The organism is Shinella sp. R2-11 (genome assembly GCF_055330205.1).
Genome location: NZ_JBVAPC010000008.1, coordinates 1 through 224,432, shown reverse-complemented (window position 1 = coordinate 224,432; position 224,432 = coordinate 1). Strand labels below are relative to the sequence as shown.

The following is a 224,432-nucleotide window of genomic DNA, read 5'->3' as shown; positions in this document are numbered from 1 at the left end:
TTCGCGCACGAGGCCGTCCTCGATCGTCACGCGGCGGTCCATGAGGCCGGCCAGCTCGTGGTTGTGGGTGGCGATCAGCGCGGCGAGGCCCGACTGGCGGGCGAGCGCTTCCAGTGCCTCGAAGACATAGCCGGCGGTTTCCGGGTCGAGGTTGCCGGTCGGCTCGTCGGCGAGGAGGACGAGCGGGGCATTGGCGACGGCCCTTGCGATGGCCACGCGCTGCTGCTCGCCGCCGGAAAGCTCGGACGGGCGATGGTCGGCGCGGTGGCCGATGCGCATGTAGTCGAGAAGCTGGGCGGCGCGCTCGCGCGCCTCCGCCTTGGAGAGGCCGCCTATCAGCTGCGGCATCATGATGTTCTCGAGCGCGGTGAATTCCGGCAGCAGGTGGTGGAACTGGTAGACGAAGCCGATCTCGCCGCGGCGGATCGCCGTGCGCTGGTCGTCGGAGAGTTCGGCGCAGGAATGGCCGTTGACGAGGACCTCTCCGGCATCCGGCCTTTCGAGAAGGCCGGCGATGTGGAGCAGCGTCGACTTGCCGGTGCCCGACGGGGCGACGAGCGCGACCGTCTCGCCGCTCTTCAGCGTGAAGTCCGCCCCCTTGAGGATGGTCAGCACCGTCTCGCCCTGGCCGTAGTGCCGTTCGATGCCCTTGAGTTCCAAAGCCACGCGCGCAGTCATGCGTTCTGTTCCTATTCGTACCGAAGGGCCTGGACCGGATCGAGCCTGGAGGCGCGCCAGGCGGGGAAGATCGTCGCGAGGAACGAGAGCGCCAGCGCCATGACGACGACCGAAACGGTCTCGCCGGCATTCATGTCGGCCGGCAGCTGGCTGAGGAAATAGAGTTCCGGGTTGAACAGCGTCGTGCCCGAGATCCACGAGAAGAACTGGCGGATGGATTCGACATTGAGGCAGACGACGACGCCGAGCAGCACGCCGGCAAAGGTGCCGACCGTGCCGATGGCCGCGCCCGTCATGAAGAAGATGCGCATGATGGCGCCGGATGTCGCGCCCATGGTGCGCAGGATCGCGATGTCGCTGCCCTTGTCCTTCACCAGCATGATGAGGCCGGAGATGATGTTGAGCGCGGCGACGAGCACGATCAGCGTCAGGATCATGAACATGACGTTGCGCTCGACCTCCAGCGCCGAGAAGAAGGTGCGGTTGCGCTGGCGCCAGTCGGTGATGAAGATCTGCCGTTCGGCGGCGGCCTCCAGCGGCTGGCGGAGCTGGTCGACGGCATCGGGGTTCGAGACGAAGAGCTCGATCGACTGCACGATGCCTTCGGAATTGAAGTAGAGCTGCGCTTCCTCCAGCGGCATATAGATGATCGAGGCATCGTATTCCGACATGCCGATCTCGAAGATGGCGGAGACCGTATAGGTCTTGACGCGCGGGTTCACGCCGAGCGGCGTGACGTCGCCCTCGGGCGCGACGAGCGTGATCTGGCCGCCGGCGCTGAGGCCGAGGGCCTCGGCCATGCGCGCGCCGATGGCGACGCCGCTGCCGGCGGCAAAGCCGACGAGGTCGCCTTCCTTGATATGGTCGGAGACGGCCTTCATCTTCGCAAGGTCGTCGGCGCGCACGCCGCGCACCAGCGCGCCGGTACCCGCCCCCGCCGTGCCGGAGGCCAGCGTCTGGCCTTCGACGAGCGGGATCGCCATCGTCACGCCCGGTACGGCGGCAAGGCGATCGGCCAGGCTGGCATAGTCGTTCAGCGGGCTGTCGATCGGCTGCACGATCATGTGGCCGTTGATGCCGAGGATGCGCGAGATCAGCTCGGTGCGGAAGCCGTTCATCACCGCCATGACGATGATGAGGGTGGCCACGCCCAGCATGATGCCGATGAAGGAGAAGCCGGCGATCACCGAGATGAAGGCTTCCTTGCGCCGCGAGCGCAGGTAGCGCCAGGCGACCATCCGCTCGAAGGCGGAGAACGGGCGGTTTTTCCTGAAGACCTGAGCCTCGGTTGCGGGCGCGCCGCTCGCTGCGTCAGCCATGTTACCTCCCGTTGCCGCCGGTCCGCATCAATTGCCGGACGTCAGGCGATTGATGGCCGCCTCGATGGTCAGCGTCTCGCGCTCGCCGGTCTTGCGATCCTTGATCTCGACCTCGCCGTTCGCCACGCCCCGCGGGCCGGCAATGACCTGCACCGGCGCGCCGATGAGGTCGGCGGTGGCGAACTTGGCGCCTGCGCGCTCGTCCTTGTCGTCGTAGAGTACGTCGACCCCGGCGTTCAGCAGCGCGCCGTAGATCTTTTCGCAGGCCGCGTCGCAGGCTTCGTCGCCCGACTTCATGTTGATGACGACGGCTTCGAAGGGCGCGACGGCCTTCGGCCAGATGATGCCGTTCTCGTCATGCGAGGCTTCGATAATCGCCGGCACGAGGCGCGTCGGGCCGATGCCGTAGGAGCCCATATGCACGGTATGCTCCTTGCCGTCGGGGCCCTGCACCTTGGCGCCCATGGCTTCGGAATATTTCGTGCCGAAATAGAAGATGTGGCCGACCTCGATGCCGCGGGCCGACAGGCGCTCGCCTTCCGGGATCGCCTCGAAGGCGGGCGCGTCGTGCATCTCGGACGTCGCGGCATAGCGCGAGGTCCACTTGTCGAAGATGGCGCGCAGATCCGCGACGTCGTCGAAATTGGTGTCCACGCCCGGAATGTCGAAGTTCAGGAAGTCCTTGTGGCAGAAGACTTCCGACTCGCCCGTATCGGCGAGGATGATGAATTCATGGCTGAGATCGCCGCCGATCGGGCCGGTATCGGCACGCATCGGAATGGCGCGCAGGCCCATGCGTGAGAAGGTGCGCAGATAGGCCGCGAACATGCGGTTATAGGCATGCACGGCGCCTTCGCGGTTGAGATCGAAGGAATACGCGTCCTTCATCAGGAACTCGCGCGAGCGCATCGTGCCGAAGCGCGGGCGGATCTCGTCGCGGAACTTGAGCTGGATATGATAGAGGTTGAGCGGCAGGTCCTTGTAGGACTTCACGAACGAGCGGAAGACGTCCGTGATCATCTCCTCGTTGGTGGGGCCGTAGAGCATCGGGCGCTCCTGGCGGTCCTTGATGCGCAGCATCTCCTTGCCATAGGCGTCGTAGCGACCACTTTCCTGCCAGAGCTCGGCGGACTGCAGCGTCGGCATCAGGAGCTCGATGGCGCCGGAGCGGTTCTGCTCCTCGCGGATGATGGCATTGACCTTGTCGAGCACGCGCTTGCCGAGCGGCAGCCAGGTATAGATGCCCTGGGACTGCTGCTTGATCATGCCCGCACGCAGCATGAGCCGGTGGGAGACGATCTCGGCCTCCTTGGGGTTTTCCTTGAGGATGGGCAGGAAGAAGCGGGAAAGGCGCATATCGGGTTCCGGAGTGACTGATCCGCCCTATTCGGGGAATCGGGCAAAATGACGTTGATTTTCATGCGTTCATAAACGCTTCGCCACAGGAAGGGAACCCGGCAGGACGGGTGGCGGCATCGGCGCGAAGCACTGTCCACCGCCGTGGGCGGCCCAAAGAAATGTGGCGGAAAAATGGGGCCGCAAATAACGGAAATTGCGCGCACGTTGTCAATGGAAAAATTTTATTCCACTGTAGCAAAAATGCAAAAAAAGCGGATGACAACGCCCAAGCTTTGGGCTAGTTTCAGGCCACAAAACAGGCAAGAAGTACAAATTCTCGCCAATTTCGCGGTCAAGTCTTGGGAGGATCAGATCTTTGGCGCGCGTAGACGCTGCCACCGCACAACGGATAAAGATCACGCGATACCTGTAAAACAAGGCTTTCAGCCTTGTTTTTTTTTGCTTTTCGCCCGAAGGCGCCCCTCCTCTAACAGCTTTCCCGCGCGGGTCCATGCGTCAAAGCCGCACACCGGCGGCCGCTGCGGAGACTTCACCTCACGCAACGTGAACCGAGGCCGCGCGAGTGCGCTTCACGCTGGGTCGGGCAGGCCCGCAACGTGGCTCTTTCCTGGCAAGATGTGGCGAAGGGCGATCGGAAGACTTTTTCGTTGCGTCCCGGCTATGATGGAATGCCTTGCTTCCAGCCTACTAACGGTTCGTTAACGCCTGTGGCGGCCGCTCAGTCGTAACTCGGGTAGAATTGCGGGATCGCGTCGATGCCGTAACCGAAGCGCACCGAGAGGATGTACCAGGCGCCGTAGATGATGGCGGAGACGATGGTGTTCAGCAGCATCACGCGGCCGCCGCGAAACCGGGCGGGGGCGCTTTCCACCGTGCCGGGCACCACCTCGTTCGCCTCGGCCTGGGTCTTCAGCCCGAAGGGCAGGACGGCGAAGAGCGTCATCCACCAGACGACGAAATACACGGCGAAGAAGGAGAAGATCTGCATGGTCGGTCCCTTGTGACGGTGGCCTTTTTACGCCTGTCGGCGGAGAAGTTCAAACGGGCAGGCGGCGCGGCGTGCTGTCACACCTCTTCCAGCTCGACCAGCGTGCCGAGGAAATCCTTGGGATGGAGAAAAAGCACCGGCTTGCCATGCGCGCCGGTCTTCGGCGTGCCGTCGCCGAGCACGCGCGCGCCGCTCGCCACCAGCCGGTCGCGGGCGGCGAGAATGTCGTCCACCTCGTAGCAGATGTGATGCATGCCGCCGGCGGGCGCCTTTTCCAGGAAGGCGGCGATGGGAGAGCCCTCGCCCAGCGGCTCCAGCAGCTCCACCTTGGTGTTCGGCAGCTCGACGAAAACCACCGTCACGCCGTGTTCCGGCAGGGCCTGCGGGGCGGAAACCGTGGCGCCGAGCGTGTCGCGATAGGTCGCGGTCGCGGCGGCGAGGTCCGGCACGGCGATGGCGATGTGGTTGACCCTTCCGAGCATGCGCTTCTCTCCCATGGGGCTGATCGCTTGGGCAGCCCCTCATCCGGCTGCCGCGACCTTCTCCCCGCAAGCGGGGAGAAGGGGTTGTTGCAACGGTTTTCCGAACATCGTCTCCCGGCGGACTGGGCGAAGGAGATGCCGTCCGGGCTTCCCAAAAGTCGTTAGAGGCAGCGCTTCTCCCCATCCTCCTTCTCCCCGCTTGCGGGGAGAAGGTCGCGGCAGCCGGATGAGGGGCAGCGCCGCGATCAGACCTTCGTCAGGAAGACGGTGACGACAGGCTTCTTGCCCCATATCTCGTTCGCCGTCGAACGCACGGCGCGGCGCACGGCCTCGCGCACCATTTCGAGGTCCTTGCGACGGGCGCGCGGGATGCTTTCGACGGCGCCGAGCACGGCGTCGTAGAGCGTGTCGCCCATGTCCTCGCCCTCGTCGTCGAACTGCGGCAGGCCGAAGGGCTCGACTTCCGGATCGCCCATGAAGTCGTAGCGGCTGTCGAGCAGGACGCTGACGGCGACGTGGCCGACGAAGGCGAGCTTGCGGCGGTCGCCGATGCCCATCTCCTCGTAATCGCCGATGAGGTTGCCGTCCTTGAAGATACGGCCGAAGGGGGCGTGGTCGACGACCTCGGGCACGCCGGGGGCGAGCTTCAGCACGTCGCCGTTGCGCACCCGCGGCACCTCGGCGATGCCGGACTGCTCGGCAAGCTCGGCATGGGCCGTCAGATGCGCCGCCTCGCCATGCACCGGCACGACCATTTTCGGGCGTACCCAGCCGTACATCTGCTGCAGCTCATGGCGGCGCGGATGGCCGGAGACATGCACCAGCGCCTCGGAATCGGTGATGATATGGATGCCCTGCTCGATCAGGCCGTTCTTGATGTCGTTGATCGCCTTCTCGTTGCCGGGAATGGCGCGCGAGGAGAAGATGATCGTGTCGCCGGCGGTGAAGGCGACGTTGCGCATCTCGTCGCGGGCGATCTTGGCAAGCGCGGCGCGCGGTTCGCCCTGGCTGCCCGTCAGGATCACGACCACCTTGTCGCGCGGGATATAGCCGAACTCGTCCTCGGCGATGAAGGGCTTCAGGCCCTCCATGAGGCCGATGTCGCGCGCCACCTCCGTCACGCGTTTCATGGAGCTGCCGAGCAGCAGCACCTCGCGGCCGGCGGCTTCCGCGGCCTGCGCGATGGAGCGGATACGGCCGACATTCGAGGAGAAGGTGGTGATGCCCACCCTGCCCTCGGCGCTTTCGATGATCTTCGTCAGGCTCTCGGAAACCTCGCGCTCGGAGGGCGAGATGCCGTCGCGCACCGCGTTGGTGCTGTCGCAGATCAGCGCCAGAACGCCCTCGTCGCCGAGCTTGCGGAAGCGTGACTCGTCCGTCAGGGGCCCGAGCGAGGGTTCAAGGTCGATCTTCCAGTCGCCCGTATGGACGACGGTGCCGAGCGGCGTCTTGATCGCCAGCGACATGGGCTCGGGGATCGAGTGGTTGACGCCGATGGCCTCGATCTCGAACGGGCCGAGATTGATCCTGTCGCCCTGCTTGAAGATCGTCACCGGGATTTCGACGCGGCTGCGCTCGTAGTCGCGCTTGGCTTCCAGCATGCCGGCCGTGAAGGGCGAGGCATAGACCGGCACGTTGAGGCCCGGCCACAGCTCGTTCAGCGCGCCGTAATGGTCCTCGTGGGCATGGGTGATGACGATGCCCTTGAGGTTCTTGCGCTCCTCGGCGAGGAAGCGGATATCGGGCAGGACGAGGTCGACGCCCGGCAGGTCCGGCCCCGGAAAGGTGACGCCGCAATCGACCATGATCCACTGGCGGTTCGTCTTCGGGCCGTAGCCGTAGAGCGCGAGGTTCATGCCGATTTCGCCGACGCCGCCAAGCGGCAGGAACACCAGTTCGTCTTCTTTTGCCATCGGGTTCAAAAAATCCTATCCAAAAAATACGTCGCCGGCCGCGATAAGCCGCGTGCCGCCGTCATCCGTCTCCAGTTTCAGGAGACCTGTATCATCAATTCCGGAAAAGCGCCCGGAAATAGAATGGTCGGGGAGATTCACGGTGATGTTTTCCCCGATGCCGCCGGCGACCTGTTTCCAGCGCTCCATGATGGCCGCGATGCCGCGGCCGCGGTTCCAGAGGAAGAGCGTTTCCGCCATGGACTGGAAGAGCCAGGCGAAGAGTTCCTCGGGCGCGGCGGACGCGCCGAAATCGCTGAGCGCCGCGACCGGATAGAGGCCGGCATCCGGCGCGACGGAGACATTGATGCCGATGCCGATCACCAGGGCATGGCGGCCGTCGGGCAGCGTCTCGCCCTCGAGGAGGATGCCGCAGACCTTGCGCCGGTCGATCAGGATGTCGTTCGGCCATTTGACCAGCACATCGGGCGCGTCGAGCGGCATGATGCGGCGGATGGCATCCTGCACGGCGACGGCGACGGCGAGCGGCAGGGAGCCGAGGCGATCCATCGGCGCGGGATCGATCAGCAGCAGCGAGGCATAGAGATTGCCGGGCTCGGAGAACCAGGCGCGCCCGCGCCGGCCGCGCCCGCCGGTCTGCCGGCCGGCGGTGATCCAGAGACCGGAAAGCGCGCCCTTTCGGGCGCGCTCCAGGCATTCCGTATTGGTGGAACCCACTTCTGCGAGCGCCTCGTGCCGGAAGTCGTCGAGCGACAGCCGGCGAGGACTATCGGACCTGCTCAAAAGAAGGTCCGCGCCGCAGCTTCGGCCGCATTGCCGATCGGCCCGCCGATCAGCACATAGCCGAGCACGAAGAGGCCGGCGAGGCCGAAGACCAGCTTCAGTTCGCCCGAGGTACGGGCGAATTCGCCGGTCGGCTCGTCGAACCACATCACCTTGATGACGCGCAGGTAATAGTAGGCGCCGACGACCGAGGAGAGCACGCCGATGATGGCCAGCGCATAGAGCTGCGCCTCGATGGCCGCCATGAAGACGAAGTACTTGGCGAAGAAGCCGGCCAGCGGCGGAATGCCGGCCAGCGAGAACATCAGGATCGTCATCGCCGTCGCCATGAACGGATTGGTCGAGGAGAGGCCCGCGAGATCGTTGATATCCTCGACATTGCCGCCTTCCTTGCGGCGCATGGCGAGGATGCAGGCGAAGGTGCCGAGCGTCATGACCATGTAGATCAGCATGTAGAGCGCGACGCCGCGCACGCCGGCCATGGAGCCGGAGGCAAGGCCGACGAGCGCATAGCCCATATGGCCGATCGACGAATAGGCCATCAGGCGCTTGATGTTGCGCTGGCCGATGGCGGCGAACGAACCGAGCAGCATCGAGGCGATGGAGATGAAGACCACGACCTGCTGCCAGTCGGCGACGACCGGCTCGAAGGCGTCGATGACGATGCGCACCAGCATGCCCATGGCGGCGACCTTCGGGGCGGCCGCGAAGAAGGCCGTTACCGGGGTCGGCGCGCCTTCATAGACGTCCGGCGTCCACATGTGGAACGGCACGGCGGAGATCTTGAAGGCAAGGCCGGCGAGGATGAACACCAGGCCGAAGACGAGGCCGAGCGAGCGGCCTTCCGCAGTCAGCGCCGCGGCGATCTCCTGGAAGCCGATATGGCCGGTGAAGCCGTAGACCAGCGACATGCCGTAGAGCAGCATGCCCGAGGAGAGCGCGCCGAGCACGAAGTATTTCAGGCCGGCTTCCGTCGAGCGCAGGCTCTCGCGGTTGATCGCGGCGACCACGTAGAGGGCGAGAGACTGGAGCTCCAGCGCAAGGTAGAGCGACAGCAGGCTGTTGGCCGAGATCATCAGCAGCATGCCGAGCGTCGAGAGCACGACCAGCACCGGGAACTCGAAGCGGTCGAGCTGCTCGGAGCGGGCGTGGCCGACGGTCATCACCATGGCGGTGATGGAGCCGATCAGCGCCAGCACCTTCATGAACTTGGCGAAGGCGTCGGAGACGAAGGCGCCGCCATAGGCCTGCCCCTCGCCCGTCGCCAGCACCAGCCAGAGGCCGGCGATGATGAGAACCGCGACGGCGAGCCCGGTCACGGTCGTTCCCGACCGTTCGCCCGAGAAGACACCGATCATCAGCAGGACCAGGCCGCCGACGGCGAGGATGATCTCCGGCGTCGAGAGCTGAAGGCTGGCAAGGATTGTATCAGCAGTCATGTCTTGGGTCCCGTCGTCAGTTCGCCAGGAGCGCAACGGATTGCTGCGCCGCCTGCAGAGCCGCGGAATATTGGTTGAGAAGCGCGTCGACCGAGGCCGCCGTCACATTGAACACCGGAGCCGGATAGACGCCGAAGAAGATCGTCAGGATCACGAGCGGGTAAAGCAGCAGCTTCTCGCGGCCCGACAGGTCGAGCAGCGACTTCAGGCTTTCCTTCTCGAGCGCACCGAATATCACGCGGCGGTAGAGCCACAGCGCGTAGGAGGCCGAGAGGATGACGCCCGTCGTGGCGAAGAACGCGACCCAGGTATTGGCGCGGAAAGCGCCGAGCAGGGTCATGATTTCGCCGACGAAGCCCGAGGTGCCCGGCAGGCCGACATTGGCCATGGTGAAGACCATGAAGGCGACGGCGTATTTCGGCATGTTGTTGACGAGGCCGCCATAGGCGGAGATCTCGCGGGTGTGCAGCCGGTCGTAGACGACGCCGACGCACAGGAACAGCGCGCCGGAGACGATGCCATGCGAGAGCATCTGGAAGATGGCGCCCTGGAGGCCCTGCGTGTTCGCCGCGAAGATGCCCATGGTGACATAGCCCATGTGGGCGACCGACGAATAGGCGATCAGCTTCTTGATGTCGTCCTGCATCATCGCCACCAGCGAGGTGTAGATGATGGCGATGACCGACAGCGCGAAGACGAAGGGCGCGAAATAGTCGGAGGCGAGCGGGAACATGGCCAGCGAGAAGCGGATGAAACCGTAGCCGCCGAGCTTCAGGAGGACGCCGGCCAGGATCACCGAGCCCGCCGTCGGCGCCTGCACGTGCGCGTCGGGAAGCCAGGTGTGGACCGGCCACATCGGCATCTTCACCGCAAACGAGGCGAAGAAGGCGAGCCACAGCCAGGTCTGCATATGGGCCGGGAAGTTGTAGGCGAGCAGTTCCGTGATGTCCGTCGTGCCGGCCTGCCAGTACATCGCCATGATGGCGAGCAGCATCAGCACCGAGCCGAGCAGCGTGTAGAGGAAGAACTTGTAGGATGCGTAGACGCGATCCTTGCCGCCCCACACGCCGATGATGATGAACATCGGAATGAGGCCCGCCTCGAAGAAGACGTAGAAGAGGACGATGTCGAGCGAGACGAACACGCCGACCATGAACACTTCCAGGAGCAGGAAGGCGATCATGTATTCCTTCAGGCGCTTCTCGATGGTGTTCCAGCTCGCCAGCACGCAGAACGGCATCAGGAAGGTCGACAGGATGACGAACAGCATGGAGATGCCGTCGACGCCGAGATGGTAGGAAATGCCGGTGCCGAGCCATTCATGCTTCTCGACCATCTGGAAGCCGGGGTTCGAATAATCGAAGCCGACCCAGATGAAGAGCGAGAGGACGAAGGTGAAGACCGTCGTCAGCAGCGCCACGTTGAGGATGTTGCGGCGGCCGTACGGGCTGTCCTCGCGGGTCAGCAGCAGGAGCGCCACGCCGACGAGCGGGAGGAAGGTGACCGCTGAAAGAATGGGCCAATCGGTCATCAGAGGGAACTCCCGAGCATCATCCATGTGACGAGTGCCGCAATACCGAGCAGCATCGCGAATGCGTAGTGATAGAGGTAACCGGTCTGGAGGCGGACGACGCGGTTGGTGACGTCGACGACGCGGGCGGCGATGCCGTTCGGGCCGAAGCCGTCGATGACGGTGCCGTCACCCTTCTTCCAGAGGAACTTGCCGAGCGCCTTCGCCGGACGGACGAAGATGGCGTCGTAGAGCTCGTCGAAGTACCACTTGTTGAGCAGGAACTGGTAGAGACCGCGGTGCTGCTCGGCGAGGTATTTCGGAGTTTCCGGCGAACGGATGTACATGTACCAGGCGGTGACGAAGCCGATGGCCATGGCGGCGAACGGGCTCCACTTCACCCAGAGCGGGACGTTGTGGAACTCGTGCACGAGGTGGTTTTCGGCACCCGTGAAGAGCGCTCCCTGCCAGAACTCGTCGTAGTGGTGGCCGTAGAAATATTCCACGAAGAGCCAGCCGGCGAAGATCGCGCCCGCGCCGAGGATGAAGAGCGGAACCAGCATGACGGCCGGCGACTCATGGACGTGGTGCATGACGTCGGCGGAAGCGCGCGGCTTGCCGAAGAAGGTCATGAAGGCCAGGCGCCAGGAGTAGAAGCTCGTGAAGAGCGCGGCGATGACCAGCAGCACGAAGGCGAAGCCGGCGATCGGGCTGTGCGAGGCGAAGGTGCTCTCGATGATCGCGTCCTTCGAGAAGAAGCCCGCAAAGCCGATAACGGTGCCCGGGATGCCGACGCCCGTCAGCGCCAGCGTGCCGATCGTCATCATCCAGAAGGTGATCGGGATGTGCTTCCGGAGGCCGCCCATGTAGCGCATGTCCTGCTCGCCGTCGACGGCGTGGATGACGGAGCCGGCGCCGAGGAACAGGAGGGCCTTGAAGAAGGCGTGCGTGAAGAGGTGGAAAACGGCCGCGCCATAGGCGCCGATGCCGAGCGCAACGAACATGTAGCCGAGCTGCGAGCAGGTCGAATAGGCGATGACGCGCTTGATGTCGTTCTGCACGAGGCCGACGGTCGCCGCGAAGAAGGCGGTGATGGCGCCGATCAGCGTCACGACCATCAGGGCGTTGTGCGAGAGTTCGAAGATCGGCGACATGCGGGCGACGAGGAAGACGCCGGCGGTGACCATGGTGGCGGCATGGATGAGGGCCGAGACCGGGGTCGGGCCTTCCATGGCGTCCGGCAGCCAGGTGTGCAGCAGGAACTGCGCCGACTTGCCCATCGCGCCCATGAAGAGCAGGAGGCAGGTGGCGGTCAGCGCCTGCGACTTGTCGAGGCTCATGCCGAAGAGGTTGATGACCGGCTCGGCGGCATCCGCGGCGCCTTCGGCCGGAAGGTAGGTCGCGGCGGTCGCGAAGATCGTCTCGAAGTTGATCGAGCCGAAGAGCACGAAGACCGAGAAGATGCCGAGCGCGAAGCCGAAGTCGCCGACGCGGTTGACGATGAAGGCCTTCATGGCGGCGGCCGAGGCCGAGGGCTTCTTGTACCAGAAGCCGATCAAGAGGTAGGACGCCAGGCCCACGCCTTCCCAACCGAAGAACATCTGCAGCAGGTTGTCCGACGTCACCAGCATGAGCATGGCGAAGGTGAAGAGCGAGAGATAGGCGAAGAAGCGCGGCCGGTGCGGGTCGTGGTGCATGTAGCCGATGGAATAGACATGCACGAGCGTCGAGACCGTGTTCACGACCACGAGCATGACGGCCGTCAGCGTATCGACGCGGAAGGCCCATTCGACATCGAAGCTGCCGGACTGGATCCAGGTCAGCACGCTGACCTTGATCATCTCCGTCTCGCCCATGGCGACGTCGAAGAAGACGATCCAGGACAGGACGGCCGCGATGATCATGAAGCCGGAGGTGACGTATTCGGACGCCTTGGCGCCGATGGCGTTGCCACTGATCCCGGCGATCAGGAAGCCGATCAGCGGAAGGAAGACGATTGCCTTGATGATGGTATCCATGACCCGATCAGCCCTTCATCATATTGACGTCTTCGACGGCGATCGAACCGCGGTTACGGTAGAAGACGACGAGAATTGCAAGACCGATGGCCGCTTCCGCAGCCGCGACGGTCAGAATGAACAGCGCGAAGACCTGGCCGACGATGTCGTTCAGGAAGTGCGAGAACGCCACCATGTTGATGTTGACCGAAAGCAGGATGAGCTCGATCGACATCAGGATGACGATGACGTTCTTCCGGTTCAGGAAGATGCCGAAAACGCCGAGGATGAAGAGGATGGCGCTGACGGTGAGATAGTGGGAAATACCGATTTCCATGATGCTTTTCCTTGTCCGCGCGGCCTCAGATACCCTGCCCCGGCTTCACCTTGACCACCTCGACGGCGGTTTCCGGCGAGCGGGCGACCTGCTGCGAGATGTTCTGGCGCTTGATGTGCGGCTTGTGGCGCAGCGTCAGCACGATCGCGCCGATCATCGCGACCAGCAGCACGAGGCCGGCGATCTGGAAGTAGTAGACGTAATGCGTATAGAGCACGTCGCCGAGGGCGGCGGTGTTCGTGCGCTCGGCGATCGGCGGGATCGGCATCGAGACGGTCCTGGCAAGCTCCGGCGACAGGACCCAGCCGCCCGCGACCACCAGCAGCTCGATCGCCAGGACGATGCCGATCAGCGCGCCGACCGGGGCATATTCGAGCGCGCCCGCGCGCAGCTCGGCAAAGTCGATGTCGAGCATCATCACGACGAAGAGGAAGAGGACCGCGACGGCGCCGACATAGACGACCAGGAGGATCATCGCCAGGAACTCGGCACCCGTCAGGAGGAACAGGCCCGCCGAATTGAAGAAGGTGAGGATCAGGAACAGCACGGAATAGACCGGGTTCCTGGACGCGATCACCATGAAGGCGGACGCCACCGCCACGAAGGCGAACAGATAGAAGAATAGAGCCTGAAGACCCATTTTGGTGCCTTTTCGTCTTCCCCGGAGAAGGTTCCCCCTCCCCCGTCGAAGCCTGACGACCCTTCGTCAGGCACGTGCTTTCGTTTTGCCTTTCCGCTGCGTATCAGCGGTAAGGCGAGTCCATAGCGATGTTGCGGGCGATCTCCCGCTCCCAGCGGTCGCCATTATCGAGGAGCTTCTGCTTGTCGTAGTAGAGCTCCTCGCGCGTCTCGGTCGAGAACTCGAAGTTCGGACCTTCGACGATGGCGTCGACCGGGCAGGCTTCCTGGCAGAAGCCGCAATAGATGCACTTCACCATGTCGATGTCGTAGCGCACCGTGCGGCGCGTGCCGTCGTTGCGGCGGGGACCCGCCTCGATGGTGATAGCCTGGGCAGGACAGATGGCCTCGCACAGCTTGCAGGCGATGCAGCGTTCCTCGCCGTTCGGATAGCGGCGCAGCGCATGCTCGCCGCGGAAGCGCGGGGAGACCGGGCCCTTCTCGAAGGGATAGTTCACCGTCGCCTTGGCGCGGAAGAAGTAGCGCATCGACAGGAAGAACGCGCCGACGAATTCCTTGAGGAACAGCGAATTTACGGCTTGCGAAAGACTAGCCATGCTTAAGCTCCAATGCTGCTGAAATCCCGGGCGGTCATGCGGACCAGCCCGTGAGCTTCAGCACGAATGCAACGATGACGACCATGGCGAGCGAGATCGGGAGGAAGACCTTCCAGCCGAGACGCATGAGCTGGTCGTAGCGGTAGCGCGGCACGAAGGCCTTCACCATCGCGAACATGAAGAAGACGAAGAGCGCCTTCAGGACGAACCAGACGATGCCCGGGACCCAGTTGAGGAACCAGACGTCCACCGGGGGCAGCCAGCCGCCGAGGAAGAGGATCGTCGTCAGGGCGCACATCAGGCAGATGGCGGCATATTCGCCGAGCATGAACATCATGTACGGGGTCGAGCCGTATTCGACCATGAAGCCGGCGACGAGTTCGGATTCGGCTTCGGGCAGGTCGAAGGGCGGGCGGTTCGTCTCGGCGAGCGCCGAGATGAAGAACACCACGAACATCGGGAACAGCGCCAGCCAGTGCCAGTCAAGGAAGGACGGCGGCAGGCCGAGGCGCGTGCCGAGGCCGTCATGCTGGGCGTTGACGATGTCGGTGAGGTTCAGCGAGCCGACGCAGAGCAGGACGGTGACGATGACGAAGCCGATGGAGACTTCGTAGGACACCATCTGCGCGGCCGAGCGCAGCGCGCCGAGGAACGGGTACTTCGAGTTCGAGGCCCAGCCGCCCATGATGATGCCGTACACTTCGAGCGAGGAGATCGCGAAGATGTAGAGGATGCCGACATTGATGTTGGCGATCATCCAGCCGTCATTGACCGGCACGACCGCCCAGGTGGCGAGCGCCAGCGTCACGGAGACGAGCGGGGCGAGCAGGAAGATCGCCTTGTTGGCGCTGGCCGGGATCACCGGCTCCTTGAAGACGAACTTCAGAAGGTCGGCGAAGGACTGGAACAGGCCGAAGGGACCGACGACGTTCGGGCCGCGGCGAAGCTGCACGGCCGCCCAGATCTTGCGGTCGGCCAGCAGGATGAAGGCGATGGAGACCAGGAGCAGCACCAGAAGCAGGAGCGACTGGGCCACGATGATCACGCCAGGCCAGACATAGGTCGAAATGAAAGCGTCCATAATGCTTTATCCCTTCGCGCTCATTCCGCCGCGACTTTGAAATTGTTGCGGGCCAGAGCCGAGCATTCGGCCATGACCGCGGAGGCGCGCGCTATCGGGTTCGTCAAATAGAAGTCTTTGACCGGAGACGCAAACCCGGAATTCGCCATCGTCCCGCCTTTTTTCGCAAGGGCGGAGAGATCGGCGATATCGCCGGCTGCAATCTCGTCGATCGCGGCGAAATGCGGATGCGCCGCATAGAGCTTCGCGCGCAGCTCGGCGAGCGAATCGAAGGGCAGCTTCTTGCCGAGCACGTCGGAAAGCGCGCGCAGGATCGCCCAGTCCTCGCGGGCGTCACCCGGCGCGAAGCCGGCGCGGTTGCCCATCTGGACGCGGCCTTCGGTGTTGACCCAGATGCCCGACTTCTCGGTATAGGTCGCGCCCGGCAGGATGACGTCGGCGACATGCGCCGCGTTGTCGCCGTGCGAGCCGATATAGACCGTGAAGGCGGTCTTGCGGGAGAAGTCCATCTCGTCGGCGCCGAGCAGGAAGAGCACGTCCGTGCCCGTCAGCATGTCGGCCGCCGTCTTGCCGCCCTCGCCCGGCACGAAGCCGAGGTCGAGGCCGCCGACGCGCGAGGCCGCTGTGTGGAGCACGGCAAGGCCGTTCCAATCCGCCTTCACCGCGCCGACCTTTTCCGCGAGCGCAGAGACGGCCGAGAGAACGGCAAGGCCGTCGGCGCGCGACAGCGCGCCCTGGCCGACGATGATCATCGGGCGCTCGGCCTTCTTGAGCCTGGCGGCGAACTTGACCGAACCGTCGATGAGGCCGGAGAGCGTGTCCGTGCCGGCGCCGAGATATTCGTAGCCGTAGCGCAGTTCGCCCTCTTCGCCGATCACGCCGATCGGGAAGTTGTCCATGCGCCAGCGCTTGCGGATGCGGGCGTTGAGCACGGCCGCTTCCAGGCGCGGGTTGGAGCCGACGATGAGCAGCGCGTCGGCCTGCTCGATGCCTTCGATGGTCGGGTTGAAGAGGTAGCTGGCGCGGCCGAGCGACGGGTCGAGCACCGAGCCGTCCTGGCGGCAGTCGACGTTGGTCGATCCGAGCGCGGTCATCAGTTCGCGCAGCGCGTAGATCTCCTCGACGGAGGCGAGGTCGCCGGCGATGGCGCCGATGCGCTCGCCCGCCTTGCCGGCGACGGCGGCCTTGACGGCGCCGAAGGCTTCGGCCCAGCTTGCGGGCTGGAGTCGGCCATCCTTGCGGACGTAGGGGCGGTCGAGGCGCTGGGTCTTCAGGCCATCCCAGATGAAGCGGGTCTTGTCGGAGATCCACTCCTCGTTGATCTCCTCATTGACGCGCGGCAGGATGCGCATGACTTCACGGCCGCGCGTATCGACGCGGATGGCCGAGCCGACGGCATCCATGACGTCGACGGATTCCGTCTTGTTCAGTTCCCATGGACGGGCCGTGAAGGCGAAGGGCTTGGAGGTGAGCGCGCCGACCGGGCAGAGGTCGACCACGTTGCCCTGCAGCTCGGAGGTCATCGCCTGTTCGAGATAGGTGGTGATCTCGGCGTCCTCGCCGCGGCCGATGAGGCCGAGCTCGGTGATGCCGGCGACTTCCGTCGTGAAGCGGACGCAACGCGTGCAGTGGATGCAGCGGTTCATGATCGTCTTGACGAGCGGGCCGATATACTTGTCCTCGACCGCGCGCTTGTTCTCGGCATAGCGCGAACTGTCGATGCCGAAGGCCATCGCCTGGTCCTGCAGGTCGCATTCGCCGCCCTGGTCGCAGATCGGGCAATCCAGCGGGTGGTTGATGAGCAGGAATTCCATCACGCCTTCGCGCGCCTTCTTGACCATCGGCGTGGTTGTGAAGACTTCCGGCGGTTCGCCGTTCGGGCCGGGGCGCAGGTCGCGCACGCCCATGGCGCAGGAGGCCGCCGGCTTCGGCGGGCCGCCCTTCACCTCGACGAGGCACATGCGGCAGTTGCCGGCAACCGACAGCCGCTCGTGGAAACAGAAGCGCGGAACTTCGGCACCCGCCTCCTCGCACGCCTGAAGCAGCGTGAAGTGATCCGGGACTTCAATTTCTTTTCCGTCGACTATCAGCTTTGCCATATCTCAATCCCGCTTCTGACGCGGGGAAACCCCGCCCTGCCAGCGCCATTCTCCGGCTTCCGCTCCGGGCCTTCGCCCTTCCCTTCGGCCTTTGTTCCATCTGCCGGTTCCGGCGGGCCCTAGCCCCTGCCCTTCGCCAGCGTCCTTGCCTGCTCCACCCAGCCGTCACGGGCGATGCGCCCGCCGAGGCCGAACTCGGCTTCGATCCTTGCCGCATCCGCGTCCGTCAGGGCCGCGATGTCGGCGTAGCGCTTGAGCCCCATGCCGTTCAGCACCTGCTCCAGCTTCGGCCCGATGCCCGAAATCGCCTTCAGGTCATCGGCCTTCCCGGCTTTGGCCGCCGGCGCCTTGCGCACCGGCCTCGCTTCAGCCGTCTTCGGCGTCGCGCTCCTTTCGCGCGCCACCTTGACCTTCGGTTCCGCGACCGGCGTTTCGGCCTTCGGAACCACCCGCGGCTCCGGCTTCGCCTTCACCGGCGCTGCCGTCTCTTTCGCGGCTTCGGCCTTGGCGGCAAGTTCCGCCGCCTCGTCCAGCATCGCCTTCGTCCGCTCCGCCGCGCTCTGCATAACACCCAGCATCGCCCCGGCCATCTGGCCCGCGATGCCGAAGCCGATCGCGGTCGTGGCGGCCATCGCCGCCATCGGATGCGCCATCAGCGGATGCAGCGGCACGTCCGGCACCTGCTTCAGCCACGGCGACAGCCCGAACGGGTCGTCGCCGGCAGCTTCGGCCGGCGGGACGTGGGTCGCATTCGCATCCTGTCCAACCGGCTTCGTCATCGTCCTACTCCGCTGCTTCCAGCACCGCGCCATGCGCCATGGCATTGGCGGTGTACTGGTCGATACGCGCCTCGATCTCGGGGCGGAAGTTGCGGATGAGGCCCTGGATCGGCCAGGCCGCGGCGTCGCCGAGCGCGCAGATCGTGTGGCCCTCGATCTGCTTCGTCACGTCGAAGAGCATGTCGATCTCGCGCTTCTGCGCGTTGCCGCGCACCATGCGCTCCATGACGCGCATCATCCAGCCCGTGCCTTCGCGGCAGGGCGTGCACTGGCCGCAGCTCTCGTGCTTGAAGAAGGCCGAGATGCGCCAGATCGCCTTGATGATGTCGGTCGAGCGATCCATGACGATCATGCCGCCGGTGCCGAAGGAGGACTTCACCTCGCGCAGGCCGTCGAAGTCGAGCGTGACGTTCATCATGTCCTCGGCCTTGACGACCGGGCACGACGCGCCGCCGGGAATGACGGCGAGCAGGTTGTCCCAGCCGCCGCGAATGCCGCCGCCGTGCTTTTCCACCATCTCGCGGAAGGAGATGCCCATGCTCTCCTCGACCGTGCAGGGCGTGTTGACGTGGCCGGACATCATGAACAGCTTGGTGCCGACATTGTTCGGGCGGCCGAAGCTGGAGAACCAGCTTGCGCCGCGGCGCAGGATCGTCGGGGTGACGGCGATGGACTCGACGTTGTTGACGGTCGTCGGGCAGCCGTAGAGACCCATATTGGCCGGGAACGGCGGCTTGAGGCGCGGCTGGCCCTTCTTGCCTTCGAGGCTTTCGAGCAGCGCGGTTTCCTCGCCGCAGATATAGGCGCCGGCGCCGTGATGGACGAAGACGTCGATATCGTAGCCGAGCTTGTTGTTCTTGCCGAGCAGGCCGGCCTCGTAGCATTCGTCGATGGCGGCCTGGAGGGCTTCACGCTCGCGGATGAATTCGCCGCGCACGTAGATGTAGGCCGCATGCGCGCCCATGGCGAAGGAGGCGACGACGCAGCCTTCGATCAGCGTATGCGGATCGTGGCGCAGGATGTCGCGGTCCTTGCAGGTGCCGGGCTCGGATTCGTCGGCATTGACGACGAGATAGTGCGGACGGCCGTCGCTCTCCTTCGGCATGAAGGACCACTTGAGGCCAGTCGGGAAGCCGGCGCCGCCGCGGCCGCGCAGGCCCGAGGCCTTGACCTCGTTGATGATCCAGTCACGGCCCTTTTCGAGAAGCTGCTTGGTTCCGTCCCAATGGCCGCGGGCCATGGCGCCCTTCAGCGACTTGTCCTTGGTGCCGTAGATATTGGTGAAGATGCGATCCTGGTCCTTAAGCATGATTCACCCCTTTACCGCGGCTTTTTGCCGAAGACGCGGATGTATTCCGCTTCGCCGCCCTTGGCGAGCGCCTTGGCCTGCTTGACCCAGTCGTCGCGCTCGATGCGGCCCTTGAAATTCAGATATCCGTCGACCCATTCGCGCTCCGCCTTCTTCCAGGCAGCGACCTGGGCGAAGGTGAAGATGCCGAGCTCGTGCAGGATGCCCTCGATCTTCGGGCCGACGCCGGAGATGAGCTTGAGGTCGTCGGGCGCTGCCGGGCGTTCGATGCCGGCCGGACGGTTCTTGTCCTCCAGCGACGGCTTGCCGGCGAGCGGCTGCTTGGCCGCCGCATCGCCGCCCTCGGCGCGCGTCTCGCCCTTCGCCTCGGCATTGGCGGCGGCTTCCTTCTTGGCGGTCGCGGGCGTCTTCAGCTTCGGGTCGGTCTCGTCGGCGTCCGTCTTGGCGCGGGCGGCGTTCGACGGGGGAACGCTGACGCTGTCCTCGTCGGCCTTCTTTGCGCGCGTCGTGGTCTTCTTCGCAGCCGGTTCCGGCTCGTTCAGGCTGGTGAGGCCACCGGCCGGGGCCGAATAGATGCGGTCGATCTGCGTGCCGGGCTTGACGTCGGCGCCCTTGCCGGCGTCGAAGCGGTCGATGATGTGCTCGAGCTGCGTCGGCGTCAGGTCCTCGTAGCTGTCCTTGAAGATCATGATCATCGGTGCGTTGACGCAGGCGCCCTGACACTCGACCTCTTCCCAGGAAAGCGTGCCGCTCTCGTTGCGGTGGAAGGGCTCCGGGTGGATGCGCTTTTTGCAGACGTTGATCAGCTCTTCCGCGCCGCGCAGCATGCAGGGCGTCGTGCCGCAGACCTGCACATGGGCGCGCGTGCCGATCGGCAGAAGCTGGAATTGCGTGTAGAAGGTCGCGACTTCCAGCACGCGGATATAGGCCATGTCGAGCATGTCGGCGACATATTCGATGGCCGCCTTGGTGACCCAGCCATCCTGTTCCTGCGCCCGCATCAGCAGCGGAATGACCGCCGACTGCTGGCGGCCCTTCGGATACTTGTTGATCGTGGCCTTGGCCCAAGCCGCATTCTCCTTGGAGAAGGCGAAGCTGGCGGGCTGGACATTGTCATCGGCTAGTCGACGAACGGACATTCTGTAACGCCTTGTCTCAGTTAATCTGCCGGCGCCGCGTGTCCGCCTTGCCGGCGGAGACGCGGGCATGGGCCGGCGTGTCGTTCTGAAGGAATACGGGAGCGCAGCCCGCGGACGCACAAGCCCGAGCGCCGGACTTCGCGAAGGCGGCGGCGGTCGGAATCGCGGCGGTCACGGCAGGGGCTGCGTTCGGCATCAGCGGTCAACCTCGCCGAACACGATGTCGAGGGAACCCAGGATCGCCGAGACGTCGGCGAGCTGGTGGCCGCGACAGATGAAGTCCATCGCCTGCAGGTGGGCATAGCCCGGGGCGCGGATCTTGCAGCGATAGGGCTTGTTGGTGCCGTCGGCGACGAGGTAGACGCCGAACTCGCCCTTCGGCGCTTCCACGGCCGCATACGCCTCGCCGGCCGGCACATGGTAGCCTTCAGTATAGAGCTTGAAGTGGTGGATGAGCGCTTCCATCGAGCGCTTCATCTGGCCGCGCTTCGGCGGAACCATCTTGCCGTCGATCGAGGAGACCGGGCCGACCTTGGCGTCGCCGAGCAGGCGATTGACGCACTGGCGCATGATCTTGGCGGATTCGCGCATCTCGATCATGCGGATGACATAACGGTCGTAGCAGTCGCCGTTCTTGCCGATCGGGATGTCGAAGTCGAGGTCGGAATAGCACTCGTAGGGCTGCGAGCGACGCAGGTCCCAGGCAGCGCCGGAACCGCGCACCATGACGCCGGAGAAGCCCCATGCCCAGCAGTCTTCCAGCTTCACCACGCCGATATCGACGTTGCGCTGCTTGAAGATGCGGTTGCCGGTCAAGAGCTCGTCGATGTCGTCGACGGTCTTCAGGAACGGGTCGATCCACTTGCCGATGTCTTCCACCAGCTCGTGCGGCAGGTCCTGATGGACGCCGCCCGGACGGATATAGGCCGAGTGCATGCGCGCGCCGCAGGCGCGCTCGTAGAACACCATCAGCTTTTCGCGTTCCTCGAAGCCCCAGAGCGGCGGCGTCAGCGCGCCGACGTCCATGGCCTGGGTCGTCACGTTGAGGAGGTGCGAGAGGATGCGGCCGATCTCGGAATAGAGCACGCGGATGAGCTGGCCGCGGATCGGAACTTCCGTGCCCGTCAGCTTCTCGACGGCGAGCGCGAAGGCATGCTCCTGGTTCATCGGCGCCACGTAGTCGAGGCGGTCGAAATAGGGCACGGCCTGAAGATAGGTCTTCGTCTCGATCAGCTTCTCGGTGCCGCGGTGCAGCAGGCCGATATGCGGGTCGACGCGCTCGACGATCTCGCCGTCGAGTTCGAGGACGAGACGCAGAACCCCGTGCGCCGCAGGGTGCTGCGGGCCGAAGTTGATGTTGAAGTTGCGAACGTTGTGCTCGTTCATGCCGCTTGCTCCAGAGGCCGGCGCCCTAGCGGGTCGCCCGACCCAAAATCAGTTCGTCTTCGCCTTCTCGTCGCCCGGCAGCACGTAGTCCGTGCCCTCCCAGGGAGAGAGGAAGTCGAAGTTGCGGAATTCCTGCTTCAGCTCGACAGGCTCGTACACGACGCGCTTGACCTCGTCGTCATAGCGCACTTCCACGAAGCCGGTCGTCGGGAAGTCCTTGCGCAGCGGGTGCCCCTCGAAACCGTAGTCGGTGAGGATGCGGCGCAGGTCCGGGTGGCCGGTGAAGAGGATGCCGTACATGTCGTAGGCTTCGCGCTCGAACCAGTCGGCGCCCGGATAGACCGCGCAGGCGGACGGAACGGGCTGGTCCTCGCCGGTCGCGACCTTGACGCGGATGCGCAGGTTCTGGCGCGGTGACAGCAGGTGATAGACCACGTCGAAGCGCTCGGCGCGAGCCGGCCAGTCCACACCGCAGATGTCGATGAGGTTGACAAAGCCGCACTGCACGTCGTCGCGCAGGAAGGTCAGAAGCTCGACGACGCGGGCGCCGTCCGTCTTCAGGGTGAGTTCGCCAAAGGCGATATCGGCGGAGGCGACGAGACCGCCGGCCGCTTCGCCGATATGGGAGGAAAGCTCCTGGAGGGCTTCGCTCATCGTGTCAGTCCCCTGCCCTTAACGTTCGATCGTACCGGTCCGGCGGATCTTCTTCTGCAGCAGGAGCACGCCGTAGAGGAGCGCTTCCGCCGTGGGAGGACAGCCTGGTACATAGATGTCGACCGGCACCACGCGGTCACAGCCGCGCACCACCGAATAGGAATAGTGATAGTAGCCGCCGCCGTTGGCGCAGGAGCCCATCGAGATGACGTAGCGCGGCTCGGGCATCTGGTCGTAGACCTTGCGGAGCGCGGGGGCCATCTTGTTGGTCAGCGTGCCGGCGACGATCATGACGTCGGACTGGCGTGGGCTGGCGCGCGGCGCGAAGCCGAAGCGCTCGACGTCGTAGCGCGGCATCGAGAGCTGCATCATCTCGACGGCGCAGCAGGCAAGGCCAAAGGTCATCCACATCAGCGAGCCGGTACGGGCCCAGGTGATGAGTTCATCCGTGGACGTGACCAGAAAGCCCTTGTCGGCGAGCTCGTTGTTGATCTCGCCGAAGAAGGCGTCGTTGCTGCCGACGGGCTTGCCCGTGTTGGGATCAATGATCCCCTTGGGCTGCGGCGCGACGAGCGTGTTGTTCGTATGAGCTACTCCCATTCGAGTGCTCCCTTCTTCCATTCATAGATGAAGCCGATGGTCAGGACACCGAGGAAGACCATCATGGACCAGAAGCCGAACCAGCCCATATCGCCGAAGGACACGGCCCAGGGGAAGAGGAAGGCGACTTCCAGGTCGAAGATGATGAAGAGGATCGACACCAGATAGAAGCGGATATCGAATTTCATGCGCGCATCGTCGAACGCATTGAAGCCGCACTCGTAAGCGGAGAGCTTTTCCGAATCGGGGGCCTTGTATGCGACGGCAAACGGCGCGACCAGCAAGGCAATGCCGATCACGAGTGCGATACCGATGAAGATGGCGATCGGGATATAGGAACCGAGAAGTTCAGTCATTGGCGTCCATCCTGCCTGCTCGGGGCGCCAGAGAGACGCCTGATGGTCGAAGACCTGCAAGCCGATAAAGTATGTTGCAACGCCCACGTCGTTAGCGCAGTGAGCGTCCCCGCGCAAGGCTTTGTCCGGCTTTCGCCGCAATCATTGTGTTCTTTTCCCTGTCGCCCCGAAGGCCGGGGACAAGCCTCTTTAAATCGTTACGATTCGATGAAAGGCGGCGTGCGGGACGTTTCGCCGCAGGCGCGGCGGAAAAGCCCGCCGCGGCCCCGCCCTTCCCTCAGTTCGCATTGAGATTGAGCATGGGGATCGAGCCGCCCGGCAGCATGGTGCGCGGCAGTTGCCCGTCCCATCTTTCCGCCTGCGTCAGCGAGACGAGACCGGGATTGTCGCGCAGCGCATCGCCGCGCAGCTTGATGGCGCCGGCCTCCGCCTCCCCGCGCAGCTTGATCGCTTCCGCCTCGGCCTGCGCGGCCAGCCGCACGGCGTCGGCCTGCGCCTGCGCTTCGGCGCGGCGGGCGTCCGCCTGGGCACGCGCCTGCGTCACGGTGATCTCCGCCTGCACCTTCTCGCGCTCGGCGTTCTGGCGCAGGCGCTGCACCTCGACCTCCGCCAGCATGCGCTGCTCGATGCTCGCCTCGTAGGCATCGGAGAAGTCGATGTTCTCGATCTGCACGCTATCTATGATGACGGGGCCGGAGACGCCCTCCTGGATCGCCGTCGCGACCTCGGCATTGAGCCGCCCGCGCTCCTGGATGGCCGTCACGGCATTGAAGCGGCCGAAGACCGTCTTCGTCTCCTCGAAGACCTTGCGCTCGATGAGGCGTGACATCAGCCCGTCCTCGCCGCCATAGGTCGCATAGACGTCCTCGACGCGATCGGCCGGAATGCGGTAGTTCACCGAAAGGCGGATATCGGCCGGCTGCTGGTCGCGGCTATAGGCCTCCATCTTCTCATAGACGACAGCCTTGGACTGCACGGAGATCCGCACGACCGAATCGATCAGCGGCAGCTTGAAGCCGAGGCCCGGCTCCGCGGTGCCCGCGACGGCGCCGTAGCGCAGGATGACCCCGCGCTCGCCTTGGTCGATGGTGTACCACGAACCGAACAGGATGCTGAGCGCCACGAGCGCGGCAAGGCCCGTCAAGGCCATGGTGACATTACGCATGCGAATCCCCTCTCTTCGCCCGGCAAGCTATACGAAGACGGGAGAGCGGCCAGAAACATTCGGCGCGGCGGGGAGAATTTCCACGGAAATGCGCCTCATGCGATGCATGAGGAAACGACGATAACGACCTGGAAGGAAAGAAATGGCGCGAGTGACGGGGCTCGAACCCGCGACCTCCGGCGTGACAGGCCGGCACTCTAACCGACTGAGCTACACCCGCGCATCTTTGCGACCTTGCGGCCTCGCATGTTTCGTCCGGCCTTTCGAGTGGCGCGAGTGACGGGGCTCGAACCCGCGACCTCCGGCGTGACAGGCCGGCACTCTAACCGACTGAGCTACACCCGCATTCCTCGATAGCGACCGGATGACGAAGCATCCGTCCCGAGCGGCCTGAGCCGTTCGATGAGCGGCTAACTACGGGGTTCGGGTTTGGGTGTCAAGCAGGTTTCAAGACAAAAGAATGACGCATCGCGAAATGTTTCCACACCCTTGTCCATCTCCGTGGGGCCGCTCAAAAAAATGCGAAAAACTTTGCGATTTCCTCTTGCGGTTCGATCCGGTTCCGCATAGATCACAGCCACCAGCGCGGCGGGCGATTAGCTCAGTTGGTAGAGCGCCTCGTTTACACCGAGGATGTCGGGAGTTCGAGTCTCTCATCGCCCACCATTCTTCCTCCGGAATTTGCACGCAGGCCCCGTAAAAACGGGGCTTTTTTCGTTTTGGCGCTGCCCTTCCCTGCAATAACCGGACCGGAGGTGCGGGGCGCCTCTTCATCAATGCGTTGTCGGCGGCTCTTCTTCCTCGTCGTCCTCCAGGAACGAATGGATTCCGTCCCTTGCGACCGTAGCCAGGAATTCGTCGAAGGCCTCGCGGTCCGTGGCGAAGGGCTCGTCCCATTCGAAGAGGTCCTCGTTCTGGGTGACGACCTCCAGCTTCCAGTCGTTCTGGGTGCCGGCGGGGCGGGAGATGTCGACGAGCACGGTGACGCCGTCTTCCGTGAATTCTCCCGAAAGCTCGGAATGCTCCAGTTTGGGCTTCTTGGTCATGGCGGGCGATCCTGCGGGCATCTAGCCGGATTCGGGATCCGGCAGGGTCGAAATGGCGAAATCAGAACGGCCAGCGTGATCTCGCGGCAGCGACGTGACGTCAATCGGTCGCCCGACCCCGATCTATAACTATCGGCAGTCGCGTTCCGGAATCCCTTGTGACAGAGCGGATGGTATCCGTCCACCCTTACACGTCAGGCCGGCTGCTTGGATGCGTCGGGGCGAATTCGGCGACGAGCTCGTGCTTTTCGCCGGGATAGGTCAGGCGCACATGGGTGATGTAGAGGCCGCCGCTCCAGGTGCGGCGCTCGACGACGAGGCAGGGCGTTCCGGGCGCTATGGCCAGCAGCTCGGCGGCGCGGGCATCGGCGCCGACGGCGCGGATGCGGTGCTCGGCGGCGCTCCAGGGGACGCGGCTGATCAGCCAGGCGCCGGGGGCGACGTCCTCGAACGCCTCCCCGGCAGCCTCGGGCACGGCTTCGAGGCTGATGAGGCGGTCTTCCAGACAGAAGGGCTGCGCGCCGGCGAAGTGAAGCGCCGAGATTTCCGTCAGCCGTGCCGATTCGGGAAGCTCCATCAGCCGACGGTCGGCGGCCTTTGCCGCGCGGTCGAGGCGGGTGCGGCGCTCGTAGCGATAGGGAAGCCCGAGCGATTCGACCTCCAGGCGGATATCATGGATTTCGAGGACGGCGGACTGGGCGTGCGGGTGGGTGACGTAGCTGCCGGACTTGCGGCGGCGCTCGATGAGGCCGCGCTTGACGAGATCGGTGATCGCCTTGTTCACGGTCATGCGCGAGCATTGATACTGCTCGGTCAGTTCATGCTCGAACGGAATGCGGTGGCCGGGGGGCCATTCGCCGGAGAGGATCTTGCCCTCGACATCCTCCAGGATGCGCCGGTGCAGCGAAGGCTCCTTGGCCTCGACCTCTGTTCTGTCCCCGTCGATGGAAATGGTCGCCTCCGCTCCGGGCGCGGATTCGCCCGGTCATGGGAAAGTCATAGGAAAGGCCCGGACGGCTTTCAATACGCCCTCAGGCCATGGCAAGCACCTGCATGGCCGCGGTGAAGCGGCGGCCGACCGCCTCGCGGGCGACATGGCGGCCGCCCTCGACCTGCCTGCGGCCGTTCACCCAGACGCAATCCACCTCGGCGCCGTTGGCGAAGATCCAGCCGTCGAGCAGGCCGTCACCAGCAAGGTCGAGGCCGTGGCGCGCCCTGAGGCTGACGAAATCGGCTGCATTGCCCGCGGCAATGCCCGCCTCGGCGCCAAGTGCCGCCGCGCCGCCGGCCAGCGCACCGTCGAAGAGCGCGCGGCCCGTCGAGCCGCCGGGCGCGGCGAGCACGTTGCGGGCGCGGTGGAACAGGCGCTGGGAATATTCGAGCTGGCGCAGCTCGTCAGGCAGGCCGATCAGCACGTTCGAATCGGAGCCGACGCCGTAGCGGCCGCCGGCGGCGAGGAAATCGGGCGCCGGGAAGGTGCCGTCGCCGAGATTGGCTTCCGTGACCGGGCAGAGGCCGGCGATGGCGCCGGCTTTCGCCATGCCCAGCGTTTCGGCCTCCGTCATGTGGGTGGCGTGGATGAAGCACCAGCGGCCGTCGACCGGCTGGTTGTCGAGCAGCCATTCCACCGGGCGGCGGCCAGACCAGGCGATGCTGTCCTCCACTTCCTTCACCTGTTCGGCGATGTGGATATGGATCGGCCTGTCGCCGGCCATGGCGACGACGGCGATGAGCTCGTCCGGCGTGACGGCGCGCAGGCTGTGCGGGGCGACGCCGGTCACGCCGTCCGGCAGCGCATCCGTCAGGGCGCGGCAGCGCTCCAAAAGGGCGGCGTAGGAATCGCGGTCGTTGATGAAGCGGCGCTGGCCCTCCCCCGGCGCGGTGCCGCCGAAGCCGGCATGGGCGTAGAAGACAGGAAGCAACGTGAGGGCGATGCCGGTCGATGCGGCGGCCGCGGCGATCCGGGCGGCCATCTCGGCGATGTCGCCATAGTGCCCGCCGTCCTTGTCGTGGTGCAGGTAGTGGAACTCGCCGACGCGGGTGAAGCCGGCCTCCAGCATTTCGACATAGAGCTGGGCTGCGACGGCCTCGACATCATCCGGGGTCATGGACAGCGCGAAGCGGTACATGACGTTGCGCCAGCTCCAGAAGCTGTCGCTGCCGGGGCCGCGCGTTTCGGCAAGGCCCGCCATGCCGCGCTGGAAAGCGTGGCTGTGCAGGTTCGGCATGCCGGCGACAAGGGTGTCGTGGCGCTCGTCGCCGGGGGCTGCGGTGGCATTTTTTTCCACGGCGGCGATCCGGCCACCCTCGATGCTTATACGGACGTCGTTCGCCCAGCCGCCCGCTAGCAGCGCCTGCCTTGCATGAATGACGGCCATGGCCATCCCTCCCTCTTGCGATATGCCTCGGCGCGGAGCCTGAAATTGGCTCTTGCGCCCTCGGTTATTATGTATATACATTATATCCATCACAGGGAAGAGGCAATCACCATGACGGCACAGGAAAAGGACGGTCCCCGGGTCTGGCGCAACGCCCGGCTTGCGACGCTCAGGGAAAACCTGCCGGGCCTCGGCGTCGTGGAAGACGGCGCCATCGCCGTCCGCGACGGCCGCATCGCTTTTGCCGGGCCGGAAGCCGAGCTTCCCGTAGAATTCGCCGGTGCCGAGAGCGTGGATTGCGAAGGGCGCTGGATCACGCCGGGCCTCATCGATTGCCATACCCATCTCGTGCATGCCGGCGACCGCGCCCATGAGTTCGAGCTTCGCCTTGCCGGCGCCTCCTACGAGGAAATCGCCCGGGCCGGCGGCGGCATCGTCTCCTCGGTGAAGGCGTTGCGGGCGGCGAGCGAGGACGATCTGGTGCGGGAAACCCTGCCCCGCCTCGATGCGCTGATCGCCGAGGGCGTGACGACGGTCGAGATGAAATCCGGCTATGGCCTCGATACGGAAAACGAACTGAAATCGCTGCGCGCCGCCCGCCGCATCGCCGACGAGCGCGACGTCACCGTGCGCACCACCTTCCTCGGCGCGCACGCGCTGCCGCCCGAGATGAAGGGCGACAAGGCGGCCTATGTAGAGAAGGTCGTGAGCAAGATGCTGCCGGCGGTCGCGGCCGAAGGGCTTGCCGATGCCGTGGACGGTTTCTGCGAGGGCATCGCCTTCTCGACCGAGGAAATGGCGAAGGTCTTCGATGCCGCCCGGGCGCACGGCCTGCCGGTCAAGCTGCATGCCGACCAGCTTTCCAACCTGCACGGCGCCGAGCTTGCCGCCCGGTATGGCGCGCTTTCGGCCGATCACCTCGAATATACCGACGATGCGGGCGCGGCCGCCATGGCGAAGGCCGGCACCGTCGCCGTCATCCTGCCGGGCGCCTTCTACTTCATCCGTGAGACGAAGAAGCCGCCGGTCGACCTCTTCCGCAAGCACGGCGTGAAGATGGCCGTCGCCACCGACGCCAATCCCGGCACCTCGCCGCTCACCTCCCTCCTCCTTACCATGAACATGGCCGCGACCCTCTTCGGCATGACCGTCGAGGAATGCATCGCGGGCGTTACGCGCGAGGCCGCACGGGCGCTCGGGCTGGTCGACGAGGTGGGGACGCTGGAGGCCGGGAAATGGGCCGATTTCGTCCTCTGGGACATCGGCCGGCCGGCGGAACTAGTCTATCGCATGGGTTTCAACCCCATGCATGCCCGTATCCGCAGCGGACAATAATTCGATCAAGCCGCAGCCCTTTGCTGCATCGGGGAATGAACCATGACGATCACGCTTCATCCGGGCTCCGTGCCCCTCAAGACCCTTGAAACCATCTACTGGACCGGCGAGGCCACCCGGCTCGACGCATCCTTCGACGCCGGCATCGAGAAGGCCGCCGCGCGCATCGCGGAAATCGCCGCCGGCGACGAGCCGGTCTACGGCATCAATACCGGCTTCGGCAAACTCGCCTCCATCAAGATCGCCCCGGCGGACGTCGCGACGCTCCAGCGCAACCTGATCCTCTCGCATTGCTGCGGCGTCGGCAAGCCGCTGGCCGAGAACATCGTGCGCCTCATCATGGCGCTGAAGCTCATCTCGCTCGGCCGCGGCGCGTCCGGCGTGCGCATTGAGATCGTCCGCCTCCTCGAGGCCATGCAGGCCAAGGGCGTCATCCCGGTCATCCCGGAACAGGGCTCCGTCGGCGCCTCGGGCGACCTTGCCCCCCTTGCCCACATGACGGCCGTGATGATCGGCGAAGGCGAAGCCTTTTATGCCGGCGAGCGCTTGCCGGGCGGCAAGGCGCTGGAAAAGGCCGGCCTGAAGCCGGTCGTGCTTGCCGCCAAGGAGGGCCTTGCGCTGATCAACGGCACGCAGGTCTCCACCGGCCTTGCGCTTGCCGGCCTCTTCCGCGCCCACCGCGCTGCGCAGGCCGCCCTCGTTACCGGCGCGCTCTCGACCGACGCCGCCATGGGTTCCTCCGCGCCGTTCCATCCGGATATCCACACGCTGCGCGGCCACAAGGGCCAGATCGACGCCGCCGCCGCGCTCCGCGCGCTGCTGGCCGGCTCCGTCATCCGCGACAGCCACATCACCGGCGACGAGCGGGTGCAGGATCCCTATTGCATCCGTTGCCAGCCACAGGTCGACGGCGCCTGCCTCGATCTCCTGCGCTCGGCCGCCCGCACGCTCGAAATCGAAGCCAATGCCGTGACCGATAACCCGCTCGTCCTTTCGGACAACAGCGTGGTTTCCGGCGGCAACTTCCATGCCGAACCGGTCGCCTTCGCCGCCGACCAGATCGCGATCGCGACCTGCGAGATCGGTGCCATCGCCCAGCGCCGCATCGCGCTCTTGGTCGACCCCGCCCTCTCCTTCGGCCTGCCGGCCTTTCTCGCGAAAAAGCCGGGCCTCAATTCGGGCCTGATGATCGCGGAAGTCACCTCGGCCGCGCTGATGAGCGAGAACAAGCAGATGTCGCATCCGGCCTCGGTCGATTCGACGCCGACCTCGGCCAACCAGGAAGACCACGTCTCCATGGCCTGCCACGGCGCGCGCCGCCTGCTGCGCATGACGGAGAATCTTGCCGCCATTATCGGCATTGAGGCGCTGACGGCCGCGCAGGGCATCGAGTTCCGCGCCCCGCTCGTCACCAGCCCGGAGTTGCAGAAGGTCGTCGCCGCGCTGCGCACCGTCGTCGCCACGCTGGAGGAAGACCGCTACATGGCGCCGGACCTCGCCGCCGCCGGTTCGTTCGTTTCCTCCGGCGCGCTCGCCGCCTCGGTCACCAAGGGTATCCTGCCGGTGCTGGAGGCCTGACATGGCGCTCTTCGAAACCCATCAGGGCACCTCGCCCGTCATTCTCGCCTTCCCGCATACCGGCACGGAGGTTCCAGCCGATATATGGGAGCGCCTGAACGACAACGGCCGCATCCTCGCGGATACGGACTGGCATATCGAGCGTCTCTATGACGGCCTGCTGCCCGACGTGACGACCGTGCGCGCCACGTTCCACCGCTATGTCATCGACGCCAACCGCGATCCGGCCGGCGTCAGCCTCTATCCCGGCCAGAACACGACGGGCCTCGTTCCGGAAACGGATTTCGAAGGCAAGCCGATCTGGAAGGAAGGCGAGGCCCCGACGGAGGCCGACATCGCCTACCGACTAGCCAACTTCCACGCGCCCTACCACGCGGCCCTTGCCGCCGAGATCGAGCGGGTGAAAGCGATCCATGGCGTGGCGATCCTCTACGACTGCCACTCGATCCGCTCGCTGATCCCCTTCCTCTTCGAGGGCAGGCTGCCGGATTTCAACGTCGGCACCGACATGGGCCGCACCTGCGCGAAGGAAATCGAGACGGCGACGTTCGAGGTCTGCGCCAAGGCGGAAGGCTACCGCAGCATCCTCAATGGCCGCTTCAAGGGTGGCTGGACCACCCGACACTACGGCAGGCCGGAAACCGGCGTGCATGCCATCCAGATGGAGCTGGCACAGTCGAGCCATCTTTCCACCGAGGCGCCGCCCTTCGCCCTGGACGCGGAAAAGACCACTCGGCTCCGCGTCCACCTGAAAGACATCCTGCACCGTATCGAGGCGCTCGCCTCCACCCTCACACGCTGATCCGGGAGAACAGCCATGACCGACAATCCCCGCCACAACATCCGCGAGGTGCGCGCCGCCACCGGCACCGAGCGCACCGCCAAGAGCTGGCTGACCGAAGCGCCGCTGCGCATGCTGATGAACAACCTCGACCCGAATGTCGCGGAAAACCCGCACGAGCTGGTCGTCTATGGCGGCATCGGCCGCGCGGCCCGCACCTGGGCCGATTTCGACAGGATCGTCGCCTCGCTGCGCGACCTGGAGGACAACGAGACGCTGATCGTGCAGTCCGGCAAGCCGGTCGGCATCTTCCGCACGCACAAGGATGCCCCGCGCGTCCTCATCGCCAATTCCAACCTCGTGCCACACTGGGCCACCTGGGACCATTTCAACGAGCTCGACAAGAAAGGCCTTGCCATGTACGGCCAGATGACGGCCGGCTCGTGGATCTATATCGGCTCGCAGGGCATCGTGCAGGGCACCTACGAGACCTTCGTGGAGGCCGGCCGCCAGCACTATGGCGGCGACCTCAAGGGCAAGTGGGTGTTGACCGGCGGCCTCGGCGGCATGGGCGGCGCCCAGCCGCTCGCCGCCGTCATGGCCGGCGCCTCCTGCCTTGCCGTCGAGTGCAACCCCGATTCCATCGATTTCCGCCTGCGCACCCGCTATGTCGACGCCAGGGCCGAAACGCTTGACGAAGCCATGGAGATGATCGACCGCTGGACGAAGGCGGGCGAAGCCAAGTCCGTCGGCCTTCTCGGCAACTGCGCCGAGATCCTGCCGGAGATGGTCCGCCGCGGCATCCGCCCCGACATGGTCACCGACCAGACCTCCGCCCACGATCCGATCAACGGCTACCTGCCGAAGGGCTGGACGATGGCCGAATGGAAGGCCAAACGCGAGAGCGACCCGAAGGCCGTCGAGAAGGCCGCCCGCGCCTCGATGCGCGAGCATGTCGAAGCGATGATCGCCTTCCAGGACATGGGCATCCCGACCTTCGATTACGGCAACAATATCCGCCAGGTCGCCAAGGACGAGGGCCTGGAGAACGCCTTCGCCTTCCCCGGCTTCGTGCCGGCCTATATCCGGCCGCTGTTCTGCAAGGGCATCGGTCCCTTCCGCTGGGCCGCGCTTTCGGGCGATCCGGAAGATATCTACAAGACCGACGCCAAGGTGAAGGAGCTCTTGCCCGACAACAAGCACCTGCATAACTGGCTGGACATGGCGCGCGAGCGCATCTCCTTCCAGGGCCTGCCGGCGCGCATCTGCTGGGTCGGCCTCGGCGATCGTCACCGCCTCGGCCTCGCCTTCAACGAGATGGTGAAGAACGGCGAGCTGAAGGCCCCGGTCGTCATCGGCCGCGACCACCTCGATTCGGGTTCCGTCGCCTCGCCGAACCGCGAGACGGAAGCGATGAAGGACGGTTCGGACGCCGTGTCCGACTGGCCGCTGCTGAACGCCCTGCTCAACACCGCCTCGGGCGCGACCTGGGTGTCGCTCCACCATGGCGGCGGCGTCGGCATGGGCTTCTCGCAGCATTCGGGCGTCGTCATCTGCTGCGACGGCACGGATGAAGCCGCCGAGCGCGTCGGCCGCGTGCTGTGGAACGACCCGGCGACGGGCGTCATGCGCCATGCCGATGCGGGCTATGACATCGCCATCGAATGCGCGAAGGAAAAGGGCCTGCGGCTGCCGGGCATCCTCGGCAACTGATGGCGAGGCTATTGCGCAACAATGACCATCGCCGCATGCCGTGGAAGAACTGCGGCGGCGAGACGGTCGAGGTGATCGTCCATCCGGAAGGCGCGGGCCTTTCGGATTTCGGCTGGCGTGTCAGCATGGCGACGGTTGCGAGCGACGGTCCCTTCTCCGTCTTCCCCGGCATCGACCGCACGCTGGCGGTGCTCTCGGGCGACGGCATGGAACTTGCCATCGAAGGGCTCGGCGAAAGGCTGCTGACGCCGCGATCGCCGCCGCTCGCCTTCCCGGCCGATGCGCCGACCACGGCGCACCTTGCCGGCGGGCCGATCACCGACCTCAACGTGATGACGCGGCGCGGCGCCTTCCGGCACACGCTCGTCCGCCACGTCGTCGAAGATTCGAAGGCGCTTCCGGCCTCCCCGGGCAGGCGCCTGCTGCTGGCGCTCGATCCGCTCGGCGTTTCCACGGCGGATGGGCTCATCGGCCTCCAGCCGCTCGACGCGCTTCTGCTCGACGGCTGCGAGACGGCTGACGTCGTTCCGGCGGGCGACCGCGCCGCCTTCCATCTGGTAGAAATCACTCCCGCCTGAGCCTTTGGCGGAAGCGATTTCCTTGTCGGCCTCCCTTCGGAGTGCTACCTCCCGGCACAATCAATTTGCCGGGAGACATTTTCATGAGACATCGCACATTCGGCCGCACGGGCTTCACCACCACGGATATCGGCTTCGGCGCCTGGCAGATCGGCGGCGCCTGGGGTGACGTCAGCGAGGCGGACGGCCGCGCCGCCCTTCACGCCGCGCTCGATGCCGGCATGACGTTCGTCGACACGGCCGACGTCTATGGCGACGGCCGCTCGGAGAAGATCATCGCCGACGTCCTGAAGGAACGCGGCGGCGAGCGCCCGATGGTGGCGACCAAGGCCGGCCGCCGGCTCTCCCCGCATGTCGCCGATGGCTACAACAAAGAGAACCTTGAGGGCTTCATCGACCGGAGCCTGAAAAACCTCGGCGTCGAGCGCCTCGACCTCGTGCAACTGCATTGCCCGCCGACCGAGGTCTACTATCGCCCGGAAGTCTTCCAGGCGCTGGAGGAGATCAAGGCCGCCGGCAAGATCGCCGATTACGGCGTCAGCGTCGAGAAGGTCGAGGAAGCGCTGAAGGCGATCGAGTATCCGGGCGTCGTCAGCGTGCAGATCATCTACAACATCTTCCGCCAGCGCCCGGCGCAGCTCTTCTTCCAGGAAGCCGCCCGACGCAAGGTCGCGATCATCGCCCGCGTGCCGCTGGCAAGCGGCCTGCTCTCCGGCAAGATCACGCGGGACACCGCCTTCGCCGCCGACGACCACCGCAACTTCAATCGCTATGGCGATGCCTTCGATGTCGGCGAGACCTTCGCGGGCGTGCCGTTCGAGACGGGCCTTGAGGCCGTCGAGGAGATCCGTGCGCTGGTGCCGGCGGGCGAGACCATGGCGACCTTCGCGCTGCGCTGGATCCTGATGGCGGACGCCGTCAGCGTCGTCATTCCGGGCGCGCGCAACGCCGGGCAGGCGAAGGCCAATGCCGCCGCCGCGAGCCTGCCGCCCATCCCGGAAAACGTGATGGAAGCGACGCGCGAGGTCTATGAGCGCCTCGTCGCGCCGCATGTCCACCAGCGCTGGTAAAACCGGCAAGGCGCATAAACTGAAATGATAGCCAACATTATGGCTATCTATTTCGTTTATGCGCGGCCCCGCGCTACCGTTCCCCATTGCTCGCAATCACAACTGGGGAACAACCATGAAAAGAATGCTTCTTGCGCTGGCTCTCGCAAGCTCCACCCTGCTTTCGGCCGCCGCATCCGCCGAGACGCTGAAGATCGGCACGGAGGGCGCCTATCCGCCCTTCAACTTCCAGGATTCGGCCGGCAATCTCGGCGGCTTCGACGTGGAGATCGGCCTTGCGCTCTGCGAGAAGATGAAGGTCGAATGCGAAGTCGTCGGCCAGGACTGGGACGGCATCATTCCGGGCCTCATCGCCAAGAAATACGACATGATCATCGCCTCGATGTTCATCACCGAGGAGCGCAAGAAGCAGGTCGCCTTCACCGACCCCTACTATCTCGCCGCCATGACCCATGCCGCGCCGAAGAATTCCGGCATCACGGATTTCACCAATGAAGGCATGAAGGGCAAGACCATCGGCGCCCAGTCCGGCACCACGCAGGCCGACTATGCCGCCGCCGTCTATCCCGACGCCGACATCAAGCTCTACCCGACACAGGACGAGGTGAACCTCGACATGGCCAACGGCCGCCTCGACCTTCAGGTCGGCGACATGATCCCGCTGCTCGACTGGGTCACCAAGAACGACGACGGCAAGGCCTGCTGCGAACTGATCGGCAAGCCGATCACCGATCCGAAATTCGTCGGCGAAGGCGTCGGCATCGCGGTGCGGCAGGACGACAACGACCTGCGCGAGAAGCTGAACGCCGCGCTGAAGGCCATCCGCGAGGACGGGACGTACCAGAAGATCAACGACAAGTACTTCTCGATCGATATCTATACGATGAAGTGAGCGTGAAGGGCGTAGCGCGCCCCTCATCCGGCCTGCCGGCCACCTTCTCCCCGCAAGCGGGGAGAAGGAAACAAGCGGAACCGCTTTCCTTCCTCTCTGCCGGAGTTGCTTGGGGAAAGCAGTGCACCATCCCCCTTCTCCCCGCTTGCGGGGAGAAGGTCGCGGCAGCGGGATGAGGGGCAGCCCGGCCGCACAGCGCAAGACATCCCCACCCTTGCCTTCCCCCGCCCCGCCGTCCTAGCTAGGGACATGCCGATCAACCGCCTCGAACGCTTCGCCCACAATCTCGACTGGAACCTGCTGCGCACCTTCGTCGTCGTGGTGGAGGAAGGCTCGATCACGCGGGCGGCGAACCGGCTGCTGCTGCAACAGCCGGCCGTCAGCATGGCGCTCAAACGGCTGGAGCAATCGGTCGGCCACCGGCTGATCGACCGCAGCCCCGGCCGCTTCGAACTGACGGAGGCCGGCGAGCGGCTCCATGCGCTCTGCCGCGACATCTTCACCGCCATCGTGCGCCTGCCGGAGGCGATGGAGCCCTCCGGCGAGGACATTGCCGGGCACATCACCATCCACGCCGTCAGCCATGCCATGAACCCGGAATGGGACCGGGCCATCGCCGATTTCTTCCGGCTGCATCCGCGCGTCACCGTCGGCGTGACGGTGGAGACGACGACGGACGTGATCCGCTCGGTCGAGCGGGGCGTCGCCACGCTCGGCCTTTCGGACGGCATCATTCCCGAGGGGTTGGACAAGGTGCCCTTCTGCTACGAGCGCTACGCTCTTTATTGCGGGCGCGGGCACCGGCTGTTCGGCAGGGGCGACGCGCGGCTCGAGGACCTGCGCGGCGAGCCCTATGTCAGCTTCCTCGCCGACGTGCTGGGCGGCCCGCATATGGGGCCGGTGACGGCGGTGCGCGCCGTCGGCTCCTTCGGCCAGCAGGTGCGGGCGCTGGCCTTCAACGTCGAGGAGGTGCTGCGCCTCGTCGTCGCCAATGCCGGCATCGGCATGCTGCCGGCCCATCTCACCGGGCCGGCGCTGGCCGCCGGCGAGCTCTGGCAGTTGCCGCCCTATGACGACCTGCCGGTGACGGAGACCTTCCGCATCACCAATCCCGGCTCGGCGCTCAACCCGGCCGAGCGCGCCTTCCTCGCCCATATCACCGATGTGCCGGCCTGGCGCTGGGGCGAGCCGCATCAATCCTGATGATACCCGCCTTCAGCACTATAAATTTGAAGAATATCGGCAGCTTTCGTAGGCCTTTCTCTCCTGACAGACGGAGGCGGCCATGCAGACTTTCGACATCGCGATCATCGGCGGCGGCATTGCCGGCCTGTCGCTTGCCTATTTCCTCAGCCCGCACCGCTCCGTCGTGGTGCTGGAGCGGGAGGAAGCGCTCGGCTACCACAGCACCGGCCGCTCGGCCGCCGAATTCACCCTGCGCGATAACGCGCCGCTGGTGAATGCGCTGGCCCGCGCCAGCCATGCCTTCATGGCGAACCCGCCCGAGGGCTTTGCCGCCGTGCCGCTTCTCGTTCCGCGCGGCAGCATCATGTTCGGGGCCGAGGACAAGGCGGAGCTGGTGCGAGAGCGCTTCGAGCAGACGAAGGCGCTCGGCGTCGCCGTCGAATGGCTGGACGAGGCGGCGCTTCTTGCCCGCGCGCCCATCATGAACCCGGCCTATGTCGCGGCCGCCTATTTCGACCCTGATTACTGGGACATCGAGGTGGACGCGCTCCTGCAGGCCTATGCCCGCCATGCCCGCCACAATGGCGCGCAGGTCCTCGAAAGGCGCCCGTTCACCGGCGCCCGCCGGGAGGACGGCCAGTGGCTAATCGAGGCTGGTGGCGAAACCCTTTGCGCCGGCGTGCTGGTCAATGCGGCGGGCGGCTGGGCGGATACGGTCGCCGGGCTTGCCGGCGTTGCGCCCCTCGGCATCGTGCCGCACCGGCGCACCGCCGTCACGGTCGACCTGCCGGAGGGCGTGGATGCGGGCCACCTGCCGGAAATGAACGAGATCGAGGACAGCTTCTACTTCAAGCCGGAGGGCGGCCGCCTGCTCGCCTCGCCGGCCGACGCCACGCCCTGCGAGCCCGCCGACGTGCAGCCGGAGGAAATCGACGTCGCCTATGCCGCCCATTATGTCGAGGAGGCGACGACGCTCAGCGTGCGCCGCGTCTTCCGAAGCTGGGCCGGCATGCGCAGCTTCTCCGCCGACCGCCTGCCCGTCGTCGGGCCGGCGAAGGACGAGCCGTCCTTCTTCTGGCTCGCCGGTCAGGGCGGCTACGGCATCCTCACTTCGCCCGCCCTCGGCAGCCTCGCCGCCGCCCTCCTCACGGAAAGCCCGGTGCCGGAGCCGCTCGCCCGCGAGGGCATCGGGGCCGGGACCTTCAGCCCCGCGCGCTTCCCCTGAAACGAAACGGGCGCCCAATGGGCGCCCGTTCTATTTTACGCTTCCGCGGCCGGCGTGCCGGCCGTGCCGGCGGCCCGGGCGGTGTCGCGATCCTTCCACCAGCGGCTGAGGAACAAGAGGATCGGGCCGCCGATATAGATCGACGAGGTCGTCGCGACGACGACGCCGAACAGCATCGGCCAGGCGAAGGGCTTGACCGTGTCGCCGCCCCAGATCGCCATCGGCAGCAGGGACGCCGCAACCGCGACCGAGGTGAAGATGCATCGCATGACCACCTGGTTGATCGACAGGTCGATGAGGTCGGAGAACGGCATCGACTTGTACTTGCGCAGGTTCTCGCGCATTCGGTCGTACACCACCACCTTGTCGTTGACCGAGTAGCCGATCAGCGTCAGCACGGCGGCGATGGCCGTCAGGTTGAAGTCGATCTGCATCAGCGAGAAGAAGCCGATCATCTTGGTGATGTCGAGGATCAGCGTCACGATGGCGCCCACCGCAAAGTGCCACTCGAAGCGCCACCAGATGTAGATCAGGATCGCCACCATGCCGAGGCCGACAGCGAGGAAGCCGGAGCGCGCCAGCTCGGTGCTGACCGTCGGGCCGACCACTTCCGTGCGCTCGAAGTTGGCGTCCGGGATCATCTCGGCGACACCGTTGCGGATTTCCTGAAGCGCGGCGGTCTGCTCGGCCTCGCCGCCCGGCTGGCGCTGGACGCGCACGAGCACGGACGTGCCCTGGCCGAATTCCTGCAGCGCCACTTCGCCGAGGTTGAGGTCCTCCATCTTCTTGCGGAGCGTGGCGAGGTCGATGGGCGCCTTGGAGGTCGCCTCGACCTGGATGCCGCCGACGAAGTCGATGCCGTAGTTGAGGCCCGGCGTGAAGAACAGGATGACCGAGCTCGTCGAGATGAAGGCCGACATGGCGATCGCGATGTAGCGGCCGCGCATGAAGGAGAAGGTCGGGATGTTCCAGGTCTGGCCGAAGATCGAATGGATCTCGATCTTCTTCATCTTGCGGACGATGACCGCCTCGCGCATCAGGAAGCGCACGAAGGTGATCGAGGTGAACATCGAGATCGCAAGGCCGATGATCATGGTGATGGCGAAGCCGCGCACCGGGCCCGAGCCGAACATGAAGAGCAGGATCATGCCGACCATGGTCGTCATGTTGCCGTCGACGATGGTGGCGTAGGCCTTGTTGAAGCCGACGTCGAGCGCCTTCATGGCCCCTGCCCCGCCCGCCGTCTCTTCACGGATACGGGCGTTGATCAGGATGTTGGCGTCCACCGCCATGCCGATGCCGAGGATGATGCCGGCGATGCCGGGCAAGGTCAGCGTCGAGCCGAGGAGGCCCAGCACGCCGATCGTCAGGATCGTGTGCAGCACGAGGCCGAGATTGGCGATGAGGCCCCAGGCGCCATAGAGCACCTGCATGAGGATGACGACGGCGAGAAGGCCGGCGAAGCCCGTATAAAGGCCCATGCGGATCGAGTCCGAACCGAGGTTCGGACCGACGGTGCGCTCCTCGATGATGGTGAGCGGCGCCGGCAGGGCGCCCGAGCGCAGCAGCGCCGAGAGGACGGTCGCTTCCTGCGGGTTGAAGTTGCCCGAGATCTGGCCCTGGCCGCCGATGATCGGCTCGCGGATGACCGGCGCCGTCAGCACTTTGCCGTCGAGGACGATGGCGAAGGGCTTGCCGACATTGGCCTGCGTGATTTCCGCGAACTGGCGCGCGCCGGTGGAATCGAAGCTGAACGAGACGATCGGCTCGTTCGAGCGCTGGTCGAAGCCGGCCTTGGCGTCGGCCAGCCGGTCGCCGGAGATCGCCACGCGCTCCTCGACCGCATACTTGCGGCCGTCGTTCGCGCCGGGCAGGATCAGCACGCCGCGCGGGGCGACGCCGTTCGGGTCCACGGTCTGGTCGACCATGTGGAAGCTCATCTGCGCGGTCGAGCCGAGAAGCTGGCGCAGGCGCGTCGGGTCCTGCAGACCCGGCAGCTGGACGAGGATGCGGTCGCCGCCGACGCGCTGGATCAACGGCTCGGCAACGCCCACCTGGTCGACGCGGCGGCGGATGATCTCGAGGCTCTGCTCGACGGCGGCCGACATGCGCTCGTTGATGCCGGCTTCCGTCAGCGTCACGTTGACCTGGAGGCCGCTGGTCGCGACATCGATATCCGACGAGCCGGCACCGAAGCCGAGCGTGGAAGTGGGCGCGGCAAGCTTGCGCACTTCCGGCAGCACCTTGTCGAGCGCCGCCTGGTCGGGCAGCGTGACGGTCAGCGTCGTGCCGTTGAGGCGGGCGGCCGAGGCGCGCTCGCCGGCCGTGCGCAGGATCGCGCGGGTATCGTTGAGCAGCACGTCCATGCGCGCCTTGCGGAGCGCAGCGGAATCCACCTCCAGGACGAGGTGCGAGCCACCCTTCAGGTCGAGGCCAAGGGTGACGGGATTGGCGGGCAGATACCGCCCGTATTTCGCCTGCTGCTCAGGCGTCAGCACGTTCGGCACGGCCGCGAGCATCCCGAAGAGGATGATGGCGGCGGAGACAAACAATGCCCATTTGGAGGTTTTCATGGGGTTGTTCCACTTCAACTGCCGGAACGGCGCGACCGAAAAGGCCGGCGCCGACCGTGGGATCGGAATTCAATCGAATGGCGCGGCGCGTTAGCGCCGGAGGGCCTCAGGCGGCAAGAGCCGGAGGCGCGCGGCTGCGGAAGGCAGCACTGCCGGCAGACGCCGGCGCCGCATCTTCTGCCGCCTGGAAAATGACGACGGACGCGGTTTCAAAGGGATAGAGCAGCGCGCCCGCGGGCGGCAGGAGCGCCTTGCCGGCGGAATCGCCGTCCGCAAGGCCCGTCTTGGCCTTGGCGACGCGCCGTTCCGCATGGCTGCCGGCCGGGAACCAGAGGTCCTCGCCGGCAGGCGAGAGCGGCGACGGCGCGAGCCCGCCCTCAGCGGCCGCACGCTGCGGATGGCCCGGCGTTCCCGCATCGCCCGCAAGGGGAAACTGCGAGAAGAACAGCGTGAAAAGCAGCACGAGGAAGCCGACGGGTGCAAAACCCCGCTCCCAGATCGTCGCCTCTTTGCCTGTTCCGGTCGTCATGCCTGTCCTTAGCCTTCCCGCAATTCCCGATGGAGGAATTGCCGGGCGGAACGCCGCGCGAAGCAGTCTGCGCGGGCATTGCCGATGGTGCGCCAAGAAACATTTAACCCCCGGCAAGTCAAGTTCGCGGCGCCGCTTCCGGCCGCTTCCGGCCGTTTCAGCCGTCACAGTTCGTGGATCGTGACGTCCGGGCAGGCTTCCCGCGCAAGCTCCTTCAGGTGCTGGTGGTGGGTCAGGTAGATCACCTGCCCGCTGCTTGCCATCCCGCCCATGACGCGCAGCGCGTTCAGCGCCCGCCGGTCGTCGAAGGTCTCCATGATGTCGTCGGCGATGAAGGGCACGATCTCGCGGCTTGCGGCGATCTCGTGGTAGCCGGCAACGCGCAGGGCGAGATAGAGCTGGAAGCGCGTTCCCTTGGAAAGATCCCGCGCGAGCTTCGAGCCGCCCGCGGCGGCATTGACGACGAGGAATTCGCTGTCCTTCTCCAGCACCGTGGAAAGGCCGGCATATTCGCCGCCGGTAATGTCGCGGAAGGTGTGCGAGGCCCGCTCCATCATCGCGCTGCGGTGGCGCTCGCGGTAAAGGCGAAGAGCCTGTTCGGCGGCCATGATGCCGGCGCGCGTCGAAAGATAGCGCCGCGACCTTTCCGCAAGGTCGACCAACGCGGTGCGCCGCCGCTCCTCCAGCGCCGCCGCCGCGTCGCTGCCGGCGATGGCGGCGAGCGCCTCCTCGGCCTTCGCCCGTGCGAGGTGCTGCTCCTGCACCGCCCGGTCCAGTTCGTCCAGCCAGGCCGAAAGGTCGCCCCGCTCGGCGGCAAGCTGGTCCTCGTCGACGGCGGCGAGAAGCGCCTCGGCCTCGTCGACCGTTTCCGCGCGCATCTGCTGCACGAGATCGCGCGCGGCGTCCTCCGCGCGGCTGCGCACTTCGTCGCGCTTGCGATAGGCTTCGAGCAGGATCTCCGCCTCCGCCAGGCTTTCGCAGCCGAGGAAGGCAAAGATATCCGACTGGCGCGAGGCGAGCACCGCGCGGCGCTCGTCCAGCGCCCTCTCCTCCTCGTCGAGCCGCACGAGGGCCTTGTCGATGGCCTCGCGACGGTCGCGGACCATTTTCGCCGCAGCAAGGCGGCTTGCGAGCCCGGCGACGGTCGCCAGAGGATCGGCGGGATCGAAGGGTTCCGTCAGACGATCGGCAAGACGGCCCGCATGGCCGGCATAATCCTCCTGGTCGCGGCGCATGGCCGCGATGCGGTGCTCCAGCTCGCGCTGCCGCTCGACATTCTGGGCAAGCGCCTGCAACGCCGGCAGCAGGGTCGAGAGGCGATCCGGATCGGCCGGGGCGCTGCCGCTCGCAAGCCACGTGCCGGCAATCGCCGTGTTCCAGACCTCCTGCCATGCCGCCAATGCGCTTGCGGCCTCGTCCATGGCCTTCCCGCGCGCCTCGACATCCGCCTTTGCGCGCGCAAGGCGCTCGGCGGCGGCAAGACGCTCGGCGCGGGCGGTCTTCAGCGCCTCCAGCCTGTCCTCTGCCAGGAAAAGGGTCTCGTCGAAGCCCGCATCCTTCGCCAGCCCCTCGGGAAGGTGGGCGGAGAGGCGCGAAGACACGTCTTCCGCTTCCCGCGCGACAAGCGCCGCCTCCGTCTCCTGCCGTGCAAGGGCGGCAAGTTTCTCCAGCGCCGCGGCGCGGCGCTCCAGCCACGAAATCACATCGGCAAGGGAGGTCTGCGGCGCGAGCCCCAAGCCGAGGGCAAGGGCGGAAGTCTCCGCCTCCATGTCCGCCTTGTTGCGTTCCAGCCGCAGCGTCTCGACACCGAGCGTTTCGAGCCTTGCCGTGCCTTCGGCGACGGTGCGTTCGAGGACGCGGATTTCCGACAGGTGGTCGGCATTGCGCAGCCGCGCTTCCGTCGCGCGGTCGTCCTCGCGCATCGCCGCCTCGAAGGTCCCGGCGGATGGTTCGTCCAGCCTTGCCAGATGCGCCTGCCATGCCGCGTCGCGCGCAGCGCGCAGGTGAGCCGCGTCTTCCTCCCCCGCCGCGCCCGTCACCTTGCAAAGCGCATCGAGCGTTGCCCTTGCGGCGGCGACATCGCGCTCCAGCACTGCGACCTGTTCCCGCTGCCGGTTCACGGCATCCGCCGCCGCGTCGGACTGCCGGCGCAGGCGTTCCAGTTCGTCCGTTGTGGGGGCGGCTATTGCTTCCAGCGTCGCCGCTGAGCCCGTCCATGGCACGAGGCGAGACAGGGCGCCATCGGCGTCCTGCCGTGCCAGCGCGGCAAGACGCCGGGCCTCGCGCAGGCGGGCGGGCAGATCGCCGGCACGGGCGGCGCGGACGATGGCGCCGAGGGCCGACTGGGCCTCCTCGTCGCGCTGCCTCTCCGCGTCGGAGGCGCTGCCGGCCCCGTCGCCGATGGCAGCGAGGGTCTTTTCCGCCTCCGCGCGCTCCCGCCCGGCGGCTTCGAACCGCTCGGCAAGTGCTACCCGCCGCGACAGGAGGGAGCCGAGCCGTTCGGCAAGGCCGGCGGGCAGCAGGATTTCGAGCGGATCGGCCTCGGCGGGCAGGCCCAGCGTGGCGATGCCGGCGGCGATGGTCGCGGCGACGCGGCCCCGGTCCGCCTCGCGGGCGGCAAGGTCCATGGCGGCGGTGCGGAAGCGGGCCTCCAGCGCCGAGCCGGAAAGCGCGGCGATATCGGCCTCGGCGGCGAATACGGCAAGGTCTTCGGCAAGCGCGGCGCGCTCCGCCACATGGCGCTCGCGCTCGTCGACGACCCGCGTGGCCCGCGCGGCGATCTCCGCCTCCTCGCGCGCAAGCTCGCCGAGCAGCATGCGCCAGGCGGGCGGCGGCGAGTCGCCGAGATCGAAGCCGCCGAGCTCCGCGCGCAACGCGCGAAGGCGATGGAGGTAAGGCAACGCGGAAAGGCTGCGCTCCGCCTGCGCAAGTGCTGCCCGCGCTTCTCCGCGCGCGGCCGTCGCCTCTTCGTGGCGCTGGATCGCGGCATCGCGGTCGCGGACGAGCTGGCCATAATCGCGGGCGGCGACGTCGAGCGCCTTGCGCTCGGCGGCCAGCGCCTCGATTTCCGCCTTCAGGACCGACAGGCCGTGCTTGCGGCCGGAGGGGCGGTAGAAGTCGTCGGCTTCCGCCTTCAGCGCGGCAAGGCCGGAGGCCATGTCGGAAAGGCCGGAGCTGGCGGAAAACAGCATGGAGCCGAGCTCGCCCTCGCTCTTCAGGATATCCTCGCCGCCCTTCTCGATGCTCTCGTCGTCCAGCGAGAACATGGTGCGATAGGCGTTGCGGTCCATCCCGCCGAGCACGGAGGCGAAGAGCCCGTCCGGCAACGCCCGGTCGTCGGCCGTGACGAGCGAGCCCTGGTTCTTCTTGAGGCGATAGGCCTCGTGGCGCTGCGCGCCGATGGAGAGCGCACCGCCGACGCGCATCAGCGCATAGGGGTGGAGAAAGCCGTAGGCGCTCGATTTCTCGATGCCGAAGAGGAGATCGAGATAGGCGGAGAACAGGGTCGACTTGCCCGCCTCGTTGGGGCCGTGGACGAGGTGGAAATCGGCCCTGCCCGGCTGCGCGCTGCCGAAATCCAGGCTGCGGTCGGTGAACTTGCCGTAGCGGACGAGGTCCAGCCTGTCGAGGCGCATGCGCTAGGCTCCCCCGCTCTCGCCGCCGAGGCGGGCGAGCACGGCGTCCGAGCCCTGAAGGGCGAGATCCGACAGCAGGGCCTCCTCCTCCGCCTCGTCCGCGGCGAGAAGGCTGCGCGCCTCCCGCGGAAGCTGGCGCAGGAGATCGCCCAGCGTCTCGCGCAACTCTTCCCGATAGGCATGGTTCTCCACGACGTCCTCGCGCATCAGGCGCGCCAGCTCGGCGACCGGGCCGGCATCGGCGCCCGCTTCCGCAGCGGGTACGGAAACGGCAAGCTCCACCGCCTCGATCCAGCATTCGCCGAGCGAGGAGGCAAGGTTCTGCAATTCGGCAAGCAGCAGGTCCTCGTCGCGGCGCAGGCGCCAGGCGAGCGGCGTCGCGCCGGTCACGGCGATACGGGCGACGAGATGCGCGCCGCCTGCCGCCGCCCGCGCCTCACCGAGCAGGCTTTCGGCCCGGTCGAGCATGCCGTTCCAGTCGTCGATGCCGGAAAGGTCGAGCGAAAGCCGCTCGAAGACCGCGATGGCGACATGGCGTTCCTCGCAGGTGATCGAGCCGTCCTCGGCGACGGTGGCGAGCGTCACGCCCTTCGGCCCATTCTCGTTGATGTCGCGGCCCTGCGGGTTGCCGGGCATGACGATCCAGGGCTTTTCCAGATGGACGCGCCGCTGGTGGATATGGCCGAGCGCCCAGTAGTCGAAGCCATGCGCCGAAAGATCGGCAAGCCCCACCGGGGCATAGGGATCGTGGCGGCTCGCGCCGGCAAGGCTCGTATGCATGAGGCCGATATTGACCGCCTCCGGCACCGGCGCGCGGAAGGTCGGCAGTAGCGAGGCGGGGGCGTGCGGATTGGCGAAGCTGACGCCGTGGACATGGATCTCGCGGCCATTTTCCAGCGCGCCCGCGCGCACCGGCTTGCCGCGCCCGTCGAAGACGTGGACGTTGGGCGGGAAGGTCAGTTCGCGGGTGATCTGCGACTGCGCATCGTGGTTGCCGCGGATGATGTAGACGCGGATGCCGGCCGCCTCCAGCCGCCGCATCTGGCCCATCAGGAAGAGCGCGGTCGCCATGGAGGTCTGCGAGCCGTCGTAAAGATCGCCGGCGATGATCACCGCATCCACCGCCTCGGCGATGGCAAGGTCGACGATGCGCTCCAGCGCCTTGCGGGTCGCCCCGCGCACGAGGTCGCCGAGGTCGGCATTGCGTAGCGCGAGCGAGGCGAGCGGCGAATCGAGATGCAGGTCGGCCGTGTGGATGAAGCGGAATGGCATGGCCGGACCATCGCCCCAGCCACCCGCCTGGGTCAATGCTTGCGGCGGCACCCGCGACCTTATGGACGGGTTATGCAGGGGAGAAATCGCCCCTCCCCGAAAAAGGCGGAGAAGAGGCAAGAAAACCGCCTGTTACCGAACAGTTCGCATTTACAGGGATCGTTCAATATCTATGATCAAATTCAACGAAAAACTTCGCTATCATTTGACATGGTCCCTCATAATACCTATATTCCACCTCATGAATAGCACGATAGAAATCTCCCAGGGCATGTTCAAACTCTACCATCAGGTGAGTCGCCTGGTGAATGAGTGCATGATGGACGAAGGCGTCTCGCTCGCCCGCAGCAAGTTCCTGCTTCTTCTGGAATGCCAGGGCCCGCAGCGGTCGACGGATATCGCCTGCGCGCTTGGTTTCGCACCCCGTACGGTGACGGAAGCGATCGACGGCCTGGAACGCGACAAGCTCGTAAAACGCGAGCCCGACCCGAAGGACCGCCGCGCCAAGATCGTCTCGATCACGGATATGGGCCGAACCGTCATTTCGGCCGCCCAGCAGCCGCAGCACAAGACGATCGAAGCGATCTTCAACGTTCTGACCGAAGATCAGAAGCAGCATCTGAAGGACATCATCGGCTGCCTCAGCGCCAAGACCGAAGAGCTGCAACGGGAAAGAGACAGGAACGCAAGCGAGCTGCCCGAGGCGGCGCCTGCGGCTTCATTGCGCGTCGTCGGCTAGAGCGGACGACAACGAGAAAGGAAAAGGCCGGGATCGCAGGATCCCGGCCTTTTCGTTTGGGCCTGGGAAAGCCGCGCCCTCCCCCGCACGAGGAGGACGCGCGACCCGCCGCCTACATGGCGTTGAGCGGGCCGATGCCGAAGAACAGCGTCTCGCCGGACGAATCGTCCACGCCGTCATTGTCCGTCACGACGAAGCCGTTGCCGGCCGCATCGATGGCGAAGCCCTCGACCTTGTCGACGACATAGCCATTGGTGGCCTTGAGATCGGGAATGAGGTCGCGGACCTCCTCCTTCTTCACGACCGGCAATTCACCGCCGAGCCTGGCCGGCTTCAGGTCGGCCAGCGCCACGCGGTAGAGCTTCTTCAGCTTTGCGGCCTGGCCGATCAGGTTGTCGCGCTCGATGATATAGGCATGGTCGCCATTGGCGGCGATCTCCGAAAGGCCGACCCAGCCGCTTTCGGTCTTTTCGAGCGGATAGCGGACGGCGCCCCATTCCCTGGAGGACGGCTTGTAGGAGACGAGCTTCACGAAGCCCTTCTCGTCGTCGCCCCATTCGCGCTGCACGGCCATCCAGAGCACCATGTCGTTGCCCTCGCCGACGCTGGTGATGCCTTCGAAGCCGAAGCGCTTCTCGCCGGCGCGCAGCTCGGCGGGAATGGCGATCTCCTTGTCGATCTCGCCCTTCGCGTTCACGTGGATGATGGCATGGGCATAGAGCTTGTCGGCATCGCCCTCGTTGGCCAGCCAGAAGCCGCCTTCGCCATCCGGCGTCAGGCCTTCGCTGTCGAGCTTCTGCGCGGCGGCGCCATTGCGGGTGATGCGCAGGGCATCGACGATCTTCGCCGGCTTGCCCGTCGCGTCGATCGTGAAGATCGTCGGCTGCGAGGCGTAGAAGGAATCGTTGACGGCATAGAGCATGCCCGGCTTGTCCTTGACCGGGGCAAGGCCGGAAAGCGCGCCGAAGCCGATCAGCTCGCCGTCCTTCTCGGTGGAGACGATCTGCGGATAGGCAGCCTCCCCTTCCGCGCGCTCGTAGATCATGACATGCGAGCGCGCGCCGCCGTCCTCGACGAGGTCGGCCTCGTTGGCCGTCACGAGGAGATTGCGGGCCGGAATGGCGACGGCGCCTTCAGGCGCGATGCCCGACGGTAGAAGCTGGAGAAGCTCGGGCTCGCCGCCGGTGTCCTTGTAGACGCCGACGATGGAAGCGCGCTCGGCCAGCACGAAGAACAGGTTGTCCTCGCCGAATTTCGCGGCTTCCAGGCCTTCCGGTTCAACGCCCTTCTTGTTGCGCTTGTCCGGATAGTGGCCGATCTTCGCGATCTCGCGCTCGAAGGCCGCGCCGTTCTCGTAGAGGACCTTGCCCTGCTTGTCGAAGATGGTGAAGCCGCGGGCACCGCCCTTCCAGTCGCCTTCATTGGCGACGACGAGGCGTTCGTCGTCCAGCCACTTCACGGCGTCGGGCTCACGGGCGACGTCCTCGACCTTGCCGGTGAACTTCAGCGCGCCGTCCTTCCTGGTGTCGACGCCTTCGAGGCTGACGGTGCCAGCGGAGAAATGGCTCTTCACCGCGCCGGTCCTGCCGTCGACGATGACGATATGGTTGTTCTCCTGCAGGGTGACGGCGACTTCGTCGAGGCTGTTGAAGGAGACGAATTCGGGCTCGGGGTCCTCCCCGGCGATTTCGGCGAGGCCGGTCAGGGCCACATGCCTGATCGAGCCGCAGTCGACGACGCCGTCCTTCAGCGACAGCAGCACCAGATCGCCGGCCGGCATCTGCGGGATGGCGCCGTCATTGACCTCTTCGTCGCGCTCGTTCTCGATGGCGATGGCGGCGAGCGTCTTGTCCTTGTTGAGAGCGATCGAATCCGGCTGGCCGCCGAGATCGCAGGTCGCCTCGACCGTCTTCGAGGCGACGTCGACCTGGGCGAGGATGCCGGAGGGCTTCACATAGCTCTCGCGCGTATTGACGGCGACCAGCACCTTGCCGGCCGCAAGGGTCACGGAGGTCGGCTCGCCTTCGAAGGCGACCGTGCCGCCGGCCTTCGGCGCCCTGGCGTCGGTGATGTCGATGAAGCCGATCGCCTTGTTCGGGCTGTCGGAATAGACGAGCGTGTTGCCGTCCTCGGAGGCGGCGATGATTTCGGACGAGGTCGGCGTCGCCTTGTCCGCGCCTTCCGGCAGGTTGTCGGCGACGGCGAAGGACGCAATGCGATTGAATACGGGCTCGGCGCTAGCGGCAGGCGCCACCGATGCGGCGAGGACCGCTGCCAGCGCAGCGGTGAGCGAACGGGTTTTCATGAAATCCTCCGGAATCCGGTCAATAGGAACCCGGCGGTTCTGAGACTTTCCTGTTACAGCGCGATGACAGTCGAGGCGGCGGCGATGCGTCTTGCGCGCAAATAAAAAGGGGCCCGGACGAACCGGGCCCCAGATCCTGAAATCCAGGATGGCGGCGGAGTGGATAACCGCTCTGCCCTCCAGCGCCGCGCGTCGGTGACGACGCGCGAAGGCGCGGAAGAACGTTTTAGCTGCCGCAGGACCGGCCGCGCGCTTGCACGCGAGGATCATGCGGCGGCTGAAGATCAGCCGTTGACGGCGTCCTTCAGGCCCTTGCCGGCCGAGAACTTCGGCACGTTGCGAGCCGGGATCTCGATCTCGGCGCCCGTCGAAAGGTTGCGGCCCTTCGAAGCTTCACGACGCGATACGGAGAAATTGCCGAAACCGACGAGACGAACGTCGCCGCCGTTCTTGAGTTCGCCCTGGATCGTCTCGAAAACGGCGTCGACAGCAGATGCTGCGTCCGTCTTGGAGAGGCCGGACTTCTCAGCCACTGCGGATACGAGTTCATTCTTGTTCATGTTTCCACCCCTTTCTTACGGTTTGAAACGACTCATACAAGTCGGGGGCAGAATACGCATCGGCCTTCGCCCCGCAAGAATATTTCGCCCGAAAAGCCTGAGAATCCGGGGTTTACACACTCTTTTCGACGAAAAAGACCGGCCCAGGGGCCGGTCTTTTGGCATTTTCCAGTCATGGCCGGGCAAATTGCCCGGGCGGAAGGCTCAGTGCGCGACCGCTCCGGCGCCGTCCTCGGTCGATTCGACGGGCGGCACCTTGGCCGCCTCGACCGTGCCGTCCCACTCGATCGGCTCGGGCTTGCGGGTGAGCGCATGCTCGATCACCTCGCCCATGCGCGAGACCGGGACGATCTCCATGCTGTTCTTCACATTGTCCGGAATATCCGCCAGGTCCTTGGCGTTCTCTTCCGGGATCAGCACCTTCTTGATGCCGCCGCGAAGCGCCGCGAGCAGCTTTTCCTTGAGGCCGCCGATCGGCAGCACCCGGCCGCGCAGCGTCACCTCGCCCGTCATCGCGATATCCTTCGAGACCGGGATGCCGGTCATGATGGAGACGATGGCGGTCGCCATGGCGATACCGGCCGACGGGCCGTCCTTGGGCGTCGCGCCTTCCGGCACGTGCACGTGGATGTCCGTCTTGTCGAAGCGCGGCGGCTCGATGCCGAAATCGACGGCACGCGAGCGGACATAGGAGGCCGCCGCCGAGATCGATTCCTTCATCACGTCCTTCAGGTTGCCGGTGACCGTCATGCGGCCCTTGCCACCCGGCAGGCTGACGCCTTCGATGGTGAGCAACTCGCCGCCGACTTCCGTCCAGGCAAGGCCCGTGACGACGCCGACCTGGTCCTCGCGCTCGGCTTCGCCGTGGCGGAAGCGCGGAACGCCGAGGAAGTCGTGGATGTTCTCCGCCGTGACCTCGACCTTCGTCGCCTTGCCCTTGATGATCTCGGTCACCGCCTTGCGGGCGAGCTTCATCAGTTCACGCTCGAAGTTACGCACGCCCGCCTCGCGGGTGTACTGCTGGATGACCGCCATCAGCGCGCCGTCGGTGACCGAGAATTCCTTCGGCTGCAGCGCGTGGTCGCGGATCGCCTTCGGCAGCAGGTGCCGCTTTGCGATTTCCAGCTTCTCTTCTTCCGTGTAGCCGGCGATGCGGATCACTTCCATGCGGTCCATCAGGGGCGCGGGAATGTTCAGCGTGTTCGCCGTCGTCACGAACATGACGTTGGACAGGTCGTATTCGACTTCCAGGTAGTGGTCCATGAAGGTCGAGTTCTGTTCCGGGTCCAGCACCTCCAGCAGGGCCGAGGACGGGTCGCCGCGGAAGTCCATGCCCATCTTGTCGATCTCGTCGAGCAGGAAGAGCGGGTTGGACTTCTTCGCCTTCTTCATCGACTGGATGACTTTGCCGGGCATCGAGCCGATATAGGTGCGGCGGTGGCCGCGGATCTCGGCCTCGTCACGCACGCCGCCGAGCGCCATGCGGATATATTCGCGGCCGGTCGCCTTGGCGATCGATTTCGCGAGCGAGGTCTTGCCGACGCCCGGAGGGCCGACGAGGCACAGGATCGGGCCCTTGATCTTGGTCGAGCGGGCCTGCACGGCGAGATATTCGACGATGCGCTCCTTGACCTTGTCGAGGCCGAAATGATCCTCGTCGAGGATCTTCTCGGCGGCGTTGAGATCGGTCTTGATCTTCGACTTCTTGCCCCACGGAATGCCCGTCAGCCAGTCGAGATAGTTGCGCACGACGGTGGCTTCCGCCGACATCGGGCTCATCTGGCGCAGCTTCTTCAGCTCGGCATCCGCCTTCTCGCGGGCCTCCTTGGAGAGCTTGACCTTGGCAATCTTCTCTTCCAGCTCGGCCATCTCGTCGCGGCCGTCCTCGCCGTCGCCGAGCTCCTTCTGGATCGCCTTCATCTGTTCGTTGAGGTAGTATTCGCGCTGGGTCTTCTCCATCTGGCGCTTGACGCGCGAGCGGATGCGCTTTTCCACCTGCAGGACCGAGATCTCGCCTTCCATGAAGCCGAGCGCCTTTTCGAGGCGCAGCTTGACGCTTGTCGTCTCGAGCATTTCCTGCTTCTCGACGATCTTGATGGAAAGGTGCGATGCGACGGTGTCGGCGAGCTTCGAGTAGTCCTCGATCTGGCTTGCGGCGCCGACGACCTCAGGCGAAATCTTCTTGTTGAGCTTCACATAGTTCTCGAACTCGGAGACGACCGAGCGCGACAGCGCCTCGATCTCGACCGGGTCCTCTTCCGGCTCGGCCAGCACGTGGGCCATCGCCTCGTAGAATTCCTCGCGCTCGGTGTAGCCGTCGATCTCCGCGCGGGCGCGGCCCTCGACGAGAACCTTCACGGTGCCGTCGGGCAGCTTGAGGAGCTGGAGAACGTTGGCGACGGTGCCGATGCGGTAGATGGCGTCGGTCTCCGGATCGTCGTCGGAAGCGTTGATCTGGGTGGCAAGCATGATCTGCTTGTCGGTGCCCATCACCTCTTCCAGCGCGCGGATCGACTTCTCGCGACCGACGAACAGCGGCACGATCATGTGCGGGAACACCACGATGTCGCGCAGGGGCAGGACCGGATAGGCCGTGGAGTCGTGCGGCGCAGACGTCTTTTTCGTCATGTCATTTCCTTTCAAACGTCCCGTTTCCGGGAACCGGTCCACTCGGTGCCTGGGAACACCGGGCCGGCTATCTTTTCCATCCACAAGTGGCGTGCGGTCAGCGCTTTTTCAAGCCCGGCCCCGGGGTGCCCCACCCCCGCGCCGGACCGGACGAACCATCAAGGGAAGTCTAGTCTTCCGCGCTGTCGCGGAACTTGCGGCCTTCCCCCGGCAATCATTGCCGGAGCATACGCGAAACAGAATCGAAGTCTTCCATATTCGCGCGGCGCGTGCCGTTTCGCAACGCCTCACCTGCGCGCCGGATCAGTCGCATATCATGCCCTCGATGGGCAGAAGCGGCTAGTCACGAAATATCACCAGTGATTTTGAAGCAAAAAGACCCGCCGTGGGCGGGTCCAAATTGTCGAAGAGCCCGCAGGCCCGGTAATGCCCCTGCTTCGCGGGGCTACCCCCTCTGCCTGCCGGCATCTCCCCCACAAGGGGGGAGAAAGTCAAAGGCTTGCTCACCGTTTAAAATAGAATGCGGAGGGTGCCGCACGGTAAGTCCCTCCCCCTTGTGGGGAGGGGTTGGGGAGGGGTCTTGCCCTCAGGCCGAGACGTTGGCCTTCTCCTCAGAGCGCTCCGAGTAGATATAGAGCGGACGAGCCGCGCCCTTGACCACCTCGTCGGAGATGACGACCTCGCGGACGCCTTCCAGCGTCGGCAGCTCGAACATCGTGTCGAGCAGGATCTTCTCCATGATCGAGCGCAGGCCGCGGGCGCCGGTCTTGCGGACGATCGCCTTGCGGGCGATCTCGCGCAGCGCGTCCTCGTGGAAGGTCAGTTCCACGTCTTCCATCTCGAACAGGCGCTGGTACTGCTTGATCAGCGCGTTCTTCGGCTCGGACAGGATCTGGATCAGCGCATCCTCGTCGAGGTCTTCCAGCGTCGCCAGGACCGGCAGGCGGCCGATGAATTCCGGGATGAGGCCGAACTTCACCAGATCTTCCGGCTCCAGATCGCGCAGGACTTCGCCGACACGGCGGTCTTCCGGCGAGCGAACCGTCGCGCCGAAGCCGATGGAGGTCTTCTCGCCCCGGGCGGAGATGATCTTGTCGAGACCGGCGAAGGCGCCGCCGCAGATGAACAGGATGTTCGTCGTGTCGACCTGCAGGAATTCCTGCTGCGGGTGCTTGCGGCCACCCTGCGGGGGAACCGAGGCGACCGTGCCTTCCATGATCTTCAGAAGCGCCTGCTGCACGCCCTCGCCCGAAACGTCACGGGTGATCGAGGGGTTGTCGGACTTGCGCGAGATCTTGTCGACCTCGTCGATATAGACGATGCCGCGCTGCGCGCGCTCGACATTGTAGTCGGCCGCCTGCAGGAGCTTGAGGATGATGTTCTCCACGTCCTCGCCGACGTAACCGGCTTCGGTCAGCGTCGTGGCGTCGGCCATGGTGAAGGGCACGTCGATGATGCGGGCGAGCGTCTGGGCGAGATAGGTCTTGCCGCAGCCCGTGGGGCCGACCAGCATGATGTTCGACTTCGCCAGTTCCACGTCCGAGCCCTTGGCGGCATGCGCCAGGCGCTTGTAGTGGTTGTGCACCGCGACCGACAGGATGCGCTTGGCCTGCTGCTGGCCGATGACGTATTCGTCGAGGACCTTGATGATATCCTGGGGCGTGGGAACGCCGTCGCGGGATTTCACCATCGAGGTCTTGTTCTCCTCGCGGATGATGTCCATGCACAGTTCGACGCATTCATCGCAGATGAACACCGTCGGTCCGGCAATCAGCTTGCGGACCTCGTGCTGGCTCTTGCCGCAGAAGGAGCAGTAAAGGGTATTCTTGGAGTCGCCGCCGTTGCTGCCGCTGACCTTGCTCATATCACTTTCCTTCCAGCACGCCGTTCATCTTCAAGAAGATGGCCGGACCACTCAAACCACCTTCTCGGGAGGCCGCTCGCGCCACCCTTCGAAGGCTCCAGGGGTACTGACCGGCATGGGCACCGCCCGAACCGGTGGCAACGAAGCCCCACCGAATTACCGAATGCTAGGTCTGTCAAATCAACATAGCATTAACGGCCAATATTAACGGGTTTGCCGTGCGGATAAAGCCCGTGACCATTACAAATGCGTCACAATATGCCTCATCCGCACACAAAACCTTGACTTCAGGCGCTTTCGCCGCCCTCGGTCTCGGCGCGGCTGGTGATGACCTGGTCCACCAGGCCCCATTCCTTCGCCTCGTCCGCACTCATGAAATGGTCGCGGTCGAGGGTCTGTTCCACTTCCTCGTAGGTGCGGCCGCAGTGCTTGACATAGACCTCGTTCAGCTTGCGCTTCATCTTGAGGATGTCCTTGGCGTGGCGCTCGATGTCGGAGGCCTGGCCCTGGAAGCCGCCCGAGGGCTGGTGCACCATGATGCGGGCATTGGGCGTCGCGAAGCGCATGTCCTTGTGGCCGGCGGCGAGCAGCAGCGAGCCCATGGACGCGGCCTGGCCGATGCAGAGCGTCGACACGGCCGGCTTGATGAACTGCATCGTATCGTAGATCGCCATGCCCGAGGTCACGACGCCGCCCGGCGAATTGATGTAGAGCGCGATCTCCTTCTTCGGGTTCTCGGCCTCGAGGAAGAGAAGCTGCGCGCAGACGAGCGTGGCGATATGATCCTCGACGGGACCCGTCAGGAAGATGATGCGCTCCTTGAGGAGGCGCGAATAGATGTCGTAGGAACGCTCGCCGCGGTTGGTCTGCTCGACGACCATCGGCACCAGAGCCATGGCGGTATCTACGGGATTTCTCATATCAATCCTTCATCTCAGGTGGCTCTGAAACCCTTCGCAAACGTTGGGAATCAGCAAGTTTCGTCTTCCCTACATAGAGTGTCAGGGTATCCGACTTCAAGACGGCCAAGCGTTTTGCGGCGCTCTATGCCAGAATGCGGTTAACCGGCGCGAGGTGGAACCGCGATTTCCACAACCGAACCGGAGGCAAGGTGAAGGAAGGATGAATCCGGCCATCCCTCCCGCCCCACCCCATCGCCCCAGCCGCCGGACGGAGGCAGCCATGACGAGACCATCGATCGCAGCCCTTTCGCTGCTTCTCATGACCGCGACGGGCGCCTTCGCGCAGCAGGCGTCGGACACGATCGCCCCCGAACGGGCGACCGGCCTTGCCGCGGCGCACGTCGCGACCGCGAAGGACCATATGGTCGCCGCCGCCCATCCGCTCGCGGCGGCGGCAGGCGAGAAGGTCCTTGCCGAGGGCGGCAGCGCCATCGACGCGATGGTCGCCGTCCAGACCGTGCTCGGCCTCGTGGAGCCGCAGTCCTCCGGCCTCGGCGGCGGAGCCTTCCTCGTCTATTACGACGCCGAGGCGAAGCGCATCGTCACGCTCGACGGGCGCGAGACCGCGCCGATGGAAGCGACACCGAAGCTCTTCCTCGATAAGACGGGCCAGCCGCTCGATTTCTTCGATGCCGTCGTCGGCGGGCGCTCGGTCGGCACCCCCGGCACCGTCATGCTGCTGCAGCAGGCGCACAACCGCTGGGGCCGCAAGCCGTGGAAGGACCTCTTCACGCCGGCGGAAACACTGGCGCGCGAGGGATTTGCCGTCTCGCCGCGCCTTGCCGGCCTCATCGCCGCGGAAGGCGAGCGGCTGAAGACCTTCGAGGCGACGGCCACCTACTTCTTCGGCGCCGACGGCGCGCCGCTGAAGGCCGGCACCGTGCTGAAGAACCCCGCCTATGCCGAAACCCTCGCCACGATTGCCAAGGGCGGCGCGCAGGCCTTCTACAGCGGCCCGATCGCCGAGGGGATCGTCGATACGGTGCGCATGTCCGGCAGGAATGCCGGCGTTCTCTCGCTGGAGGACCTCGCCAACTACAAGGTGAAGGAGCGCCGGCCGGTCTGCGCCCGCTACCGGGCGCTCGACGTCTGCGGCATGGGGCCGCCCTCCTCCGGCGCGGTCGCCATCGGCGAGATGCTCAGCATGCTGGAGAACTTCGACCTCAAAGCGCTCGGCAAGGATAATCCGGAAAGCTGGCGGCTGATCGGCGACGCCCAGCGCCTCGCCTTCGCCGACCGGGAGCGCTACCTCGCCGATACCGACTTCGTGCCCGCGCCGATCGAGGGCCTTCTCGACAAGACCTATCTCGGCGATCGGGCAAAATTGCTCGACGGCGAAAAGGCGCTCGGCGACGACGCCGTGACGGCCGGCAGGCCGGAATGGGACCACGCCTTCAACTTCGGCCGCGACGCAGCGCTCGAACTGCCCTCCACCAGCCATTTCGTCATCGTCGACAAGGCGGGCAATGTCGTCTCCATGACGACGACCATCGAGAACGGCTTCGGCTCGCGGCTGATGACCGGCGGCTTCCTGCTGAACAACGAGCTGACCGACTTCTCCTTCAGGACGCATGACGAGGGCGTGCCGGTCGCCAATCGCGTCGAGCCGGGCAAGCGCCCGCGCTCCTCCATGTCGCCGACCATCGTGCTCAAGGACGGCAAGCCGCTCCTGGCCATCGGCTCGCCCGGCGGCAGCCAGATCATCGGCTATGTGGCACAGGCGCTCGTCGCCTATATCGACTGGAGCATGGATATCGGCGACGTCGTCGCCATGCCCCATCTCATCAACCGCTTCGGCCCCTACGAGATCGAGGCGGGCACGGATGCGGAAAAGCTGGCCGAGCCGCTGAAGACGCTCGGCTACGAGGTCAAGCCCGGCGAGATGAATTCCGGCCTCCACGCCATCGAGCTGACCGAGGGCGGCATCCGGGGCGCCGCCGATCCCCGCCGCGAGGGCGTGGCGGTCGGGAAATAGGCAAGGCCGGGAGGAGGTAGCGCGGCACGATCCTAAAGCCGGATCACATAGTCCTTGCGAGTCGTTTCAACGACTTCCCAGGTTCCCTTGAAGCCGGGTCTGAGGATCAGGCGGTCGCCGGCCCGGAGGTCGAAGGTTTCGCCGTCGTCGGAGGTCACGATGGAGTGGCCTTCGAGGATGTGGAAATATTCCCATTCGTCATACTGGATGCGCCACTTACCCGGCGTCGATTGCCAGATGCCGGAATAGATGCCGCCATCGGCCTCCTCGATGTTCCAGCTCGTGAAGACCGGATCGCCGGAGATCAGCCGGTCGGCCGCCGGACGGCCTTCCTCCGGCGCGATGCCGGAAATGTCGAAATTGCGTGCCCTGCTCATAGCGGCCCTCTTCGTGTGTTTGGTCGCCCCTCATCCGGCCTGCCGGCCAACTTCTCCCCGCAAGCGGGGAGAAGGGAACATGCCGAACAGTTTCCATTCTCGGCAGGCTACTGCTTTGGAAAAGCGGTGCAACATCCCCTTCTCCCCGCTTGCGGGGAGAAGGGGGCGGCAGCCGGATGAGGGGCGACCCGGTTTCTAAGCCTTGGCCAACGCCTGCTCGATGTCGGCGATGATGTCGGCGGCGTCCTCGATGCCGATGGAGAGGCGCACGACGTCCGGGCCGGCGCCGGCGGCGACCTGCTGCTCTTCGCTGAGCTGGCGGTGGGTGGTCGAGGCCGGGTGGATGACCAGCGAGCGCGTGTCGCCGATATTGGCGAGGTGCGAGAGCATTTCCAGCCCCTCGACGAAGCGCTTGCCCGCCTCGTAGCCGCCCTTCAGGCCGAAGGTGAAGACGGCGCCCGCGCCCTTCGGCGAATAGCGCTGCTGCAGCGCATGGTTGGGATCGGTTTCGAGGCCCGCATAGTTGACCCAGGACACCTTGTCATGGCTCTTCAGCCACTTGGCGACGGCGAGCGCGTTGTCGCAATGGCGCTGCATGCGCAGAGGCAGGGTCTCGATGCCGTTGAGGATCTGGAACGCGTTGAAGGGCGAGATAGAGGGGCCGAAGTCGCGCAGGCCGAGGATGCGGCAGGCGATGGCGAAGGCGAAGTTACCGAAGGTGGCATGCAGCACCATGCCGGCATATTCCGGGCGCGGCTCGGAGAGCGCCGGATACTTGCCGGAGGCCGACCAGTCGAAGGTGCCGCCGTCGACGATGACGCCGCCCATGGAATTGCCGTGGCCGCCCATGAACTTGGTCAGCGAATGCACGACGATGTCGGCGCCATGCTCCAGCGGGCGCAGCAGGTAGGGCGTCGCCATCGTGTTGTCGACGATGAGCGGCAGGCCGTGGCGATGGGCGATCTCGGCGATGCCGGCGATATCGACGAAGGTGCCGCCGGGATTGGCCAGGCTCTCGATGAAGATCGCCTTGGTCTTGTCGTCGATCTGGCTTTCGAAGCTCGACAGGTCGGCCGGATCGGCCCAGCGCACATGCCAGTCGAACGACTTGAAGGCGTGGCCGAACTGGTTGATCGAGCCGCCATAGAGCCGGCGCGCGGCGATGAAGTTCTCTCCCGGGCGCATGATCGTGTGGAAGACGAGGAGCTGGGCCGAATGGCCCGAGGCGACGGCGAGCGCCGCCGTGCCGCCTTCAAGCGCGGCGACACGCTCTTCGAGCACGGCCTGCGTCGGGTTCATGATGCGGGTATAGATATTGCCGAAGGCCTGCAGGCCGAAGAGCGAGGCGGCGTGATCCGTATCGTTGAAGACGAAGCTGGTGGTCTGGTAGATCGGCGTCGCGCGGGCGCCCGTGGTCGGGTCCGGCTGGGCGCCGGCATGGACGGCGAGCGTGGAAAATCCGGGCTTGTTCTTGCTCATGAAATGGCCTCCCTGGCTAAAGTCGGGGCGACTATTTCAGAGACTTAAAGCCCGGTCAAAGAAAGATTTTCCGACGATCCGCCGGCCGCACGGCCTCAGGCGACGAGGCGCGGATACTCGATCGCCGGGCAGCGGTCCATGACCACCTTGACGCCCGCCGCCTCGGCCTTCGCGGCGGCTTCGTCATGCCGCACGGAGAGCTGTCCCCAGATGACCTTCGGCAGCGGCGAGAGCGCTAGGACCTCGTCCACGACGGAGGGGAGCGCATCGGCGGCGCGGAAGACATCCACCATGTCGATGGGCTCGGCTATGTCGGCAAGGCGCGCGACGACGGTCTGCCCGAGGATCTCCTTGCCCACCTGGCCGGGATTGACGGGGATGACGCGATAGCCCTTGCGCAGCAGGAAGGCCATGACCCGGTAGCTCGGGCGCTCCGGGTTGGGCGAGGCGCCGACCAGCGCGATCACCTTCGTCGAGCGCAGGATGTCGGCGATGTAATAGTCCGGATAGGAATCGTGGTTCATGGCGCTTTCCCGTTTTCTGCGCGGAGAATTGGGGTAACGCAACGTGAAGTCAATATGAGCGCTCAGGACGCCTTGAGCATCAGCACCGGATATTCCGTGACCGGGCAGCGGTCCATGACGACCCGGATGCCCGCCGCTTCCGCCCGGGCGGCCACCGCATCGTCGCGCACGGTGAACTGTCCCCAGATCACCGACGGCAGCGGGCGAAGGGCCAGCACCTCGTCGACGACCGCCTGGAACTGGCTGGCGGCGCGGAAGACGTCCACCATGTCGATCGGCTCGGGAATGTCGGCAAGGTGCCCGTAGACGGTCTGGCCGAGGATGGTCTTGCCGGCATGGCCGGGATTGACCGGGATGACGCGGTATCCCTTGCCGAGCAGGAAGCCCATGACGCCATGGCTCGGCCGCGTGTCGTTCGGCGAGGCGCCGAGCACGGCGATGGTGTGCACGGATTTCAGGATGTGGCGAATATAGCTGTCGGGATAGTGATCATGGTTCATCGCTGCCTCCTCCGGCGTTCGCGACCGTCTCTCACTGGCTGCCTGTCATTCGTCGTCCCTGCCGCATTCTAGCCCGAAACCTTAAAGAAGGCGACCGTGCCCCTGCCCGCCTGCACACGGGTCCTGTGCCGATCCGGGACAGATCGCGCGGATTCCAGAAAATTGCCGGTTGCAAACCGCCTCTTTTGGGCAGATGAAAGACGCACTCCCCTTCGCGCGCCTGCCCTTCCGAGGTCCCCGATTGCCGCTAGACGTTCTCTTTCTCGTGCTGTTCGGCGCGGCCCTGCATGCGACCTGGAATGCCCTCGTCAAATCCGGCACCGACAAGTCGCTCGACGCCGCGATGGTCTCGCTCGGCGGCGGGATGATCGGCCTTGCCTTCCTTCCGCTGGTGCCGATGCCGGAGCCGGCGGCCTGGCCGTTCATCCTGACCTCCACCGTCCTGCAATTCGCCTATTTCCAGCTCGTGGCCGCCGCCTACCGCACCGGCGACATCGGCCTCGTCTATCCGCTGATGCGCGGCACCCCGCCCCTCCTGATCGCCATGACCAGCGGCGTGATCCTCGGCGAGCACCTGACGCCGATGGCGATGGCCGGCGTGCTCGTCATCTCGGCGGGCGTCTTCACCCTCGCCTTCGAGGCGCGCCACGGCAGCCGCCGCGCCATCGCCTATGCGCTCGCCAATGCCGTGGTGATCGCCGGCTATACCTTCGTCGACGGCGCGGGGGCGCGCGTCTCGGGCAACGCCGTCGCCTATACGCTCTGGCTGTCGCTTCCCCCGCCCGTGCTGCTCTTCGCCTGGGCTATCCTGCGGCGGGGCACCCGGCCGGTCTGGAACCATGTGCGGCGCAACTGGGCCCGAGGTCTCTTCGGCGGCGCCGGCTCCATCGCCTCCTACGGCCTCGCCCTCTGGGCGATGACAAGGGCGCCGGTCGCAACCGTGGCGGCGCTCCGCGAGACCGCCATCCTCTTCGCGCTCCTCATCTCGGTCTTCATCCTCAAGGAGAAGGCCGGCATCTGGCGCTACGTCGCCGGCTCGGTCATCGCCTGCGGCGTGCTGGTGCTGAAGCTCGCCTAGCTACTTCCGGTCCCATTCCGGCATGCGCTTGCCGAGGAAGGCGCCGATGCCCTCCTTCGCGTCGTCGGCGAGCATGTTGTCGATCATCGCCGCCACCGCGACGTCATAGGCCTCCGCCACCGGCAATCCGGCCTGCGCACGGAAGGCGGCCTTGCCGATGCGCAGCGCCTGCGGCGACTTGGAGGCTATGACGGCGGCGTATTTGTCGACGACCTGACGGAGATATTGCTGCGGCACGATGCGGTTGACGAGGCCGAAGTCCTTGGCGGTGGAGGCGTCGATCGTCTCGCCGGTCAGCAGCATCTCCATCGCCTGCTTGGGGTGCGCGGCGCGCGTGACGGCGACCATCGGCGTCGAGCAGAAGAGGCCGATATTGACGCCCGGCGTGCAGAAGGTGGAGGTGTCGGTGCAGATGGCAAGGTCGCAGCTCGCAACGAGCTGGCAGCCGGCCGCCGTCGCGAGCCCGTCGATCTCGGCGACGACCGGCTGGGGCAGTGCGGCGATCTTCAGCATGATGCCCGCCGCCATGCGCATGGTCTTCTCGAAGAAGGCGCGGCCGCCGTCGGCGTCCTCACGATGCGCGGTCATCTCCTTGAGGTCGTGACCGGCGGAAAAGACCTTTCCCGTCGAGGCGAGCACGACGACGCGGATGGCGTCGTCGGCGGCAACGGCGTCCAGCGCCGCGCCGAGTGCTTCCATGACGGCGATGGAAAGGGCATTGGCGGGCGGATTGTTGAGCGTGATCCGAAGGATGGGCTCCGCGCGCTCGACGCGCACGAGGCCCGCCGGTTCCTCTTTCCTGAACGACACCACATCCGCCATGATCGCCTCCTTCAAGTTTTCCGCCTGCGGTCCTACGCCGCGCGGCAGCCGGTTTCAAGCGTGCGGGCATAGACTTTGAGAGGGCTTGCCGCGACTTTGGAAGGGCTTGCAGCGGCCGGAAAATCGGTCTTCAAAGCAGGCGACAGGAGACGAATGCCATGGAATTGACGCCCGTCATGGATCCCGAGGCGCTGAACCGCTTCCTTGAAACCGATTTTCCGCAGCTTCACACGGACGGCAAGGTGTTCGAGGTGGTGGACGTCTCCCCCGGCTCGGTCGTCATGCGCCTCATGCCGAACGAGCGGCATCTGCGCCCCGGCGGCACCGTCTCCGGCCCCACGCTCTTCGCGCTTGCCGATGTCGGCGCCTATTGCGCCGTGCTCGCCCATATCGGCCCGGTGGCGCTGGCGGTCACCACCAGTCTCAACATCAACTTCCTGCGCAAGCCGAAGCCCGGCCCCCTCACCTGCACCTGCCGGCTTCTCAAGCTCGGCAAGCGGCTGGCGGTGATGGAAGCATCGATTTTCGACGAGGATGCCGACGATCTGGTGGCCCATGCCACCGCGACCTATTCGATTCCGCCGCGATAATTTGTGGTATCTATATACCTCATAAGTAAGTCATTGTTTTTATTATCATATCTCTGGCGTCGCCCGGATAGCGTCTCTTGACGTCCCATCGGCTCTCGCTTATAAGCCGCTCCAGATCGCGGTCCCCACGGGCCGCGTTCGATTTTTGGCATCCGCAAGGGGCCAAACCAAGCAACAAGAAACGCCCGTCGCCGCGAGGCTTCGGGATCTCAAAGAAAGAGCACCTCCCATGGCAACCTTCGTACAGAAGCCCGCCGAGGTAGAGAAGAAGTGGATCCTCATCGACGCCGAAGGCCTCGTTGTCGGTCGCCTCGCTACCCTCATCGCTAACCGCCTGCGCGGCAAGCACAAGGCAACCTTCACGCCCCACGTCGACGACGGCGACAACGTCATCGTCATCAACGCCGACAAGGTCGTCTTCACCGGCAAGAAGTACTCCGACAAGAAGTACTACTGGCACACCGGTTACCCGGGCGGCATCAAGGAGCGCACGGCTCGCCAGATCATCGAAGGCCGCTTCCCGGAGCGCGTCCTCGAGAAGGCTGTCGAGCGCATGGTTCCGCGCGGCCCGCTCGGCCGTCGCCAGATGAAGAACCTGCGCGTCTACGCCGGCTCCAACCATCCGCATGAAGCCCAGCAGCCCGTCGCCCTCGACGTCGCCAAGCTGAACAGCAAGAACACAAGGAGCGCCTGATAATGGCCGACCTCTCCTCGCTCAAGGACCTCGGCGTCGCCGCTGCAGCTCCGGCCGCTTCCGCCCCGGTTCACGTCAAGAAGGTTGACGCCCAGGGCCGTTCCTACGCAACCGGCAAGCGCAAGGACGCCGTTGCCCGTGTATGGGTCAAGCCGGGCTCCGGCAAGATCACCATCAACGGCAAGTCGTTCGAAGCCTACTTCGCCCGTCCGGTCCTGCAGATGATCCTGCAGCAGCCGATCGTCGCAGCGGCCCGTGACGGCCAGTTCGACATCGACGCGACCGTCGCCGGCGGCGGCCTTTCCGGCCAGGCCGGTGCCGTCCGTCACGGCATCTCCAAGGCGCTGACCTACTTCGAGCCGGGCCTGCGCACGGTCCTCAAGAAGGGCGGCTTCCTGACCCGCGACTCGCGCGTCGTCGAACGCAAGAAGTATGGCAAGGCCAAGGCCCGCCGTTCGTTCCAGTTCTCCAAGCGTTGATCGCTCGGAAGGCTTGTTCTTCAGGAAAGGCCGGGGTTCGCCCCGGCCTTTTCGTTTTCGGGGATGGCTGCTTGCCCCTCATCCGAAAGTGACGCATCCCTCGCCTGCCGCCGCATTTACCCCCTTGCCTAAAACGCCGCGATTAGCGAACGTCCCGCCACACTTCGGAGGGATTTTCATGGCCAACAAGACGATCGACCACGCCATCACGGGCAAGACGCTGAAGAGCGCGGCCTCGGACCCGACCCATGCGGGTATCCTCTCCTTCATGCGCCGCCGCTACACGAAGGTGCTGAAGGACGTGGATGCCGTCGTCTGGGGCATTCCCTTCGATGCCGCGACCTCCAATCGTCCCGGAACGCGCTTCGGTCCCCAGGCCATCCGCCGCGCCTCGGCGATCATGGACAACGATCCGCAATATCCCTTCGAGCGCGACCTCTTCGAGGACATGGCCGTCATCGACTACGGCGACTGCCTGCTCGACTACGGCAACCACCAGAAGACACCGGCAACCATCGAGCGCGAGGCGAGGAAGATCCTGAAATCCGACGCCTACATGCTGACGCTCGGCGGCGACCACTTCATCACGCTGCCGCTGCTGCGCGCCCATGCGGCGAAATACGGTCCCCTCTCCCTCGTCCAGTTCGACGCCCACCAGGATACCTGGCCGGACGAGAAGGGTCGCATCGACCACGGCTCCTTCGTCGGCACCGCCGTGCGCGAGGGGCTGATCGATGCCGAAAGCTCGATCCAGATCGGCATCCGCACCCATGCGCCGGAGGATTGCGGCATCCGCATCCTCTATGGCTACGACGTCGAGGAAATGAGCGCCGCCGAAATCGCCGATGCGATCATCCACCATGTCGGAGACCGGGCGACCTACCTCACCTTCGACATCGATTGCCTCGATCCTGCCTTCGCGCCGGGTACCGGCACCCCCGTCTCCGGCGGCCCGTCGAGCGCACGCATCCTTTCCGTCCTGCGCAAGCTCGGCGCGCTGAACATCGTCGGCTCGGATGTGGTCGAGGTGGCGCCCGCCTACGACCACGCGGACATCACCGCCATCGCCGCCTCCAACATCGCCATGTACATGCTGGGCCTGCACGCCGAGACGCTGGCGGAGCGCCGCTGAAGACGCGGCATTGAATGCGACGGATCAAGGGGGTATATCGGCGGCGAACGCGGCTTGACAGGATTGGATTGCAGATGAAACCGAAGATCTTCATCGATGGCGAACACGGCACGACGGGCCTTCAGATCCGCACGCGCATGGCCGGCCGCAGCGATGTCGAGCTACTTTCCATTCCCGAGGCGGAGCGGCGCAATGCGCAACTGCGCGAAGACCTGCTGAACAGTGCCGATGTCGCAATCCTCTGCCTGCCGGACGATGCGGCGAAGGAAGCCGTGGCCATGGTTTCCGGCAACAACCAGGTCCGTATCATCGACACTTCGACCGCGCACCGCGTCAATCCGGACTGGGCCTATGGCTTTGCCGAGATGGACCGCGAGCAGCCGGCGCAGATCGCCGGCGCCCGCTACGTCGCCAATCCCGGCTGCTACCCGACCGGCGCCATCGGGCTGCTGCGCCCGCTGCGCCTTGCCGGCATCCTGCCGGAGGACTATCCGGTCACGGTCAATGCGGTCTCCGGCTATACGGGCGGCGGCAAGCAGCTCATCGCGCAGATGGAGAACGCCGATCATCCCGAGCATATCGACTCGCCCCACTTCCTTTATGGCCTGCCGCTGAAGCACAAGCATGTGCCGGAAATGCAGGTGCATGGCCTCCTCTCCCGCGCGCCGCTCTTCGCGCCGTCCGTCGGCAAGTTCGCGCAGGGCATGATCGTGCAGGTGCCGCTCTACCTCGCCGATCTCAACGGCCACGCCTCGCTCGGCTCGATCCACGAGGCGCTCGCCGACCACTATGCCGGGCAGGACATCGTCGAGGTGGTGGACCTCAAGGAGAGCGCGGCGCTCCCCCGCGTCGATGCCGTCGCGCTTGCCGATACGGACCGCATGAAGCTCTACGTCTTCGGCACTGCCGGCGCGCCGCATGTCAACCTCGTCGCGCTGCTCGACAATCTCGGCAAGGGCGCTTCGGGCGCGGCGGTGCAGAACATGGATCTGATGCTGAGAGGTTGAGCGTCGCCCCTCATCCGCCTGCCGGCACCTTCTCCCCGCAAGCGGGGAGAAGGGAGATGGGGCACGATCTCATCCCCTCGCCGGCGTTGATATTTCAGAAAACCGGACGGCATAGCCCTTCGCCCCGCTTGCGGGGAGAAGGTCGCGGCAGCGGGATGAGGGGCCGTCCTCTCTCCCCTACCGCTCCATCTCCCCATAGAACCCGCGCCAATGCGCGATGGCGAAGCCGAGCACGAGCAGCGCGCCGCCCTGATGGGCGAGCGCCCAGGCGAGCGGGACCTGCCAGACCAGCGTGAGGATGCCGATCGTCGCCTGCAGACAGACGAGGCCGAACAGCAGCAGCGCGCGGCGCGCATGCGTCGTTTCCGGCGCGGCGCGCAGCGACGAGACAAGATGGACCAGGGCGAGCGTGAAGAGCACGTAGGCGCCGAGGCGGTGGACGAACTGCACGGTCTTCGGGTTTTCGAAGAGGTTGATCCACCACGGCTGCTGCACGAAGAGGCCGCCCGGCACAAGCGCGCCGTCCATCAAGGGCCAGGTATTGTAGGTCAGGCCCGCATGGAGGCCGGCGACGAGCGCGCCGAGATAGATCTGGAAGATCGCCATGCAGGCGATGAGGCCGGCCATCCGGCGCGCGCCGGCGGTCGGGGGCGCATCCTCGCTATGCGGCGAGAGCGCGCGCATGATCCACATCGTCAGCGCGAAGATGAGACAGGCGATGGTGAGGTGCGTCGCCAGCCGGTACTGGCTGACCGACACCCGCTCGGCAAGGCCGGAGGACACCATCCACCAGCCGATGAAGCCCTGGAAGCCGCCGAGCGCCAGAAGGCCGGCGAGCGGCCAGCGCAGCCGCTTCTCGATGCGGCCCGTGAACCAGAAGAAGACGAGCGGCACGGCGAAGATGAAGCCGATGGAGCGCGCGATCAGCCGGTGCGCCCATTCCCACCAGAAGATCGACTTGAACGCGTCGACCGTCATGCCCTTGTTGATCTGCTCATATTGCGGGATGCGCTTGTAGAGCTCGAATTCCTCCTGCCATTCGGCGGCGGTGAGCGGGGGAATGACGCCGTGGATCGGCTTCCACTGGGTGATCGAGAGGCCCGAGCCGGTGAGCCGCGTCGCGCCGCCGACGAGCACCAGCACGGCGAGCGCGACCAGCACGACGGCGAGCCAGCGGCGCACCTGGCGACGGTTGCGATCGATCCGGTCGCTGTCATGGCCGCTTCGATAGGCGTTGACGGTCGTGGCGTTCATTCTGTCGGCTCCTGTTGAACGGCAGCACGGCTGCCGCTTAGGATTTTCTTGCAAGTGCCGGCGCAAAACAGCGCGGGCGCGTTGACTGGACTGGTTCCAGCGTTGATTTGCCCGACCAGCCCGTGCAAAACAAGGCCCGAACCTTTGCGGCATGCCGTCGCGCCTCGCCGCCCCCGCTTTTGAAAGACCGAAAATGCCCCCTCGCCTCAGAAAACTGATCGGCACGATCCTGATCATCATCCTCGTGCTCTTCTATGCCCTGGTCGCGACGACCGTCGCCTCGGCGACGCTCGGTCAGTCGCCGTGGTACATCCATCTCCTCTATTTCGCCGTGACCGGGCTTTTGTGGATCCTGCCCGCCATGCTCATCATCAAGTGGATGGAAAAGCCGGGAAGGCCGCGCGACGAATAGGCCGCAAGGCCCGCCGCATTAGGGAATCGATAACCGCACCCGCCGATTCCGCCTTCACGGAGCGGGCTTAAACCTTTTTCGCACGCCTTGCGCGTAGCCTCGGAGCTTGGCCGCGTGGCCGAGGCAAGGGTCGAAGGCGATGCAACTGCAGATCAAGGCGTCCGGGCATGAACCCGCGGCCCCCCTGATGGAGGGAGCCGGCGGCGTATTGCATGCAGGCCTGCCGCTCACGCTTCGCCTGCACGACCGCATGGAACCTCTGGAGGCGGTGTGGCGCGCCCTCGAAGCGGAAGACGGCCTCTCCCTCCACCAGAGCTACGACTGGTGCCGGGCCTGGGTGGAGACGCACGGCCATGACTTATTGATCATCGAAGGCCTTCGCGGCGGACGCACGCAATTCATCCTGCCGCTGGAGGTCGTGCGCCAGGGGCCGCTGCGCACCGCCCGGATGATCGCCACCGATTTCAGCAATATCAATACCGGGCTCTACAGCGAGGCATTCCGCAATGCCTCCTCGCCGCGGCAGCTCCTGCGCGCCCTTGAGGACCTGCGCGGCCAGCTCGCCTGCGCCTGCGACCTCCTGCTTCTCGAGAAGATGCCGCTCGAATGGCGCGGCCGCGCCAGCCCCTTCGCCGCCCTTCCCTCGGTGATCAACCAGAATGCGGCGTTCCAGCTCGCGGTGTTCGAGAGCTTCGAACGGACGCTGGAGCAGATCAATGCCAAGCGCCGCCGCAAGCGGGCGCGCAGTTCCGAGCGGCGCCTCGCCGCGACGGGCGGTTACGACCATGTCATCGCCGAGCCCGGCGAGGACGCGCTTGCGCTGCTCGACCTGTTCTTCCGCCAGAAGGCGGCGCGCTTCGAGGCGATGGGCCTGCCGGATGTCTTCCGCGAGGAGCGCACGCGCAGCTTCTTCCGCGCCCTCGTCTCGGCCCCCGCGGCAGACGGCAATTGTCTCCTCCAGCTCCACGCCCTTCGCCTCAAGGGCGAGCACGAGGGGCATGTCGCGGCCATCACGGGCCTTTCGCGCAAGGGCGATCACGTGATCTGCCAGTTCGGCTCGATCGACGACAGCGTGGCGGCGGATGCCAGCCCCGGCGACTTCCTGTTCCATATCGCCATCGAGAAACTGTGCGGCGAAGGCGTGCTGCTTTTCGATTTCGGCATCGGCGACCAGCTCTACAAGCGCTCCTGGTGCCCGATCGAGACCGTGCAGCACGATCTGCTCTGGCCGGTGACGCTGGCCGGCAGGGCCGCAGCGAGCCTGCACCGCGCCAAGGCCGCCGCCAAGCGGCTCATCAAGCAGAACCCGCAGGTCTATTCCCTCGTGCAGCGCCTTCGCTTCGGCAGGGCGGAGCCTGCCGCATCCGATTAGGCGGCCCGGCGGCCCGGGTGACCGGAGGGTTCCTTCGCCTCGCCCGTCATCAGCACGATCTCGCTGTAGCCCGCATCGCCGAAGGCGGTGAGCAGCTCGACCACCTCGTCCTCGTCGGCGCCGGGAAGAGAGAGGATGATATCCATCTGCTGGTCGCGCGTCAGGCGGCGCACGCCTTCCACCTCCGCCGCCCCGCATTCCACGATCACCGTGTCGTAGGCGTCGGAAAGCGAATCGACCACCATCGCGAGACGGTCGATGCCGCGCATGGCGCGCCTGGTATTGGCGTTGCCGCGCGGGATGATATGGGCGTCGGAAAGCCGGTCGCCGTGGATGATGTCGCCGAAGGCGGCATCGCCGACCAGAAGATCGGTGATGCCGGGCAGGAACTGCGACTGCGCCATCAGCCGGGTCGGGCAGGCCGATCCCGTCAGGTCGATGATCAGCGTCTTGCGGTTCTCCTGCGCGATGCGGCGGGCAAGCATGACGGTGGCCGCCGAGCCGCGGTCGCCGGACGGCGAGACGGAGATGGCGACTGGGATATCGTTCTCGACCAGATAGGCGGCAACGGCGGCGATGGAATAGTCGTCGTCGTCCTCCTCCTCCCCCTCCGCGGCGGCGATTTCCGGAACCTCCGGCTCCTCCTCGTCCTCGTCTTCCGGCTCCATGTCCGAGAGCAGCGAGCGGGCCGGCAAGACGGGCTCCCGGAGGACCTCACGGTCCGCAGGGACGAGCGATTCCTCCACGGTCCCGGCGAGCTCCAGCGTCTCCACGACCACCTCTTCCTCCTCGCGGCGCCGCGGCGTCACGGCAGCGGCGGCGGTCGGCTTCAGGGCGCGGCCGCTGAAGAGTTCGGCGAGCAGGATGATGATGGAGCTCAGCGCGAAGCCGGCGACGCCGCCCACGACGGTGATCGGAATCACCTTCGGGAAGGAGACCTCCGTCGGCTCGACGGCGGCCGAGATGATGCGGGCATCCGCCGGGGTCGCGTTGTTGCTGGTGCGCGAGGTCGCCTCGCGGTAGCGCGCAAGATAGGTCTCCAGAAGCTGGCGCTGGGCGGCGGCCTCGCGCTCCAGCGCCTTGAGGCCGACCTCGTCCTCGCCGGCACGGGCGGTATCGGCCTTCAGCCTGTTGAGCTGCTGCGTGAGCTGGGTTTCGCGCAGCTCCGCCGTCTTCGCCTCGTTTTCGAGGCTCGACAGGATCTTCTGCGTTTCCGCCTTGATCTGCGTGCGGATGCCGGAAAGCTGCGAGCGCAGGCCCTTCAGCCGGGGATGCCCCTCCAGCAGCGAGGTGGAAAGGTCGGAAATCTGCCCCTGGATCTGCGATTCGCTCTCCTTGAGGCGCTGGATCATCTGCGAGCCGACGACGTCGGAAAGCGTGTCCGGCGCGCCGCCGTTCCTCAGCACGGCGCGCACGCTTTCGGCCCGCGCCTCGGCATTGGCGCGCTCGCCGCGCACGCGGGCAAGCTCGGTCGAGATGTCGTTCAGCTGGCGCACCGCGAAGGTCGAATTGTCGCCCATCGGCAGGAGATCGGACTGCGAGCGGTATTCGGCGACCTTCTGCTCGGCCTCGCGCACCTTCTCGCGCAGGTTGGCGATTTCCGGCTCCAGCCAGCGCGTCGCCTCGGAATTGGTGTCGAGCTTGGCGCCGCTCTGCAGCGAGAGGTAGACCTTGGCCATCTCGTTGGGGATTTCGGCGGCAAGGCGCGGGTCCTTCGAGGCGAACTCGATGGCGATGACGCGCGAGCGCTCCACCTGGTAGACGGTCAGCTTCTCGGTGAATTCCTTGAGGACGCGCTCTTCCGGCGGCAGGTCGAGCGGGTTCTTGCGAAGGCCGAGGAGCACCAGCACGTCGGAAACCGCCGAGGGCTTCGCCGTCGTGTCGAATTCCTCCAGCTCATAGAGCTTCATGTTGCGCGCGACCTGCTTGATGAGGTCGGCCGACTGGAGGAGCTGCACCTGGCTGGCGATGCCCGCCTCGTCGAAGGCCGGCTGCTCGCCGCCCTGCGCGCGGTCCTGCCCCGTCGTGAAGGCCGGCTCGCGCGTCTCGATGAGGAGGCGCGCCTCGCTCTTGTATTTGGGCGTGATCAGGTTCGCGCCGGCAAAGGCGATGCCCGCGCAGGCGACGGTCGCCAGCAGCACGCGCATCCGGTTGCGCCAGATCGCGCCGAACAGACCGCCAAGGTCGATATCGACATCCTGCTGGCTCTCGTGAACGCCCGACATAGCAAACTCCAAACCGACGATTTGGCTGCACGGTAAACAAACATGGTAACGCAAGAGTTAACCTTCCGGCGCTTCCCCTACCCCGCGTTGTTCGTTTCTCCGGGAAAATCGGCCTTTGCTACCGATAGGCGCGCGGCCTTTACCAGCCGTTAACCCTAACGGAACGATAACGGGGCCTCACATCTGATTTGGGACGGAACTGCGAATGCGTGTCGCTACGATCAACAAGGGCATCCTGCTCGCGCTGGCGCTCATCGTGCCGGCCGTGTCGGGCTGCACCAGCTATCGCCCCGCCCCCAAGGCCTTCCACGAAGCAACCATCCAGCCCTATCGCCTCGACAGCGGCGACCGGCTGCGCATCACCGTCTTCGAGCAGGCCGGCCTCAGCAACACCTATACGGTCGACCAGGCCGGCTATGTCGCCTTCCCGCTCATCGGCGCCGTGCCGGCGCGCGGCCAGACCATCCAGGAGCTGGAAAGCATCATCGCGGCGAAGCTCCGCCAGGGATATCTGCGCGATCCGGACGTTTCCATCGAGGTCGACCGCTACCGCTCCATCTATCTCATGGGCGAGGTCGGCCAGGCGGGGCAGTACAGCTACGTCGCCGGCATGACGATCCAGAACGCCATCGCGGTCGCCGGCGGCTTCTCGCCGCGCGCCAACCAGCGCGACGTCGACGTGACCCGCAAGATCAACGGCAAGATCGTCACCGGAAGGGTTTCCATCTCCGATCCGGTGCTGGCCGGCGATACGATCTATGTGCGCGAACGACTGTTCTGATCCTCATGGCGGACGATGGGCCCCTGCGCATCATTCATTGTTTCAGGTCCCCCGTCGGCGGAATCTTCCGCCATGTGCGCGACCTTGCGGAATTCCATGCGCGGGCGGGCCATGAAGTCGGCATCATCTGCGACAGCCTCACCGGCGGCTCCTTCGAGGACAAGCTCTTCGACGAGATCCGCCCCCATCTCTCGCTCGGCCTCGTCCGCATGCCGATCAGCCGGTCGGTCAATCTGCGCGATCTCGGCGCCATCCGGGACAGTTATCGTGAAATAAAAGGTTTGCAGCCGGATGTCCTGCATGGGCATGGCGCCAAGGGTGGCGCCATCGCCCGGCTCATCGGCTCGATCCTGCGGGTCAACAGGTATCGCGTAGCCCGCCTCTATACGCCGCATGGCGGCAGCCTGCACTACACCCGGCGCTCGGCGACGGGGCTCGCGGTCCTCACCGCCGAGCGGCTTCTCGAACCCTTCGGCGATGCCATCGCCTTCGTCTGCGACTACGAGAAGGACGCCTATACCGCCCGCGTCGGCCGCCCGCGCATCCAGACGGCGCGCATCTACAACGGCATCCACGACCGGGATTTCGAACGGGTCTATCCCCGCGAGGATGCGGTGGATTTCCTCTATATCGGCATGTTGCGCGACCTGAAGGGGCCGGACGTCTTCGTCGACGCCTTCGCGCGGGCCGAGCGCATCGCCGGCCGCCCGCTCTCCGCGCTGATGATCGGCGACGGGCCGGACAGGGAAAAGTACAAGCAGATGATGCTGCAGCTCGGCCTTGGCCGGCGCATCGTCATGATGCCCGCCATGAAGGCGCGCGAGGCCTTCGCCCTCACCCGCAACGTGGTCGTGCCGTCGCGCGCCGAGGCGATGCCCTATATCGTGCTGGAAGCGCTCGCCGCCCAGAAGCCGGTCATCGCAAGCCGCGTCGGCGGCATACCGGAAGTGCTCGGCCGCGACAGCATCGCGCTCACCGAGCCGGGCGACGCCCAGTCCCTGGCGGCGGCCATGGCCCAGGCGATCGGCGATCCGGGCTGGCTGCGCAAGGTCATGCCGGAGCCCGCCGCCTTCAAGGAAACCTTCTCGGCCTCGGCCATGTCGGGCTCGATCCTTGCCCTTTACCGGGACATTCTCGCCCGCCAGGCCGGCGGCCGGCGGCTTGCCGAAACCTCGGCGGAAGCCCTGCCGTAAACGTTTCTTAGGGGCTTCGTGCTATTCCCGGCACAAAGCCCCAAAGGTGCATGCCATGAACCATGTCGAGAAGCCCGAATCCTTCGATCCGGAAGGTTTGAGACGCAGGCTCTCCGAAAGCCGGGGAAATGCATCCGGCCCGGCTGCCGGCGGCGCGGAGGAAAAGGGCGTCGAGCTCAACCAGCTTGCCCGCCAGATCGCCGAACAGTTCCGCGACGACAGCTATTCGCCCGCCATGATCACCGGGTTGCTGCGCCTTTGCGAATTCGGCGCGCTGCTCGCCCTCGGCTACTTCATTCACGCGCTCTATGACGGCTTCGAGATCACGGTGCTCTATGCCGCCGTGCTCGTGGGCGGCGCCGCCGTCGGCGTGCTCCTCCTCCAGCTGGCCGATGCCTACCAGGTGCCGGCGCTCCGCTCGCCGCTGCGCATGACGCCGCGCATCCTCGCCGCCTGGGCGGCGGCCTTCGCCTCCATGTCGCTCGTCCTCTTCTTCTTCAAGACGGGCGACCAGTATTCCCGCGTCTGGTTTGCCGCCTGGTTCGCGACGGGCGCGGCCTATCTCGTCGTCGAGCGGCAGGTGATCGCCTATGCGATCCGCCGCTGGGCCCGCAACGGCACGATGGAGCGGCGCGCCGTCATCGTCGGCGGCGGCGAGCCGGCCAAGGAGCTCATTCGCTCGCTGGAATACCAGCCGGAGAACGACATCCGCATCTGCGGCATCTTCGACGACCGCGACGAGCGCCGCTCGCCCTCGATCATCGCCGGCTATCCCAAGCTCGGCAATGTCGCCGAACTGGTCGAATTCGCCCGCCTCGCGCGCATCGACATGCTGATCATCTCGCTGCCGCTCTCGGCCGAGACGCGCATCCTGTCGCTGCTCAAGAAGCTGTGGGTGCTGCCGGTGGACATTCGCCTTGCCGCCCATGCGAGAGGCCTTCGCTTCCGCCCGCGCAGCTATTCGCAGATCGGCGCCGTGCCGATGCTCGACATCTTCGACAAGCCGATCGCTGACTGGGACAATGTCGCCAAGCGCATCTTCGACATCTTCTTCTCCGTCGTCGCGCTCGTCCTGCTCTGGCCGGTGCTGATCGGCGCGGCCATCGCGGTGAAGCTCTCCTCGCCCGGCCCGATCCTCTTCAAGCAGAAGCGCCACGGCTTCAACAACGAGGTCATCGAGGTCTACAAGTTCCGCTCGATGTACACGCATCTTTCGGACCCGTCCGCCCGCGCCGCCGTCAAAAAGGGCGATCCGCGCGTGACCCGTGTCGGCCGCTTCCTGCGCAAGTCCTCCATCGACGAGCTGCCGCAGCTCTTCAACGTGCTGAAGGGCGAGCTTTCGCTCGTCGGCCCGCGTCCGCATGCCGTCGAGGCGCAGACGCACGACCGCAAATATGTCGATGTCGTCGACAGCTATTTCGCACGCCACCGCGTGAAGCCGGGCGTGACCGGCTGGGCGCAGATCAACGGCTGGCGCGGCGAGATCGACCATGACGACAAGATCCGCTTCCGCACCGAATTCGACCTCTACTACATCGAGAACTGGTCGCTCTGGCTCGACCTGAAGATCCTGTTCCTGACGCCCTTCCGCCTGCTCAACACGGAAAACGCCTATTGAGCGACGCGGCCCTCCCCCACGCCCCCTCCTTCCGGCCGCAGCTTGCGGCCGTCGGCATTATCGGCTCGGGGCTGGTGACGCTGGGCGTGTTCCTGTCGGGCTTCGTCATCAGCGAGCCGGCGCCCTATGAAGTCTTCATGGCGGCGCTCATCGGCCTCTGGGCGCTTGTGGGGCTGCGCATCTCGCGCACCGTCGCATCGCTTCTCGCCCTTCTCGTGGTCTTCAATATCGGCGGCATGCTTTCGCTGACGGTGATGGACGATCTTTCCGAGGGGCCGATGTACATGGCCGTCTCGCTGTTCCTCGCCATTTCCAGCGTCTTCTTCGCCGCGATCGTCGAGGCGAAGCCGGCGCGGCTGCAGCTCATCTTCCGCGCCTGGGTGGCGAGCGCCCTCATCACCTCGATGCTCGGCATCCTCGGCTATTTCCATGCCTTTCCCGGCTCGGAGGCCTTCACCCTCTACGACCGCGCCAAGGGCGCCTTCCAGGACCCGAACGTCTTCGGCCCCTTCCTCGTCGCGCCCTCGCTCTACCTGATGCACGGCCTTCTCGCCGGCCGCATCCTCGGCGCGCCGCTGAAGGTGATCGGCGTCCTCATCCTGGCGCTCGGCATCTTCCTGTCCTTCTCGCGCGCGGCCTGGGGGCTTTATCTCTTCGCCGTCGCGGCACTCGTCTTCATCATGCTGCTGAAGGAGCGCACCGGGGCATTCCGGCTGAAGATCCTCATCATCAGCATCTCGGCGGCCGGCCTCTTGATCCTCGCGCTGGTCGTCGCCCTGCAGTTCGACAAGGTCTCGAACCTCTTCTCCAGCCGCACGCAGCTCGTCCAGGAATATGACGGCGGCCATCTCGGGCGCTTCGAGCGCCACCGTATCGGCTTCCTGATGGCGATGGAAAAGCCGCTCGGCATCGGACCGATGCGCTTCGGCAAGATGTTCTCCGAGGACGAGCACAACATCTACCTGAAATCGCTCACCACCTATGGCTGGCTCGGCTTCATCACCTACCTGACACTGATCGGATGGACGCTCTCGGCCGCCTTCAAGGCCTTGCTGCGCGACAGGCCATGGCAGCCCTACCTGATGATCGCCTTCATCACGCTGCTCGGCCATAGCGGGATCGGCTTCGTCATCGACACCGACCACTGGCGCCATTTCTACCTGCTGCTCGGCGTCACATGGGGCTGCCTTGCGCTGGAGCGCCGTCACAACCGGCAGGCGCTCAAACGAAAAGCCGCCCCTCCTCCCGGAGAGACGGCTTTCGATAATCCATCGGGCCGATCTATCGCCTGATGGCCCTTGCCAGCGCTATGAGGATGCAGGCGCCGATGAAGCCGGCGACGAGATAGCCGAGCCAGCCGCCCAGCGAGACGCCGATCAGCCCCAGCAGGATGTTCGCGACCGCAGCGCCGACGATGCCGAGAACGATGTTCATCAGCACGCCCATATTGCTCTTCATGAACATTTCGGCGAGCCAGCCGGCAACGCCGCCGATGATGATGGCTGCGATCCAGCCGATGCCTGCATTTTCCATGCGTGATCTCCTCAAGCTCCAGATAGCCCCGGCACGACAGGCCGGCGGCGAGAGAACGCGAAGAGACGCGTAAAGTTCCATGCGGGACTTTAAATGCAATCTATGAGGGGAGAGAATGGTCGGAATGGCGGGATTCGAACCCACGACCCCTTGACCCCCAGTCAAGTGCGCTACCGGGCTGCGCTACATTCCGGACCGCGCAAACCCCTATAGTCTCGGGCATTTGGATGCAAGCCCAAAATTGCCGATTCGGGATGTTTCATCGTCAGTAATCCGAATTTCCCGCCGACCGCGGCAGCGTTCCTGCGTCGGGCATGCGGCCCTCGCCCCGACGGCGGAGCTTGGCAAGCGCATGACGCTTCCAAGACAGAATTCTTTTCGCAAGCGTACCGGATTCGCAGAATCAGACCTTCCCGCGAATTAGACGAAAGTCTAAGACTGTTCCTGCTCGCTTGTCATTTTGCGAGCAACTCCCCCGCGTCACAGAGCCAAGCGTGACGCTTGTTTTGCCCCGCCATAGTGCGGGGCTTTTTCTTTTCGGGGATTTTCGCGGTTCAGCGGACCTGGTCGAGCAGGCGCTTGCATTCCAGGAGATCGTAGAGCGCCTCCTGCAGGAGGGCGCGGTCCTCCTTGCCGACGCTGGTCTTGCCGAGCGAGATTTCCGGCGCCTCGTCGCCGCCGCCGACGAAGGAGAAGAAGCGGCGGCTGGCCGGCGCCTTGGCGCGGCCGACGATCTGGTCCTCGTCGCTGCCGGCCTTCGGCGGCGGCGGCTCCTCGTGGCTGGCGGCCGCCAGCGCCTCGACGGTCGCCAAGTCGCCGCTGGCAATGGCCGCGACGAACTTGTTGCCGTTGACCTTGAGAAGCTTCTGCACGCCCTTGATCGTATAGCCGTGGTCGTAGAGCAGATGGCGGATGCCCTTGAGGAGATCGACGTCCTCCGGGCGATAGTAGCGCCGCCCGCCGCCGCGCTTCATCGGCTTGATCTGCGTGAAGCGCGTTTCCCAGAAACGCAGCACATGCTGCGGCAGGTCGAGGTCGTCGGCGACCTCGCTGATGGTGCGGAAAGCGTCCGGACTCTTGTCCATTCTACCCTCGATGAAAGCTCACGCCGGCGCACGAGAAGCGTGCCGCCGAATCGTATTCATTTCAGCGGGTTGCCGGGCGATATTCAAGTTTCAAATTGCCGATGCCCGGCAACAGGCGGGAAAAGCGCTCAGGACACGGGCGAAGCGGGCTTCTGCTTCGCCTTGCGCGCGAGATGGGCCTTCAGCACCCGCTGCTTGAGAACGTTGGACGCCTTGAAGGTCATGACACGCCGCGGCGAGATCGGCACTTCCTCGCCGGTCTTCGGGTTTCGCCCGATGCGCTCGTTCTTGTCACGAACCTGGAATGTCGCGAAGGAGGAGAGCTTCACGCTCTCGCCCCGCACGATGGCGTTGCAAATCTCGTCGATCACGGTTTCGACAAGCTCCGCGGATTCTGTTCTGGAAAGGCCGACCTTCCGGAAAACCGATTCGGCCAAATCTGCGCGTGTCACCGTCTTACCGCTCATCGCTCCTCACCGATTTCCTATTGAAAGCCTATGGTTAAGTGGCGGAAGAGTATTGTCCTTGCCCCCTCGGGTCAAGCGGGCCTGCTGCGCAGTCTCACCTTACCAGCGAAGCAGCACCGCGCCCCAGGTGAAACCGCCGCCCATCGCCTCCAGAAGGACGAGGTCGCCGCGCTTGATACGCCCGTCTCCGGCGGCCGCCGCAAGCGCCAGCGGGATCGATGCCGCCGACGTGTTGCCGTGCTGGTCCACGGTGATGACGACCTTCTCCAGCGGGATGCCGAGCTTCTTGGCCGAACCGTCGATGATGCGCTTGTTGGCCTGGTGCGGCACCAGCCAGTCGACGTCGTCGGCGGTGAAGCCGGTGGCGTCGAAGGCCGAGACGATCACGTCGGTGATCATGCCGACCGCATGCTTGAAGACCTCGCGGCCCTCCATGCGCAGATGGCCGACCGTGCCGGTGGTGGACGGGCCGCCGTCGACGAAGAGCTTGTCGCGATGCGCGCCGTCGGAGCGAAGCTGCGCCGACAGCACGCCGCGGTCCGCATTGGTCCCCGCCCCTTCCTGCGCTTCCAGCACGATGGCGCCGGCGCCGTCGCCGAAGAGCACGCAGGTCGTGCGATCGGTCCAGTCGAGGATGCGCGAGAAGGTCTCCGCGCCGATGACGAGGACGCGCCTGGCAAGGCCGCCGCGGATATAGGCGTCCGCCGTCGTCACGGCATAGACGAAGCCGGAACAGACCGCCTGCACGTCGAAGGCGAAGCCATGGGACATGCCGAGGCGGTTCTGGATGTTCACGGCCGTTGCCGGGAAGGTATTGTCCGGCGTGGAGGTGGCGACGATGATCAGGTCGATGTCGGCGGCGGTGAGGCCGGCATTTTCCAGCGCGGCGCGGGCAGCGCCCTCGCCGAGCGAAGCGGTCGTCTCGCCCTCGCCGGCGATGTAGCGCTGGCGGATGCCGGTGCGCTGCACGATCCATTCGTCGGACGTGTCGACCATGCTTTCCAGTTCGGCATTGGTGAGCACCCGTTTCGGAAGCGCCGTTCCGAAACCGCGGACCACTGAACGAATCATTCTATACCTCGTCGGTCACGCCCGGGACGCCTTCGACAGGCCGGCCCGCGTGATACTTCTGCAAATCCCGTTCGATCTTGTCCCTGAGGCCGTTGCGGACCATGTCGTAGCCGACATCCACCGCCGCGGCGAAGCCCTCGGCATCCGTGCCGCCATGGCTCTTGATGACGATGCCGTTGAGGCCGAGGAAGACGCCGCCGTTCGTCTTGCGCGGGTCCATCTTCTCGCGCACGCGGTCGAATGCGCTCTTGGCGAGAATGTAGCCGAGCTTGGCAAGCCAGGTGCGCGACATGGCCGCGCGCAGGTATTCGGCGATCTGCCGCGCCGTGCCTTCCGCCGCCTTCAGGGCGATGTTTCCTGAAAACCCTTCCGTGACCACCACGTCCACCGTGCCGCGACCGATATCGTCGCCTTCCACGAAGCCGTAATATTCAATCGTGTCGAAATTGGCCTCGCGGATGAGCTGGCCGGCGGCCTTCACCTCTTCCTGGCCCTTGATCTCCTCGACGCCGACATTGAGGAGGCCGAGCGTCGGCCGGTCGATCTCGAACAGCGCGCGCGCCATGGCCCCGCCCATCAGCGCGAAGTCGAAGAGCTGGCCCGCATCCGCGCCGATCGTCGCGCCGATGTCGAGCACGATGCTCTCGCCCTTCAGCGTCGGCCAGATGCCGGCGATGGCCGGGCGCTCGATATTGGCCATCATACGCAGGCAGAACTTCGACATGGCCATCAGCGCGCCGGTATTGCCGGCGGAGACGGCGACATCGGCCTCCTTTTTCGCCACGGCATCGATCGCCTGCCACATGGAGGACTTGCCGCGGCCGCGGCGCAGCGCCTGGCTCGGCTTCTCGTCCATGGCGACGGAGACGTCGCAATGATGGAAGGTGCTGGCAGCCTTCAGCTTGGGATGCTGCGCCAGAAGCGGCTCGCATTCGGCGGCATTGCCATAAAGTACGAAGCGGATTTCGGGATGTCGCTCGAGAGCCTTGGCTGCGCCGGGAATGGCGACCTTCGGACCGAAATCGCCACCCATGACATCGACGGATATTCTGACCACGCGAGTCTTGCCTTACTAGCCTTGATTCTTGTTCCAACGGCAGAGGGGTCACTACAGCGGAATTCGGCCAAAATACCGCTTTTCGCCGGGTGCACAACTGAATTATCGGGCACTTGCCGGGCCGTTCAGTCTTTTTTCCAGTCCTTCAGAACGGCGAAGGGCGACGGTTTGCGGTCGTCCTTGTCCGTGCTTTCGATATGGTCGCCGAAGGCGACATCGGCCCTGCGGGGATAGGGATCGATGGCGAGCGCCGCATGTTCGGCGGCCACCACGCCGGCATCGACGGTGTCGCCGGTGAAGACTTCCGGCGCATCGGGACCATCGGGATCGAGCAGCATCTCGCCGGTTTCGGACGAGACCGGCAGGCGCGCAAGCTTCGAGCCCTCCGGCACGAAGACCACCTCCACCGGCTCGTCGATATGGGATTCGACCGGGTCGAGCGTCACGACACAGGCCTGCACGATATCGGCGGTCACGCGCCCCTTGAGGCGCACGCCGTCGCGCTTCCAGCGCATGACCTGGAAGGTCGCCGACAGCGCCTTCACCTCGAGCACCGACCAGAGCCTGGCGAGGCCGGCCCTTTCCTCGGCATCGGCGCTGATCGTCACCTCGACCGGATTGGCCGAGATATGGCCCACCTTCACGGGGTAGGAGAATGGCGCGTCGTCGTCTTTCTTCATCGCATGTCCCTTACCGCTTCAGGCGGCGTTTTCTTCGGTTCCGGGCTCGATCACCGCGAGCAGGCCGGCCCGGATCACATCTTCTCCGGCCTCGCCCATAGCCTTCTCGGCGGCGAAGAGGTAGCCGGCCAGTCCCTCCATCGCGGGAGCCTCGGGGCCTGCCGCCGGATGGATGTTCCGGCGGAGCGCCTCGGCAAGCGCGGCGCGGTCGCCGGCATCGAGCGCGGCGGCATAGGATTCCAGCCGGCCGTAGAACATGCCGGCGAACTTCTTCATGCGCTTCGGCACGCCGACATCGCCCACGCCAAGCTCGCGAATCGAATGATCGACGTCCTCGAAGAAGGCGTCGACGATCTCCTGGGCGATCTCCTGGCCCGACGTGGCGCTTGCGCGCGTGCGCCGGAAGTAAAGGATCAGCATGGCCGAGAGCATCTCGAAACGCCCCATGACCGTGTCCGGAACGTCAAGTCTCTCATAGAGATAGGGATGACGCGCCGCTTTCGTCAGGGTCGCATACTGCTTTTCGACGATGCGCCGGTTGCCGTTTTTTTTGCCGAACAGGCCGAAAATCATCATAAAGCCTAGTTTTGCCCGATTCAAACCATGGAGCCGTCGCAAGTCATGTTGCATGACGGTCGAAGCTGGTTTACCGAAGCAGGCATGAATTGCAATGGCTGCGCGGCCATCATAGTCCCGGGGATGTTGTGAAGAGAGATTCTGCGAATATGAAGCTGTTGCGTAACGCCGCCATTGCCGTCACCCTCTCCGCATCCGTCCTGGCGGCCTGCCAGGGCCCCAGCGAAGTCCTCTACCAGGGCTATGTCGTCGACCAGGAAACGCTGGCGCTTGCGCCGGTCGGCTCCTCGCGCGAGCAGGTGCTGCTTTCGCTCGGCACGCCGTCGGCGACCGCGACCTTCGACAACGAGGTCTTCTACTACATCTCGCAGAAGCGCAAGCGCGCCGTCGCCTTCATGAAGCCGAAGCTCATCGAGCAGAGCGTGCTGGCCGTCTATTTCGACAAGGACGGCAATGTGGAGCGCCTTGCGCATTACACGCTGCAGGACGGCAAGGTCTTCGACATGATCGCCCGCGTCACGCCGACGGGCGGCGCCGAAACGACCTTCCTCGGCCAGCTGCTGCGCGGCGGCGCGAACCCCGGCAACATCATGAAGAACCTGATGAGCAACAACTGACGCTCATCCGAGAAGACAGAATCAAAGAACCCGCGGGGATCGCTCCCCGCGGGTTTTTGTTTGGGCATCGCCCCGATCAGGCGAGAACGGCGAGCAGCAGCAGGGCCACGATGTTGGTGATCTTGATCGCCGGGTTCACCGCCGGGCCGGCCGTATCCTTATAGGGATCGCCGACCGTGTCGCCGGTGACGGAGGCCTTGTGGGCTTCCGAGCCCTTGAGGTGGCGGTTGCCGTCCTTGTCGACGAAACCGTCCTCGAAGCTCTTCTTGGCATTGTCCCACGCGCCGCCGCCCGATGTCATGGAGATCGCCACGAACAGGCCGTTGACGATGACGCCGAGCAGCGAGGCGCCGAGCGCCGCGAAGGCCGAGGCCTTCGAGCCGGAAATGAGCAGCACGCCGAAATAGACGACGAGCGGCGCTAGCACCGGCAGGAGCGACGGCACGATCATCTCGCGGATCGCCGCCTTGGTCAGCATGTCGACGGCGCGGCCGTAGTCCGGCCGCTCGGTGCCCGCCATGATGCCCGGCTTCTCCCGGAACTGCCGGCGCACCTCTTCCACGATCGACCCTGCCGCCCGGCCGACGGCGGTCATCGCGATGCCGCCGAAGAGGTAGGGGATGAGGCCGCCGAAGATGAGGCCGGCCACCACATAGGGGTTGGAGAGATCGAAGGAGATCGTGCCGATATCCGCGAAATACGGATACTTGTCGCCGTTCGCCGCGAAATAGGCGAGGTCGTTCGAATAGGCGGCGAAGAGCACCAGCGCGCCGAGGCCGGCCGAGCCGATTGCATAGCCCTTGGTGACGGCCTTGGTCGTGTTGCCGACGGCGTCGAGCGCGTCGGTGGACTTGCGCACCTCCGGATCGAGGCCCGACATCTCGGCGATGCCGCCGGCATTGTCGGTGACGGGGCCGAAGGCGTCGAGCGCCACGATCATGCCGGCGATGCCGAGCATGCCGGTGACGGCGATGCCGGTGCCGAAGAGGCCGGCGAGCTGGTAGGTGGCAATGATGCCGCCGACGATGACGATGGCCGGCAGCGCCGTCGATTCCAGCGAGACGGCGAGGCCCTGGATGACGTTCGTGCCGTGGCCGGTCACCGACGCCTGCGCGATGGAGTTCACCGGGCGCTTGTTGGTGCCCGTATAATACTCCGTGATCACCACGATGAGCGCCGTCACCACGAGGCCGAGCAGGCCGCAGATGAAGAGGTTCGCCCCCGTGATCTCCTTGCCCGCCACGGTGCCGAGGCTGCCCCAGCCGACGGTGAGCGACGTCGCGGCCGCAAGGCCGAGGATCGACAGAACGCCCGTCACGATGAGGCCCTTGTAGAGGGCGCCCATGATCGAGCCGTTCGAGCCGAGCTTGACGAAGAACGAGCCGACGATGGAGGTGATGATGCAGGCGCCGCAGATGGCGAGTGGATAGATCATCGCGCTCGCGAGCACCGGCGTAGCCGCGAAGAAGATCGCCGCCAGGACCATGGTGGCGACGACGGTCACCGCATAGGTCTCGAAGAGGTCGGCCGCCATGCCGGCGCAATCGCCGACATTGTCGCCCACATTGTCCGCGATGGTGGCCGGGTTGCGCGGGTCGTCCTCGGGAATGCCGGCCTCGACCTTGCCGACGAGGTCGCCGCCGACATCCGCACCCTTGGTGAAGATGCCGCCACCGAGACGGGCGAAGATCGAGATCAGCGAGGCGCCGAAGCCGAGCGCGACGAGCGCGTCGATGACCTCGCGCGAGGCCGGTTCCTGGCCGAGGACGCCGGTCAGGATCGCGTAGTAGATGGAGACGCCGAGAAGCGCGAGGCCGGCCACCAGCATGCCGGTGATCGCGCCCGACTTGAAGGCGATGTCCAGGCCGGAGGACAGGCTGACGGACGCGGCCTGCGCCGTGCGCACATTGGCGCGGACGGACACGTGCATGCCGATGAAGCCGGCAACGCCCGACAGCACGGCGCCGATCAGGAACCCGATGGCGGCCGTTGCGGAAAGCAGTAGCCAGGTGCCGATGAAGACGACGACCCCGACGATGGCAATGGTCTTGTACTGCCGGGTGAGATAGGCCTGCGCCCCTTCCCGGATATAACCTGCAATTTCCTGCATGCGGGCATTCCCCTGGTCGGCGGCCAGCACCGACTGTGTCGCCCAGATGGCATAGACCACCGAGAGCAACCCGCATGCGATAACGCCAAACAATATGGTCATTTCGCTCTGTCCTCCTTGGAGGCTCCGGGGTCCTCTCCCCGCAGCCGAAAAGCGCCCGCTCCCCTTGCCTCCTCACAAGTGGAAACCGGCGCGGCCAGAGTGCGTTTGCGAATCGGTTGCGTCAAGCCGCTGCACTGCGGCAAGCGCTTCTAAAGAACGGATTTTTCGAGGCGGCTCGATGCGAACCGATTAGACGGTCGCGCGGCGCGTGCGCAAAAGCAGGAGCAGCACCAGAACGAGGCTGACGCCGGTGATGGGCCAGAACATCAGGTTGATCGTCTGCCAGCCATAGGTGTTGAACACCTTGCCGGAGGAGAAGGAGGCGAGCGCCACCGCCCCGAAGAGAATGATATCGTGGAAACCCTGCACCTTGTCGGCCTCGTGCGGGCGATAGCTGGAGGCGACGATGGCGGTGGCGCCGATGAAACCGAAGTTCCAGCCGATGCCGAGCAGGATGAGCGCGCCCCAGAAATTCCAGAGCGCGATGCCCATATGCGCGACCCCGGCGCAGGCCATGAGGATGATGAGGCCGGCGGCCACCACCTTCTCCGTGCCGAAGCGCTGGATCAGCATGCCGGTGAAGAAGCTCGGGGCGAACATGGCGAGCACGTGCCACTGGATGCCGAGCGTCGCCATTTCCGGCGAGAAGCCGCAGCCGATGACCATGGCGAGCGGCGCGCCGGTCATCATGAAGGTCATCAGCGCATAGGAGGAGATGCCGCAGACCATGCCCGTCAGGAAGCGCTGAGTCAGCACGATCTCGCGCAGCGGCCGCACCGGCGCGCCGCTGGCGGCGCCCGCCGCCTTGTGGTCGGGCAGGCGCAGCAGGAAGAACAGGACGATGGCGAGGCCGCAGAGCGGCGCGAGCGCCACGAAGGCGCCGGCGAAGAGCACGGGCTCGAAGAGGTCCTTGGTGAGAATGACGACCTGCGGGCCGAGGATTGCCGAGATGACGCCGCCGGCGAGGATCCAGGAGATAGCGCGCGGCTTGTAGAACGAGGGCGACGCATCGGCCGCGGCAAAGCGGATCTTCTGCGCGAAGCCGCTGGAAATGCCGACGAGCATGAAGCCGAGGGCGAAGAGCCAGAAATCGCCGCGGAAGAGCGCGATGGCCGCGATCAGCCCGCCGCTCGCCCCGACCAGCGCGCCGACGACGAAGCCGTAGGCCCGACCGAGCAGGCGCGCGGCGATGGCGACGAGCACGGCGCCGAGCGCCACGCCGACATTGAAGCCGGTCAGGGGGGCGGTCGCCAGCGACTTGTCCGCGCCGAGCAGGTTGTAGCCGGCAAGGCCGCCGACGGAAAAGACGATGGGGCCGGACGAGGCGAGCAGCGCCTGCGCGAACATCAGCAGGAAGACGTTGCGGCGCGCGGCCGACAGTTCCCGTTCAAGACCTTCGACCGTGCCGACGCTCATCTCGCCTACCGTTTACTTGCGTGTATCCGTCCGAACCTGCCTGGCGATGCGGTCGAGAACCGCGTTCACCAGCTTCGGCTCCTCGTCCTCGAAGAACGCCTTGGCGATCTCGACATATTCCGTGACGATCACGGCGACCGGCACGTCCTTGCGCTCGCGCAGCTCGAAGGTGCCGGCGCGAAGGATGGCGCGGACCGTCGAATCGAGGCGTGACAGCGCCCAGTCGTCCTGCAGCGCCGCGCCGATCAGCGGATCGAGCTGGCGCTGGTCGCGCACGACGCCCGAGACGATGGAGCGGAACCAGGAGGGGTCCGCCTTCAGATAGGTGTCGCCGTCGAGTTCCTGGCCAAGGCGGTGCGCCTCGTATTCGGCGACGATCTCCAGCACGCCGGTGCCGCCGATATCCATCTGGTAGAGCGCCTGCACGGCGGCGAGGCGCGCCGCGCCGCGCTGGTTGGCCGGCTTCACCGGCTGCTGGTTCTTCTCGGTCGTCACTGTTCGCCGCCCAGTTTCTTCTTCAGCTCGATCATGGTCAGCGCCGCGCGGGCCGCAAAGCCACCCTTGTCGCCCTCCGAGCGGCGGGCGCGCGCCCAGCCCTGCTCGTCGTTCTCGACCGTCAGGATGCCGTTGCCGATGGGAAGTGCCTCGCTGACGGAGAGGTCCATCAGCGCGCGGCACGATTCGTTGGCGACGATGTCGAAATGGTAGGTCTCGCCGCGGATGACCATGCCGAGCGCGACGAAGCCGTCATACCAGGTGCCGGCATTTTCCATGCCGTCGAGCGCCATGGAGATGGCGGCCGGGATTTCGAGCGCGCCCATGACGGTCACGATGTCGTAGGTCGCGCCGGCGGTGTCGAGCGCGTGCTTGGCGCCGTCGAGCATCGCATCGGCCATGTCGTCGTAGAAACGGGCCTCGACGATGAGGAGATGGGGATTATCGGTGTTGGCCATGAATCACCTGAAAATTGGAAGCAGGCCACGCAATTGCGGGCAGAAGCGGCGGTCAAACCACGACGGAGGGGGCTTGGCAAGCGTTTTCCGCCCCCTGCGGCGTTTTCCGCCGTCCCCGCATGGCCGGCCCTTCGGGAGACGGATTGACAAGACGGAACAAAATAGGAACGATAGCGCCCTGCCCCGAGGAGGAAAGCCATGAGCGCGCCCGCACCGCCGATCGTCAATCCCGCCAAATTGAAGCTGGAGCACTGGACAAGGGGCACGTTCTACGCCTCCGGCGACGCCGCGCTCCGCACGCTGCTCGGCCTCAAGGACCTCGGCATCGGCTATAGCGAAGTGCCGCCGGGCAAGTCCGGCTGCCCGTTCCACAGCCACCATGTCGAGGAGGAGCTCTTCATCATCCTCGAAGGCCACGGCACCTATCGCTTCGGCGAGGAGCGTTATCTCGTCAGCCCCGGCGATGTGCTGGGCGCGCCCGCGGGCGGGTCGGAAACGGCGCACAACCTCATCAACACGGGCACCGTGCCGCTGAAATACCTTTCGATCTCCACCATGGCGGCGACCGAGATCTGCGAATATCCGGATTCCGGCAAGTTCCTCGCCAAGACGCGCCTCTCGGCCGGCGGGCGGACGGAATTCCGCCATATCGGCCGGGCCGGCGAAACCGTCGACTACTGGGAGGACGAGCCCGGCGCCTGAGATCAGGCGGCGAGCGACACGCGATTGCGGCCGCCGCGCTTGGCCTCGTAGAGCGCCTTGTCGGCATTGCTGAGGAGGGAATCGAAGCTCGCGCAGGCCTCGTTGCCGAAGGCGATGCCGGCGCTCACGGTGCAGCTTATGGAGCGGCCGCCGATGGGGATCAGCTTGGCGGCGAAATCGGCGCGGATGCATTCGGCGATGTGCTGCGCCCGGTGCGGCAGCGTGCGGTCCAGCACCACGACGAACTCCTCCCCGCCCAGGCGGGCGACGCAGGCCGCCGCGCCGCAGGCATCGCGCAAGACCTCGGCGAAGGCCTTCAGCACCGCATCGCCGGCCGCATGGCCATGGCGGTCGTTGACCGACTTGAAGCTGTCGAGGTCGAAGGCGATGGCCGCCCGGTGCGCGCCGACCGTCTCCTCGCCGTAGCGGTCGAAGAGCGCCCGGCGGTTGAGAAGGCCCGTCAGCGCATCCGTGTTTGCGGCGCGCTGGTGGTTGCGGGCGACGCGCCACTGGTTGAGCGCCAGCGACATGGCGCCGATGCCGGTGATGCCCATGATCGCCGCGACGAGATTGAGGTTTTCCGCCCAGTTGTCCGGCGCATGGCCGAGCACCATGCGGCCGTCATGAACGAGCACGCCGGCGCACAGGATGAAGGACAGCGCCGTCAGCAGATAAAGGATGACCATGCCGGTGAGCGGCAGCGGCGCCTCGTCCCGGCCGCGCCAGTATTCGCCGGCCGTCGCGACGAGCGCGGCGGCGATCAACAGGTTGAGCGCGATGAAGCCCGCGCCGTCATAGCCGGCCACCAGCCAGGGCAGCGCGATGGCAGAGCTCGCGAGGAAGGTGACGACGATGCGGCCACGGCCGCGCCGGCCCGTGCGGAAACGATAGGCCGCGCCGTAGATGAAGGCGAAGCCGAGGAACTGCAGCGCGAAGGCAAGGCACCCGATCCGGAAGTCGGGATTGTCGAAATAGATGCTGTAGACCACGACGGCCGGAACGATCCAGCCGATGCCGAGGGACCAGGAGAGCAGGAAGCGCTCGACCCGGGCGGACATCCACGTGGCGAACAGGGTGGCGGAAAGGCAGAAGCCCGCCAGCCCGATAGCCAGGAGAAGAGTGTTGTAGTCCGGCGTCATGCACGAGCGTCCCCAGGTCCGATGCCGCACCCTAGGAGCGCAGAAGTATCGATATCGTTACCTCGGGGATGGCTTGCCGCCGATTTCCTGTGCCGTTTCGCAACGAACCTGGAGATTGTCACGCCGCGGTCACGCCCAGATGCAACCGGCGCAATTTTGTTGCCCGTCCGCCGGCCTTTTCACCGGCGGTGTCGGGCCAATGCGCCTGTCTCGAAAGGCTCTTTCTACGCCTTCGGCGCGGGGAATTCCGCGAGCCGCGCGGCGTAGCGCGCCATGGTGTCGACCTCGAAATTGACGAAGTCGCCGGCCTTGCGCTCGCCCCAGGTGGTGACCTCCAGCGTGTGGCGGATGAGGAGCACGTCGAAGATCGCGCCATCGACCGCGTTGACGGTGAGCGAGGTGCCGTCGAGCGCGACGGAGCCCTTCGGCGCGACGAAGCGCTCCAGTCCTTCGGGCGCGCGGATGCGGAAGCGCGTGGCGTCCCCTTCCGCCTCGACGGAGAGGATCTCCGCCTTGCCGTCGACATGGCCGGAGACAATGTGGCCGCCGAGTTCGTCGCCGATCTTCAGGGACCGTTCGAGATTGATGCGCGTTCCGGCCGTCCAGGTGCCGATGGTCGTCAGCCGCAGCGCTTCTTCCCAGGCCTCGACCTCGAACCAGCGGCCATTGGCGCCCTCCTCCGGCAGTCCGGTCACGGTGAGGCAGGTGCCCGAATGGGCGATGGAAGCGCCCATGTCGATGGTGGCGGGATCGTAGTTCGTGCGCACGCGCAGGCGGACGCCCTCGTTCATGGGCTCGATCTTCTCGACCGTTCCGATATCGGTGACAATGCCGGTAAACATCAATCGTCTCTTTCGTATTCTTGCAGGACATCCGCGCCGTAGCGGGCCGCGTGGCGAAGCGAGAAGCCGTCCGGCATCCGCCCCGGGACAAATGGGGATGGGACCCCGTCCCCGCCAAGGGTGACAGTGCCGGAAAACAGGAGGATGCGGTCGACCAGACCGGCATCGAGGAAGGATTGTGCCGTCCGCGCGCCACCCTCCACCAGCAGCGAGGAGATGCCGCGCGTCGCCAGCGCCGTCAGCAGGGCATCGAGCTTGCGCGGATCGCAGATCAGCACCTCGACGCCGCGCGCCTCCAGCGCCGCCTGGCGCGCGAGGAAGGCGGGATCGTCCCGGCCGTCCCTTTCCGTCACGGTGATGACCGGTACCGTTCGCGCTGTCTGCGCCAGCTTCGATGCCAGCGGCAGTTCCAGCCGCGGATCGAGCACGATGCGCACCGGCGAGCGGGCTTCGAGCCCCGGCAGGCGGCAGGTGAGCTCCGGATCGTCGGCGAGCGCCGTGCCGATGCCGACGAGGATCGCATCCGTCTCGGCGCGCAGCACATGCACCTGGCCGCGCGAGACGGGGCCGGTGATCGCCACCTGCCCCTCGCCCAGCCGGCCGAGCATGCCGTCGGCGGAAACGGCAAGTTTCAGAGTCACATAGGGCTGCTTCTTCGTCTGCCGATTCAGGTAGGCGGCAAGGGCGGCCCGGCCCGCTTCCTCCAGAACGCCGGTCTCCACCTTGATGCCCGCATCGCGCAGCATCGCCAGCCCCCTGCCCGCGACGCGCTCGTCCGGGTCCGTCACCGACACCACGACGCGGGCGACGCCGGCGGCGATCAGCGCCTCGGAGCACGGCGGCGTCTTGCCGTGATGCGAGCAGGGTTCGAGGGTGACATAAGCGGTCGCGCCGCGTGCCGCCGCGCCCGCCTCGGCGAGCGCCTGCGTTTCCGCATGCGGCCTGCCGCCCGGCGCGGTGACGGCAGAACCGACGATCACGCCGTCCCTGACGATCAGGCAGGCGACGGAGGGATTGGTGGAGGTCAGGCCAAGGTTGCGGCGGCAGAGGCGGATCGCCGCCGCCATGAAGCGCTTATCTTCCGCCAGGGAAGACATCTAGCCGTCGGCGCCCGGATCCCGGGCGATCTTGGCGGCGACTTCGGCGAGGATTTTCTCGAAGTCGTCGACATGGGAGAAATCGCGGTAGACCGAGGCGTAACGCACGAAGCCCACGTCATCGAGCGCCTTCAGCGCTTCCAGCACCTGGAGACCGATCTCCTCGGAGGCGATTTCCGTCTCGCCGGAGCTTTCGAGCCGGCGGACGATACCCGAGACCGCGCGTTCGATGCGATCCCGGTCGACGGGTCGCTTGCGAAGCGCGATCTCGAAGGATTTCAAAAGCTTGTCGCGGTCGAAGGGGGCCTTGCGGCCCGTCTTCTTGACGACCATCAGATCCCGCAGCTGCACCCGTTCGAAGGTCGTGAACCGACCGCCGCAATCCGGGCAGATGCGCCGGCGGCGAATGGCGGCCCCGTCCTCTGCGGGACGGGAGTCCTTCACCTGCGTATCTTCCGAACCGCAATAGGGGCAGCGCATTCTCTATCCTGACTTACATGTAGGGATACATCGGGAAGCGGCCCGTCAGCGCGACGACCTTTTCCCGGACAGCGGCTTCGACGCCCGCATTGCCCTCGTCGGAATTGGCGACCTTCAGGCCGTCGAGAACCTCGACGATCAGGTTGCCGATCTCCTTGAACTCGGCTTCCTTGAAGCCGCGCGTCGTGCCGGCCGGCGTGCCGAGGCGGACGCCCGAGGTGACGAAGGGCTTTTCGGGGTCGAACGGAATGCCGTTCTTGTTGCAGGTGACATAGGCGCGGCCGAGGGCGGCTTCCGCGCGCTTGCCGGTCGCGTTCTTCTTGCGAAGGTCAACGAGCATCAGGTGGTTGTCGGTACCGCCCGAGACGATGTCGAGGCCGCCGGCCTTCAGCGTCTCGGCGAGCGCCTTGGCGTTCCTGACGACCTGCGCGGCGTATTCCTTGAATTCCGGCTGCAGCGCCTCGCCGAAGGCGACGGCCTTGGCGGCGATGATGTGCATCAGCGGGCCGCCCTGGAGGCCCGGGAAGACGGCCGAGTTGATCTTCTTGGCAATGTCCTCGTCGTTCGTCAGCACGACGCCGCCGCGCGGGCCGCGGAGCGACTTGTGCGTGGTGGTGGTCGCGACGTGGCAATGCGGGAACGGCGACGGGTGCTGGCCGCCGGCGACGAGACCGGCGATGTGCGCCATGTCGACCATCAGGTAGGCGCCGACTTCATCGGCGATCTCGCGGAAGCGCTTCCAGTCCCAGATGCGGGAATAGGCGGTGCCGCCGGCGATGATGAGCTTCGGCTTGTTCTTGCGGGCCTTCTCGGCGACGTCGTCCATGTCGAGCAGGTGGTCTTCCTCGCGCACGCCGTAGGACACGACGTTGAACCACTTGCCGGACATGTTGACCGGCGAGCCGTGCGTCAGGTGGCCGCCCGAATTGAGGTCGAGGCCCATGAAGGTGTCGCCAGGCTGGAGCAGCGCGAGGAAGACGGCCTGGTTCATCTGCGAGCCGGAATTCGGCTGGACGTTGGCGAAGTTGACGCCGAACAGCTTCTTGGCGCGCTCGATGGCGAGCTCTTCCGCGATGTCGACGAACTGGCAGCCGCCATAGTAGCGCTTGCCCGGATAGCCTTCGGCATACTTGTTCGTCATGATCGAGCCCTGGGCTTCGAGCACGGCGCGCGAGACGATGTTCTCCGAGGCGATCAGCTCGATCTCATGGCGCTGGCGACCGAGTTCCTTCTGGATGGAGCCGAAGATCTCCGGATCGGTGTCGGCAAGGGAACGCGTGAAGAAAACGTCGGTGGCGGAAGACTGGCTCATCCTCGAGGCTCCTTAAGGGTGGGTGGCACGGTGTTTAACGTCCTCGCATGGCAAGGGCAATATCCGCTCCACGGTTTGCGCCATTTCGGCGCGTCTTATGGGATAAAAACGACAAGGACCATTTGCTGCCCCCCTTGTTCCTAGGCGGCCTCGTCGCCCTTGCGCGACACGGGCGCCAGACCGAAGCCGAGCGCCTGCATGATCTTCATGACGGTCGCGAATTCCGGGTTGCCTTCGCCGCTCAGCGCCTTGTAGAGCGCCGGCCGGCTCATGCCGACGTCGCGGGCGAGCTGCGCCATGTTGCGCGCCCTGGCGACGATGCCGAGGCAATGGGCGATATGGGCGGCATCGCCCTCCTCGAAGGCAGCCGCGAGGAACTCCACGATCTCCTCCTCGGTATCGAGGCCCTGCGCGAGATCGAACGGCTTGAACGTGATCTTCTCTTCCATCGTCATTCCTTCCATTCCCGCGCGATCCGCTTCGCTTCTTCTATGTCCCTGCCCTGGCTTGCCTTGTGGCCGCCGCAGAGAAGAATGATCACGACCGATCCGCTGCGCTTGAAATAGATGCGGTATCCGGGGCCGTAGTCGATGCGCAATTCACTGACGCCCTCGCCGACCGGCTTTGCGTCTCCCGCATGTCCCTGTTCCAGCCGCGCCAGTCGCTGGCGGATACGTGCGCTCGCGCGAAGATCCTTCAGACCGCCGAACCACTTCTCGAACCTGCTACTGGCGATCAGGGTGAACATCGAAGGAATGTACTCTATAGAATACACTTCTTCAAGCGGCAGGCAGAAAGACAAAGGCCGCGCCTTCCCGTGGAAGACGCGGCCCGTTCATGCGGATGAAGCTCGCCTTATTGCGGCAGCAGGTCGTCGTCCGGGGAGCCGGCCGGCTTTTCCATGCCGTAGCCGGTCTGGAGGGCGAGTTCGGTGGCGCCGTCCATCTGGTAGATGTCGTCGCGGAACTGCACGACGCGGTCACGGGCCGACCAGGCGCTGATATAGACGAAGTAGACCGGGACCTCGACGGCCAGCTTGATCGGCGTGTTGACGCGATCGTTGATGACCTTCTCGATCTGCTGGCGCGACCAGCCAGGCGTGTCACGCAGCAGCCAGGTGATGAGGTCGCGGACGTTCTGCACGCGCACGCAGCCGGACGATTCGAAGCGCATCAGCTTGTTGAACAGGCCCTGCTGGGGCGTGTCGTGCATGTATTCGTTGTTGGTGTTGTGGAAGTTGATCTTGGTCGACGCCATGGCGTTGATCTTGCCCGGGTCCTGGCGGAACATCAGGTTCGGCGCCTTGTCGGCGAACCAGTCCACGGTCTCCGGGGCGACCTCGCGGCCGCTGCCGTCGATCAGGCGGATGTTGTTGCGCTTGAGATAGGTCGGGTCCTTGCGCATCAGCGGCACGATGTCCTTCTCGACGATCGAGCGCGGCGCGGTCCAGTAGGGATTGAGGGTGACGTCGTAGATCTTCGAATTGAGGATATGCGTCGGACGGCTGCTGCGGCCGACGACGGCGACGTGGCGCAGCACGACGCGCCCGTCCTCCACCGCCTCGACGGAGGCCGCGGGGATGTTCACCATCACGTAACGCTGGCCGAGATCGCCTGACATGGTCTGCAGGCGCACGAGGTTGGTGTTGAGCTGGTTGAGGCGCGTCGTCGCCGGCACGTTCATCGCCTTCAGCGAGAATTCGCCGAGCACGCCGTCCTGCGGCAGGCCGTGGCGGGCCTGGAAACGCTTCACCGCGCCGTCGACATAGGAATCGAAGGCGTTGGAAATGCCGGCCTCGCGCGACAGGTCGCCGGAAATCATCAGGCGCTGGCGCAGGGTCTGGACGCTGGGATCGACCACGCCGATCTGCAGCTTCTGGGCCGAGGAGACTTCCGGCCAGCCGCCGGCGGATACGATCTGCTGGTAGTCGGCGATAGCCTGCTGGATGTTCGGCACGGCGCCGGGGCCAAGGATCGGATTGTTCGAGGCGACGGCGTCGGCGCTGCGCGAGGCCTTGGCGTCGAACTGGTCGTCCCAGTTGCCGCGGCGCGATGCATCCAGAACGTCGTCCATCGCCGACTGGGCAAACGCGGGCGCCGCAAGGGCGGCGGCGCCGAAGGTTGCAGCCGAACGCAGGAATGCGCGGCGCGAGAACACATCAAATCCGGTTTTGCGAGACATCTATCCTACCATCTCCTGAGACGCCACATCGAGCGGCGAGGTGCACGCGGCACGGGGGACCGAAGGGTCCATACCCGATGCAGCTATCACGAACAGGGTTAACAAACGCAAACCGGCCCTGCCGCCCGCGCATACCTGAGCCCATCGTCCGGGTGTCACAGCAATATGGCCAATTCGTGTCTCGGAGGCCGTGGGCCGGCCGCAAACGAAAACGTGAAAAGCCGGACGCGCAGGGAACGCGGCCGGCTTTCGGAGGAGGTCGGAAAGGACGCCCGGATTACAGGCGATAGAGGATCGAGTCGTTCCAGAAGCGGTCGAGGCGCTGGAGCAGCTTGTTCATCTGGTTGAACTCGCCTTCGCCGATGCCGCCGACCTTCTGGATCGAGCCGATATGGCGCTCGTAGAGCCTGGCGACGGTCTCGGCGACTTCCTGGCCGCTTTCCGTCAGGCTGATGCGGACGGAGCGGCGGTCGATGCGCGAGCGCTGGTGGTTGATGAAGCCGAGGTCGACCAGCTTCTTGACGTTGTAGGAGACGTTCGAGCCGAGATAGTAGCCACGCGAGCGCAGCTCGCCGGCGGTCAGCTCGGAATTGCCGATGTTGAAGAGGAGCAGCGCCTGGACGGCGTTGACGTCGGAGCGACCGGCGCGGTCGAATTCGTCCTTGATGACATCGAGCAGGCGACGGTGCAGACGCTCGACGAGGTGAAGGGATTCCAGATAGAGGTTGCGGATCGCATCTTCCTGCGGATCGACGACCGGGGCCTGCTGCGGCTTCATCTTGGTGTTCATGGTTCTCTGCCTCACTGTTTTGTTTGGCGGTGTGGTTTGTTTTCCCGCCTTGAGTGAGAACCTAGCGAATGCATCTAAAATTCTACTTAAACCGCAGCCTTAACAGCGCCTTACCGGAGAGCGACCCTGTCTCAGGGTGAATCAGTTCTTACCGTGCGGGCCTGGCGGCGGCGCTGGATGAAGAGCGCGATGCGGAAAAGCAGGAACATGACGGCCACCGCGACATGCATGATGACCAGCAGCCGGTTTATGCCGAATATGGAGGGATAGACCTCGTGCATGGCAATCTCCGTCGCCGCTGCGATCAGCCAGATCACGGGCCCCCAGGAGACGAGCAGCCAGAGGCCGACGGCCGAAACGGGGAAGAGCACGGCCAGCGCCGTCGAGGCGGCCTTCCAGGCCGGCGGCAGCAGATCGAACCGCCCTCTCCCGTCGAGGGAGAAGCCCGTCAGCATGGCCCAGTACTGCAGCGCGAACCACAGCGAGGCCACCGCCACCAGCCGCAGGAACAGCGCGAACAGCGTTTCGGTCAGGCTTGGTCTCGGGCCCTTGGCAGAATCAGCAACCATGGAGCGGACAGTAAGGGCAAGGACGGCGCGCATAAAGCCCGCAAAGCGCATCATGCACGGCCATATGCCGCAGCCTCTTTTTCCGCTGGCGATTTGATTGCCGGAAGCGGCGTGGTAATACGCGCGCAGCAAAGGACCAGCAAGGAAATGCACATCATGACCGGCAGCAGGAACATCGTCGACGAGATCACCGGACACCGCCGCATGCGGCGCAACCGGAAGGCCGAGTGGACGCGCCGGCTCGTGCAGGAAAACCGCCTGACGGTCGACGATCTCATCTGGCCGGTCTTCGTGGTGCCGGGCACGAATATCGTCGATCCCGTCGCGGCGATGCCCGGCGTCAACCGCATGAGCGTCGACAGGCTCGTGGAAGCCGCCAGGGAAGCGGCCGACCTCGGCATCCCCGCCATCGCCACCTTCCCCAACATCGACATGAACCTGCGCGACGAGACGGGCTCGCACAGCCTTGCGGCCGACAACCTCATCAACGAGGCGACGCGCGCCATCAAGAAGGCCGTGCCGAATATCGGCGTCATCACCGACGTCGCGCTCGATCCCTTCACCAGCCACGGCCATGACGGTGTGCTGCGCGGCGAGGTGATCGTCAACGACGAGACGGTCGAACTGGTCGCCCGGGCCGCCGTCATCCAGGCCGATGCCGGCTCCGACATCATCGCGCCGTCCGAGATGATGGACGGGCGCGTCGGCGCGATCCGCCAGGCGCTCGATGCGGCGGGCCACCAGGATGTCGGCATCATGGCCTATGCGACGAAATTCGCCTCAGCCTTCTACGGCCCCTACCGCGACGCGATCGGCACCGGCGGCCTGCTGAAGGGCGACAAGAAGACCTATTACATCGACCCCGCCAACGGCACCGAGGCGATGCGCGACGCCGCGCTCGACGTCGAGGAAGGCGCGGACATGATGATGGTCAAGCCGGGCCTTCCCTATCTCGATATCTGTTGGCGCATGAAGGAGGCGTTCGGCCTGCCGGTCTTCGCCTACCAGGTCTCGGGCGAGTACAGCCAGATCAAGGCCGCCGCGCTGAACGGCTGGATCGACGGCGAGCGTGTCATGCTCGAAACCCTGCTCGCCTTCAAGCGCGCCGGCTGCGACGGCATCCTCACCTATTTCGCGATGGACGTGGCGCGGCATCTGGCGAAAAAGGGCTGAGCGCCCCTCAAGCTACAACGCAATCCGCGACAGAGCGAATGGCATCCCGATAACCACGCCGATCGCAAAGGGGTGGCTCCTCGAGTCTCCCTTTCCGGGCAGCGGGTTTGCCGCAACCTCGGCAAGGCAGACGAAGTAAAGGCCGCAAAGCATGAACATGCCGACATGCCAGAAGGCGCCGGTGATCGCAGGCATGATCGCAAAACCGAAAAGAACCGCGGCCGCCACCGAAGCGAAGCCAACGGCTCTTTTTGCCACATTGTGCACCATATCCCGTAGATAGGCCATTGCGCACCTGTTGCCCTGCCACTCCAAAATCAGCCTTCCAGTCCACAGAAACAGGATCGAGAATGCTATGGAATGGAAAGCGACATGCTCCAGCAGCAGGATACCGCCCCAGTCCGCCTTGTTGAAATAGTCATAGCTGACAAACTGAAGAACGGCCGCCAGAAAGCCCAGCGAGGAAAAATAAGGGACATCCTTGCGCAGGTCACCACTGACGAGGAGCCACGGAGTATTCTCCGACGGTTTCATGATCGTTTCCTTTCGAATACGGATCGGCGCGTTAAATGCCTTCCCCGTTCGTCCTATCACCGCCATGCTCGGGAATCGCCTATTGGTCCCGATCTGTTGTTTTCCGCCGACGACATCCCATATGGAGGGCATGTTCCATTCAGGAGACAGGCAGATGAGCGCTGATTTCAACGAGACGCGGGTTCCGACGACGGACTGGCAGGCCTATCGCGGCGTGCTGTCGCGCCGGATATTCGCGTTCCTGATCGACTATGCGATCATCGCGCTTCTCTGGATTCCGGCCGCCGTGGTGGTCTTCTTCCTCGGCATCCTGACCTTCGGCCTCGGCTTCTTCCTCTATCCGGCGCTCTTCGCCATCGTCGCCATGCTCTATTTCGGCCTGACGATGGGCGGCCCGAGCCAGGCGAGCGCCGGCATGAACGTCATGGGCCTTGCGCTCGCGCGCGTCGACGGCCGGCCGGTCGATTTCCTGACGGCCATCGTCCATCTCGTGCTGTTCTGGATCGGCAATGCGCTGCTGACGCCGTTCATCGTGCTCGTCGGCCTCTTCACCGATCGCGGCCGCCTGCTGCACGACCTGCTGCTCGGCACCGTGATGGTCCGCCGCGACCGCTACTGATCGGCCGGATCGCCTCAAGCCACCGGCCCCATCGGTCCGCAACGGCCTTTCCCCATGGCGATTGCAGGGGAAGGGCCTTGCGGCAGTTGACCTTTTTCCGAACTACGCCATGGTATTGGCATAGAAGTGTCACATGGCGACGGAGTCGCTTCACGGCAAATGAACACGCAGGCAACATCTTCTCCGCAGTTCTATCTCACCGCGCCGGCGGCTTGCCCCTACCTGCCGCAGGAGATGGAGAGAAAGGTGTTCACCCACCTCGTGGGCGAGCGCGCGCCGGAGCTAAACGATCTCCTCACCCAGGGCGGCTTCCGCCGCTCGCAGAACATCGCCTATCGCCCGGCCTGCGAATCCTGCCGCGCCTGCATTTCCGTGCGCATCCTCGTCGACGAGTTCGAGACGCGCCGCAGCATGCGGCGGGTGCTGGCCGCCAATGGCGACATCGTCTCGCGCGAATATCCAGCCGAGCCTTCCAGCGAGCAATATTCGCTCTTCCGCCACTATCTCGATGCCCGCCACCAGAAGGGCGGCATGTCGGACATGTCGGTGCTCGACTATGCGATGATGGTGGAGGACACGCATGTCCACACCAAGGTCATCGAATATCGCCTGCGCGAGGAAGGCGCAGGCCTCAAGGAACGGCCGCAGGGCGAGCTCCTCGCCGTGGCGCTGACCGACCGCATGGGCGATGGCCTTTCCATGGTCTATTCCTTCTACAATCCGGAACTGACCCACCGCTCGCTCGGCACCTTCATGATCCTCGACCATATCCGCCGCGCCAAGGCGCTCGGCCTGCCGCATGTCTATCTCGGCTACTGGGTGAAGGGATCGCGGAAGATGGACTATAAAACAAAGTTTTTGCCGCAGGAGCACCTGATGCCGCGCGGCTGGGAGCGCTATGAAGGAGACGATACCGCTTCCTAGCGCATTTCCGCTGAACTCCGGTTCGCCGGAAATGCTCCAGCTTTTGTTTTAACCGCATTATCCGACGCCGAGGCGATGCCGCTTCGGCTGGAAACGCAACAGTTCACATCCGGTCCCGCCGTGCCCTCAGCCAACGATCCCGCCCTTCACCGCAAGGGCCTTCTCATCACAGCCGTCGGCGGCCTCGCGCTTTCCTTCGACATCCCGCTGATCCGCTCGTCCCATGGCGAATTCTGGTCGATGCTGGTGCTGCGGAACCTTTCCGTCTTCCTCATGGCCCTCGTCCTGTGGGCCGGGCTGAACGTCGTGCTTCGCCGGAAGACCGTCCTCGTGCCCGGCCGCAAGGGCCTGCTGGTCACCCTCTTCTACGGCGTCAACTCGCTGACCTTCATGCTCGCCGTGTTCAACACGACGACGGCCAATGTCGTCTTCATCCTCGCCTTCACGTCGATGTTCGCCGCGATCCTCTCCTGGATCTTCCTCGGGGAGCGGCCGGGCAATGCCACGCTGCTGACCATGGCGGTCATGGTCTTCGGCGTCATCCTCATCGTGCACGACGGCCTTGCCAGCGGCAATCTCTTCGGCGACGCGATGGCCGCCTGTTCCGCGCTGATGCTGGCATGCGCCCTGACGCTCAGCCGCAGCAGCGGCGCCGGCATGGGCTTCGTGCCGCTGATCGCCTCCGCCACGTCGGGCATCGCCGGCCTGTTCCTGCTGCCCGAAGGCGGCCTCGTCGTCGCGGATCCCGTCTATATCCTCCTCAACGGTCTCGTCCTGCTGCCCCTCGCCTACTGGTGCCTCGCAACGGGACCGCGCTACCTTTCCGCGCCGGAAGTGGGCATGTTCTATCTCATGGAAACGGTGCTCGCGCCCATCTGGGTCTGGATCGTCTTCGCCGAAACGCCCACCACCCAGACCCTCGTCGGCGGCTCCATCCTCATCCTCGCCCTCCTCGCCCATTCGCTCTGGCAGATGCGCTCGAAGGCGCGAGCCGCGAAGGCAGCGGACGCGGCCACCGGGCTTCCGTCCACCGGATGAGATTGCGATTTGCTCCGCCGCACGTTATAACTTAGTTATAACGGAGCAAGGCCATGAACATCACCATCCGCAAGATCGGCAATTCCGAAGGCATCATCATTCCGAAGGACGTGCTGGACCGCATGGGCGTCAAGGCGGGCGATGAGCTGACCCTCAGGGAGGAGAACGGCGAGATCAAGCTCGTTCCGCAGGATACCGATCTGGCGGAACAGTTGAAGGCGGCCCGCCTCGGCATGGAAAAATACCGCGTGGCCCTTCGCGAACTTGCCAAGTGAGCGACGTGAAGTGGCTCACCCGCCAGGCCGTCGAAATCATGCACGAAGAGCAGATTCGCGAGCATGGCGGACTTGACGGCCTCAAGGACGAGAATGCCTTGGAGGCCGCCCTTGCACGCCCGCTTCACAAGGCGGCATACGGCACGCCGGACCTGTTCGAGCTCGCGGCGGCCTACCTCTACGGCATCGCAAGGAACCATCCCTTTTCGGACGGCAACAAACGGACCGGATTTCTTGCCGCGTTCTCATTCCTGATCGTGAACGGCTTCCTGATCGAGGCCTCTCAGGCCGATATCATAGCCTTCGTCCTCGCCGTCGCGGCCGGCGAGATCGACGAAGAGGGCGCGACGCGCTTCCTGCGCGACGTCAGCGTCCCCTATGCCGGGTGATCAGCCGCTGAACTTGCCGCTGCGCGGGAAGCCCTTCGGCACGGTACGGCCGGCGGTGGCGCGGTCGGCGAGCCATTCGGCAAGCTCTTCCTTCGTCCGCACGAAGTTGCGGCCGGCGCTGTCGTCCCAGGAAAGACCCTCGTCGATGGCGAAGCAGCGGATGTCGGAGACGCCGCCGTCCTTGTAGCGCTGTAGGCGAACGCCCTTGCCGCGCGACATTTCCGGCAGCTGCGCCAGCGGGAAGACCAGCATCTTGCGGTTCTCGCCGACGACGGCGACATGGTCGCCGCGCACGGGCACGACGAGCTTGGCCTCGTCCGGCATGCCGACATTCATCACCTGCTTGCCCTTGCGGGTATTGGCGACCATCTCGGTTTCGGCCACCACGAAGCCGTTGCCGGCCTGCGAGGCGACGATGACCTTGCGGGAGGGATCGTGCACGAAGGCGGTCAGCACGTCCTGGTCGTTCTCCATGTCGACCATGATGCGCAGCGGCTCGCCATGGCCGCGCCCGCCCGGCAGCTTGTCGGCGCCGAGCGTGAAGACCTTGCCGCCCGTCGTGACGATCAGCAGCTTGTCCGTCGTCTGCGCCGGGAAGGCCACCTTCAGCGCGTCGCCCTCCTTAAACTGGAGGCCGGACGTATCGGCGATATGGCCCTTCAGCGCGCGGATCCAGCCCTTTTCCGAGATGACGACCGTGACTGGCTCCTTCTCGATCATGGCCTGCTGGATCGCCTCCACATCCGCTTGCGGGGCGCTGGCGAACTGGGTGCGGCGACGACCGATTTCGGTCGCCTTGGCGAATTTCTTGCGGACCTCGCCGATTTCCCAGGCGACGGTCTGCCATTGCTTCTCGTCGGAGGCGAGCAGCGCCTCGATCTCCGCCTTCTCCTTCGACAGGTTGTCGAATTCGGTGCGGATCTCGAATTCCTCGAGCTTGCGCAGCGAGCGCAGGCGCATGTTGAGGATCGCCTCGGCCTGCACGTCCGTCAGCGTGAAGGTCTCCATGAGGGAGGTCTTCGGCTCGTCCTCCTCGCGGATGATGCGGATCACCTCGTCGAGGTTGAGATAGGCGATGAGATAGCCGCCGAGGATTTCGAGGCGCCGGTCGATGGCGGCGAGGCGATGGCGCGAGCGGCGCTGCAAGACTTCGCGCCGATGGGCCAGCCACTCGACCAGCACGTCCTTCAGGCCCATGACCTTCGGCACGCGCCCCATCGAGAGCACGTTCATGTTGAGCGGAATGCGGCTTTCGAGCTCGGAGAGCTTGAAGAGCGACTCCATCAGGATCGTCGGATCGACGGTGCGGCTCTTCGGCACCAGCACGATGCGCACGTCCTCGGCCGATTCGTCCCTGATATCCTCCAGCAGCGGCAGCTTGCGGGCGATCAAAAGCTCGGCGATCTTCTCGATCAGGCGCGACTTCTGCACCTGATAGGGAATCTCGGTGACGACGATCTGGTAGCCGCCGCGGCCGAGGTCCTCCGTCTCCCACTTGGAGCGAACGCGGAAACCGCCGCGGCCCGTCTTGTAGGCCTCGATGATGCTCTCGCGGCTGTCGATGATGATGCCGCCGGTCGGAAGGTCCGGACCCTGCACGAATTCGACGAGCTTCTCCACATCCGCTTCTGGATTGCGGATGAGGTGAAGCGCGGCGTCGCATAGTTCATGGGCGTTGTGCGAGGGAATGGAGGTCGCCATGCCGACGGCGATGCCGGAGGAGCCGTTCGCCAGGAGGTTCGGGAAGGCGCCCGGCAGGACGATGGGCTCCTCGTCCTCCTCGTTGTAGGTCGGGCGGAAGTCGACGGCGTCCTGGTCGATACCCTCCAGCAGGAGCGTGGCGACCTCGGTCATGCGCGCTTCGGTGTATCGGTAGGCGGCGGCGTTGTCGCCGTCGATATTGCCGAAATTGCCCTGCCCGTCGACGATGGGATACCGCTGCGAGAAATCCTGCGCGAGGCGCACCAGCGCGTCATAGACCGACTGGTCGCCGTGCGGGTGGAACTTGCCGATGACGTCGCCGACGATACGCGCGCATTTCTTGAACGAGGAATTGGACCGGAGGCCCATTTCGCTCATGGCGTGGATGATGCGGCGATGGACGGGTTTCAGGCCGTCGCGGACATCGGGCAGCGCGCGCTGGGTGATGGTCGACAGCGCATAGGCGAGGTAGCGCTCTTCCAGCGCCGCCTTGAGGTCGACCGGCAGGATGTTGTCGTCTCCGCCATCGGGCGGCAAAGTGTTTTGTCCCATGGGTCTTGACTATCCCCTTGACCGATTCGCGGCAAGGAATCCGGGCAACCGGCCTGTGGATAGCAGTTTGTAAAGCTTCTTTGAAATCCGTGTCGCCGGCTGGAGAATTCCATGGAAAGTCCCGGCGGCATGAATATATTTGCCGCACCGCCCGTATAGGAGCGGTAACGGCAAGGCAGCCGTCCAAGAAATCCAGAAAGAGAGCCTATCCATGATGCGCACCTCCCATTTCCGCACCCTCCTCGCCGGCGCAGCGCTCGCCACCCTGGCAAGCCCCGCCTTCGCGCTCGATGGCGCGGACCTGCTGGCCAAGCTGAACGCTACCTATGCCACCAGCGGCGTATCCATCAGCTCTTCGAACGTGACCGCCGACGGTTCCACCGTCACGCTGGAAGGCGCGGAGCTGAAGGCGACCGGCAATGAAACCCCGATCAAGCTCGGCACGATCACCATGGACGGCGTCGAGGAAGACGGCGACGGCGGCTACAAGATCGAGACCGTTTCCTTCCAGGACGTCAACGTCACCGAGGAGGAGACGACCGTCACGGCCAAGGACATCGCGCTCAGCGGCGTCTCGGTGCCCGGCAAGGTCGTTCCCGGCACGCTGGAATCGCTGCTGATGTACGAATCGGCAACGGCCGGCCCGGTCAGCGTCACCGCCAAGGGCAAGGAAGTCTTCTCCATGTCCGGCATGGAGGCGAACATCACACGGATGGACGATGACGCCGGCCTCGAATTCGATGCGACGATGTCCGACCTCAAGGCCGACCTCACGGGCGTCGAGGACGCCAAGACCAAGGACGCGCTCGACAAGCTCGGCATCCACTCGCTGGACGGCAAGGTCAGCATGTCCGGCAGCTGGGAACTGGCGAGCGGCAAGCTGGCCGTCGACGAATATGCCTTCGACTTCAAGGATGTCGGCCGCCTCAACCTGACCCTCACCTTCTCCGGCTACACGCTGGACTTCCTGAAGAACCTGCAGGAAGCGATGAAGACGGCCGAATCCAACCCGAACAAGGAAGAGGCGAACGCCGCCATGGGCATGGCCATGATGGGCCTCGTCCAGCAGCTCACCTTCAACAGCGCCTCGATCTCCTTCGACGACGCCTCGATCACCAAGAAGCTGCTCGACTACGCCGGCAGCGAACAGGGCGTGACGGGCGACCAGATGGCGCAGTCGCTGAAGGGCCTCGTCCCGATCATGATCGCGCAGCTCAACATGCCCGACCTGCAGAACCAGATATCCGCCGCCGTCAACACCTATCTCGACGACCCGAAGAGCCTGAAGATCAGCGCCGAGCCGAAGGAGCCGGTGCCCTTCCCAATGATCATGGGCGCCGCCATGGGCGCGCCGCAGACCATCCCGCAGGTCCTCGGCGTCACCGTCACGGCCAACGAATAGTCCGTTCGGCAAGGCCCGCAAAATCGGAAAGCCCGGAGCATCGCTCCGGGCTTTTCCTTTTGCGTGCCGGCGACCTTCTCCCCGCAAGCGGGGAGAAGGGATATGCCGCATGGGTTTCCCGAATCCTTGACGCCCCTTCGGGCACGTCCCCTCTCCCCGCTTGCGGGGAGAGGGTTAGGGTGAGGGGCGAAGCGGCGAAGGAATAACTATGCCTTTACGTGCGCCCGCTTCAGGCCGCCGCCCTCCCCGACCAGTCGACGCGGCGCGTCGCGTACATCGTCGTCGCGATGGAGACGAAGGAGATGAGCGCGCCGGCGAGCAGCGCATATTCGTCCTCGCGCAGCACCAGGTACATGACGCCATAGGCGGAGAGGAGCACGATGCCGAGCGCAACGCCGTTCCGCCGGCTTTCCGTCGCCGCGCCGAGATAGGCGGCGATCAGCACCGTCGTCGCCAGCGCGGCGACCGCGTAGGCGATCGTGAAGCCGGTATGCTCCGCAAGCGCCAGAAGCAGGACGTAGAAGACGATGAGCGCAAGGCCCGTCAGCACATACTGGATCCAGTGCACCATGCGCCCACCCTTCAGCTCCACGACGAAGACGGCGAGGAAGACGAGCGAGATGAAGCCGATGGAATATTTCAGCGTGCGCGAGACCACCTGGTAGAACTGTACCGGCTCCACGAGGTTGATGCTCATCATGCTGCTCGACAGCGGCAGCGCCGAGCCGGCGGCGACGCGGTCGATGCCGCGGGCGAGATAGGGGATCGTCCATTTCGCCGCGAAGCCCGATGCGGTCACCGTCTTGTCCTCCGGCAGGAAAAGTCCCTCGAAGCCCGGATGCGGCCAGTTCGCCTTGGCCGAGAAGGTCGTCGTCTGCCCGGCGGGCGCGACGGCGAAGCTGCGCGAGCCGTTGAGCGACAGGGCGATCTCGAAGGCGAAGCCCGTTTCGATCAGCCCGCGCTCGATCGGCCGGTGCACGCCGGGATTCGTCTGCGGCGTGGCGTAGCCGTCGCTGCCGGCGACCGTCATCGCCGAGATCTGCCGCATGCCCGGATCGAAGGGCAGCACCGTGCCGTTGTCGATCTTCACGCCGGCATCGGAGCGGATGCCGGTGATGTCGTTGATGTTGAGAACGAGGATGGCGCGATCGAGCTGCGGCGTGCCGGGAAACTGCGCGAGATCCTGCAGGATATTGCCGGCGAAGCGGCCCTTCAGCGTCAGCGCGCCGTTATAGACGGGCAGCGCATAGATCGAGAGCCGGCGCTCCTCGGTGTTCAGCTCCGCCGTCACGTCGAGCGTTTCCGGCATGACGAGCGCCCATTCCATCACGTGCTCGACGACGATGCGCCCGTCGACCGCGCGGCTGCGCTCCACGTCGAAGGGCACGGCGATATAGGGGCCGTTGATCGCCTGCTCGCCGCCCCAGCCGTTGGCGATGCGGCGCGAGACGTCCCTCGCCCGCTCGGCGCGCTCTTCCGTCAGGCCCCAGACGAGGAGAAGCGGCACGAGCAGCGCCACGGAGATGATGCCGATCATGATGAACTTGACGCCCGGCGAGCGCAGCAGCGTCGCCACGGTGCCGCGCTGTTCGGGTTGGAGAATTTGTCTGGATGCGGTGGGAACGGGATCGTCAGCGTCCGTTACAGTCATGGATAGTCCCTCCAGTCTTTGAAACGCCATTTTAAGGCGAGTTCACGCTAGGGAGACATTTCGACCGATTATGCGCGGAATTGGGCTCGACCGGCGGCGAATTCGGGGCATTGTGGCGTCCGCGGCCACGAACGGAAGAGCCCGGCATAACGCCGGGCTCCCAGGTTTTCCAAAGTTTCGAGATCACTCGAGGATCTGGACGACGGTCCGCGTCTGCGGGTTCACGATGACGCGGTGCTCGTTGACGATGGTGTAGGCATAATCGGGCTGGCCGTCGATGGCGTGGATTTCCACCGCATCGGGAACGACCCTCCCGATCAGGATATCGCCTTCATAGGGCACCGAGGGGACGTCCTGCTCCAGGACGTAGGTGCGGACTTCGCCCGGGATGACGACGGTCGATTCCGTCGTCACGGGATCGGCCTCCTGCACGATCACCGTGTCCTGGGCATAGGCCGAGGCGGACAGCGACAGAAGCGCCGCCGCGGAGGCAAGGATGAGCCTGTTGCGCATGTTCGTTCTCCTGTGTTGACGAAAGGAGAACGGCGTGGGCGCCCGACTGTTCCGGGCGGCGGGAACGGCAAGGCCCTTCCCGCCTTCCAGATATCAGTCCTTCTTGGACGGAACGACGCGGAGCGCCAGTTCCCGAAGCTGCGTCGGCGTTGCCGGCGACGGGGCGTTCATCAGGAGATCCTGCGCCTGCTGGTTCATCGGGAACAGCGAGATCTCGCGGAGATTCTTCGCGCCGACGAGCAGCATGACCACGCGGTCGATGCCGAAGGCGCAGCCGCCATGCGGCGGGGCGCCGTACTGGAAGGCGCGATAGAGGCCGCCGAAGCGCTCTTCCACGTCCGCCTGGCTGAGGCCGACCTTCTCGAAGGCCTTGACCATCAGTTCCGGCGACTGGTTACGGATCGAGCCCGATGCGATCTCGAAGCCGTTGCAGACGGCGTCATACTGGTAAGCCTTCAGCTCCAGCGGATCCTTGCTGTCGAAGGCTTCCAGGCCCCCCTGCGGCATGGAGAAGGGGTTGTGCGCGAAGTCGATCTTCTTCTCGTCCTCGTTCCATTCGTAGAAGGGGAAGTCGACGATCCAGCACATTTCAAAGCGATCGCGGTCGACGAGGTTCAGTTCCTCGCCGGCGCGCGTGCGGGCTTCGCCGGCGAACTTGTAGAACTTGGCCGGGTCGCCGGCGACGAAGAAGCAGGCGTCGCCGTCATCGAGGCCGAGCTGCGTGCGGATGGCTTCCGTGCGCTCCTCGCCGATGTTCTTGGCGAGCGGGCCAGCGCCTTCGAGCTTCTCGGCTTCCTTGCGCCAGAAGATGTAGCCGAGGCCCGGCTGGCCGGTCGACTGCGCCCAGGCGTTCATGCGGTCGCAGAAGGCGCGGCTGCCGCCGGTCCTGGCCGGGATCGCCCAGACCTGGACCTTCGGGTTCGACGCGATCATGTTCGCGAAGACCTTGAAGCCGGAGCCGGCGAAGTGCTCGGTGACGGCCTGCATGACGATGGGGTTGCGGAGGTCCGGCTTGTCGGAGCCGTATTTGCGGATCGCCTCGTCATAGGGGATGCGCGGCCACTCCTTCGTGACGGGCTTGCCTTCGGCGAACTCCTCGAAGACGGCCGTCATCATCGGCTCCATCGTCTGCCAGACGTCTTCCTGGGTGACGAAGCTCATCTCGACGTCGAGCTGGTAGAATTCGCCCGGCAGGCGGTCGGCGCGCGGATCCTCGTCGCGGAAGCACGGCGCGATCTGGAAGTAGCGGTCGAAGCCGGCGACCATCAGGAGCTGCTTGTACTGCTGCGGGGCCTGCGGCAGGGCGAAGAACTTGCCTTCATGGATGCGGCTCGGCACGAGGAAGTCGCGCGCGCCTTCCGGCGAGGAGGCCGTGAGGATCGGCGTCGTGTATTCGGCAAAGCCGGCCTCGCCCATGCCCTTGCGCATGGCGGAGATGATCTGCGTGCGCTTGACGATGTTCCGGTGCAGCGTCTCGCGGCGCAGGTCGATGAAGCGGTACTTGAGGCGCACGTCTTCCGGGTAGTCCGGCTCGCCGAAGACCGGCAGCGGCAGTTCCTTCGCGGCCGACAGAACCTCGATGTCCTGTGCGTAAAGCTCGATCTCGCCGGTCGGCATGGTCTTGTTGACCGTGTCCTCGGTGCGCGCCTTGACGAGACCGTCGATGCGGATCACCCATTCGCCGCGCACCGTCTCGGCCTTCTTGAAGGCCGGAGAATCAGGGTCGGCGACGACCTGGGTGATGCCGTAATGGTCGCGCAGGTCGATGAAGAGCACGCCGCCATGATCTCGGACGCGGTGGACCCAGCCGGAAAGACGGACGGTCTCACCGACATCGGACTTGCGGAGAGCGGCGCAGGTATGGCTGCGGTAACGGTGCATCGTGGTATCCTGAAATGCTGACGGGCCGCGCGGGAAGGTCCCGGCGCAGCTACCCAAGAAAATCGCGCGGAAAAGCGCATGGTGGCGGCCGTTTGTCAAGGCTTGGCGGGGGAAAGGCCCCTCCCACAAGGGCGAGGCGCTTACCGTGCCTCTCCCTTGGCATTCAATTTTCAACGGTGAGCAAGCCTCCCGCTTTCTCCCCCCTTGTGGGGGAGATGCCGGCAGGCAGAGGGGGCGGCCCCGCGTAGCAGGGGCGTTACGGGGAAGACCCCTCCCTAAATCCCTCCCCACAAGGGGGAGGGACTTAATCTGCCGCGCCTTTTGCATTCCATTTCGATCGATGCGGAAACCTTCTGCGGGAAGGCCGAGGGTGTCTCACGATTCCCGTTACCCAAACGCCTCGCGATTCAGCATCAGCCATTGCAGCATCATGATCGTCTTTGAATCGACGATGCCGCCGTTGGCGATCAGGCCGCAGGCCTCGTCGATGGGCATTTCGACGATCTCGATATCCTCGCCCTCGCCGTCCACGCCGCCGCCCTTGCCGTCGCGCCTGGCGGAATCGATGTGAGCGGCGAAGCATGAGACGCGTTCCGTCAGCGTGCCGGGGCTGGAATACATGTCGAAGACGTGTCGGAGGTCGCTCACCGCATAGCCGGTCTCCTCCATCGCCTCGCGGCTGATGGCGTCCTCCGGGCTGTCGTCATCGAGAAGGCCGGCGGGCACTTCGAGGAGGAAACCGTCCGGGTGGCCGCCGAGGAAGGCGCCGGGGCGGAACTGGCGCACCAGCACGACCGTCTGGCGCACCGGATCGACGAGGAGGATCGCCGCCGCGGCACCGTGGTCGTGCACCTCGCGGTCGAGGAACTCGACGCGGCCGTCAGCGCGGGTCTGTTCGAGGACGAGGGTGCGCAAGTGGATGAAACGCTTCCAGACCGTCTGCTGCTCGACGATACGGACGGACGACTGCTTTTCTGCGGACATGGAATACCCTTCGGCGTCAGGCCTTGCGCAGCCAGACATGGTTATCATGGAAGGCCGCGCCGCCATAGGGCGCGATGGGATCGGCGCCGGTCAGCACGTTGATGCCCTCGCCGTCGAGATGGGCGGAATTCGGCCAGATGCCTTCGGCGATGAGCACGCCGGGCTTGGCTTCCGCCGTTACCTTCGCATGCAGGCGGATATCGCCGCGCCGGTTGCCGAGGCGCACGATATCGCCCGGCTCGATGCCCTGCGCCGCCGCGTCGTCCGGGTGGATCATCACCTCCGGCCGCCCTTCCCGCTCGCGAGAGCTCTTGCCTTCCGAGAAGGTGGAGTTGAGGAAGGTGCGGGCGGGCGATGTCGCGAGGCGGAACGGATGGTCGGCATCCGCCGTCTCGATCACGGTCACATAGTCCGGGAAGGCCGGCAGCGCCTCGTGCGGGCCGAAGGCGCCGAGCACCTTCGGCGGCTTGTTGGGAGCCGGCGTGTTGGTCCAGTTCGGGCGGAAGCGGAACTTGCCGTCGGGGAAGCCGAAGCCCTTGGAAAAATGCGCCGTCTCGAAATCCGGCTGGCAGTCGATCCACTTCTCTTCCCTCAGCCCGTCGAAATCCATCTCGTAATAGGGCAGCATGCGGGTGATGTGCTGCTGCTCGGAAAGGCCGAAGCCCGGCAGGCCGGCGATGCCGAGGCGCCTTGCCAGTTCCTCGATGACGAAGAGATTGGTGCGCACGGCCGCCGGCGGCTCGACGAGCTTGGGGCCGAGCAGGATGTGCTGGTGGCCGCCGCCGCGATAGATGTCGTCATGCTCGACGAACATGGTGGCGGGCAGAACGATATCGGCGAGCTTTGCCGTATCGGTCATGAACTGCTCGTGCACGGCGACGAAGAGGTCATCGCGCAGAAAGCCCTGCTTCACGAGGCGCTGTTCGGGCGCGACGTTCGCCGGGTTGGTATTCTGGATCAGCATGGCGGTGACCGGGCCGCGATCGCGTAGCGCGACGGCATCGCCCATCAGGATGCGGCCGATCTGCGACTGGTCGAGCATGCGGATATCGGGGTCGACGAATTTCGCGCCCGTCAGCTCGCCCTTGCGCAGATGGAAGATGCTGGAATTGCTGTGGAACGCGCCGCCGCCCTCATATTGCCAGGAGCCGAGAACCGTGGCGACGGAAAGCGCGGCATGCATGGAAACCGCGCCGTTGCGGCTGCGGGTGAAGCCGTAGCCGAGACGGAAGAAGCTTCTCTTCGTCTGCCCGACGAGCGCGGCGAAAGCCTCGATCTCCTCGACGGCAAGGCCGGTGATGTCGGCCGCCCATTGCGGATTGCGGGTCGCGAGATGGGCTTCGAGGCCGGCCGGATCGTCCGCGAATTTCTGCATATAGGCACGGTCGGCATAGCCGTCGCGGAAGGCGACATGCATGACGGCGCAGGCGAGCGCGGCGTCGGTGCCCGGCTTGAGCTTCAGCGCGAGGTCGGCCTGCTTCATCGTCGGGTTGTCGTAGACGTCGATGACGACGATCTTCGCGCCCCGCTCCTTGCGCGCCTTCACGGCATGGGTCATCACGTTGACCTGCGTGGAGACGGCGTTCGTGCCCCAGATCACCACGCAGTCGGACTTCGCCATTTCGCGCGGATCGGGACCGCGCAGCGTGCCGGCGCCCATGGTGAAGCCCGTCCAGGCCGGATTGGTGCAGATGGAATCGAAGAAGCCGGAATAGCGTTTCGCATGGCGCAGGCGCTCGATGGAATCGCGCTGCACGAGGCCCATCGTGCCAGCGTAGTAATAGGGCCAGACCGCCTCCGTGCCATGCGCCTGCTCGGCCTTGACGAAGGCTTCGGCGATGGCGTCCAATGCGGCTTCCCAGGAGATGTCGGCCCATTCGCCGCTGCCCTTGGCGCCCTTGCGGACCTGCGGCTTCATCAACCGGTCGGGATGATAGAGGCGTTCGGCGTAACGGGCGACCTTGGCGCAGATGACACCGGCCGTGTAGCTGTTGTCGGCGCTGCCCCTGACGCGGCCCATGCGGCCTTCCGCATCGATCTCGATATCGAGGGCACAGGTCGAGGGACAGTCGTGCGGGCAGGCCGAATGGCCGATCCGCGCTTTTCCGAGATGGGGGGTCGCAACGTTCATGGCTTTTCTATATTGCAGAGCGCAAACGGCCAAAAGGCAAAACGTTCTACCATCGCAACAATTCATCGTCGCATCATTGCGGACGATCCCGGGCAGCGCTCCATGAACTACCGCCACATCTACCATGCCGGCAATTTCGCGGATGTGCTGAAACATGCCGTGCTTGCCCGCCTCGTCACATACATGCAGGGCAAGGACAAGGCCTTCCGCGTGCTCGATACCCATGCCGGCATCGGGCTCTACGACCTTTCCAGCGAGGAGGCGCAGAAGACCGGTGAATGGCGCGACGGCATCGGCCGGCTGCTCGAAGGCAACATGCCGGCGGCGGTGGCCGCCATCCTTGAACCTTATCTCAAGGTCATTCAGGAACTGAATCCGCAGGGCGGGCTAACCCATTATCCCGGCTCGCCAAAGCTCGCCCGCATGCTGTTCCGCCCGCAGGACAGGCTTTCGGCCATGGAGCTGCATCCGGACGACTACGAGACGCTGCATCGCCTCTTCGACGGCGACTTCCAGAGCCGCATCACCCATCTCGACGGCTGGCTTTCGCTGGGCGCGCATCTGCCGCCGAAGGAGAAGCGCGGCATCGTGCTGGTCGATCCGCCCTTCGAGATCGAGGGCGAATACGAGCGGCTGGTCGACGGGCTGGAAAAGGCCGTGCGCCGCTTTGCCGGCGGGGTCTATTGCCTGTGGTATCCGCTGAAGAAGAACGCGCCAACCGCCGCCTTCCACAAGGCGCTGAAAGAGACGGGCATTGCCAAGATGCTCTGCGCCGAGCTTTCCGTGAGGAGCGACCGGGAGACGACGGGGCTGACGGGCTCCGGCCTCATCGTCGTCAACCCGCCCTTCACGCTGAAGCAGGAGCTCGACGTGCTGCTGCCCTTCCTCAAGGAGCGGCTGGCGCAGGACCGTTTCGCCGCGGCGCGTATTTTCTGGCTTGCAGGCGAAGCGAAGGCCTCTTGACCTTTCTCCTTCGGCGGCAACAATCGCGCGCCGAACCGGGAGACCTTCATGACATGCTTGCCCGCGGCCGCGCCATGATGCGACGGCCCTCCTCCATCCTCGTCCCGCTGCTCTTCGCCGGCATGGCCGCGCTCGCCGGCTGCGGCGAGGAAAAACCGGCCGGGAAGGCCAAGCCGGAGAGGAATCACGCCGCGCCGGAAAAGCGGGCGCAGGCGCCGCTCGGCAAGGGCTTCGACTTCTACGTCCTCTCGCTCTCCTGGTCGCCGACCTGGTGCGCGGACAACGATGCCGGCGGCAGGACGCAGCAGTGCCGCCGCGGCGAGAACAACGGCTTCATCGTGCACGGGCTCTGGCCGCAGAACGAGCGCGGCTATCCGGAATATTGTCCGACGCGGGAATCGGACCGCGTGCCGGAGAGCCTTGGCCGCACCGTTCTCGACATCATTCCCTCCATGGGGCTGGTCGGCCATGAATGGCGCAAGCACGGCAGTTGCTCGGGCCTTTCCCAGAAGGATTATTTCGCCGTGGTCCGCGCCGCCTTCGAGCGCATCCGCATTCCGGCCGAGGCAGGCCGCGGCGGCCGCCGTCTTTCGCCAGACACGGTGGAAAGCGCCTTCATCGCCGCCAATCCCGGGCTCGACCCCAAGGGCATCGCCGTCACCTGCGAGGACGGCCGGCTGGAGGAGGTCCGCATCTGCATGACGGCGGACCTTGCCTTCCGCACCTGCCCCGCCGTCGACCGCGCCGCCTGCCGCGCCCCGTCCATCGAACAGCCGCCCATCCGCTAGAACAGGAACCACCTATGAAGATCTTCTATTCCGACGCCTCTCCCTACTCCACCAAGGTGCGCATGGCCGCCCATTATGCCGGTCTTCCGGTCGATGCGGTCGTCGTCGACACCAATGCGAACCCGGCCGAGCTTCTCGCCGCCAATCCGCTCGGCAAGATCCCGACGCTTCTCACCGACGACGGGCTCGCCGTCTACGACAGTCGGGCGATCATGAACTATATCGACCGCCAGACGCGCGGCACGCTCTATCCGCGCAACGCCGCCAAGCGCACCGAGGTCGATGTGCTGGAGGCGACCGCCGACGGCATGTGCGACAGCCTGCTCTCCATCGTCTACGAACGCCGCACGCGGCCGGAGGACAAGGTTCACCAGCCCTGGATCGACCGCCAGTGGCAGAAGGTCGAGCGCGCGCTCGATCACCTCGAAGCCAACATGCCGCGCCTCGGCAAGAAACCGCATGCCGGCCACTTCGCCCTCGCCGCCATGCTGCGCTACATCGAGATGCGCTTTGCCGGAAAGTGGCAGCGCGGCCGGCCGAAGCTGAAGCGCTACCTCGCCCGCTTCGAAACCGTCTTCCCCGACTACGCGATGTTCAAGGGCTGAGAGCACAATACAAAAAGGCCGGGCTTTCGCCCGGCCTCTTCGCATTTCCTGAGCCGTTGCGACTTAGAACTTCACGCCCATACCGACGCGAATGCTGTGGTCCTCGAAGCCGCTCTTTACGCCGGCGCCACGGAAGTTCTTCTTGCCGTAATCGCTGTAGCGGTATTCGACGCGGGCGGTCACGTTGTCCGTAACGAAGGCTTCCACGCCAGCACCGGCCGTCCAGCCGAGCATCGTCGCATCATCCTTGCCAACGCCAGGATTCTTGACCTCGACGTTCGAGGCTGCAATACCGGCCGTGCCGTAGACTAGGACCGGATTGAGGTCGACACCGACGCGTCCGCGGATCGAGCCGTTGGCGCCCTGCTTGGCCTTGAAGCCGTTGGCCGTGTTGTCGACGCCCGAATAGTTCAGGTCGGCTTCGCCGCCATAGACCATCTGGCCGCTCTGCATGTTGTAACCACCGTAGACGCCGCCGCCGAAGCCGTGCGCGCGGTTGTTGTGCTGACCGTTGAACTTGCCGTTCTGCCACGTGGCCGTGCCACCGACATAGGCGCCCGACCAGTTCTTGACGACCGGTTCCGAATATTCCGCGGCCGGAGCCTGCGGAACTTCGTCGATGGCGTCGGCAGCGTGTGCGGCCTGGAAGGCGACCATCGAAACGGTCGAAGCGACGAGGGTAGCGATAAGTGTACGCATGTTATTCTCCTTTACTAAACGACGCCCTCTCTGGGAGGCTGACGGGCGTCGTCATTTGCAATTCAGTCCCGCCCGGTTGAGGTGAAATTGAATAAAGATTGAGGAAATGGAAGAGCCAAAATGTGAAATGATTGTGGCAGACACGCGGCACAAATTGGATGTGACTTTTGAACAACAGGCAATTCATTAACCATGATTTCAATCAGCGAGGAATACGGTAAAATATACTTCAAATTACTTTGAAATTGCCTCCGCGGTTAATTTTTCCGCAACCAATTTTCCGGGGGAGTTTAAGCCTGCGCAGAGATGTCTATATCTTGGGCCGGTTAATCAAATGAATCGGCAGGACGGACTTTTCTTGAAGAAGCCCTTGAAAACGGCCCTCGTAACGGGCGGCGCAAAGCGTATCGGCAAGGCCATCGTGGACGATCTCGCGGCACATGGTTTTGCCGTCGCCATCCATGCAAACGAGTCCCTGGAGGACGCCGAGGACATGGTCCGCGGGCTCGCCGGGCAGGGCATCACGGCGGCCGCGGTGCAATGCGACCTCGCGGACGGCGCGGCGACGGCGCGGCTGATGGACCGCGTCAACGGCGCCCTCGGTCCGATCGACCTCCTCGTCAACAACGCCTCGCTGTTCAAGCCAGACACCGTGGAGGCCTTCGACGACGACTTGTGGGACCGGCATTTCGCCGTGCACGTTAAGGCGCCGTCGATCCTTACGCGCGATTTCGTCCGGCAGCTTCCCGAGGGACATGCGGGCTCGATCGTCAACATCATCGACCAGCGCGTCTGGAACCCGACGCCGCGCTACTATTCCTATACGCTCTCCAAGTCCGCTCTCTGGATGGCGACGCGGACCATGGCGCAGAGCTTCGCGCCGCGGGTGCGGGTCAATGCCATCGGCCCCGGCCCTTCCCTGCCGAACGAGCGGCAGGACGATGCCGCCTTCCAGGCGCAGGTGGAGGGTTTGATCCTCCGACGCGGCCCCTCGCTGGAGGAATTCGGCCGCACAGTTCGCTTTTTGTTCGACACGCCGTCCATTACGGGGCAAATGATAGCGCTCGACGGCGGGCAGCATCTCGCCTGGGAAACACCCGATGTCGGGGGAATAGCGGAATGAACGGCCGGAAGGTGGAGGATGGCGGCATCCTCTATGACGAAAACGAGACCGACGAGGAAGACGAGCTTCAGGAAAGCCCGCCCGAAGGCAGCGCCGCGCCCGCCATCGCCACCCCGGGCATAGACTGGAACGAGGGCGGCGACGTGCCCGAGGGCCTCATCGGCGCCGAGAGGATCCAGGCCTTCGTCAAGCGCCTGCCGAACAGCCCCGGCGTCTACCGCATGTTCAATGCGGACGGCGACGTGCTCTATGTCGGCAAGGCGCGCAGCCTGAAGAAGCGCGTCACCAACTACGCGCAGGGCCGCGGCCATTCCAACCGCATTACGCAGATGATTCGCCTGACGGCGAACATGGAGTTCGTCACCACGCGCACCGAGACCGAGGCGCTGCTGCTGGAGGCGAATCTCATCAAGCGGCTGCGCCCGCGCTTCAACGTGCTGCTGCGCGACGACAAGTCGTTTCCCTATATCCTCGTGACCGGCGATAGCCGCGCACCGGCTATCTTCAAGCATCGCGGCGCGCGCAGCCGCAAGGGCGACTATTTCGGCCCCTTCGCCTCGGCGGGCGCGGTGGGGCGCACCATCAATTCGCTGCAACGCGCCTTCCTCTTGCGCACCTGCACCGACAGCGTCTTCGAGACGCGCACGCGGCCGTGCCTCCTCTACCAGATCAAGCGCTGTTCCGCGCCCTGCACCCATGAGATCAGCGATAGCGACTATGCCGAACTGGTGCAGGAGGCGAAAGACTTCCTCTCCGGCAAGAGCCAGAAGGTGAAGGCGCATATGGCCGAGGCCATGAACGCCGCGGCGGAGGACCTCGATTTCGAGCGCGCCGCCGTCTATCGCGACCGGCTGGCGGCCCTCAGCCATGTCCAGAGCCACCAGGGCATCAACCCGGCCGGCGTGGAGGAGGCGGACGTCTTCGCCATCCATCACGAGGGCGGCATTTCCTGCATCCAGGTCTTCTTCTTCCGCACCGGGCAGAACTGGGGCAACCGCGCCTATTTCCCCAAGGCCGACCCGCAGCTTACCGGCGCGGAGGTGCTGAACGCCTTTCTCGCGCAGTTCTACGACGACAAGCCCTGTCCCCGGCAGATCCTGCTGTCCGAGCAGGTCGAGGAGATCGACCTGCTCTCGCAGGCACTTTCCGAGCGCTCGGGGCACAGGGTCGCCATCTCCGTGCCGCAGCGCGGCGAGAAGAAGGACCTCGTCGACCATGTCGTGGCCAATGCCCGCGAAGCGCACGGGCGCAAGCTCGCCGAGACGGCCTCGCAGTCGCGCCTGCTCGAAGGCTTCGCCGCGACCTTCAAGCTGCCCTATGTGCCGCGCCGCATCGAGATCTACGACAACTCGCACATCATGGGCACCAATGCCGTCGGCGGCATGGTGGTGGCGGGGCCGGAAGGCTTCGTGAAGGGCCAGTACCGCAAGTTCAACATCAAATCGACCGACATCACGCCCGGTGACGACTTCGGCATGATGAAGGAAGTCATGACCCGGCGTTTCTCCCGCCTCATCAAGGAAGAGGGCCTGCCGGACCGCAATGCGGATACGGGCGCGGAGGCGGCGGACCTGCCCTTCCCCGCCTGGCCCGACGTCATCCTCATCGATGGCGGCCAGGGCCAGATGACGGCGGTGCGCGCCATCCTCGAAGAACTCGGCATCACCGACCAGGTGATCGCCATCGGCGTCGCCAAGGGCGCGGACCGCGAGGCGGGGCGCGAGCGCTTCTTCATGAAAGGCATTGCCGACTTCTCGCTGCCGCCGCGCGATCCGGTGCTCTATTTCGTGCAGCGCCTGCGCGACGAGGCGCACCGCTTCGCCATCGGCTCGCACCGGGCGCGGCGCAAGAAGGAGATGGTCAAGAACCCGCTCGACGAGATCGCCGGCATCGGCCCGACGCGCAAGCGCGCCCTGCTCCAGCATTTCGGCACCGCCAAGGCCGTCTCGCGCGCCGCCATGGCGGACCTGATGGCCGTCGGCGGCATCTCGGAAAGCGTCGCCCGCCTCGTCTACAACCATTTCCACGACGACGCGGCCGGCTGACGGGCGGCGCATATTCGCGTTCCGACGATGAATGGCGGGCCTATCCGGAGAAAAGTGGAGTTTTCATCACCGGAAACCGGGGCGTTGGGAGCGGCATTGCGCCGCCCTCCGCAAATTCGCCAAGAATTGCCGGAAACAAAGGTTGACGTTGCAGTCACAAAGACCTCATCTAGCCGTAAACTGACGAGACCGAAAAATCCATGGCTTCCCGCGCATATAGCATCCCGAACCTCCTCACCTACGGCCGCATCCTGGCCGTTCCGCTGATCGTCCTCTGCTTCTTCATCGAAGGGCGGCTGGAGTCGTCGGACTTTGCGCGCTGGACGGCCTTCTGGCTGTTCGTCGCGGCGTCCATCACCGACTATCTCGACGGCTATCTCGCCCGCATCTGGAACCAGACGTCGAATATCGGCCGCATGCTGGACCCGATCGCCGACAAGCTGCTCGTCGCCTCGGTGCTGCTGCTGATGGCCGCGGACGGCACCATCGCCGGCTGGACGATCTGGGCGGCGATCATCATCCTGTGCCGTGAGATCCTCGTTTCTGGCCTGCGCGAATATCTCGCAGACCTCAAGGTGAGCGTGCCCGTGACGCGCATCGCCAAGTGGAAGACGACGATCCAGATGCTCGCCATCGGCTTCCTGCTGGCCGGCCCGGCCGGCGACAAGGTGCTGCCCTATACGACCGAGATCGGCATCGTGCTGCTCTGGGTCGCCGCCGCCATCACCATGTATACCGGCTACGACTATTTCCGCGCCGGCCTGAAGCATATCGTGGACGAGTGAGATGACGCGGCTCGTCTACTTCGCCTGGGTGCGCGAACGGATCGGCAAGGGCGAGGAAGACATCGACCTGCCGGTCTCCGTGACCACCGGCGGCGAACTCCTGCGCTATCTCAAGACGCTCGGCGAGGACTATGCCCACGCACTTGAGCACGACAAGGTCATCCGCATCGCGATCGACCAGGAACATGTCGAGCACGACGAGCCGATTGCCGGCGCCCGGGAGATCGCCCTCTTCCCGCCGATGACGGGAGGCTGAGCCGTGACCGGCCGCGCCCCGGCACCGGTCACCGTGCGCGTCCAGACGGACGATTTCGACATCGCGGCCGAGACGGCACGGGTGACGGGTGGACAGGCAGCGGCGGGCGCCATCGTGACCTTCACGGGCCTCTGCCGTGACGAGGGCGGACGGCTTTCCGCGCTGGAACTCGAGCATTATCCGGGCATGGCGGAAGCCGAGATCGGCCGCATCTGCCATGAGGCCGTCGAACGCTTTTCCCTCCTCGGCATCGCCGCCATCCACCGCACCGGCAGGATCGCTCCCGGCGAAAACATCGTCCTCGTCATCGCCGCCGCCCCGCATCGCCACGCCGCCTTCGACGGCGCCTCCTTCGTCATGGATTACCTGAAGACCTCCGCGCCCTTCTGGAAGAAGGAGCACTTTTCCGACGGAAGCGAAGGCGGCTGGGTCGATGCCAAGGAGAGCGACGACCGGGCGCGGGGGAAGTGGTCCTAGCGGGACGGTTGCCGTGGTGCCGTATGGCTGGATCCTCGGGTCGAGCCCGAGGATGACGGAGGGGAGGAAAGGTCACTCTCCTATTGAACGGCGCGGAACGGACCTCATTTGCAAATCCATCCTTCTTGCGTCATCCTCGGGCTCGACCCGAGGACCCACAGCCCGCGGTACGCCCGCTACGGCACCAGCCGCTCCCGCCGGAAGATCACCAGCAGCAGCACCAGCCCGGAAAAGATCACGAGGTCCCGCCAAAGGAACGCGCCATAGGCGCTCCAGACGGTTTCGGCCAGGCCCATCGCGGCCCCGCCGAGCGCGGAGCGGAGCGGCGCCCCTGCCCCGCCGATGGCGGCGATGAAGAGCACCTTGACGCCGAAGACCATGGCAGCGCCGAAATCCATGTTGCCATAGTAGGAAACGGCGAGGATGCCGGTGATGCTGGCGATCAGCGCCGCCGCGGCATAGGCCGTCAGGAAGATCGCGCCCGCATCGACGCCGCAGAGCGCCGCCGCCGCGCGGTCCTGCGACACCGCCCGCCAGCGGCGGCCCCAGGCCGAGCGGACGAGGAAGGCGTGGCCGACGGCGACGATGGCCACCATGGCGGCCGTGTTGACGAGCTGCAGGACGGTCAACACCACGGGAAAGCCGGGATTGTCCCAGAACACGACCCGCGTGCCGAGCAGCGGCGGCAGCCAGAGGCTCTTGGTATCCGAGGCGAGCCGCGCGGTTTCCATCAGCACAAGCACGATGCCGAGCGCGGCGACCACGACCGTGTTGTCCGAGGAAAAGGCGAGCGGCCGCATGACATGGCGCCCGATGAGGATGCCGGCGCCGACGCCATAAAGCAGCGCGGCGGCTGCGCCGAAGGCGAGCGCGGCCGGCAGGACCAGCCAGAGCCGCGTCCAGCCGACGCTCGCGAAGAGCACGAACATCTGCGCCGCGAAGGCGAAGAGCGCACCATAGGCCACATCCGCCCGGCGCGTGACCGCGAAGGCGATGGAATAGCCGAAGGCGAGCGCCGCATAAAGCGCGGCCACGGGCGCGGCATTGGCGATCTGCTGGAGAAAATAGGCCATGGCGGCTCCGCATCTTTCCAGAATTATAACTGGTAAAATTGCCTTTACCAGTTAGAATATCGCCATGACCTTTTCCTGGACCCCGCATCGCTTTTCCGGTGGCGTGCTTGCGCTCGATGTCGCGAATTCCGTCGTGCTGCGCGCCGATCCCGAGCGGCGGATCGACCGCTTCGCCGATCCGGCGGTGATAGATGCCTTTGCCGCCGGCGCGAACCGGCATGGGGCGGAGCGCGCCCTTTTCGGCCCGCTGGAGCCTGTTGCCCCGGAGGCGCGCGTGGGGCTGGTCACGCTGCGCGAGGCGATAGACCGGCATTTCCGCGCCGAGGTACAGGCAGGCGCAAAGCCGGCGCTGCTCGCCGATCTGCTGGAGGCGGCGGCCGCGACGCTGCGCCTTTCCGGCGAGAGGCCGCGGGCGCTCGATACCGCGACGGCCCGCTCGGCCCTGCTGCTGATCGCCCGGCCCGAACCGGAGCGACTGAAGATCTGCCCGAACTGCGGATGGCTCTTCCTCGACCGCAGCCGCAACCGCTCACGCACCTGGTGCGACATGGCGGTCTGCGGCAACCGCGCGAAGGCGAGCCGGCATTACCGCCGCAATCGCGAGGAAGTACGGCCATGAGGAAATACCTGGCGATCCTGCTGCCGCTTGCCCTTGCGCTCGCTGCCTGCCAGCGCGAGACGGGCGGCGATCCCTTGAAGCTGACGGGCAAGATGTTCGTCTTCAACTACCGCCTCGCCTATGCGACCTATCTCGTCACGCTGGAGCAGATGGCGCCCCTGCCCGACGGCACCGTCGTCAAGGCGGAATTCGAGAACCCGGCGGGCGGCGCGCCGCTGACGTTGGAGCGCAGGATCTTCCCCAACCTGCCGAAGGTGGTGCTGGAAAGCCCCGACGTGACCTGCGTGAAGAAGGCGCGGCCCTACAAGGTCACGATCGCGGTGGTGGGGCCGGACGGCGGCAGGCTGCAATCCATCGAGACGCAGGTGACGTCGAGCGCCGACCAGAGCATCCTGCCGGCGAAAGCCCTCGTCGTCGGCCCCGGCTACGACAAGAATCCCGAGGTTTTCAAGGACGGCAAGGCGCCCGCGCATTTCGAAATGACGAAGTGCTCCAAGTAAAGCGGCCCTTCGGCCACGGCTCCATAGGGCCGGTAGAATCCTGAAACCTCTCCTCCGTCATGCTCGGGCTTGACCCGAGCATCCATCCACCGGGTGCGGCATGGACCCTCGGCTCAAGGCCGAGGGTGACGCTGGCGGGCGGGGCGGCGTTCTAGACAAACGAAAGAACCGGAGCCTTGCGGCCCCGGTTCCCGATTCATTTCAAAGGTTTCCGGCCTGAGCCGGACAAACCGATTCAGCCGACGATTTCGGTGTCGGAGAACCAGTACTTGATTTCCTGGGCAGCGGTTTCCGGAGCATCCGAGCCGTGGACCGAGTTTTCGCCGATCGACAGGGCGTGCGTCTTGCGGATGGTGCCTTCGTCGGCATTGGCCGGGTTGGTGGCGCCCATGACTTCGCGGTTCTTGAGGATCGCGTTCTCGCCTTCGAGAACCTGGACGACCGTCGGGCCGGAGGTCATGCCTTCGACGAGTTCGCCGAAGAACGGACGCTCCTTGTGAACGGCGTAGAAGCCTTCGGCTTCGCGGCGGCTCATCCAGACGCGCTTGGAAGCAACGACGCGGAGACCCGCATCTTCAAGCATCTTGGTGATGGCGCCGGTCAGGTTGCGCTTCGTCGCGTCCGGCTTGATCATCGAAAAGGTGCGTTCAATCGCCATTTTCCCGTTTCCCTTGGTTTTCCGGTGAAAGTGGCGGTTCCATAGCCGCCAACGCCCCGCAAAACAAGGGGGTGGCGGCTTTTGCCGTTGCTGGCCTCAAACTTTCATGCAGCCGTCACACGATGGCCGGCGCCGCCGTGAAGGTCGAGGCAGCGGGCGAACCACAGTGCGACGGGGTCGTCGTCCTCCAGCACCTTCGTGCCCGCCGTCGTGCGTAGCCATTGCAGCGCGCCGAAGACGATATAGTCGGCAAAGAGCGGCCCCTCCCCGCCGATGAAGGGCTGCACCTTCAGCATGTTGCGCAGCGGCTGGAGCCTTTTCGCAAAGCCTTCGATCTCCGCCGCGCCGGCGGCGGCGATGTCCTCCAGCGAAGCGCCGAGCCGCGTCTCGCGGCTGCGGCGGAAATAGGCCCGGTCGGCCGGCCCGAGCATGTCGTGGATATCGAGGATGGCGATGCGGGTGACGGCCATGTGCAGGGTCGACTGCGACCAGTTCTCGATGAAGCGGGCCATCGCCCTGCCGCCCTCCCCGCCGAACAGGGTCGGGCGGTCGGGATAGGCTTCGTCCAGATAGACGGCGATTTCGAAGCTGTCGCGCACCAGCCGGTCGCCGTCGCGCAGCAGCGGCACCGTCGCAGTGCTGCCGTCCTCGATGGTCGGAATCTCGGTGAAGCCCACCGGCACCGTCTCATAGTCGAGCCCCTTGTGGGCGAGCGACATCACGGTCTTCCAGACATGGGGCGAAAACTGGCGGGCCTTGTCCGCGCCGGCGAGCGCATAGAGCAGTCGTGTCATGGCAACCTCTTCGATCGATCCAGCCGCATAGGAGCCCAGCGCGGCGCCCGGCGCAAATCAGATAATTTCATGGATGGCATTCACGCGCTCGATCGTGGGCCGGTCTATAGTCCGGCAAACCACGGAGACAACGATGCTCGACCACTATCGCATGTACGCCGCCTACAATGCCTGGGCCAACCGCCTCGTCTATGCGGAGGCCGGCAAGCTGGAGGATGCCGACTATCGCCGGAACCTCGGCGCCTTCTTCGGCTCGCTGCACGGCACGCTGAACCACCTGCTTGCGGCGGACCGCATCTGGATCAAGCGCTTCACCGGGGAAGGCGATGCGCCGCGACGGCTGGACGCCATCCTGCACGAGGACCTGGCGAGCCTCACGGCCGCCCGGCAGGCGGAGGACGCCCGTCTGGCCGCCTTCGTCGATTCGCTGACGGAGGAAAGGATCGCGGCGGATTTCACCTATAGCCCGATCACCAATCCGGCGATCGTCACTCATTCGCTGCGTGCGGCGCTGACCCATGTCTTCAACCACCAGACCCATCATCGCGGCCAGTGCCACGCCATGCTGACGGCGCTCGGAGGCCCGAGCCTGTCGCTCGACCTCATCTACTTCCTGCGGACGGAGGGAACGGAATTCCTGTAAATTTTAGGGCGAGCGACATCTTCCTGTTCCTGCAACAGTAGTGATACAGTCGAGGAGTATGGAAGCGCTCGACACCGATTTGGGGGCTGTACCGCCCTGTCACCCAGGTGACAGGCACGGGCGATCGGTGATGGGATAGTCGCTGCCATTGGGGCCAACGCCGAACGGCACGCGCCTCGCCCGGAGAGAGGAAATACAATGGCAAGAACGAACGAAGAGTGGGCAGCCCTGCTCGGCAGTACGCTTTGCAAGATGGCCCGCGTTTACGGCACGGACGCCCCGAACGCCTACCTGCCGGAGGAATGCTATCCGGTGATCGAAAAGACATTCGACGTCGCGCTGGACGAGGCGCGGGCCGAGGGCTACGCCGCCGCCATGCGGGAATTGCAAAACAGGACGTTGCGCGCCAACAATGCGCGGCGCCCGACGGTGATCAGCCAGATGATGCGGGTGATCCCGCTCGCCCGGCGCACGGCCTGACCGTCCGCAGGTTGTGGCCGGCGGGGCGCCGGCCGCGTCGCCCGCCGTACAGCCACGCTCCTGACATTCGTCAAATGCGGTTGAATCTTTGATTCAGCACACGCAAAATTAACCGCGCAATCCGATAGTTACGCCGACAGATTCCAGCGGGCAGGCCTCCGCCGCCCGCGCTTCACCTTACGGCGTTTCATGAGCAGCAAAGTACAACCCGCCCCCAAGGACGCGCAGTCCCCCGTACCGCCGATCATGGCGCGCATCGCCCATGTCATGGCCAGCCTCGGCATCGCCGCGCTGCCGCGCAACTACGAGCTTCTCTTCGAGGCGCTGAACGGCAATGCGGGCGTTTCGCGCGAGATCGCGGCGCTGGGCAAGGCACCCGAGCAATCGGCCCTCGATTCCATCGCGCTGCGCCATTCGCTGCCGAGCCACAATGTGCTCGCCGCCGGCCAGGCCGCGGGCGAAGCCGTGCGCCTGCTCACGGAAATCTCGAAGACGACGGAGGAGAACCAGCGCCAGCGTGCCGCCGCCGTGCTGGAGCTCGAGGAGATCGCCGCACGCATGAACCGCGATCCGGTGCTCGGCATTTCGGATTTCGCCGGCGACGCGGTGCGCCTGCTCTCGCTGGTGCAGGACATCCTCGGCGCCGACCGCGCCGCCTCCGCGCGCATCGACGACCTCCAGAACCATCTCGACGGCCTGCGCTCCGGCCTTTCCGTCAGCCGCGCGGCGCTGACGCACGATCCGGTGACGGGCCTTGCCAATCACGCCGCCCTCATCGGCCGCCTGAAGGACTTCTTCCAGAAGGAGGCCGGCGAGAACACCTCGGCGCTTCTCCTCTTCCGCGTCGAGCAGCTGAAGGAATTCGCCGAGACGCATCCGGCGGGCGCGGCGGAAAAGACGCTGAAGCGGCTTGCCGCGATCTTCCGCCAGTCGGTGAAGAAGCACGACTTCGTCGCCCGCACCGGGCCGGACCTCTTCTGCCTCCTCCTCAGCGATGTCAGCCGCGAGATCGCCATCACCATCGCCCGGCGCATCGCGGTGCGGGTCGCCGAAAAGCCGTTTCCCTTCATGGACCGCGAATTGCCGGCCGGCTTCCTGACGCTGACGGCGGGGGTCTCGCTGAGCGATTCGGCAAGCTCGCCCCCCATGCTCTACGAGCAGGCGGAACAGGCGCTCGCCTATGCGGCGGAAAGCGGCATTGCGCTGCGCATCTATTCGGCCGAGGTGTCCGAGCGGGCGGGCCGGCTCTACCGGGCGGGCGCCGCAGGCTGAGCCACCTTCCCTTTTGACGTTTTTCCCGGCCAAAAGCGCTTCGCACTTTCGCGGGAATTGCTCTATAGAGCCGGCATGATCACGATTTCCGGCCTCACTGCCCGCGTCGCCGGGCGTCTTCTCATCGACAACGCCTCCGTTTCGCTGCCGAGCGGCACGAAGGCGGGTCTCGTCGGGCGCAACGGCACCGGCAAGTCCACGCTGTTCCGCATCATCACCGGCGACCTCGCCCCGGAGGCAGGCACCATCTCGCTGCCGAAGAACGCGCGCATCGGCCAGGTGGCGCAGGAAGCGCCGGGCACGGACGAGCCGCTGATCGAGATCGTGCTTGCCGCCGACAAGGAGCGCGCCAGCCTCCTCAAGGAGGCCGAGACGGCGAGCGACCCGCATCGCATCGCCGAGATCCAGACGCGGCTCACCGATATCGGCGCCCATTCGGCCGAGTCGCGCGCCGCCAGCATCCTTGCCGGCCTCGGCTTCGACCACGAGGCGCAGCGGCGCCCGGCGAAAAGCTTTTCCGGCGGCTGGCGCATGCGCGTGGCGCTCGCCGCCGTGCTGTTCTCCGAGCCGGACCTCCTGCTCCTCGACGAGCCGACCAACTATCTCGACCTCGAAGGCACGCTCTGGTTGGAAGACTATGTGAAGCGCTATCCGCACACGGTCATCGTCATCAGCCACGACCGCGACCTCCTGAACACCGCCGTCAACTCCATCGTCCATCTCGACCAGCAGAAGCTCACCTTCTACCGCGGCTCCTACGACCAGTTCGAGCGCCAGAAGGCCGAGGCCGACGAATTGCAGATGAAGGCGAAGGCCAAGAACGACGCCGCGCGAAAACACCTGCAAAGCTTCATCGACCGCTTCCGCGCCAAGGCGACGAAGGCCCGGCAGGCACAGAGCCGCATCAAGGCGCTGGAGCGCATGGGCACGGTCGCGGCGGTGATCGAGACGCATGTCCAGCCCATCACCTTCCCCGAGCCGGAAAGGCAGCCCGCCTCGCCCATCGTCGCCATCGAGGGCGGCGCGGTCGGCTATGTGCCGGGCAAGCCGATCCTCAAGCAGATCAATCTGAGGATCGACAACGACGACCGCATCGCGCTGCTCGGCTCGAACGGAAACGGCAAGTCGACCTTCGCCAAATTCATCTCGGGCCGGCTGGAAGCCGAGTCCGGGACCATCAAGAAGGCGCCGAACCTCAAGATCGGCTTCTTCGCGCAGCACCAGCTCGACGACCTCATTCCCGACCAGTCGCCGGTCGAGCATGTGCGCCGGCTGATGCCGGAGGCGCCGGAGGCCAAGGTCCGCGCCCGCGTGGCGCAGATGGGACTTGCGACGGAAAAGATGTCGACCGCCGCCAAGGACCTTTCGGGCGGTGAGAAGGCCCGCCTCCTCATGGGCCTTGCCGCCTTCGACGCGCCGAACCTGCTCATCCTCGACGAGCCGACGAACCATCTCGACATCGACAGCCGCCGCGCGCTGATCGAGGCGCTGAACGACTACGAGGGCGCGGTCATCCTGATCTCGCACGACCGCCACCTGATCGAGGCGACCGTCGACCGGCTCTGGCTGGTCAATGACGGCACGGTCAAATCCTTCGACGGCGACATGGAGGATTATCGCAGCCTCATCGTCCAGTCCGCCAGGAAAGACGACAGGGACAAGCCGACCAATGGCGGCGAGGCGAACAAGGCGGAGCTGCGCAAGGCCAATGCCGACCGGCGCGCGCAGCTTGCGCCGCTGAAGAAAAAGATCAACGAAATCGAATCCCTGACGGCGAAACTGCAGAAGCAGATTCAACTTCTTGATACCGAGCTTGCGGACCCGATGCTCTACGAGAAGAGCCCCGCCAAGGCCGCCGAGAAGGCCAAGCTGCGCTCCATGGCCGTGGATAAGCTGAACGATGCCGAGGAGCAGTGGCTGGAGCTCTCCGCCGAGTACGAGGAAGCGATGGCGGGCTGACGCCCGCCTCGGCTCCTCCTCCGGAAATGCCTGAAAAACAGGCAGATAGCGCAGGCCCCCTCTAAGACGAAAGTCGTAGCGCGCGGCCCATGCCTTCCTCCCTCCCCGGCTTGAAACACCCAACCCGCCGTGGTTAGCTTCCGCCCGATGACACGAAAGCGGGAAGGGACCCGCTCGCCATTGGGAGGAAAACTATGGATCGTCGTTCATTCATCCGCAAAGCCGGTGTCGCCGGCGTCGGTGGCGCCGCCGCCACGATGCTCGCCGCACCGGCCATCGCCCAGAGCAGCCCCAAGATCAACTGGCGCCTCGCCTCGTCGTTCCCCAAGTCGCTCGACACGATCTATGGCGGAGCGGAGGTCCTTTCCAAATACGTCTCCGAGGCGACGGACGGCAATTTCCAGATCCAGGTCTTCGCGGCCGGTGAAATCGTGCCCGGCCTCCAGGCGGCCGACGCGGCATCGGCCGGCACGGTCGAGGCGGCGCATACGGTTTCCTACTATTACTGGGGCAAGGACCCGGTCTGGGCGCTCGGTGCGGCCGTGCCCTTCGCCCTCAACGCGCGCGGCATGAACGCCTGGCAGTACCATGGCGGCGGCATCGACCTCTTCAACGAATTCCTTGCCACGCAGGGCCTCATCGGCTTTCCGGGCGGCAATACCGGCGTGCAGATGGGCGGCTGGTTCCGCAAGGAGATCAAGACCGTCGCCGACATGCAGGGCCTGAAGATGCGCATCGGCGGCTTTGCCGGCAAGGTGGTCGAAAAGCTCGGCGTCGTGCCGCAGCAGATCGCCGGCGGCGACATCTATCCCGCGCTCGAAAAGGGCACGATCGACGCGGCCGAATGGGTCGGCCCCTATGACGACGAGAAGCTCGGCTTCTACAAGGTCGCGCCCTATTACTACTATCCCGGCTGGTGGGAAGGCGGCCCGACGGTGCATGCCCTCTTCAACAAGGCAGCCTTCGAGAGCCTGCCGAAGAACTACCAGTCGCTGCTGCGCACCGCCTGCCAGGCGACCGACGCGGACATGCTGCAGAAATACGACTACCTGAACCCGGCCGCCATCAAGCGCCTCGTCGCCGCCGGCGCGAAGCTCAGCCCCTTCAGCCAGGAAATCCTGTCGGCCTGCTTCGACGCGTCCAACGAGGTCTATGCCGAGATGGAAACCTCGAACCCGACCTTCAAGAAGATCTGGGACTCGATCAAGGCCTTCCGCGGCGAGTTCTACCTCAATGCCCAGATCGCCGAATACAACTACGACACCTTCATGATGATCCAGCAGCGCAGCAACAAGCTGTAAGGGCTGGCGGAAGCAGAGACGGAAAACCCCGGGACAGCGATGCTCCGGGGTTTTCGTTTGTTGCCATATTGCCGGAGACGGCAGCGCTTGCCATGCCCCTCATCCGGCCTGCCGGCCGCCTTCTCCCCGCAAGCGGAGCGAAGGGACTTTGCCGCGCTGTTTTCCTTCAATTACAGGCGAAGCATCGCCACGGCTCCCTTCTCCCCGCCTGCGGGGAGAAGGTCGCGGCAGCGGGATGAGGGGCAGGCTCCCCCGCCCCTTAATTGAACGAAGGCGGGCTCGACAGGTCCGTAGCGGGCTTCTGCTCCGTGCCGGGCTGGCCGCCTTCGGCCGGCTTTTCCCCGCCGCTTCCGTCCAGCGGATTGCCGGCCGGAAGTTGGAGCCCTCCGGGAAGGCCGAGGCCGCCGCCGTTGTCGGGCAGCGTCAGGCCGGTGCCGAAGCCGGGCACCTCGATCCTGATCGTCGCCGGATCGATGCCGCTCCCCTCGCCCTTGTAGTGCATGACCATGCCGGGGAAGAGGATGGTGAGGCCGACCATGAGGATCTGGATGCCGACGAAGGGCACCGCACCCCAATAGATCTGCCCCGTCGTCACCGGCTGCGTCAGCTTGCCCGTCACCTTGTCGAGATAGGGAACCTTCGCCGCGACCGAGCGCAGATAGAACAGCGCGAAGCCGAAGGGCGGGTGCATGAAGCTCGTCTGCATGTTGATGCCGAGCAGCACGCCGAACCAGATGAGGTCGATGCCCATCTTGTCGGCGGCGGGCGCCAGCAGCGGCACGATGATGAAGGCGAGCTCGAAGAAATCGAGGAAGAACGCCAGGAAGAAGACCAGCACGTTCACCGCGATCAGGAAGCCCGTCTCGCCGCCCGGCATGGAGACCAGCAGATGCTCGACCCACAGATGCCCGTTGACGCCGTAGAAGGTGAGCGAGAAGACGCGCGCGCCGATGAGGATGAAGAGCACGAAGGCCGAAAGGCGCGTCGTGGAGGTGAGCGCCGAGCGGATCACATCCATGTTGAGCCGCCCCTTGGCCGCCGCCATGGCCAGCGCACCGACCGCGCCCATGGCGCCGCCTTCCGTCGGCGTCGCGATGCCGAGGAAGATGGTGCCGAGAACGAGGAAGATCAGCGCCAGCGGCGGGATCAGCACGATGATGACCTGCTGGGCGAGCCGCGACATCATGTTGATGTTGAGCGACTTATCCGCCAGCGCCACGACATAGATGAAGATGACGCCGACGGTCGCGCCGAGGATATCGGCATTCTCGCCATGGGTCGGGGCGAGGTAGACATGGGCGGCATAGGCAAAGCCGGCCGCGACCACGAGCGCGATGGCCAGCGACGTCACGCCCGACCCGAGCGAGCGCGCTTCCAGCGGCAGCGCCGGCATGGAATCCCGCTTAAGGAACGTCATGAGCAGGATGTAGCCCATATAGAGACCGGTCAGCACGAGGCCCGGGATGAGAGCGCCTGCATACATGTCGCCGACCGAGCGGCCGAGCTGGTCGGCAAGGACGATCAGCACGAGCGAGGGCGGGATGATCTGGGCGAGCGTGCCCGAGGCCGCGATGACGCCCGAGGCGATGGAGCGGTCATAGCCGTAGCGCAGCATGATCGGCAGGGAGATGAGGCCCATGGCGATGACCGAGGCGGCGACGACGCCGGTGGTGGCCGCAAGCAGCGCGCCGACGAAGATCACCGCATAGGCAAGGCCGCCGCGGATCGGCCCGAAGAGCTGGCCGATCGTGTCGAGCAGGTCCTCGGCCATGCCGGATCGTTCGAGCACGATCCCCATGAAGGTGAAGAAGGGGATGGCGAGCAACGTGTCGTTCGACATCACTCCCCAGAGCCGCTCCGGCATGGCGTTCAGCAGCGGCCAGGAGAGGTTGATCGAATCGGAGAGCGGCGCGAGCTCCACGCCGACGACGAAGAAGAGCAGGCCGTTTGCCGCGAGCGCGAATGCCACCGGATAGCCGAGCAGCAGGAACACGATCAGCGAGACGAACATGATCGGCGCGAGGTTTTCCGCAATGAACTCGATCATGCGCCCTTCTCCCCGGCAACGGCGTCTTCGAGGGGAGCGTGCGTGGGAATGTAGGGCGTCGGATCGTCCATGTCGCCGCGCATGATGGCGATCTTCTTGACGATCTCCGACACGCCCTGGAAGGCGAGCAGCACGAAACCGGCGAGCAGGATGGCCTTGGCCGGCCAGACGATGAGGCCGCCGGCGCTGGACGAGCCCTCGCCCGAGCGGAAGGACATCAGCACATAGGGAACGAGGTAATAGACCATCAGCAGCACGAAGGGCATCAGGAACAGGAGATGGCCGAGCAGGTCGATCCAGTGCTGCACCCGGCGCGAGAACTTGCCGTAGACGACATCGATGCGGATATGCTCGTTCTGCGCCAGCGTATAGGCAGCGGCGAGCATGAAGGCCCCGCCGAAGAGATACCATTGCGCCTCGAGCCAGGCGTTGGACGATGTGTTGAAAACCTTTCGCACGATGGCGTTGCCGGCGCTGACGAGAACGGCGATGAGGATCAGCCAGCCAACGGCCTTTCCGATATTTTCCGTGATCGCGTCGATGAGCCGGCTGAGGACCAGCAGCGTCTTCATAATCAATTCCTCCCCGCGTGGCGTATTATTGCTTTGGTGCCAAGCATCGCCAGAGTGCCGATTTCAAGGCCCGTTTCAAGCGCAAAGCCCGGTTTTCCCGTTCTCAGCCGCCGTCTTAGACGAAAGGCGAATGCGGCTTTGAGGCAGTTGCACAAAGGATAGGCAGCGGGAGGAGTCGCTGCGGCCTTGCTCCGGCCGAAGGTTCTGCTACAACAACGCCAAATCATCATACAAATGAGGGCGGAGCCATGTCCCCGATCAATCTCGCAATCGTCGGCGTCGGCAAGATCGTGCGCGACCAGCATCTTCCGGCCGTCGCGAAGAACGGCGACTACAGGCTGATCGCCGCGGCGAGCCGCCACGGCACGGTCGAGGGCATCGACAATTTCAAGTCGATCGACGAGATGCTGGCCGCCGTCCCCGCCATCGACGCCGTATCGCTCTGCATGCCGCCGCAATACCGCTACGAGGCGGCCGAGAAGGCGCTTTCCGCGGGCAAGCACGTCTTCCTCGAAAAGCCGCCGGGCGCGACGCTTTCCGAGGTCGCCGACCTCAAGGCGCTCGCCGCCGCCAGGGGGCTTTCGCTCTTTGCAAGCTGGCATTCGCGCTATGCGCCGGCCGTCGAGGCCGCCAAGGCGTTCCTCGCCGGCACGACGATCCGCTCCATGCGGGTGATCTGGAAGGAAGACGTGCGCCACTGGCATCCGAACCAGGAATGGATCTGGCAGGCGGGCGGCCTCGGCGTGTTCGATCCGGGCATCAATGCGCTTTCCATCGTCACGCATATCCTGCCGCGCCCGGTCTTCATCACCGCCGCGACGCTGGAATTCCCGGAAAACCGCGACGCCCCCATCGCCGCCTCGATGACCTTCTCGGACGCGAAGGGACTCGACCTTGCCGCCGAATTCGACTGGCGCCAGACGGGCAAGCAGAGCTGGGACATCGTCGCCGAGACGGATGCCGGCGAGATGGTGCTGTCGGAAGGCGGCGCCAAGCTCTCCATCGACGGCAAGCTGGTGCACGAGGAGCCGGAGCAGGAATATCCGATGCTCTACAAGCGCTTCGCCGAGATCATCAAGGCCGGAAAGTCCGACGTCGACCTCGCCCCGCTCCGCCACGTCGCCGATGCGTTCATGCTCGGGCGGCGGAAGTTCGTCGATTCGTTCTACGATTGATATTCAGAGGGGGCGCCTCCTCAGGAAGAGCCCCTCATCCGGCCTGCCGGCCCCCTTCTCCCCGCAAGCGGGGCGAAGGGCTATGCCGCGCCGTTTTCCCAAAACTGCAACATCGCGTGGGGCACGTCCCCTCTCCCCGCTCGCGGGGAGAGGGCTAGGGTGAGGGGCAAAGCCGCTGGGTGATAGTCACGCCTTCTTCATCCAGCGCCCGTCCCCATTCTGCTGCCAGTAAGTGAGCTGGTGCCCCTCGCCTTTCAGGTGCTTCCAGTGCTCGCGCGCGGTTTCCAGCTCGCCCTGATCGTAGCCGTCGAACATGAAGATGACGCGCTCGTAGGCGTCGAGCGGCGGCGGCTCGGCGCCGGCGACGAGGAAGCGGACGGTGGCGGCGTTCGGGTTGTCAGGCGTTGCCGTCAGCAGCACCGGCTGCTCTTCGGGGAAGGCGTGCTCGTCCGTGCCGTGCGGCAGGAAGCTGTCCTCGCGGAAGGTCCACAGATGCGTATCGAGCGCATCGCGGCGCTCGGCATCGCCCGCCTGCACGACGACGCGCCAGCCGCGCTCCAGGCTCTTGTCGAGGAGCGGCGGCAGCGCGTCTTCGAGCCTGGATTCCGTCAGGTGATAGAAGAGGACTTCGCTCACCTCTTCCTCACCCTTCGTAATGGGCGCGCACGAGCTCATCGAGCAGGCGCACGCCGAAGCCGGAGGCCCAGGACTGGTTGATCTCGTCGGTCGGCGAGCCCATGGCGGTGCCGGCGATATCGAGATGCGCCCAGGGCGTGTCCTTGACGAAGCGCTGGAGGAACTGCGCGGCGGTGATCGAGCCGGCATAGCGCCCGCCGGTGTTCTTCATGTCGGCGAACTTGCTGTCGATCATCTTGTCGTATTCGCGGCCGAGCGGCATGCGCCAGAGGCGCTCGTTCGTCGAAAGGCCGGCGGCGGTGAGGCGCGCGGCGAGCGTGTCGTCGTTGGAGAACAGGCCGGCATGGTGGCTGCCGAGCGCCACCATGATCGCGCCGGTCAGCGTCGCGAGGTTCACCATGAACTGTGGCTTGAAGGTCTCGTTGCAGTACCAGAGCGCATCGCAGAGCACGAGGCGGCCTTCGGCATCGGTGTTGATGACCTCGATGGTCTGGCCGGACATCGACTTCACGATATCGCCCGGGCGCTGGGCATTGCCGTCGGGCATGTTTTCCACGAGGCCGAGGATGCCGACGACATTGGCCTTGGCCTTGCGGGCCGCGAGCGTGTGCATGAGGCCGATGACGGCGGCCGCGCCGCCCATGTCGCCCTTCATGTCCTCCATGCCGGCGGCCGGCTTGATGGAGATGCCGCCGGTGTCGAAGACGACGCCCTTGCCGATGAAGGCGACCGGCCGGTCCTTCTCCTTGCCGCCCTTCCAGTGCATGACCGCGAGGCGCGGCGGGCGAACGGAGCCCTGCGCGACGCCGAGCAGGGCGGCCATGCCGAGCTTCTTCATCTCGCGCTCGGTGAGGATGTCCACCTCGACGCCGAGCTTTTCGAGCGCCTTGGCCTTGTCGGCGAATTCGACGGGGCCGAGCACGTTGGCCGGCTCGTTGACGAGGTTTCGCGCAAGGATGACGCCTTCGGCAACGGCTTCGGAGACGTCGTTCGCCTTCTTCGCCGCGCCGGCCTCGGCGGTGACGATCGTCACCTTGACGGCCTTGCCGTTCTTCGCCTCGTCATCGTCGCTCTTCTTCGTCTTGTAGAGATCGAAGCTGTAGGCGCCGAGCTGCAGGCCGAGCGCGAAGTCGGCGGCATTCTTCGCCGTCACCGCGACACCGGGGGCATCGAGATGGATCGCCACCTTTTCGGCGCGGCCGATCTTGCCGGCAGCGGCCCCGCCCAGCTTCAGCCAGTCATGCGCAACGAGCTTTTCCGGCTCGCCGAGGCCGAGCACGAAGATACGGTCGACCGATGCGCCATGCGGCGCGAGGACGTCGAGGCTCTTCAGCGCCTTGCCGGTGAATTTCGCGACGCCGGCCGCCCGGCCCACGGCGCCTGCCGGATCGACCTCGCCGATCGCCGCGGGCTCGCCCCCTGCGACCTGCAGAAGGATCGCGAGGTCGCCCGCCCCGCGCGCCGTCTTCGCGAAACCGATGTCGAATTTGAAAGCCATGATTCACTCCGATATGGCCTTGCGGCCTCTCATTTCAGCCGCGCGGGCCGCCGGAGCTTTCCGCGAATCGCGAGAACGCTCCATCTTTCGTTTCCTGCCGTTCCCGATGCAAAATCGCCCTGCGCTTCTGCCGGAACCGCTCCAGTCGCATCAATTCCTTGTCGCTTTTGCGGCGCTTGGCAAGATGCGCCCGCTTGTTTAGAGATCGTTAGGCATGCTTGTTCGCCAGAAATTTTCCATCCGGGCGGACACTCTTCGCTATGGCGTCAGCCTCAAGAAAGCTTATATGCCCATTTGCAGTTCCGTTGACGGGCGCCGTGGGCGTGGACCGGAACCGCTTGTCGGACGTGCGGACTGAAAGATGAAACTGATCGAGCGCTATATCCTGCGGCGGGCGTCGCTCATGTTCGTCGCCACGCTCCTGCCCCTGCTCGGCATCGTCTGGGTCACGCAGGCGTTGACCAGCATCAACCTCGTCACCGACAGCGGACAGTCGATCTTCGCCTTCCTGAAGCTCGCGACGCTGATCCTGCCGTCCGTCATTCCGATCATCCTGCCCTTCGCCCTCGTCATCGGCGTTTCGCAGACGCTGACCGTGATGAACGGCGATTCGGAGCTGACGGTGCTGAATTCGGCGGGCGCCTCGCGCGTCACGATCATCCGGCCGATCATGATCCTCGCCGTGGCGATGAGCTTCGTCTCCTTCGCCGTCGACAATTTCGTCGAGCCCTATTCGCGCATGGCGGTGCGCAAGATGATCGCGACGGCCCATGCCGACATGCTGTCCGCGGTCGTGCAGGAAAACACCTTCCGCAAGATCACCGACGGCCTCTATGTGCAGGTCGCGGAGCGGCGCAACGGCGGCGTCCTGCGCGGCATCTTCGTCGCCGATACGCGCGATCCGCGCTTCGAGATGGTCTATTACGCCCGCGAGGGGGCCGTGGACGAGAAGAGCTCGGCGCTGGTGATGAAGGACGGCGAGGTGCACCGCAAGCTGCCGGACGGCAATGTCTCGGTCATCCGCTTCGAATCCTATGCCTTCGACCTTGCCGACCTCACCCAGAGCGCCGGGCAGGCCAATATCCGGCCGAAGGATCGCGACCTGCCCTATCTCCTCGACCCCGACCCCGAAGACCCCTATTTCAAGCGCAATCCGGGAGCCTTCACCGCCGAATTGCACCGCCGCTTCTCCGAGTGGCTGCTGCCCGCGGTCTTCGGCCTGATCGCGCTCGTCGTCAGCGGCGACGCGCGCTCGCACCGCGAAGCGCGCATCCATCCGATGGTCACGGCGCTGCTGACGGCACTCTTCATTCGCTGGGCGAGCTTCTATGCATCGAACAACGCCGAGAACTCGATCGCCTTCACTGTGATCATGTATCTCATACCGCTCGTCACCGGGGGGCTCGCGATCCGCTATCTCGCGCGCAACAAGAGCCTGGAGATTCCCGCCACGCTCGGCGAGCGACTGGCGGCGCTGCGCGCAAGGCTGCTTTCGCGGCTCATCGGCCCCGGTACGCCTTCCGCCGGCGGGGGCGCCAGTTCATGATTCGTACGCTCGGCCTCTATTTCTTCCGCCGCTACGTCACCACCACGCTATGGTTCCTGCTCGGCGTCTTCTCGCTGGTCTTCATCATCGATTTCAGCGAGATGTCGAACCGCGCCGGCGCGCTGCCGCATTATACGGTCTCGATCGGCCTTCTCGTCACGGCGCTGCGCATTCCGACGATCCTCATGCAGACGGTGCCCTTCGTCGCGCTGTTTTCCGGCATGGCCGCGCTGATCTCGCTCAACCGCCGCTATGAGCTGGTCGTGACGCGTGCGGCGGGCATTTCCGTCTGGCAGTTCCTGCGTCCGTTCGTCATCGGCGCCTTCCTGTTCGGCCTCGCCGCCGTGCTGGTGCTCAATCCGCTCGCGGCCTGGGGCAACAGGAAGTCGCAGGAGCTCGAAGCCTCCTGGGGCGCGACCAATGCGCGGGCCGAGAATACCGTTCCATGGCTGCGCCAGATCTACGGCAAGGACCAGGCGATCATCGGCGCCAAGGCGATGCTCGACGGCGGCACGCACCTTCTCAATGTTTCCGTCATCCATTTCGACCAGGCCGGCGGGATCGTCCTCAGGCAGGACGCCGATTCGGCCACTTTGGAAGATGGTTACTGGCTTCTTAAGAACGTCCGCGAGACTCGCATCGGCGAATTGCCGGTTCGTCTCGGCGAGGTACAGCTTCGTACCAACCTGAAACGAGAATTCGTTCAGGAGAGCCTGGAGAAACCTGAAAACATTGCGTTTTTCGAGCTGGGACGAAAGATCGAGGCCGCCAGATCCTTCGGCTTCCCGACCTATGCGATGGAAACGCAGCTTCACTCGATGCTTTCGCTGCCGCTTCTCCTGGTTGCGATGACGCTGATCGCGGCCTGTGTATCGTTAAAATTTAGTCGGTTTAACCAATCGCGTGCGGTGATTCTGGGTGGAATCCTGTCAGGCTTCATGCTTTATGTCGTCACCGTGCTTGTGAAGGCATTCGGAAGCAGCGGTGTTGTTCCTCCGTTCGTTGCGGCCTGGCTCCCAGTGGTCGTCGCAATGTCCTTGGGTGCGACGATTCTTCTGCATCAGGAGGACGGCTAGTGGCGGCAGGCGACCGCAAAAAGAATCGGTGGTTGAAAGCCGCCCTGTTTGCAGGTGCGGCCACGTGCGCCCTCATGCCCGTCTTCTCCCTGCCCGCATATGCCCAGTCGCCCGATATCGGGACGATGGAGCCGAACATTCCCGAAGGCAGCAAGCTGGTGCTCGCCGCCAACGAGCTCGTCTACAACAGGGACAACGAGACGGTCGTCGCCCGCGGCGCCGTGCAGATCAATTACGGCGGCTACAAGCTCGTCGCCCGCGAGGTCGAATACGACCAGAAGACGGGCCGGCTGAAAGCCCGCGGCAATATCGAGCTGATCGAACCGACCGGCAATCGCCTCTACGGCGAGGAGATGGATCTTTCGGACGATTTCGCCAACGGTTTCGTCAATGCGCTACGCGTCGAGACCACCGACCTCACGAAGATGGCGGCCACCAGCGGCGAACGCGTCAACGACGAGGAGATGATCCTCAACCACGCCGTCTATACCGCCTGTACGCCCTGTGCCACCGACCCGACGCATCGCGGCATCTGGGAGGTCAAGGCCGAGCGCATCGTGCAGAACGGCCGCACCAAGACGATCCGCCTTGAGCGCGCCCGTTTCGAGATGTTCGGCAAGCCGATCGCCTATATCCCGGTGCTCGAGGTGCCGGACCACACCGTCAAACGGAAGACCGGCTTCCTCTTCCCGAAGTTCCAGTATGCGCAGAAGCTCGGCTTCGGCGTAACGACCCCCTACTATATCGCGATTGCGCCCGACATGGATGCGACGCTGTCGCCGACCGTGCTGACCAACCAGGGCTTCCTGATGGAAGCAGAATTCCGCAAGCGCTTCCACAACGGTCTGGTCACGTTGCGCGCAGCCGGCATCCGACAGCTCAACTCGGACGACTTCACAGCCAATACGAGCGACCGTCTGGAAGATGGCTTCCGCGGCATGGTCGCCTCCACGGGTGAATTCAAGATCAATCCGCGCTGGGCGTTCGGCTGGAACGTCATGGCGCAGACCGACAACAACTTCTCGCGCACTTACGAACTCGACGGCCTGAAGGACAAGACATATGTCAACCAGGGCTATCTGTCGGGCCTTGGCCGCCGCAGCAGCTTCGACCTGCGCGCCTTCTATTTCGACGTCCAGGACGCTGACTCCAATGACGAGGCCGAGCGCCAGCAAGCGATCGCCCAGACGCTGGACCACGAATACATCGTGCCGCAGCCGGTGTTCGGCGGTGAACTCAGCGTTACGACGAACATCACGAACATCGACCGGGATCTTGCCGATACTTACAAGAGGGTGGGCTTAGCGGATCGCTTCCGGGGCCTCGAAGGCGGTATGACCCGCCTTACCAGCGAAGTGGAATGGAAGCGCCAGTTCGTGGTTCCCGGCGGCCTCGTCCTGACACCCATGCTGGCCGCACGCGGCGATATTCACCGGCTCGACATGAACGCGCCTGGCACCTATGGCGGCAATTACGAATCGGATGGTAGCGCCACCCGCTCGATGCTGACGGCGGGCCTTGAGGCACGCTACCCGATCCTCGCGACGACGGATTACAGCACCCATCTTTTCGAGCCGATCGCACAGCTCTATGCGCGCCCGGATGAAGACCTTGCCGGCCGCCTGCCGAACGAGGACGCCCAGAGCTTCGTCTTCGACGCCACGAACCTTTTCGAACGGGACAAGTTCTCGGGCTTCGACCGGATCGAAGGCGGCACCCGCGCCAATGTCGGCCTGCGCTACACCGGCACGTTCGACAACGGCGTGCTCTTGCGCAGCATCGTCGGCCAGTCCTTCCAGCTCGGCGGCGTGAACTCCTTTGCAACGCCGGACCTCGTCAATGCCGGCGCGAATTCCGGCCTTGAAACGGACAGCTCGGATTATGTCGGCATGGCGGGCTTCGACCTGCCGAACGGCATCTCCTTCTCCACCAGCGCACGCCTCGACAAGGACGATTTCTCGCTCCGCCGCTCGGATACCGCACTGCGCTACGAAGGCGCCAAGGTTGCGACGGAGATCGTCTATACGCGTATCGCCGCACAGCCGGACTACGGCCTGCAGAACAGCGCGAGCGAACTCCAGAGCAAAGCCGTCTTCAAGTTCCACGATTACTGGTCCGTCTTCGGCTCGCTGACCTACGACATCGGCAACCATGTCGTCACGCGCGACGGGATCGGCATTTCCTACGATGACCGGGACACTGTGTTCTCGCTCTTCTACGAGCGCGAGCGGGACAAGGAAGACAGCACGGCGAACGACTGGTCGATCGGCGCGCGCCTGATGTTCCGTACCCTTGGCGACATCCGGGTGGGAGATACGACGCTCACCGGCTTCGAATAGCGTTTGCTGGCCGCTCTTGTCATCGTTTGGCCGTATGTATTATGCACATCCGGGACAATAAGCTCCCGCTGCCGTCATGCGCTTTCATGGCGCGGGCCGGCGGGACGGGATGGGTTTGGATAGAGGGACTGGCATGATGGGCAGACAATCTCTGGTGCGTTCCATGATGGTGGGCGCTGCATTGGCAGCGGCCGTGACGATCGCTGTCCCAATGGGTTCCGCCGAAGCCGCCACCTCGGTTATCGCCGTCGTCAACAACACGCCGATCACCACCGGCGACCTCGAACGCCGCGTCAACTTCCTGAAGCTGCAGCGGGCCAAGGGCAACCTTCGCAGCAAGGCCCGCGAGGAACTGATCGAGGAAGCGCTGAAGCGCGAAGAGGTCCTGCGCGCGCGCGCCTCCGTCAGCACCTCGGAGGTGGACGCCGCCTATGCGCGCTTTGCCTCCTCGAACAAGATGTCGGTCGACCAGCTCGGCAAGATCCTGAACCAGGCCGGTGTCGGACCGGAGCATTTCAAGCAGTTCATCGCCATCCAGATGAGCTGGCCGCGCGTGGTCAATGCCCGCTTCGCCGGCTCGGCCAGCGGCAAGACGCTTGTCGAGCGCATGCAGGAGCATGGCGGCAAGAAGCCGGTGACGACGGAATATTTCCTCAAGCAGGTGATCTTCGTGGTGCCGGAAAAGCGCCGCAATGCGATCCTCGGCAAGCGCAAGGCGGAGGCGGAAGCCTCCCGCTCGAAGTTCCCCGGCTGCGACCAGGCAAAGGCCTTCGCCGCGACGATGCATGACGTGTCGATCCGCGACCTCGGCCGCGTCCTCGCCCCCCAGATGCCGGAAGACTGGAAGCCGCTGATCGAGAAGGCTACCGGCCAGACGACCGGCACGCGCGTCACCGAACGCGGCGTCGAATATCTGGCGATCTGCAAGAAGCGGGACGTCAACGACGACGTCGCCGCCGAAATGGTCTTCCGCGCGGAGGACATCGCCAATTCCAAGGGCAACAACGAGAACGACGAGAACAGCAAGAAGTACATCGCCGAACTGCGCAAGAAGGCGACGATCACCGAGCGCTGATCCGGCGCTCCCGCGCGGGGCGCTTCTCCAACCCGCAAGGGCATGTCCCGATGCCCTTGCTTCATCTCCATGCATTCCGGAGGCAATCGCTGCGCATCATGCCGGAATCGCTTTCGCGGCAGGGGCCCATGACGCAGACGAACATCCCTCCGCTGGCGCTCACCATGGGTGACCCGGCCGGAATCGGCCCGGACATTACCCTTGCCCTCTGGGCCGCCCGCGAGCGGCTCGCGCTTCCCGCCTTCCTGTTCATCGGTGATGCCGGGGTGCTGCGTGATCGCGCCGCCCTGCTCGGCCTTGACGTCGCCGTCGCTGCGGCGGAACCGGAAACGGCGGCGACCGTCTTCCCAAAGGCCATTCCCGTTCTTGCCTGCGACTGCCCGGTGCCCGTCGTTCCCGGCGCGCCGGACGCGGGCAATGCCGCGGCCATAACGGGTTCGATCGAGACCGCCGTCCGTCTCACGATGGCGGGGCGGACCTCCGCCGTCGTGACGAACCCGATCGCCAAGGCGGTTCTCTACGATGCCGGCTTCGGCTTTCCAGGCCACACCGAGTTTCTTGCCGATCTCGCCGCGAGGGCAACGGGCCGGGAGGCCCTCCTTCCCGTCATGCTGCTGGCAGGCCCGAAGCTGCGCGCCGTTCCCGTCACGATCCATATCCCGCTGAAGGACGTCCCCGCCGCCCTTACCGAGGACCTCATCGTCGAGACGGCGACGATCACCGCGCGGGACCTTCGCCGCCGCTTCGGCATCGAGTACCCGCGCCTCGCGATTGCCGGCCTCAATCCGCATGCCGGCGAAGGCGGTGCGCTGGGGCTGGAGGATGACGCCATCGTGCGCCCCGCAGTCGAACGGCTGAAGGCCGCCGGCATCGACGCCGTCGGTCCGCTTCCGGCCGATACGATGTTCCACGACGCCGCCCGCGCGACCTATGACGTGGCGCTCTGCATGTACCACGACCAGGCGCTGATCCCCGCCAAGGCACTCGGCTTCGACGACTCGGTCAACGCGACGCTGGGCCTGCCCTTCATCCGCACCTCGCCGGACCACGGTACGGCCTTCTCGCTGGCCGGCAAGGGCGTCGCGAAGCCCGACAGCCTGCTCGCCGCGCTCCGGCTGGCAGATACGCTTGCCACGCATGAGCGGATAGCAGGGGAGACGGCATGATGGCGGCACTCGACGGACTTCCGCCGCTGCGCGACGTCATCCATCGGCACGGGCTCGATGCGAAGAAGGCGCTCGGGCAGAACTTCCTGCTCGACCTGAACCTCACCCAGAAGATCGCCCGCACCGCCGGCCCCATCGAGAACCATACGGTGATCGAGGTCGGCCCCGGGCCGGGCGGCCTGACGCGCGCCATTCTCGCGCTCGGCGCGAAACGCGTCATCGCCATCGAGCGCGATGCCCGCTGCCTGCCGGCGCTGGCGGAAATCTCGGAACACTATCCCGGCCGCCTGACGGTGATCGAGGGCGACGCGCTGAAGACGGATTTCGAGGCGCTGGCGCCCGGCGAGCCGGTGCGCATCATCGCCAACCTGCCCTACAATGTCGGCACGCAGCTGCTCGTCAACTGGCTGCTGCCGAAGCGCTGGCCGCCGTTCTGGGAGTCGCTGACGCTGATGTTCCAGCGCGAGGTGGGCCTGCGCATCGTCGCCGGGGAGAACGACGACCATTACGGCCGGCTCGGCGTGCTCTGCGGCTGGCGCACCGATGCCCGCATGGCCTTCGACGTGCCGCCGCAGGCCTTCACGCCGCCACCGAAGGTAACGTCCTCCGTCGTGCATCTGGAGCCGGTCGCCAATCCCCTGCCCTGCGATGTCGCGGCGCTGGAACGCGTCACCCATGCGGCCTTCGGCCAGCGCCGCAAGATGCTGCGGCAGAGCGTCAAGTCGCTCGGCGGCGAAGCGCTGCTGGCGAAAGCGGAGATCGATCCGCAGCGGCGGGCGGAGACGCTGAGCGTGGAAGAGTTCGTGCGGCTGGCGAACGCGCTTTAGCATTCGCCCCTCATCCGGCCTGCCGGCCACCTTCTCCCCGCAGGCGGGGAGAAGGAGATGTACCGCGCCGGTTTCCCCAAACCTCGAACATGCCGTGGGGCAAGTCCCCTCTCCCAGCTTGCGGGGAGAGGGTTAGGGTGAGGGGCAATCCCGGAACGAGAACCTTGCTACCGGCGACCGCCGATCAGAGAACCGGCTTCTCCGTCACCAGCTTCGTCACGAAATCGAACAGCCCGTGCCGCCGGTCGCGGCGCAGGCGCTCGGCCTTGACGATGCTCTGCACGGCATCGAAGGCGACGGAGAGGTCGTCGTTGAGGATGACGTAGTCGTATTCGCGCCAGTGTTCGATCTCGGCGCGGGAATTGGCAAGGCGGGTCTGGATGACCTCCTCCGTGTCCTCCGCGCGGCGATGCAGGCGCGATTGCAGCTCGGTCATCGACGGCGGCAGGATGAAGATCGAGACGACGTCGGCCGGCATCTTCTCCTGGAGCTGCTGGGCGCCCTGCCAGTCGATGTCGAAGAGCATGTCGCGGCCGGCGGACATCGCCTCCTCCACCGGCTCGCGCGGCGTGCCGTAGAAATTGCCGTGCACCTCGGCCCATTCGAGCAGCGCGTCGCCGTCGCGCAGGCGCTCGAATTCCTTGTGGTTGATGAAGTGATAGTGCCGGCCGGCGATCTCGCTGGCGCGGCGCTGGCGCGTCGTGACGCTGACCGACAGGCTGAGGCGGGGATCGGCCTCCAGCAGGTTGCGCGCGATGGTCGACTTGCCCGCGCCCGACGGCGAGGAGATGACGAGCATGAGCCCGCGGCGCTCGATATGGATCTCTTTCGACGGTTCGGCCATGGCCTACTCCAAATTCTGGACCTGTTCCCTGAACTGGTCGATGACGACCTTCAGCTCGATGCCTGCAGCCGTTACAGCAGCAGCGTTCGACTTGGAACAGATCGTATTCGATTCCCGGTTAAATTCCTGTGCGAGAAAATCGAGCTTGCGGCCGATGGGGCCACCCGCGGCGATGAGCTCGCGCGCGGCCGCAACATGGGCCTTCAGGCGGTCGATCTCCTCGCGCAGGTCCGCCTTGGTGGCGAGCAGCGCCGCCTCCTGGTGCAGCCGGTCGCGGTCGAGCGCGCTCGCCCCCTGCAGCAGCAGGGCGACCTGCCCGGCCAGCCGCTCGGCGATTGCCGCGACGCTGCGCGAAGGGTCGGCCTCGACGATCTCCGTCAATGCCTCGATGCGGGCGACCTGGCCGAGCAGGATCCCGGCGAGCGCGCTGCCCTCCTTGCGCCGCATGTCGGCAAGACAGCGGACCGCCTCGGCAAAGCCCTCCCGGATGTCGCGATCCCGCGCCGCCCGCTCGTCCTCGCTTTCCTCCGCCTCGCGGAAGTCCACGATGCCGCGGACGGAGAGCAGCGTATCGAGCTTCACCGGAGCGGGATCGATGGTACCGGCAAGCTGGTCGCGCAGGGCAAGGACGGCCGCGAGCGCGCCCTGGTTCACGACGGCCTCGATATCCGCCTCGCTGACGCTGGTGGCAAGGCCGACCTGGAGATTGCCGCGCGAGAAGGCTTCGCCCGCAAGGCGCCGCACATCCGCCTCCAGCGCCTCGAAGCCGGGTGGCAGGCGCAGGCGCATGTCGAGCCCCTTGCCGTTCACCGAACGCAGTTCCCACGCCCAGCGGGTGCGTCCGCTGGTTCCCTCGACCCGCGCAAAACCGGTCATCGATTGCAATGTCATGTCAGCCTCCAGTGGCGGCCCGCCCGGGCGGGCCTGCCGGATACGCGCAGCGTACCCGGTATTGGGTATCCAAAGTGAAACAGTTTCCCGGCCTTGAAAACCGGCAAGCGGGCGGAAGCGGCCGCGATCCACATCAAAGGTGGCGCAGATACGAAAAGGCCCCGGAAAACCGGGGCCTCCTGCGAAATCCCGCCCTTACTGGGCGGTGGTCGTGCCTTGCGTCTCCTTGGCGGCGTCGGCCGCCTTCTCTGCCTCCAGCTTGCGCCAGCGCCGGACATTCTGGTTGTGCTCGTCCAGCGTCTCGGCGAAAACATGCCCGCCGGTGCCGTCGGCGACGAAGTAAAGGTCCGCCGTGCGCGAGGGGTTGGCGACGGCTTCCAGCGCCGCACGGCCGGGATTGGCGATCGGCGTTGGCGGCAGGCCCTTGATGATATAGGTGTTGAACGGCGTCTTCTTCTCGAGGTCCGACTGGAAGATCGGACGGTCGGCGGGCTTACCCTCGCCGCCGAACATGCCGTAGATGATCGTCGGGTCCGACTGCAGGCGCATGCCCTTTTCGAGACGGTTGAGGAACACCGAGGCCACGCGCGAGCGCTCGTCGGCCCGGCCGGTTTCCTTCTCGACGATGGAGGCGAGCGTGACGAATTCCTCGCGGGTGGTGATCGGCAGATTGTCGTCGCGGCGGTCCCAGATCTGGTCGATCAGCGCCTTCTGCGCGTCGAGCATCTGGTGCAGGATATCGGCGCGCTTCGTGCCGCGCGAGAACTTGTAGGTGTCCGTCATCAGCGAGCCTTCCGGCGGCAGCTCGGCCGGCAGGTCGCCTTCCAGCACCGGATCCTCCGCAAGACGCTTGAACACCTGCTTGACCGTCAGGCCTTCCGGCACGGAGACGCTGTAGAGGATCGACTTGCCGGATTTCAGCAGCTCGACGATCTCGCGCATGGAGGCGCCGGCCTTGATCTCGTATTCGCCGGCCTTCAGCGTCTCGCCGTCGAGATAGACGCGCGAGAGCACGCGGAAGACGCGGCTGTCGCTGATGATGTTGTTGCGTTCGAGGTTGGCGGCGATCTCGTTGGTGCCGGCGCCGCCGCGAACGATGAAGTTCGTGTTGGCGGTCAGGGGACCGGCTTCCTCATAGCTCTTGATGCCGTAATAGAAGATGCCGACGCCGATGAGCGTGGCGAAGACGACCACGGTCATGACGAAATTCAGGAAGATGACGACCTGGCTGCGCGCCTTGCGCGACCGGCGGCGGCTCGGCGGTTCGGGCACCTGCTCGGGGCGCAGGGCCTCATTGGCGGACTTCGGAATGATGCGGGGCTGGCCGGAGGCCTCGCCGCGTCCGAATTGCGTCTCGCCGGAATCGTTCGTGTCGCTCACGGACTGTCCTCATGGGTTCGGGCATTGCTCGACGTCTTCCAGCAGAGCAATGCGGCAAAAGCGGGATCAAGCCGCTCTTCTCATTCGGTTGTGCGGGCGTGCCGGGACGACTTGGCGTCCCGGACGGGATCAGGCGTCGTAGCGCTTGAGAACCAGCGATGCATTCGTTCCGCCGAAGCCGAACGAGTTGGACAGCGCCACGTTGATCTCGCGCTTGCGGGCCTTGTGGGGCACCAGGTCGATCGCCGTCTCGACGTCGGGATTGTCGAGGTTGAGCGTCGGCGGCGCGATATTGTCACGGATCGCCAGCGCCGTGAAGATCGCCTCGACGGCACCGGCGGCACCCAGAAGGTGGCCGATGGCCGACTTGGTGGACGACATGGAGATACGGGAGGCCGCATCTCCGACGAGCCGCTCCACCGCGCCGAGCTCGATCGTGTCGGCCATGGTGGAGGTGCCGTGCGCATTGATATAGTCGACTTCGCTGGCCGGAATGCCGGCGCGCTTCAGCGCCATGGTCATGCAGCGGAAGGCGCCCTCGCCGTCCTCGGACGGCGCGGTGATGTGGAATGCGTCGCCCGAAAGGCCGTAGCCGACGACTTCGGCATAGATCTTCGCACCGCGCGCCTTGGCGTGCTCCAGCTCTTCGAGAACGACGACGCCGGCACCCTCGCCCATGACGAAGCCGTCGCGATCGCGGTCATAGGGACGCGACGCGGCGGTCGGGTCGTCGTTGCGGGCGGTGGACAGCGCCTTGCAGGCGGCAAAGCCGGCGAGCGAGATGCGGCAGATCGGCGATTCGGCGCCGCCGGCCACCATGACATCGGCATCGCCGAGCGCGATCAGCCGGCTGGCATCGCCGATGGCGTGGGCGCCGGTCGAGCAGGCCGTGACGACGGAATGGTTCGGGCCGCGCAGCTTGTGCTTGATCGAGACCTGGCCGGAGGCGAGATTGATCAGGCGGCCGGGAATGAAGAAGGGCGAGATGCGGCGCGGGCCCTTGTCGCGCAGCGTGTAGCCGGCCTCGACGATGCCCTCGAGGCCCCCGATGCCGGAGCCGATGAGCACGCCGGTCGCGATCTGGTCCTCGTCGGATTTCGGATGCCAGCCGGCGTCTTCGAGCGCCATGTCGGCGGCGGCGACGGCATAGGTGATGAACGGATCGACCTTGCGCTGTTCCTTGGGTTCCATCCACTGGTCGGCATTGTAGGTGCCGTCGGAACCGTCACCGAGCGGGATGGAGCAGGCGATCTTCGCGGGAAGGTCCTCGACCTCGAAGGCGGTTACCCTGGCGGCGGCGCTGCGGCCCTCCAGAAGCCGGCTCCAGGTCACTTCGGTGCCACAGCCAAGCGGGGATACCATGCCGGTACCCGTGATAACGACACGCCTCATCGTCCGTGATCCACCCTTATATTCTTATAATCCATTGCCTCGTGGAGAGGTGCGGCCTCCCGGACGGAGACCGGGACGGGCCGCCGCAGGGCGGCCCGCCGGCAATCGATCAGGCCTGGGCCTTCTCGATGAACTTGACGGCGTCGCCGACCGTCAGGATCGAGTCGGCGGCATCGTCCGGGATCTCGACGCCGAATTCTTCTTCGAACGCCATGACCAGTTCGACGGTGTCGAGCGAGTCCGCGCCAAGATCATCGATGAAGCTTGCGCCTTCGCTGACCTTATCGGCGTCAACGCCCAGATGATCAATGACAATTTTCTTTACGCGTTCTGCGATATCGCTCATGTCGGATTCCTCGACCTTTGTTTTTGATCGGCGCCTTTCACGGCACCGGACACTCAACACGCCCGATGTGCCTCAAGAACACATCCGGCAAACCCTTCAACCGGCAATGCGGGATCGACGATCCTTTTGCGTATCGCCCGATCGCTCAGGCTTTTGCCGGTCGACTGCTGGCAGTCATGGCCCGATTAACACGGTTTATGCCTGCCGCAAAGTGTGAAAATAGCCGGTGCGCCAGCGGTCAACATGCAATTTATGCTGTTTCGCCGGGCGCTTGGGCCAGCTTCAGATCATCGCCATGCCGCCGTTCACGTGCAGCGTCTGGCCCGTCATGTAGGATGCTTCCGAGGAAGCGAGGTAAGCGACGGCTGACGCGACTTCCGCGCCGGTGCCCATGCGCTTCATCGGGATCGCCCCCATGATGGCTTCCTTCTGCTTGTCGTTCAGCTTGCCCGTCATCGCGCTTTCGATGAAGCCGGGGGCGACGCAGTTGACCGTGACGTTGCGGGTCGCGATCTCCTGCGCCAGCGACTTGGTGAAGCCGATCATGCCGGCCTTGGAAGCGCAGTAGTTCGCCTGGCCCGGATTGCCGGTGACGCCGACGACCGAGGTGATGTTGATGATGCGGCCGTAGCGGCGGCGCATCATCGGATGGGTCAGCTCGCGCGTCAGGCGGAAGACGGCCGTCAGGTTCACTTCGAGGACGGCATCCCAGTCCTCGTCGCTCATGCGCACGAACAGGCCGTCCCTGGTGATGCCGGCATTGTTGACGAGGATGTCGACGCCGCCGAGCTCGGCTTCCGCCTTCTCGCCGAGCGCCTTGACCTCGGCGCGGTCGGAAAGGTTGGCCGGGAAGATGTGGACCCGCTCGCCGAGTTCGTTGGCGAGAGTTTCCAGCTTCTCGACACGGGTGCCGTGCAGGCCGACGATGGCGCCCTGGGCGTGGAGGACGCGGGCGATCTCCTCGCCGATGCCGCCGGATGCGCCGGTAACGAGGGCCTTGCGGCCGGTAAGATCAAGCATGGTTCCGTTCCTTTAAAGAGAGATCAGCCGATGAGCGCTGCAAGCGCGCTGTCGATATCGGCGGGGGTGTTGATAGCGATGCCGGTGACGGACTTGTCGATGCGGCGCGCAAGGCCGGTCAGCACCTTGCCGGAGCCGACTTCGTAGAGCGTCGTCACATCATTCTTTCCGAACCATTCGACCGTCTCGCGCCAGCGGACCTGGCCGGTGACCTGCTCGACGAGAAGCCTGACGATCTCCTCAGGATCGCTGACCGGCGCGGCGCGGACATTGGCGATGACCGGCACGACCGGGGCCTTGGCCATGACAGTGGCGAGCGCCTCGCGCATGGCGTCGGCGGCGGGCGCCATCAGGGCGGAATGGAAGGGGGCGGAGACGGAGAGCATCAGCGCGCGCTTGGCGCCCTTCTCCGTCGCGAGCCGGGCTGCGACCTCGACGGCCGGCTTGGAGCCGGAGATGACGAGCTGGCCACCGCCATTGTCGTTGGCGATCTGGCAGGCGCCGCCGGTGGAGGCTTCCCTGCAGATGGCTTCGACATCCGCCTGTTCCAGACCGATGATCGCGGCCATGGCACCCTCGCCGACCGGAACGGCCGATTGCATGGCGTTGCCGCGGATGCGCAGCAGGCGCGCGGTATCGGCCAGCGAGAAGGTGCCGGCGGCACAGAGCGCCGAATATTCGCCGAGCGAGTGGCCGGCGACGTAGGAGACCTGATCCTTCAGCGACAGGCCGCGCGCTTCCAGAACGCGCATGACGGCGATGGAAACGGCCATCAATGCCGGCTGGGCGTTGGCGGTCAGCGTCAGCGTTTCTTCCGGCCCCTCGAACATGATGGTGGAAAGCTTCTGGCCGAGGGCCTCGTCGACTTCGGCGAAAACGGCGCGCGCTTCCGGGAAGGCGTCCGCGAGATCCTTGCCCATGCCGACGGCCTGGCTGCCCTGGCCGGGGAAGGTGAATGCTACGCTCATAGGGGTTTCTCCCGTCTCATCTTTCCTTTTCCATTCACATTCCGGCCCCGCAAGTCAAGGCGTGGCGCCCGGACGGGTCCGCCTCAACCCGGCTTTCCGGGACGCTTCACACAGGGAATCGCGCCTTTCAGGCTTGCGCTTCGCCAGGAGCTGCCTACATTCGCGCCGTTTCCACCAAAGGATTTTCCCTCCCATGAAATACAATCCGCTCGGCCGGACCGGCATCAGCGTGTCGGAAATCTGCCTCGGCACGATGACCTGGGGCTCGCAGAACAGCGAACAGGACGCTGGGGACCAGCTCGATTATGCGCTTTCGCAGGGCGTCAACTTCATCGACACCGCCGAACTCTACCCGACCACGCCGCTTTCCCCCGAAACCTATGGCGACACGGAACGCTTCATCGGCAACTGGATGAAGACGCGCGGCAACCGCGACAGGATCGTGCTTGCCTCCAAGGTCGCCGGCCCCGGCCGTCCCTATATACGCGGCGGCGCGCCGATGAGCCGCTCGGGCATTCTCGAAGCGATCGACAACAGCCTCTCGCGCCTCAAGACCGACTATCTCGACCTCTACCAGCTCCACTGGCCGAACCGTGGCCACTACCATTTCCGCAATGCCTGGAGCTATGAGCCCTCGAAGCAGGACCGCGCGAAAGTCGCCGCCGAGCTTCTCGAAATCCTCGAAACGGTCGGCGAGCTCGTCAAGGCCGGCAAGGTGCGGGCGCTCGGCCTTTCCAACGACACGGCATGGGGCACGATGCAGCTCCTGAAGCTCGCGGAGGAAAAGGGCCTGCCGCGCGTCGCCTCGATCCAGAACGAGTACAACCTCCTCTACCGGACCTACGATCTCGACCTTGCGGAGGTTTCGCATCACGAGGAGATCGGGCTGCTGGCCTATTCGCCGCTCGCCGCCGGCCTTCTGACCGGCAAGTATCTCGACGGCGCGCGGCCGGAAGGCTCGCGCCTGACGAAGAACGGCGATCTCGGCGGCCGTTACCAGCCGCTGCAGGAGCCGGCGGTGCGCGCCTATGTGGAGCTTGCACGGGAGCACGGGCTCGATCCAGCCCAGATGGCCCTCGCCTTCTGCCTGACGCGGCCCTTCATGGCCTCCGTCATCATCGGCGCGACGACCATGGAGCAGTTGAAGACGGATATCGGGGCGAAGGACGTGGCGCTCTCCGCCGAGGTGATGAACGGCATCCGCCGCATCCACCGGCTCTATCCCGCGCCGATGTGACAAAAAACCCGCCGTTTCCGGCGGGTTTTCTTTGTCTGCCCTCAGCCCTTACGGGGTGGTCGTGGTCGCGCCACCGCCTTCGGCCGGCTGGCTGTTCAGCGGCTGGGTGCCGGTTTCCGCGCCACCCGTTGCGCCGCCGGTCGCCGTGCCGCCCGCCGGGGCGCTTTCCGGCGTCCCGATGGCCGAGGTGTTGGCGTTCGTATCGACGCCGCCACCCGGCGTTCCGCTGCCGACGAAATAGAATATGCCCACGGCGACGAGGACAGCGATGATCACCGCCACGGCCCAGCCGCCGGTGCCGCTACCGCGGTTGGTTGCATTGACCACCGTCGGGCCGCGCTCTTCCGGGGGACGATTGACAAGGTTGGGATCCTGCATGTCTGTCACTCCATCTGGTTGGGTCGGGCTGAACAACGCGCCATGTCCGTTTTTGTTCCCCGGCCGTCGCAGAACGGGACAATGCGCCCGCGGGCCTTGCATTCCCGCGAAAAATGCGTATAAGCGCGCTGTTCAAAACACCCGGGTCACCGGCTGGTGGCTGAACGGAGGGCCGGCATGTCGCAAGATCTGCCGTTTGGGGCCAAGGGCTCCGGCCTCCCGTGTCTCCGCTCTCGACCGTCTGGATGATACGCTTTTCTTGCTTCGGGCTATACGCCCCTGAGAACTGTCGTTGAGGCTTGGCGCCGGTTTCGGGTGTAGTTTAACGCAAGAAAGGCAAAGCCAAATGGCTCTTTACGAACATGTATTCCTGGCCCGCCAGGACGTGTCCGCCCAGCAGGTCGACGCTCTCGTCGAACAGTACAAGGGCGTGATCGAAGCACACGGCGGCAAGGTCGGCCGTGTCGAGAACTGGGGCCTCAAGTCCCTCACCTATCGCATCAAGAAGAACCGCAAGGCCCACTACGCCCTGATGGACATCGATGCCCCGGCCGCCGCCATCCACGAGATGGAACGCCAGATGCGCATCAACGAAGACGTTCTTCGCTACATGACCATCGCCGTCGAAGCCCACGAAGAAGGCCCGTCCGCGATGATGCAGAAGCGCGACCGCGACGACCGTCCGCGCCGCGATGGCGACGACCGCGGCCCGCGCCGTGACTTCGGCGACCGTCCGCGCCGCGACTTCGGCGACCGCCCGCCGCGCCGCGACGGCGACCGTCCGGCCCGCGAAGCGTAATCGAAGCAGAAGGAGACTAAGACAATGGCTGATATTTCTTCCGCTCCGGCACGCCGTCCGTTCCACCGCCGCCGCAAGACCTGCCCCTTCTCGGGCGCCAACGCTCCGAAGATCGACTACAAGGACGTCCGTCTTCTGTCGCGTTACATCTCCGAGCGCGGCAAGATCGTTCCGTCCCGCATCACGGCCGTTTCCCAGAAGAAGCAGCGCGAACTCGCCAAGGCGATCAAGCGCGCCCGCTTCCTCGGCCTGCTGCCCTACGTCGTAGCGTAATCACGCTTTCCTCCCGGCCGGCCTTCGCCGCGCCGGGACGGACGATACCGGGGAAGACGGCCCTGCCGCCTTCCCCTCTCCCTTCCGCGATGGGCGCGGATCGGAACCGCCGGCCTCGGCCCTCAACGGGCAAGGCCAGATCCCATGTTGGGGAGCCGGTCCTTTCGGGCACTCCTCTAACTGTCTGACCGGACAGGACAGCGACGTGAAGAACCTGACGCCTGCCTCGATTGCGACCGGCCTCGTTGCCGGTGTGACCGCCGCTCTGCTTTCGCTGAGCGCGAATGCGCAGTCGTCGCTCGCCATCGTGCTCTATGCCGCGTCCGCCCTTCCCATCCTGATCGCCGGCCTCGGCTGGGGCAATGCCAGCGCCTTCATCGCCGTCGTCGCCGGCGGCGTGACCGCCTCCGCGCTGGTCTCCTCGCATTTCGCCGCGCTGATCGTCATCATCACGCTCATTCCGGCCGGCTGGCTCAGCAACCTTGCGAACCTCGCCCGCCCCGCCTCCGAACTCGGCGGCCCGGAAGACGCGCTCGCCTGGTATCCGCTGTCCAACATCCTCGCCCATCTCGCCGTGATGGTGACGCTCGGCATGATCGCCGTCGGCGCGATCGTCGGCTATGACAGCGAGATGGCCGGCAAGCTGGTCGACATCGTCATCGAGACGCTGAAGGCGCAGGAACCGCTCTACAATCCGGACGCTGCCGCCGTCGCGCAGATGAAGTCGATCTTCGCGCTGGCGCTGCCGCTGGTGCAGGGCGCGCTGTGGGTGTTCCTGCTCTTTGCCGCCTACTATGTCGCAAGCTTCATCGTGCGCCTTTCCGGCAAGGGCCTGCGCCCGCGCGAGGACATGCCCTCGACGCTGCGCATGCACCGCAATGCGATCTTCATCTTCCTCGCCGGCCTCGCCCTCGCCTTCGTGGGCGGCGTTCCGGCGATCATCGGCGCGCTCGTCTGCGGCACCTTCGGGGCCGGCTTCGTGCTCGCCGGCTTCGCGAGCCTGCATTTCAGGACGCGCGGCAAGCCGTGGCGGCTGATTGCCCTGTGGTTCGCCTATCTCTCGGTATTGCTCTTCACGATACCGGTCTTCGCCATCCTCGTCCTCGGCCTGATGGACACGCGGCGCACCATAGCGCTGACGCCCACCGGCCCGGCGAGCCAGAAAAACCAGAATACCTGAACTCAAGAAAGGAACTCGAAATGGATGTCATCCTCCTCGAACGCATCGCCAAGCTCGGCCAGATGGGCGAGACCGTAAAGGTCCGCGACGGCTTTGCCCGCAACTACCTGCTGCCGCTCGGCAAGGCGCTGCGCGCCAACGAAGCCAACAAGAAGCGCTTCGAATCCGAACGTGCGACGCTCGAAGCCCGCAACCTCGAGCGCAAGTCGGAAGCCCAGAAGGTTGCCGAACAGCTCGACGGCAAGTCCTTCGTCATGGTCCGCTCCGCCGGCGAAACCGGCCAGCTCTACGGTTCGGTCGCTGCCCGCGACATCATCGAAGCCCTCTCCGCCGAAGGCTTCAACATCGGCCGCAACCAGGTCGAGCTCAACACCCCGATCAAGGCGATCGGCCTGCACAAGGTCGTCCTGCACCTGCACGCCGAAGTCGAGATCGCCATCGAGCTCAACGTCGCCCGTTCGGCCGACGAAGCCGAGCGCCAGGCCAAGGGCGAAAGCCTCACCTCGGCCGACGCCATCTACGGTGTCGACGAAGACGCCCTGAAGCCGGAAGACTTCTTCGATCCGGAAGCCGACCAGGACGGCGAAGAAGAATAATCAGCGAATGAGCCGGCTTCCGCCGGCTCATTTGTTTCGGGCGGATACGCTCTTGCGACGGGCCGGCATTGCCGGCCCGCTACATTTGCAAAGAGGCAAAAAAATACGGGTTGAAATCCCGTGTTTTCCGTCAATATTTATATTCCGTTAGACTGGATTGGCGGTCGGGCCGCTCCCCAGGCCGGTTTCCGACCAGACCCGTTCCGCCAGATATTTTAAGCGTGACGGAGTTTAGCGAATGAAATTCATTGTACAGGCTCTCGTTTCCCGCCTTATCGAGACCGGAAACCTGACGATCACCTACCCCGACGGAACCAGCCAGACCTATGGCGACGGCACCGGCAATCCCGTCCACATGCGCATCAATACCAGGAAGGCCCTCTGGGGGCTCGGCATCGATCCCGCCTATTACCTCGGCCATTGTTACGGCACGGGGGAGATCGATCTTCTCCAGGGCGACATGTACGGGCTGCTCAAGGCGGTCTTCACCGGCAATCCGGACTTCAAGTATTACGACACCGGCTGGAACCGCTTCCTCGAGCGCTTCCGCTATCTCTTCCGCTGGGCGCGGGAGAAGAACAGCATCGTTCGCTCGCGCAAGAACGTGCAGCACCATTACGACCTCACCGGCGCGCTCTACGACCTCTTCCTCGATCAGGACAGGCAATATTCCTGCGCCTATTTCGAGCGGCCGGACCAGACGCTGGACGACGCGCAGCTCGCCAAGAAGCGCCACATCGCCGCCAAGCTCAGCATCAACCGTCCGGGACAGAACGTGCTCGACATCGGCTGCGGCTGGGGCGGCATGGCGCTCTACCTCGCCCGCCAGGTCGGCGCCAAGGTGACGGGCGTCACGCTCTCCGACGAGCAGCACGCCATCGCCGTCAAGCGCGCGAGCGATGCCGGCCTTTCCGACGAGGTGAAGTTCCTGCTGCAGGACTACCGCAACACGGAAGGGCCCTTCGACCGCATCGTCTCCGTCGGCATGTTCGAGCATGTCGGCCGGCCGAACTACCTCACCTTCTTCAGGAAGAGCGCCTCGCTCCTCAAGCGCGACGGGGTGATGCTGCTGCACACGATCGGCCGCACCGACCAGCCGACCGCCAACAATCCGTTCATCGAGAAGTACATCTTCCCCGGCGGCTATATCCCCGCGCTTTCCGAGGTGATGCAGGCGGTGGAGAAGAGCGGGCTTGCCGTGACGGATGTCGAGATCCTGCGGCTGCACTATGCCGAGACGCTGCGGCACTGGCGCGAGCGCTTCATGGCGCGGCGCGAGGAGGCCAAGGCGATCTACGACGAGAAGTTCTGCCGCATCTGGGAGTTCTACCTCGCCGCCTCCGAAAGCGCGTTCCGCTGGCAGAACCTCGTGGTCTTCCAGCTCCAGCTCGCGCATGACCAGGAGGCCGTGCCGCTCACCCGCGAATATATCGGACGCGGCGAGGATTGCCTGAAGGCACATGAGGCAAATCCGAAGGGCGAGCGCCGCGGCGCCCGGCAGTTCCCGCAGGAGGCATCGTTGTAGATTCGCCCCAGTCAAACCGGAAGGTGGCAGGCCCGGAAGATTCCGGCTTGCCGCCTTCGGCGCGCCTGTGGAAAAGTCTAACACCGGGCCTAAAGGACGCGGCAGGAGCGCACGCGGCCGGAACCGCTTGACCCTTGGCTCCAAAGGACCCAAACCACGGGGCTTCAGGCAACAGGGACGGGAGATTCGGGACGATGAACGATGCCGTGCGCAAGTTGAGCGGGGCCGGTCGCGACGTACCGGAGGCGCATCACCGCGAGGCGCCGAACAACGTCGAGGCGGAACAGGCGCTGCTCGGCGCGATCCTCGTCAACAACGACGCCTATTACCGCGTCTCCGACTTCCTCAAGCCGATCCATTTCTACGAACCCCTGCATCGCAAGATCTACGAGCTTGCCGGCGACACGATCCGCATGGGCAAGATCGCGACGACGATCACGCTGAAGACCCACCTTCCGGCGGACGGCAAGGTCGGCGACCTGACGATCCCGCAATATCTCGCCCGCCTTGCCGCCGAGGCCGTGACCATCATCAACGCGGAAGACTACGGCCGGGCGATCTATGACCTGGCGCTCCGCCGCTCGCTGATCACCATCGGCGAGGACATGGTCAACATCGCCTATGACGCGCCGCTCGACATGCCGCCGCAGAACCAGATCGAGGACGCCGAGCGCCGCCTCTTCGAACTGGCCGAGACCGGCCGCTACGATGGCGGCTTCCAGTCGTTCAACGACGCGGTGGCGCAGGCCATCGACATGGCGGGCGCGGCCTTCGAGCGCGACGGCTCGCTGTCGGGCATCTCCACCGGCATCCACTCGCTCGATGCCCGCATGGGCGGCCTGCAGCGGTCGGACCTTATCGTGCTCGCCGGCCGTCCCGGCATGGGCAAGACCTCGCTTGCCACCAACATCGCCTACAATATCGCGGCCTCCTACGAGCCGGAGGTCCAGGCGGACGGCTCGTTCAAGGCGAAGAACGGCGGCGTCGTCGGCTTCTACTCGCTCGAAATGTCCTCCGAGCAGCTCGCCACCCGTATCATTTCGGAACAGACGGAAGTCTCCTCCTCGAAGATCCGCCGCGGCGACATTTCCGAGGCCGATTTCGAAAAGCTCGTCGCCTGCTCGCAGATGATGCAGAAGGTGCCGCTCTATATCGACCAGACGGGCGGCATCTCCATCGCCCAGCTTTCCGCCCGCGCCCGCCGCCTGAAGCGCCAGCGCGGCCTCGACTGCCTCGTGGTCGACTATATCCAGCTCATGACCGGCTCGGGCAAGTCGAGCGACAACCGCGTGCAGGAGATTACCCAGATCACGACGGGTCTCAAGGCGCTCGGCAAGGAGCTGAACGTTCCGATCATCGCCCTCTCCCAGCTCTCCCGTCAGGTGGAAAGCCGCGAGGACAAGCGCCCGCAGCTCTCCGACCTTCGCGAATCGGGCTCCATCGAGCAGGACGCCGACGTGGTGCTCTTCGTGTTCCGCGAGGAATACTATGTGAAGAACCTCGAGCCACGCGACGAGTTCGACCCGAAATACGAAGAATGGAAGATGCAGTTCGAGAAGGTGAAAGGCACCGCGGACGTCATCATCGCCAAGCAGCGTCACGGACCCACCGGCACGGTGAAGCTCGCCTTCCAGTCGGAATACACCCGCTTTACCGATCTCGCCGACCCGTCCTTCACCCAGTACGAGCACTGAGGGAAATCGTGGGGCCTTCGCCGCCTCACTTCTTCTGAAAGGCCGGCGCCTTGCAGTAGTCAGCGACGATGGCGAGGGCGCGTTTGCCGCGCGCCTTCTGGTCAGCGTCCGTCATCGGCAGGTCGAGGCGGTTGGCGCAGGTCTCGTCCGCGCCGGTGCTGTCGCCGGCAAGCGACATCCGGCTCGAACAGTAGAGCCCCTCCCCCATCAGCACGACCTGCTCGGCCCCCGGGGCGTCGAGGGGAAGCGGGTTGGTCTCCGCGATCATGTCGTCGACGGAGGCATAGGCCGTGACGGCGGTGACGCGGCCGAGATCGACGAGGCCGAGGGTCAGCGTCGCCCATTTGTCGGGAAACTGGAGGGCGGAGATCGTCCGCGCCCGGCACGGCGCGCCGGAGACTTCAAGCCGCGTCACCAGCCGCGGCGCATCGGGATTTTCGACGATCGAGTAATAGATGTCGGCGCCCTTGTCGCGCTCTGGTTCCGCCCCGTCCTGGGCAAGGCCGAGCAGCACGGCATGCACCTCGCGCATTTCAGCGTCGGTCGGCGGGGATGCCGCGGCGACCGACGCCGGAAAGGCAAAGGTGATCGCCCCCAAGGTCGTTGCCACTCTGCGCCACATGCTGTTTCCCCTTTTGGTGGCGCACCATAAAGAGCGCCTTTTGCACCGGCAATGACGCGCTCCGGCATATTGCCGCCATGGTCAACAGGCTGTATTCAGAACCATGAGCCCGCACCATTTTCACGCACGTTCCACCCTGCCTGTCGCCGGCGAGGATCATGCCCGCCTGACGATCGACCTTTCGGCGCTCGCCGACAACTGGCGCGCCATGGCGCGGCGCTCCGGCGCGGCACGCACGGCGGCCGTGCTGAAGGCCGACGGCTACGGCATCGGGCTGGAGCATGCCGGCCGGACCTTCCATCACGCGGGCGCCCGCGACTTCTTCGTCGCCACCCCGGCGGAAGGCGCGGCGCTGCGCGCCATCCTGCCGGATGTCCGTATCTACGTCCTCTCCGGCATGTGGGCCGGCTCGGAACGCCTGTTCTTCGAATTCGACCTCGTGCCCGTCATCGTCTCGGAAGAACAGCTCGTCGTCTTCATGGCGGCGGTTTCCGACGGGCGCGACCATCCCTGCGTGCTGCATGTCGATACGGGCATGAACCGGCTCGGCCTTCGGGTCGAGGATGCGCTGGCGCTGGCGGGCGATGCCGCGCGGCCGGCGAGCTTCGCGCCGATCATGCTGCTGAGCCACCTTGCCTGCGCCGACGAGCCGGCCCATCCGCTCAACCGCCAGCAGCTGCAAAGGTTCCGCAGCGTCGTCGAGGCCTTCGACGACATCGACGCCAGCCTTGCCAATTCGGCCGGCATCTTCCTCGGCGAGGACTATCACTTCACCCTCACCCGCCCCGGCATCGCGCTCTATGGCGGCAGCGCCGTCAACGGCGTCGACAACCCGATGAAACCGGTCGTCACCGCCGAGGCGCGCATCCTCCAGGTGCGCGAGGCGAAGGCCGGCGAGAGCGTCAGCTACGGCGCGACGCCGCTGGCCCGCGACAGCCGCATCGCCATCGCCGCCATCGGCTATGCGGACGGCTACATGCGCACGCTCGGCGCCGGCGTGCCGCTGCGCGCGGCCGGCATTCCCGCCGCAAGCGGCGTGTTGCACGGGCGCACCGTACCGCTGATCGGCCGCGTCACCATGGACCTCACCCATTTCGACGTCACCGACCTGCCGCCCGGCAGCGTGCGGGCCGGCGACTTCATCGAGCTCTTCGGCCGCGCCATGCCGATCCAGGACGTCGCGCGCGCCGCCGGCACCGTCGACTACGAACTTCTCACCAGCCTCGGAAACCGCTACGAACGACGCTACGAGACCGTGAAAAAATAGGACACGTTCCCGTTTTGTGCTATGGGCTTGCGGACGATTCCCATGTCAGGCACCAGAAGCGAGATCCGATGGCGAAAGCCCGTACCCAATTCGTCTGCCAGAACTGCGGCACCGCGCATTCCCGCTGGGTCGGGAAATGCGAGGGCTGCGGCGAATGGAACACCGTGGTCGAGGAAGACCCGATGGGCGGCATCGGCGCCGGCCCCGGCAAGGTGCCGAAGAAGGGCCGCCCCGTCGCGCTCACCACGCTTTCCGGCGAGACGGAGGAAGCCCCGCGCATCCACACCGGCATCGCCGAGCTCGACCGGGCGACCGGCGGCGGCTTCGTGCGCGGCTCGGCGGTGCTGATCGGCGGGGATCCCGGCATCGGCAAGTCGACGCTGCTGATGCAGTCCGCCGCCGCCCTCTCGCGGCAGGGACACCGCATCATCTATGTCTCGGGCGAAGAGGCCGTCGCGCAGGTGCGCCTTCGCGCCCAGCGCCTGCATGCGCACGAAACGGACGTGCTGCTCGCCGCCGAGACCAATGTAGAGGACATCCTTGCCACCGTCGGCGAAGGCAAGCGGCCGGACCTCGTCATCATCGATTCGATCCAGACGCTGTGGAGCGACACGGCCGAGGCCGCGCCCGGCACGGTGACGCAGGTCAGGACCGGCGTGCAGGCGATGATCCGCTTCGCCAAGCAGACGGGCGCGGCCATGGTGCTGGTCGGCCATGTCACCAAGGAGGGCCAGATCGCCGGCCCCCGCGTCGTCGAGCACATGGTCGACGCCGTGCTCTATTTCGAGGGCGACCGCGGCCATCACTACCGCATCCTGCGCACGGTGAAGAACCGCTTCGGCCCGACGGACGAGATCGGCGTCTTCGAAATGTCCGACCGGGGGCTGCGCGAAGTCTCCAACCCGTCGGAACTCTTCCTCGGCGAGCGCAATGCGAAATCGCCGGGCGCGGCCGTCTTCGCCGGCATGGAGGGCACGCGGCCGGTGCTGGTCGAGGTGCAGGCGCTCGTCGCTCCCACCTCGCTCGGCACGCCGCGCCGGGCCGTCGTCGGCTGGGATTCGGCGCGGCTCTCGATGATCCTCGCGGTGCTGGAGGCCCATTGCGGCGTCAGGCTCGGCCAGCACGACGTCTACCTGAACGTCGCTGGCGGCTACCGCATCTCGGAGCCGGCGGCGGACCTTGCCGTCGCCTCCGCGCTCGTTTCCTCGCTTGCCGGACTTGCCCTTCCCGCCGATTGCGTCTATTTCGGCGAAGTCAGCCTGTCGGGCGCCATTCGTCCGGTTGCGCACACCGCCCAGCGCCTTAAAGAGGCCGAAAAGCTGGGTTTTTCGCAGGCCGTGCTGCCCGCCGGTTCCGCCGATCTGCCCAAGGGGGCCGGTGGCCGCTGGAGCGAGATCGAAAGCCTGCCGGATCTGGTGGCGCGCATTGCCGGATCGAAGAACGCCCTCAAGCGGGAAGACGAGGACGTCTGACGCCCTCCGGCGAAAGAGAAAGCCCTGTGGGAAACATGGCTTCATGTGTGTCGAACCGGGACGGCGACGGCGCCTTCCGCTAAGTTAGCCCCCGCATGGGGGCATGGGGCCCGGCGACATTTCGGGTTTGGAGTAGGACGAACATGCCCATCACAATTCTCGACGGTATCGTCATCGGCGTTGCCCTGTTCTCCGCCGTTCTGGCGATGGTGCGCGGCTTCTCGCGCGAAGTGCTCTCCGTCGCAAGCTGGGTGGGCGCCGCCGCGGCCGCCTACTTCTTCTATCCGGTGCTGGTTCCCTATGCGAAGAACTACACGACGAGCGACACGGTCGCGCTGGCGGGCTCGGCCGGCGTCGTCTTCCTCATCGCGCTCATCGTGATCTCCTTCATCACCATGCGCATCGCCGACTTCATCATCGACAGCCGCATCGGCGCGCTGGACCGCACGCTCGGCTTCCTGTTCGGCGCGGCCCGCGGCATCCTGCTCGTCGTCGTCGCCATGCTGTTCTTCAACTGGCTGGTCGCGCCGCAGCAGCAGCCGGTCTGGGTCACCACCGCCAAGTCGAAGCCGCTGCTCGACAATCTCGGCTCGCGCCTCGTGGCGCTGCTGCCGGAAGACGCCGACGCGACGATCCTCGACCGCCTGCGCGGCAAGAAGACCGAGGGCGAAGGCGGCGCGGAAGACCCGGACGGCACGACCGGCGGCGGCACCAACCCGGCACCCGCCGAAGACACGCCCGCCACGAACGGATAAACACCAGGGGGAGCCGCCGCTCGCGAGAATTGACGAAGGCAGGCTCCCCGATTTTTTGGTAGGATAGACAATCGCCACTGACGCTTCCGGGCCTCGGTGGCAAATGCTTTCGGCGATACCCATATGGGCCTCGCCGGGGCGACGAACCACCGAGTACCAGCGCAACCTCCTACGGTCCCGAGCAAAGGCTTGCAGCAATGAGCGATTTTGAGTTCCCCGGCCGCCACGACGACGATCTCGACGGCGATACGCTTCATGAGGAATGCGGCGTCTTCGGCATTCTCGGCCATCCCGAGGCGGCCACGCTGACGGCGCTCGGCCTGCACGCGCTCCAGCATCGCGGCCAGGAAGCGGCGGGCATCGTCTCCTTCGACGGCAAGCAGTTCCACACCGAAAAGCACATGGGCCTCGTCGGCGACCACTATACCAACCCGGCGACGCTGGCCAAGCTCCCCGGCAACATGGCGATCGGCCACACGCGCTACTCCACCACCGGGGAAGTGGCGCTGCGCAACGTGCAGCCGCTCTTTGCGGAACTGGAAGTCGGCGGCATCGCCGTCGCCCATAACGGCAACTTCACCAACGGCCTGACGCTGCGCCGGCAGATCATCGCCGGCGGGGCGATCTGTCAGTCGACCTCCGACACGGAAGTCGTTCTCCACCTCATCGCCCGCTCGCGCTACACCTCCACCACCGACCGCTTCATCGACGCCATCCGCCAGATGGAAGGCGGCTATTCGATGCTCGGCATCACCCGCACCAAGCTGATTGCCGCGCGCGACCCCACCGGCATCCGCCCGCTGGTCATGGGCGAGCTCGACGGCAAGCCGATCTTCGCCTCCGAGACCTGCGCGCTCGACATCATCGGCGCGAAATACATCCGCGACGTGGAGAACGGCGAGATCGTCGTCTGCGAGATCCAGCCGGACGGATCGATCAGCATCGAGGCGAGGAAGTCGGGCAACCCACAGCCGGAACGGCTCTGCCTCTTCGAATATGTCTATTTCGCCCGCCCCGATTCCGTCGTCGGCGGCCGCAGCGTCTATGTGGCGCGCAAGAACATGGGCATGAACCTTGCCAAGGAACATCCGGTCGAGGGCGACGTCGTCGTGCCGGTGCCGGACGGCGGCACGCCGGCCGCGCTCGGCTACGCGCAACAGAGCGGCATCCCGTTCGAATACGGCATCATCCGCAATCATTATGTCGGGCGCACCTTCATCGAGCCGACGCAGCAGATCCGCGCCTTCGGCGTCAAGCTGAAGCATTCGGCCAACCGGGCGATGATCGACGGCAAGCGCGTGATCCTCGTCGACGATTCGATCGTCCGCGGCACGACGTCGCTGAAGATCGTGCAGATGATCCGCGATGCGGGGGCGAAGGAAGTGCATATCCGCGTCGCCAGCCCGATGATCTTCTATCCGGACTTCTACGGCATCGACACGCCGGACCGGGACAAGCTGCTCGCCAACCAGTACAACGACGTCAAGGCGATGGCGAAGTATATCGGCGCGGATTCGCTGGAGTTCCTGTCCATCGACGGGCTCTACCGCGCCGTCGGCGGCGAGGACCGCAACCCGGCCCGTCCGCAGTTCACCGACCATTACTTCACCGGCGACTATCCGACGCGCCTCCTTGACAAGGAAGGCGAGACGATGGGACGGAAGGTCTCGGTTCTGGCAAGCAACGGATAATTGAAGACATCATGAGCATCGACCTGAAGGGCCGCCTCGCGCTGGTCACCGGCGCCTCGCGCGGCATCGGCTATTTCACCGCCCTCGAACTTGCAAAGGCCGGCGCGCATGTCGTCGCCTGCGCCCGCACCGTCGGGGGGCTGGAGGAACTGGACGATGCGATCAAGGCCGCCGGCGGCAGCGCAACGCTGGTGCCCTTCGACCTTGCCGACATGGCGGCCATCGACAAGCTCGGCGGCTCGATCTTCGAGCGTTGGGGCAAGCTCGACATCCTCGTCGCCAATGCCGGCGTGCTCGGCACGATCTCGCCAATCGGCCATGTCGAGGCGAAGGTCTTCGAGAAGGTGATGACCGTCAACGTCACCGCGACCTGGCGTATCATCCGCTCGGTCGAGCCGCTGCTCCTGAAGTCCGATGCCGGCCGCGCCGTCATCCTCTCCTCCAGCGCCGCGCACAAGTGCAAGCCCTTCTGGGGCCCCTACTCCGCCTCCAAGGCCGCCGTCGAGGCCCTCGCCCGCACCTGGGCCGGCGAGACGCAGCGCACGGCGCTGCGCATCACCTCGCTCGACCCCGGCGCCACCCGCACCGCCATGCGTGCGCAGGCCGTGCCGGGCGAGGATCCGTCGACGGTGCAGCATCCTTCCGAGGTGGCGAAGGCCATCCTGTCGCTGGTCTCGCCGGATTTCACGGAGACGGGCAAGCTCTTCGAGATGCGCAAGGGGCGTCTGGTGGATTACCGGCTGCCGGATTGAGGCGGGCGCCAGTAGAGCCCCTCATCCGCCTGCCGGCACCTTCTCCCCGCAAGCGGGGCGAAGGCTTATGCCGATCTGGCTTCCACCAATTCGCAACCGTGGTGGATGGCAGAACCGTGCCACGACAATCCTTCGCCCCGCTTGCGGGGAGAAGGTGCCGGCAGGCGGATGAGGGGCAAACCTACTGCCTACTGCCTACTGCCTATTCTCTACTCCCCGACCACCGTCGTCACCTCCACCGAAAGCCCCGGCGCGAGATATTTCGCAAGGTCCTGCCCCTCGTCGATGGCGATGCGGACGGGGATGCGCTGGGCGATCTTGGTGAAGTTGCCGGTGGCGTTGTCCGGCTTGATGACGCTGAATTCCGAGCCGGCGGCCGGCGAGAAGCGCTCGACATGGCCGGTCAGGGTGGCGTGCTTCAGCGCGTCGACGCTGACCTTCACCTTCTGGCCGGGCCTGATATAGGCAAGCTGCGTTTCCTTGAAATTGGCGATGACCCAGGTGTCCTGCGGCACAACGGCCATGAGCTGCGTGCCGGCGGCGACATATTGGCCGAGCTTCACGCCCACCTCGCCGACGGCGCCGTCACGCGGCGCGGTGATGACGGTGTTGGAAAGGTCGATCTTGGCAAGCTCGACCGAAGCCTCCGCGCCCGCCACGGCCGCGCGCAGCGAATCGCGGCCGACGATGATCGTCTGGAGGTCCTGCCGGGTGACTTCGAGATTGGCCTCGGCCTGCACGACGGCGGCCTCGGCCTGGTCGAACTGGGTGCGGCTCTGCTCGCGGTCGCTCTGGGTGGCGATGCCCTTGTCGGACAGTTCCTCGATGCGGTTCCAGTTCTCCTGCGCGCGGCGCTTTGCGGCGCTGGCGCTGGCGAGCGCCGCATCGCTGGCGCCGATGCGCGCCTTGGCGGCGTTCTCCTGCTGCTCGGAATTGGCGAGCGCCGCCTTCTGGCTGGCGAGCGTCGCCTCGGCCTGCGCCACCTTCTGGCGGTAGATGCGGTCGTCGAGGCGGGCGAGCACGGCGCCGGCCTTCACGGGCTCGTAGTCCTTGACCGTGACGTCGGTGACATAGCCGGCGAGCTGCGGGCTGATCAGCGTGACGTAGCCGCGCACATAGGCGTTGTCGGTCGTCTGGACATCGCTGGAGAAGGGCGGCAATTGCCAGGCGTAGAGCACGGCGCCGATGCCCGCGATGCCGAGGAGGATGGCGACGCCGGTCGCCGTGTTGCGGATATATGTCTTCATTGCGGGGTCAACCTTCAACGGCCGCCTGCCCTTCGGGGCGGGCGGCGGCCTCCTTGATGCGGATGTAAAGCCAGTGAATGACGAGCGCGACGGCGGCGCCGACCGCCAGAAGCGCGATGATGAGGAATGCGTCGTTGTGGGCCAGCACGTTGGCCTCGCGCGTCACCTGCTGGCCGAGCAGCGCGACGCCCTCCGCCTTGAGCACGGCGGGGTCGGTGATGGTGCGGCCATAAGCGGCGGAAAGCTGCGAGACGCGGGCTGCGACCAGCGGGTCGGCGAGGGTCATCGACTGGGCGAGCATGTTGGAATGGAACTTCTCGCGCAGCGTGATGAAGGAGCCGAACAGCGCCGAGCCGGCCAGCCCCCCGAGGCTCTGCGTCACCAGGAAGACGACGATGAAGCTCAGGATGTATTGCGGTCCCTTGCGCAGCGCCATGGTGAAGCCGGAAGCGATGGCCGGCGGCATGAAGAGGCTGCCGCCGACGGCGATCATCGACTGGCTCAGATACATCTGCCCGGGCCGCGTGAGGTTCGTCGCATGGCTGTCGAGGAAGGCGCCGATGCCGATGAAGAGCAGCGCAGCCATGTGGATGCCGGCCTCGCGGCCGGGCTTCATCACCGCCGCGCAGGCGAGCCCGCCCGCCACGGTGGCGAGCGCCACGATGCCGTAAAGGCCGGTCAACTGGTCGTTCTGCAGGCCGATGATCTGGAAGAAGTTGCTGGCGACGGCCGTCTGCTCGGCCAGCATCAGCCGGAACAGCACCAGCACCGCGCCGACATGCAGCACCTCGCGGCTGACCAGCCAGCGCAGGTCGATCAGCGGCTTCTCGCGGTTCAGCTCCAGCACGGCGGCGATGGTGAGCGCGGCGATCATGACCACCATGAGCTCGCCGAGCCACCGTGCTTCCAGCCACCAGTAGGTCCGCCCGGTGACGAGGACGACGGCGCCGGAACCGAAGCCGATGGCGATGAAGATGTAGCTGACGATGTCGCGCTTCTCGATGACCTTGGCGCGCGGGATCGGCGTCAGCGGCAGGAGGTAGATCGCCGCGAAGGCGAGCATGGCGAGGGCCAGCTCGAGCTGGAGCAGCGCCCGCACGCCGCCGAGATCGATCAGCGTCGGCGAGATGAAGCGTGTCAGCGGCGCGGCAAGGCCGATATTGGTGAGCGCCAGCGAAATGCCGACCGTCAGCTTGCGGGCCGGCGGAAAGGCCTCCAGCATGTAGAGGAAGCCGAGCGAGGAGAGCGGCGCGGCGGCGATGCCGGCGAAGAAGCGCAGCACGATCGCCGAACGCAGGTCCGTGATGAAGATGTGCAGCGCCGCAACGACGAGGAAGACGGCGATGCCGAGCTCGGCGAAGTGGCGCAGGCCATACTGGTTGCGGATCTTGATGAGGGCGATCGACAGCGAGGCGTTGGGCGCCATATAGGCCGCCATCAGCCAGACCGCCTCTGCGCTGGTTGCGCCGAACGGCCCCTGGAGCTGGGGAATATTGGCGGCCACGAGGTTCATGCCGAAGCCCTGCGTGAGGGCCAGCAGCGTCGAGGCGGCCATGTAGGCGGCGGCGCGCGCGGGCGGCATCGGCGGGGGAGCTGGCGGCGCGGCGGCCGGCGGCGCCTCCACCGGCTCCGGTGGCTCGCCCTCCGTTCCGCGGTCCCCGTTGGCGAGCGCGGTGCTCATGCGTCGACGCTCTCCCGACAGCTCTTTGCGATGTTCTCGGCCATGGTGGCGAAGACCTTGACGGTGGTCGACATGTCGCCGGCCGGGATGCTCTTCAGCACGTCGGCGCGCAGCGATCTGGCAAGGTCCAGCACCTCCTCGGCCACCTTGGCGCCGTAGGGCGTCATGGCGATCTGCTTGGCACGGCGGTCGCCCTCGACGGCCTGCCGCTCGATGAAGCCCTGCTTCTCCATGCCGTCGAGCAGGCGAACGAGGGTCGGCGTCTCGATATCGAGCTCGTCGGCAAGTTCGCGCTGGTTGAGCTGCACGCCGCGGCCGAGGATGAGCAGCGCGCGGGCGCGCGGCAGCGTCAGCCCCCTCTCCTTCACGCGGGCGTCGAACAGCGCTCGCATCTTGCGCTGGACACGGGAGAGATCGTCGAGGAGGCGTTCGCGCGGATCGGTCGTGCTCATCTTGCTAGTCTCAATATTATTAGCTCACTATCTATTTGAACGCTATCTACTCGACCGATTGGCAAAAATCAAGCCCTGCCCACGGGGTGTGGACAGGGCTTTGAAGGATTCACGCGGATGTGATGGCGGGAGGCGGCTCAGGGGCCGTCGGTCTCCTCGGGGAATTCGCTTGCGCCATGGGTCGAGGGTGCCGTCCAGCCGCCATACTTGCGCTGCCAGGAGCGCGCGCCGAACGGCAGGGTCGCAAGATAGGCGACGACCGTCACCACCATGGTCTCCCAGGTGAAGCTCATCAGCGTCGCGACATAGATGACGACGAGCAGGATCGCCGGCAGGACGAGGTCGCGGCGGATGCGGCTGCCCTCGGACTTGCCGGACCAGACCGGCAGGCGGCTGACCAGCAGGAAGCCGATCAGCACCGTATAGCCGGAGGCGAGGAAGGCGAAGAGCGGGCTCGGCGCAATGCCGAGGAAGCCGAGATAGACGGGCAGCAGCACCAGCATGGCGCCGGCCGGCGCCGGCACGCCGACGAAATATTCCGACTGCCACTTCGCCTTGGTCTCGCGCTCGGCCATGACGTTGAAGCGCGCAAGGCGAAGGCCCGCGGCGATGGTATAGATCAGCGCGGCGATCCAGCCGAAGGAGCGCGCCTGGTCGAGAATGAAGACATAGAGCACCAGGGCGGGCGCCACGCCGAAATTGACGATATCGGCAAGCGAATCCATCTGCCCGCCGAACTTGGAGGTTGCCTTCAGCAGGCGCGCGACGCGGCCGTCGATGCCATCGAGGAAGGCGGCGAGGAGGACCATGCCGACGGCGAGTTCGTAACGGTTCTCGAAGGCGAGCCGGATACCGGTGAGGCCCGCACAGATGGCGAGAACCGTGATGACATTCGGGATGATGATGCGCAGCGGGATTTCACGCAGGCGCGGGCCCCTGGCCTCGTCGTTCGGGCCATCGGGCTCATAGGGCGGAAACGGAGTATCCATCGCTTTTCGCTTCGTTCGTGTCCTTGGCAGCGGCCGTTCCAGTCTAGATAAGCCGCTGCGACGAATGATCAATCATTCAGCCGCGACGGCTGATGACCGGGCCCTTGGCCGAGCCGAATTCGGCAAGCACCGTCTCCCCGGCGATCGCCGTCTGGCCGACGCTGACGCGCGGCTCGGCGCCGGCCGGCAGGAAGACGTCGAGGCGCGAGCCGAAGCGGATGAGGCCGAAACGCTCGCCGGCCTCCAGGCTGTCGTTCATCGTGGTCCAGCAGAGGATGCGGCGGGCGACGAGGCCGGCGATCTGCACGACGCCGATCTGGCCATGGGCGCTTTCGATGACGAGGCCGTTGCGCTCGTTCTCCTGGCTCGCCTTGTCGAGGTCGGCATTGAGGAACTTGCCGGCGCGGTAGGAGATACGCGAGACGCGGCCGCGCATCGGCGCGCGGTTCACATGGCAGTTGAAGACATTCATGAAGACCGAGATGCGCATCATCGGCTGGTCGCCGAGCTCCAGCTCGACCGGCGGCGTCACCATGGCGATGGCCGAGACGCGGCCGTCCGCCGGGGAGATGACGAGATCGTCGTCCTGCGGCGTCATGCGCTCGGGGTCACGGAAGAAATAGGCGCACCAGGCGGTGAGGATGAAGCCGATCCACATCAGCGGTTGCCAGGCCGCGCCCAAGAGCAGCGAGGCGACGAAGAAGCCGGCCACGAACTTCCAGCCCTCCCGATGAATCGGCACCAGGGTGCTGCGTATCGTATCGACCAAACTCATCTTCCGACATCTCCTGATGATTTCACGCCATCGACCTAGCGTGAAATGGCGGTGGGGGCAATGTTTTAGGCAGTAGGAATTAGAGCGGGGCAGCGGGCTGCGCCGCCGCCCTTCCCCACTGCCCACTGCCCAATTCCTATTCCGCCGCCGGCACGCCGCGCGTGACGATGCCAAGGTCGTCGCTCTCGCGCACCTGCTTCAGCCGCTCCTCGGCCTGGACGGCCTCGCGCTGGCGGTTCCACATCGAGGCATAGAGGCCGTCGTCGCGCTGCATCAGTTCGCCATGCGTGCCGCGCTCGGCGATCGCGCCGTCCTTGAGCACGATGATCTCGTCGGCCGAGATGACGGTGGAGAGGCGGTGCGCGATGACCAGCGTCGTGCGGTTCTTCGACACGATGTCGAGCGCCGCCTGGATTTCCTGTTCGGTGCGGGTATCGAGCGCCGAGGTCGCCTCGTCGAGGATGAGGATCGGCGGGCTCTTCAGGATCGTGCGGGCGATGGCGACACGCTGCTTCTCGCCGCCGGAGAGCTTCAGGCCGCGCTCGCCGACCATCGCCTTGAAGCCGCCCGGCAGGTGGCGGATGAAGGGGCCGATCTGCGCGGCCTCGGCGGCGGCCGTGACCTCCTCGTCGGTGGCCTCGGGGCGGCCGTAGCGGATGTTGTAGGCGATGGTGTCGTTGAAGAGCACGGTGTCCTGCGGCACCATGCCGATGACCTTGCGCAGGCTCTTCTGCGTGACGTCGCGCACGTCCTGCCCGTCGATGGTGATGGCGCCCTCCTGCACGTCGTAGAAGCGGTAGAGCAGCCGCGAGAGGGTCGACTTGCCCGCGCCGGAGGGGCCGACGACGGCGACGGTCTTGCCGGCCGGCACGTCGAAGGAGATGCCCTTGAGGATCGGCCGCGCCGGATCGTAGGCGAAATACACGTCCCTGAAGGAGATCGCGCCGTCCGTGACGGCAAGTTCGTTCGCGCCCGGCCTGTCCTGCACCTCTTCCTCGACCTCCAGCAGATCGAACATCTGCTCGATATCGGTGAGGCCCTGGCGGATTTCGCGGTAGACGAAGCCGATGAAGTTGAGCGGGATGGCGAGCTGGATCAGCATCGCGTTGATGAAGACGAAGTCGCCGACCGTCTGCTCGCCGCGCTGCACGGCAAGGGCGGACATCGCCATCATCACCGCCATGCCGACGCCGAAGATCAGCGCCTGGCCGAAGTTCAGCCAGCCGAGCGAGGTCCAGACCTGCGTGGCGGATTTCTCGTAGCGCTCCATGGACTGGTCGAAGCGGCGGGCCTCCATCTCCTCGTTGCCGAAGTACTTCACCGTCTCGAAGTTGAGGAGCGAATCGATGGCCTTGATGTTGGCCTCCGTGTCGCTATCGTTCATCGCGCGGCGGATGGAGATGCGCCAGTCGCTCGCCCGGACGGTGAACCAGATGTAGAGACAGACCGTGACGGCGGTGACGGCGAGGTATTGCAGGCCGTAGCCGCGCCAGAAGACGGCGGCGGTCAGCAGGAACTCGATGAAGGTCGGCACGCTGTTGAGGATCGTGAAGCGCACGATCGTCTCGATACCCTTGGTGCCGCGCTCGATGACGCGCGAAAGGCCGCCGGTGCGCCGCTCCAGATGGAAGCGCAGCGACAGGCGATGCAGGTGCACGAAGGTGCGGTAGGCGAGCTGGCGCACGGCATATTGCCCGACGCTGGCAAAGAGCGCGTCGCGAAGCTGGTTGAGGCCGGCCTGCACGATGCGCGCGCCGTTATAGGCGAGCACCAGCATGACGGCGCCGAGCAGGAAGGCGGGCAGCAGGCTGACGGCATCCGGCTTGTTATTCAGCGCATCCGTCGCCCATTTGAAGAAATAGGGCACCAGCAGCAGCACGATCTTGGAGATCAGGAGAAAGACCGAGGCCCAGACCACCCGCATCTTCAGGTCCGGCCGGTCGGATGGCCACATATAGGGCCAGAGGTTCACCAGCGTCCGGAAGGGGTTGCTGCTGTCGGCCGAAATCGTCTTCTTCGTCGTCGCCACGCTGGCCTCCGCCGGGCCGCCGTGCTGCCCGGTCTTCTTCTTGCGGGGAAAAGCGCCGTCGCGCGCCCTTCCGGGTCTGCCTGAATGAAATACGGCGCCCGGTGGGGCGCCGCATCGCGGAGATAGGACCTTGCCGGCCGTTTCGCAACGGCCGGCAGGAAATAACGGCGGTCAATTCCCGCGCATGTGCTTGCGGTGCATCTTCTCGGCCTCGGCGTCGGTCTCCATGGTCTTGTCCGGCACGCCGAAGACCTGGCCGGGGATGATGCGGTCCGGATTGGCGATCTGGTCCTCGTTGGCGAGGTAGATCGTGGTGTAGCGCACGCCCTTGCCGTAGATGCGGCGGGAGATCTGCCACAGCGTATCGCCGCGGCGGATGATGACCGAAGTCTTGCTCTCCTTGAGCGGCGCCTGCTCGACCGTTTCCGGCTCCTCGGCGACGGCCTCGCCGCCCGTGGAGGCCGCGGCCTGACCGCCCGACGCCGCACCGCTTTCGGTGCCCGTGGCGGTGGAAGCGCCCTCGCTCGCAGCAGCGCCATCGGTTGCCGTGGCACCGTCGGTTGCGGCGGCGCCATCCGTCGAAGTGGCGGCGCCCTGCGTTGCGGTTGCAACGGCATTGGCCGCGGCGGTCAGCGAGGGCATGCCCTCTAGCGCGACGAGCGCCTGCTGGTAGGCTTCCTTGCCCGCGCCGGCCGGCACGGCGGCAAGGCGGTCGAGCGCGGTCGCGGCCCAGCCCTTCAGCTCCTCGATGGCGGCCTTGACGTCGGCGGCCGTGTCGGCCGGCGGCACGAAGCCGGTAAGGCGCATCAGCGCGCTTTCTAGCGCCGTGCGGCCCGTCTGGATCTCCGCCGCCGTGGCGTTGCGGCCATCGGCGAAGAGCGCGACGAACTGCTGCTGGAGCGCGGTCGCCTGACCGGCCAGTGCCTCGATGGAATTATCCGCGGCGGCCGTCACGTTGCCTGCCGCGTCATGCGCCTTCTCGATGGCCGGGGCGAGCGCGTCGGCGACGGCGGTCTCGATCGAGCCGAGCGCCTCGCCGACAGCGGACGCATCCGACGGCAGCGCATGGAGGCGGTCGAGTGCCGAGGCGGCGGCAGCGGATGCCTTGGCCGCCATCTGGCGGGCCGCCTCCCCTTCCTCCTCGCCGGGCTTGAACTCGGCGAGCGACTTCAGCGCGATCTCCGTCGCGGAGCGGGCGGCCGCCAGTTCCTCGGCGGTCGGCACGCGGCCATCGGCGTAAAGGCCCTTGAGGAGCGCAAGCGCCTTGTCCGCCTCGGTGCGCAGCTTGTCGAAGGTGCCGCCGCCGATGAGGCCGAGGCCCGGACCGGCATCGGTCGCGGCATTTTCCTGCGCGACGACGGCGACCTGCTCGCCTTCCGGCCGGTCGAACGGAACGGAAGCGCGGAAATCGACCTTGCTGCCGTCGGCGTTCATGACATCGGCGCGAACCGTGTGGCGGCCGACGGAAAGCGCGATCCTGCCGTCGACGACATAGCGGCCCGCTTCGTCGGCCTTGGCCTCGCCGACGAGCTTGTCGTCGGCATAGATACGGACCAGCGCGTTCGGCCTGGCCGTTCCGGCGACGAACATGCGCTCGCCTTCCAGCTCCACGGCCGAAACGCGCGCCTGCGCCTTCGCGGCGGCATCCGCCGTGTCGGCGGCGGGCTGCGCCGTATCGGCGCCGGCCGGCTGGGTGGCCTGCGTGGCAGCCTCCTCACCCGTCGCCGCGACCTTCGCGTTTTCGGCCTCGGGGACATCGCCCGCGGTGGCCGCGACGTCGCCGGCCTTCTCGCCGGCAGTGGCCTGCGCGGTTTCAACCGCTTCGCCGGCCGCCTTCTGCGCGGCTTCCGGCACGGTAATCAGCCGGCTCGCCTCGCCGGGCCTGGAGACCATGGCGAGCAGATCGCCGCTGCCGTCCTTCGGCACCGAAACGGTCGCGACCTCTTCGGAGGTCTTCGTATCGCCCTTGTCGTCCTTGGTGTTCAGCGTGAGCTGGTAGTCGCCGGCGGCGAGCGGTTGGTCGAACACGGCGGCGAAATCGCCCGAGGGGCCGATATCGGTCGTGGCGACGACCGTCTCGCCGTTGCGGATCTCCAGCCTGGTGTTCGGCTGGCCGCGGCCGGCGATCACCGTGGAGCCGTCCGGCTCGACACGCAGGAGATCGAAGGCGGGCGTGACCCAGCCGGCCGTGGGATCGGCCGAGGGCTCGGCGGGGGTGGCGTCGGCCTTGGCGGTTTCCTGCGTCGCGGCGGCCGTGGCGGCGGCATCGCCGCTGGAAGCCGTGCCGGCCGCGGGCTGCTCGCTCGTCGCGCGGGCCTGCTTGCCGTCCGTCGTCTTGGTATCGCCGCCGCCCTCAACCGGCTTTTCGGCAAGCGATGCGACCGGCGTTTGCGCGGGTTTTTCCTTGTTCATGTTGGGCAGCACGAAGAAAACCATGAGCAGCGTTGCCGCCGCCAGCACGATCAAGGCCACCAGGCCGGTCCTGTTCTTCATCATCAACTCTCTCTCTGTCCCGGTTTCCCGGGGCGTCCCCTGCCAAATTGCTACCGATTCCCAGTGCCTTGCACAAGGTTTCGGGGGCTTTGGCGGCCTTGCCCCCACGCTTTTTCGGTCAATATCCTTGACGGGCCGCCGGGCGGGTGTCTGAATCGGGCCATGAGTGAGCAAAACATGCCGATTCGATCCGTCTGCGTTTACTGCGGCTCCCAGCCGGGCCGTGATTCTGCCTATGTCACCGCCGGAAGGCTGCTGGGCAAGGCGATGGCGGAAAACCACCTCCAGCTCGTCTATGGCGGCGGGACCAAGGGCATCATGGGAGCCGTCGCCAGCGGCGTGCTCTCGCATGGCGGGCGCGTCACCGGCATCATACCGCAATTCCTCGTGGATATGGAGGCCACGCGCCATTCGCTGGGCCAGCTCAGCGAGCTGATCGTCACGCCCGACATGCACGAGCGCAAGCACAAGATGTTCGACCGCGCCGACGCCTTCGTCGCCCTGCCGGGCGGTATCGGCACGCTGGAGGAGATCGTCGAGGTGATGACCTGGGCGCAGCTCGGCCGGCACAGGAAGCCGATGGTCTTCGCCAATATCGGCGGCTTCTGGGACCCGATGCTGAAGCTCATCCGCCATATGGCCGACGAGGGCTTCATCCACACCGCCCATCTCGTCCAGCCGCTCGTCATCGACGACCCGGAAGAAATCGTCTCCGCCCTCGTCAGCCATTGGTCCGGCCAGATCGACCGCGAGGGCGAGGCCGAGATCATCGCCCGGCTCTAGGCGTCCTCACGCTCCCTTCCTCCGTCATCCTCGGGCCTGACCCGAGGATCCAACCCCACCCGCGGCATGGGTCAAGCCCGACGACCAGGTAAGCAGATCCGGCAGGCGAAGCCGGGGAGCGCCCCGGCTTGTTCCTATTCCGCCGGCTTCAATTCCGTCGCCGCGAGGCGTTTTGCGCGGGCGCCGCGCAGCATCGCGCCGGAATAGATGAAGAGCGCGGCCCAGATGAAGCCGAAGGCGATGAGCTTGGTGGTGCCGAAGGGCTCGCCGAAGGCGAAGACGGCGATGAGGAAGATCATCGTCGGGGCGATGTACTGCATGATGCCGATGGTCGACAGGCGCAGGAGCTTCGCGCCGTTGGCATAGATCATCAGCGGGATCGCCGTGACGATGCCGCAGGCGAGCAGCCAGAGGACGTCCGCCATGCCGGTATCGCCGAAATGGCCCCCGCCGCTCGCTTCCAGCCAGATCACATAGGCGAGCGCCGGCACGCTGAGCAGCAGCACTTCGAGGAAGAAGCCCTGGTTCGGGCCGATCGGCAGGGTCTTGCGGAAGAAGGCGTAGAAGCCCCAGGAGAAGCAGAGGCCGAGCGACACCCAGGGCAGCCCGCCGGCATCGAAGGCGAGGATCGCGACCGCGCAGGCGGCAAGGCCGATCGCCACCATCTGCGCCGGGCTCAGCTTTTCCTTCAGAAGCACCGCGCCGAGGAAGATCGAAAAGAGCGGGTTGATATAGTAGCCGAGCGCCGTCTCGATGGTGCGGCCGACGCTGATCGCCCAGACATAGATGCCCCAGTTGATGGTGATCAGCACCGCCGTCAGCGTCGCCATGGCGAGCATGCGCGGCGAGCGCAGCGCTGCCTTGATATCGGCCGTGCGGCCGAGCCAGACCAGCACGAGGCCGGCGAGCGGCACGGACCAGACGATGCGGTGCGCCACCACTTCGGGCGCCGGGATGTGGGACACGGCCTTCATGAAGAAGGGCAGGAAGCCCCATAGCACATAGGCCATCAGCGCAAAGGCGAAACCGCGCGGCGAATCGCCCGTCTGGGGGCCGCTGGAGGAGTTTGCGTCGGCCATGGTGTCATTTCCCGTCGATTTTTCGGATTTTCCGACGTCCTACCCCAATGCCGGCGAATGTACCAATTCATTCCGGTGAAGGGACGATGAGCGGCGCTGAAGCTCGGACGCATGGCGGCCTGCCTTCGCAGGCGCCATGCGCTGGAAAGACTACTCCGCCGCCACGCGCCCCGCCTCGCCGCGGTTCTTCAGCAGCTTGTAGACGATGGAATCCATCAGCGCCTGGAAGGAGGCGTCGATGATGTTGTCGGAGACACCGACCGTCCACCAGCGGGCGCCGGAGGCATCGGTCGATTCGATGAGGACGCGGGTGATGGCCCCGGTGCCGCCGTTGAGGATGCGCACCTTGTAGTCCGCCAGCTCCAGGTCGGCGATCTCGCCCTGGTACTTGCCGAGGTCCTTGCGCAGCGCAAGGTCGAGCGCGTTGACCGGGCCGTGGCCCTCGGCGACGGACATCATGGTCTCGCCGTCGACGATCACCCGCACCACCGCCTCGGAGACGGTCTTGAGCTGGCCGTTGACGTCGTAGCGCCGCTCGACCATCACGCGAAAACTCTCGACATGGAAGAAATCCGGCACCGTGCCGAGCGTGCGGTAGGCGAGCAGGGCGAAGCTCGCATCCGCGCCCTCATAGGCATAGCCCGTCGCCTCGCGCTCCTTGACGATCTGGATGAGCCGGTCGAGCTTCGGGTCGTCCTTGGCGACCGAAATGCCGCGCAGCTTCAGGGCGTTGATGAAGTTCGCCTTGCCGCCCTGGTCCGACACCATGACCTTGCGCAGGTTGCCGACGCTTTCGGGCGTGACATGCTCGTAGGTCCGCGGGTCCTTGAGGAGCGCGGAGGCATGGATGCCGGCCTTGGTGGCGAAGGCGGAGGCGCCGACATAGGGCGCCTGATGATCGGGCGAGCGGTTCAAGAGCTCGTCGAAGGTGTGAGCGAGCTTGGTGAGGCCGGTCAGCTCCTCCGTGTCGATGCCGATCTCGAAGCGCCCGCTATAGGCTTCCTTGAGCGCGAGCGTCGGCACGAGCGTCACGAGATTGGCATTGCCGCAGCGCTCGCCGATGCCGTTGAGCGTGCCCTGGACCTGGCGCACGCCCGCCTCGACGGCGGCCAGCGAATTGGCGACGGCCTGGCCCGTGTCGTTGTGCGCGTGGATGCCAAGGTTTTCGCCCGGCACGCCGGCGGCGATCACCGCCTTCACGATGGCCTGCACCTCGGAGGGCTGCGTTCCGCCATTGGTGTCGCAGAGCACGACCCAGCGCGCGCCGGAGGCGAAGGCGGTCTTCGCGCAGGCCAATGCGTATTCGGGATTCGCCTTGTAGCCGTCGAAGAAATGCTCGCAGTCGATCATGGATTCGCGGCCGGAGGCGACGACTGCCTTCACGGATTCGGCGATGCTCTCGAGGTTCTCCTCATTGGTACAGCCGAGCGCGACGCGCACATGATAGTCCCAGCTCTTGGCGACGAGACAGATCGCGTCGCTCCGCGAATCGAGGAGCGCGGCAAGGCCGGGATCGTTGGAGGCTGATACGCCGGCGCGCTTCGTCATGCCGAAGGCGACGAACTTGGCGCGGCCGGTGCGTTTCTTCGCGAAGAAGGCCGTATCGGTCGGGTTGGCACCCGGATAGCCGCCCTCGACATAGTCCAGGCCGAACTCGTCCAGCATGCCGGCAATGGCGATCTTGTCCTCGACGGAAAAGTCGATGCCGGGCGTCTGCTGGCCGTCGCGAAGCGTGGTGTCGAAAAGGTAGATACGGTCTTTCATCGGTTCCCTCCCTGGGAACGGTCCTGGTACTTCAAATTTGCCCCTCATCCGGCTGCCGCCACCTTCTCCCCGCAAGCGGGGAGAAGGACTATGCCGCGCCGCCGTCCCGTGTCCTCAGCCTGGCATTTGGCACGTCCCCTCTCCCCGCCTGCGGGGAGAGGGTTAGGGTGAGGGGCAAGCTCTCAAACTTTACCGGCAAACTTGTCGGTCGCATAAATCAGGCGGTCGAGGATGCCGGGTTCGGAATAGGCGTGGCCCGCCCCTTCGACGAGGTAGAATTCCGATTCCGGCCAGGCCTTGTGCAGCGCCCAGGCGTTCTTCGCCGGGCACGGCATGTCGTAGCGGCCGTGGGCGATGACGCCGGGAATGCCGTGCAGCTTGCGGGCATCGCGGAGCAGCTGCCCCTCTTCCAGCCAGCCGGCATTGACGAAGAAATGCGTCTCCAGCCGGGCGAAGGCATCGGCAAATTCGTCCTCGCCGAAATGGTCGCTCGTCGACGGCTCCGGCAGAAGCGTGATCGTCTCGCCTTCCCACAGGCTCCAGGCCTTGGCGGCGGCGATGCGCACCGCCTTGTCCGCGCCCGTCAGGCGGCGGTAATAGGCCTGCATCATCTCGTGGCGCTCTTCCGGCGGGATGGGCGCGAGGAAGCGCTCCCATTTGTCGGGGAACATTTCCGAGACGCCGAACTGGTAGTACCAGTCGAGCTCGGCCCTGGTGAGCATGTAGATGCCGCGCAGCACGAGTTCGGACACGCGTTCGGGATGCTTCTCAGCATAGGCGAGCGCCAGCGTCGAGCCCCAGGAACCGCCGAAGACCAGCCACTTTTGCGCGCCCGCCATCTCGCGCAGCCGCTCCATGTCGGAAACGAGATGCCAGGTGGTGTTGGCTTCCAGCCCCGCATGGGGCGTGGAGCGGCCGCAGCCGCGCTGGTCGAACAGCGTCACGTCGTAGAGCTTCGGATCGAACAGCCGGCGGTGGCTCGGCGAGATCGTGCCGCCCGGGCCGCCATGCAGGAAGACGGCGGGCTTGGCGCCCGGCGTGCCGGCCCGTTCCCAGTAGATGACATGCCCGTCGCCGACATCGAGATGGCCGCAGGCATAGGGCTCGATCTCGGGATAGAGGGTACGCAAGGCTTGGCTCATAGTTTCATTCCGTGGGCAGGCCAGTTTTCGGTCTCGTGGTCGGGGTGCTGGAAGGAGATGATCGTCTCCTGCCGGCTGTAGTAATCCGGGTCGTCATGCACCGGGGCGGAGAAGATCGCCTCCACCCAGGGCAGGCGCGCGCCATAATTGACCTGGATCTGCGGGGCGAGGTCACTGCGGTCGTCGAAGGCGCCGATGGCGATCTCCAGCCCGCCCGGATGCCTGTAGGTCAGCGGCGTGCCGCAGCGCTTGCAGAAGCCGCGGGCGATGTTGACCGAGGACTGGAAGTAGCTCGGCTCCTCGCGCGTCCATTCGGTCTCGCCCCTGGCGGTGACGAGCGGGCCGAAGAAGCCTCCGAACTGCTTCTGGCACATGCGGCAATGGCAGATCGACGGGCGGCCGAGTTCGCCGCGGATGCGGAAGCGCACGGCGCCGCACTGGCAGCCGCCGGTCCTTGTCTTTTCCTGTTCCGTGGTCATGGCAGGCTCCTTCAGCGATAAGAGGAATAGACGACGACGGCGATCACGACGGCCGTGACGAGGATCAGCTTGCCGGCGATGAGATAGAGCCACTTGCGGGGAAAGCCGAGTTCGGGCTTCGGATCGCTCATGGGGCATCCTCCGGCGGCCAATGGTCGGTGTCGTAGTCGGGATGCTGGCGGTTCGAATCGCGGATCGCCACATGCCGCGCCTCGCCGCCCTCCCCCTCGTTGCTTTCATGCTCCGGCAGTCTCGCCAGTTGTGGGAACCAGACGACGCGCGATTCGACGCCGGATTGGGCGATGGGGCGCACGTCGTCCGGGTCGTCGAGCGAGCCGAGCGTCACGTTGATATGGGCCGAGGCAAGGCCGTCATAGAAGAGCGGCGTGCCGCAATCCCGGCAGAAGCCGCGGCGCACGATTTCCGACGACCGGAACCAGCCCGGCTCGCCGCGGGTGATGGAAAAGCGCTCGCGCGGGGCATTGGCGAGCGGCAGGAAATAGTTGCCCGCCGCCTTCTGGCACATGCGGCAATGACACAGATGCGGATCGCCGAGCGTGCCCTCGACGCGATAGCGCACCGCGCCGCACTGGCAGCCGCCGGTATAGATGCGCGAGATGCTCATGGCGCGCGCTCCGGCGGCCATTCGTCCGTGTCGTGGTCGGGATGCTGGTAGGAGACGAGGTCGGCGAGGAAGGCGGCGGCCCCCTGGTCGGCCATCGTATCCTCGCCCGGCAGGTCGCGGATCGTGTCGACGTAAGGCAGCTTCGCCTCGATGCCCCACTGGATGCGTGGAGCGATTTCGGCGGGATCGTCGAAGGCGGCGATGGTCAGCGCCACGCCGTCCGGCGCCTCATAGGTCAGCGGCGTGCCGCATTCGGCGCAGAAGCCGCGATAGCCGTGGTTGGAGGAGCGGAAGCGCTTCGGCGCGCCGCGCGTCCATGCCAGCTTCGCGCCGCCGACGGAGACGAGCGGCAGATAGAAGTTCCCACTCGCCTTCTGGCACATCCGGCAATGACAGACCGACGCATCCCCCAGCGCGCCCTCGACATGAAAGCGCACGGCCCCGCACTGGCATCCACCGGTGTAGAAGGGGGTGGTCACCTCTTCACCTCCCACGTCGTCACGCGCTCGCCCGTCGCAGGGTCCTTGCCGTCTTTCAGCTGGATGCCCTTGGCGGAGAGGTCTTCGCGGATCTTGTCGGCTTCAGTGAAGTTCTTCGCCTTCAGCATTTCGAGGCGGAGCTGGATGATCGAGTCGATGCTCTCCTCCAGCGCCTTCGAGACCTCGGCCTTCTTCGGCTCTACACCGAGAAGCCGGGCGCTGGCGGCGAAGACGGGCAGCATCAGCGGGTCGCTATTGGCGCATTGGGCAAGCGCGTGCAGGGCCTGCACGGCGCCGACCGTGTTGAGGTCGTCGAGGAGCGGGGCGAGCACCGTCTGGTCCACCCGGCCTTCCGCCGGGTCGCCGCCGGCCGGCCATTTTGAGAGCAGGCGCTCGGCCTCCTCCAGGCGCTTGACGGAGAAGTCGATCGGCTCGCGGTAGTGCGTCATCAGCATGGCGAGGCGCAGCACCTCGCCCGGCCATTTGCGGCCGCCGAACTTCTCCTCGTGCAGCAATTCGTAGATCGTGACGAAATTGCCTTCGGACTTCGACATCTTGCGGCCTTCGACCTGCACGAAGCCGTTATGCATCCAGACATTCGCCATGACCTTCGTGCCATGAGCGCAGCGCGACTGGGCGATCTCGTTCTCGTGGTGCGGGAAGATCAGGTCGAGCCCGCCGCCGTGGATGTCGAAGACCTCGCCGAGATAGGCGGCCGACATGGCCGAGCACTCGATATGCCAGCCGGGGCGGCCCTTTGGTTTCCCTGTCAGGCCTGCGGCCTTCCACGCCTCTTGGCCCCAAGGCGAATCCCAGCCGGGTTCCTCCGGCGAGGAGAGCTTCCAGAGCACGAAGTCGCCGGGGTTCTTCTTGTGGGCGTCGACGGCGACCCGGGCGCCGGCCTGCTGCTCGTCGAGATTGCGCTTCGAGAGCTGGCCGTAATCGGCCATGGAACCGGTGTCGAACAGCACTTCGCCATTGGTTTCATAGGCATGGCCGCGTTCGATGAGACGCTGAATCAGCGTGATCATATCCGCCTTGCCGTCCTCGCGCGGCTGCACGAATTCGGTGGCGCGCGGCTCGTGCGTCGGCGGCATGGCGCCGAGCGTGGCGACGTCGGAATGGAACTGGTTCGCCGTCTTCTCCGTCACCCGGCGGATCGCCTCGTTGAGCGAGAGGGCGCCGCTTTCGATCTCGCCGCCGAAATCGCGCAGCGCCCGGGCGTTGATCTTGTCGTCGACGTCCGTGATGTTGCGGGCATAGGTGACGTGGGCTTCGCCATAGACATGGCGCAGCAGGCGGTAGAGCACGTCGAAGACGATGACCGGCCGCGCATTGCCGATATGGGCGAAGTCATAGACCGTCGGGCCGCAGACATACATGCGCACGTTGTCGGGGTCGATGGGAGCGAAGGGCTCCTTCGAGCGCGTGAGCGTGTTGTACAGCGACAGGACCGGCTTTTCGGCCATGGAAATCTCCCAAAATGCGTGCACCCGGCTGGCCGGGTCGTTGTCATCCGGGGATTTTGGGGGACGAAAACGGCCAGGCCAGCGCGTGCGCTAGCGAATAATGCTCCGGCGAATGCAGAGTACCGTTTTCATGGCCTGCTTTATCGCGCCGCGCGCGCCCTTGGTCAAGCGGCGTGAAGGCCGGGCCGCGAAAATCCTGCCCGTTCGGCCTGTTATCCCAAGCTGTTACCTGCGTGACAGCTGGCGCCCGGCGCGTCGTGCGATATGTCCGCCGGTCATATTTATTGATTGCCGAAACCGCGGATTTGGGCCTTCCGCCGCAGAGCGATCAAGATTTGAGCAGAATTTGGCCGAAAGGGTCCGGTAAATGCATAGGTCATCGGGGGTAGCGACCGGGGGAACCAGACGGGGCTGCCTGATGACAACTTCAGGAGAGTGAGAATGTCGATTGCCAAGAAGAAGCCGGCGCAACCCGCCGCCGCCAATGCAAACCTTCAGGAGCGCTACAAGCCGCTCGGCCTGCGCGCCGTGGTTGCCGCCACGCAGTGCAAGCCCGAGGTGAAGGCCACTGAGGCGCGCCGCGACCGCGACTTGCCGCCGGTGCTCCAGTCGCTCTACGAATAGGCGGCTCCAAGTCAAAAGAGCGATAGCTGATCCGACGATGGGGGCGCATCCGCGCCCTTGTTCTTTTGCGGCATCGGCGCTTCCTCCTCGACGGGTTCGAGGATGTCCGGTCCCATATTGGCGACCTTGTTCACCTTGTCGGAAATCGCAATGGCCTCGAAGAAGCCGTCGTCGATCGGCTTCATGAGGTCGGCGACGTCGCGCGGCTCCTGCGCCTTGCAGTCGAGCCAGCGGGAAAAATCCTCCGGGCGGATGACGACCGGCATGCGGTCGTGGATGCGGGAAATGTCGTTGTTGGCCGCCGTCGTCAGGATCGCGCCGGTATCGACCTCCGAGCCATCGGCGGAAGACCAGGTCTCCATCAGGCCGGCGAAGGCGACGATCTCGCCCTTCCTCGGGCGGATGAAATAGGCTTGCGCCTTCGCGCCCTTCTCCTCCGGCCGCCGCCATTCGAAGAAGCCGGAGGCCGGCACGAGGATGCGGCGATGGCGCATGGCGGCCTTGAACGAGGCCTTGCCCACCGCCGTTTCGGAGCGGGCATTGATCAGCAGCGGAAAATCGCGCGGGTCCTTCACCCAGCCGGGCATGAAGCCCCAGCGCACGAGCACCGCCCGGCGCTCCGGCAGGTTGCTGCCGGGCTCCTGCCTTTCGCCCGCCACGACGACGAGGATCGGCTGCGTCGGGGCGATGTTGTAGCGGGCCGGCGGATCCTCCACATCCACGATGCCGAGGAATTCCCGCAAGAGGTCCGTCTTCGCGAGCAATGCATATCGTCCACACATGGCATCGTCATCGCACTTTGCCTATAAGGGGTCAATGAAGCGCAACCGAACCGGACAGCGATGAAGAAGTCGAAGACGCCCCAGCCCGCCTCCTCCGCCATCATCGAGCGCGACGGGCGCTACCTGCTCGTGCTGCGCAGCAAGCCGCCGTCGGATGCCATGTATGCCTTTCCGGGCGGGCGCGGCGAGGACGGCGAGACGCCGGCCGAGACGGCGCTGCGCGAACTCTTCGAGGAAACCGGCATAAGGGCCGAAAGGCCCATGCTTTTCGCGACCTACGACCTGCCGGGCCGCGAGGACGGCCCCGGCAGCCCCTCCTTCTTCCTTTCCGTCTTCAAGGTGAAGGCCGACCGGAGCGCGGTCGCCGTCGCCGCCGACGATGCGGCGAGCGTCGGCTGGTACACGGCCGAGGAGATCGCGGGCCTTCCCGCGCCCGACAGCGTGCGCGAATGCATCGCGCGGCTGGAAGCCGAACGGCTGGGACCTGCCGCATGAAGGTGATTCGCCTCGCCCTGATCGCAAGCCTTGCCCTTGCCGGCCCCGCCCTCGCCCAGAAGGCGAAGCAGGCCGCCGGCACGGAAACGCCGGCCGCCGCCCCCGTCGAGGAAAAGCCGGCGCCCTATGACGAGCGGCTGGAGCGCCTTTCGGAAATCCTCGGCGCCGTGCATTACCTGCGCAACCTTTGCGCCGGCAAGGCGGAGGACAACTGGCGCGCCGCCATGCAGCGCATCATCGAGCTGGAGGCGGCCAAGGAGCCGAAGCGGCAGGAAAAGCTGACCGCCGCATTCAACCGTGGATACCGCTCCTTTGCCGCCATCTATACCGCTTGCACCGACTCGGCGGTTGTCGCAGAAGAGAGATACCGTAACGAAGGTGCAACACTTGCCACGGAAATTACCGCAAGGTTCGGAAATTAGGGATTAATTAACCTGTTTTCGCAGCAGCCAGTGCCGTTTTGGGAAAAGGCTGCTAAGGTCGTTAACAGTGCAGTAAGAACTGAATGCCTCGCATGGACCGATCAATGGAACCTACTCTCAACGATATCGACGAGATGATCGTGCACGAGAAGATGCAGGCCGCTCTGGAACACCAGAACGAGGCCTGGGCGGACGGCATGGCTGATGGTATCGAACCGGAAATCATCGCCGATGCGGCCATTGCGCTCGCCTTGCGCGAGACGGTCCGCGTCCATGGCGAGCGGGGCGCGGAAGCGCTACTCGATTCGCTTCGCGAGCGCCTGCTGGCTGGAGAATTCTCCCCCGAGCGCATCCTGCAATAGGCTGGAAAGACAGGTCATGCAGATGTCGGCTGACGGCAACAAGCTGCTTTTCAGCAGCGTCATCGCCTTGTCGGTGCTCTTCGCAACGACGACGCTCCTTGCGCCCGTGCGCCCGGCCTTCGCCCTCAGCGAGCTGAAGCACGAGCCGGGCGAGGTGCCGCAAAAGCCCGCCGACGGCGAAAAGCCGGCCGAGGAGGAAAAGCCCGCGCCGGCCGTCAAGGAAGAGGATGCCGCCCCGGTCGAACTGCCGCGGCCGGACCCGCTGATCCGCAACGACAAGGCGGTGACGGAACCGGCAGAAGAAACGCCGGCGACCACCGACAAGCCTGCGGAAGAGCCGCAGGCGCCCGTCGAGGTGCTCTACGATATCGACAAGGCGCCCGAGCCGGTGCGCCGCATGCGCCAGCTCATCGTCGAGGCCGCCGCCTCCGGCGACATCGAGCGCCTGCGTCCCCTGCTCGGCAAGGGCATGACCGAGACGCAGGTCTCCATGGTCGAAAGCGAGGACGGGCCGGTCGAGACGCTGAAGGGCCAGTCCGGCGATCCAGACGGCATCGAGATCCTCGCGATCCTGCTCGACGTGCTGGCGACGGGCTTCGCCCATGTCGGCCAGGGCACGGCGGACGAGATGTATGTCTGGCCCTATTTCGCCGAAAAGCCGCTCACGAGCCTGACGCCGCCGGAAAAGGTGGAGCTGCTGCGCATCGTCACGGCCGGCGACTATTCCGACATGCAGGAATTCGGCAGCTACAACTTCTACCGCGTCGGCATCACGCCGGACGGCCAGTGGAAGTTCTTCGTCACCGGCGAATAGTCCCCAGCGCGTCCAGCCACGCGTGACCGGGATGCACCCGGTCAAGGCATGCCCGCAGCCAGTCGCGCGCCGAAGCGTCCAGCTTCGGCAGCGCCCGGGCGAAATCGGCCTCGTCCTTGCCGCGCTGGTACTTCGCCTTGAAAAGCAGGACGATCTCCGGCGCGAGATGGGGGACGCCTCCTACACCCAGCCGGACGGCCTCTCTGCGCGGGCGGCGGATCGACGGATCGCGCTTGTAGATCCAGGTCCCGGGCGTGCCGTCCTCCAGCATCATGTCCACCCGCCAGCGGCGTGCAGCCCTGTCCTCGCACCAGACCTGCGCTATATCGGCCGGCGGCGCTTCGCCCTCCGCGAGCCGCCGCACCTTGCCGTCGCCCACCGCATGAAGGCGGACATCCGGCAAGGCCGCACGGAAGAGCGGAAAATCGGGCCGCAGCAGGGTGAATTCCAGATCCTCGTGCGGGCGCGTCCCGGCGCCGTGCCAGAGATCGAGCGCCCAGCCGCCGACGACGCACCAGGGCCGCGAGACGCCGGCGAGCCGGCGCGCGAGCTCGGCCGGGTGCCAGGCGGACCATGCATCATGGGCAAGCGGCGTTGTCGGGGCGGTCATCGTCGGGCCTCTCCTTGGGCGCCCTTCATACCCCTATCGCGCCGGCGGGCAAGAGCCCCGACCTTGCGAAAGCGGCTCAGCCGTTCTACCTCTGCATCAACGGGTGCGATGGTGCACCGCAGGCGCCGGCCTCGTCCGGCGCACGACAAATCTGGATCCGACCATGCCTTCCGTCACGCTTTCCGGCCGCGCCTTCCTCCGCATTTCCGGCAAGGATGCCGAAACCTTCCTGCAGACCCTGATCACCACCAATCTGCCCGACCTCAGGGAGAATGAAATCCGCCCCGGCGCGCTGCTGACGCCGCAGGGCAAGATCCTCTTCGACTTCCTGATCCGCCGCGACGGCCCGGACGCCTTCCTAATCGAGACGACGGAGGACCAGCGCGACGACCTCCTCAAGCGGCTGACCATGTACAAGCTGCGCGCGGCCGTCGACCTCGCGGCCGCCGAGGGCGACACGGTGACGGTCTCCTGGGACGCGGCGGAGGCCGGCGCGCCGCGCGACGTGCGCTTCGCCAAGGCGGGGCTCGACGTTTCCCGCCGCGCGAGCGGCGGCGGCAGCGATGATGCCGCGCTCTACGATGCGCTGCGCATTACTGCCGGCCTTCCCGAGGCCGGCAGCGACTATGCGCTTTCCGACGCCTTCCCGCATGACGTTCTGCTCGATCTCAGCGGCGGGCTTTCCTTCCGCGCGGGGTGCTATGTCGGGCAGGAGGTCGTCTCCCGCATGCAGCATCGCGGCACGGCCCGCCGCCGACCCGTCATCGTCACGGGCGAGGCGCCGCTTCCGGCGACGGGCACGGAGCTTCTGGCCGCCGGCAAGCCGGTCGGCACGCTCGGCAGCGTCTCCGGCGCGCTCGGCCTTGCCATCGCGCGCATCGACCGCGTGGCCGACGCCATCGCCGCCAGCACGCCGATCACGGCGGACGGCGCGCCCGTCACCGTCGCGCTTCCGGCATGGACCGGCCTCACCCTCCCCGAGCAGGCATCCGAGGTGCCGGCGCAATGAGCGGCGCGGCACGCCTGAAGACGGAGCCGCGCGCCTGGCAGCGCATGCTGTCCGGCCGCCGCCTCGATCTCCTCAACCCCTCGCCGCTCGACATCGAGCTGTCCGACATCGCCCACGGCCTTGCCCGCGTCGCCCGCTGGAACGGCCAGACCAACGGCGACCATGCCTTTTCGGTGGCGCAGCATTCGCTGGCCGTCGAGGCGATCTTCCGCCGCCAGAACCGGTGCGACGCCGGCGAGTGCCTGATGGCGCTGCTGCACGACGCGCCGGAATATGTGATCGGCGACATGATCTCGCCCTTCAAGGCCGTGGTCGGCGGCGGCTACAAGACGGTCGAGAAGCGACTGGAGGCCGCCGTGCACCTGCGCTTCGGCCTGCCGGCGGCAACGCCCGCGAGCCTGAAGGCGAAGATCAAGAAGGCCGACCAGGTCGCCGCCTTCTTCGAGGCGACCGAGCTTGCCGGCTTCTCCCATGCCGAGGCCGTGAAATTTTTCGGCGCGCCGCGCGGGATCACGCTCGACATGATCGAGATCGCGCCGGTGCCCGCCGTGGAGGCGCAAAGGCGCTTTTGCGAGCGCTTCGAGGCGCTGGAGCGCGAGCGCGGCCCCCTCGCCGCGGCGGTGTGAGCATGGGCACGATCGTCGTCGCCCCGCTCGGCCGGATCGCGGAGCTCGCCGTCCGCCACCGCTGCCGCGAGATGCTGAGCCTCGTCGCGCCGAAGCAGGACTTCCACCGACCGGCGGTAATCTCCGCCGGGCGCCACATGATCCTCGGCGTCAACGACATCGCCTTTGCCGGCACCGGCAATCTCGTGGCGCCCGGCGAGGAGCATGTGGCGGCGATCGTCGGCTTCGCGCGCGGCTGGGACCGGCAGGCGCCGCTTCTCGTCCATTGCATGATGGGCGTCTCGCGCTCGCCGGCCGCCGCGCTTATCGCCGCGCTCGCGGTGGCGCCGGACCAGGACGACCATGACCTCGCGCAGCGCCTGCGCCGCGCCTGCGCGCAGGCGACGCCGAATGCCCGGCTGGTGGCGATCGGCGACCATGTGCTCGGGCGGGGCGGAAGGCTCGTCGCGGCGGTGAAGGCCATCGGCCGCGGCGCGGATTATATCGGCGAAAGCCCGTTCTCCTTCTCCGCCCTTCCCGAGAGCCCAGAACCATGACGGAAAGCCGCGCCCGCCCCCCGGTCGAGATCGGCCTCAACGCGGCGGTCGTCGCGATTTCCGGGCGCAGCCCCTCCATCCTCGCCATCGGCGGCGACGGCGCCCACAAGCGCGACGCCCTGCCCTTCGGCCCCTTCGATCCGCACCAGCACCGCACCTTCGAGACGAGCCTGCGCGCCAGCGTGGAGGCGCAGACCGCGCTGAAGCTCGGCTATATCGAGCAGCTCTACACCTTCGGCGACCGCGGCCGGCAGAAAGCCCCCGACGAGGCCGGCACGCACATGGTCTCGGTCGGCTATCTCGCGCTGACGCGCACGGACGCCGAGGCGAACGAGCAGTTGGCGGAAGCCGGCGCCGCCTGGCGCGACTGGTACGCCTATCTTCCCTGGGAGGACTGGCGGCAGGGCCGGCCCGCCGTAATCGACCAGCTGATCCTGCCCGCCCTCAAGCAATGGAGCAGCGAGGCGGCCAATGCCGACCGCGCGACCCCGATGCCGACGCCGCGCGCGCGCATCCGCCTCGCCTTCGGCCTCGACGATTTCCCGTGGGACGAGGAGCGCGTGCTGGAGCGCTACGAGCTTCTCTACGAGGCCGGCCTTGCCGAGGAGGCGGTGACGGACGGCTGGGCGCGCGCCGGCCAGCCCTCGCCCGGCATCGCCATGCGCCACGACCATCGCCGCATCCTCGCGACGGCGATGGCGCGCCTGCGCGGCAAGATTAAATACCGCCCGGTCATCTTCGAGCTGATGGCGCCGGAATTCACGCTGACCGAGCTCCAGGCGACCGTCGAGGCGATCTCCGGCCGGCACCTGCACAAGCAGAACTTCCGCCGGCTCGTCGAAGGGGCCGAGCTGGTGGAGCCGACCGGCTCTTCCACCAGCGCGACGGGTGGCCGGCCCGCCGCCCTCTTCCGCTTCCGCCGCCGCATCTTCGAGGAGCGCCCGGCGCCCGGCCTCAAGGTCGGGATGCGCTAAATCGGAACTTCTTTCCCTCCCTGCCATTTCGCCATCGATATCAACGGTGGGAAAAGGGTTTATGGAACGACAGGCAACCGACATCATCGTCGCGACGCGAGCTGCGCTGACGCAGGCGAGCGCGCTCGCCGTGCAATATTCCTTCTCCATTCTCGGCGCGCTGTTGCTGCTGCTGCTCGGCTGGTTCCTGTCGCGGCTGCTGCACCGCTGGGCGCTTTCCGGGCTCTCGCATGTGCGGGGCATCGACATGACGCTGGCGCATTTCTTCGCCAATGTGCTGCGCTATGCAGTGCTCATCCTCGTCTTCGTGACGGCGCTCGGCCAGTTCGGCGTGCAGACGGCCTCGATCATCGCGGCGCTCGGCGCGGCGGGCCTCGCCATCGGCCTTGCGCTGCAGGGCACGCTGCAGAACATCGCGGCCGGCATCATGCTGCTGGTGCTGCGCCCGTTCCGGGTCGGTGAATATATCGAGACCAAGGATGTCACCGGCACGATCACCGAAATCGGCCTCTTCGCCACGGAGCTGAGGACGAGCGACGGCCTCTATCGCCTCGCGCCCAATTCCACGCTCTGGAACACGCCGGTCACCAATTTCAGCCGCGAGCGCACCCGCAAGCACGACCTCCAGGTGACCATCCCGAACGACCGGGACATCGATGACGAGATCGACCGCCTGCTGACCATCGCGCGCGAGGAACCCGCCATCGAATCGGCGCCGCCGCCGCAGGTCTTCGTCGACAGCCTCGCGGAAAACGCCGCCATACTGACGCTGCGCTACTGGGTGCCGACGCCGCAATGGTTCAGGACGACGCGGGAGATGAATCGCCGCGTGCGCATCGCCTTCGGGCAGAGCCTGCCGGAGCCGCGCGCAGAGGCGGCCCCGGCCGAATAGCTACTTGATGACGGCGCAGGCGAGCCGGTCTCCGGCCCCGCCGGCCGGGCCGGTGCGGTAATCGTCCGAGCCGGCATGGACGACCAGCGCGCGTCCGCGAATGCCGCGCTCGGCGTCGTCGAGGCGCACCAGGGTCGAATAGACCTGCGCGCGCAGCACGCCGTCGTCGGCGACATACTGGTTGGGAAGGTCGCCGGCATGCGGGCCGTCGGCGGCAAGGAAGCCGTGCTCCTTCTCATCCGGGTTGAAATGGCCGCCCGCCGATTCGTGGCCGCCGCTCGGGTCGCAGGCGCCGGTCTCGTGGATATGCAGCGCCACCCATTTGCGCGGCGTCAGGCCCGAGATCTCCACCTCGAACAGCACGCCGTCGTTTCCGGCCGTCAGGTGCGCCCGGCCGGTTTCAGTGCCGGCGCGGCTGAGGAAATTGGCCTCGGCCGTGCTCTTCGTCTGCTGCGCGAGGGCCGGGGCGCCGAGCGCCGCGAGTGTGCCCGCCGCGACGGCGAGCCCAAGGATCTTGTTCATGATGCGTCCTTCCGGTTGGTTTTCACCTGAAACCGGAACGCATCCTGCCTTGGGGTGTTCCCGCGCTCAGCGCAGCACGACGTCGAGGCCGATATCGAGCGTCGGGGCGGCCATGGTGATCTTGGACGTCGAGATATAGTCGACGCCGGTCTCGGCGATGGCACGGATCGTCGAAAGGTTCACGTTGCCGGAGGCCTCGAGCTTCACGCGGCGCGGGTCTGCCGCATAGGCCGCGTCGGCAAGGCCCGCCTGGTCGCGGTTGATCTCAACGGCGCGGCGCAGGAGCTCCGGCCCCATATTGTCGAGGAGGATCACGTCGGGCTTCGCTTCCAGCGCCTCCTCCAGCTCCGCAAGGTTCGTCACCTCCACCTCGACCTTGACGAGATGGCCGGCGAAGGCCCGCGCGGCGCGGATGGCCCCGGCAACGCCGCCGGCGACGGCGATGTGGTTGTCCTTGATGAGGATCGCGTCGTCGAGCCCGTAGCGGTGCGAGGAGCCGCCGCCCATGCGCACGGCATATTTCTCCAGCGCCCGGAGGCCGGGAATGGTCTTGCGCGTGCAGCAGACCTTGGCCGGCGTGTGGGCGATCTCGCGGGCGAAGCGCGCCGTGTAGGAGGCGACGCCGCTCAGATGCATGAGGAAGTTGAGCGCCACGCGCTCGGCGGACAGCACGGCGCGGGCCGGGCCAGAGACCCTGGCGATCACCGTGCCCGGCGAAAGCGTGTCGCCGTCCTTCACGAAGGCCTCGAAGCGGATGGCGGAATCCATCAGGCGGAAGGCGGCACGGGCGAGATCGAGGCCGGCGACGACGCCGTCCTCGCGGATGTTCAGTTCGGCGGTCGCCGTCATGTCGGGCGCGATGGTCGCCTGGCTGGTGATGTCGCCGGCCCGGCCGAGATCCTCGCCAAGCGCCGCGCGCACCTGCTCCTCCACCATCAGCGGCGAGAGGACGGGGAGATAGGGGGTGGTCATGGCTGCTTGTCCCGTTTCATTGCGTCTCAAACGGCGGCGTCAGGCCGCCGCCGTTTGCGAAAGCTCGGCGACCACCTTCTCGGCGTCGGCGAGCGTGAGGAAGGTGCGGTGCTTCCAGTTCGCCTTCTGCTCGGGGAAATCCGAGCGGAAATGGCCGCCCCGGCTTTCCTCGCGCAGCCAGGCGCCGACGGCGATGAGCTTTGCCGTGGTGACGATATTGTGGAAGCGCATGCGGCTGTTCTCGCGCTCCAGCGTGGCGATCTCGCGGATGGCGGACGCAAGGCCCTCGTGGTTGCGGATGACGCCGACCTGGTCGCTCATGACATGGCGCAGGCGCGTGAGCGCGGGGCTATCCTCGATGGTGACGAGGTCGTCGCTCTCGCCGGCATTCTTGCCCCAGTCGTTGATCTTCGGCTCCGGCAGCATGCCCTTGATGTTCTCCGCGATTCGGGCGGCGAAGACGACGGCCTCGAGCAGCGAGTTGGAGGCGAGCCGGTTCGCGCCATGGACGCCGGTGGAGGTGACCTCGCCGGCGGCCCACAGGCCGTCGATGGAGGTGCGGCCCTCGGCATCCGTCAGCACGCCGCCCATGTGGTAGTGCACGGCGGGCACGACGGGGATCGGCTGGCTGACCGGATCGATGCCGGCGGCGATGCAGGAGGCATAGACCGTCGGGAACATGTCGGGGAAATGCGCGCCGACGGCCTTGGTGCAATCGAGGAAGGCGCCGCGGCCGGCCTGCACCTCGGCGAAGACGCCGCGCGAGACGATGTCGCGCGGGGCCAATTCGCCGTCCGCGTGGATATCCAGCATGAAACGATGGCCGGCGGAATTGACGAGATGCGCCCCGTCGCCGCGCAGCGCCTCGGTGGCGAGCGGGGCGGGATCGCGGCCGATATTGATGGCCGTCGGGTGGAACTGCACGAATTCCGGGTCGGCGATGATGGCGCCGGCGCGGGCGGCCATGCCGACGCCCTGTCCGCAGGCCTCCCACGGATTGGTGGTGACGGCGAAGAGATGGCCGACGCCGCCCGAGCAGAGCACCACGGCGCGGGCGGGGAAATGCACGCGGTTCTTCGACTGGCCGGCATCCGGCCGGGCGACGACGCCGGAGATGAAGCGGCCCTCGCGCACCAGCTCCTCGACGACATAGCCTTCCAGCACGCGGATTGACGGCGTGTTGCGCACGGCCGCGATCAGCGCCTCCATGATGGCCTTGCCGGCCATGTCGCCCTTGACGCGCACGATGCGGCGCTCGGAATGGGCGGCCTCGCGCGAAAGCAGGAGCTTGCCTTCGAGGTCGCGGTCGAAGGGCACGCCGTATTCGAGCAGGTCATGAATGCGCGCCGGGCCTTCGGAGACCATGAAGCGCGCCATCTTCTCGTCGACGATGCCGGCGCCCGCCTCCAGCGTGTCGGCAACGTGCTTGTCGAAGGTGTCGCCGGGGCTCATCGCCGCCGCGATGCCGCCCTGCGCCCAGGCGGAGGACGCGCCCTGCCCGATGGGCGCGGCGGCAAGGATGGTGACGGGACGCGGCGCGAGCTTCAGCGCGCAGAACAGGCCCGCAAGCCCGCCGCCGACGATGACGATATCGTCGATGCCGTTCCACGATTGCGGGCGGAAACTTTCCATGGGCATTTGTCTTTCCTCCGACGTGCACCAGACTGTTCTCCCCCCTTGTGGGGGAGATATCACGAAGTGACAGAGGGGGGTGGCGGCCCGCACTGGCGAGGAGGCTCACCCCCCTCTGCCCTGCCGGGCATCTCCCCCACAAGGGGGGAGATCGAAAACCGCACCGTCCGCGCTCTGCCTTCCGCGATCAGAAAGCCAGCCACGCTACTGCTTCAAGTTCACCATCCGCTCGACGGCAAGGCGCGCCCGATCGGCGATCGCCGGATCGACCAGAACCTCCTCCGTCATGTTCACCAGGCTGTCGAGGATCTTCGGCAGCGTGATGCGCTTCATGTGCGGACAGAGGTTGCACGGCTTGACGAAATCGACGCCGGGAAGCTCGGCCTGGATGTTGGAGGCCATGGAGCATTCGGTGACGAGCAGCACGCGCGCGGGGCGGTTGTCCTTCACATAGTTGATCATGCCCGCCGTCGAGCCGGCGAAATCGCAGACGGCGATGACGTCCGGGTGGCATTCCGGATGGCCGATGATCTCGATGCCGGGATGGGCTTCCTTGTAGGCGAGCAGTTCCTTCGGGGTGAAACGCTCGTGCACCTCGCAATGGCCCTTCCAGGTGAGGATCTTCTTGTTGGTCTGCTTGGCGACGTTCATCGCGAGGTATTCGTCCGGGATGCAGAGGACGGTGTCGCTCTCCAGGCTCTCGATCACGGCCAGCACGTTGGACGAGGTGCAGCAGATGTCCGTCTCCGCCTTCACGTCGGCCGAGGTGTTGACGTAGGTGACGACCGGCACGCCGGGATAACGCTGCTTGAGCAGGCGCACATCCGCGCCGGTGATCGATTCCGACAGCGAGCAGCCGGCGCGAGCATCCGGAATGAGGACGGTCTTTTCCGGGTTCAGCAGCTTGGAGGTCTCGGCCATGAAGTGCACGCCGCACTGGATGATGATCTCGGCGTCGACCCTGGTGGCGTCGCGGGCAAGCTGGAGCGAATCGCCGACGATGTCGGCGACGCAGTGGAAGATTTCCGGCGTCTGGTAATTATGCGCGAGGATGACCGCGCCGCGCTCCTTCTTCAGCCGGTTGATGGCGGCGACATAGGGCGCGTAGACCGGCCATTCGAAGGCGGGGATGAACTGTTTGACCTTCTCGTAGAGGTGCTCGGTCTCGCGGGCGATCTCGGGCGTGAAGGTGAGGTCCGGTTTCTCGGCGACGCCGAAGCGCTCCGCGGCGGTCAGCGGACGTGCGGCTTCGGCCTCCACTGCATGCTGGGCCAGAACGGTCATGGAACCCTCCTCCTCCGCCGGTTCCGGCGGCTTCGCCATTTTGCTCATATTGAGCATAACAGCTGTAAAACAAAACCGGCATTGGCCGGTGGTTCAGATTTAGAAACTTTTATGACGCTTTGCAAGGCGCGCCGCCCGAATTCCTTCGGGCGGCGCGTGATGAGTTTCAGGCCATCGCCGGGCGGGCGACGCCCTTCTCCTCGATCGGCCAGTGCACGATCGCTGCAAAGATACCGAGCGCGACGCCCAGCCACCACACCGGATCGTAGGTGCCGAAATGGTCGTAGAGATAGCCGCCCATCCACACGCCGAGGAACGAGCCGACCTGGTGCGACAGGAAGACGATGCCGCCGAGCAGGCCGAGATGCTTCGTGCCGAACATGATGGCGACGAGGCCGTTGGTCGGCGGCACGGTGGAGAGCCAGAGCAGGCCCATCACCACGGCAAAAATGATGACGGAGGCCGGCGACTTCGGCAGGAGGATGAAGGCCGAGACCGCAACCGAGCGGGCAAGGTAGATATAGGCGAGGAAATAGGGCTTCGAATAACGCTGGCCGATGAAGCCGGCGGCCAGCGAGCCGATGACGTTGAAGAAGCCGATCAGCGCCAGCGCGATCACCGCATAGCGCGCATCGATGCCGATATCGCCGAGATAGGCCGGGAAATGCGCGGTGATGAAGGCGACCTGATAGCCGCAGACGAAGAAGCCGGCGGTGAGCAGAAGATAGCTGCGATGGCCGAGCGCCTCCTTCAGCGCCTCGCCAATGGTCTGCTTGTAGTCGCTGGCGGCGGTGATGCCGGAGGAGGAATTGCCGCGCAGCGGAATGCCGAGGAGCGGCACGAGAAGCATCATGACGCCGAGCCAGACGAGGCTGTCAGACCAGCCGAAGGCGCTGATCAGACCCTGCGAGAGCGGCGCGAAGAGGAACATGCCGGCCGAGCCCGCCGCCGTGCAGATGCCGAAGGCCATGGAGCGCTGGTCCGGCGTGACGTTGCGGGCGAAGGCGGAGAGCAGGATGCCGAAGGAGCCGGCCCCGACGCCGAGCCCGACCAGCACGCCGCCGCCGACATGCAGCCAGAGCGGCGAGGTGCCGAGCGACATCAGGAAAAGGCCGAGCGCATAGACGAGGCCCGAGACGAGCAGCACGCGCCAGGTGCCGAACTTGTCGGCGATGGCGCCGAAGAAGGGCTGGCTGACGCCCCAGGCGAGGTTCTGCAAGGCCATGGCGAGGCCGAAGGTCGTGCGGTCCCAGCCGGTATCCTGCAGCATCGGAAGCTGGAAGAAACCCATCGCCGAGCGCGGGCCGAAGGTGAGCACGGCGATCAGCGAACCGGCGACGATGATGAGCCAGGGCATCGGCCGGCTCGCGGCCGGAGCCGTAACGGTGGTGACGGACATGGTGGTCTCCAGATAGGGATACGGACCCTACCCGCCACCATCGATGAACGAAAGCGAATTTAATTGAGCGAACGATCAACCAGGTTGATGGAAGGGCCGCGGCGGGCGGGGTTCACGCCCGCACCTTGAGCGGCCAGCGCTCGGCGCGCGTGGCCTTCACCTCCACGGCATCGCCGAGGCGGATGTCGCCCTCGCCGCGCGGCACGGCGTTCCAGCCGAAGAGGACGCCGGGCACGCGGCGGTCGGCCGACATGCGCTTTTCCGCAAGGCCCTGGATCGGGTTGCCGCCGATGCGCTCGCCGGTCGTCTGGTCCTGTGTGATCATGATGCAGCGGGCGCAGGGTTTGACGAGATCGAAGGTCACGCCGCCGATCTCGATGGTTTCCCAGAAATCCTCCTGCCAGGGCTCCTCGCAGGTCACGAGGATATTGGTGCGGAAGCGGTCCATGCCGACCGGCTCCTGCCCCTTGGCGACGAGCGTGCGATTGAGATCGGCCAGCGAGCCCGTCGTGGTGACGAGGACGGGAAAGCCGTCCGCAAAACGCACCGGCACCGGGTTGCCCGCCCATTCCTCGCCCTCGGCGCGGTGGGCCGCCGCATCCATGTGCACCAGCTTCACGGGGCGGGCGAACCAGTCCGACAGCGCCTCGTTCACCGCCTCGTCGGCCACCGCGGCATTGACGGGCGTATCCCAGATCGTCACGTCGAGGCGGTCTTCCGGCTCGAAGCTCGCGAAGAGCTGGCGGCCTTCCATCTCCAGATGCAGGCTTCCGCCGACCGGCGTCGCCTCGACGCGGGCCAGCATCTGGAGCTCGCGCTGAGTGATGCAGCGGCCGTCCGGTTCGACGATCATGAAGCGCCGGTCGCCGGCAAGGCCGTCGAGGCGCACGGACGCGCTCTCGACGGGAATGGCCCGACCGCTCTTCAGCGGATAGATATTCAGAGCCTCGACCTTCATGGGGCGACCTTTCCTGAAACTTCGATTCAACGCCTTGCCGGATCGATTCAATCCGGCGGCACAAAAGCATGTTTTCGCTCAGATTTCATCCAGGAGCATGTCGCGGATCGCGCGCAGGCGCTCCGTGCGGGCCTTGGCCATGCGCGCGCCCGCCGCCGTCCGGAAGCCATCGGCCAGCCGGAAGAGCTTCACCTCGAAATGGTCGATGGCGAAAGCCTTGTCGTCGAGGGGGCGGTGCTCAGCGAGCGGATCCAGCGGATCGTAGAGGCCGCTGCCCATGCGGCCCGCGATATAGAAGCAGCGCGCCGCGCCGACCATCCCGATGGCGTCCAACCGGTCGGCGTCCTGCAGGATTTTCGCCTCCAGCGTCTCCGGCGGGATATCGGCGGAGAAGCTGTGCGTGAGGACGGCATGGGCGACGGCGGCGACATCCGCCTCGCTCCATCCCTCGGCGGCAAGCAGGCCCGCGGCCTTTTCGGCGGCGAGGCGCGAGGCCTGCCGGCGCAGCGGCGAATTCTTCTCCACCGCCACGCAATCGTGCAGCAGCACGGCGGCGGCGAGGAGCCGGAGGTCCCCGCCCTCCTCCGCCTGGATGCGCCGGGCGCTCTTCCACACGCGGATGAGATGGGCGGCGTCGTGCGAACCGTCGTCGGCGGCAAAGGCCTGCGGCAGCAGGCGTCCGGCAAGGTCCCCGAGGGGCGAGAAGGCGGCGGCGAGGCAGGTGAAGGACATGGGCACCCCGAAAAAGACTGCCCGAGACCTATCCCGTCAGGACGATGCGTTCAATTCCACCTTTTCGTCCGTCCCGGCCTTTCCCGAGAGGATCTTCTGGTAGAACAGGCCGATGCCGATCAGCACCGCGCCGAGGCCAATGAAGGAAAGCGCCCGCAGGATGCCTTCGAGGTTCGACATGTCGATGAGGAAGACCTTGACGACGGCGATCAGCACGAGGCCGGCGGAGGCAAGGCGGATGCTCTTGGAATCGAACTTCGAACCGACGGCGAGCAGCGCCACGCCGAGCAGCAGCCAGACGACCGAATAGGTATAGGTCTCCGGCTGGAGGAAGCCCTTCCAGTCGGCGATGCCCTCGCCGTGCCAGTAGCGGCGGACGGAGAGCGTGACCCAGGCGAAGGCGAGCGCGACGCCGGTGAGCGCCAGCATGATGACATAGGGCAGCGGCCGGCGGTTCCGCGCATACCAGGCAAGCCCGCCATAGGCGATGCCGGGAATGAGATAGCCGATCAGCAAGAGGTCGAAGAAGGGCCACCTTCCGAGTAGCTCGCCGGTGAAATAGGGATTGAGCCCGATGAAATGGGCGCTCAGCACCGAAAGGACCGAGAGCCCGCCGACCGCCATGGAGCCATAGCGGAAGACCGGGCTCGGCGACTTGAGGTCGAGCGACATCATGGTCGCCGAGGCGCCAATGACCAGCAGCGTGTAGATCGCCTGCTCGCCGAGCGTCGGCACGGAGCTGTCGAGCACGCCGCCATTCATGCCGTGGCGCACGAGGATCGCGGCGGTCAGCAGCAGGAAGAGGCTGGCGAGCGCCTGGAGGAGATTGCGGATGCGCATATCCGGCCAGCGGCGCAGTTCGAAGGCCGAAAGGGCAAGCAGCGCGGCCGGAATGCCGTAGCCGGCGAGAAGCTGGTTGAAGACCGGTACCTTCGAAAGGTTCGCGGCGCCGACGATAGTCGGTTCCCAGGCGATGCGGCCGGCGACGACGAGGGCCGCGCCCGCCATCAGCCAGGGCAGCACCGGCCAGCGGCGAAGGCGCGTGGCGAAGACGGCGGCGGCGCCAAGCAGCGCGATGCCGAGCGTGGTGGCAAGGCCGTCCGTCAGCGCATGCAGCGCCAGGACGAGGAAGGCGAAGCCCCCGGCGGCGAGCGCCCATTGCGGGACGAAGACGCCGTCCGTCTCCTGCCTTTCGCGCGAGAACGCCTCGGCGGCACCGAGGAAGACGAGGCCGAGGACGACGGCGAGAAGGCCGTGCTTCAGGTCGAAGGAAAGATTGCCGAAGGTGAGGAAGCTGATGGCGAGGATCGCCAGCGGCACGACCGGCGCGAGCAGGCTCCAGATCGCGGCGAAGAGATCGGAGCCGGCAAGGCGCAGGCGCACCGCCGCAAGGCCGACGGCCGCATAGGCGACGGCAAGCGCCAGCAGCAGGCCGACCGGCACCGAGCCGAGGACGGGAACCGGCAGGGTCGCGCCGTCGAGCGTCGGCGGGGCGATCACGCCGAGCGTGTCGATGAACAGGCCGACCGGCATGGCAGACATCGCCACGGTGCCGGCCACCGCGCCGACGGCGGAGAAGACGGCCGGATAGATCGCCCAGCCGCGCAGGGCGCCGAGCAGCGCAAGCGCGAGGACGATGGCGACGAAGCCGTAATCGGCAGCGGCAACCAGGGGCACCTTGCCGGCGAGTATCAGCGCCGGGAAGAGCATGGCGAGCGCGCCGGTCAGCGACACCGCGACGGCGGGCGGGGCGAAGAGGCGGTCGAGCGGATCGGCGGAGGACGCGCCCGTCGGTGCGGGCATCTCCTCGGCGGTGATGCCGCCCGGCCAGAGCAGGCCATGGCCGAGGGCGAGCACGAGCATGGCGAGCAGCACCGGCATCACCTCGACCGTGTCGGCCTGCGAGAGATAGAGCAAGGCCCAGAGGGCCATGCCGACATTGGCGAGCGCCGGCACGACCTGCCAGCGGCGGATGCGCGAGGCGGCGAAGGTGGCAAGCCAGGCGATGCCGAGGAAGCCGAAGAGGCCCCACGGGTTCGGCTCGCTGGTCGAGACCAGCGCGGGCGCCAGCAGCGAGGCGAGCAGGCCGAGGCCGGCCAGCGCCTGCCCGTGCAGCAGCGAAAGGCCGATGGTGGCGAAGGAGACGGCGGCAAGCAGCACGAAGGCGGCCGGCGCGCCGAGATAGGCATAGAAGGCATAGGCGACATAGGTCACGGCGAAGAGCGTGATGGCGCCCGCCGCCGTCAGCACGCCGGGGATCATGGCGTTCTGGAAGGCATTGGCGATGAGCGGCTGGGTGCGGCGGCGCACGAATTCGCCGGCCGCCATCAGCACGAGGCCGAAGAGCGCCGCGAGCGACAGCCGCACGGCGGGGCTGAGAAGCCCCGCCTCGATGGAATACTTGACCATGAAGATGCCGCCGAGCGCGAGCGCGATGCCGCCGACCCAGACGGCCCAGCGCGCGCCGATGCGGCTCTCGAAGCTTTCCTTCGGCCTTGCCGACGCGGCGGCAGGCACGGCGGCGGCCTCTTCCGCCGTCTCGCTCGCGGCCACGGCATCGGCCGGCACGGCGGGCGTATCGCCGCCGAAGATGGAGCGGCCCTTGCCGGCCTCGTCCGCCTGCGCCGCCGCCCAGGGGCTGGGGAAGCCCTCCTCCTCTGCCGGCGGCTCGGGCAGCTCTTCCGTCGCGGCTTCAGCCGTCTCTTCGGCGGGGACTGCCGCTGCAAGGGGCACGCCGCCCGCCTTCAGGGCCTCGACCTCCTGCCGGAGGCGCATCACCTCATCGCCGAGTTTCTGCGCGCTGTTGCGCGAGGCATTGAGGGTATAGAGCGCCAGGCCAAAGGCGACGAGGACGAGTATTTCAAGCATTGCGACTCCAGAACGGCACTGTCCGGGCGGAACACTACCCGGTTTTTCTCAAACGCCAAACGTGGTTACGTTTCAGGCAGGCGATCTCTTCGCCGCTCAGCGCATCAGATTTTCGATGGGGAAGATAGCGCAGGTTTCCGTGCCGTGGGCGAGCAGCTTGCCCTTGCCGTCGCGCAGCCACGCTTCCGACGTGGCGATGGTGCGGCCGCGATGGACGATCCGGCCCTCGCAGAACACCTCGCCCATGCCGGGCAGCACGGGGCGCACGAGGTTCAGCTTGAACTCGATGGTCGTATAGGCCTCGCCCGGCCTGACCGTCGAGAAGACGGCGCAGCCGAGCGCCGAATCCATCACCGTCGCCGTCCAGCCGCCATGCACCGTGCCGAGCGGGTTGAGGTGGTCGGCAGACGGCAGGCCGGCGAAGACGACGCGCCCCTCCTCCACCTCGGTCATGCTGAAGGCGAGAGTCCTTGCCATCGGCGGCGCGGGCAGATCGCGGGCAAGCATGGCCCGCAGCACCTTGAGGCCGCCGTCGCGCGCCACCACGTCGAGCGGCAGCGTGCCGATACCGGCAACCGCCATCCCCGGATAGATCTCGACCGTCATGCATGCACCTCCCTGCGTTCCCCGTCCTGCCGGCCGAGCGCCTTCAAGGCCGCCTGCACGAAGCCTTCGCGGGCGCTGGCAAGCTCCAGCCCGCGCGGCTCGCAGACATGGCGGTTGAGGAAGAAGGCGGTCAGGCGGAAACCGTCGGCGAGCGCGGCGGCATCGGCGGCGTGCCGGCTCTCGTCGCCGAGGAAGGCGGGCAGCGCCAGCATCTTGTCCGCCCAGGGCGCGCCCGCCGCGCGCGAGACGGCGCGGCCGGATTTCGGAGAGACGTAGCAGAGGTCCTCGCGGCTGCCGGTCGCCACGCATTCGAGGAGATCGAGGCCGAAACCGAGGTCGTTCAGCACGGCAAGCTCGAAGCGGATGAAGAGCTCGCCGGCATCGGCCGGCTCGTGCAGATGGTCGAGGATGACCGACAGCGCCTCGTAGAGATGGGGATGGGGATCGCGCTCCGGCAGGAAGCGCAGCAGCGCGGCCATGGCCTGCACGCCGTAGACGGCCGTCGCGGTCTCCATGAGGCGGCCGGCGCGCAGCTCCAACGGCTCGAGGCGGAACTCGCCGAGATGCTCGTCGAGCCGCGCGCGCCATGTCGCCTCGACCGAATTGCCCGGCTGGAGCACCGGCTGCATGGTGCGCGAGCGGCCGCCGCGCACCATGCCGAGATGCCGGCCGCGGCCACGCGTCATCACCTCGGCGATCACCGACGTCTCGCCGTGGCGCCGCACGCCCAGAACGATGGCTTCGTCACTCCATTGCATGGCAAAGCCTTACGCCCTCGGTGGGGCCGGAGCAAGCATGACACACGGTTGCCTTGCCCCTCACCCTGACCTTCTCCCCGCAAGCGGGGAGAGGGGACGTGCCCCACGCGACGTTGCAAGTTTGGGAAGACGGCACGGCATACCCCTTCGCCCCGCTTGCGGGGAGAAGGTGCCGGCAGGCGGATGAGGGGCAACCCCAAGCATGGGCGCGTGGCCATATCGCCACACCTAACCCTTTGCCACAGTTTCGCTTTCTTCTCGCCCTGCCGGCGCCGCCTTTGGCTTTATAGACCCCGGCCAAGGCCAAGAGGCCGCATTGCAGTTCCAGATACAGGTGCCCTTTCATGTGTGTGTCCCGCGCCCTCGCCCTTCTCGCCGTCGCCGCAACGCTTGCCGGCTGCGTCACCACCGCAAAGCCGGTGAGGAAGGGGCCGGACCCGATGCATGTCGCCATGTACGGGCCCCATCCGGAGGAGCGCTTCCCGCTGCCGGCGATGGACATCAGTCGGGTGAACCCGAAATATTTCCGCCAGCAGGTGGCCTACCAGACGATGGAGCCGGCCGGCACGATCGTCATCGATACGCAGAACCGCTTCCTCTACCTCGTGCAGAGCGACGGCATGGCGATGCGCTACGGCATCGGCGTCGGCAAGGCGGGACTGGAATTCGAGGGCGCGGCGCGCATCGGCCGCAAGGCGGAATGGCCGCGCTGGACGCCGACGCCCAGCATGATCAAGCGCGAGCCGGAACGGAACCTCAAATGGGCGAACGGCATGGAGCCGGGCCTGACCAATCCGCTCGGGCCGCGCGCGCTCTATCTCTACAAGGACGGCAAGGACACGCTGTTCCGCATCCACGGCACGTCCGAGCCGTGGTCGATCGGCAAGGCCGTGTCGAGCGGCTGCATCCGCCTCTTCAACCAGGACATCATCGACCTCTACGGCCGCGTGCCGAGCGGAACCCGCGTCGTCGTGCTGCAGCACCAGACGCCGGCGGACGAGGCGACGCCGGTGGCGGCCGCGAGCGACTTCGTGCCGCCTGCCGCCATCTAGGCCGGCTTTCAGAGGCGTCAGGTGAAATCCTGCTGCTCGGACGCGACGACGCCCTTCATCTCGCTCGGGTAATAGCCTTCGCGCAGGTTGATGCCGTATTCGACATAGGCCTTCATGCAGGCGAGCATCTGCGACCAGCCCTCGCAATTCATGTAGGAGGATTTCTGGCCGCGGGCATTCTCGCGCCAGCCGGTCTCGGCGATGGTCACCATCGTGCCGCCGTCGTCGAGCGGCTTGAAGCGAATCTCGACGCGCGTCTTGTAGGGCTCCTCCCCCTCCTCGACCATGGCGTCCCAGCGGAAGACGATGAGCGCGTCCTTCTCTACCCTGTCGACGATGACCGGGGCCATGCCCCACCATGTCACCGTCGTACCTTCGACGAGCGGCGCGCTCGCCCCGCCGAGCGTGGTGAAGTAGCCGCTCAGCTTCTTCGGATTGACCACAGCATCGAAAACCTCGGCGACCGGTTTGCCGATCCGGCCGTTCACGCGAAATTCCAGCGTCATGCCGTCCTCCTCGGGCGCGACCCGCCCTCCTCTCGATCTTGTACCCGGTCAAAATATGTTATAAAAACATAACATGTCAAGCGAATCGAAAGAGGATGCCGTCTTCAAGGCGCTCGCCAACGGCAAGAGGCGGCAGATGCTGGACGCGATCCGGGACGCGCCGCTGACGACCGGGGCGCTCTGCGAGCGATTTGCGGAGATGGACCGCTGCACGGTCATGCAGCACCTGAAGGTGCTGGAGGAGGCGGAGCTGATCATTCCGCGCCGCGAGGGCCGCGAGCGCTGGAACCATCTCAACGCCCTGCCGATCCAGGCGATCCACGACCGGTGGATCAGCCAATATGCCGGCCATGCGATGAACGTGCTTTCGGCGCTACGGGCCGACCTCGAAGGCTGAGGCGCCGCCCTTCGGCAGCGCCCCCAAGAAATCAGACCTCGGCGGCGATGCGGCCGATCTCGGCGATGACGGCATTGCGCTCGTCGCCGGAAATGCCGGGCATCTCGCAGAAGGCCGTGACGACGATCGCGCCGCGATCCGGCGACCAGGCGACGGCCACGTCATTGGCATTGCCGTGCCTGTCGCCGTTCGTGCCGGTCTTGTCGCCGGTCATCCAGTCCGCCGGGAAGCCGGCGCGCAGCCGCGTGTCGCCGGTCTTGTTCATCACCAGCCAGGCGGCGAGCTGCGCCCTGGACGGGGCGGAAAGCACGTCGGAGAAGACCAGCCGGCGCAGCGTTCCGGTCATGGCGAGCGGAGTCGTCGTGTCGCGCTCGTCGTCCGGCGCATCGTGGTAGTTGAGCTTGGGCTCGGTGCGGTCGAGGCGGGTCACCTCGTCGCCAAAGCCACGCAGGAACCGCGTCACCGCCTTCGGCCCGCCGGAGGCCGCAAGCAGCAGATTGGCGGCAGCATTGTCGCTGAGCGTGATCGCCGCCGCGCAGAGTTCGGCAATGGAGATCCCGTTGCCGCCGACGCGCTTCTCCACCACCGGCGCCCAGTCCACGAGGTCGGATTTCTTCACGACGATGCGGCGGTCGAGGTCCTCCTCCTTCCGGTCGACGCGGGCGAGGATGTGCCCCGCCAGCAGCGCCTTGAAGGTGCTGCACATCAGGAAGCGCTCGTCGGCCCGGTGGCCGAGCCGGGCGCCCGTCGCAAGATTATGTATGGCAACGCCGATGCGGCCCTTGTGGCGCCCTTCGAGCTCCGCAAGCCGCTTTTCCAGTTTCCCATCCCCGGCGGCCGCCGCGGTGCCGGCAAGCGCGGAGACCGCGGGAACGGCAAGGAGAGCGCCGGCAAGCGCCCGCCGGCGTGAAATCGTGATCGTCATCGTGTATTTTCCTGTCTTTCGGGCACCGGCGCGCCTTGCGCCGACGGCCCGTTCAGCTCGCCCACGCCGCGAATATGGCCAAGCGCAAGGGGCAGGACAAACGACGATTTCTGCCGTCAGCCATTAGGAAAATTTGGGCTAAAGCCTCTATTTCCGTTTCATCGCCTCGGCGAGCGCGGCGCCGAAAGCGCCCTGCGCGGGCGCCTGCTGCTTCGGCGCGGCCTGGCTGAACTTCGGCTTCATGCCGGCATTGCGGTCACCCCGCGGGGCATTGTCGCGGCCGGCCGGCGCGCCGCCGTCCTTGCGCATGGTGAGGCCGATGCGCTTGCGCGGCACGTCGACTTCCGTCACGCGCACCTTCACCACGTCGCCGGCCTTCACCACCTCATGCGGGTCCTTGACGAAACGGTCGGCGAGCTGGGAGACGTGCACGAGGCCGTCCTGGTGCACGCCGATATCGACGAAGGCGCCGAAGGCGGCGACATTCGTCACCGTGCCTTCCAGCAGCATGCCGACCTTGAGGTCTTTGATGTCGTCGACGCCGTCGGCGAAGGTCGCGGTCCGGAATTCAGGACGCGGGTCGCGGCCGGGCTTTTCGAGCTCGGCGAGGATGTCCCTGACGGTCGGCAGGCCGAAGCGTTCGTCGACGAAGACCTTCGGATCGAGCGCCTTCAGCGCCGCGCTGTCGCCCATCAGGGCGCGCAGGTCGCGCCCGCAGGCGGCGACGATCTTCTTGGCGACGCCATAGGCTTCCGGGTGCACGGAGGAGGCGTCGAGCGGCTCCTTGCCGTTGGGGATGCGCAGGAAGCCGGCGCATTGCTCGAAGGTGCGCGCGCCGAGGCGCGAAACCTTCATCAACTCCTTGCGGCTCTCGAAGGGGCCATTCGCGTCGCGATGTGCGACGATGGCCTCCGCCGAGGATTTGCCGAGACCGGAAACGCGGGCGAGCAGCGGCGCGGAGGCCGTGTTGAGGTCGACGCCGACGGCGTTCACCGCGTCCTCCACCACCGCATCCAGCGAGCGCGACAGCTTGCCCTGGTCGACGTCGTGCTGGTACTGGCCGACGCCGATCGATTTCGGCTCGATCTTCACCAGCTCCGCCAGCGGATCCTGCAGGCGGCGGGCGATGGAGACGGCCCCGCGCAGCGAGACGTCGAGGTTGGGGAATTCGGCGGCGGCCGTTTCCGAGGCGGAATAGACCGAGGCCCCGGCTTCCGAGACGATGACCTTGGTGGGCTTGGGCGCGGGAAGCTGGGCGAGCATGTCGGCCACCAGCTTCTCCGTCTCGCGGCTGCCCGTGCCGTTGCCGATGGCGATCAGCTCGACCCTGTGCTTACGGATAAGGCTTGCAAGCTCTGCCTGCGTGCCGCGCACGTCGTTCTTCGGCGGGAAGGGATAGACCGTCGTCGTCTCGACCACCTTGCCGGTATTGTCGACCACGGCGACCTTGACGCCGGTGCGGATGCCCGGATCGAGGCCCATCGTGGCGCGCGTGCCGGCGGGGGCGGCGAGCAGCAGGTCCTTGAGGTTTCGGGCGAAGACACGGATCGCCTCCTCTTCCGAGCGCTCGCGCATCTCGCGCATCAGGTCGAGCGAGAGCGACATGGAGAGCTTGACGCGCCAGGTCCAGCCGATCACATCGGCAAGCCACTTGTCGCCCGGCTTCGTCCCGACGGCATAGAAGGAGGCAACGATGCGCTCGACGGGCTTGACCGGCTCGATGCTGTCCTGGTCGACGACGATATCGACCGACAGGAACTCCTCGTTCCAGCCGCGCAGCATGGCGAGCGCGCGGTGGCCCGGCACGGTCGCCCAGCGCTCGGTATGATCGAAATAGTCGGAGAACTTGGCGCCCGCCTCCTGCTTGCCCTCCACGACGCGCGAGCGCAGGAAGGCGTTGTCCTTCATGTATTCGCGCAGGCGCTTCAGGAGATCGGCGTTTTCCGTCAGCTGCTCGGCGACGATGTCGCGCGCGCCTTCCAGCGCGGCCTTCACGTCCGGCACCTCGGCGGAAAGGAACCTTTCCGCAAGCTCGGCCGGCACCAGCGCGCGGTCGGCAAGGATTTGCTCGGCCAGCGGGCCGAGGCCACGCTCTCGGGCGATCTCCGCCTTGGTGCGGCGCTTCGGCTTGTAGGGGAGATAGATGTCTTCCAGTTCGGCCTTGGTGGTGACGGTGGCGATCTTGGCGGCCAATTCATCCGTCAGCTTGCCCTGCCCCGCGATGGAATCGAGGATCGAGGCGCGGCGGGCCTCCAGCTCGCGGAGATACGTCAACCGCTCGGAGAGCGTGCGCAGCTGCGTATCGTCGAGGCCGCCCGTCGCCTCCTTGCGGTAGCGGGCGATGAAGGGCACGGTCGCACCTTCGTCCAGCAATTCCACGGCGGCGGAGACCTGCGCGGAGGTCGCCTTGATCTCGGCGGCGATCAGGTTGGCGATCTTGAGCGGTGTCGGGGCCATGTCGAACTCCTCGTGATGGTGCGGGCGGCGACCATAGTGAGCGCATGGCGGCAGGCCAACCACCGGGCCTGCCGAGGCGGGCCACGTCCACAATATATCACCGTCCGCAGGGCGTTGCGCCGCCTCATCAGGGTTGAATGGACAAAAAAGGGGGCTTGGCGGTTGTAACCCTTCATAAAGCCTTGCCGACTATCCTGCCTTGCGTAACGGCAACGGGGCCTTCGGCATGCGCGGCGCATTTCTTGCAGCAGTCTCTCTGACGGCCATCGCCGCGGCCGCTCCAGCCCCCGCGGCGACGCTCAACCTCCTCATCTGGGAAGCCTATATCGACGAGCAGATCCTCGCCGATTTCACGGTCGAGACCGGCATCGAGGTGCGTCAGACCTTCTACGACAGCGGGGATGCCCGCGACGAGATCCTCTCCGACCCGAACAGCAATATCGACGTGGTCGTCACCAACGAGAACGGCGCGAAGCTCTACGGCAACCGCGGCATCATCATGGCGCTCGACCGCAAGAACGTGCCCGCTCTGAAGGACTTCGAGGAAAGCTGGACGAAGCGCTGCGGCGGCTATGGCGTGCCCTATCTCTGGGGCACGATGGGCATCCTCTACCGTTCCGACAAGATCACCGAGGCGCCCTCCTCCTGGGCGGACCTGATGAAGCCGGCGGAAAGCCTGCGCGGCCACATCGCCATGTACGACGACCATGCGGAAGCCTTCGTCGCGCCGCTCGTGCTGCTCGGCAAGTCGGTCAATGCCAACGACAACGAGACATTGAAGGCGGCTTTCGAACTGATGAAAGGGCAGCTTCCCTATGTGCTGACCTACGACTACGTCATCACCTCGATCCAGAACGCCGACAAGGGCCCGAAGATCTACATGGCGCTCGGCTACAGCGGCGACCAGTACACGCTGAACGGCAAGGTCAACGCGCCGGGCCTCTGGCGCTATGTCGTGCCGAAGGAGGGCACGCTCTCCTGGCTCGACTGCATCACCGTCAGCGAGCGCTCGCAGGACAAGGAGAACGCGCTGAGGCTGGTCGACTATATCAGCAATGCGAAGAACGGCGCGCGCAACGCCCTCAAGCTCAACATGCCCACCGCAAGCACGGCAGCGCTCGCGCTGCTGCCGCAAGACATCCGCTCCAATCCCGAAATCTATGCCGCACCGGAAATCCTGGCCAAGAGCCAGCTTCAGGAGGAACTGACCGTTCAATCGGTCCAGGCCCGCCGCCGCATCATCAGCAGTCTGGCCCAACTCAGTGACGCTCGGTAAACGCGCCCTCGCCCTCATCTTCCCGGTCGTGCTGGCGGGCTACGTGCTCGCGGCCTCCCTTATCTATTATGTCCAGGGCTCCGCGATCCTCGGGCTGGAGCGCGCGCGCCTCTGGCAGCAGATGGGCCTGCTCACCGCGCTCTTCCAGAACGAGGTGACGCAGAACCGCAGCCTCATCTATTCGCTCGTCGCCGGCGACACCGTGCGCCTCTTCGTCGACGAGCCGGATGCGGGCTATCGCAGCACGGCGCTCGGCGTGCGCCTGCAGCAGAGCATCACCTCGCTTTCCGACGACCGCAAGAAGTTCATCTCGGTCGCGATCATCCGCCCGCCGCTGACGGTCGACTATTATTACGAGGACAGCGCCGATCCGTTCGCCGAGATCACGCCGCAGCAGCTCGCCCATGCCCGCCAGGTCATCGCGAGCCCGCGCCTTTCGTCCTGGGCCTATCTCGACACGGCCGGCATCGAGCCGCTGATCGTGCATTCCGAATTCATCGATCCCCTGACCTTCAACCGGCCGGTCGCCAGCGCCAAGAACCGCGCGATCCTCGTGCAGACCGCCGTGCGGCCCAATGCCTTCCTCGAGATGAAGCGCACGCTCGAAAAGGAATATGGCGCGGCGATCGAGATCGGGCAGCACCAGTTCCTGGCACAGGGCGCGCTCTCGGCCACCGCGACGCTCGGCCCCTCGCTTTTCGCGCGTCTCACGCCGCAGCCCGCCTTCCTCGAAAACCGGCTGGGGACGCTGAAGAGCCTGCTCGCGCTCGGCGCCATCGCGCTCAGCCTCTGCACCATCGGCCTCGTGCTGCTGCTCGTGCGGCGTTACATCACCAATCCCATCGCGCGGCTCGACCGCCAGCTCACCGACGTCATGACCGGCAGCCGCAGCGGGCTCCTCGAAATGGACGAGGCCGGCGAGATCGGCCGCCTTTCGGCCAATGTCAAACGGCTGCACGACCATTCCATGCAGTCCTTCGACCTCGTGCAGAACGCCTCCTGGACGGATACGCTGACCGGCATTTCCAACCGCGAATATTTCAACATCCGTTCCACGCAGCTTCTGGAAGAGGCCGAGGAAGCCGGCCTCGGCTGCACGCTGCTCTTCATCGACGTCGACAACTTCAAGTTCGTCAACGACAAGCACGGCCACAAGATCGGCGACGAGCTCCTGAAAACGCTTGCCGACCGCATCTCGGCCATCGTCGCCCGCATCGTCACGGACCGCGCCCTGCCGGACGGCCTCTTCGCCCGCCTTTCCGGCGACGAATTCGCCATCATGCTGCGCTGTCAGCCGGGTGTCGGCACGATCAGCGAGATGGCGGGCGACATCCTCTCGCTCTTCGCGGAAGGCTTCGAGGTTCTGGACAAGGCCTATCCGGTGACGGCGAGCATCGGCATCGCCGTCTATCCGGAAGACGCCCATACCCTGCCGGAGCTGATCGCCAATGCCGATGCGGCCATGTACCAGGCGAAATCCCAGGGCAAGAACGGCTCGGCGCGCTATTCGCGCTCGCTGCACGAAAAGCGCACCCGCCAGCGCCGCATCGAGGAGGAGCTGCGCGTCCTCAATCCCGACGAGGAATTCCACCTCGTCTACATGCCCATCGTCGACGGCCACGGCCGCGTGACGGGCTGCGAGGCGCTGCTGCGCTGGACCTCGCCCGCGCTCGGTCGCGTAACGCCGGACGAGTTCATTCCGATCGCGGAGACCACCGGCCTCTTCAGCAAGATCGACTGGTGGGTGATCGACCGGGCCATGGCTGACCATGGCCGGATCCGCAAGCTCTTCGGCGCCGAGACGATCCTCTGCATCAACATCTCGTCGGCGGAACTCTACACGAAGTCGATCAGCGACCATTTCTGCGACTGCGCCGACCGGCACGGCGTCGATGCGCGGCTCATCGAGATCGAGCTGACGGAAACCTTCGCGGTGAAGCTCGGCGAGCAGTCGCGCCGCAATATCGAGATCCTGCGCAGCCGCGGCTTCCGCATCTCCATCGACGATTTCGGGGCGGGCTATACGTCGGTGCAGCAGATCATCGAATATCCGGCCGAGACCATCAAGCTCGACCGGGAACTCGTCGAAAGCCTCACCCGCTCGGCGGCCCTGCCGACGCTGCGGGCGCTCGTCGCGCTATGCCATGCGCAGGACATGTCGGTGATCGCCGAGGGCGTCGATACGACCGAGAAGATGACGCTGCTCGCCGCGGCCGGCTGCGACCTCTACCAGGGCTACCTGATCAGCCGCCCCCTCACCCTTGAGGACCTCGGCATCTGGGCCATGCAGCGGCTCATCGACAAGGCGCGCGAGGGCACGCAGAAGCCCGAACGACGCGCTCGGGCGTAGCCGATACCCCCTCTGCCTGCCGGCATCTCCCCCACAAGGGGGGAGAAGGAGGAGGCTTGCTCACCGTTCTATAGTGAATGCCAACGGAGCGGCAAGTTAAGCCCCTCCCCCTTGTGGGGAGGGGTCTTCCCCCAACTACGACGTCGGGAAATCCAGCCCCATTTCGCGGAAGCGGGCCGGGTCGTCGCCCCAGTTCTCGCGCACCTTCACGAAGAGGAAGAGGTGTACGGGCTGTTCGAGGATGTCCGACAGCTCCTTGCGCGAGGCCATGGAGATCGCCTTGATCGCCTCGCCGTTCTTGCCGAGCGCGATCTTCTTCTGGCTGTCGCGCTCGACATAGATGACCTGCTCGATGCGCACCGAGCCGTCCTTGCGCTCCTCCCACTTCTCCGTCTCGACATGCGAGGAATAGGGAAGCTCCTGGTGCAGGCGCAGGAACAGCTTTTCGCGGGTGATCTCGGCGGCGAGCTGGCGCATGGGCAGGTCGGAGATCTGGTCTTCCGGATAGTACCAGGGACCTTCCGGCAGCGCGGCGGCGAGGTAGTCCATCACGTCCTCGCAGCCCGAGCCGTTGAGGGCCGAGATCATGAAGGTGCGCTCGAACTTGACGACCTCGTTCACCGCCGCCGTCAGCTTCAGCAAGTCCTCCGGCTTCACCCGGTCGACCTTGTTGAGGACGAGGATCTTCGGCTGGCGGACTTCCTTCAGGCCTTCCAGGATGGTCTCGGCATCGCCCTTGAGGCCACGCTCGCTGTCGATCAGGAACATGATGAAATCGGCATCCTTGGCGCCGCCCCAGGCGGTCGTGACCATGGCGCGGTCGAGCCGGCGGCGCGGCTTGAAGATGCCGGGCGTGTCCATGAAAACGATCTGGGCGTTGTCGTGGATCGCGATGCCGCGCACGATGGCGCGCGTCGTCTGCACCTTGTGGCTGACGATCGACACCTTGGCGCCGACCAGGCGGTTGACGAGCGTCGACTTGCCGGCATTGGTCGCGCCGATCAGCGCCACGAAGCCCGAGCGGGTCGCGCCCTCACCGGTCGTTCCGGTCTCGGCGGGGGTCTGGTTTTCTTCGGTCATGGTGTCCGTCAATCTTGTGTTTTCAGGCAATTGCGGGCGCAAAGCCCTACGGCTCCTGCCGGAATCGCCTCAGGCGCCGCCCTTGGGCCAGACGCCTTCGCGTTCCAGAATCTTCGTCGCGGCCACCTGCTCGGCGGCCCGTTTCGAGCGGTCGGTGCCCGTTTCCGGCTTCACGCCCCTGATCTCCACCGTCACGGTGAAGCGCGGGTCGTGGTCCGGTCCGGAGCGTTCGTCCACCCGGTAGTTCGGCGTCACGCCGAACCGGGCATGCGCCCATTCCTGCAATTCCGTCTTGGCGTCGCGCCGCGCGCCTTCGGCCCGGGCGGCCCTGCCCTCCCAGTTGGCCAGGATGAAGCCGCGCGCCGCCTCCAGCCCACCGTCGAGATAGATCGCGGCGATCAGCGACTCTACCACATCGGCCCTGACGTTCATCATGGCTTTTCCGGTGAGCTTCTTGACGTCCGCGCCGGTGCGGATGAAGCGATGGAGGCCGAGGTCGTCGGAGACCGCCGCGCAGCTCTCGGCGCTGACGAGCTGGTTGAGGCGGACGGAAAGCTCGCCCTCCTTCGCCTCGCGGAAGGTGCGGAACAGCATCTCGGCGACGCAGAGCCCGAGGACCCGGTCGCCGAGGAATTCCAGCCGCTCGTAATTGCTGCCCTTGCCGGGCCGGGCGCTGGCATGGGTGATCGCCCGGTCGAGACGGTCCTTGTCGGTGAAGACGTAGCCGATCAGCTCTTCGAGGGCTTTCCGGTTCGCGTCGTTCAGCGGTATGGCGCCCTTCATTCAACGACCTTGAAGAGGCGGTCCCAGCGCAGGTTGGTCGGCCACTTCCAGACTTCGCTGAACGACGTGTCGTGCCCCAGCGAGAAGAAGATGAGGCTTGCGCGGCCGATCAGGTTCTCGGCCGGCACGAAGCCGACGTCGAAGCGGCTGTCGGCCGAGTTGTCGCGGTTGTCGCCCATCATGAAATAATGGCCTTCCGGCACGATGAACTCGCGCGTGTTGTCGCCGACGGTACCCGGACGGGTATCGAGCGTGTCGTAGGAAACGCCGTTGTCCATGGTCTCGCGGAAGACCGGTACGTCCTCGCCGGTGTCGTACTGGTCGTCGGCGCGGAAGAAGCCGTCATGCTCGCGCGGCACGGGCTGGCCGTTGACGTAGAGGACGCTGTCCTTGACCTGCACATGGTCGCCCGGCAGGCCGACGAGACGCTTGATATAGTCGATGTCGGGGTTCGGCGGGAAGCGGAAGACGACGATGTCGCCGCGCTTCGGCTCGCTGGCGAAGATGCGGCCCGAGAACAGGTTCGGCGAGAACGGCAGCGAATACTTCGAATAGCCGTAGGAGAACTTGTTGACGAAGAGATAGTCGCCGACGAGCAGCGTCGGCATCATCGAGCCCGAGGGGATGGTGAAGGGCTGGAAGAGCAGCGTGCGGATCACCACGGCGAGCAGCAGCGCCTGGATGATGACCTTGACGTTTTCCCACAGGCCGCTCTGGGCCTTATCAGTCTTCTCTGCCACGCCGGACTTGTCCTTATTTGCAAACATGGGGCTCTCTATAGAGGAAAGGTTGCCTGTTGGAAATCGTGTCGGTCAAAAAGACACACGGGGAAACGCCGGCTAGCCGGACGTTCCGGCCGGCAGCGCCTCGATGATCACGAATGCCTGCGCCAGCGGGAAATCGTCGGTGATGGTGATGTGGATGCGCGCCTCGTGCCCCTCGGGCAGGAGCTGCTTCAGCTTTTCGAGCGCGCCGCCGGTCAGCCGCATGGTGGGCTTGCCGCCCGGCAGGTTGACGACGCCCATGTCCTTCCAGAAGACGCCCTGCGCCAGCCCCGTGCCGAGCGCCTTGGAACAGGCCTCCTTGGCGGCGAAGCGCTTGGCGTAGGAGGCCGCGCGGTTGCGGCGCCCATCGGACTTCGCCCGCTCGATCTCGGTGAAGCAGCGCTCCGTGAAGCGTTCGCCGAAGCGTTCCAGCGACTTCTCCACCCGGCGGATGTCGATGAGGTCGCTGCCGATGCCGATGATCATAGGGAATTGTCTCCATGGGAAAGGACGGGCGCGCGCTTCACAAGGCGGGCATGACGCCGCGCCGTCACCGAGCGCGCCGCAAGGCGGGTCGCGCCATAGGCGAGGAAGGCCGCGCCGCCGCCGAGGACGAGCGCGCCGGCGAGCATCGGCTCAAGCACCGGATGCCAGAGCTCGGAGAATTGCAGATGCTCCATGCGGTGGAAGAGGTCGGCCGCGCTGATCGCCTCGCCCGAGCGGATGCCGAGCAGCACCTCGCCAACGCGGAAGGTCGCAAGGGCGATGAGCGGGATGGTCAGCGGATTGGCGATGGTCGTGGCGAGCGCCGCGGCAACGAGATTGCCGGCCATCAGGTAGGCGAGCGCAAGGGCGAGGATGACATGGAAGCCGAGCAGCGGCGTGAAGGCGGAGAAAGTACCGGCCGCGACCCCAGCCGCGATCGCATGGGGCGAAGCGGAAAGGCGCAGGATGCGCTTGGCGAGGTAACGCGCGGGACGCGAGAACCCCTTGCGCGGCCAGAAGAATTCGCGCAGTCGCTCGGGCCAGGAAGCCTTCTTTCGGCGTCGGAACAACATCGTCCAGACATAGCCGATCCGTTGGTGGCATTTCAATGGCGGCGCCGTCATGGCGCCGGATACGGCAGCCGCCGTGGCGCAGCAATCTGCGCCACACGGGAAGCCGGAGCCTTAGTAGGACTTGCGGAAGAGGCCGCGGTCGATCTGACGCTGGCGGTATTCCAGGTCGATGCGGTCGATGGCGCCGTTCAGGTAGGCCGTCTCGCGGTCGGCGGCACTCGGGATGCGCAGGGCGCGGGTGAAATTCTTGATCTGCTTCAACATTGGTAAACCTCGTTCGGTTACCTCCCGATGCAGAAGATAGGATCAGCCGCCGTTTCGCACCAGCGACACTATCCCAATACAGCCATGCAAATCACGCATAACGGCTGGTCAAATGTTGGGCAAACCTGCCTCAATCGAGGCAGGTTGCCGCATTTTTGCATGGGACCCGTCACTCGAAGACGCGATTGACCGTCGAAACGCACTGCAGCTCCTTCAGCTGGCCGATGAGCTGGTTGAGCTGGCGCAGGTCCCAAACCTCAAGATCGATATGCACCTCGGTGAAGTCGGCCGCCACGCGCGCCATCGACATGGAGCGGATGTTGATGTCGCTGGTGGCGATGGTCTGCGTGACCTCGGCCAGCGTGCCCGGCTCGTTCAGCGCATTGATCATGATGCGCGCCATGAAGCGGGTGTTGTTGGCCTCGTCGAGGTCCCAGCGCACGTCGATCCAGCGCTCCGGCTCGTCGTCGAACTTCTGCAGCGCCGGCGACTGGATCGGGTAGATGGTGATGCCCTTGTCCTTTTCCATGATGCCGACGATTCGGTCGCCCGGCACGGCGCCGCCGGCGGAGAAATGCACCTCGGCATTGCCGGAAAGGCCGCGGATCGGCAGCGCGTCGGGGCCGGCCTCGCCCTCCTCGCGCTCCAGCGCCGCCTTGTTCTTGCCCGGCAGCTTGAAGACCATGCCGGCGGCGCTGCGCATGTTGAACCAGCCATCGTCCGAGCTCGGCTTCACCGTCACGCGCTCGTCCTGGTAATCCGGGAAGACGGCGCGCAGCACGTCGAGCGAGGAAAGCTCGCCGCGCCCGACGGAGGCGATGGCATCCTCCACCTCCTTCTGGCCGAGGCGGTGCAGCACCGGCTTCAGCCCGTCGCGGGAGAACTGCTTTCCGGCGCGCTCGAAGGTGCGTTCCAGAATGCGGTAGCCGAGGCCGGAATATTGCTTGCGCACGGCGGCGCGGGTCGCGCGGCGGATGGCCGCGCGCGCCTTGCCGGTGACGACGATCTCCTCCCAGGCCGGCGGCGGCACCTGGATGCCGGAGCGGATGATCTCGACCTCGTCGCCATTGTTGAGGCGGGTGACGAGCGGCATGATGCGGCCGTTGATCTTGGCGCCGACGCAGGTGTCGCCGATATTGGTATGCACCGCATAGGCGAAATCGATGGGCGTCGCCCCGCGCGGCAGCGTGATGAGCTGGCCCTTCGGCGTGAAGGTGAAGACCTGGTCCTGGAAGAGCTCCAGCTTGGTGTGCTCCAGGAATTCCTCCGGGTTGTCGCCCTCGGCGAGCGCCTCGATGGTCCGGCGCAGCATGGCGTAGGCGTTGGAGCGCGGCGAGCGCGCCTCTTCCGCGCCGGCCGTTTCCTTGTCCTTGTAGAGCGAGTGCGCCGCGATGCCGTATTCGGCGATCTCGTGCATGCGCTTGGTGCGGATCTGCAGCTCGATGCGCTGGCGCGAGGGGCCGACGATGGTCGTGTGGATCGACTGGTAGTCGTTCTGCTTCGGCGTCGAGATATAGTCCTTGAAGCGGCCCGGCACGACGCGCCAGCGCGTGTGCACGATGCCGAGCGCCGCATAGCAGGCGGGAATGTCGCCGACGAGGATGCGGAAGGCATAGACGTCGGAGAGCTGCTCGAAGGACAGCGACTTCGACTGCATCTTGCGGAAGACGGAATAGGGCTTCTTCTGCCGGCCCTTGACCAGCGCCTCGTCGAGGCCGTTCGTCACCAGCAGCTCGCGCAGCTCCTCCTCGATCTTGCGGATCAGGCCCTCGTTGCGCCGGGAAAGCTCCTCCAGCTTGCGGCTGACGGTCTCGTAGGCTTCCGGGTTGATGTAGCGGAAGGACAGGTCCTCCAGCTCCTCGCGCATGTCCTGCATGCCCATGCGGCCGGCGAGCGGCGCATAGATGTCCATCGTCTCCTCGGAGATGCGGGCGCGCTTTTCCGGCGACATGTGGTCGAGCGTGCGCATGTTGTGCAGGCGGTCGGCGAGCTTGACGAGGAGCACGCGCACGTCGTCGGAAATGGCGAGCAGCAGCTTGCGCAGGTTCTCGGCCTGCTTGGCCTTCTTGGAGACGAGGTCGAGCTTCTTGATCTTGGTGAGGCCCTCGACCAGCGCGCCGATATCCTCGCCGAACAGTTCGTCGATCTCGGCGCGCGTGGCGCTGGTGTCCTCGATCGTGTCGTGCAGCAGGGCCACCGCGATGGTGGATTCGTCGAGGCGCATGTCCGTCAGGATGGCGGCGACTTCGAGGGGATGCGAGATATAGGGGTCGCCGCTCGCCCGCTTCTGCTGCCCATGCTTCTGCATGGCATAGACATAGGCCTTGTTCAGCAGGGCTTCGTTGGCATCGGGCTTGTATTTCTGAACCCGCTCGACGAGTTCATATTGACGCATCATCCTCGGTCGGCTTTCTCCCCGCTCCCGCAGGGCAAAAAAAAGTGCGCCCCAGCTTAGAAGGGGCGCACCGGCATTCGCAACAGCAAAGGTTTCGGTAAGTTACCGAAATCAGTAATCGTCGCTCTTTTCCGGCGGAACGAGGCCTTCGATGCCGGCAAGGAGCTCTTCTTCCGACATGCGGTCGAAGGCGATGGTTTCCGGCTGGTCCTCGTCCTCGTCGACGGTGACGGTCGCAGCGTCCTCGGCCAAGAGGCTTGCCGGATCGGGCTCGGGCTCGTCCACTTCCACATGCTTCTGCAGCGAGTGGATCAGGTCTTCCTTGAGGTCGTCGGGCGAAAGGGTTTCATCGGCGATCTCGCGCAGCGCGACGACCGGGTTCTTGTCGTTGTCGCGGTCGATGGTGATGGCGGCGCCCTGCGAGATGAGGCGGGCGCGATGGCTTGCAAGAAGAACCAGCTCGAAGCGGTTGTCTACCTTGTCAATGCAATCTTCAACGGTGACACGGGCCATTGCCTGTCCTTTGTGATCGAGAATTTCAGGAGTTTGCATGCCCGATACAGGGATCGGGCCGGAAATTCAAGTTTTTCCTTCCTGCGGCCCCGGCGGAGCGTCTGGTAAGGCTGCCCATATAACTTCTGATTGATGCCTCCCGCTAGGGAAGGCGGCTGGGCGAAATATCGGACAAATCGGGTAAAGCGCGGGAACTATTCCCCAATTCGGAAGTCATTGAATTTACTGAAACGATGCCGGAGACAAAATTGAACGGCGCAACCTAGATTTGCTTGGAAAGCGGCGGCGGCTGCCCTAAATGAATAGTATATGAAAAATAGGTAATTCAACCGGAATGTGCACCGGGCGAACGGCAATTGGCTGAAACCCAACCCTTTTCCTCAACTTCTATTTAAAGGATTGCGCGACATGTTCGACCCCCGCGAGAAAATCGCCCTCTTCATCGACGGTGCAAATCTCTATGCGGCGTCCAGGACACTCGGCTTCGACATAGACTACAGGAAGCTTCTGAAGGCCTTCCAGAAGCGCGGCTACCTGCTGCGCGCCTACTACTATACCGCTCTCATCGAGGACCAGGAATACTCCTCCATCCGCCCGCTGATCGACTGGCTCGACTATAACGGCTACAAGGTCGTCACCAAGCCCGCCAAGGAATTCACCGACTCGCTCGGCCGCCGCAAGATCAAGGGCAACATGGATATCGAGCTGGCCATCGACGCGATGGAGCAGTCCGAGACGGTCGACCACCTCGTCATCTTCTCCGGCGACGGCGACTTCACCACGCTCGTCGAGGCGCTGCAGCGCAGGGGCCGCAAGGTCTCCGTCGTCTCCACCATGCAGACCCAGCCGCCGATGATCGCCGACGACCTGCGCCGCCAGGCCGACTATTTCATCGACCTCGGCACGCTGAAGGCCGAGATCGGCCGCGACCCGTCGGAGCGCCCGCAGCGCACGGCCGAGCCGGTGGAAACCGTCGCGGATTGAAGCGGGGGGCTCCGCCTCTTCAAATGGCCAGCGGAGGGGGTGCGCGGAAATGGCTGTCTTGCAGACGACGCGGCTGACGCTCCGCCCCTGCCGCCCGGATGACCGCGACGACTTCATTGCCCTCGAACGCGACCCCGAGGTCATGCGCTTCCTCAATGGCGGCCATGCCGTCGACCGGGCGCAGGCATATCCGACTGCGACATTCCTCATGCCGGAGGGAACGGAACCTCATGTCTGGACGGCGCGGCGCACGGCCGATGGCGCCTTCGTGGGATGGTTCTGCCTCTGGCCGGAGGGCGAGGCCCTTGCCGAACTCGGATATCGCCTGCGCCGGGAGGACTGGGGACAGGGATTGGCCCCGGAAGGGGCCATGGCCCTCGTCGATTGGGGTTTCGGACAGGGCGGCTATGACAGGATCGTCGCGACCACGATGGCGGTGAACCGTGCCTCGCGCCGCGTGATGGAAAAGGTGGGCATGAGATACACGCGCACCGACCATATCGACTATCCCGACCCGATTGCCGGCAGCGAGCAAGGCGATGTCTGGTACGAGGTGACGCGCGGCGAATGGGGCGGCCGCTAGCCACACACAGCAGGGCATCGGCCTTTCCCTTTCCAAGCTCCGCCATGAACCCGGAAATCCGGCATATTCAGCGTTCGTTAAACATTGAATCAAATGCCGCCATTGCCCGTTAACGTTCTGCAAGACTCTGCTGATATTCCAAAAGCCTACAATCACTTCGCATCAGGATTTCCGGAAAATGGTGGACGCAGTATCGCTTTCGGGCAACAGCTACCGGGCCGCATCGAGCGCGCTCGCATCGCGCATCGCCGAAAGCCGCCCCGCAGCAGCGGAAGCCCTGGCTGCGTTGTCCCGGCCTCAGCCGGTGACGACGGTTTCGACGCCCTCCGATGCGGTGGAAGAGATCGGCGATCTCGCCTTCCTCTATGCGCCGAACGGCCAGCCGGGCGTTTCGGCCCAGCCCGCCAGCGCCATCCCCGCCACGCAGGCGACGGCGGATGCGCACCTTGCCGCCGAGCGCAGGCCGAGCACGCGGCTTGCCGTCGAAAGCACGGATCTCGATGCCTTGATGTCGTCGTTCCTGACCGCGCGCACGCCGAGCGCCAATCCCGCGCCCTCGCCGGACGTGCCGGCGGCCGCGAGCAACGAGCAGCTTGCGCTCGCCGCCCGCCAGTCGGTGATCAACCAGCTTTACAACCAGTTCTGAGGAAGGCCGGAGGCTGGATCAGCCGCGTTCGCGCAGCAGGCGGCTCTTCTGGCGGTTCCAGTCGCGTTCCTTCTCCGTCTCGCGCTTGTCGTGCAGCTTCTTGCCCTTGGCGAGCGCGAGTTCGAGCTTGGCCCGGCCGCTGTCGTTGAAATAGATCTTCAGCGGCACGAGGGTCATGCCCTCGCGGTTGATCGCGACGCGCAGGCGATGGATCTCGCGGCGCGACAGCAGAAGCTTGCGCCGCCGTCGCGTCTCATGGTTGAAGCGGTTCGCCTGCAGGTATTCCGGCAGGTAGGAATTGATCAGCCAGAGTTCGCCATCCTCGTCGGAGGCGTAGGATTCGGCGATATTCGCCTTGCCTTCGCGCAGCGACTTGACCTCCGTGCCGGTCAGCACGAGACCGGCCTCGTAGGTATCCACGATCTCGTAGTTGTAGCGGGCCTTGCGGTTCTCCGCGACAATCTTCTTGACCGTTGTCGGACGCGCTTTCGTCGCCATGTCAGTTCAACAGCCCGGCGTGGCGCAGCGCCGCGTCGATGGCCGCCTCCGTGGCCGGCTCCAGCGAGGAGACGAGCGGGGAGCGGACGGTGCGGTTCATCCCGCGCACGCGCGAAAGGCCGTATTTCGCGCCGCAGACGCCCGGCTCCAGGAAGATCGCCTTATGCAGCGGCATCAGCCTGTCCTGGTATTCCAGCGCCTTGGCATAGTCGCCGGCAAGCGTCGCCTTCTGGAACTCGGCACAGAGCCGCGGGGCGACATTGGCCGTGACCGAGATGCAGCCGACGCCGCCATGGGCGTTGAAGCCGAGCGCGGTGGCATCCTCGCCCGAAAGCTGGACGAAGCCCTTGCCGCAGGCAATGCGTTGCTCGGAAACGCGCTCGATCTTGCCCGTCGCATCCTTGACGCCCATGATCGAAGGATGCGCCTTGTGCAGCGCACCCATCGTTTCCGGCGTCATGTCGATCACCGAACGGCCCGGAATGTTGTAGATGACGATCGGCAGCTTCACGGCCTCGGCGACGGCCGAGAAATGCGCGAAGAGGCCCTTCTGCGTCGGCTTGTTGTAATAGGGCGTGACGACGAGGATCGCGTCCGCGCCGGCCTTTTCGGCGTGCTGGGCGAGATCGATCGCTTCCTTGGTGTTGTTGGAGCCGGCGCCGGCGATCACGGGCACGCGGCCGGCGGCAACCTTGATGCAGAGTTCCACCACCCGTTTGTGCTCGTCATGCGACAGCGTCGGCGATTCGCCGGTGGTGCCGACGGGCACGAGACCGTGGCTGCCTTCGCCGATCTGCCATTCCACATGCGCGGCAAAGGCGTCTTCATCGACGGCGCCGGCAGCCGTGAACGGGGTGACGAGAGCGGGAATGGATCCCTTGAACATCGAGAACTCCTGAGGCCAGAGCCGCCGCAAGGGCATACATGCTTTGGCCGTATTCCGTGGTTAAAAACGGTCGCACAATAATCATGTGACAGGGATGCGGCAAGCGCGCGACGGGCGTTTTCATGCACGATCAAGGCGGAAATCCGCATGCCCGCACGAATAGTTACGCTGCTTCATCCGTCGCCTGAGAACCGGCGGCCTTCACGGATTGGTGAGAGGCGCGGTTAAGGTTTCGTTAAGGCAACGAAGGGTTAATGTTTGTCGGAGAACAGGCGGAAAGCGAGGGTCCATGCGCCGCCTGCCAGGCATCCGGGACGTAGCATGATCTCGAGAAACGGTTTTGCCCTTTGCGCCTTGCTGCTTGCCGGAGCGGCTACCCTTGCGCTCCGCTCCTCGCCCGTCGAGGCGGATAATTCCGCCGTGCCGGAGATCAAGCCGCTCGGCTTCGCCGCCGAGATGCCCTCCCCCGAGGTGATCACCAATGCCATTCCGCGCGCCGAGGCCCTGCAGCCGGTCAATCCGGACCTCAGCGCCGGGCTCGATGCGCTTTCCAATCGCGATCCCGCCGCCGCCATCGCCGCGCGCGACCGCCTTCCTTCCGGCAGCCTCGATCGGCATATCCTTACCTGGGCCATCGCCGTTTCCGGCCAGCGGGGCGTTCCCTCGCTTGAAATCGCCAGCGCCCAGCGCGAGCTCAAGGGCTGGCCGGGCCTGAAGGCGCTGCGCGGCCATTCCGAGCGGGCGCTTGCCCGCGAGAACCCGCCGGTCGCCGACGTGCTGGCCGCCTTCGGCACCACCCGCCCGGAAACGGCGGAGGGCGCCATCGTGCTTTCCCGCGCGCTCGTTGCCTCCGGCGAGACGGCACGCGCGACGGAGATCCTGCACTCCTTCTGGCAGAAGGAGGCGCTCACCAAGGACCTCGAAAGCCAGATCCTCGATGAATTCGGCATGCTTCTTACCGTCGCGGACCACAAGGCCCGCATGGAGATGCTGCTTTACCGCGACCGCGCCGACCAGGCGCAGCGTTTCGGCGATCTCGGCAAGGCACAGTCCTTCTACCGCGCCTGGGCGGCCGTCATCCGCAAGAGCCGGAATGCCGGCGACCTCATCAAGGCGGTGGATGCGAGCTGGCAGAAGGACCCGGCCTATACCTATCTGCGCATCCGCTACCTGCGGAACCGGGAAGATTACCGCGCGGCCGCGAAACTCTTTTCCGCCATGCCGGAGGATCCCGCACGGCTCGTCAATCCGGGCGCATGGTGGAACGAGCAGCGCATCGTCAGCCGCGGGCTTGCCGACCTTGGCGACTATCGTGATGCCTATCGCGTCGCCGCCCGGCACGGCGCGGACGATCCGGCCGATATCGTGGAGGCGGAATTCCATGCCGGCTGGTATGCGCTGCGCGATCTCGGCGAGCCGAAGACCGCGGCAAAGCACTTCCAGCGCATCCTGCAGGTCTCCGACAGGCCGATCTCCGCCTCCCGCGCCTGGTACTGGCTCGGGCGCGCGGCGGAAAAGGGCGCCTCGGGCGATGCGAAGGACTATTTCGCCAAGGCCGCGAACTTTCCCGGCACCTTCTACGGCCAGCTTGCCGCCGCCCGGCTCGGCCGCACGACGCTGAATGTCGCCTATCCGACGCCGACGGCAGAGGAGCGCACAAGCTTTCGCCAGCGCGAGGCCGTGCAGGCCATCGCCCGCCTTCAGGCCGCCGGCCATGGCTGGCGGGCCGACAGCCTCTACCGGGCGCTCGCGGGCGAGCTGATGAGCCCCGGCGAACTCGCCCTCCTCGCCGCCGACGCGGAGAAGGACGGCAACCACCAGCTTTCCCTGCAGATCGGCAAGATCGCCTTTGGCCGCGGTATCGATGTGGCGGCGCTCGCCTTCCCCATCGGCGTCATTCCGGATGGCGCTAATATAGCCGGCTCCGGCAAGGCGCTCGCCTATGCCATCGCGCGGCAGGAAAGCGCCTTCAATCCGGCCGCCGTCTCCGCCGCCAATGCGCAAGGGCTGCTGCAGCTCATGCCCGGCACGGCGGAAGGCGTCGCCAAGCGCTACGGCCTTGCCTATTCCAAGGAGCGGCTGACGACGGACGCCGCCTATAATGCGACGCTCGGCGCGCATTATCTCGGCGAGCAGATCGACAAGTTCGGCGGCTCCTACGTCCTCACCTTCATCGCCTACAATGCTGGCCCGCGCCGTGTGCCGCAGTGGATCGCCCGTTACGGCGACCCGCGCGGCAAGCCGGTCGACGATGTCGTCGACTGGATCGAGCGCATCCCCTTCTCCGAAACCCGCAGCTATGTGCAGCGCGTCATGGAGAACTATCAGGTCTACAAGACCCGCCTCGGCCAGAAGGCCGACATCGTTCACGACCTGAGCATGGGGCGCTGAATTCCAAAGCGCATAGCCACCCTGCCGCGCCTGCGGCCAGTGCATCCTCCTTCCACTCACAACAAGGTACCGCCCTGCTGCGATTGCGCGGATCAATGGCCGAACGGCTTCACAGCGCCGCACGAACTGCTCTAGTCTGCGTTGAAATCAAGAGGCCATCGCATGACGGACTATACCAGCCGCTTCCTTTCCGCCCCCGACGGGCTGCAGCTCCATGCCCGGGATTATCCGGCCGCGCCGGGTGGTGAAACGCGCCTCCCTGTCATCTGCCTGCCGGGCCTCAGCCGCAATGAGCGCGATTTTCACCAGTTCGCGCTTCTCGTCTCGAACGGCGCGTCCCGCCCCCGGCGGGTGATCGCGCTCGACTATCGCGGCCGCGGCCTTTCCGCCTGGGACGAGAACACCGCCAATTATAACGTCGCGACCGAATGCCAGGACGTCATCGCCGCCTGCACCGCGTTCGGCATCTCCCGGGCTCTCTTCGTCGGCACTTCGCGCGGCGGCCTCATCCTGCATATCATGGCGACGGTACAGCCAGACCTGATCGCCGCCGCCGTCCTCAACGACATCGGCCCCGAAATCGAAGCCGAAGGGCTCAAGGACATCCGTGACTATCTCTCCAACCGCACCTTACCGGCAACCTTCGAGACCGCCGCCGACGCACTTGCCCGCATCCACGGCCCCACCTTCCCCGCCCTCACAAGGGCGGACTGGCTGGAGATGGCAGACGCCATTTACAGAGAGAAGGACGGCCGCATCGTCGCCGACCACGACCCGAGACTGGCCGATCAACTCCAGGTCATCGATTTCAGCAAACCACTGCCGACGCTCTGGCCGCAATTCGACCTGCTGGCACAAAGGCCCCTGCTCGTGGTGCGGGGAGAGCATTCGCGGCTGTTTTCAGAAAAAACGCTGGAGCAAATGGAGGCCCATGGCCCGCATGTCGAGACGCTCACCGCGGAAGGCCAAGGCCACGCTCCACTGCTGCATCACGACAGCCTGTTTCCGCGGATAAAGGCTTTTCTGGATCGCCATTCATAGGCGGCGCCTTCAAATCCGGCTCTCTATCAACGCACACTTCAGCGGGTGAGGCTCTGCCTCAAGATCACATTGTTATGCGCTCATAACGAAAAACCCGCAGCCTCAAAGAGGCTGCGGGTCAATCTTTAGCTCAACTTCAGATTAGAAGTCGCGCTGCAGGCGGAGGAAGCCGCGGGTAGAGTCTTCACCGCCGTGGTTGACCTTGTTGTAGTCAGCCGTTGCGAGAACGTTCAGGCCGCTGACGACTTCGTAACCAACCGTCAGGCCAACGCGCCACATGTCGTCGTTGGAGAAGCCGGCACCGTCGTTGACGTTGGCGAAGTACTGGGCGCCGGGGGTGATCGTCAGCTTTTCCGTTGCCTTGAAGGCATAGGAAGCAGCAACGGTCCACTCGGAAGCAGCCCAGTAGTCGTTCGGATCGGAAGCCCAGATGCCAGCGAGCTGGAAGGTGCCCGGGCCGAGGTCAGCCGACAGGATGGCGCGGATTGCGCCTTCTTCAGCCCAGTTGTCGTAACCGCCGAGGATGTCGAGGTTTACGCCACCGAGGGAGAAGCCAACCGTACCGGCAACGCCGAGGTCGTGGTGAGTACCGGCAGAAGCGTCAGCGGCGTCGTGCGGCTTGCCGGT

The 224,432-nt window shown here is 65.7% G+C and carries 213 protein-coding genes and 4 tRNA genes (1 of these 217 running past the window's edge); 87 read left to right on the top strand and 130 right to left on the bottom strand.

Annotated features, from left to right (window positions below):
• The 25 genes from ACZ1A1_RS20005 to ACZ1A1_RS19885 form a co-directional block, all read right to left on the bottom strand.
• On the bottom strand, positions 1–678 hold the 5' portion of the coding sequence (locus ACZ1A1_RS20005) for an ABC transporter ATP-binding protein (RefSeq protein WP_463621279.1). It extends 9 nt beyond the left edge of the window; 678 of the gene's 687 nt are visible here — the first part of the coding sequence; its start codon is at positions 676–678; its stop codon lies off the left edge, out of view.
• 11 nt (positions 679–689) lie between these two features.
• Positions 690–1,997 carry a lipoprotein-releasing ABC transporter permease subunit gene (locus ACZ1A1_RS20000; RefSeq protein ID WP_313196331.1) on the bottom strand — a complete coding sequence of 436 codons (1,308 nt, stop codon included), beginning with the start codon at positions 1,995–1,997 and terminating at the stop codon, positions 690–692.
• Between the two features lie 27 nt (positions 1,998–2,024).
• A complete protein-coding gene (gene proS, locus ACZ1A1_RS19995) occupies positions 2,025–3,353 on the bottom strand; it encodes a proline--tRNA ligase (protein WP_463621278.1) in 1,329 nt (442 codons plus the stop codon).
• 721 nt (positions 3,354–4,074) lie between these two features.
• The gene (locus ACZ1A1_RS19990) at positions 4,075–4,344 is read right to left on the bottom strand and encodes a DUF1467 family protein (RefSeq protein WP_313196329.1); all 270 of its coding nucleotides are present in this window, start codon (positions 4,342–4,344) and stop codon (positions 4,075–4,077) included.
• A gap of 77 nt (positions 4,345–4,421) precedes the next feature.
• Positions 4,422–4,826 carry a methylmalonyl-CoA epimerase gene (gene mce, locus ACZ1A1_RS19985; RefSeq protein WP_313196328.1) on the bottom strand — a complete coding sequence of 135 codons (405 nt, stop codon included), beginning with the start codon at positions 4,824–4,826 and terminating at the stop codon, positions 4,422–4,424.
• A gap of 245 nt (positions 4,827–5,071) precedes the next feature.
• Positions 5,072–6,739, bottom strand: a complete 1,668-nt coding sequence (locus tag ACZ1A1_RS19980) for a ribonuclease J (protein WP_313196327.1) — start codon at positions 6,737–6,739, stop codon at positions 5,072–5,074.
• 15 nt (positions 6,740–6,754) lie between these two features.
• A complete protein-coding gene (locus ACZ1A1_RS19975; RefSeq protein ID WP_463621277.1) occupies positions 6,755–7,522 on the bottom strand; it encodes a biotin--[acetyl-CoA-carboxylase] ligase in 768 nt (255 codons plus the stop codon).
• On the bottom strand, positions 7,519–8,961 hold the full coding sequence (nuoN, locus tag ACZ1A1_RS19970; RefSeq protein ID WP_463621276.1) for an NADH-quinone oxidoreductase subunit NuoN: 1,443 nt from the start codon (positions 8,959–8,961) through the stop codon (positions 7,519–7,521). The genes ACZ1A1_RS19975 and nuoN overlap by 4 nt, the downstream gene beginning before the upstream one ends.
• A gap of 16 nt (positions 8,962–8,977) precedes the next feature.
• A complete protein-coding gene (locus ACZ1A1_RS19965) occupies positions 8,978–10,492 on the bottom strand; it encodes an NADH-quinone oxidoreductase subunit M (RefSeq protein WP_313196324.1) in 1,515 nt (504 codons plus the stop codon).
• Positions 10,492–12,489 carry an NADH-quinone oxidoreductase subunit L gene (gene nuoL, locus ACZ1A1_RS19960; protein WP_463621275.1) on the bottom strand — a complete coding sequence of 666 codons (1,998 nt, stop codon included), beginning with the start codon at positions 12,487–12,489 and terminating at the stop codon, positions 10,492–10,494. The genes ACZ1A1_RS19965 and nuoL overlap by 1 nt, the downstream gene beginning before the upstream one ends.
• A gap of 7 nt (positions 12,490–12,496) precedes the next feature.
• A complete protein-coding gene (gene nuoK, locus ACZ1A1_RS19955) occupies positions 12,497–12,805 on the bottom strand; it encodes an NADH-quinone oxidoreductase subunit NuoK (protein WP_119258702.1) in 309 nt (102 codons plus the stop codon).
• Between the two features lie 25 nt (positions 12,806–12,830).
• Complete coding sequence (locus ACZ1A1_RS19950; RefSeq protein ID WP_463621274.1) at positions 12,831–13,445, bottom strand: NADH-quinone oxidoreductase subunit J; 615 nt, start codon at positions 13,443–13,445, stop codon at positions 12,831–12,833.
• A gap of 103 nt (positions 13,446–13,548) precedes the next feature.
• Complete coding sequence (nuoI, locus tag ACZ1A1_RS19945) at positions 13,549–14,040, bottom strand: NADH-quinone oxidoreductase subunit NuoI (RefSeq protein ID WP_119258704.1); 492 nt, start codon at positions 14,038–14,040, stop codon at positions 13,549–13,551.
• Between the two features lie 34 nt (positions 14,041–14,074).
• A complete protein-coding gene (gene nuoH / locus ACZ1A1_RS19940; protein ID WP_463621273.1) occupies positions 14,075–15,121 on the bottom strand; it encodes an NADH-quinone oxidoreductase subunit NuoH in 1,047 nt (348 codons plus the stop codon).
• A 20-nt stretch (positions 15,122–15,141) separates the two neighbouring features.
• Positions 15,142–17,220, bottom strand: a complete 2,079-nt coding sequence (nuoG, locus tag ACZ1A1_RS19935; protein WP_463621272.1) for an NADH-quinone oxidoreductase subunit NuoG — start codon at positions 17,218–17,220, stop codon at positions 15,142–15,144.
• 119 nt (positions 17,221–17,339) lie between these two features.
• A complete protein-coding gene (locus ACZ1A1_RS19930) occupies positions 17,340–17,999 on the bottom strand; it encodes an NADH:ubiquinone oxidoreductase (protein WP_463621271.1) in 660 nt (219 codons plus the stop codon).
• 4 nt (positions 18,000–18,003) lie between these two features.
• Complete coding sequence (nuoF, locus tag ACZ1A1_RS19925) at positions 18,004–19,308, bottom strand: NADH-quinone oxidoreductase subunit NuoF (protein WP_463621270.1); 1,305 nt, start codon at positions 19,306–19,308, stop codon at positions 18,004–18,006.
• Positions 19,309–19,319: 11 nt separating this feature from the next.
• Entirely contained in the window at positions 19,320–20,447 is a 1,128-nt protein-coding gene (locus ACZ1A1_RS19920; protein WP_463621269.1) for an NADH-quinone oxidoreductase subunit E, read from the bottom strand.
• Between the two features lie 195 nt (positions 20,448–20,642).
• Complete coding sequence (locus tag ACZ1A1_RS19915; RefSeq protein ID WP_463621268.1) at positions 20,643–21,833, bottom strand: NADH-quinone oxidoreductase subunit D; 1,191 nt, start codon at positions 21,831–21,833, stop codon at positions 20,643–20,645.
• Positions 21,834–21,881: 48 nt separating this feature from the next.
• Complete coding sequence (locus tag ACZ1A1_RS19910; protein ID WP_313196318.1) at positions 21,882–22,487, bottom strand: NADH-quinone oxidoreductase subunit C; 606 nt, start codon at positions 22,485–22,487, stop codon at positions 21,882–21,884.
• An 18-nt stretch (positions 22,488–22,505) separates the two neighbouring features.
• Positions 22,506–23,087, bottom strand: coding sequence for a NuoB/complex I 20 kDa subunit family protein (locus tag ACZ1A1_RS19905; RefSeq protein ID WP_119258711.1), 582 nt, complete (start codon positions 23,085–23,087; stop codon positions 22,506–22,508).
• A complete protein-coding gene (locus ACZ1A1_RS19900; protein WP_119258712.1) occupies positions 23,078–23,443 on the bottom strand; it encodes an NADH-quinone oxidoreductase subunit A in 366 nt (121 codons plus the stop codon). Before ACZ1A1_RS19900 ends, ACZ1A1_RS19905 begins: the two co-directional genes overlap by 10 nt.
• 277 nt (positions 23,444–23,720) lie before the next feature.
• Positions 23,721–24,608, bottom strand: a complete 888-nt coding sequence (locus ACZ1A1_RS19895; RefSeq protein ID WP_463621267.1) for a prohibitin family protein — start codon at positions 24,606–24,608, stop codon at positions 23,721–23,723.
• Between the two features lie 143 nt (positions 24,609–24,751).
• Positions 24,752–24,828 (bottom strand) — tRNA-Asp (locus tag ACZ1A1_RS19890).
• Positions 24,829–24,876: 48 nt separating this feature from the next.
• Positions 24,877–24,953 (bottom strand) — tRNA-Asp (locus ACZ1A1_RS19885).
• A gap of 245 nt (positions 24,954–25,198) precedes the next feature.
• Here ACZ1A1_RS19885 and ACZ1A1_RS19880 point away from each other — a divergent pair.
• Positions 25,199–25,274, top strand: a tRNA-Val gene (locus ACZ1A1_RS19880).
• 107 nt (positions 25,275–25,381) lie between these two features.
• Here the strand turns inward: ACZ1A1_RS19880 and ACZ1A1_RS19875 are convergent.
• From ACZ1A1_RS19875 to ACZ1A1_RS19865, 3 genes are all read right to left on the bottom strand, one after another.
• Complete coding sequence (locus ACZ1A1_RS19875) at positions 25,382–25,654, bottom strand: hypothetical protein (RefSeq protein ID WP_313195887.1); 273 nt, start codon at positions 25,652–25,654, stop codon at positions 25,382–25,384.
• A gap of 187 nt (positions 25,655–25,841) precedes the next feature.
• Positions 25,842–26,600 (bottom strand): histidine utilization repressor, encoded by a 759-nt coding sequence (hutC, locus tag ACZ1A1_RS19870; protein WP_463621357.1) that lies wholly within the window; start codon positions 26,598–26,600, stop codon positions 25,842–25,844.
• Between the two features lie 85 nt (positions 26,601–26,685).
• Complete coding sequence (locus ACZ1A1_RS19865; protein WP_463621266.1) at positions 26,686–28,032, bottom strand: formimidoylglutamate deiminase; 1,347 nt, start codon at positions 28,030–28,032, stop codon at positions 26,686–26,688.
• A 111-nt stretch (positions 28,033–28,143) separates the two neighbouring features.
• On the opposite strand from ACZ1A1_RS19865, the gene hutI reads away from it, so the two are divergent.
• The 9 genes from hutI (at position 28,144) to ACZ1A1_RS19820 (ending at position 38,389) form a co-directional block, all read left to right on the top strand.
• The gene (gene hutI, locus ACZ1A1_RS19860) at positions 28,144–29,367 is read left to right on the top strand and encodes an imidazolonepropionase (protein ID WP_463621265.1); all 1,224 of its coding nucleotides are present in this window, start codon (positions 28,144–28,146) and stop codon (positions 29,365–29,367) included.
• A 42-nt stretch (positions 29,368–29,409) separates the two neighbouring features.
• Positions 29,410–30,945, top strand: a complete 1,536-nt coding sequence (gene hutH / locus ACZ1A1_RS19855) for a histidine ammonia-lyase (RefSeq protein WP_463621264.1) — start codon at positions 29,410–29,412, stop codon at positions 30,943–30,945.
• 1 nt (position 30,946) lies between these two features.
• Positions 30,947–31,747 (top strand): N-formylglutamate deformylase, encoded by an 801-nt coding sequence (hutG, locus tag ACZ1A1_RS19850; RefSeq protein WP_463621263.1) that lies wholly within the window; start codon positions 30,947–30,949, stop codon positions 31,745–31,747.
• 15 nt (positions 31,748–31,762) lie between these two features.
• Positions 31,763–33,439, top strand: coding sequence for a urocanate hydratase (gene hutU, locus ACZ1A1_RS19845; protein ID WP_463621262.1), 1,677 nt, complete (start codon positions 31,763–31,765; stop codon positions 33,437–33,439).
• Positions 33,439–34,017, top strand: coding sequence for a HutD/Ves family protein (locus ACZ1A1_RS19840; RefSeq protein WP_463621261.1), 579 nt, complete (start codon positions 33,439–33,441; stop codon positions 34,015–34,017). The genes hutU and ACZ1A1_RS19840 overlap by 1 nt, the downstream gene beginning before the upstream one ends.
• Before the next feature lie 83 nt (positions 34,018–34,100).
• Positions 34,101–35,087 carry an aldo/keto reductase gene (locus ACZ1A1_RS19835; protein WP_463621260.1) on the top strand — a complete coding sequence of 329 codons (987 nt, stop codon included), beginning with the start codon at positions 34,101–34,103 and terminating at the stop codon, positions 35,085–35,087.
• 115 nt (positions 35,088–35,202) lie between these two features.
• Positions 35,203–35,979, top strand: coding sequence for an ABC transporter substrate-binding protein (locus tag ACZ1A1_RS19830; RefSeq protein ID WP_415212219.1), 777 nt, complete (start codon positions 35,203–35,205; stop codon positions 35,977–35,979).
• A 249-nt stretch (positions 35,980–36,228) separates the two neighbouring features.
• Entirely contained in the window at positions 36,229–37,182 is a 954-nt protein-coding gene (locus ACZ1A1_RS19825) for a LysR family transcriptional regulator (RefSeq protein WP_463621259.1), read from the top strand.
• Positions 37,183–37,264: 82 nt separating this feature from the next.
• The gene (locus ACZ1A1_RS19820) at positions 37,265–38,389 is read left to right on the top strand and encodes an NAD(P)/FAD-dependent oxidoreductase (protein ID WP_463621258.1); all 1,125 of its coding nucleotides are present in this window, start codon (positions 37,265–37,267) and stop codon (positions 38,387–38,389) included.
• Between the two features lie 35 nt (positions 38,390–38,424).
• On the opposite strand, the gene secD is transcribed toward ACZ1A1_RS19820, so the two are convergent.
• The 4 genes from secD to ACZ1A1_RS19800 all read right to left on the bottom strand — a co-directional run bounded on the left by secD (position 38,425) and on the right by ACZ1A1_RS19800 (position 46,398).
• A complete protein-coding gene (gene secD / locus ACZ1A1_RS19815) occupies positions 38,425–40,962 on the bottom strand; it encodes a protein translocase subunit SecD (RefSeq protein ID WP_463621257.1) in 2,538 nt (845 codons plus the stop codon).
• A gap of 106 nt (positions 40,963–41,068) precedes the next feature.
• Positions 41,069–41,491 (bottom strand): hypothetical protein, encoded by a 423-nt coding sequence (locus ACZ1A1_RS19810; protein ID WP_463621256.1) that lies wholly within the window; start codon positions 41,489–41,491, stop codon positions 41,069–41,071.
• A gap of 164 nt (positions 41,492–41,655) precedes the next feature.
• Positions 41,656–45,126, bottom strand: coding sequence for an ATP-binding protein (locus ACZ1A1_RS19805; RefSeq protein ID WP_463621255.1), 3,471 nt, complete (start codon positions 45,124–45,126; stop codon positions 41,656–41,658).
• A gap of 3 nt (positions 45,127–45,129) precedes the next feature.
• Positions 45,130–46,398 (bottom strand): metallophosphoesterase family protein, encoded by a 1,269-nt coding sequence (locus ACZ1A1_RS19800; protein ID WP_463621254.1) that lies wholly within the window; start codon positions 46,396–46,398, stop codon positions 45,130–45,132.
• A gap of 271 nt (positions 46,399–46,669) precedes the next feature.
• On the opposite strand from ACZ1A1_RS19800, the gene ACZ1A1_RS19795 reads away from it, so the two are divergent.
• On the top strand, positions 46,670–47,137 hold the full coding sequence (locus ACZ1A1_RS19795; RefSeq protein ID WP_415214752.1) for a MarR family winged helix-turn-helix transcriptional regulator: 468 nt from the start codon (positions 46,670–46,672) through the stop codon (positions 47,135–47,137).
• A 112-nt stretch (positions 47,138–47,249) separates the two neighbouring features.
• Here the strand turns inward: ACZ1A1_RS19795 and ACZ1A1_RS19790 are convergent, their stop codons facing one another.
• The 5 genes from ACZ1A1_RS19790 to clpP form a co-directional block, all read right to left on the bottom strand.
• Positions 47,250–49,442, bottom strand: coding sequence for an esterase-like activity of phytase family protein (locus ACZ1A1_RS19790; RefSeq protein ID WP_463621253.1), 2,193 nt, complete (start codon positions 49,440–49,442; stop codon positions 47,250–47,252).
• A gap of 284 nt (positions 49,443–49,726) precedes the next feature.
• Positions 49,727–50,002: a DNA-binding protein HupB gene (gene hupB / locus ACZ1A1_RS19785; RefSeq protein WP_023516583.1), complete on the bottom strand. Its 276-nt coding sequence runs from the start codon at positions 50,000–50,002 to the stop codon at positions 49,727–49,729.
• 204 nt (positions 50,003–50,206) lie between these two features.
• Complete coding sequence (gene lon / locus ACZ1A1_RS19780) at positions 50,207–52,630, bottom strand: endopeptidase La (protein ID WP_313195904.1); 2,424 nt, start codon at positions 52,628–52,630, stop codon at positions 50,207–50,209.
• 586 nt (positions 52,631–53,216) lie between these two features.
• On the bottom strand, positions 53,217–54,494 hold the full coding sequence (clpX, locus tag ACZ1A1_RS19775; RefSeq protein WP_119258733.1) for an ATP-dependent Clp protease ATP-binding subunit ClpX: 1,278 nt from the start codon (positions 54,492–54,494) through the stop codon (positions 53,217–53,219).
• Between the two features lie 287 nt (positions 54,495–54,781).
• Complete coding sequence (gene clpP, locus ACZ1A1_RS19770) at positions 54,782–55,414, bottom strand: ATP-dependent Clp endopeptidase proteolytic subunit ClpP (RefSeq protein WP_463621252.1); 633 nt, start codon at positions 55,412–55,414, stop codon at positions 54,782–54,784.
• A 262-nt stretch (positions 55,415–55,676) separates the two neighbouring features.
• Here clpP and ggt point away from each other — a divergent pair, with 262 nt between their 5' ends.
• Positions 55,677–57,431 carry a gamma-glutamyltransferase gene (gene ggt / locus ACZ1A1_RS19765; RefSeq protein ID WP_463621251.1) on the top strand — a complete coding sequence of 585 codons (1,755 nt, stop codon included), beginning with the start codon at positions 55,677–55,679 and terminating at the stop codon, positions 57,429–57,431.
• A gap of 32 nt (positions 57,432–57,463) precedes the next feature.
• Here ggt and ACZ1A1_RS19760 read toward each other — a convergent pair whose 3' ends face one another.
• The 4 genes from ACZ1A1_RS19760 to ACZ1A1_RS19745 form a co-directional block, all read right to left on the bottom strand.
• Positions 57,464–57,808, bottom strand: coding sequence for a cupin domain-containing protein (locus tag ACZ1A1_RS19760; protein WP_463621250.1), 345 nt, complete (start codon positions 57,806–57,808; stop codon positions 57,464–57,466).
• A 195-nt stretch (positions 57,809–58,003) separates the two neighbouring features.
• Positions 58,004–59,287, bottom strand: coding sequence for an O-acetylhomoserine aminocarboxypropyltransferase (locus tag ACZ1A1_RS19755; protein WP_463621249.1), 1,284 nt, complete (start codon positions 59,285–59,287; stop codon positions 58,004–58,006).
• Positions 59,288–59,382: 95 nt separating this feature from the next.
• Positions 59,383–59,811, bottom strand: a complete 429-nt coding sequence (locus ACZ1A1_RS19750; protein WP_415214745.1) for a CoA-binding protein — start codon at positions 59,809–59,811, stop codon at positions 59,383–59,385.
• A 62-nt stretch (positions 59,812–59,873) separates the two neighbouring features.
• The gene (locus ACZ1A1_RS19745) at positions 59,874–60,311 is read right to left on the bottom strand and encodes a CoA-binding protein (RefSeq protein WP_463621248.1); all 438 of its coding nucleotides are present in this window, start codon (positions 60,309–60,311) and stop codon (positions 59,874–59,876) included.
• Positions 60,312–60,552: 241 nt separating this feature from the next.
• Between ACZ1A1_RS19745 and ACZ1A1_RS19740 the strand changes: the two genes are divergently transcribed.
• A complete protein-coding gene (locus tag ACZ1A1_RS19740) occupies positions 60,553–61,389 on the top strand; it encodes an EamA family transporter (RefSeq protein WP_313195910.1) in 837 nt (278 codons plus the stop codon).
• On the opposite strand, the gene ACZ1A1_RS19735 is transcribed toward ACZ1A1_RS19740, so the two are convergent.
• Positions 61,390–62,211 (bottom strand): enoyl-CoA hydratase, encoded by an 822-nt coding sequence (locus tag ACZ1A1_RS19735; RefSeq protein WP_463621247.1) that lies wholly within the window; start codon positions 62,209–62,211, stop codon positions 61,390–61,392. It lies immediately after the preceding gene.
• A 158-nt stretch (positions 62,212–62,369) separates the two neighbouring features.
• Between ACZ1A1_RS19735 and ACZ1A1_RS19730 the strand changes: the two genes are divergently transcribed.
• From ACZ1A1_RS19730 to argC, 5 genes are all read left to right on the top strand, one after another.
• Positions 62,370–62,801 carry a PaaI family thioesterase gene (locus tag ACZ1A1_RS19730; protein ID WP_463621246.1) on the top strand — a complete coding sequence of 144 codons (432 nt, stop codon included), beginning with the start codon at positions 62,370–62,372 and terminating at the stop codon, positions 62,799–62,801.
• Between the two features lie 229 nt (positions 62,802–63,030).
• The gene (gene rplM, locus ACZ1A1_RS19725; RefSeq protein ID WP_023513729.1) at positions 63,031–63,495 is read left to right on the top strand and encodes a 50S ribosomal protein L13; all 465 of its coding nucleotides are present in this window, start codon (positions 63,031–63,033) and stop codon (positions 63,493–63,495) included.
• 2 nt (positions 63,496–63,497) lie between these two features.
• A complete protein-coding gene (gene rpsI, locus ACZ1A1_RS19720; RefSeq protein ID WP_203318588.1) occupies positions 63,498–63,974 on the top strand; it encodes a 30S ribosomal protein S9 in 477 nt (158 codons plus the stop codon).
• 178 nt (positions 63,975–64,152) lie between these two features.
• Positions 64,153–65,106: an agmatinase gene (gene speB / locus ACZ1A1_RS19715; protein WP_463621245.1), complete on the top strand. Its 954-nt coding sequence runs from the start codon at positions 64,153–64,155 to the stop codon at positions 65,104–65,106.
• Between the two features lie 74 nt (positions 65,107–65,180).
• Complete coding sequence (gene argC / locus ACZ1A1_RS19710) at positions 65,181–66,113, top strand: N-acetyl-gamma-glutamyl-phosphate reductase (protein ID WP_463621243.1); 933 nt, start codon at positions 65,181–65,183, stop codon at positions 66,111–66,113.
• 177 nt (positions 66,114–66,290) lie between these two features.
• Here argC and ACZ1A1_RS19705 read toward each other — a convergent pair whose 3' ends face one another.
• The gene (locus tag ACZ1A1_RS19705; RefSeq protein WP_463621242.1) at positions 66,291–67,367 is read right to left on the bottom strand and encodes a COX15/CtaA family protein; all 1,077 of its coding nucleotides are present in this window, start codon (positions 67,365–67,367) and stop codon (positions 66,291–66,293) included.
• Positions 67,368–67,560: 193 nt separating this feature from the next.
• Here ACZ1A1_RS19705 and ACZ1A1_RS19700 point away from each other — a divergent pair, with 193 nt between their 5' ends.
• Both ACZ1A1_RS19700 and ACZ1A1_RS19695 read left to right on the top strand, forming a co-directional pair.
• Positions 67,561–67,779, top strand: a complete 219-nt coding sequence (locus ACZ1A1_RS19700) for a DUF2842 domain-containing protein (RefSeq protein WP_463621241.1) — start codon at positions 67,561–67,563, stop codon at positions 67,777–67,779.
• A 250-nt stretch (positions 67,780–68,029) separates the two neighbouring features.
• The gene (locus tag ACZ1A1_RS19695) at positions 68,030–69,151 is read left to right on the top strand and encodes a GNAT family N-acetyltransferase (protein ID WP_463621240.1); all 1,122 of its coding nucleotides are present in this window, start codon (positions 68,030–68,032) and stop codon (positions 69,149–69,151) included.
• Here ACZ1A1_RS19695 and ACZ1A1_RS19690 read toward each other — a convergent pair.
• Positions 69,148–71,376 carry a GumC family protein gene (locus ACZ1A1_RS19690; protein WP_463621239.1) on the bottom strand — a complete coding sequence of 743 codons (2,229 nt, stop codon included), beginning with the start codon at positions 71,374–71,376 and terminating at the stop codon, positions 69,148–69,150. The two genes, ACZ1A1_RS19695 and ACZ1A1_RS19690, sit on opposite strands and share 4 nt — an antisense overlap.
• A gap of 205 nt (positions 71,377–71,581) precedes the next feature.
• On the opposite strand from ACZ1A1_RS19690, the gene ACZ1A1_RS19685 reads away from it, so the two are divergent.
• From ACZ1A1_RS19685 to ACZ1A1_RS19670, 4 genes are read left to right on the top strand one after another with little or no spacing between them, the layout of a single operon-like run.
• On the top strand, positions 71,582–72,157 hold the full coding sequence (locus ACZ1A1_RS19685) for a polysaccharide biosynthesis/export family protein (protein WP_313195920.1): 576 nt from the start codon (positions 71,582–71,584) through the stop codon (positions 72,155–72,157).
• Between the two features lie 5 nt (positions 72,158–72,162).
• On the top strand, positions 72,163–73,350 hold the full coding sequence (locus ACZ1A1_RS19680) for a glycosyltransferase family 4 protein (RefSeq protein ID WP_463621238.1): 1,188 nt from the start codon (positions 72,163–72,165) through the stop codon (positions 73,348–73,350).
• 55 nt (positions 73,351–73,405) lie between these two features.
• Complete coding sequence (locus ACZ1A1_RS19675; RefSeq protein WP_463621237.1) at positions 73,406–74,968, top strand: undecaprenyl-phosphate glucose phosphotransferase; 1,563 nt, start codon at positions 73,406–73,408, stop codon at positions 74,966–74,968.
• Positions 74,965–76,260 (top strand): O-antigen ligase family protein, encoded by a 1,296-nt coding sequence (locus ACZ1A1_RS19670; RefSeq protein WP_463621236.1) that lies wholly within the window; start codon positions 74,965–74,967, stop codon positions 76,258–76,260. Before ACZ1A1_RS19675 ends, ACZ1A1_RS19670 begins: the two co-directional genes overlap by 4 nt.
• On the opposite strand, the gene ACZ1A1_RS19665 is transcribed toward ACZ1A1_RS19670, so the two are convergent.
• The 8 genes from ACZ1A1_RS19665 to ACZ1A1_RS19630 all read right to left on the bottom strand — a co-directional run bounded on the left by ACZ1A1_RS19665 (position 76,250) and on the right by ACZ1A1_RS19630 (position 81,434).
• Complete coding sequence (locus ACZ1A1_RS19665) at positions 76,250–76,501, bottom strand: GlsB/YeaQ/YmgE family stress response membrane protein (protein WP_313195924.1); 252 nt, start codon at positions 76,499–76,501, stop codon at positions 76,250–76,252. The genes ACZ1A1_RS19670 and ACZ1A1_RS19665 overlap by 11 nt on opposite strands.
• Positions 76,502–76,617: 116 nt before the next feature.
• A tRNA-Pro gene (locus tag ACZ1A1_RS19660) sits at positions 76,618–76,694 on the bottom strand.
• A 361-nt stretch (positions 76,695–77,055) separates the two neighbouring features.
• Positions 77,056–77,586 (bottom strand): MerR family transcriptional regulator, encoded by a 531-nt coding sequence (locus tag ACZ1A1_RS19655; protein WP_313195925.1) that lies wholly within the window; start codon positions 77,584–77,586, stop codon positions 77,056–77,058.
• 128 nt (positions 77,587–77,714) lie between these two features.
• Positions 77,715–78,053: an integration host factor subunit alpha gene (locus ACZ1A1_RS19650; protein ID WP_463621235.1), complete on the bottom strand. Its 339-nt coding sequence runs from the start codon at positions 78,051–78,053 to the stop codon at positions 77,715–77,717.
• Positions 78,054–78,152: 99 nt separating this feature from the next.
• Positions 78,153–79,124 carry a beta-ketoacyl-ACP synthase III gene (locus ACZ1A1_RS19645; RefSeq protein ID WP_313195926.1) on the bottom strand — a complete coding sequence of 324 codons (972 nt, stop codon included), beginning with the start codon at positions 79,122–79,124 and terminating at the stop codon, positions 78,153–78,155.
• 1 nt (position 79,125) lies between these two features.
• The gene (gene plsX, locus ACZ1A1_RS19640) at positions 79,126–80,181 is read right to left on the bottom strand and encodes a phosphate acyltransferase PlsX (RefSeq protein ID WP_313195927.1); all 1,056 of its coding nucleotides are present in this window, start codon (positions 80,179–80,181) and stop codon (positions 79,126–79,128) included.
• 125 nt (positions 80,182–80,306) lie between these two features.
• On the bottom strand, positions 80,307–80,861 hold the full coding sequence (locus ACZ1A1_RS19635; protein ID WP_463621234.1) for a YceD family protein: 555 nt from the start codon (positions 80,859–80,861) through the stop codon (positions 80,307–80,309).
• Positions 80,862–80,879: 18 nt separating this feature from the next.
• Positions 80,880–81,434: a ubiquinol-cytochrome C chaperone family protein gene (locus tag ACZ1A1_RS19630; protein WP_463621356.1), complete on the bottom strand. Its 555-nt coding sequence runs from the start codon at positions 81,432–81,434 to the stop codon at positions 80,880–80,882.
• A gap of 152 nt (positions 81,435–81,586) precedes the next feature.
• Between ACZ1A1_RS19630 and ACZ1A1_RS19625 the strand changes: the two genes are divergently transcribed.
• Complete coding sequence (locus tag ACZ1A1_RS19625; RefSeq protein WP_313195928.1) at positions 81,587–82,054, top strand: outer membrane protein assembly factor BamE; 468 nt, start codon at positions 81,587–81,589, stop codon at positions 82,052–82,054.
• 76 nt (positions 82,055–82,130) lie between these two features.
• Here ACZ1A1_RS19625 and ACZ1A1_RS19620 read toward each other — a convergent pair whose 3' ends face one another.
• The 4 genes from ACZ1A1_RS19620 to ribH form a co-directional block, all read right to left on the bottom strand.
• Positions 82,131–84,266, bottom strand: a complete 2,136-nt coding sequence (locus tag ACZ1A1_RS19620; protein ID WP_313195929.1) for a sodium-translocating pyrophosphatase — start codon at positions 84,264–84,266, stop codon at positions 82,131–82,133.
• A gap of 189 nt (positions 84,267–84,455) precedes the next feature.
• Complete coding sequence (locus ACZ1A1_RS19615) at positions 84,456–85,682, bottom strand: MFS transporter (RefSeq protein ID WP_463621233.1); 1,227 nt, start codon at positions 85,680–85,682, stop codon at positions 84,456–84,458.
• 12 nt (positions 85,683–85,694) lie between these two features.
• Positions 85,695–86,177, bottom strand: coding sequence for a transcription antitermination factor NusB (nusB, locus tag ACZ1A1_RS19610; RefSeq protein ID WP_119258763.1), 483 nt, complete (start codon positions 86,175–86,177; stop codon positions 85,695–85,697).
• Complete coding sequence (ribH, locus tag ACZ1A1_RS19605; RefSeq protein ID WP_463621232.1) at positions 86,174–86,635, bottom strand: 6,7-dimethyl-8-ribityllumazine synthase; 462 nt, start codon at positions 86,633–86,635, stop codon at positions 86,174–86,176. Before ribH ends, nusB begins: the two co-directional genes overlap by 4 nt.
• A gap of 198 nt (positions 86,636–86,833) precedes the next feature.
• Between ribH and ACZ1A1_RS19600 the strand changes: the two genes are divergently transcribed.
• Positions 86,834–87,337 carry a cupin domain-containing protein gene (locus tag ACZ1A1_RS19600; protein ID WP_463621231.1) on the top strand — a complete coding sequence of 168 codons (504 nt, stop codon included), beginning with the start codon at positions 86,834–86,836 and terminating at the stop codon, positions 87,335–87,337.
• 2 nt (positions 87,338–87,339) lie between these two features.
• Here the strand turns inward: ACZ1A1_RS19600 and ACZ1A1_RS19595 are convergent, their stop codons facing one another.
• From ACZ1A1_RS19595 to ACZ1A1_RS19550, 10 genes are all read right to left on the bottom strand, one after another.
• Positions 87,340–88,476: a GGDEF domain-containing protein gene (locus ACZ1A1_RS19595; protein ID WP_463621230.1), complete on the bottom strand. Its 1,137-nt coding sequence runs from the start codon at positions 88,474–88,476 to the stop codon at positions 87,340–87,342.
• 224 nt (positions 88,477–88,700) lie between these two features.
• Positions 88,701–89,318 (bottom strand): riboflavin synthase, encoded by a 618-nt coding sequence (locus tag ACZ1A1_RS19590; RefSeq protein WP_463621229.1) that lies wholly within the window; start codon positions 89,316–89,318, stop codon positions 88,701–88,703.
• The gene (gene ribD / locus ACZ1A1_RS19585) at positions 89,318–90,415 is read right to left on the bottom strand and encodes a bifunctional diaminohydroxyphosphoribosylaminopyrimidine deaminase/5-amino-6-(5-phosphoribosylamino)uracil reductase RibD (RefSeq protein WP_463621228.1); all 1,098 of its coding nucleotides are present in this window, start codon (positions 90,413–90,415) and stop codon (positions 89,318–89,320) included. Before ribD ends, ACZ1A1_RS19590 begins: the two co-directional genes overlap by 1 nt.
• Positions 90,416–90,895, bottom strand: coding sequence for a transcriptional regulator NrdR (gene nrdR, locus ACZ1A1_RS19580; protein ID WP_119258768.1), 480 nt, complete (start codon positions 90,893–90,895; stop codon positions 90,416–90,418).
• A 13-nt stretch (positions 90,896–90,908) separates the two neighbouring features.
• Positions 90,909–92,207: a serine hydroxymethyltransferase gene (gene glyA, locus ACZ1A1_RS19575; protein ID WP_463621227.1), complete on the bottom strand. Its 1,299-nt coding sequence runs from the start codon at positions 92,205–92,207 to the stop codon at positions 90,909–90,911.
• A gap of 140 nt (positions 92,208–92,347) precedes the next feature.
• Complete coding sequence (locus ACZ1A1_RS19570) at positions 92,348–92,662, bottom strand: addiction module antidote protein (RefSeq protein ID WP_463621226.1); 315 nt, start codon at positions 92,660–92,662, stop codon at positions 92,348–92,350.
• Entirely contained in the window at positions 92,659–92,955 is a 297-nt protein-coding gene (locus tag ACZ1A1_RS19565; RefSeq protein ID WP_415212032.1) for a type II toxin-antitoxin system RelE/ParE family toxin, read from the bottom strand. Before ACZ1A1_RS19565 ends, ACZ1A1_RS19570 begins: the two co-directional genes overlap by 4 nt.
• Positions 92,956–93,062: 107 nt before the next feature.
• Positions 93,063–94,388, bottom strand: a complete 1,326-nt coding sequence (locus ACZ1A1_RS19560) for a L,D-transpeptidase family protein (RefSeq protein ID WP_313195938.1) — start codon at positions 94,386–94,388, stop codon at positions 93,063–93,065.
• A gap of 277 nt (positions 94,389–94,665) precedes the next feature.
• Positions 94,666–95,178 carry a transcriptional regulator LdtR gene (gene ldtR / locus ACZ1A1_RS19555; protein ID WP_313195939.1) on the bottom strand — a complete coding sequence of 171 codons (513 nt, stop codon included), beginning with the start codon at positions 95,176–95,178 and terminating at the stop codon, positions 94,666–94,668.
• Between the two features lie 131 nt (positions 95,179–95,309).
• On the bottom strand, positions 95,310–95,801 hold the full coding sequence (locus ACZ1A1_RS19550; RefSeq protein WP_409530075.1) for a DUF6163 family protein: 492 nt from the start codon (positions 95,799–95,801) through the stop codon (positions 95,310–95,312).
• A 102-nt stretch (positions 95,802–95,903) separates the two neighbouring features.
• Here ACZ1A1_RS19550 and hemB point away from each other — a divergent pair, with 102 nt between their 5' ends.
• Complete coding sequence (gene hemB / locus ACZ1A1_RS19545; protein WP_463621225.1) at positions 95,904–96,920, top strand: porphobilinogen synthase; 1,017 nt, start codon at positions 95,904–95,906, stop codon at positions 96,918–96,920.
• A gap of 12 nt (positions 96,921–96,932) precedes the next feature.
• Here hemB and ACZ1A1_RS19540 read toward each other — a convergent pair whose 3' ends face one another.
• Entirely contained in the window at positions 96,933–97,454 is a 522-nt protein-coding gene (locus ACZ1A1_RS19540; protein WP_463621224.1) for a hypothetical protein, read from the bottom strand.
• 154 nt (positions 97,455–97,608) lie between these two features.
• Here ACZ1A1_RS19540 and ACZ1A1_RS19535 point away from each other — a divergent pair, with 154 nt between their 5' ends.
• The 5 genes from ACZ1A1_RS19535 (at position 97,609) to ACZ1A1_RS19515 (ending at position 100,699) form a co-directional block, all read left to right on the top strand.
• Positions 97,609–98,073, top strand: a complete 465-nt coding sequence (locus ACZ1A1_RS19535) for an RDD family protein (RefSeq protein WP_242221964.1) — start codon at positions 97,609–97,611, stop codon at positions 98,071–98,073.
• A 159-nt stretch (positions 98,074–98,232) separates the two neighbouring features.
• Positions 98,233–98,997 carry an arginyltransferase gene (locus ACZ1A1_RS19530; protein WP_415212029.1) on the top strand — a complete coding sequence of 255 codons (765 nt, stop codon included), beginning with the start codon at positions 98,233–98,235 and terminating at the stop codon, positions 98,995–98,997.
• Between the two features lie 120 nt (positions 98,998–99,117).
• Positions 99,118–100,035, top strand: a complete 918-nt coding sequence (locus ACZ1A1_RS19525; RefSeq protein ID WP_463621223.1) for a DMT family transporter — start codon at positions 99,118–99,120, stop codon at positions 100,033–100,035.
• Positions 100,036–100,088: 53 nt separating this feature from the next.
• Positions 100,089–100,310: an AbrB/MazE/SpoVT family DNA-binding domain-containing protein gene (locus tag ACZ1A1_RS19520; protein ID WP_463621222.1), complete on the top strand. Its 222-nt coding sequence runs from the start codon at positions 100,089–100,091 to the stop codon at positions 100,308–100,310.
• Entirely contained in the window at positions 100,307–100,699 is a 393-nt protein-coding gene (locus ACZ1A1_RS19515; protein WP_463621221.1) for a type II toxin-antitoxin system death-on-curing family toxin, read from the top strand. The genes ACZ1A1_RS19520 and ACZ1A1_RS19515 overlap by 4 nt, the downstream gene beginning before the upstream one ends.
• Here the strand turns inward: ACZ1A1_RS19515 and parC are convergent, their stop codons facing one another.
• Positions 100,700–102,952, bottom strand: a complete 2,253-nt coding sequence (parC, locus tag ACZ1A1_RS19510; RefSeq protein WP_463621220.1) for a DNA topoisomerase IV subunit A — start codon at positions 102,950–102,952, stop codon at positions 100,700–100,702.
• A 211-nt stretch (positions 102,953–103,163) separates the two neighbouring features.
• Between parC and ACZ1A1_RS19505 the strand changes: the two genes are divergently transcribed.
• On the top strand, positions 103,164–104,354 hold the full coding sequence (locus tag ACZ1A1_RS19505) for a hypothetical protein (RefSeq protein WP_313195945.1): 1,191 nt from the start codon (positions 103,164–103,166) through the stop codon (positions 104,352–104,354).
• Between the two features lie 229 nt (positions 104,355–104,583).
• Here the strand turns inward: ACZ1A1_RS19505 and creD are convergent, their stop codons facing one another.
• The 5 genes from creD to ACZ1A1_RS19480 form a co-directional block, all read right to left on the bottom strand.
• Positions 104,584–106,005 carry a cell envelope integrity protein CreD gene (gene creD / locus ACZ1A1_RS19500; protein ID WP_463621219.1) on the bottom strand — a complete coding sequence of 474 codons (1,422 nt, stop codon included), beginning with the start codon at positions 106,003–106,005 and terminating at the stop codon, positions 104,584–104,586.
• 183 nt (positions 106,006–106,188) lie between these two features.
• A complete protein-coding gene (locus tag ACZ1A1_RS19495; protein WP_463621218.1) occupies positions 106,189–106,518 on the bottom strand; it encodes a DUF1236 domain-containing protein in 330 nt (109 codons plus the stop codon).
• Positions 106,519–106,611: 93 nt separating this feature from the next.
• Complete coding sequence (gene aspS, locus ACZ1A1_RS19490) at positions 106,612–108,399, bottom strand: aspartate--tRNA ligase (RefSeq protein WP_463621217.1); 1,788 nt, start codon at positions 108,397–108,399, stop codon at positions 106,612–106,614.
• A 387-nt stretch (positions 108,400–108,786) separates the two neighbouring features.
• Positions 108,787–109,383: an NUDIX domain-containing protein gene (locus ACZ1A1_RS19485; protein WP_463621216.1), complete on the bottom strand. Its 597-nt coding sequence runs from the start codon at positions 109,381–109,383 to the stop codon at positions 108,787–108,789.
• Between the two features lie 16 nt (positions 109,384–109,399).
• On the bottom strand, positions 109,400–111,514 hold the full coding sequence (locus tag ACZ1A1_RS19480; RefSeq protein WP_463621215.1) for a molybdopterin-containing oxidoreductase family protein: 2,115 nt from the start codon (positions 111,512–111,514) through the stop codon (positions 109,400–109,402).
• A 102-nt stretch (positions 111,515–111,616) separates the two neighbouring features.
• On the opposite strand from ACZ1A1_RS19480, the gene ACZ1A1_RS19475 reads away from it, so the two are divergent.
• Genes ACZ1A1_RS19475 through ACZ1A1_RS19465 form a run of 3 tightly spaced genes read left to right on the top strand, consistent with a single transcriptional unit; the run spans position 111,617 to position 113,870 of the window.
• Entirely contained in the window at positions 111,617–112,477 is an 861-nt protein-coding gene (locus ACZ1A1_RS19475; protein WP_463621214.1) for a 23S rRNA (adenine(2030)-N(6))-methyltransferase RlmJ, read from the top strand.
• A 53-nt stretch (positions 112,478–112,530) separates the two neighbouring features.
• Positions 112,531–113,265 carry a ribonuclease T2 family protein gene (locus tag ACZ1A1_RS19470; RefSeq protein WP_463621213.1) on the top strand — a complete coding sequence of 245 codons (735 nt, stop codon included), beginning with the start codon at positions 112,531–112,533 and terminating at the stop codon, positions 113,263–113,265.
• 14 nt (positions 113,266–113,279) lie between these two features.
• On the top strand, positions 113,280–113,870 hold the full coding sequence (locus ACZ1A1_RS19465) for a glutathione S-transferase family protein (RefSeq protein ID WP_463621212.1): 591 nt from the start codon (positions 113,280–113,282) through the stop codon (positions 113,868–113,870).
• A gap of 63 nt (positions 113,871–113,933) precedes the next feature.
• Here ACZ1A1_RS19465 and ACZ1A1_RS19460 read toward each other — a convergent pair whose 3' ends face one another.
• Entirely contained in the window at positions 113,934–114,569 is a 636-nt protein-coding gene (locus tag ACZ1A1_RS19460) for an outer membrane protein (protein WP_415212018.1), read from the bottom strand.
• A gap of 358 nt (positions 114,570–114,927) precedes the next feature.
• Between ACZ1A1_RS19460 and ACZ1A1_RS19455 the strand changes: the two genes are divergently transcribed.
• The 5 genes from ACZ1A1_RS19455 to ACZ1A1_RS19435 all read left to right on the top strand — a co-directional run bounded on the left by ACZ1A1_RS19455 (position 114,928) and on the right by ACZ1A1_RS19435 (position 119,255).
• Positions 114,928–115,692 (top strand): SDR family oxidoreductase, encoded by a 765-nt coding sequence (locus ACZ1A1_RS19455; RefSeq protein WP_463621211.1) that lies wholly within the window; start codon positions 114,928–114,930, stop codon positions 115,690–115,692.
• A complete protein-coding gene (gene uvrC, locus ACZ1A1_RS19450; protein WP_463621210.1) occupies positions 115,689–117,737 on the top strand; it encodes an excinuclease ABC subunit UvrC in 2,049 nt (682 codons plus the stop codon). The genes ACZ1A1_RS19455 and uvrC overlap by 4 nt, the downstream gene beginning before the upstream one ends.
• 200 nt (positions 117,738–117,937) lie before the next feature.
• Positions 117,938–118,522, top strand: coding sequence for a CDP-diacylglycerol--glycerol-3-phosphate 3-phosphatidyltransferase (gene pgsA, locus ACZ1A1_RS19445; RefSeq protein WP_119258787.1), 585 nt, complete (start codon positions 117,938–117,940; stop codon positions 118,520–118,522).
• 1 nt (position 118,523) lies between these two features.
• The gene (moaD, locus tag ACZ1A1_RS19440) at positions 118,524–118,778 is read left to right on the top strand and encodes a molybdopterin converting factor subunit 1 (RefSeq protein ID WP_463621209.1); all 255 of its coding nucleotides are present in this window, start codon (positions 118,524–118,526) and stop codon (positions 118,776–118,778) included.
• A gap of 3 nt (positions 118,779–118,781) precedes the next feature.
• Positions 118,782–119,255: a molybdenum cofactor biosynthesis protein MoaE gene (locus ACZ1A1_RS19435; protein ID WP_463621208.1), complete on the top strand. Its 474-nt coding sequence runs from the start codon at positions 118,782–118,784 to the stop codon at positions 119,253–119,255.
• Between the two features lie 176 nt (positions 119,256–119,431).
• Here the strand turns inward: ACZ1A1_RS19435 and ACZ1A1_RS19430 are convergent, their stop codons facing one another.
• Positions 119,432–120,328, bottom strand: coding sequence for a branched-chain amino acid ABC transporter permease (locus ACZ1A1_RS19430; RefSeq protein WP_313195754.1), 897 nt, complete (start codon positions 120,326–120,328; stop codon positions 119,432–119,434).
• Between the two features lie 64 nt (positions 120,329–120,392).
• Here ACZ1A1_RS19430 and ACZ1A1_RS19425 point away from each other — a divergent pair, with 64 nt between their 5' ends.
• Positions 120,393–120,947: a CGNR zinc finger domain-containing protein gene (locus ACZ1A1_RS19425; RefSeq protein ID WP_463621207.1), complete on the top strand. Its 555-nt coding sequence runs from the start codon at positions 120,393–120,395 to the stop codon at positions 120,945–120,947.
• Complete coding sequence (locus ACZ1A1_RS19420) at positions 120,944–121,447, top strand: hypothetical protein (protein ID WP_463621206.1); 504 nt, start codon at positions 120,944–120,946, stop codon at positions 121,445–121,447. The genes ACZ1A1_RS19425 and ACZ1A1_RS19420 overlap by 4 nt, the downstream gene beginning before the upstream one ends.
• A 235-nt stretch (positions 121,448–121,682) precedes the next feature.
• Here the strand turns inward: ACZ1A1_RS19420 and ndk are convergent, their stop codons facing one another.
• Both ndk and ACZ1A1_RS19410 read right to left on the bottom strand, forming a co-directional pair.
• Positions 121,683–122,105 carry a nucleoside-diphosphate kinase gene (gene ndk / locus ACZ1A1_RS19415; RefSeq protein WP_184144620.1) on the bottom strand — a complete coding sequence of 141 codons (423 nt, stop codon included), beginning with the start codon at positions 122,103–122,105 and terminating at the stop codon, positions 121,683–121,685.
• Positions 122,106–122,209: 104 nt separating this feature from the next.
• Positions 122,210–122,899, bottom strand: a complete 690-nt coding sequence (locus ACZ1A1_RS19410) for a glutathione S-transferase family protein (RefSeq protein ID WP_463621205.1) — start codon at positions 122,897–122,899, stop codon at positions 122,210–122,212.
• A gap of 133 nt (positions 122,900–123,032) precedes the next feature.
• On the opposite strand from ACZ1A1_RS19410, the gene ACZ1A1_RS19405 reads away from it, so the two are divergent.
• The 5 genes from ACZ1A1_RS19405 to ACZ1A1_RS19385 all read left to right on the top strand — a co-directional run bounded on the left by ACZ1A1_RS19405 (position 123,033) and on the right by ACZ1A1_RS19385 (position 128,554).
• Positions 123,033–123,542 carry a DinB family protein gene (locus ACZ1A1_RS19405; protein WP_463621204.1) on the top strand — a complete coding sequence of 170 codons (510 nt, stop codon included), beginning with the start codon at positions 123,033–123,035 and terminating at the stop codon, positions 123,540–123,542.
• A 198-nt stretch (positions 123,543–123,740) separates the two neighbouring features.
• Positions 123,741–124,022, top strand: a complete 282-nt coding sequence (locus ACZ1A1_RS19400; protein ID WP_162911552.1) for a hypothetical protein — start codon at positions 123,741–123,743, stop codon at positions 124,020–124,022.
• 189 nt (positions 124,023–124,211) lie between these two features.
• Positions 124,212–125,294, top strand: coding sequence for a GGDEF domain-containing protein (locus ACZ1A1_RS19395; RefSeq protein WP_313195760.1), 1,083 nt, complete (start codon positions 124,212–124,214; stop codon positions 125,292–125,294).
• 75 nt (positions 125,295–125,369) lie between these two features.
• Entirely contained in the window at positions 125,370–127,253 is a 1,884-nt protein-coding gene (locus ACZ1A1_RS19390; RefSeq protein ID WP_463621203.1) for an ABC-F family ATP-binding cassette domain-containing protein, read from the top strand.
• Positions 127,254–127,447: 194 nt separating this feature from the next.
• The gene (locus ACZ1A1_RS19385; RefSeq protein WP_463621202.1) at positions 127,448–128,554 is read left to right on the top strand and encodes a TRAP transporter substrate-binding protein; all 1,107 of its coding nucleotides are present in this window, start codon (positions 127,448–127,450) and stop codon (positions 128,552–128,554) included.
• A gap of 259 nt (positions 128,555–128,813) precedes the next feature.
• Here the strand turns inward: ACZ1A1_RS19385 and ACZ1A1_RS19380 are convergent, their stop codons facing one another.
• Together ACZ1A1_RS19380 and ACZ1A1_RS19375 are read right to left on the bottom strand one after the other, a co-directional pair.
• The gene (locus ACZ1A1_RS19380) at positions 128,814–130,601 is read right to left on the bottom strand and encodes a TRAP transporter large permease (RefSeq protein WP_463621201.1); all 1,788 of its coding nucleotides are present in this window, start codon (positions 130,599–130,601) and stop codon (positions 128,814–128,816) included.
• Positions 130,598–131,173, bottom strand: coding sequence for a TRAP transporter small permease subunit (locus tag ACZ1A1_RS19375; protein ID WP_463621200.1), 576 nt, complete (start codon positions 131,171–131,173; stop codon positions 130,598–130,600). The genes ACZ1A1_RS19380 and ACZ1A1_RS19375 overlap by 4 nt, the downstream gene beginning before the upstream one ends.
• A 248-nt stretch (positions 131,174–131,421) precedes the next feature.
• Between ACZ1A1_RS19375 and ACZ1A1_RS19370 the strand changes: the two genes are divergently transcribed.
• Entirely contained in the window at positions 131,422–132,348 is a 927-nt protein-coding gene (locus ACZ1A1_RS19370; RefSeq protein WP_463621199.1) for a Gfo/Idh/MocA family protein, read from the top strand.
• 186 nt (positions 132,349–132,534) lie between these two features.
• On the opposite strand, the gene ACZ1A1_RS19365 is transcribed toward ACZ1A1_RS19370, so the two are convergent.
• Together ACZ1A1_RS19365 and ACZ1A1_RS19360 are read right to left on the bottom strand one after the other, a co-directional pair.
• Entirely contained in the window at positions 132,535–132,984 is a 450-nt protein-coding gene (locus ACZ1A1_RS19365; protein ID WP_463621198.1) for a DNA polymerase III subunit chi, read from the bottom strand.
• A gap of 7 nt (positions 132,985–132,991) precedes the next feature.
• A complete protein-coding gene (locus ACZ1A1_RS19360; protein WP_463621197.1) occupies positions 132,992–134,482 on the bottom strand; it encodes a leucyl aminopeptidase in 1,491 nt (496 codons plus the stop codon).
• A gap of 361 nt (positions 134,483–134,843) precedes the next feature.
• Between ACZ1A1_RS19360 and lptF the strand changes: the two genes are divergently transcribed.
• From lptF to rsmA, 6 genes are all read left to right on the top strand, one after another.
• Positions 134,844–136,028 (top strand): LPS export ABC transporter permease LptF, encoded by a 1,185-nt coding sequence (gene lptF, locus ACZ1A1_RS19355; RefSeq protein ID WP_415212001.1) that lies wholly within the window; start codon positions 134,844–134,846, stop codon positions 136,026–136,028.
• Positions 136,025–137,104, top strand: coding sequence for an LPS export ABC transporter permease LptG (gene lptG, locus ACZ1A1_RS19350; protein ID WP_415212000.1), 1,080 nt, complete (start codon positions 136,025–136,027; stop codon positions 137,102–137,104). Before lptF ends, lptG begins: the two co-directional genes overlap by 4 nt.
• Entirely contained in the window at positions 137,104–139,443 is a 2,340-nt protein-coding gene (locus ACZ1A1_RS19345; RefSeq protein ID WP_463621196.1) for an LPS-assembly protein LptD, read from the top strand. Before lptG ends, ACZ1A1_RS19345 begins: the two co-directional genes overlap by 1 nt.
• 133 nt (positions 139,444–139,576) lie before the next feature.
• Positions 139,577–140,518: a SurA N-terminal domain-containing protein gene (locus ACZ1A1_RS19340; RefSeq protein WP_463621195.1), complete on the top strand. Its 942-nt coding sequence runs from the start codon at positions 139,577–139,579 to the stop codon at positions 140,516–140,518.
• A 128-nt stretch (positions 140,519–140,646) separates the two neighbouring features.
• Positions 140,647–141,684, top strand: a complete 1,038-nt coding sequence (gene pdxA / locus ACZ1A1_RS19335; protein ID WP_463621194.1) for a 4-hydroxythreonine-4-phosphate dehydrogenase PdxA — start codon at positions 140,647–140,649, stop codon at positions 141,682–141,684.
• Positions 141,684–142,511 carry a 16S rRNA (adenine(1518)-N(6)/adenine(1519)-N(6))-dimethyltransferase RsmA gene (gene rsmA, locus ACZ1A1_RS19330; protein ID WP_463621355.1) on the top strand — a complete coding sequence of 276 codons (828 nt, stop codon included), beginning with the start codon at positions 141,684–141,686 and terminating at the stop codon, positions 142,509–142,511. Before pdxA ends, rsmA begins: the two co-directional genes overlap by 1 nt.
• A gap of 184 nt (positions 142,512–142,695) precedes the next feature.
• Here the strand turns inward: rsmA and gmk are convergent, their stop codons facing one another.
• From gmk to fabD, 7 genes are all read right to left on the bottom strand, one after another.
• Positions 142,696–143,355 (bottom strand): guanylate kinase, encoded by a 660-nt coding sequence (gmk, locus tag ACZ1A1_RS19325; RefSeq protein WP_313195773.1) that lies wholly within the window; start codon positions 143,353–143,355, stop codon positions 142,696–142,698.
• Between the two features lie 3 nt (positions 143,356–143,358).
• Positions 143,359–144,246, bottom strand: coding sequence for a YicC/YloC family endoribonuclease (locus ACZ1A1_RS19320; protein WP_463621191.1), 888 nt, complete (start codon positions 144,244–144,246; stop codon positions 143,359–143,361).
• Between the two features lie 195 nt (positions 144,247–144,441).
• Positions 144,442–145,626 carry an endolytic transglycosylase MltG gene (gene mltG, locus ACZ1A1_RS19315; protein ID WP_463621189.1) on the bottom strand — a complete coding sequence of 395 codons (1,185 nt, stop codon included), beginning with the start codon at positions 145,624–145,626 and terminating at the stop codon, positions 144,442–144,444.
• A 129-nt stretch (positions 145,627–145,755) separates the two neighbouring features.
• Complete coding sequence (gene fabF / locus ACZ1A1_RS19310; RefSeq protein WP_463621188.1) at positions 145,756–147,018, bottom strand: beta-ketoacyl-ACP synthase II; 1,263 nt, start codon at positions 147,016–147,018, stop codon at positions 145,756–145,758.
• Between the two features lie 109 nt (positions 147,019–147,127).
• On the bottom strand, positions 147,128–147,364 hold the full coding sequence (locus ACZ1A1_RS19305; protein WP_097139127.1) for an acyl carrier protein: 237 nt from the start codon (positions 147,362–147,364) through the stop codon (positions 147,128–147,130).
• Positions 147,365–147,646: 282 nt separating this feature from the next.
• Positions 147,647–148,384, bottom strand: a complete 738-nt coding sequence (gene fabG, locus ACZ1A1_RS19300) for a 3-oxoacyl-[acyl-carrier-protein] reductase (protein WP_415211992.1) — start codon at positions 148,382–148,384, stop codon at positions 147,647–147,649.
• A 23-nt stretch (positions 148,385–148,407) separates the two neighbouring features.
• The gene (gene fabD / locus ACZ1A1_RS19295; protein WP_463621187.1) at positions 148,408–149,352 is read right to left on the bottom strand and encodes an ACP S-malonyltransferase; all 945 of its coding nucleotides are present in this window, start codon (positions 149,350–149,352) and stop codon (positions 148,408–148,410) included.
• Positions 149,353–149,545: 193 nt separating this feature from the next.
• On the opposite strand from fabD, the gene ACZ1A1_RS19290 reads away from it, so the two are divergent.
• Positions 149,546–150,589 (top strand): aldo/keto reductase, encoded by a 1,044-nt coding sequence (locus ACZ1A1_RS19290; RefSeq protein ID WP_463621186.1) that lies wholly within the window; start codon positions 149,546–149,548, stop codon positions 150,587–150,589.
• A gap of 48 nt (positions 150,590–150,637) precedes the next feature.
• Here the strand turns inward: ACZ1A1_RS19290 and ACZ1A1_RS19285 are convergent, their stop codons facing one another.
• A complete protein-coding gene (locus ACZ1A1_RS19285) occupies positions 150,638–150,967 on the bottom strand; it encodes a hypothetical protein (protein ID WP_313195780.1) in 330 nt (109 codons plus the stop codon).
• Between the two features lie 346 nt (positions 150,968–151,313).
• Between ACZ1A1_RS19285 and rpsF the strand changes: the two genes are divergently transcribed.
• The 6 genes from rpsF (at position 151,314) to ACZ1A1_RS19255 (ending at position 157,034) form a co-directional block, all read left to right on the top strand.
• Positions 151,314–151,766, top strand: coding sequence for a 30S ribosomal protein S6 (rpsF, locus tag ACZ1A1_RS19280; RefSeq protein WP_119259144.1), 453 nt, complete (start codon positions 151,314–151,316; stop codon positions 151,764–151,766).
• Between the two features lie 24 nt (positions 151,767–151,790).
• Positions 151,791–152,039: a 30S ribosomal protein S18 gene (gene rpsR, locus ACZ1A1_RS19275; protein ID WP_097139135.1), complete on the top strand. Its 249-nt coding sequence runs from the start codon at positions 151,791–151,793 to the stop codon at positions 152,037–152,039.
• 205 nt (positions 152,040–152,244) lie between these two features.
• Positions 152,245–153,219, top strand: a complete 975-nt coding sequence (locus ACZ1A1_RS19270) for a YybS family protein (protein ID WP_463621185.1) — start codon at positions 152,245–152,247, stop codon at positions 153,217–153,219.
• Between the two features lie 20 nt (positions 153,220–153,239).
• Complete coding sequence (gene rplI / locus ACZ1A1_RS19265; RefSeq protein WP_313195782.1) at positions 153,240–153,815, top strand: 50S ribosomal protein L9; 576 nt, start codon at positions 153,240–153,242, stop codon at positions 153,813–153,815.
• 238 nt (positions 153,816–154,053) lie between these two features.
• The gene (locus tag ACZ1A1_RS19260) at positions 154,054–155,340 is read left to right on the top strand and encodes a cyclopropane-fatty-acyl-phospholipid synthase family protein (protein WP_313195783.1); all 1,287 of its coding nucleotides are present in this window, start codon (positions 154,054–154,056) and stop codon (positions 155,338–155,340) included.
• A gap of 194 nt (positions 155,341–155,534) precedes the next feature.
• On the top strand, positions 155,535–157,034 hold the full coding sequence (locus tag ACZ1A1_RS19255; protein ID WP_313195784.1) for a replicative DNA helicase: 1,500 nt from the start codon (positions 155,535–155,537) through the stop codon (positions 157,032–157,034).
• Positions 157,035–157,059: 25 nt separating this feature from the next.
• Here the strand turns inward: ACZ1A1_RS19255 and ACZ1A1_RS19250 are convergent, their stop codons facing one another.
• Positions 157,060–157,656, bottom strand: a complete 597-nt coding sequence (locus ACZ1A1_RS19250; RefSeq protein WP_463621183.1) for a hypothetical protein — start codon at positions 157,654–157,656, stop codon at positions 157,060–157,062.
• 103 nt (positions 157,657–157,759) lie between these two features.
• Here ACZ1A1_RS19250 and alr point away from each other — a divergent pair, with 103 nt between their 5' ends.
• The 5 genes from alr (at position 157,760) to ACZ1A1_RS19225 (ending at position 163,593) form a co-directional block, all read left to right on the top strand.
• Positions 157,760–158,923 carry an alanine racemase gene (gene alr / locus ACZ1A1_RS19245; RefSeq protein WP_463621181.1) on the top strand — a complete coding sequence of 388 codons (1,164 nt, stop codon included), beginning with the start codon at positions 157,760–157,762 and terminating at the stop codon, positions 158,921–158,923.
• A gap of 68 nt (positions 158,924–158,991) precedes the next feature.
• Positions 158,992–160,395, top strand: a complete 1,404-nt coding sequence (gene radA, locus ACZ1A1_RS19240; protein ID WP_119259137.1) for a DNA repair protein RadA — start codon at positions 158,992–158,994, stop codon at positions 160,393–160,395.
• A 143-nt stretch (positions 160,396–160,538) separates the two neighbouring features.
• A complete protein-coding gene (locus tag ACZ1A1_RS19235; RefSeq protein ID WP_463621179.1) occupies positions 160,539–161,150 on the top strand; it encodes a CvpA family protein in 612 nt (203 codons plus the stop codon).
• Between the two features lie 197 nt (positions 161,151–161,347).
• A complete protein-coding gene (gene purF, locus ACZ1A1_RS19230) occupies positions 161,348–162,841 on the top strand; it encodes an amidophosphoribosyltransferase (protein ID WP_415213595.1) in 1,494 nt (497 codons plus the stop codon).
• A gap of 11 nt (positions 162,842–162,852) precedes the next feature.
• Positions 162,853–163,593, top strand: coding sequence for an SDR family NAD(P)-dependent oxidoreductase (locus tag ACZ1A1_RS19225; protein WP_463621177.1), 741 nt, complete (start codon positions 162,853–162,855; stop codon positions 163,591–163,593).
• A gap of 209 nt (positions 163,594–163,802) precedes the next feature.
• On the opposite strand, the gene ACZ1A1_RS19220 is transcribed toward ACZ1A1_RS19225, so the two are convergent.
• The 7 genes from ACZ1A1_RS19220 to ACZ1A1_RS19190 form a co-directional block, all read right to left on the bottom strand.
• Positions 163,803–164,840 carry an HlyD family secretion protein gene (locus ACZ1A1_RS19220; protein ID WP_415213593.1) on the bottom strand — a complete coding sequence of 346 codons (1,038 nt, stop codon included), beginning with the start codon at positions 164,838–164,840 and terminating at the stop codon, positions 163,803–163,805.
• Positions 164,841–164,847: 7 nt separating this feature from the next.
• Positions 164,848–166,422, bottom strand: a complete 1,575-nt coding sequence (locus ACZ1A1_RS19215) for an MFS transporter (RefSeq protein WP_409530074.1) — start codon at positions 166,420–166,422, stop codon at positions 164,848–164,850.
• 95 nt (positions 166,423–166,517) lie between these two features.
• A complete protein-coding gene (locus ACZ1A1_RS19210) occupies positions 166,518–166,973 on the bottom strand; it encodes a MarR family winged helix-turn-helix transcriptional regulator (protein WP_313195791.1) in 456 nt (151 codons plus the stop codon).
• A gap of 137 nt (positions 166,974–167,110) precedes the next feature.
• Complete coding sequence (gene pssA / locus ACZ1A1_RS19205; protein WP_313195792.1) at positions 167,111–167,962, bottom strand: CDP-diacylglycerol--serine O-phosphatidyltransferase; 852 nt, start codon at positions 167,960–167,962, stop codon at positions 167,111–167,113.
• A gap of 76 nt (positions 167,963–168,038) precedes the next feature.
• On the bottom strand, positions 168,039–168,737 hold the full coding sequence (locus ACZ1A1_RS19200) for a phosphatidylserine decarboxylase (RefSeq protein ID WP_463621174.1): 699 nt from the start codon (positions 168,735–168,737) through the stop codon (positions 168,039–168,041).
• A gap of 136 nt (positions 168,738–168,873) precedes the next feature.
• On the bottom strand, positions 168,874–170,766 hold the full coding sequence (locus ACZ1A1_RS19195) for an ABCB family ABC transporter ATP-binding protein/permease (protein WP_463621172.1): 1,893 nt from the start codon (positions 170,764–170,766) through the stop codon (positions 168,874–168,876).
• Between the two features lie 171 nt (positions 170,767–170,937).
• The gene (locus ACZ1A1_RS19190; protein ID WP_463621171.1) at positions 170,938–173,262 is read right to left on the bottom strand and encodes a LysM peptidoglycan-binding domain-containing protein; all 2,325 of its coding nucleotides are present in this window, start codon (positions 173,260–173,262) and stop codon (positions 170,938–170,940) included.
• A 159-nt stretch (positions 173,263–173,421) separates the two neighbouring features.
• On the opposite strand from ACZ1A1_RS19190, the gene ACZ1A1_RS19185 reads away from it, so the two are divergent.
• A complete protein-coding gene (locus ACZ1A1_RS19185) occupies positions 173,422–174,042 on the top strand; it encodes an LOG family protein (RefSeq protein WP_313195795.1) in 621 nt (206 codons plus the stop codon).
• 134 nt (positions 174,043–174,176) lie between these two features.
• Here the strand turns inward: ACZ1A1_RS19185 and rarD are convergent, their stop codons facing one another.
• From rarD to cysS, 7 genes are all read right to left on the bottom strand, one after another.
• A complete protein-coding gene (gene rarD, locus ACZ1A1_RS19180) occupies positions 174,177–175,121 on the bottom strand; it encodes an EamA family transporter RarD (RefSeq protein WP_313195796.1) in 945 nt (314 codons plus the stop codon).
• 150 nt (positions 175,122–175,271) lie between these two features.
• Positions 175,272–176,885: a citramalate synthase gene (cimA, locus tag ACZ1A1_RS19175; RefSeq protein WP_454635965.1), complete on the bottom strand. Its 1,614-nt coding sequence runs from the start codon at positions 176,883–176,885 to the stop codon at positions 175,272–175,274.
• Between the two features lie 182 nt (positions 176,886–177,067).
• Complete coding sequence (gene pip, locus ACZ1A1_RS19170) at positions 177,068–178,027, bottom strand: prolyl aminopeptidase (protein ID WP_463621170.1); 960 nt, start codon at positions 178,025–178,027, stop codon at positions 177,068–177,070.
• Entirely contained in the window at positions 178,024–178,506 is a 483-nt protein-coding gene (locus tag ACZ1A1_RS19165; protein ID WP_463621169.1) for a GFA family protein, read from the bottom strand. The genes pip and ACZ1A1_RS19165 overlap by 4 nt, the downstream gene beginning before the upstream one ends.
• 127 nt (positions 178,507–178,633) lie before the next feature.
• Positions 178,634–179,131 (bottom strand): GFA family protein, encoded by a 498-nt coding sequence (locus tag ACZ1A1_RS19160; RefSeq protein ID WP_318911299.1) that lies wholly within the window; start codon positions 179,129–179,131, stop codon positions 178,634–178,636.
• Positions 179,128–179,610, bottom strand: a complete 483-nt coding sequence (locus ACZ1A1_RS19155) for a GFA family protein (RefSeq protein ID WP_463621168.1) — start codon at positions 179,608–179,610, stop codon at positions 179,128–179,130. The genes ACZ1A1_RS19160 and ACZ1A1_RS19155 overlap by 4 nt, the downstream gene beginning before the upstream one ends.
• The gene (gene cysS / locus ACZ1A1_RS19150) at positions 179,607–181,079 is read right to left on the bottom strand and encodes a cysteine--tRNA ligase (RefSeq protein ID WP_463621167.1); all 1,473 of its coding nucleotides are present in this window, start codon (positions 181,077–181,079) and stop codon (positions 179,607–179,609) included. Before cysS ends, ACZ1A1_RS19155 begins: the two co-directional genes overlap by 4 nt.
• A gap of 441 nt (positions 181,080–181,520) precedes the next feature.
• Between cysS and ACZ1A1_RS19145 the strand changes: the two genes are divergently transcribed.
• Positions 181,521–181,703 carry a hypothetical protein gene (locus tag ACZ1A1_RS19145; protein ID WP_119258812.1) on the top strand — a complete coding sequence of 61 codons (183 nt, stop codon included), beginning with the start codon at positions 181,521–181,523 and terminating at the stop codon, positions 181,701–181,703.
• A gap of 11 nt (positions 181,704–181,714) precedes the next feature.
• Here the strand turns inward: ACZ1A1_RS19145 and ACZ1A1_RS19140 are convergent, their stop codons facing one another.
• Positions 181,715–182,485, bottom strand: coding sequence for an SOS response-associated peptidase (locus ACZ1A1_RS19140; protein WP_463621166.1), 771 nt, complete (start codon positions 182,483–182,485; stop codon positions 181,715–181,717).
• Between the two features lie 60 nt (positions 182,486–182,545).
• On the opposite strand from ACZ1A1_RS19140, the gene ACZ1A1_RS19135 reads away from it, so the two are divergent.
• The 4 genes from ACZ1A1_RS19135 to ACZ1A1_RS19120 all read left to right on the top strand — a co-directional run bounded on the left by ACZ1A1_RS19135 (position 182,546) and on the right by ACZ1A1_RS19120 (position 184,578).
• Entirely contained in the window at positions 182,546–182,980 is a 435-nt protein-coding gene (locus tag ACZ1A1_RS19135) for an NUDIX domain-containing protein (protein ID WP_463621165.1), read from the top strand.
• On the top strand, positions 182,977–183,402 hold the full coding sequence (locus tag ACZ1A1_RS19130) for a TIGR02301 family protein (protein WP_424546739.1): 426 nt from the start codon (positions 182,977–182,979) through the stop codon (positions 183,400–183,402). The genes ACZ1A1_RS19135 and ACZ1A1_RS19130 overlap by 4 nt, the downstream gene beginning before the upstream one ends.
• Before the next feature lie 92 nt (positions 183,403–183,494).
• Positions 183,495–183,764 (top strand): hypothetical protein, encoded by a 270-nt coding sequence (locus tag ACZ1A1_RS19125; RefSeq protein WP_119258816.1) that lies wholly within the window; start codon positions 183,495–183,497, stop codon positions 183,762–183,764.
• A gap of 16 nt (positions 183,765–183,780) precedes the next feature.
• A complete protein-coding gene (locus tag ACZ1A1_RS19120; RefSeq protein ID WP_463621163.1) occupies positions 183,781–184,578 on the top strand; it encodes a hypothetical protein in 798 nt (265 codons plus the stop codon).
• Here ACZ1A1_RS19120 and ACZ1A1_RS19115 read toward each other — a convergent pair.
• Positions 184,565–185,188, bottom strand: coding sequence for an amino acid transporter (locus ACZ1A1_RS19115; protein WP_463621162.1), 624 nt, complete (start codon positions 185,186–185,188; stop codon positions 184,565–184,567). The genes ACZ1A1_RS19120 and ACZ1A1_RS19115 overlap by 14 nt on opposite strands.
• A 163-nt stretch (positions 185,189–185,351) precedes the next feature.
• On the opposite strand from ACZ1A1_RS19115, the gene ygfZ reads away from it, so the two are divergent.
• The 5 genes from ygfZ to ACZ1A1_RS19090 all read left to right on the top strand — a co-directional run bounded on the left by ygfZ (position 185,352) and on the right by ACZ1A1_RS19090 (position 189,225).
• Positions 185,352–186,197, top strand: coding sequence for a CAF17-like 4Fe-4S cluster assembly/insertion protein YgfZ (gene ygfZ, locus ACZ1A1_RS19110; protein ID WP_463621161.1), 846 nt, complete (start codon positions 185,352–185,354; stop codon positions 186,195–186,197).
• Positions 186,194–186,823 (top strand): YfbR-like 5'-deoxynucleotidase, encoded by a 630-nt coding sequence (locus ACZ1A1_RS19105; protein WP_463621160.1) that lies wholly within the window; start codon positions 186,194–186,196, stop codon positions 186,821–186,823. Before ygfZ ends, ACZ1A1_RS19105 begins: the two co-directional genes overlap by 4 nt.
• 2 nt (positions 186,824–186,825) lie before the next feature.
• Positions 186,826–187,359, top strand: coding sequence for a tyrosine phosphatase family protein (locus ACZ1A1_RS19100; RefSeq protein ID WP_463621158.1), 534 nt, complete (start codon positions 186,826–186,828; stop codon positions 187,357–187,359).
• Positions 187,356–188,333, top strand: coding sequence for an NUDIX hydrolase (locus tag ACZ1A1_RS19095; RefSeq protein WP_313195811.1), 978 nt, complete (start codon positions 187,356–187,358; stop codon positions 188,331–188,333). Before ACZ1A1_RS19100 ends, ACZ1A1_RS19095 begins: the two co-directional genes overlap by 4 nt.
• Positions 188,334–188,394: 61 nt before the next feature.
• Positions 188,395–189,225, top strand: a complete 831-nt coding sequence (locus ACZ1A1_RS19090; RefSeq protein ID WP_463621157.1) for a mechanosensitive ion channel family protein — start codon at positions 188,395–188,397, stop codon at positions 189,223–189,225.
• Here the strand turns inward: ACZ1A1_RS19090 and ACZ1A1_RS19085 are convergent, their stop codons facing one another.
• The 10 genes from ACZ1A1_RS19085 to recO form a co-directional block, all read right to left on the bottom strand.
• Positions 189,226–189,747: a superoxide dismutase family protein gene (locus ACZ1A1_RS19085; protein WP_463621156.1), complete on the bottom strand. Its 522-nt coding sequence runs from the start codon at positions 189,745–189,747 to the stop codon at positions 189,226–189,228.
• A 66-nt stretch (positions 189,748–189,813) separates the two neighbouring features.
• Positions 189,814–190,719, bottom strand: coding sequence for a carboxylating nicotinate-nucleotide diphosphorylase (gene nadC, locus ACZ1A1_RS19080; RefSeq protein ID WP_463621155.1), 906 nt, complete (start codon positions 190,717–190,719; stop codon positions 189,814–189,816).
• 39 nt (positions 190,720–190,758) lie between these two features.
• A complete protein-coding gene (locus ACZ1A1_RS19075; RefSeq protein WP_463621154.1) occupies positions 190,759–192,357 on the bottom strand; it encodes an L-aspartate oxidase in 1,599 nt (532 codons plus the stop codon).
• Between the two features lie 198 nt (positions 192,358–192,555).
• Positions 192,556–193,635: a quinolinate synthase NadA gene (nadA, locus tag ACZ1A1_RS19070; protein ID WP_463621153.1), complete on the bottom strand. Its 1,080-nt coding sequence runs from the start codon at positions 193,633–193,635 to the stop codon at positions 192,556–192,558.
• Positions 193,636–193,801: 166 nt separating this feature from the next.
• Positions 193,802–195,034, bottom strand: a complete 1,233-nt coding sequence (locus ACZ1A1_RS19065) for an MFS transporter (protein ID WP_463621152.1) — start codon at positions 195,032–195,034, stop codon at positions 193,802–193,804.
• Between the two features lie 112 nt (positions 195,035–195,146).
• A complete protein-coding gene (locus ACZ1A1_RS19060) occupies positions 195,147–195,992 on the bottom strand; it encodes an MOSC domain-containing protein (RefSeq protein WP_463621151.1) in 846 nt (281 codons plus the stop codon).
• Positions 195,993–196,070: 78 nt separating this feature from the next.
• A complete protein-coding gene (locus ACZ1A1_RS19055) occupies positions 196,071–196,724 on the bottom strand; it encodes an HD domain-containing protein (RefSeq protein ID WP_415213194.1) in 654 nt (217 codons plus the stop codon).
• Positions 196,725–196,760: 36 nt separating this feature from the next.
• Positions 196,761–199,592, bottom strand: a complete 2,832-nt coding sequence (locus ACZ1A1_RS19050; RefSeq protein ID WP_463621149.1) for a DUF2339 domain-containing protein — start codon at positions 199,590–199,592, stop codon at positions 196,761–196,763.
• A 96-nt stretch (positions 199,593–199,688) separates the two neighbouring features.
• Positions 199,689–200,198, bottom strand: a complete 510-nt coding sequence (locus ACZ1A1_RS19045; RefSeq protein ID WP_463621148.1) for a PaaI family thioesterase — start codon at positions 200,196–200,198, stop codon at positions 199,689–199,691.
• Complete coding sequence (recO, locus tag ACZ1A1_RS19040) at positions 200,195–200,956, bottom strand: DNA repair protein RecO (RefSeq protein ID WP_463621147.1); 762 nt, start codon at positions 200,954–200,956, stop codon at positions 200,195–200,197. Before recO ends, ACZ1A1_RS19045 begins: the two co-directional genes overlap by 4 nt.
• A gap of 344 nt (positions 200,957–201,300) precedes the next feature.
• Here recO and ACZ1A1_RS19035 point away from each other — a divergent pair, with 344 nt between their 5' ends.
• Entirely contained in the window at positions 201,301–202,008 is a 708-nt protein-coding gene (locus ACZ1A1_RS19035; protein ID WP_463621146.1) for a L,D-transpeptidase, read from the top strand.
• Between the two features lie 17 nt (positions 202,009–202,025).
• Here ACZ1A1_RS19035 and ACZ1A1_RS19030 read toward each other — a convergent pair whose 3' ends face one another.
• A complete protein-coding gene (locus ACZ1A1_RS19030) occupies positions 202,026–202,514 on the bottom strand; it encodes an SRPBCC domain-containing protein (RefSeq protein ID WP_463621145.1) in 489 nt (162 codons plus the stop codon).
• Positions 202,515–202,587: 73 nt separating this feature from the next.
• Here ACZ1A1_RS19030 and ACZ1A1_RS19025 point away from each other — a divergent pair, with 73 nt between their 5' ends.
• The gene (locus ACZ1A1_RS19025; RefSeq protein WP_463621144.1) at positions 202,588–202,911 is read left to right on the top strand and encodes an ArsR/SmtB family transcription factor; all 324 of its coding nucleotides are present in this window, start codon (positions 202,588–202,590) and stop codon (positions 202,909–202,911) included.
• 31 nt (positions 202,912–202,942) lie between these two features.
• On the opposite strand, the gene bla is transcribed toward ACZ1A1_RS19025, so the two are convergent.
• On the bottom strand, positions 202,943–203,836 hold the full coding sequence (gene bla / locus ACZ1A1_RS19020; RefSeq protein ID WP_463621143.1) for a BKC/GPC family carbapenem-hydrolyzing class A beta-lactamase: 894 nt from the start codon (positions 203,834–203,836) through the stop codon (positions 202,943–202,945).
• Between the two features lie 147 nt (positions 203,837–203,983).
• Positions 203,984–206,293 (bottom strand): Tex family protein, encoded by a 2,310-nt coding sequence (locus ACZ1A1_RS19015; protein WP_463621142.1) that lies wholly within the window; start codon positions 206,291–206,293, stop codon positions 203,984–203,986.
• Between the two features lie 226 nt (positions 206,294–206,519).
• Here ACZ1A1_RS19015 and ACZ1A1_RS19010 point away from each other — a divergent pair, with 226 nt between their 5' ends.
• Together ACZ1A1_RS19010 and ACZ1A1_RS19005 are read left to right on the top strand one after the other, a co-directional pair.
• On the top strand, positions 206,520–207,569 hold the full coding sequence (locus ACZ1A1_RS19010; protein ID WP_415213185.1) for a polyamine ABC transporter substrate-binding protein: 1,050 nt from the start codon (positions 206,520–206,522) through the stop codon (positions 207,567–207,569).
• A complete protein-coding gene (locus ACZ1A1_RS19005) occupies positions 207,556–209,919 on the top strand; it encodes a putative bifunctional diguanylate cyclase/phosphodiesterase (RefSeq protein WP_463621141.1) in 2,364 nt (787 codons plus the stop codon). The genes ACZ1A1_RS19010 and ACZ1A1_RS19005 overlap by 14 nt, the downstream gene beginning before the upstream one ends.
• 135 nt (positions 209,920–210,054) lie before the next feature.
• Here the strand turns inward: ACZ1A1_RS19005 and era are convergent, their stop codons facing one another.
• The 8 genes from era to rpoZ all read right to left on the bottom strand — a co-directional run bounded on the left by era (position 210,055) and on the right by rpoZ (position 216,776).
• Complete coding sequence (era, locus tag ACZ1A1_RS19000) at positions 210,055–210,999, bottom strand: GTPase Era (RefSeq protein ID WP_463621140.1); 945 nt, start codon at positions 210,997–210,999, stop codon at positions 210,055–210,057.
• Between the two features lie 69 nt (positions 211,000–211,068).
• Positions 211,069–211,782: a ribonuclease III gene (gene rnc / locus ACZ1A1_RS18995; protein ID WP_313195831.1), complete on the bottom strand. Its 714-nt coding sequence runs from the start codon at positions 211,780–211,782 to the stop codon at positions 211,069–211,071.
• Entirely contained in the window at positions 211,779–212,549 is a 771-nt protein-coding gene (gene lepB / locus ACZ1A1_RS18990; RefSeq protein ID WP_409530073.1) for a signal peptidase I, read from the bottom strand. Before lepB ends, rnc begins: the two co-directional genes overlap by 4 nt.
• Positions 212,550–212,621: 72 nt before the next feature.
• The gene (gene acpS / locus ACZ1A1_RS18985) at positions 212,622–213,032 is read right to left on the bottom strand and encodes a holo-ACP synthase (protein ID WP_119258839.1); all 411 of its coding nucleotides are present in this window, start codon (positions 213,030–213,032) and stop codon (positions 212,622–212,624) included.
• Positions 213,029–213,604: a DUF2062 domain-containing protein gene (locus tag ACZ1A1_RS18980; RefSeq protein WP_415213181.1), complete on the bottom strand. Its 576-nt coding sequence runs from the start codon at positions 213,602–213,604 to the stop codon at positions 213,029–213,031. Before ACZ1A1_RS18980 ends, acpS begins: the two co-directional genes overlap by 4 nt.
• A 111-nt stretch (positions 213,605–213,715) precedes the next feature.
• Positions 213,716–213,868, bottom strand: a complete 153-nt coding sequence (locus tag ACZ1A1_RS18975; protein WP_463621139.1) for a DUF3563 family protein — start codon at positions 213,866–213,868, stop codon at positions 213,716–213,718.
• 169 nt (positions 213,869–214,037) lie between these two features.
• Complete coding sequence (locus tag ACZ1A1_RS18970) at positions 214,038–216,266, bottom strand: RelA/SpoT family protein (RefSeq protein WP_415213180.1); 2,229 nt, start codon at positions 216,264–216,266, stop codon at positions 214,038–214,040.
• A 108-nt stretch (positions 216,267–216,374) separates the two neighbouring features.
• On the bottom strand, positions 216,375–216,776 hold the full coding sequence (rpoZ, locus tag ACZ1A1_RS18965; RefSeq protein WP_415213179.1) for a DNA-directed RNA polymerase subunit omega: 402 nt from the start codon (positions 216,774–216,776) through the stop codon (positions 216,375–216,377).
• A gap of 408 nt (positions 216,777–217,184) precedes the next feature.
• On the opposite strand from rpoZ, the gene ACZ1A1_RS18960 reads away from it, so the two are divergent.
• The 3 genes from ACZ1A1_RS18960 (at position 217,185) to ACZ1A1_RS18950 (ending at position 218,989) form a co-directional block, all read left to right on the top strand.
• Complete coding sequence (locus tag ACZ1A1_RS18960) at positions 217,185–217,760, top strand: LabA-like NYN domain-containing protein (RefSeq protein ID WP_313195836.1); 576 nt, start codon at positions 217,185–217,187, stop codon at positions 217,758–217,760.
• Positions 217,761–217,809: 49 nt separating this feature from the next.
• Positions 217,810–218,343, top strand: coding sequence for a GNAT family N-acetyltransferase (locus ACZ1A1_RS18955; RefSeq protein ID WP_463621138.1), 534 nt, complete (start codon positions 217,810–217,812; stop codon positions 218,341–218,343).
• Positions 218,344–218,521: 178 nt separating this feature from the next.
• Complete coding sequence (locus tag ACZ1A1_RS18950) at positions 218,522–218,989, top strand: hypothetical protein (RefSeq protein WP_463621137.1); 468 nt, start codon at positions 218,522–218,524, stop codon at positions 218,987–218,989.
• 18 nt (positions 218,990–219,007) lie between these two features.
• Here ACZ1A1_RS18950 and smpB read toward each other — a convergent pair whose 3' ends face one another.
• Positions 219,008–219,487, bottom strand: a complete 480-nt coding sequence (smpB, locus tag ACZ1A1_RS18945; RefSeq protein WP_313195839.1) for an SsrA-binding protein SmpB — start codon at positions 219,485–219,487, stop codon at positions 219,008–219,010.
• 1 nt (position 219,488) lies between these two features.
• Complete coding sequence (gene dapA, locus ACZ1A1_RS18940) at positions 219,489–220,373, bottom strand: 4-hydroxy-tetrahydrodipicolinate synthase (protein ID WP_313195840.1); 885 nt, start codon at positions 220,371–220,373, stop codon at positions 219,489–219,491.
• A gap of 321 nt (positions 220,374–220,694) precedes the next feature.
• Between dapA and ACZ1A1_RS18935 the strand changes: the two genes are divergently transcribed.
• Together ACZ1A1_RS18935 and ACZ1A1_RS18930 are read left to right on the top strand one after the other, a co-directional pair.
• Positions 220,695–222,764, top strand: a complete 2,070-nt coding sequence (locus ACZ1A1_RS18935) for a lytic transglycosylase domain-containing protein (RefSeq protein WP_463621136.1) — start codon at positions 220,695–220,697, stop codon at positions 222,762–222,764.
• A gap of 162 nt (positions 222,765–222,926) precedes the next feature.
• Positions 222,927–223,805 (top strand): alpha/beta fold hydrolase, encoded by an 879-nt coding sequence (locus tag ACZ1A1_RS18930; RefSeq protein ID WP_463621135.1) that lies wholly within the window; start codon positions 222,927–222,929, stop codon positions 223,803–223,805.
• Between the two features lie 141 nt (positions 223,806–223,946).
• Here the strand turns inward: ACZ1A1_RS18930 and ACZ1A1_RS18925 are convergent.
• Positions 223,947–224,432 (bottom strand): porin (locus tag ACZ1A1_RS18925; RefSeq protein WP_463621134.1); only part of this gene is annotated, 486 nt, incomplete at its 5' end.

Coding starts and splice junctions, on each gene's coding strand:
- ACZ1A1_RS19910 (WP_313196318.1), bottom strand. CDS start 22,487: ATGAGCGAAGCCCTCCAGGAGCTTTCCTCCCATATCGGCGAAGCGGCC.
- ACZ1A1_RS18950 (WP_463621137.1), top strand. CDS start 218,522: ATGGTGGACGCAGTATCGCTTTCGGGCAACAGCTACCGGGCCGCATCG.
- proS (WP_463621278.1), bottom strand. CDS start 3,353: ATGCGCCTTTCCCGCTTCTTCCTGCCCATCCTCAAGGAAAACCCCAAG.
- ACZ1A1_RS19215 (WP_409530074.1), bottom strand. CDS start 166,422: ATGCCGCCCGCGCGCGCCGCCGCCTACATGGCCGCCTCGACGCTGCTG.
- ACZ1A1_RS19100 (WP_463621158.1), top strand. CDS start 186,826: ATGGGCACGATCGTCGTCGCCCCGCTCGGCCGGATCGCGGAGCTCGCC.
- ACZ1A1_RS18960 (WP_313195836.1), top strand. CDS start 217,185: ATGTTCGACCCCCGCGAGAAAATCGCCCTCTTCATCGACGGTGCAAAT.
- ACZ1A1_RS19430 (WP_313195754.1), bottom strand. CDS start 120,328: ATGGCCTATTTTCTCCAGCAGATCGCCAATGCCGCGCCCGTGGCCGCG.
- ACZ1A1_RS19410 (WP_463621205.1), bottom strand. CDS start 122,899: ATGACACGACTGCTCTATGCGCTCGCCGGCGCGGACAAGGCCCGCCAG.
- ACZ1A1_RS19530 (WP_415212029.1), top strand. CDS start 98,233: ATGAACACGCAGGCAACATCTTCTCCGCAGTTCTATCTCACCGCGCCG.
- ACZ1A1_RS19700 (WP_463621241.1), top strand. CDS start 67,561: ATGCCCCCTCGCCTCAGAAAACTGATCGGCACGATCCTGATCATCATC.
- ACZ1A1_RS19950 (WP_463621274.1), bottom strand. CDS start 13,445: ATGGGTCTTCAGGCTCTATTCTTCTATCTGTTCGCCTTCGTGGCGGTG.
- parC (WP_463621220.1), bottom strand. CDS start 102,952: ATGGGACAAAACACTTTGCCGCCCGATGGCGGAGACGACAACATCCTG.
- ACZ1A1_RS19400 (WP_162911552.1), top strand. CDS start 123,741: ATGGCAAGAACGAACGAAGAGTGGGCAGCCCTGCTCGGCAGTACGCTT.
- ACZ1A1_RS19075 (WP_463621154.1), bottom strand. CDS start 192,357: ATGCCCATGGAAAGTTTCCGCCCGCAATCGTGGAACGGCATCGACGAT.
- ygfZ (WP_463621161.1), top strand. CDS start 185,352: ATGCCTTCCGTCACGCTTTCCGGCCGCGCCTTCCTCCGCATTTCCGGC.
- hemB (WP_463621225.1), top strand. CDS start 95,904: ATGACCGGCAGCAGGAACATCGTCGACGAGATCACCGGACACCGCCGC.
- ACZ1A1_RS19895 (WP_463621267.1), bottom strand. CDS start 24,608: ATGCGTAATGTCACCATGGCCTTGACGGGCCTTGCCGCGCTCGTGGCG.
- ACZ1A1_RS19465 (WP_463621212.1), top strand. CDS start 113,280: ATGAAGATCTTCTATTCCGACGCCTCTCCCTACTCCACCAAGGTGCGC.
- ACZ1A1_RS19385 (WP_463621202.1), top strand. CDS start 127,448: ATGGATCGTCGTTCATTCATCCGCAAAGCCGGTGTCGCCGGCGTCGGT.
- nuoK (WP_119258702.1), bottom strand. CDS start 12,805: ATGGAAATCGGTATTTCCCACTATCTCACCGTCAGCGCCATCCTCTTC.
- pgsA (WP_119258787.1), top strand. CDS start 117,938: ATGGCTTCCCGCGCATATAGCATCCCGAACCTCCTCACCTACGGCCGC.
- ACZ1A1_RS19655 (WP_313195925.1), bottom strand. CDS start 77,586: ATGGACAAGAGTCCGGACGCTTTCCGCACCATCAGCGAGGTCGCCGAC.
- hutU (WP_463621262.1), top strand. CDS start 31,763: ATGACCGACAATCCCCGCCACAACATCCGCGAGGTGCGCGCCGCCACC.
- ACZ1A1_RS19050 (WP_463621149.1), bottom strand. CDS start 199,592: ATGCTTGAAATACTCGTCCTCGTCGCCTTTGGCCTGGCGCTCTATACC.
- ACZ1A1_RS19900 (WP_119258712.1), bottom strand. CDS start 23,443: ATGACTGAACTTCTCGGTTCCTATATCCCGATCGCCATCTTCATCGGT.
- nuoH (WP_463621273.1), bottom strand. CDS start 15,121: ATGGACGCTTTCATTTCGACCTATGTCTGGCCTGGCGTGATCATCGTG.
- ACZ1A1_RS19550 (WP_409530075.1), bottom strand. CDS start 95,801: ATGATGCGCTTTGCGGGCTTTATGCGCGCCGTCCTTGCCCTTACTGTC.
- ACZ1A1_RS19820 (WP_463621258.1), top strand. CDS start 37,265: ATGCAGACTTTCGACATCGCGATCATCGGCGGCGGCATTGCCGGCCTG.
- ACZ1A1_RS19980 (WP_313196327.1), bottom strand. CDS start 6,739: ATGGCAAAAGAAGACGAACTGGTGTTCCTGCCGCTTGGCGGCGTCGGC.
- rarD (WP_313195796.1), bottom strand. CDS start 175,121: ATGGCCGACGCAAACTCCTCCAGCGGCCCCCAGACGGGCGATTCGCCG.
- ACZ1A1_RS19340 (WP_463621195.1), top strand. CDS start 139,577: ATGATGGGCAGACAATCTCTGGTGCGTTCCATGATGGTGGGCGCTGCA.
- ACZ1A1_RS18970 (WP_415213180.1), bottom strand. CDS start 216,266: ATGATGCGTCAATATGAACTCGTCGAGCGGGTTCAGAAATACAAGCCC.
- ribD (WP_463621228.1), bottom strand. CDS start 90,415: ATGTCTTCCCTGGCGGAAGATAAGCGCTTCATGGCGGCGGCGATCCGC.
- ACZ1A1_RS19260 (WP_313195783.1), top strand. CDS start 154,054: ATGAAATTCATTGTACAGGCTCTCGTTTCCCGCCTTATCGAGACCGGA.
- ACZ1A1_RS19135 (WP_463621165.1), top strand. CDS start 182,546: ATGAAGAAGTCGAAGACGCCCCAGCCCGCCTCCTCCGCCATCATCGAG.
- ACZ1A1_RS19695 (WP_463621240.1), top strand. CDS start 68,030: ATGGAACCTCTGGAGGCGGTGTGGCGCGCCCTCGAAGCGGAAGACGGC.
- glyA (WP_463621227.1), bottom strand. CDS start 92,207: ATGAGCCAGTCTTCCGCCACCGACGTTTTCTTCACGCGTTCCCTTGCC.
- ACZ1A1_RS19495 (WP_463621218.1), bottom strand. CDS start 106,518: ATGCGCAACAGGCTCATCCTTGCCTCCGCGGCGGCGCTTCTGTCGCTG.
- ACZ1A1_RS19535 (WP_242221964.1), top strand. CDS start 97,609: ATGAGCGCTGATTTCAACGAGACGCGGGTTCCGACGACGGACTGGCAG.
- ACZ1A1_RS19805 (WP_463621255.1), bottom strand. CDS start 45,126: ATGCGCCTCGACAGGCTGGACCTCGTCCGCTACGGCAAGTTCACCGAC.
- ACZ1A1_RS19965 (WP_313196324.1), bottom strand. CDS start 10,492: ATGACCGATTGGCCCATTCTTTCAGCGGTCACCTTCCTCCCGCTCGTC.
- ACZ1A1_RS19635 (WP_463621234.1), bottom strand. CDS start 80,861: ATGAAGAAAGACGACGACGCGCCATTCTCCTACCCCGTGAAGGTGGGC.
- ACZ1A1_RS19010 (WP_415213185.1), top strand. CDS start 206,520: ATGCGCGGCGCATTTCTTGCAGCAGTCTCTCTGACGGCCATCGCCGCG.
- argC (WP_463621243.1), top strand. CDS start 65,181: ATGAAACCGAAGATCTTCATCGATGGCGAACACGGCACGACGGGCCTT.
- cimA (WP_454635965.1), bottom strand. CDS start 176,885: ATGAAAGACCGTATCTACCTTTTCGACACCACGCTTCGCGACGGCCAG.
- acpS (WP_119258839.1), bottom strand. CDS start 213,032: ATGATCATCGGCATCGGCAGCGACCTCATCGACATCCGCCGGGTGGAG.
- ACZ1A1_RS19560 (WP_313195938.1), bottom strand. CDS start 94,388: ATGTCTCGCAAAACCGGATTTGATGTGTTCTCGCGCCGCGCATTCCTG.
- ACZ1A1_RS19065 (WP_463621152.1), bottom strand. CDS start 195,034: ATGTCCGTCACCACCGTTACGGCTCCGGCCGCGAGCCGGCCGATGCCC.
- nuoI (WP_119258704.1), bottom strand. CDS start 14,040: ATGGCTAGTCTTTCGCAAGCCGTAAATTCGCTGTTCCTCAAGGAATTC.
- nadC (WP_463621155.1), bottom strand. CDS start 190,719: ATGACCACCCCCTATCTCCCCGTCCTCTCGCCGCTGATGGTGGAGGAG.
- ACZ1A1_RS19015 (WP_463621142.1), bottom strand. CDS start 206,293: ATGGCCCCGACACCGCTCAAGATCGCCAACCTGATCGCCGCCGAGATC.
- ACZ1A1_RS19505 (WP_313195945.1), top strand. CDS start 103,164: ATGATGCGCACCTCCCATTTCCGCACCCTCCTCGCCGGCGCAGCGCTC.
- ACZ1A1_RS19025 (WP_463621144.1), top strand. CDS start 202,588: ATGTCAAGCGAATCGAAAGAGGATGCCGTCTTCAAGGCGCTCGCCAAC.
- ACZ1A1_RS19760 (WP_463621250.1), bottom strand. CDS start 57,808: ATGAGCAGGGCACGCAATTTCGACATTTCCGGCATCGCGCCGGAGGAA.
- ACZ1A1_RS19390 (WP_463621203.1), top strand. CDS start 125,370: ATGATCACGATTTCCGGCCTCACTGCCCGCGTCGCCGGGCGTCTTCTC.
- ACZ1A1_RS19030 (WP_463621145.1), bottom strand. CDS start 202,514: ATGACGCTGGAATTTCGCGTGAACGGCCGGATCGGCAAACCGGTCGCC.
- lptF (WP_415212001.1), top strand. CDS start 134,844: ATGAAACTGATCGAGCGCTATATCCTGCGGCGGGCGTCGCTCATGTTC.
- ACZ1A1_RS19130 (WP_424546739.1), top strand. CDS start 182,977: ATGAAGGTGATTCGCCTCGCCCTGATCGCAAGCCTTGCCCTTGCCGGC.
- ACZ1A1_RS19425 (WP_463621207.1), top strand. CDS start 120,393: ATGACCTTTTCCTGGACCCCGCATCGCTTTTCCGGTGGCGTGCTTGCG.
- ACZ1A1_RS19790 (WP_463621253.1), bottom strand. CDS start 49,442: ATGAAAACCCGTTCGCTCACCGCTGCGCTGGCAGCGGTCCTCGCCGCA.
- ACZ1A1_RS19380 (WP_463621201.1), bottom strand. CDS start 130,601: ATGATCGAGTTCATTGCGGAAAACCTCGCGCCGATCATGTTCGTCTCG.
- ACZ1A1_RS19305 (WP_097139127.1), bottom strand. CDS start 147,364: ATGAGCGATATCGCAGAACGCGTAAAGAAAATTGTCATTGATCATCTG.
- ACZ1A1_RS19600 (WP_463621231.1), top strand. CDS start 86,834: ATGAGCGCGCCCGCACCGCCGATCGTCAATCCCGCCAAATTGAAGCTG.
- mce (WP_313196328.1), bottom strand. CDS start 4,826: ATGCTCGGAAGGGTCAACCACATCGCCATCGCCGTGCCGGACCTCGCC.
- aspS (WP_463621217.1), bottom strand. CDS start 108,399: ATGCACCGTTACCGCAGCCATACCTGCGCCGCTCTCCGCAAGTCCGAT.
- ACZ1A1_RS19540 (WP_463621224.1), bottom strand. CDS start 97,454: ATGAAACCGTCGGAGAATACTCCGTGGCTCCTCGTCAGTGGTGACCTG.
- ACZ1A1_RS19810 (WP_463621256.1), bottom strand. CDS start 41,491: ATGACGACCGGAACAGGCAAAGAGGCGACGATCTGGGAGCGGGGTTTT.
- rsmA (WP_463621355.1), top strand. CDS start 141,684: ATGGCGGCACTCGACGGACTTCCGCCGCTGCGCGACGTCATCCATCGG.
- creD (WP_463621219.1), bottom strand. CDS start 106,005: ATGACTGTAACGGACGCTGACGATCCCGTTCCCACCGCATCCAGACAA.
- ACZ1A1_RS19735 (WP_463621247.1), bottom strand. CDS start 62,211: ATGGCGGATGTGGTGTCGTTCAGGAAAGAGGAACCGGCGGGCCTCGTG.
- ACZ1A1_RS19835 (WP_463621260.1), top strand. CDS start 34,101: ATGAGACATCGCACATTCGGCCGCACGGGCTTCACCACCACGGATATC.
- ACZ1A1_RS19185 (WP_313195795.1), top strand. CDS start 173,422: ATGAGTGAGCAAAACATGCCGATTCGATCCGTCTGCGTTTACTGCGGC.
- ACZ1A1_RS19115 (WP_463621162.1), bottom strand. CDS start 185,188: ATGACCGCCCCGACAACGCCGCTTGCCCATGATGCATGGTCCGCCTGG.
- rpsI (WP_203318588.1), top strand. CDS start 63,498: ATGGCCGACCTCTCCTCGCTCAAGGACCTCGGCGTCGCCGCTGCAGCT.
- ACZ1A1_RS19285 (WP_313195780.1), bottom strand. CDS start 150,967: ATGCAGGATCCCAACCTTGTCAATCGTCCCCCGGAAGAGCGCGGCCCG.
- ACZ1A1_RS19795 (WP_415214752.1), top strand. CDS start 46,670: ATGTTCAAACTCTACCATCAGGTGAGTCGCCTGGTGAATGAGTGCATG.
- ACZ1A1_RS19200 (WP_463621174.1), bottom strand. CDS start 168,737: ATGAGTTTGGTCGATACGATACGCAGCACCCTGGTGCCGATTCATCGG.
- smpB (WP_313195839.1), bottom strand. CDS start 219,487: ATGGCGACGAAAGCGCGTCCGACAACGGTCAAGAAGATTGTCGCGGAG.
- ACZ1A1_RS19675 (WP_463621237.1), top strand. CDS start 73,406: ATGAACCATGTCGAGAAGCCCGAATCCTTCGATCCGGAAGGTTTGAGA.
- fabG (WP_415211992.1), bottom strand. CDS start 148,384: ATGCTTGATCTTACCGGCCGCAAGGCCCTCGTTACCGGCGCATCCGGC.
- ACZ1A1_RS19475 (WP_463621214.1), top strand. CDS start 111,617: ATGAACTACCGCCACATCTACCATGCCGGCAATTTCGCGGATGTGCTG.
- ldtR (WP_313195939.1), bottom strand. CDS start 95,178: ATGAACACCAAGATGAAGCCGCAGCAGGCCCCGGTCGTCGATCCGCAG.
- ACZ1A1_RS19565 (WP_415212032.1), bottom strand. CDS start 92,955: ATGTTCACCCTGATCGCCAGTAGCAGGTTCGAGAAGTGGTTCGGCGGT.
- ACZ1A1_RS19165 (WP_463621169.1), bottom strand. CDS start 178,506: ATGACCACGGAACAGGAAAAGACAAGGACCGGCGGCTGCCAGTGCGGC.
- hutG (WP_463621263.1), top strand. CDS start 30,947: ATGGCGCTCTTCGAAACCCATCAGGGCACCTCGCCCGTCATTCTCGCC.
- ACZ1A1_RS19360 (WP_463621197.1), bottom strand. CDS start 134,482: ATGGCTTTCAAATTCGACATCGGTTTCGCGAAGACGGCGCGCGGGGCG.
- rpoZ (WP_415213179.1), bottom strand. CDS start 216,776: ATGGCCCGTGTCACCGTTGAAGATTGCATTGACAAGGTAGACAACCGC.
- ACZ1A1_RS19210 (WP_313195791.1), bottom strand. CDS start 166,973: ATGAGCACGACCGATCCGCGCGAACGCCTCCTCGACGATCTCTCCCGT.
- ACZ1A1_RS19095 (WP_313195811.1), top strand. CDS start 187,356: ATGACGGAAAGCCGCGCCCGCCCCCCGGTCGAGATCGGCCTCAACGCG.
- ACZ1A1_RS19520 (WP_463621222.1), top strand. CDS start 100,089: ATGAACATCACCATCCGCAAGATCGGCAATTCCGAAGGCATCATCATT.
- ACZ1A1_RS19190 (WP_463621171.1), bottom strand. CDS start 173,262: ATGATGAAGAACAGGACCGGCCTGGTGGCCTTGATCGTGCTGGCGGCG.
- lon (WP_313195904.1), bottom strand. CDS start 52,630: ATGACGAAAAAGACGTCTGCGCCGCACGACTCCACGGCCTATCCGGTC.
- hutI (WP_463621265.1), top strand. CDS start 28,144: ATGACGGCACAGGAAAAGGACGGTCCCCGGGTCTGGCGCAACGCCCGG.
- ACZ1A1_RS19865 (WP_463621266.1), bottom strand. CDS start 28,032: ATGGCCGTCATTCATGCAAGGCAGGCGCTGCTAGCGGGCGGCTGGGCG.
- ACZ1A1_RS19840 (WP_463621261.1), top strand. CDS start 33,439: ATGGCGAGGCTATTGCGCAACAATGACCATCGCCGCATGCCGTGGAAG.
- uvrC (WP_463621210.1), top strand. CDS start 115,689: ATGAACGGCCGGAAGGTGGAGGATGGCGGCATCCTCTATGACGAAAAC.
- ACZ1A1_RS19930 (WP_463621271.1), bottom strand. CDS start 17,999: ATGACGAAGCCGGTTGGACAGGATGCGAATGCGACCCACGTCCCGCCG.
- ACZ1A1_RS19875 (WP_313195887.1), bottom strand. CDS start 25,654: ATGACCAAGAAGCCCAAACTGGAGCATTCCGAGCTTTCGGGAGAATTC.
- ACZ1A1_RS19590 (WP_463621229.1), bottom strand. CDS start 89,318: ATGTTTACCGGCATTGTCACCGATATCGGAACGGTCGAGAAGATCGAG.
- nuoL (WP_463621275.1), bottom strand. CDS start 12,489: ATGGATACCATCATCAAGGCAATCGTCTTCCTTCCGCTGATCGGCTTC.
- ACZ1A1_RS19250 (WP_463621183.1), bottom strand. CDS start 157,656: ATGTGGCGCAGAGTGGCAACGACCTTGGGGGCGATCACCTTTGCCTTT.
- fabF (WP_463621188.1), bottom strand. CDS start 147,018: ATGAGGCGTGTCGTTATCACGGGTACCGGCATGGTATCCCCGCTTGGC.
- ACZ1A1_RS19145 (WP_119258812.1), top strand. CDS start 181,521: ATGTCGATTGCCAAGAAGAAGCCGGCGCAACCCGCCGCCGCCAATGCA.
- ACZ1A1_RS19830 (WP_415212219.1), top strand. CDS start 35,203: ATGAAAAGAATGCTTCTTGCGCTGGCTCTCGCAAGCTCCACCCTGCTT.
- fabD (WP_463621187.1), bottom strand. CDS start 149,352: ATGAGCGTAGCATTCACCTTCCCCGGCCAGGGCAGCCAGGCCGTCGGC.
- ACZ1A1_RS18955 (WP_463621138.1), top strand. CDS start 217,810: ATGGCTGTCTTGCAGACGACGCGGCTGACGCTCCGCCCCTGCCGCCCG.
- ACZ1A1_RS19630 (WP_463621356.1), bottom strand. CDS start 81,434: ATGATTTTCGGCCTGTTCGGCAAAAAAAACGGCAACCGGCGCATCGTC.
- pssA (WP_313195792.1), bottom strand. CDS start 167,962: ATGGATACTCCGTTTCCGCCCTATGAGCCCGATGGCCCGAACGACGAG.
- lptG (WP_415212000.1), top strand. CDS start 136,025: ATGATTCGTACGCTCGGCCTCTATTTCTTCCGCCGCTACGTCACCACC.
- nuoN (WP_463621276.1), bottom strand. CDS start 8,961: ATGACTGCTGATACAATCCTTGCCAGCCTTCAGCTCTCGACGCCGGAG.
- ACZ1A1_RS19375 (WP_463621200.1), bottom strand. CDS start 131,173: ATGAAGACGCTGCTGGTCCTCAGCCGGCTCATCGACGCGATCACGGAA.
- ACZ1A1_RS19745 (WP_463621248.1), bottom strand. CDS start 60,311: ATGAACCATGATCACTATCCCGACAGCTATATTCGCCACATCCTGAAA.
- ACZ1A1_RS19470 (WP_463621213.1), top strand. CDS start 112,531: ATGCTTGCCCGCGGCCGCGCCATGATGCGACGGCCCTCCTCCATCCTC.
- era (WP_463621140.1), bottom strand. CDS start 210,999: ATGACCGAAGAAAACCAGACCCCCGCCGAGACCGGAACGACCGGTGAG.
- ACZ1A1_RS19045 (WP_463621148.1), bottom strand. CDS start 200,198: ATGACGGTCGAGATCTATCCGGGGATGGCGGTTGCCGGTATCGGCACG.
- ACZ1A1_RS19595 (WP_463621230.1), bottom strand. CDS start 88,476: ATGACGCCGGACTACAACACTCTTCTCCTGGCTATCGGGCTGGCGGGC.
- ggt (WP_463621251.1), top strand. CDS start 55,677: ATGACGAGACCATCGATCGCAGCCCTTTCGCTGCTTCTCATGACCGCG.
- ACZ1A1_RS20000 (WP_313196331.1), bottom strand. CDS start 1,997: ATGGCTGACGCAGCGAGCGGCGCGCCCGCAACCGAGGCTCAGGTCTTC.
- speB (WP_463621245.1), top strand. CDS start 64,153: ATGGCCAACAAGACGATCGACCACGCCATCACGGGCAAGACGCTGAAG.
- ACZ1A1_RS19160 (WP_318911299.1), bottom strand. CDS start 179,131: ATGAGCATCTCGCGCATCTATACCGGCGGCTGCCAGTGCGGCGCGGTG.
- ribH (WP_463621232.1), bottom strand. CDS start 86,635: ATGGCCAACACCGATAATCCCCATCTCCTCATCGTCGAGGCCCGTTTC.
- nuoF (WP_463621270.1), bottom strand. CDS start 19,308: ATGCTTAAGGACCAGGATCGCATCTTCACCAATATCTACGGCACCAAG.
- ACZ1A1_RS19645 (WP_313195926.1), bottom strand. CDS start 79,124: ATGATTCGTTCAGTGGTCCGCGGTTTCGGAACGGCGCTTCCGAAACGG.
- ACZ1A1_RS19680 (WP_463621238.1), top strand. CDS start 72,163: ATGGCGGACGATGGGCCCCTGCGCATCATTCATTGTTTCAGGTCCCCC.
- ACZ1A1_RS19690 (WP_463621239.1), bottom strand. CDS start 71,376: ATGTCGGGCGTTCACGAGAGCCAGCAGGATGTCGATATCGACCTTGGC.
- ACZ1A1_RS19140 (WP_463621166.1), bottom strand. CDS start 182,485: ATGTGTGGACGATATGCATTGCTCGCGAAGACGGACCTCTTGCGGGAA.
- ACZ1A1_RS18930 (WP_463621135.1), top strand. CDS start 222,927: ATGACGGACTATACCAGCCGCTTCCTTTCCGCCCCCGACGGGCTGCAG.
- radA (WP_119259137.1), top strand. CDS start 158,992: ATGGCGAAAGCCCGTACCCAATTCGTCTGCCAGAACTGCGGCACCGCG.
- ACZ1A1_RS19035 (WP_463621146.1), top strand. CDS start 201,301: ATGTGTGTGTCCCGCGCCCTCGCCCTTCTCGCCGTCGCCGCAACGCTT.
- secD (WP_463621257.1), bottom strand. CDS start 40,962: ATGAAAACCTCCAAATGGGCATTGTTTGTCTCCGCCGCCATCATCCTC.
- ACZ1A1_RS19625 (WP_313195928.1), top strand. CDS start 81,587: ATGAAGCTGTTGCGTAACGCCGCCATTGCCGTCACCCTCTCCGCATCC.
- cysS (WP_463621167.1), bottom strand. CDS start 181,079: ATGGCCGAAAAGCCGGTCCTGTCGCTGTACAACACGCTCACGCGCTCG.
- ACZ1A1_RS19615 (WP_463621233.1), bottom strand. CDS start 85,682: ATGAGCGTCGGCACGGTCGAAGGTCTTGAACGGGAACTGTCGGCCGCG.
- ACZ1A1_RS18975 (WP_463621139.1), bottom strand. CDS start 213,868: ATGTTGAAGCAGATCAAGAATTTCACCCGCGCCCTGCGCATCCCGAGT.
- ACZ1A1_RS19990 (WP_313196329.1), bottom strand. CDS start 4,344: ATGCAGATCTTCTCCTTCTTCGCCGTGTATTTCGTCGTCTGGTGGATG.
- clpX (WP_119258733.1), bottom strand. CDS start 54,494: ATGAGCAAGGTCAGCGGCAGCAACGGCGGCGACTCCAAGAATACCCTT.
- hupB (WP_023516583.1), bottom strand. CDS start 50,002: ATGAACAAGAATGAACTCGTATCCGCAGTGGCTGAGAAGTCCGGCCTC.
- recO (WP_463621147.1), bottom strand. CDS start 200,956: ATGCAATGGAGTGACGAAGCCATCGTTCTGGGCGTGCGGCGCCACGGC.
- ACZ1A1_RS19255 (WP_313195784.1), top strand. CDS start 155,535: ATGAACGATGCCGTGCGCAAGTTGAGCGGGGCCGGTCGCGACGTACCG.
- lepB (WP_409530073.1), bottom strand. CDS start 212,549: ATGTTTGCAAATAAGGACAAGTCCGGCGTGGCAGAGAAGACTGATAAG.
- ACZ1A1_RS19730 (WP_463621246.1), top strand. CDS start 62,370: ATGGAATTGACGCCCGTCATGGATCCCGAGGCGCTGAACCGCTTCCTT.
- dapA (WP_313195840.1), bottom strand. CDS start 220,373: ATGTTCAAGGGATCCATTCCCGCTCTCGTCACCCCGTTCACGGCTGCC.
- ACZ1A1_RS19800 (WP_463621254.1), bottom strand. CDS start 46,398: ATGCCATTCCGCTTCATCCACACGGCCGACCTGCATCTCGATTCGCCG.
- ACZ1A1_RS19090 (WP_463621157.1), top strand. CDS start 188,395: ATGGAACGACAGGCAACCGACATCATCGTCGCGACGCGAGCTGCGCTG.
- rplM (WP_023513729.1), top strand. CDS start 63,031: ATGGCAACCTTCGTACAGAAGCCCGCCGAGGTAGAGAAGAAGTGGATC.
- ACZ1A1_RS19755 (WP_463621249.1), bottom strand. CDS start 59,287: ATGAGCAAGAACAAGCCCGGATTTTCCACGCTCGCCGTCCATGCCGGC.
- ACZ1A1_RS19905 (WP_119258711.1), bottom strand. CDS start 23,087: ATGGGAGTAGCTCATACGAACAACACGCTCGTCGCGCCGCAGCCCAAG.
- ACZ1A1_RS19060 (WP_463621151.1), bottom strand. CDS start 195,992: ATGAAGGTCGAGGCTCTGAATATCTATCCGCTGAAGAGCGGTCGGGCC.
- nuoG (WP_463621272.1), bottom strand. CDS start 17,220: ATGGCAAAGCTGATAGTCGACGGAAAAGAAATTGAAGTCCCGGATCAC.
- ACZ1A1_RS19320 (WP_463621191.1), bottom strand. CDS start 144,246: ATGACATTGCAATCGATGACCGGTTTTGCGCGGGTCGAGGGAACCAGC.
- pdxA (WP_463621194.1), top strand. CDS start 140,647: ATGACGCAGACGAACATCCCTCCGCTGGCGCTCACCATGGGTGACCCG.
- ACZ1A1_RS19825 (WP_463621259.1), top strand. CDS start 36,229: ATGCCGATCAACCGCCTCGAACGCTTCGCCCACAATCTCGACTGGAAC.
- ACZ1A1_RS19705 (WP_463621242.1), bottom strand. CDS start 67,367: ATGAACGCCACGACCGTCAACGCCTATCGAAGCGGCCATGACAGCGAC.
- ACZ1A1_RS19620 (WP_313195929.1), bottom strand. CDS start 84,266: ATGACCATATTGTTTGGCGTTATCGCATGCGGGTTGCTCTCGGTGGTC.
- clpP (WP_463621252.1), bottom strand. CDS start 55,414: ATGAGAAATCCCGTAGATACCGCCATGGCTCTGGTGCCGATGGTCGTC.
- ACZ1A1_RS19485 (WP_463621216.1), bottom strand. CDS start 109,383: ATGTCCGCAGAAAAGCAGTCGTCCGTCCGTATCGTCGAGCAGCAGACG.
- purF (WP_415213595.1), top strand. CDS start 161,348: ATGAGCGATTTTGAGTTCCCCGGCCGCCACGACGACGATCTCGACGGC.
- bla (WP_463621143.1), bottom strand. CDS start 203,836: ATGACGATCACGATTTCACGCCGGCGGGCGCTTGCCGGCGCTCTCCTT.
- rpsF (WP_119259144.1), top strand. CDS start 151,314: ATGGCTCTTTACGAACATGTATTCCTGGCCCGCCAGGACGTGTCCGCC.
- ACZ1A1_RS19420 (WP_463621206.1), top strand. CDS start 120,944: ATGAGGAAATACCTGGCGATCCTGCTGCCGCTTGCCCTTGCGCTCGCT.
- ACZ1A1_RS19120 (WP_463621163.1), top strand. CDS start 183,781: ATGCAGATGTCGGCTGACGGCAACAAGCTGCTTTTCAGCAGCGTCATC.
- ACZ1A1_RS19920 (WP_463621269.1), bottom strand. CDS start 20,447: ATGTCCGTTCGTCGACTAGCCGATGACAATGTCCAGCCCGCCAGCTTC.
- ACZ1A1_RS19225 (WP_463621177.1), top strand. CDS start 162,853: ATGAGCATCGACCTGAAGGGCCGCCTCGCGCTGGTCACCGGCGCCTCG.
- ACZ1A1_RS19915 (WP_463621268.1), bottom strand. CDS start 21,833: ATGAACGAGCACAACGTTCGCAACTTCAACATCAACTTCGGCCCGCAG.
- ACZ1A1_RS18935 (WP_463621136.1), top strand. CDS start 220,695: ATGATCTCGAGAAACGGTTTTGCCCTTTGCGCCTTGCTGCTTGCCGGA.
- ACZ1A1_RS19405 (WP_463621204.1), top strand. CDS start 123,033: ATGCTCGACCACTATCGCATGTACGCCGCCTACAATGCCTGGGCCAAC.
- nadA (WP_463621153.1), bottom strand. CDS start 193,635: ATGACCGTTCTGGCCCAGCATGCAGTGGAGGCCGAAGCCGCACGTCCG.
- nrdR (WP_119258768.1), bottom strand. CDS start 90,895: ATGCGCTGCCCCTATTGCGGTTCGGAAGATACGCAGGTGAAGGACTCC.
- rnc (WP_313195831.1), bottom strand. CDS start 211,782: ATGAAGGGCGCCATACCGCTGAACGACGCGAACCGGAAAGCCCTCGAA.
- rplI (WP_313195782.1), top strand. CDS start 153,240: ATGGATGTCATCCTCCTCGAACGCATCGCCAAGCTCGGCCAGATGGGC.
- rpsR (WP_097139135.1), top strand. CDS start 151,791: ATGGCTGATATTTCTTCCGCTCCGGCACGCCGTCCGTTCCACCGCCGC.
- ACZ1A1_RS19685 (WP_313195920.1), top strand. CDS start 71,582: ATGCGTGTCGCTACGATCAACAAGGGCATCCTGCTCGCGCTGGCGCTC.
- pip (WP_463621170.1), bottom strand. CDS start 178,027: ATGAGCCAAGCCTTGCGTACCCTCTATCCCGAGATCGAGCCCTATGCC.
- ACZ1A1_RS19055 (WP_415213194.1), bottom strand. CDS start 196,724: ATGTCCTTCACCTGCCTCGCCGCCGCCTTCTCGCCCCTCGGGGACCTT.
- ACZ1A1_RS19235 (WP_463621179.1), top strand. CDS start 160,539: ATGCCCATCACAATTCTCGACGGTATCGTCATCGGCGTTGCCCTGTTC.
- hutH (WP_463621264.1), top strand. CDS start 29,410: ATGACGATCACGCTTCATCCGGGCTCCGTGCCCCTCAAGACCCTTGAA.
- ACZ1A1_RS19395 (WP_313195760.1), top strand. CDS start 124,212: ATGAGCAGCAAAGTACAACCCGCCCCCAAGGACGCGCAGTCCCCCGTA.
- ACZ1A1_RS19220 (WP_415213593.1), bottom strand. CDS start 164,840: ATGAAGACATATATCCGCAACACGGCGACCGGCGTCGCCATCCTCCTC.
- ACZ1A1_RS19460 (WP_415212018.1), bottom strand. CDS start 114,569: ATGCGTACACTTATCGCTACCCTCGTCGCTTCGACCGTTTCGATGGTC.
- moaD (WP_463621209.1), top strand. CDS start 118,524: ATGACGCGGCTCGTCTACTTCGCCTGGGTGCGCGAACGGATCGGCAAG.
- ACZ1A1_RS18980 (WP_415213181.1), bottom strand. CDS start 213,604: ATGTTGTTCCGACGCCGAAAGAAGGCTTCCTGGCCCGAGCGACTGCGC.
- ndk (WP_184144620.1), bottom strand. CDS start 122,105: ATGGCGATTGAACGCACCTTTTCGATGATCAAGCCGGACGCGACGAAG.
- ACZ1A1_RS19370 (WP_463621199.1), top strand. CDS start 131,422: ATGTCCCCGATCAATCTCGCAATCGTCGGCGTCGGCAAGATCGTGCGC.
- ACZ1A1_RS19085 (WP_463621156.1), bottom strand. CDS start 189,747: ATGAACAAGATCCTTGGGCTCGCCGTCGCGGCGGGCACACTCGCGGCG.
- ACZ1A1_RS19105 (WP_463621160.1), top strand. CDS start 186,194: ATGAGCGGCGCGGCACGCCTGAAGACGGAGCCGCGCGCCTGGCAGCGC.
- alr (WP_463621181.1), top strand. CDS start 157,760: ATGAGCCCGCACCATTTTCACGCACGTTCCACCCTGCCTGTCGCCGGC.
- ACZ1A1_RS19570 (WP_463621226.1), bottom strand. CDS start 92,662: ATGACGATGGAAGAGAAGATCACGTTCAAGCCGTTCGATCTCGCGCAG.
- ACZ1A1_RS19480 (WP_463621215.1), bottom strand. CDS start 111,514: ATGAACGTTGCGACCCCCCATCTCGGAAAAGCGCGGATCGGCCATTCG.
- ACZ1A1_RS19650 (WP_463621235.1), bottom strand. CDS start 78,053: ATGAGCGGTAAGACGGTGACACGCGCAGATTTGGCCGAATCGGTTTTC.
- ACZ1A1_RS19665 (WP_313195924.1), bottom strand. CDS start 76,501: ATGGAAAATGCAGGCATCGGCTGGATCGCAGCCATCATCATCGGCGGC.
- ACZ1A1_RS19125 (WP_119258816.1), top strand. CDS start 183,495: ATGGACCGATCAATGGAACCTACTCTCAACGATATCGACGAGATGATC.
- gmk (WP_313195773.1), bottom strand. CDS start 143,355: ATGGCCGAACCGTCGAAAGAGATCCATATCGAGCGCCGCGGGCTCATG.
- ACZ1A1_RS19290 (WP_463621186.1), top strand. CDS start 149,546: ATGAAATACAATCCGCTCGGCCGGACCGGCATCAGCGTGTCGGAAATC.
- ACZ1A1_RS19750 (WP_415214745.1), bottom strand. CDS start 59,811: ATGAACCACGATTCCTATCCGGACTATTACATCGCCGACATCCTGCGC.